This is a genomic window from Microcystis wesenbergii NRERC-220 (assembly GCF_032027425.1).
Taxonomy (GTDB): Bacteria; Cyanobacteriota; Cyanobacteriia; order Cyanobacteriales; family Microcystaceae; genus Microcystis; species Microcystis wesenbergii_A.
This window is the reverse complement of record NZ_JAVSJA010000001.1, coordinates 1,382,324-1,613,009: the sequence shown is the minus strand read 5'-3', so window position 1 is coordinate 1,613,009 and position 230,686 is coordinate 1,382,324. Positions and strand designations below refer to the sequence as shown.

General features: G+C 43.3%; 220 protein-coding genes, 3 tRNA genes and 16 pseudogenes (2 of these 239 cut by a window edge). 127 read left to right on the top strand and 112 right to left on the bottom strand.

Features of this window, described 5'->3' with window-relative positions; translation table 11 throughout:
• Positions 1-197: the 5' portion of a DUF2301 domain-containing membrane protein gene (locus tag RAM70_RS07850; protein WP_312673152.1), read on the bottom strand. 430 nt of this gene lie to the left of the window's left edge; the window shows 197 of its 627 coding nt (coding positions 1-197); it begins with the start codon at positions 195-197; its stop codon lies off the left edge, out of view.
• 244 nt (positions 198-441) lie between these two features.
• Between RAM70_RS07850 and thiO the strand changes: the two genes are divergently transcribed.
• Positions 442-2,397 (top strand): glycine oxidase ThiO, encoded by a 1,956-nt coding sequence (gene thiO / locus RAM70_RS07845; RefSeq protein ID WP_312673150.1) that lies wholly within the window; start codon positions 442-444, stop codon positions 2,395-2,397.
• Positions 2,398-2,477: 80 nt separating this feature from the next.
• Here thiO and RAM70_RS07840 read toward each other — a convergent pair whose 3' ends face one another.
• The 4 genes from RAM70_RS07840 to cofG all read right to left on the bottom strand — a co-directional run bounded on the left by RAM70_RS07840 (position 2,478) and on the right by cofG (position 7,982).
• Positions 2,478-4,013, bottom strand: coding sequence for a TolC family protein (locus tag RAM70_RS07840; protein WP_287999921.1), 1,536 nt, complete (start codon positions 4,011-4,013; stop codon positions 2,478-2,480).
• Positions 4,014-4,081: 68 nt separating this feature from the next.
• Positions 4,082-5,623 carry a gamma-glutamyltransferase gene (gene ggt / locus RAM70_RS07835; protein WP_312673148.1) on the bottom strand — a complete coding sequence of 514 codons (1,542 nt, stop codon included), beginning with the start codon at positions 5,621-5,623 and terminating at the stop codon, positions 4,082-4,084.
• A gap of 187 nt (positions 5,624-5,810) precedes the next feature.
• Positions 5,811-6,842 carry a UDP-3-O-(3-hydroxymyristoyl)glucosamine N-acyltransferase gene (gene lpxD / locus RAM70_RS07830; RefSeq protein ID WP_045362645.1) on the bottom strand — a complete coding sequence of 344 codons (1,032 nt, stop codon included), beginning with the start codon at positions 6,840-6,842 and terminating at the stop codon, positions 5,811-5,813.
• Positions 6,843-7,094: 252 nt separating this feature from the next.
• Positions 7,095-7,982: a 7,8-didemethyl-8-hydroxy-5-deazariboflavin synthase subunit CofG gene (cofG, locus tag RAM70_RS07825; protein WP_045362648.1), complete on the bottom strand. Its 888-nt coding sequence runs from the start codon at positions 7,980-7,982 to the stop codon at positions 7,095-7,097.
• Between the two features lie 112 nt (positions 7,983-8,094).
• Here cofG and RAM70_RS07820 point away from each other — a divergent pair, with 112 nt between their 5' ends.
• Positions 8,095-9,759 carry a transglutaminase domain-containing protein gene (locus RAM70_RS07820; RefSeq protein ID WP_045362651.1) on the top strand — a complete coding sequence of 555 codons (1,665 nt, stop codon included), beginning with the start codon at positions 8,095-8,097 and terminating at the stop codon, positions 9,757-9,759.
• Here the strand turns inward: RAM70_RS07820 and RAM70_RS07815 are convergent.
• Positions 9,756-10,022, bottom strand: coding sequence for a hypothetical protein (locus RAM70_RS07815; RefSeq protein WP_045362654.1), 267 nt, complete (start codon positions 10,020-10,022; stop codon positions 9,756-9,758). The two genes, RAM70_RS07820 and RAM70_RS07815, sit on opposite strands and share 4 nt — an antisense overlap.
• 168 nt (positions 10,023-10,190) lie before the next feature.
• A tRNA-His gene (locus RAM70_RS07810) sits at positions 10,191-10,263 on the bottom strand.
• 103 nt (positions 10,264-10,366) lie between these two features.
• Here RAM70_RS07810 and RAM70_RS07805 point away from each other — a divergent pair.
• Positions 10,367-10,753, top strand: coding sequence for a DUF4359 domain-containing protein (locus RAM70_RS07805; RefSeq protein ID WP_045362657.1), 387 nt, complete (start codon positions 10,367-10,369; stop codon positions 10,751-10,753).
• A 341-nt stretch (positions 10,754-11,094) separates the two neighbouring features.
• On the opposite strand, the gene RAM70_RS07800 is transcribed toward RAM70_RS07805, so the two are convergent.
• The gene (locus tag RAM70_RS07800) at positions 11,095-12,702 is read right to left on the bottom strand and encodes an MFS transporter (protein WP_045362659.1); all 1,608 of its coding nucleotides are present in this window, start codon (positions 12,700-12,702) and stop codon (positions 11,095-11,097) included.
• A 471-nt stretch (positions 12,703-13,173) separates the two neighbouring features.
• Between RAM70_RS07800 and RAM70_RS07795 the strand changes: the two genes are divergently transcribed.
• From RAM70_RS07795 to RAM70_RS07785, 3 genes and pseudogenes are all read left to right on the top strand, one after another.
• Entirely contained in the window at positions 13,174-14,277 is a 1,104-nt protein-coding gene (locus RAM70_RS07795; protein ID WP_080754364.1) for a glycosyltransferase family 4 protein, read from the top strand.
• A 55-nt stretch (positions 14,278-14,332) separates the two neighbouring features.
• A pseudogene (locus RAM70_RS07790) lies at positions 14,333-14,491 on the top strand (RNA-guided endonuclease TnpB family protein); the annotation flags it as partial.
• 135 nt (positions 14,492-14,626) lie between these two features.
• On the top strand, positions 14,627-15,058 hold the full coding sequence (locus tag RAM70_RS07785; protein ID WP_287999927.1) for an NUDIX domain-containing protein: 432 nt from the start codon (positions 14,627-14,629) through the stop codon (positions 15,056-15,058).
• A gap of 60 nt (positions 15,059-15,118) precedes the next feature.
• Here RAM70_RS07785 and RAM70_RS07780 read toward each other — a convergent pair whose 3' ends face one another.
• Positions 15,119-16,336, bottom strand: a complete 1,218-nt coding sequence (locus RAM70_RS07780; RefSeq protein WP_312673141.1) for an ABC transporter permease — start codon at positions 16,334-16,336, stop codon at positions 15,119-15,121.
• Between the two features lie 146 nt (positions 16,337-16,482).
• Positions 16,483-17,967 (bottom strand): efflux RND transporter periplasmic adaptor subunit, encoded by a 1,485-nt coding sequence (locus tag RAM70_RS07775; protein WP_045362669.1) that lies wholly within the window; start codon positions 17,965-17,967, stop codon positions 16,483-16,485.
• Here RAM70_RS07775 and RAM70_RS07770 point away from each other — a divergent pair.
• Together RAM70_RS07770 and RAM70_RS07765 are read left to right on the top strand one after the other, a co-directional pair.
• A complete protein-coding gene (locus RAM70_RS07770; protein ID WP_172456657.1) occupies positions 17,909-18,055 on the top strand; it encodes a hypothetical protein in 147 nt (48 codons plus the stop codon). The genes RAM70_RS07775 and RAM70_RS07770 overlap by 59 nt on opposite strands.
• A gap of 34 nt (positions 18,056-18,089) precedes the next feature.
• Positions 18,090-18,971: a tetratricopeptide repeat protein gene (locus RAM70_RS07765; RefSeq protein ID WP_045362672.1), complete on the top strand. Its 882-nt coding sequence runs from the start codon at positions 18,090-18,092 to the stop codon at positions 18,969-18,971.
• A gap of 176 nt (positions 18,972-19,147) precedes the next feature.
• Here RAM70_RS07765 and RAM70_RS07760 read toward each other — a convergent pair whose 3' ends face one another.
• The gene (locus RAM70_RS07760; protein ID WP_312673136.1) at positions 19,148-20,335 is read right to left on the bottom strand and encodes a glycosyltransferase; all 1,188 of its coding nucleotides are present in this window, start codon (positions 20,333-20,335) and stop codon (positions 19,148-19,150) included.
• 151 nt (positions 20,336-20,486) lie between these two features.
• Between RAM70_RS07760 and RAM70_RS07755 the strand changes: the two genes are divergently transcribed.
• The 4 genes from RAM70_RS07755 to RAM70_RS07740 all read left to right on the top strand — a co-directional run bounded on the left by RAM70_RS07755 (position 20,487) and on the right by RAM70_RS07740 (position 23,785).
• A complete protein-coding gene (locus RAM70_RS07755; RefSeq protein WP_045362677.1) occupies positions 20,487-21,710 on the top strand; it encodes an NAD(P)/FAD-dependent oxidoreductase in 1,224 nt (407 codons plus the stop codon).
• A 69-nt stretch (positions 21,711-21,779) separates the two neighbouring features.
• Positions 21,780-22,943 (top strand): S-layer homology domain-containing protein, encoded by a 1,164-nt coding sequence (locus tag RAM70_RS07750; protein ID WP_190380501.1) that lies wholly within the window; start codon positions 21,780-21,782, stop codon positions 22,941-22,943.
• A gap of 342 nt (positions 22,944-23,285) precedes the next feature.
• A complete protein-coding gene (locus RAM70_RS07745) occupies positions 23,286-23,513 on the top strand; it encodes a hypothetical protein (RefSeq protein WP_002735837.1) in 228 nt (75 codons plus the stop codon).
• Positions 23,510-23,785 carry a ParE family toxin-like protein gene (locus RAM70_RS07740; RefSeq protein WP_004161552.1) on the top strand — a complete coding sequence of 92 codons (276 nt, stop codon included), beginning with the start codon at positions 23,510-23,512 and terminating at the stop codon, positions 23,783-23,785. Before RAM70_RS07745 ends, RAM70_RS07740 begins: the two co-directional genes overlap by 4 nt.
• A gap of 495 nt (positions 23,786-24,280) precedes the next feature.
• Here the strand turns inward: RAM70_RS07740 and dusB are convergent, their stop codons facing one another.
• Entirely contained in the window at positions 24,281-25,288 is a 1,008-nt protein-coding gene (dusB, locus tag RAM70_RS07735) for a tRNA dihydrouridine synthase DusB (RefSeq protein ID WP_045362757.1), read from the bottom strand.
• Positions 25,289-25,487: 199 nt separating this feature from the next.
• Here dusB and RAM70_RS07730 point away from each other — a divergent pair, with 199 nt between their 5' ends.
• The 3 genes from RAM70_RS07730 (at position 25,488) to RAM70_RS07720 (ending at position 30,029) form a co-directional block, all read left to right on the top strand.
• Positions 25,488-27,062, top strand: a complete 1,575-nt coding sequence (locus RAM70_RS07730) for a glucose-6-phosphate isomerase (protein WP_312673130.1) — start codon at positions 25,488-25,490, stop codon at positions 27,060-27,062.
• Between the two features lie 237 nt (positions 27,063-27,299).
• Complete coding sequence (locus tag RAM70_RS07725) at positions 27,300-28,514, top strand: ABC transporter permease (protein ID WP_045362686.1); 1,215 nt, start codon at positions 27,300-27,302, stop codon at positions 28,512-28,514.
• Positions 28,515-29,369: 855 nt separating this feature from the next.
• On the top strand, positions 29,370-30,029 hold the full coding sequence (locus tag RAM70_RS07720; RefSeq protein ID WP_312673128.1) for a PEP-CTERM sorting domain-containing protein: 660 nt from the start codon (positions 29,370-29,372) through the stop codon (positions 30,027-30,029).
• Between the two features lie 163 nt (positions 30,030-30,192).
• Here the strand turns inward: RAM70_RS07720 and hisD are convergent, their stop codons facing one another.
• Positions 30,193-31,458: a histidinol dehydrogenase gene (gene hisD / locus RAM70_RS07715; protein ID WP_312673126.1), complete on the bottom strand. Its 1,266-nt coding sequence runs from the start codon at positions 31,456-31,458 to the stop codon at positions 30,193-30,195.
• 382 nt (positions 31,459-31,840) lie between these two features.
• Here hisD and accC point away from each other — a divergent pair, with 382 nt between their 5' ends.
• The 3 genes from accC to RAM70_RS07700 are packed head-to-tail and all read left to right on the top strand — an operon-like array spanning position 31,841 to position 34,406.
• Positions 31,841-33,187 carry an acetyl-CoA carboxylase biotin carboxylase subunit gene (accC, locus tag RAM70_RS07710; protein ID WP_002734953.1) on the top strand — a complete coding sequence of 449 codons (1,347 nt, stop codon included), beginning with the start codon at positions 31,841-31,843 and terminating at the stop codon, positions 33,185-33,187.
• 43 nt (positions 33,188-33,230) lie between these two features.
• A complete protein-coding gene (locus RAM70_RS07705; protein ID WP_045362694.1) occupies positions 33,231-33,800 on the top strand; it encodes a Uma2 family endonuclease in 570 nt (189 codons plus the stop codon).
• Positions 33,801-33,830: 30 nt separating this feature from the next.
• Positions 33,831-34,406 carry a Uma2 family endonuclease gene (locus tag RAM70_RS07700; protein WP_045362696.1) on the top strand — a complete coding sequence of 192 codons (576 nt, stop codon included), beginning with the start codon at positions 33,831-33,833 and terminating at the stop codon, positions 34,404-34,406.
• A 99-nt stretch (positions 34,407-34,505) separates the two neighbouring features.
• Here RAM70_RS07700 and RAM70_RS07695 read toward each other — a convergent pair whose 3' ends face one another.
• Positions 34,506-34,973 carry a DUF29 domain-containing protein gene (locus RAM70_RS07695; protein WP_045362699.1) on the bottom strand — a complete coding sequence of 156 codons (468 nt, stop codon included), beginning with the start codon at positions 34,971-34,973 and terminating at the stop codon, positions 34,506-34,508.
• Between the two features lie 122 nt (positions 34,974-35,095).
• Positions 35,096-35,695, bottom strand: coding sequence for a Uma2 family endonuclease (locus RAM70_RS07690; RefSeq protein ID WP_045362702.1), 600 nt, complete (start codon positions 35,693-35,695; stop codon positions 35,096-35,098).
• A 191-nt stretch (positions 35,696-35,886) separates the two neighbouring features.
• Here RAM70_RS07690 and RAM70_RS07685 point away from each other — a divergent pair, with 191 nt between their 5' ends.
• A complete protein-coding gene (locus RAM70_RS07685) occupies positions 35,887-37,482 on the top strand; it encodes an Hsp70 family protein (protein WP_190380643.1) in 1,596 nt (531 codons plus the stop codon).
• Positions 37,483-37,811: 329 nt separating this feature from the next.
• Here RAM70_RS07685 and RAM70_RS07680 read toward each other — a convergent pair whose 3' ends face one another.
• Together RAM70_RS07680 and RAM70_RS07675 are read right to left on the bottom strand one after the other, a co-directional pair.
• Entirely contained in the window at positions 37,812-37,943 is a 132-nt protein-coding gene (locus RAM70_RS07680; RefSeq protein WP_002757361.1) for a hypothetical protein, read from the bottom strand.
• Positions 37,944-38,139: 196 nt separating this feature from the next.
• Positions 38,140-39,393, bottom strand: coding sequence for a competence/damage-inducible protein A (locus tag RAM70_RS07675; protein WP_190380644.1), 1,254 nt, complete (start codon positions 39,391-39,393; stop codon positions 38,140-38,142).
• A 357-nt stretch (positions 39,394-39,750) separates the two neighbouring features.
• On the opposite strand from RAM70_RS07675, the gene RAM70_RS07670 reads away from it, so the two are divergent.
• Entirely contained in the window at positions 39,751-41,307 is a 1,557-nt protein-coding gene (locus RAM70_RS07670; protein ID WP_312673122.1) for an AAA-like domain-containing protein, read from the top strand.
• A 329-nt stretch (positions 41,308-41,636) separates the two neighbouring features.
• On the opposite strand, the gene RAM70_RS07665 is transcribed toward RAM70_RS07670, so the two are convergent.
• Positions 41,637-41,849 carry a DUF2839 domain-containing protein gene (locus RAM70_RS07665; RefSeq protein WP_045362712.1) on the bottom strand — a complete coding sequence of 71 codons (213 nt, stop codon included), beginning with the start codon at positions 41,847-41,849 and terminating at the stop codon, positions 41,637-41,639.
• Positions 41,850-42,127: 278 nt separating this feature from the next.
• On the opposite strand from RAM70_RS07665, the gene RAM70_RS07660 reads away from it, so the two are divergent.
• The 6 genes from RAM70_RS07660 (at position 42,128) to RAM70_RS07635 (ending at position 49,049) form a co-directional block, all read left to right on the top strand.
• Positions 42,128-43,363, top strand: a complete 1,236-nt coding sequence (locus RAM70_RS07660; RefSeq protein ID WP_288000450.1) for an LL-diaminopimelate aminotransferase — start codon at positions 42,128-42,130, stop codon at positions 43,361-43,363.
• 92 nt (positions 43,364-43,455) lie between these two features.
• A complete protein-coding gene (locus RAM70_RS07655) occupies positions 43,456-44,292 on the top strand; it encodes a metallophosphoesterase (RefSeq protein ID WP_045362718.1) in 837 nt (278 codons plus the stop codon).
• 258 nt (positions 44,293-44,550) lie between these two features.
• Positions 44,551-46,380 (top strand): tetratricopeptide repeat protein, encoded by a 1,830-nt coding sequence (locus RAM70_RS07650; RefSeq protein WP_288000452.1) that lies wholly within the window; start codon positions 44,551-44,553, stop codon positions 46,378-46,380.
• Entirely contained in the window at positions 46,380-47,477 is a 1,098-nt protein-coding gene (locus tag RAM70_RS07645) for a glycosyltransferase family 4 protein (protein ID WP_312673119.1), read from the top strand. The genes RAM70_RS07650 and RAM70_RS07645 overlap by 1 nt, the downstream gene beginning before the upstream one ends.
• Positions 47,478-47,593: 116 nt before the next feature.
• A tRNA-Ser gene (locus tag RAM70_RS07640) sits at positions 47,594-47,680 on the top strand.
• 574 nt (positions 47,681-48,254) lie between these two features.
• Positions 48,255-49,049, top strand: a complete 795-nt coding sequence (locus RAM70_RS07635; RefSeq protein WP_312673117.1) for a hypothetical protein — start codon at positions 48,255-48,257, stop codon at positions 49,047-49,049.
• An 88-nt stretch (positions 49,050-49,137) separates the two neighbouring features.
• Here the strand turns inward: RAM70_RS07635 and mfd are convergent, their stop codons facing one another.
• Positions 49,138-52,647, bottom strand: coding sequence for a transcription-repair coupling factor (gene mfd / locus RAM70_RS07630; protein ID WP_312673115.1), 3,510 nt, complete (start codon positions 52,645-52,647; stop codon positions 49,138-49,140).
• Positions 52,648-53,046: 399 nt separating this feature from the next.
• Between mfd and RAM70_RS07625 the strand changes: the two genes are divergently transcribed.
• The 10 genes and pseudogenes from RAM70_RS07625 (at position 53,047) to RAM70_RS07580 (ending at position 58,335) form a co-directional block, all read left to right on the top strand.
• A complete protein-coding gene (locus RAM70_RS07625; RefSeq protein WP_312673113.1) occupies positions 53,047-53,976 on the top strand; it encodes a metal ABC transporter solute-binding protein, Zn/Mn family in 930 nt (309 codons plus the stop codon).
• Between the two features lie 65 nt (positions 53,977-54,041).
• A complete protein-coding gene (locus RAM70_RS07620; protein WP_376750878.1) occupies positions 54,042-54,785 on the top strand; it encodes a metal ABC transporter ATP-binding protein in 744 nt (247 codons plus the stop codon).
• A 143-nt stretch (positions 54,786-54,928) separates the two neighbouring features.
• Positions 54,929-55,027, top strand: a pseudogene (locus tag RAM70_RS07615) (DUF29 family protein); the annotation flags it as partial.
• 180 nt (positions 55,028-55,207) lie between these two features.
• Positions 55,208-55,465 (top strand): DUF4160 domain-containing protein, encoded by a 258-nt coding sequence (locus RAM70_RS07610; protein ID WP_002792623.1) that lies wholly within the window; start codon positions 55,208-55,210, stop codon positions 55,463-55,465.
• A complete protein-coding gene (locus RAM70_RS07605; RefSeq protein WP_190359776.1) occupies positions 55,419-55,757 on the top strand; it encodes a DUF2442 domain-containing protein in 339 nt (112 codons plus the stop codon). The genes RAM70_RS07610 and RAM70_RS07605 overlap by 47 nt, the downstream gene beginning before the upstream one ends.
• 216 nt (positions 55,758-55,973) lie before the next feature.
• Positions 55,974-56,255, top strand: a complete 282-nt coding sequence (locus RAM70_RS07600) for a DUF1214 domain-containing protein (RefSeq protein ID WP_312673109.1) — start codon at positions 55,974-55,976, stop codon at positions 56,253-56,255.
• Positions 56,256-56,358: 103 nt separating this feature from the next.
• The gene (locus RAM70_RS07595; protein ID WP_045362733.1) at positions 56,359-57,096 is read left to right on the top strand and encodes a hypothetical protein; all 738 of its coding nucleotides are present in this window, start codon (positions 56,359-56,361) and stop codon (positions 57,094-57,096) included.
• A 303-nt stretch (positions 57,097-57,399) separates the two neighbouring features.
• Positions 57,400-57,654 (top strand): hypothetical protein, encoded by a 255-nt coding sequence (locus tag RAM70_RS07590; protein ID WP_045362736.1) that lies wholly within the window; start codon positions 57,400-57,402, stop codon positions 57,652-57,654.
• A 191-nt stretch (positions 57,655-57,845) separates the two neighbouring features.
• Positions 57,846-58,112 carry a hypothetical protein gene (locus tag RAM70_RS07585; protein ID WP_002798441.1) on the top strand — a complete coding sequence of 89 codons (267 nt, stop codon included), beginning with the start codon at positions 57,846-57,848 and terminating at the stop codon, positions 58,110-58,112.
• On the top strand, positions 58,063-58,335 hold the full coding sequence (locus RAM70_RS07580) for a DUF2283 domain-containing protein (protein ID WP_080754365.1): 273 nt from the start codon (positions 58,063-58,065) through the stop codon (positions 58,333-58,335). Before RAM70_RS07585 ends, RAM70_RS07580 begins: the two co-directional genes overlap by 50 nt.
• A gap of 471 nt (positions 58,336-58,806) precedes the next feature.
• Here the strand turns inward: RAM70_RS07580 and RAM70_RS07575 are convergent.
• From RAM70_RS07575 to queF, 3 genes and pseudogenes are all read right to left on the bottom strand, one after another.
• Positions 58,807-59,373: pseudogene (locus RAM70_RS07575) on the bottom strand (REP-associated tyrosine transposase).
• 299 nt (positions 59,374-59,672) lie between these two features.
• The gene (locus tag RAM70_RS07570; protein WP_312673099.1) at positions 59,673-60,986 is read right to left on the bottom strand and encodes a tetratricopeptide repeat protein; all 1,314 of its coding nucleotides are present in this window, start codon (positions 60,984-60,986) and stop codon (positions 59,673-59,675) included.
• Between the two features lie 446 nt (positions 60,987-61,432).
• Positions 61,433-61,828, bottom strand: coding sequence for a preQ(1) synthase (queF, locus tag RAM70_RS07565; protein WP_002740916.1), 396 nt, complete (start codon positions 61,826-61,828; stop codon positions 61,433-61,435).
• 227 nt (positions 61,829-62,055) lie between these two features.
• Between queF and RAM70_RS07560 the strand changes: the two genes are divergently transcribed.
• From RAM70_RS07560 to RAM70_RS07545, 4 genes are all read left to right on the top strand, one after another.
• Positions 62,056-63,237, top strand: coding sequence for a M20 family metallopeptidase (locus RAM70_RS07560; protein ID WP_045362742.1), 1,182 nt, complete (start codon positions 62,056-62,058; stop codon positions 63,235-63,237).
• A gap of 22 nt (positions 63,238-63,259) precedes the next feature.
• Positions 63,260-63,724 (top strand): MEKHLA domain-containing protein, encoded by a 465-nt coding sequence (locus RAM70_RS07555; RefSeq protein ID WP_312673093.1) that lies wholly within the window; start codon positions 63,260-63,262, stop codon positions 63,722-63,724.
• Positions 63,725-63,852: 128 nt separating this feature from the next.
• Positions 63,853-64,554 carry an orotidine-5'-phosphate decarboxylase gene (gene pyrF / locus RAM70_RS07550; RefSeq protein WP_045362846.1) on the top strand — a complete coding sequence of 234 codons (702 nt, stop codon included), beginning with the start codon at positions 63,853-63,855 and terminating at the stop codon, positions 64,552-64,554.
• Positions 64,518-65,054: a hypothetical protein gene (locus tag RAM70_RS07545; protein WP_045362771.1), complete on the top strand. Its 537-nt coding sequence runs from the start codon at positions 64,518-64,520 to the stop codon at positions 65,052-65,054. Before pyrF ends, RAM70_RS07545 begins: the two co-directional genes overlap by 37 nt.
• Here the strand turns inward: RAM70_RS07545 and prmC are convergent.
• From prmC to RAM70_RS07530, 3 genes are all read right to left on the bottom strand, one after another.
• Positions 65,051-65,935, bottom strand: coding sequence for a peptide chain release factor N(5)-glutamine methyltransferase (gene prmC / locus RAM70_RS07540; RefSeq protein WP_190381047.1), 885 nt, complete (start codon positions 65,933-65,935; stop codon positions 65,051-65,053). The two genes, RAM70_RS07545 and prmC, sit on opposite strands and share 4 nt — an antisense overlap.
• 5 nt (positions 65,936-65,940) lie before the next feature.
• Positions 65,941-66,741, bottom strand: coding sequence for a Tic22 family protein (locus tag RAM70_RS07535; protein WP_045362779.1), 801 nt, complete (start codon positions 66,739-66,741; stop codon positions 65,941-65,943).
• Positions 66,742-67,129: 388 nt separating this feature from the next.
• Entirely contained in the window at positions 67,130-67,564 is a 435-nt protein-coding gene (locus RAM70_RS07530; protein WP_045362781.1) for a hypothetical protein, read from the bottom strand.
• A 220-nt stretch (positions 67,565-67,784) separates the two neighbouring features.
• On the opposite strand from RAM70_RS07530, the gene mtnA reads away from it, so the two are divergent.
• Positions 67,785-68,846, top strand: a complete 1,062-nt coding sequence (gene mtnA, locus RAM70_RS07525; RefSeq protein ID WP_312673087.1) for an S-methyl-5-thioribose-1-phosphate isomerase — start codon at positions 67,785-67,787, stop codon at positions 68,844-68,846.
• A 782-nt stretch (positions 68,847-69,628) separates the two neighbouring features.
• Positions 69,629-70,342 (top strand): response regulator, encoded by a 714-nt coding sequence (locus RAM70_RS07520; protein ID WP_045362850.1) that lies wholly within the window; start codon positions 69,629-69,631, stop codon positions 70,340-70,342.
• A gap of 52 nt (positions 70,343-70,394) precedes the next feature.
• Here the strand turns inward: RAM70_RS07520 and RAM70_RS07515 are convergent, their stop codons facing one another.
• The 6 genes from RAM70_RS07515 to RAM70_RS07495 all read right to left on the bottom strand — a co-directional run bounded on the left by RAM70_RS07515 (position 70,395) and on the right by RAM70_RS07495 (position 73,751).
• Positions 70,395-71,396 (bottom strand): phosphoribulokinase, encoded by a 1,002-nt coding sequence (locus RAM70_RS07515; RefSeq protein ID WP_045362786.1) that lies wholly within the window; start codon positions 71,394-71,396, stop codon positions 70,395-70,397.
• Between the two features lie 258 nt (positions 71,397-71,654).
• Positions 71,655-71,792: a hypothetical protein gene (locus tag RAM70_RS22910; protein WP_353737862.1), complete on the bottom strand. Its 138-nt coding sequence runs from the start codon at positions 71,790-71,792 to the stop codon at positions 71,655-71,657.
• A 50-nt stretch (positions 71,793-71,842) separates the two neighbouring features.
• On the bottom strand, positions 71,843-72,049 hold the full coding sequence (locus tag RAM70_RS07510; RefSeq protein WP_080754366.1) for a type II toxin-antitoxin system mRNA interferase toxin, RelE/StbE family: 207 nt from the start codon (positions 72,047-72,049) through the stop codon (positions 71,843-71,845).
• The gene (locus RAM70_RS07505; RefSeq protein ID WP_045362788.1) at positions 72,043-72,324 is read right to left on the bottom strand and encodes a type II toxin-antitoxin system RelB/DinJ family antitoxin; all 282 of its coding nucleotides are present in this window, start codon (positions 72,322-72,324) and stop codon (positions 72,043-72,045) included. The genes RAM70_RS07510 and RAM70_RS07505 overlap by 7 nt, the downstream gene beginning before the upstream one ends.
• A 341-nt stretch (positions 72,325-72,665) precedes the next feature.
• A complete protein-coding gene (locus tag RAM70_RS07500) occupies positions 72,666-73,373 on the bottom strand; it encodes a proprotein convertase P-domain-containing protein (RefSeq protein WP_312673083.1) in 708 nt (235 codons plus the stop codon).
• A 189-nt stretch (positions 73,374-73,562) separates the two neighbouring features.
• On the bottom strand, positions 73,563-73,751 hold the full coding sequence (locus tag RAM70_RS07495; protein ID WP_312673081.1) for a PEP-CTERM sorting domain-containing protein: 189 nt from the start codon (positions 73,749-73,751) through the stop codon (positions 73,563-73,565).
• A 152-nt stretch (positions 73,752-73,903) separates the two neighbouring features.
• Between RAM70_RS07495 and RAM70_RS07490 the strand changes: the two are divergent.
• A pseudogene (locus tag RAM70_RS07490) lies at positions 73,904-75,138 on the top strand (RNA-guided endonuclease InsQ/TnpB family protein).
• On the opposite strand, the gene RAM70_RS07485 reads toward RAM70_RS07490, so the two are convergent.
• A complete protein-coding gene (locus RAM70_RS07485; protein WP_312673080.1) occupies positions 75,079-75,810 on the bottom strand; it encodes a PEP-CTERM sorting domain-containing protein in 732 nt (243 codons plus the stop codon). The pseudogene RAM70_RS07490 and the gene RAM70_RS07485 sit on opposite strands and share 60 nt — an antisense overlap.
• 195 nt (positions 75,811-76,005) lie before the next feature.
• Here RAM70_RS07485 and RAM70_RS07480 point away from each other — a divergent pair, with 195 nt between their 5' ends.
• From RAM70_RS07480 to RAM70_RS22905, 4 genes are read left to right on the top strand one after another with little or no spacing between them, the layout of a single operon-like run.
• Positions 76,006-76,221: a RelB antitoxin-like protein gene (locus tag RAM70_RS07480; protein ID WP_002801839.1), complete on the top strand. Its 216-nt coding sequence runs from the start codon at positions 76,006-76,008 to the stop codon at positions 76,219-76,221.
• A 7-nt stretch (positions 76,222-76,228) separates the two neighbouring features.
• On the top strand, positions 76,229-76,498 hold the full coding sequence (locus RAM70_RS07475; protein WP_039899589.1) for a type II toxin-antitoxin system RelE family toxin: 270 nt from the start codon (positions 76,229-76,231) through the stop codon (positions 76,496-76,498).
• A 32-nt stretch (positions 76,499-76,530) separates the two neighbouring features.
• Entirely contained in the window at positions 76,531-76,773 is a 243-nt protein-coding gene (gene vapB / locus RAM70_RS07470) for a type II toxin-antitoxin system VapB family antitoxin (protein ID WP_045362797.1), read from the top strand.
• Complete coding sequence (locus tag RAM70_RS22905; protein WP_204377826.1) at positions 76,773-76,979, top strand: PIN domain-containing protein; 207 nt, start codon at positions 76,773-76,775, stop codon at positions 76,977-76,979. The genes vapB and RAM70_RS22905 overlap by 1 nt, the downstream gene beginning before the upstream one ends.
• Here the strand turns inward: RAM70_RS22905 and pta are convergent.
• From pta to RAM70_RS07455, 3 genes are all read right to left on the bottom strand, one after another.
• Positions 76,961-79,057 (bottom strand): phosphate acetyltransferase, encoded by a 2,097-nt coding sequence (gene pta / locus RAM70_RS07465; protein WP_312673077.1) that lies wholly within the window; start codon positions 79,055-79,057, stop codon positions 76,961-76,963. The genes RAM70_RS22905 and pta overlap by 19 nt on opposite strands.
• 204 nt (positions 79,058-79,261) lie before the next feature.
• Positions 79,262-79,510, bottom strand: coding sequence for a hypothetical protein (locus RAM70_RS07460; protein WP_152607050.1), 249 nt, complete (start codon positions 79,508-79,510; stop codon positions 79,262-79,264).
• Positions 79,474-81,270, bottom strand: a complete 1,797-nt coding sequence (locus RAM70_RS07455; protein ID WP_312673073.1) for an N-acetylmuramoyl-L-alanine amidase family protein — start codon at positions 81,268-81,270, stop codon at positions 79,474-79,476. The genes RAM70_RS07460 and RAM70_RS07455 overlap by 37 nt, the downstream gene beginning before the upstream one ends.
• Positions 81,271-81,466: 196 nt before the next feature.
• Here RAM70_RS07455 and RAM70_RS07450 point away from each other — a divergent pair, with 196 nt between their 5' ends.
• A complete protein-coding gene (locus RAM70_RS07450) occupies positions 81,467-81,901 on the top strand; it encodes a peroxiredoxin (protein ID WP_045362806.1) in 435 nt (144 codons plus the stop codon).
• Positions 81,902-82,443: 542 nt separating this feature from the next.
• Entirely contained in the window at positions 82,444-84,669 is a 2,226-nt protein-coding gene (locus tag RAM70_RS07445) for a heavy metal translocating P-type ATPase (protein ID WP_312673070.1), read from the top strand.
• 38 nt (positions 84,670-84,707) lie between these two features.
• Here the strand turns inward: RAM70_RS07445 and RAM70_RS07440 are convergent, their stop codons facing one another.
• Positions 84,708-85,079 (bottom strand): four helix bundle protein, encoded by a 372-nt coding sequence (locus RAM70_RS07440; RefSeq protein ID WP_002784626.1) that lies wholly within the window; start codon positions 85,077-85,079, stop codon positions 84,708-84,710.
• A gap of 194 nt (positions 85,080-85,273) precedes the next feature.
• Here RAM70_RS07440 and hemE point away from each other — a divergent pair, with 194 nt between their 5' ends.
• Both hemE and RAM70_RS07430 read left to right on the top strand, forming a co-directional pair.
• A complete protein-coding gene (hemE, locus tag RAM70_RS07435) occupies positions 85,274-86,338 on the top strand; it encodes a uroporphyrinogen decarboxylase (protein ID WP_190380734.1) in 1,065 nt (354 codons plus the stop codon).
• 161 nt (positions 86,339-86,499) lie between these two features.
• Positions 86,500-87,447: an NAD-dependent epimerase/dehydratase family protein gene (locus tag RAM70_RS07430; protein ID WP_287999700.1), complete on the top strand. Its 948-nt coding sequence runs from the start codon at positions 86,500-86,502 to the stop codon at positions 87,445-87,447.
• Positions 87,448-87,797: 350 nt separating this feature from the next.
• Here the strand turns inward: RAM70_RS07430 and RAM70_RS07425 are convergent, their stop codons facing one another.
• Both RAM70_RS07425 and cysC read right to left on the bottom strand, forming a co-directional pair.
• Positions 87,798-89,525: an ABC transporter ATP-binding protein gene (locus RAM70_RS07425; RefSeq protein ID WP_045362815.1), complete on the bottom strand. Its 1,728-nt coding sequence runs from the start codon at positions 89,523-89,525 to the stop codon at positions 87,798-87,800.
• Between the two features lie 438 nt (positions 89,526-89,963).
• Positions 89,964-90,509 (bottom strand): adenylyl-sulfate kinase, encoded by a 546-nt coding sequence (cysC, locus tag RAM70_RS07420; protein WP_045362818.1) that lies wholly within the window; start codon positions 90,507-90,509, stop codon positions 89,964-89,966.
• 261 nt (positions 90,510-90,770) lie between these two features.
• Between cysC and RAM70_RS07415 the strand changes: the two genes are divergently transcribed.
• Both RAM70_RS07415 and RAM70_RS07410 read left to right on the top strand, forming a co-directional pair.
• Entirely contained in the window at positions 90,771-92,939 is a 2,169-nt protein-coding gene (locus RAM70_RS07415; RefSeq protein WP_312673066.1) for a lytic transglycosylase domain-containing protein, read from the top strand.
• Positions 92,940-93,124: 185 nt separating this feature from the next.
• Positions 93,125-93,955: an energy-coupling factor transporter transmembrane component T family protein gene (locus RAM70_RS07410; protein WP_193979642.1), complete on the top strand. Its 831-nt coding sequence runs from the start codon at positions 93,125-93,127 to the stop codon at positions 93,953-93,955.
• Between the two features lie 145 nt (positions 93,956-94,100).
• Here RAM70_RS07410 and coaE read toward each other — a convergent pair whose 3' ends face one another.
• Positions 94,101-94,682 carry a dephospho-CoA kinase gene (gene coaE, locus RAM70_RS07405; protein WP_312673064.1) on the bottom strand — a complete coding sequence of 194 codons (582 nt, stop codon included), beginning with the start codon at positions 94,680-94,682 and terminating at the stop codon, positions 94,101-94,103.
• A gap of 113 nt (positions 94,683-94,795) precedes the next feature.
• The gene (purC, locus tag RAM70_RS07400) at positions 94,796-95,521 is read right to left on the bottom strand and encodes a phosphoribosylaminoimidazolesuccinocarboxamide synthase (protein WP_312673062.1); all 726 of its coding nucleotides are present in this window, start codon (positions 95,519-95,521) and stop codon (positions 94,796-94,798) included.
• A gap of 338 nt (positions 95,522-95,859) precedes the next feature.
• Between purC and RAM70_RS07395 the strand changes: the two genes are divergently transcribed.
• The gene (locus RAM70_RS07395) at positions 95,860-96,156 is read left to right on the top strand and encodes a DUF7219 family protein (RefSeq protein WP_312673061.1); all 297 of its coding nucleotides are present in this window, start codon (positions 95,860-95,862) and stop codon (positions 96,154-96,156) included.
• Positions 96,157-96,427: 271 nt separating this feature from the next.
• Here the strand turns inward: RAM70_RS07395 and thrS are convergent, their stop codons facing one another.
• Positions 96,428-98,227 (bottom strand): threonine--tRNA ligase, encoded by a 1,800-nt coding sequence (gene thrS / locus RAM70_RS07390; RefSeq protein WP_312673060.1) that lies wholly within the window; start codon positions 98,225-98,227, stop codon positions 96,428-96,430.
• Positions 98,228-98,361: 134 nt separating this feature from the next.
• Here thrS and RAM70_RS07385 point away from each other — a divergent pair, with 134 nt between their 5' ends.
• Positions 98,362-99,273 (top strand): metal ABC transporter solute-binding protein, Zn/Mn family, encoded by a 912-nt coding sequence (locus RAM70_RS07385; RefSeq protein WP_312673058.1) that lies wholly within the window; start codon positions 98,362-98,364, stop codon positions 99,271-99,273.
• Between the two features lie 82 nt (positions 99,274-99,355).
• Here the strand turns inward: RAM70_RS07385 and RAM70_RS07380 are convergent, their stop codons facing one another.
• Together RAM70_RS07380 and RAM70_RS07375 are read right to left on the bottom strand one after the other, a co-directional pair.
• Complete coding sequence (locus RAM70_RS07380; protein ID WP_312673056.1) at positions 99,356-100,447, bottom strand: CobW family GTP-binding protein; 1,092 nt, start codon at positions 100,445-100,447, stop codon at positions 99,356-99,358.
• A gap of 102 nt (positions 100,448-100,549) precedes the next feature.
• Entirely contained in the window at positions 100,550-100,987 is a 438-nt protein-coding gene (locus RAM70_RS07375) for a DUF4079 domain-containing protein (RefSeq protein ID WP_193959095.1), read from the bottom strand.
• A 4-nt stretch (positions 100,988-100,991) separates the two neighbouring features.
• Between RAM70_RS07375 and RAM70_RS07370 the strand changes: the two genes are divergently transcribed.
• The gene (locus tag RAM70_RS07370; RefSeq protein WP_080754368.1) at positions 100,992-103,628 is read left to right on the top strand and encodes a M1 family metallopeptidase; all 2,637 of its coding nucleotides are present in this window, start codon (positions 100,992-100,994) and stop codon (positions 103,626-103,628) included.
• 360 nt (positions 103,629-103,988) lie between these two features.
• Here the strand turns inward: RAM70_RS07370 and RAM70_RS07365 are convergent, their stop codons facing one another.
• The 4 genes from RAM70_RS07365 to RAM70_RS07350 form a co-directional block, all read right to left on the bottom strand.
• Positions 103,989-104,483 (bottom strand): helix-turn-helix domain-containing protein, encoded by a 495-nt coding sequence (locus RAM70_RS07365; RefSeq protein WP_045362868.1) that lies wholly within the window; start codon positions 104,481-104,483, stop codon positions 103,989-103,991.
• 234 nt (positions 104,484-104,717) lie between these two features.
• Complete coding sequence (locus RAM70_RS07360; protein WP_045362874.1) at positions 104,718-105,068, bottom strand: HepT-like ribonuclease domain-containing protein; 351 nt, start codon at positions 105,066-105,068, stop codon at positions 104,718-104,720.
• Positions 105,058-105,348 carry a nucleotidyltransferase family protein gene (locus RAM70_RS07355; protein WP_002757283.1) on the bottom strand — a complete coding sequence of 97 codons (291 nt, stop codon included), beginning with the start codon at positions 105,346-105,348 and terminating at the stop codon, positions 105,058-105,060. The genes RAM70_RS07360 and RAM70_RS07355 overlap by 11 nt, the downstream gene beginning before the upstream one ends.
• A gap of 136 nt (positions 105,349-105,484) precedes the next feature.
• The gene (locus RAM70_RS07350; protein ID WP_312673042.1) at positions 105,485-105,985 is read right to left on the bottom strand and encodes a helix-turn-helix domain-containing protein; all 501 of its coding nucleotides are present in this window, start codon (positions 105,983-105,985) and stop codon (positions 105,485-105,487) included.
• 212 nt (positions 105,986-106,197) lie between these two features.
• On the opposite strand from RAM70_RS07350, the gene RAM70_RS07345 reads away from it, so the two are divergent.
• The 6 genes and pseudogenes from RAM70_RS07345 to RAM70_RS07320 all read left to right on the top strand — a co-directional run bounded on the left by RAM70_RS07345 (position 106,198) and on the right by RAM70_RS07320 (position 109,969).
• A complete protein-coding gene (locus RAM70_RS07345; protein WP_312673041.1) occupies positions 106,198-107,073 on the top strand; it encodes a PEP-CTERM sorting domain-containing protein in 876 nt (291 codons plus the stop codon).
• Positions 107,074-107,242: 169 nt separating this feature from the next.
• Complete coding sequence (locus RAM70_RS07340) at positions 107,243-107,506, top strand: DUF2442 domain-containing protein (protein WP_312673040.1); 264 nt, start codon at positions 107,243-107,245, stop codon at positions 107,504-107,506.
• Between the two features lie 475 nt (positions 107,507-107,981).
• Positions 107,982-109,040 (top strand): AAA family ATPase, encoded by a 1,059-nt coding sequence (locus RAM70_RS07335; protein ID WP_045362880.1) that lies wholly within the window; start codon positions 107,982-107,984, stop codon positions 109,038-109,040.
• Positions 109,037-109,294: a hypothetical protein gene (locus tag RAM70_RS07330; RefSeq protein WP_190381719.1), complete on the top strand. Its 258-nt coding sequence runs from the start codon at positions 109,037-109,039 to the stop codon at positions 109,292-109,294. Before RAM70_RS07335 ends, RAM70_RS07330 begins: the two co-directional genes overlap by 4 nt.
• Before the next feature lie 134 nt (positions 109,295-109,428).
• The gene (locus RAM70_RS07325) at positions 109,429-109,677 is read left to right on the top strand and encodes a hypothetical protein (RefSeq protein ID WP_045362883.1); all 249 of its coding nucleotides are present in this window, start codon (positions 109,429-109,431) and stop codon (positions 109,675-109,677) included.
• 58 nt (positions 109,678-109,735) lie between these two features.
• Positions 109,736-109,969, top strand: a pseudogene (locus RAM70_RS07320) (type II toxin-antitoxin system RelE/ParE family toxin).
• 39 nt (positions 109,970-110,008) lie between these two features.
• On the opposite strand, the gene RAM70_RS07315 reads toward RAM70_RS07320, so the two are convergent.
• The 3 genes from RAM70_RS07315 to psaA all read right to left on the bottom strand — a co-directional run bounded on the left by RAM70_RS07315 (position 110,009) and on the right by psaA (position 115,193).
• The gene (locus RAM70_RS07315; RefSeq protein WP_287999693.1) at positions 110,009-110,500 is read right to left on the bottom strand and encodes a DUF29 domain-containing protein; all 492 of its coding nucleotides are present in this window, start codon (positions 110,498-110,500) and stop codon (positions 110,009-110,011) included.
• Between the two features lie 54 nt (positions 110,501-110,554).
• Positions 110,555-112,768: a photosystem I core protein PsaB gene (gene psaB, locus RAM70_RS07310; protein ID WP_002770787.1), complete on the bottom strand. Its 2,214-nt coding sequence runs from the start codon at positions 112,766-112,768 to the stop codon at positions 110,555-110,557.
• Between the two features lie 178 nt (positions 112,769-112,946).
• The gene (psaA, locus tag RAM70_RS07305) at positions 112,947-115,193 is read right to left on the bottom strand and encodes a photosystem I core protein PsaA (protein WP_045362886.1); all 2,247 of its coding nucleotides are present in this window, start codon (positions 115,191-115,193) and stop codon (positions 112,947-112,949) included.
• Positions 115,194-115,660: 467 nt separating this feature from the next.
• Between psaA and RAM70_RS07300 the strand changes: the two genes are divergently transcribed.
• Both RAM70_RS07300 and RAM70_RS07295 read left to right on the top strand, forming a co-directional pair.
• A complete protein-coding gene (locus tag RAM70_RS07300; RefSeq protein ID WP_312673032.1) occupies positions 115,661-117,253 on the top strand; it encodes a hypothetical protein in 1,593 nt (530 codons plus the stop codon).
• Between the two features lie 601 nt (positions 117,254-117,854).
• A pseudogene (locus RAM70_RS07295) lies at positions 117,855-118,415 on the top strand (hypothetical protein).
• A 250-nt stretch (positions 118,416-118,665) separates the two neighbouring features.
• Here RAM70_RS07295 and RAM70_RS07290 read toward each other — a convergent pair.
• Complete coding sequence (locus RAM70_RS07290) at positions 118,666-119,313, bottom strand: YqiA/YcfP family alpha/beta fold hydrolase (protein WP_045362891.1); 648 nt, start codon at positions 119,311-119,313, stop codon at positions 118,666-118,668.
• Positions 119,314-119,361: 48 nt separating this feature from the next.
• Between RAM70_RS07290 and RAM70_RS22900 the strand changes: the two are divergent.
• Positions 119,362-119,604: pseudogene (locus RAM70_RS22900) on the top strand (hypothetical protein).
• Here the strand turns inward: RAM70_RS22900 and RAM70_RS07285 are convergent.
• The 4 genes from RAM70_RS07285 to RAM70_RS07270 form a co-directional block, all read right to left on the bottom strand.
• Positions 119,545-119,850: a DUF2973 domain-containing protein gene (locus RAM70_RS07285; protein WP_045362894.1), complete on the bottom strand. Its 306-nt coding sequence runs from the start codon at positions 119,848-119,850 to the stop codon at positions 119,545-119,547. The pseudogene RAM70_RS22900 and the gene RAM70_RS07285 overlap by 60 nt on opposite strands.
• A gap of 99 nt (positions 119,851-119,949) precedes the next feature.
• Complete coding sequence (locus RAM70_RS07280; protein WP_080754370.1) at positions 119,950-120,357, bottom strand: DUF2605 domain-containing protein; 408 nt, start codon at positions 120,355-120,357, stop codon at positions 119,950-119,952.
• A gap of 15 nt (positions 120,358-120,372) precedes the next feature.
• Positions 120,373-120,999 (bottom strand): TenA family protein, encoded by a 627-nt coding sequence (locus RAM70_RS07275; protein WP_287998753.1) that lies wholly within the window; start codon positions 120,997-120,999, stop codon positions 120,373-120,375.
• Positions 121,000-121,088: 89 nt separating this feature from the next.
• Complete coding sequence (locus RAM70_RS07270; RefSeq protein ID WP_045356388.1) at positions 121,089-122,156, bottom strand: IS4 family transposase; 1,068 nt, start codon at positions 122,154-122,156, stop codon at positions 121,089-121,091.
• Positions 122,157-122,425: 269 nt separating this feature from the next.
• Here RAM70_RS07270 and RAM70_RS07265 point away from each other — a divergent pair, with 269 nt between their 5' ends.
• Both RAM70_RS07265 and RAM70_RS07260 read left to right on the top strand, forming a co-directional pair.
• On the top strand, positions 122,426-122,632 hold the full coding sequence (locus RAM70_RS07265; RefSeq protein ID WP_012267271.1) for a hypothetical protein: 207 nt from the start codon (positions 122,426-122,428) through the stop codon (positions 122,630-122,632).
• Positions 122,633-122,673: 41 nt separating this feature from the next.
• Positions 122,674-123,573, top strand: a complete 900-nt coding sequence (locus RAM70_RS07260) for an amino acid ABC transporter substrate-binding protein (protein WP_045362902.1) — start codon at positions 122,674-122,676, stop codon at positions 123,571-123,573.
• Between the two features lie 373 nt (positions 123,574-123,946).
• On the opposite strand, the gene RAM70_RS07255 is transcribed toward RAM70_RS07260, so the two are convergent.
• The 3 genes from RAM70_RS07255 to RAM70_RS07245 all read right to left on the bottom strand — a co-directional run bounded on the left by RAM70_RS07255 (position 123,947) and on the right by RAM70_RS07245 (position 125,365).
• On the bottom strand, positions 123,947-124,345 hold the full coding sequence (locus tag RAM70_RS07255) for a type II toxin-antitoxin system VapC family toxin (RefSeq protein WP_312673028.1): 399 nt from the start codon (positions 124,343-124,345) through the stop codon (positions 123,947-123,949).
• A gap of 9 nt (positions 124,346-124,354) precedes the next feature.
• The gene (locus RAM70_RS07250) at positions 124,355-124,609 is read right to left on the bottom strand and encodes a hypothetical protein (protein ID WP_024968434.1); all 255 of its coding nucleotides are present in this window, start codon (positions 124,607-124,609) and stop codon (positions 124,355-124,357) included.
• A 96-nt stretch (positions 124,610-124,705) separates the two neighbouring features.
• On the bottom strand, positions 124,706-125,365 hold the full coding sequence (locus RAM70_RS07245; protein ID WP_312673026.1) for a PEP-CTERM sorting domain-containing protein: 660 nt from the start codon (positions 125,363-125,365) through the stop codon (positions 124,706-124,708).
• Positions 125,366-125,831: 466 nt separating this feature from the next.
• Here RAM70_RS07245 and sipA point away from each other — a divergent pair, with 466 nt between their 5' ends.
• A complete protein-coding gene (gene sipA / locus RAM70_RS07240) occupies positions 125,832-126,044 on the top strand; it encodes a regulatory protein SipA (protein WP_002777112.1) in 213 nt (70 codons plus the stop codon).
• A gap of 131 nt (positions 126,045-126,175) precedes the next feature.
• On the opposite strand, the gene RAM70_RS07235 is transcribed toward sipA, so the two are convergent.
• The 9 genes from RAM70_RS07235 to RAM70_RS07195 all read right to left on the bottom strand — a co-directional run bounded on the left by RAM70_RS07235 (position 126,176) and on the right by RAM70_RS07195 (position 133,240).
• Positions 126,176-127,774 (bottom strand): peptide ligase PGM1-related protein, encoded by a 1,599-nt coding sequence (locus tag RAM70_RS07235; RefSeq protein WP_312675836.1) that lies wholly within the window; start codon positions 127,772-127,774, stop codon positions 126,176-126,178.
• A gap of 166 nt (positions 127,775-127,940) precedes the next feature.
• Entirely contained in the window at positions 127,941-128,069 is a 129-nt protein-coding gene (gene psaJ / locus RAM70_RS07230; RefSeq protein ID WP_002738148.1) for a photosystem I reaction center subunit IX, read from the bottom strand.
• A 45-nt stretch (positions 128,070-128,114) separates the two neighbouring features.
• Positions 128,115-128,609, bottom strand: coding sequence for a Photosystem I reaction center subunit III (locus RAM70_RS07225; protein ID WP_287737841.1), 495 nt, complete (start codon positions 128,607-128,609; stop codon positions 128,115-128,117).
• A gap of 132 nt (positions 128,610-128,741) precedes the next feature.
• The gene (locus RAM70_RS07220; RefSeq protein WP_045362918.1) at positions 128,742-129,161 is read right to left on the bottom strand and encodes a secondary thiamine-phosphate synthase enzyme YjbQ; all 420 of its coding nucleotides are present in this window, start codon (positions 129,159-129,161) and stop codon (positions 128,742-128,744) included.
• 10 nt (positions 129,162-129,171) lie between these two features.
• On the bottom strand, positions 129,172-129,972 hold the full coding sequence (gene cobA / locus RAM70_RS07215; protein ID WP_288002258.1) for a uroporphyrinogen-III C-methyltransferase: 801 nt from the start codon (positions 129,970-129,972) through the stop codon (positions 129,172-129,174).
• Positions 129,973-130,242: 270 nt separating this feature from the next.
• On the bottom strand, positions 130,243-130,533 hold the full coding sequence (locus tag RAM70_RS07210) for an addiction module antidote protein (RefSeq protein ID WP_002757266.1): 291 nt from the start codon (positions 130,531-130,533) through the stop codon (positions 130,243-130,245).
• Between the two features lie 9 nt (positions 130,534-130,542).
• Entirely contained in the window at positions 130,543-130,833 is a 291-nt protein-coding gene (locus RAM70_RS07205; RefSeq protein ID WP_072927249.1) for a type II toxin-antitoxin system RelE/ParE family toxin, read from the bottom strand.
• A gap of 238 nt (positions 130,834-131,071) precedes the next feature.
• A complete protein-coding gene (locus RAM70_RS07200; protein WP_312673012.1) occupies positions 131,072-132,682 on the bottom strand; it encodes a DNA sulfur modification protein DndB in 1,611 nt (536 codons plus the stop codon).
• A gap of 3 nt (positions 132,683-132,685) precedes the next feature.
• On the bottom strand, positions 132,686-133,240 hold the full coding sequence (locus RAM70_RS07195) for a GIY-YIG nuclease family protein (RefSeq protein ID WP_312673010.1): 555 nt from the start codon (positions 133,238-133,240) through the stop codon (positions 132,686-132,688).
• 794 nt (positions 133,241-134,034) lie between these two features.
• Between RAM70_RS07195 and speB the strand changes: the two genes are divergently transcribed.
• The 5 genes from speB to RAM70_RS07170 all read left to right on the top strand — a co-directional run bounded on the left by speB (position 134,035) and on the right by RAM70_RS07170 (position 137,658).
• Positions 134,035-134,934, top strand: a complete 900-nt coding sequence (gene speB / locus RAM70_RS07190) for an agmatinase (RefSeq protein WP_312673008.1) — start codon at positions 134,035-134,037, stop codon at positions 134,932-134,934.
• Between the two features lie 46 nt (positions 134,935-134,980).
• Positions 134,981-135,054: transfer RNA gene (locus RAM70_RS07185), tRNA-Val, on the top strand.
• A 123-nt stretch (positions 135,055-135,177) separates the two neighbouring features.
• Complete coding sequence (locus RAM70_RS07180; RefSeq protein WP_045359825.1) at positions 135,178-135,666, top strand: hypothetical protein; 489 nt, start codon at positions 135,178-135,180, stop codon at positions 135,664-135,666.
• 98 nt (positions 135,667-135,764) lie between these two features.
• Positions 135,765-136,079 carry a hypothetical protein gene (locus RAM70_RS07175; protein ID WP_045359824.1) on the top strand — a complete coding sequence of 105 codons (315 nt, stop codon included), beginning with the start codon at positions 135,765-135,767 and terminating at the stop codon, positions 136,077-136,079.
• Positions 136,080-136,389: 310 nt separating this feature from the next.
• Complete coding sequence (locus tag RAM70_RS07170; protein ID WP_312673005.1) at positions 136,390-137,658, top strand: IS701 family transposase; 1,269 nt, start codon at positions 136,390-136,392, stop codon at positions 137,656-137,658.
• A gap of 185 nt (positions 137,659-137,843) precedes the next feature.
• On the opposite strand, the pseudogene RAM70_RS07165 reads toward RAM70_RS07170, so the two are convergent.
• A pseudogene (locus RAM70_RS07165) lies at positions 137,844-138,044 on the bottom strand (ISL3 family transposase); the annotation flags it as partial.
• 576 nt (positions 138,045-138,620) lie between these two features.
• Here RAM70_RS07165 and RAM70_RS07160 point away from each other — a divergent pair.
• The 3 genes and pseudogenes from RAM70_RS07160 to RAM70_RS07150 all read left to right on the top strand — a co-directional run bounded on the left by RAM70_RS07160 (position 138,621) and on the right by RAM70_RS07150 (position 139,887).
• Entirely contained in the window at positions 138,621-138,815 is a 195-nt protein-coding gene (locus tag RAM70_RS07160; protein ID WP_045359818.1) for a hypothetical protein, read from the top strand.
• Between the two features lie 454 nt (positions 138,816-139,269).
• Positions 139,270-139,539, top strand: a pseudogene (locus RAM70_RS07155) (class I SAM-dependent methyltransferase); the annotation flags it as partial.
• Positions 139,540-139,638: 99 nt separating this feature from the next.
• Entirely contained in the window at positions 139,639-139,887 is a 249-nt protein-coding gene (locus RAM70_RS07150) for a hypothetical protein (RefSeq protein ID WP_238567830.1), read from the top strand.
• Positions 139,888-139,989: 102 nt separating this feature from the next.
• On the opposite strand, the gene RAM70_RS07145 is transcribed toward RAM70_RS07150, so the two are convergent.
• On the bottom strand, positions 139,990-141,519 hold the full coding sequence (locus tag RAM70_RS07145) for a pyruvate kinase (protein ID WP_045359816.1): 1,530 nt from the start codon (positions 141,517-141,519) through the stop codon (positions 139,990-139,992).
• A 430-nt stretch (positions 141,520-141,949) separates the two neighbouring features.
• Positions 141,950-142,864 carry a LysR family transcriptional regulator gene (locus RAM70_RS07140; RefSeq protein ID WP_287998882.1) on the bottom strand — a complete coding sequence of 305 codons (915 nt, stop codon included), beginning with the start codon at positions 142,862-142,864 and terminating at the stop codon, positions 141,950-141,952.
• A 231-nt stretch (positions 142,865-143,095) separates the two neighbouring features.
• On the opposite strand from RAM70_RS07140, the gene RAM70_RS07135 reads away from it, so the two are divergent.
• The 14 genes from RAM70_RS07135 to RAM70_RS07070 all read left to right on the top strand — a co-directional run bounded on the left by RAM70_RS07135 (position 143,096) and on the right by RAM70_RS07070 (position 155,711).
• Positions 143,096-143,389, top strand: a complete 294-nt coding sequence (locus tag RAM70_RS07135; protein WP_045359812.1) for a sulfate permease — start codon at positions 143,096-143,098, stop codon at positions 143,387-143,389.
• Positions 143,390-143,634: 245 nt separating this feature from the next.
• Entirely contained in the window at positions 143,635-144,756 is a 1,122-nt protein-coding gene (locus tag RAM70_RS07130; protein ID WP_045359790.1) for a sodium-dependent bicarbonate transport family permease, read from the top strand.
• A gap of 75 nt (positions 144,757-144,831) precedes the next feature.
• Positions 144,832-145,170, top strand: coding sequence for a P-II family nitrogen regulator (locus RAM70_RS07125; RefSeq protein WP_287998892.1), 339 nt, complete (start codon positions 144,832-144,834; stop codon positions 145,168-145,170).
• 346 nt (positions 145,171-145,516) lie between these two features.
• Positions 145,517-146,932: a cation:proton antiporter gene (locus tag RAM70_RS07120; protein ID WP_312672995.1), complete on the top strand. Its 1,416-nt coding sequence runs from the start codon at positions 145,517-145,519 to the stop codon at positions 146,930-146,932.
• 120 nt (positions 146,933-147,052) lie between these two features.
• Positions 147,053-148,519, top strand: a complete 1,467-nt coding sequence (locus RAM70_RS07115) for a class I SAM-dependent DNA methyltransferase (RefSeq protein ID WP_312672994.1) — start codon at positions 147,053-147,055, stop codon at positions 148,517-148,519.
• Between the two features lie 396 nt (positions 148,520-148,915).
• Positions 148,916-149,248, top strand: coding sequence for a GIY-YIG nuclease family protein (locus RAM70_RS07110; RefSeq protein ID WP_045359784.1), 333 nt, complete (start codon positions 148,916-148,918; stop codon positions 149,246-149,248).
• Positions 149,238-149,687 carry a hypothetical protein gene (locus tag RAM70_RS07105; protein ID WP_312672993.1) on the top strand — a complete coding sequence of 150 codons (450 nt, stop codon included), beginning with the start codon at positions 149,238-149,240 and terminating at the stop codon, positions 149,685-149,687. The genes RAM70_RS07110 and RAM70_RS07105 overlap by 11 nt, the downstream gene beginning before the upstream one ends.
• A gap of 58 nt (positions 149,688-149,745) precedes the next feature.
• The gene (locus RAM70_RS07100; RefSeq protein ID WP_312672992.1) at positions 149,746-150,957 is read left to right on the top strand and encodes a restriction endonuclease subunit S; all 1,212 of its coding nucleotides are present in this window, start codon (positions 149,746-149,748) and stop codon (positions 150,955-150,957) included.
• Between the two features lie 37 nt (positions 150,958-150,994).
• A complete protein-coding gene (locus tag RAM70_RS07095; RefSeq protein WP_045359782.1) occupies positions 150,995-151,228 on the top strand; it encodes a hypothetical protein in 234 nt (77 codons plus the stop codon).
• Positions 151,218-151,568, top strand: coding sequence for a type II toxin-antitoxin system RelE family toxin (locus tag RAM70_RS07090; protein ID WP_149973162.1), 351 nt, complete (start codon positions 151,218-151,220; stop codon positions 151,566-151,568). Before RAM70_RS07095 ends, RAM70_RS07090 begins: the two co-directional genes overlap by 11 nt.
• A gap of 3 nt (positions 151,569-151,571) precedes the next feature.
• On the top strand, positions 151,572-152,273 hold the full coding sequence (locus RAM70_RS07085; protein WP_242017404.1) for a DEAD/DEAH box helicase family protein: 702 nt from the start codon (positions 151,572-151,574) through the stop codon (positions 152,271-152,273).
• A gap of 95 nt (positions 152,274-152,368) precedes the next feature.
• A complete protein-coding gene (locus RAM70_RS07080; RefSeq protein ID WP_312672986.1) occupies positions 152,369-153,577 on the top strand; it encodes an RNA-guided endonuclease InsQ/TnpB family protein in 1,209 nt (402 codons plus the stop codon).
• 43 nt (positions 153,578-153,620) lie between these two features.
• On the top strand, positions 153,621-155,219 hold the full coding sequence (hsdR, locus tag RAM70_RS07075) for an EcoAI/FtnUII family type I restriction enzme subunit R (protein ID WP_312675834.1): 1,599 nt from the start codon (positions 153,621-153,623) through the stop codon (positions 155,217-155,219).
• Positions 155,220-155,300: 81 nt separating this feature from the next.
• A complete protein-coding gene (locus tag RAM70_RS07070) occupies positions 155,301-155,711 on the top strand; it encodes a VOC family protein (RefSeq protein WP_046660786.1) in 411 nt (136 codons plus the stop codon).
• Here RAM70_RS07070 and RAM70_RS07065 read toward each other — a convergent pair.
• Entirely contained in the window at positions 155,678-156,862 is a 1,185-nt protein-coding gene (locus RAM70_RS07065) for a class I SAM-dependent rRNA methyltransferase (RefSeq protein ID WP_312672982.1), read from the bottom strand. The genes RAM70_RS07070 and RAM70_RS07065 overlap by 34 nt on opposite strands.
• A gap of 110 nt (positions 156,863-156,972) precedes the next feature.
• On the opposite strand from RAM70_RS07065, the gene RAM70_RS07060 reads away from it, so the two are divergent.
• The 6 genes from RAM70_RS07060 (at position 156,973) to dnaG (ending at position 162,977) form a co-directional block, all read left to right on the top strand.
• A complete protein-coding gene (locus RAM70_RS07060) occupies positions 156,973-157,113 on the top strand; it encodes a hypothetical protein (RefSeq protein WP_287998916.1) in 141 nt (46 codons plus the stop codon).
• Positions 157,097-157,891, top strand: coding sequence for an MlaE family lipid ABC transporter permease subunit (locus RAM70_RS07055; RefSeq protein WP_312672980.1), 795 nt, complete (start codon positions 157,097-157,099; stop codon positions 157,889-157,891). The genes RAM70_RS07060 and RAM70_RS07055 overlap by 17 nt, the downstream gene beginning before the upstream one ends.
• Before the next feature lie 187 nt (positions 157,892-158,078).
• The gene (locus tag RAM70_RS07050; RefSeq protein ID WP_190380722.1) at positions 158,079-158,645 is read left to right on the top strand and encodes a photosystem I assembly protein Ycf4; all 567 of its coding nucleotides are present in this window, start codon (positions 158,079-158,081) and stop codon (positions 158,643-158,645) included.
• Between the two features lie 28 nt (positions 158,646-158,673).
• On the top strand, positions 158,674-159,411 hold the full coding sequence (locus RAM70_RS07045; RefSeq protein ID WP_312672978.1) for a peptidylprolyl isomerase: 738 nt from the start codon (positions 158,674-158,676) through the stop codon (positions 159,409-159,411).
• A gap of 126 nt (positions 159,412-159,537) precedes the next feature.
• A complete protein-coding gene (locus RAM70_RS07040) occupies positions 159,538-160,662 on the top strand; it encodes a beta-ketoacyl-ACP synthase (RefSeq protein ID WP_045359768.1) in 1,125 nt (374 codons plus the stop codon).
• A 368-nt stretch (positions 160,663-161,030) separates the two neighbouring features.
• Complete coding sequence (gene dnaG / locus RAM70_RS07035; protein WP_045359765.1) at positions 161,031-162,977, top strand: DNA primase; 1,947 nt, start codon at positions 161,031-161,033, stop codon at positions 162,975-162,977.
• A gap of 12 nt (positions 162,978-162,989) precedes the next feature.
• Here dnaG and RAM70_RS07030 read toward each other — a convergent pair whose 3' ends face one another.
• The 3 genes from RAM70_RS07030 to RAM70_RS07020 form a co-directional block, all read right to left on the bottom strand.
• Positions 162,990-164,228 (bottom strand): glycosyltransferase family protein, encoded by a 1,239-nt coding sequence (locus tag RAM70_RS07030; protein ID WP_045359763.1) that lies wholly within the window; start codon positions 164,226-164,228, stop codon positions 162,990-162,992.
• A 160-nt stretch (positions 164,229-164,388) separates the two neighbouring features.
• The gene (locus tag RAM70_RS07025; protein WP_045359762.1) at positions 164,389-165,549 is read right to left on the bottom strand and encodes a nucleotidyltransferase family protein; all 1,161 of its coding nucleotides are present in this window, start codon (positions 165,547-165,549) and stop codon (positions 164,389-164,391) included.
• 853 nt (positions 165,550-166,402) lie between these two features.
• On the bottom strand, positions 166,403-166,702 hold the full coding sequence (locus RAM70_RS07020) for a small RNA NsiR4-regulated ssr1528 family protein (RefSeq protein WP_045359761.1): 300 nt from the start codon (positions 166,700-166,702) through the stop codon (positions 166,403-166,405).
• A gap of 20 nt (positions 166,703-166,722) precedes the next feature.
• Here RAM70_RS07020 and RAM70_RS07015 point away from each other — a divergent pair, with 20 nt between their 5' ends.
• The 6 genes from RAM70_RS07015 to shc all read left to right on the top strand — a co-directional run bounded on the left by RAM70_RS07015 (position 166,723) and on the right by shc (position 172,506).
• Positions 166,723-167,211 carry a BlaI/MecI/CopY family transcriptional regulator gene (locus tag RAM70_RS07015; RefSeq protein WP_002783352.1) on the top strand — a complete coding sequence of 163 codons (489 nt, stop codon included), beginning with the start codon at positions 166,723-166,725 and terminating at the stop codon, positions 167,209-167,211.
• Positions 167,211-168,059: a M56 family metallopeptidase gene (locus RAM70_RS07010; protein ID WP_287998929.1), complete on the top strand. Its 849-nt coding sequence runs from the start codon at positions 167,211-167,213 to the stop codon at positions 168,057-168,059. The genes RAM70_RS07015 and RAM70_RS07010 overlap by 1 nt, the downstream gene beginning before the upstream one ends.
• A gap of 2 nt (positions 168,060-168,061) precedes the next feature.
• Complete coding sequence (gene bcp, locus RAM70_RS07005) at positions 168,062-168,529, top strand: thioredoxin-dependent thiol peroxidase (RefSeq protein WP_272076858.1); 468 nt, start codon at positions 168,062-168,064, stop codon at positions 168,527-168,529.
• A gap of 156 nt (positions 168,530-168,685) precedes the next feature.
• Complete coding sequence (gene rpsB, locus RAM70_RS07000) at positions 168,686-169,483, top strand: 30S ribosomal protein S2 (protein WP_004162676.1); 798 nt, start codon at positions 168,686-168,688, stop codon at positions 169,481-169,483.
• Positions 169,484-169,599: 116 nt separating this feature from the next.
• On the top strand, positions 169,600-170,355 hold the full coding sequence (gene tsf / locus RAM70_RS06995; RefSeq protein WP_045359756.1) for a translation elongation factor Ts: 756 nt from the start codon (positions 169,600-169,602) through the stop codon (positions 170,353-170,355).
• A gap of 243 nt (positions 170,356-170,598) precedes the next feature.
• Complete coding sequence (shc, locus tag RAM70_RS06990; protein WP_312672967.1) at positions 170,599-172,506, top strand: squalene--hopene cyclase; 1,908 nt, start codon at positions 170,599-170,601, stop codon at positions 172,504-172,506.
• A gap of 486 nt (positions 172,507-172,992) precedes the next feature.
• Here shc and RAM70_RS06985 read toward each other — a convergent pair whose 3' ends face one another.
• A complete protein-coding gene (locus RAM70_RS06985) occupies positions 172,993-173,679 on the bottom strand; it encodes a sugar transferase (protein ID WP_072024852.1) in 687 nt (228 codons plus the stop codon).
• Positions 173,680-173,787: 108 nt separating this feature from the next.
• Positions 173,788-174,987 (bottom strand): acetate and sugar kinases/Hsc70/actin family protein, encoded by a 1,200-nt coding sequence (locus RAM70_RS06980; protein ID WP_312672966.1) that lies wholly within the window; start codon positions 174,985-174,987, stop codon positions 173,788-173,790.
• 293 nt (positions 174,988-175,280) lie between these two features.
• Here RAM70_RS06980 and RAM70_RS06975 point away from each other — a divergent pair, with 293 nt between their 5' ends.
• The 5 genes from RAM70_RS06975 (at position 175,281) to RAM70_RS06955 (ending at position 181,319) form a co-directional block, all read left to right on the top strand.
• Complete coding sequence (locus tag RAM70_RS06975; protein WP_312672965.1) at positions 175,281-175,988, top strand: Crp/Fnr family transcriptional regulator; 708 nt, start codon at positions 175,281-175,283, stop codon at positions 175,986-175,988.
• A 161-nt stretch (positions 175,989-176,149) separates the two neighbouring features.
• Positions 176,150-176,488, top strand: coding sequence for a divalent-cation tolerance protein CutA (gene cutA / locus RAM70_RS06970; RefSeq protein WP_190380929.1), 339 nt, complete (start codon positions 176,150-176,152; stop codon positions 176,486-176,488).
• A gap of 174 nt (positions 176,489-176,662) precedes the next feature.
• Positions 176,663-179,368, top strand: a complete 2,706-nt coding sequence (locus RAM70_RS06965) for a phycobilisome rod-core linker polypeptide (RefSeq protein WP_045359749.1) — start codon at positions 176,663-176,665, stop codon at positions 179,366-179,368.
• A gap of 206 nt (positions 179,369-179,574) precedes the next feature.
• Positions 179,575-180,813 (top strand): ATP-binding protein, encoded by a 1,239-nt coding sequence (locus RAM70_RS06960; protein ID WP_002758780.1) that lies wholly within the window; start codon positions 179,575-179,577, stop codon positions 180,811-180,813.
• Positions 180,810-181,319 (top strand): hypothetical protein, encoded by a 510-nt coding sequence (locus tag RAM70_RS06955; RefSeq protein WP_190380927.1) that lies wholly within the window; start codon positions 180,810-180,812, stop codon positions 181,317-181,319. Before RAM70_RS06960 ends, RAM70_RS06955 begins: the two co-directional genes overlap by 4 nt.
• Positions 181,320-181,553: 234 nt before the next feature.
• Here the strand turns inward: RAM70_RS06955 and RAM70_RS06950 are convergent, their stop codons facing one another.
• From RAM70_RS06950 to RAM70_RS06940, 3 genes and pseudogenes are all read right to left on the bottom strand, one after another.
• Complete coding sequence (locus tag RAM70_RS06950) at positions 181,554-182,048, bottom strand: gamma-glutamyltransferase (protein ID WP_045359742.1); 495 nt, start codon at positions 182,046-182,048, stop codon at positions 181,554-181,556.
• A 130-nt stretch (positions 182,049-182,178) separates the two neighbouring features.
• Positions 182,179-183,060 (bottom strand): annotated as a pseudogene (locus tag RAM70_RS06945) (HsdM family class I SAM-dependent methyltransferase); the annotation flags it as partial.
• A 206-nt stretch (positions 183,061-183,266) separates the two neighbouring features.
• Positions 183,267-184,616 (bottom strand): annotated as a pseudogene (locus RAM70_RS06940) (IS1380 family transposase).
• Positions 184,617-184,805: 189 nt separating this feature from the next.
• Between RAM70_RS06940 and RAM70_RS06935 the strand changes: the two are divergent.
• From RAM70_RS06935 to RAM70_RS06920, 4 genes and pseudogenes are all read left to right on the top strand, one after another.
• On the top strand, positions 184,806-185,021 hold the full coding sequence (locus tag RAM70_RS06935; RefSeq protein WP_045359740.1) for a hypothetical protein: 216 nt from the start codon (positions 184,806-184,808) through the stop codon (positions 185,019-185,021).
• 62 nt (positions 185,022-185,083) lie between these two features.
• A pseudogene (locus tag RAM70_RS06930) lies at positions 185,084-185,426 on the top strand (hypothetical protein); the annotation flags it as partial.
• 1 nt (position 185,427) lies between these two features.
• Positions 185,428-187,107, top strand: coding sequence for a glycosyltransferase family 39 protein (locus RAM70_RS06925; protein WP_312672962.1), 1,680 nt, complete (start codon positions 185,428-185,430; stop codon positions 187,105-187,107).
• A gap of 11 nt (positions 187,108-187,118) precedes the next feature.
• On the top strand, positions 187,119-187,328 hold the full coding sequence (locus tag RAM70_RS06920; RefSeq protein ID WP_190380999.1) for a glycogen debranching protein: 210 nt from the start codon (positions 187,119-187,121) through the stop codon (positions 187,326-187,328).
• 105 nt (positions 187,329-187,433) lie between these two features.
• Here RAM70_RS06920 and RAM70_RS06915 read toward each other — a convergent pair whose 3' ends face one another.
• The 5 genes from RAM70_RS06915 to rpmH all read right to left on the bottom strand — a co-directional run bounded on the left by RAM70_RS06915 (position 187,434) and on the right by rpmH (position 190,072).
• Entirely contained in the window at positions 187,434-187,928 is a 495-nt protein-coding gene (locus tag RAM70_RS06915) for a Jag family protein (protein ID WP_312672960.1), read from the bottom strand.
• Positions 187,928-189,076, bottom strand: coding sequence for a membrane protein insertase YidC (gene yidC, locus RAM70_RS06910; RefSeq protein ID WP_002742604.1), 1,149 nt, complete (start codon positions 189,074-189,076; stop codon positions 187,928-187,930). The genes RAM70_RS06915 and yidC overlap by 1 nt, the downstream gene beginning before the upstream one ends.
• An 84-nt stretch (positions 189,077-189,160) precedes the next feature.
• A complete protein-coding gene (locus RAM70_RS06905; protein ID WP_002784373.1) occupies positions 189,161-189,556 on the bottom strand; it encodes a PH domain-containing protein in 396 nt (131 codons plus the stop codon).
• Complete coding sequence (gene rnpA, locus RAM70_RS06900) at positions 189,546-189,908, bottom strand: ribonuclease P protein component (RefSeq protein WP_002797764.1); 363 nt, start codon at positions 189,906-189,908, stop codon at positions 189,546-189,548. Before rnpA ends, RAM70_RS06905 begins: the two co-directional genes overlap by 11 nt.
• A 26-nt stretch (positions 189,909-189,934) precedes the next feature.
• Entirely contained in the window at positions 189,935-190,072 is a 138-nt protein-coding gene (gene rpmH, locus RAM70_RS06895) for a 50S ribosomal protein L34 (RefSeq protein WP_002739276.1), read from the bottom strand.
• A 90-nt stretch (positions 190,073-190,162) separates the two neighbouring features.
• Between rpmH and RAM70_RS06890 the strand changes: the two genes are divergently transcribed.
• Together RAM70_RS06890 and RAM70_RS06885 are read left to right on the top strand one after the other, a co-directional pair.
• On the top strand, positions 190,163-192,127 hold the full coding sequence (locus RAM70_RS06890; protein ID WP_312672954.1) for an amylo-alpha-1,6-glucosidase: 1,965 nt from the start codon (positions 190,163-190,165) through the stop codon (positions 192,125-192,127).
• Between the two features lie 90 nt (positions 192,128-192,217).
• Entirely contained in the window at positions 192,218-192,877 is a 660-nt protein-coding gene (locus tag RAM70_RS06885) for an HAD-IA family hydrolase (protein WP_312675830.1), read from the top strand.
• A 180-nt stretch (positions 192,878-193,057) separates the two neighbouring features.
• Here the strand turns inward: RAM70_RS06885 and grpE are convergent, their stop codons facing one another.
• The gene (gene grpE, locus RAM70_RS06880) at positions 193,058-193,780 is read right to left on the bottom strand and encodes a nucleotide exchange factor GrpE (RefSeq protein WP_045359729.1); all 723 of its coding nucleotides are present in this window, start codon (positions 193,778-193,780) and stop codon (positions 193,058-193,060) included.
• 464 nt (positions 193,781-194,244) lie between these two features.
• Between grpE and RAM70_RS22895 the strand changes: the two are divergent.
• The 4 genes and pseudogenes from RAM70_RS22895 to RAM70_RS23075 all read left to right on the top strand — a co-directional run.
• Positions 194,245-194,487: pseudogene (locus RAM70_RS22895) on the top strand (transposase family protein); the annotation flags it as partial.
• A 204-nt stretch (positions 194,488-194,691) separates the two neighbouring features.
• The gene (locus tag RAM70_RS06875; protein ID WP_287999450.1) at positions 194,692-195,195 is read left to right on the top strand and encodes an ISAs1 family transposase; all 504 of its coding nucleotides are present in this window, start codon (positions 194,692-194,694) and stop codon (positions 195,193-195,195) included.
• A gap of 10 nt (positions 195,196-195,205) precedes the next feature.
• Positions 195,206-195,870 (top strand): annotated as a pseudogene (locus tag RAM70_RS06870) (IS1 family transposase).
• Between the two features lie 24 nt (positions 195,871-195,894).
• A pseudogene (locus RAM70_RS23075) lies at positions 195,895-196,068 on the top strand (ISAs1 family transposase); the annotation flags it as partial.
• 628 nt (positions 196,069-196,696) lie between these two features.
• Here the strand turns inward: RAM70_RS23075 and RAM70_RS06860 are convergent.
• Both RAM70_RS06860 and RAM70_RS06855 read right to left on the bottom strand, forming a co-directional pair.
• Positions 196,697-197,443, bottom strand: a complete 747-nt coding sequence (locus RAM70_RS06860; protein WP_199319158.1) for an IS630 family transposase — start codon at positions 197,441-197,443, stop codon at positions 196,697-196,699.
• A gap of 259 nt (positions 197,444-197,702) precedes the next feature.
• Positions 197,703-197,954: pseudogene (locus tag RAM70_RS06855) on the bottom strand (AAA family ATPase); the annotation flags it as partial.
• Between the two features lie 655 nt (positions 197,955-198,609).
• Between RAM70_RS06855 and infC the strand changes: the two are divergent.
• Positions 198,610-199,140: a translation initiation factor IF-3 gene (infC, locus tag RAM70_RS06850; RefSeq protein ID WP_045359727.1), complete on the top strand. Its 531-nt coding sequence runs from the start codon at positions 198,610-198,612 to the stop codon at positions 199,138-199,140.
• Positions 199,141-199,921: 781 nt separating this feature from the next.
• Positions 199,922-200,695 (top strand): class I SAM-dependent methyltransferase, encoded by a 774-nt coding sequence (locus RAM70_RS06845; RefSeq protein WP_193745623.1) that lies wholly within the window; start codon positions 199,922-199,924, stop codon positions 200,693-200,695.
• A 160-nt stretch (positions 200,696-200,855) separates the two neighbouring features.
• On the opposite strand, the gene tnpA is transcribed toward RAM70_RS06845, so the two are convergent.
• Positions 200,856-201,257: an IS200/IS605 family transposase gene (tnpA, locus tag RAM70_RS06840; protein WP_045359724.1), complete on the bottom strand. Its 402-nt coding sequence runs from the start codon at positions 201,255-201,257 to the stop codon at positions 200,856-200,858.
• A gap of 50 nt (positions 201,258-201,307) precedes the next feature.
• Between tnpA and RAM70_RS06835 the strand changes: the two genes are divergently transcribed.
• Complete coding sequence (locus tag RAM70_RS06835; protein ID WP_288002397.1) at positions 201,308-202,531, top strand: RNA-guided endonuclease InsQ/TnpB family protein; 1,224 nt, start codon at positions 201,308-201,310, stop codon at positions 202,529-202,531.
• Positions 202,532-202,944: 413 nt separating this feature from the next.
• Here RAM70_RS06835 and RAM70_RS06830 read toward each other — a convergent pair whose 3' ends face one another.
• The 4 genes from RAM70_RS06830 to RAM70_RS06815 all read right to left on the bottom strand — a co-directional run bounded on the left by RAM70_RS06830 (position 202,945) and on the right by RAM70_RS06815 (position 207,169).
• Complete coding sequence (locus RAM70_RS06830) at positions 202,945-203,268, bottom strand: (2Fe-2S) ferredoxin domain-containing protein (RefSeq protein WP_045359723.1); 324 nt, start codon at positions 203,266-203,268, stop codon at positions 202,945-202,947.
• 588 nt (positions 203,269-203,856) lie between these two features.
• A complete protein-coding gene (locus tag RAM70_RS06825) occupies positions 203,857-204,777 on the bottom strand; it encodes a hypothetical protein (protein ID WP_045359722.1) in 921 nt (306 codons plus the stop codon).
• Positions 204,778-204,853: 76 nt separating this feature from the next.
• Positions 204,854-205,657: a type 1 glutamine amidotransferase gene (locus RAM70_RS06820; protein WP_008203505.1), complete on the bottom strand. Its 804-nt coding sequence runs from the start codon at positions 205,655-205,657 to the stop codon at positions 204,854-204,856.
• A gap of 174 nt (positions 205,658-205,831) precedes the next feature.
• Positions 205,832-207,169: a Mur ligase family protein gene (locus RAM70_RS06815; RefSeq protein ID WP_190381648.1), complete on the bottom strand. Its 1,338-nt coding sequence runs from the start codon at positions 207,167-207,169 to the stop codon at positions 205,832-205,834.
• A gap of 163 nt (positions 207,170-207,332) precedes the next feature.
• Between RAM70_RS06815 and RAM70_RS06810 the strand changes: the two genes are divergently transcribed.
• Together RAM70_RS06810 and lptC are read left to right on the top strand one after the other, a co-directional pair.
• Positions 207,333-208,523: an HhoA/HhoB/HtrA family serine endopeptidase gene (locus RAM70_RS06810; protein ID WP_312672940.1), complete on the top strand. Its 1,191-nt coding sequence runs from the start codon at positions 207,333-207,335 to the stop codon at positions 208,521-208,523.
• Between the two features lie 74 nt (positions 208,524-208,597).
• Positions 208,598-209,746: an LPS export ABC transporter periplasmic protein LptC gene (gene lptC / locus RAM70_RS06805; protein ID WP_312672938.1), complete on the top strand. Its 1,149-nt coding sequence runs from the start codon at positions 208,598-208,600 to the stop codon at positions 209,744-209,746.
• A 219-nt stretch (positions 209,747-209,965) separates the two neighbouring features.
• Here lptC and nuoK read toward each other — a convergent pair whose 3' ends face one another.
• The 5 genes from nuoK to pyrE all read right to left on the bottom strand — a co-directional run bounded on the left by nuoK (position 209,966) and on the right by pyrE (position 213,977).
• Positions 209,966-210,271, bottom strand: coding sequence for an NADH-quinone oxidoreductase subunit NuoK (gene nuoK, locus RAM70_RS06800; RefSeq protein WP_197533180.1), 306 nt, complete (start codon positions 210,269-210,271; stop codon positions 209,966-209,968).
• A 25-nt stretch (positions 210,272-210,296) separates the two neighbouring features.
• Positions 210,297-210,893 carry an NADH-quinone oxidoreductase subunit J gene (locus RAM70_RS06795; RefSeq protein WP_002734810.1) on the bottom strand — a complete coding sequence of 199 codons (597 nt, stop codon included), beginning with the start codon at positions 210,891-210,893 and terminating at the stop codon, positions 210,297-210,299.
• 145 nt (positions 210,894-211,038) lie between these two features.
• Entirely contained in the window at positions 211,039-211,611 is a 573-nt protein-coding gene (gene ndhI / locus RAM70_RS06790; RefSeq protein ID WP_002733194.1) for an NAD(P)H-quinone oxidoreductase subunit I, read from the bottom strand.
• A 42-nt stretch (positions 211,612-211,653) separates the two neighbouring features.
• The gene (gene nuoH / locus RAM70_RS06785; protein WP_002734266.1) at positions 211,654-212,772 is read right to left on the bottom strand and encodes an NADH-quinone oxidoreductase subunit NuoH; all 1,119 of its coding nucleotides are present in this window, start codon (positions 212,770-212,772) and stop codon (positions 211,654-211,656) included.
• 515 nt (positions 212,773-213,287) lie between these two features.
• The gene (gene pyrE, locus RAM70_RS06780) at positions 213,288-213,977 is read right to left on the bottom strand and encodes an orotate phosphoribosyltransferase (protein ID WP_312672933.1); all 690 of its coding nucleotides are present in this window, start codon (positions 213,975-213,977) and stop codon (positions 213,288-213,290) included.
• Positions 213,978-214,030: 53 nt separating this feature from the next.
• Between pyrE and RAM70_RS06775 the strand changes: the two genes are divergently transcribed.
• Together RAM70_RS06775 and RAM70_RS06770 are read left to right on the top strand one after the other, a co-directional pair.
• A complete protein-coding gene (locus tag RAM70_RS06775) occupies positions 214,031-214,483 on the top strand; it encodes a hypothetical protein (protein ID WP_045359709.1) in 453 nt (150 codons plus the stop codon).
• A gap of 116 nt (positions 214,484-214,599) precedes the next feature.
• Positions 214,600-215,385, top strand: a complete 786-nt coding sequence (locus tag RAM70_RS06770; RefSeq protein WP_045359708.1) for an SWIM zinc finger family protein — start codon at positions 214,600-214,602, stop codon at positions 215,383-215,385.
• Positions 215,386-215,505: 120 nt separating this feature from the next.
• Here RAM70_RS06770 and topA read toward each other — a convergent pair whose 3' ends face one another.
• Positions 215,506-218,142 (bottom strand): type I DNA topoisomerase, encoded by a 2,637-nt coding sequence (gene topA, locus RAM70_RS06765; RefSeq protein WP_312672929.1) that lies wholly within the window; start codon positions 218,140-218,142, stop codon positions 215,506-215,508.
• A gap of 837 nt (positions 218,143-218,979) precedes the next feature.
• Between topA and RAM70_RS06755 the strand changes: the two genes are divergently transcribed.
• The gene (locus tag RAM70_RS06755) at positions 218,980-219,594 is read left to right on the top strand and encodes a DUF938 domain-containing protein (protein ID WP_190381695.1); all 615 of its coding nucleotides are present in this window, start codon (positions 218,980-218,982) and stop codon (positions 219,592-219,594) included.
• A gap of 180 nt (positions 219,595-219,774) precedes the next feature.
• On the opposite strand, the gene RAM70_RS06750 is transcribed toward RAM70_RS06755, so the two are convergent.
• From RAM70_RS06750 to dapB, 8 genes are all read right to left on the bottom strand, one after another.
• A complete protein-coding gene (locus tag RAM70_RS06750) occupies positions 219,775-219,915 on the bottom strand; it encodes a hypothetical protein (protein ID WP_172967364.1) in 141 nt (46 codons plus the stop codon).
• A 22-nt stretch (positions 219,916-219,937) separates the two neighbouring features.
• Positions 219,938-220,741, bottom strand: coding sequence for an Rpn family recombination-promoting nuclease/putative transposase (locus tag RAM70_RS06745; RefSeq protein WP_312672925.1), 804 nt, complete (start codon positions 220,739-220,741; stop codon positions 219,938-219,940).
• Positions 220,734-221,522, bottom strand: a complete 789-nt coding sequence (locus tag RAM70_RS06740) for an Rpn family recombination-promoting nuclease/putative transposase (protein ID WP_312672923.1) — start codon at positions 221,520-221,522, stop codon at positions 220,734-220,736. Before RAM70_RS06740 ends, RAM70_RS06745 begins: the two co-directional genes overlap by 8 nt.
• Complete coding sequence (locus RAM70_RS22890; protein WP_341853692.1) at positions 221,515-221,721, bottom strand: Rpn/YhgA-type helix-turn-helix domain-containing protein; 207 nt, start codon at positions 221,719-221,721, stop codon at positions 221,515-221,517. The genes RAM70_RS06740 and RAM70_RS22890 overlap by 8 nt, the downstream gene beginning before the upstream one ends.
• A 132-nt stretch (positions 221,722-221,853) precedes the next feature.
• Positions 221,854-222,627 carry an Rpn family recombination-promoting nuclease/putative transposase gene (locus tag RAM70_RS06730; protein WP_045359699.1) on the bottom strand — a complete coding sequence of 258 codons (774 nt, stop codon included), beginning with the start codon at positions 222,625-222,627 and terminating at the stop codon, positions 221,854-221,856.
• 60 nt (positions 222,628-222,687) lie between these two features.
• Positions 222,688-223,437: an Rpn family recombination-promoting nuclease/putative transposase gene (locus RAM70_RS06725; protein WP_045359698.1), complete on the bottom strand. Its 750-nt coding sequence runs from the start codon at positions 223,435-223,437 to the stop codon at positions 222,688-222,690.
• Between the two features lie 60 nt (positions 223,438-223,497).
• Positions 223,498-224,247, bottom strand: a complete 750-nt coding sequence (locus RAM70_RS06720; protein WP_045359698.1) for an Rpn family recombination-promoting nuclease/putative transposase — start codon at positions 224,245-224,247, stop codon at positions 223,498-223,500.
• A 211-nt stretch (positions 224,248-224,458) separates the two neighbouring features.
• Positions 224,459-225,289, bottom strand: a complete 831-nt coding sequence (gene dapB, locus RAM70_RS06715) for a 4-hydroxy-tetrahydrodipicolinate reductase (protein ID WP_045359697.1) — start codon at positions 225,287-225,289, stop codon at positions 224,459-224,461.
• 243 nt (positions 225,290-225,532) lie between these two features.
• Between dapB and RAM70_RS06710 the strand changes: the two genes are divergently transcribed.
• Together RAM70_RS06710 and RAM70_RS06705 are read left to right on the top strand one after the other, a co-directional pair.
• Positions 225,533-225,730, top strand: a complete 198-nt coding sequence (locus tag RAM70_RS06710; RefSeq protein WP_288001636.1) for a hypothetical protein — start codon at positions 225,533-225,535, stop codon at positions 225,728-225,730.
• Positions 225,731-225,755: 25 nt separating this feature from the next.
• Complete coding sequence (locus RAM70_RS06705; RefSeq protein ID WP_312672917.1) at positions 225,756-226,028, top strand: protein kinase domain-containing protein; 273 nt, start codon at positions 225,756-225,758, stop codon at positions 226,026-226,028.
• A gap of 63 nt (positions 226,029-226,091) precedes the next feature.
• Here RAM70_RS06705 and RAM70_RS06700 read toward each other — a convergent pair whose 3' ends face one another.
• The 6 genes from RAM70_RS06700 to rsfS form a co-directional block, all read right to left on the bottom strand.
• The gene (locus tag RAM70_RS06700; RefSeq protein WP_312672916.1) at positions 226,092-227,771 is read right to left on the bottom strand and encodes a glycosyltransferase family 39 protein; all 1,680 of its coding nucleotides are present in this window, start codon (positions 227,769-227,771) and stop codon (positions 226,092-226,094) included.
• Between the two features lie 329 nt (positions 227,772-228,100).
• The gene (locus RAM70_RS06695) at positions 228,101-228,334 is read right to left on the bottom strand and encodes a type II toxin-antitoxin system YafQ family toxin (protein ID WP_288001631.1); all 234 of its coding nucleotides are present in this window, start codon (positions 228,332-228,334) and stop codon (positions 228,101-228,103) included.
• A 68-nt stretch (positions 228,335-228,402) separates the two neighbouring features.
• Complete coding sequence (locus RAM70_RS06690) at positions 228,403-228,663, bottom strand: hypothetical protein (protein ID WP_045359692.1); 261 nt, start codon at positions 228,661-228,663, stop codon at positions 228,403-228,405.
• 257 nt (positions 228,664-228,920) lie between these two features.
• Positions 228,921-229,874 carry an asparaginase gene (locus RAM70_RS06685; RefSeq protein WP_045359691.1) on the bottom strand — a complete coding sequence of 318 codons (954 nt, stop codon included), beginning with the start codon at positions 229,872-229,874 and terminating at the stop codon, positions 228,921-228,923.
• A gap of 15 nt (positions 229,875-229,889) precedes the next feature.
• Complete coding sequence (locus RAM70_RS06680; protein WP_045359690.1) at positions 229,890-230,393, bottom strand: CGLD27 family protein; 504 nt, start codon at positions 230,391-230,393, stop codon at positions 229,890-229,892.
• 5 nt (positions 230,394-230,398) lie between these two features.
• Positions 230,399-230,686 carry the 3' portion of a ribosome silencing factor gene (gene rsfS / locus RAM70_RS06675; protein ID WP_002752120.1) on the bottom strand. It continues 117 nt past the right edge of the window, so only the last 288 of its 405 coding nucleotides appear in the window; its start codon lies beyond the right edge, outside the window; it ends in the stop codon at positions 230,399-230,401.

The window sequence follows — 230,686 nt, the reverse complement described above, 5'->3', positions numbered from 1 at the left end:
CAAAAACCAATGTATAAAAGGTTGGTCAGGGGCAATAATTGCGGTCGGCTGAGAACTATAATTGTAGCGACAGCGAAACTAAAAGCCGCTAAATTTAACCCCAGACGGTAGAGACGCACGCCTAGGCGATCGCTATCCGTAATCGTAAACTCTCCGAATTGACCTTGATAAACTCGATCGACAGCAGGGGAAGTCATTATGCTCTAAAGAAAAAGGGAAGCTTAGAAAAGATTGACTACAAATCATCTTAAGCTTAAATTATGCCAGTATCCTCACTTCTCCCCTCTCTCGGCTGACTAATTGCGAGTTTAGTAGTCAATCAAGCTAAAAATTATGATTAATTGGGATAAAAAAAATATATATGTTATTTTACTACGTCTTTCTTGTTTTAACTTCTGATTCCTTGTCATTTCAGTAATTCTCTTTGGTGCCAGAGACTTTATGAACTCAACTAGCGAAATTTTGATCGTGGGCGGTGGTATCATCGGATTAGCGATCGCCGTCGATTTGCAATTGCGCGGGGCAAAAGTTACCCTCCTAGTTCGAGATATAGCTCAGGCCGCTAGTCGTGCGGCCGCGGGAATGTTAGCCCCCCACGCAGAAGGGATTCCCCCGGGTCCCTTTCTCGATCTTTGTCTGCGATCACGATGGTTATATCCAGAATGGAGCCGCAAAATCGAGGATTTAACGGGGATAAACAGCGGTTACTATCCCTGTGGTATTCTTGCTCCCGTTTACGAGCTAGATCAGCCCGTTACTACCAAGGAAGTTAATAAAATTTGGTTAGACAGCAATGCAGTTCACCTCTACCAACCCGGACTAGGGAAAGATGTGGTCGGTGGTTGGTGGTATCCCGACGATGGACAAGTGGACAATCGGCAGCTAGTGACCGCGCTGCAACAAGCAGCCGAAAATTTAGGGGTAGAAATTCGCCAGGGGGTAGAAGTCCACGCCATACAACAAAAGCAGGGAAAAGTCAAGAGTATTTATACCTCAATTGGGGAATTAGAAGCAAAAATTTACATTTTAGCGGCGGGATCCTGGGCCAGTCAACTATTACCCCTCCCTATCCATCCCGTCAAAGGCCAAATGGCCGCAGTAAAAATGCCCCCTAACCAGACCTTAACTAGGGTTTTATTCGGTCCGCAAACCTATCTGGTTCCCCGTCGCCATGGTCGTTTAATTATCGGGGCCACTTCCGAAAAAGTGGCCTGGCAAACGGGTAATACACCCCAAGGACTGCAAACCCTTTTTGAACGCGCCACCCGTCTCTATCCCCCTTTAGCTGACTGGGAAATCGAGGAAATGTGGTGGGGATTCCGTCCGGGTACAGCGGATGAATTGCCCATTTTAGGCCGCAGTAGCTGTGATAACCTGATTTTAGCCACCGGTCACTATCGCAATGGCATTTTACTCGCTCCTGTCACTGCTTCCTTAATCGCTGACCTAGTGATTAATGACAAAGTTAATCCCATTTTGACCCATTTTCGATGTGATCGCTTTAATCAACCATCACCCGTTACTATTCCACCTATGTCCTTAACTATTATTGAGAATAAACCCCAAGCGCTTTTATCGCCCCAAAATGATTGCCTCACCATTGCTGGGAAAACCTTTCACTCCCGCTTGATGACTGGGACTGGCAAATATGCCAATCTGACAACTATGCAGGAAAGTATTAGTGCCAGTGAATGTCAGATCGTCACCGTTGCCGTTAGACGAGTACAAACGAACGCACCCTTCGACTTGGCTCAGGGCAAGCCCGGCCATGAGGGATTAGCAGAAGCGATCGATTGGTCGAAAATCTGGATGTTACCCAACACTGCCGGTTGTCAAACGGCCGAAGAAGCGATTCGCGTGGCTCGTTTAGGGCGAGAAATGGCCAAATTATTGGGACAGGAAGACAATAACTTTATTAAACTCGAAGTTATTCCCGATCCTAAATATTTATTACCCGATCCGATCGGAACTTTGCAAGCGGCCGAACAATTAGTTAAAGAAGGTTTTGCCGTACTGCCCTATATTAACGCCGATCCTCTCTTGGCCAAACGTTTAGAGGAAGCCGGCTGCGCCACGGTTATGCCGCTAGGATCGCCGATCGGATCGGGACAGGGGCTGAAAAATGAGGCAAATATCGCGATTATCATCGAATCGGCCAAAATTCCCGTGGTGGTAGATGCCGGGATCGGTACACCCTCAGAAGCAGCCCGGGCCCTGGAAATGGGGGCCGATGCCTTATTAATTAACAGTGCGATCGCTATGGCGGCCAATCCGGCTATGATGGCCCAAGCCATGGGAATGGCGGCAAAAGCGGGACGTTTAGCCTATTTAGCGGGAAGAATGCCGATTAAGTCCTCTGCTAGTCCTAGTTCCCCCCTGACGGGAACGATCGCCTAACCCGGTGATCTATCAAAACTCGTTAAAATAGGGGAGATTTGCCTATCTCCCCCCACACCACACCTCGATAAATCCCACAATTAACGCACTTCAAACAAACGATTATCCGGTAAATTACTAATCGCTCGCTGGAGACTATTCAAGGATCTATTGTAATCGACGATCGCCTGTAGATAACGGCTTCTGGCATCGGTTAAATCCCGTTGGGAGTTGATCACATCCGTTTGGGTTCCCACACCCGCCTGAAAGCGTAAACGGGCTAATCGCAGACTTTCCGTGGCCGATTCAATGCTTTTTTGCGAAGTTTTGATGTTTTCTTGGTTAGAAATCAAACTATAGTAGGATTCCTCCACTTGAAGGCGAATTTCATTGCGACGGAGGGAGAATTCCGTATCGGCGCGATCGATATTTCTTTCCGCTTGACGAGCGCGAGCAAAGGCACGACCACCATCAAAAAAAGTCCAACGAATCCGGCCACCGACGCTAAAACCATCGCCAAAACCAGCTTCATCACTGAGATCGTTGAGGACATTATATTGACCCAAAAGGTCCACTTGGGGAATCACCGCCGAAATAGCGATCGAGCGGTCTTCTGCGCTAATTTCCCGTTGTAAGAGTTGTTGTTCTAATTCTGCGCGATTTTTGTAGGCTAAAACGATACTATCATCAAGACTCAAGCCCCAAGTTCCCGCCTCGCGAATCTCATCGGCAGCGGTTAACTCAATGTGTTGGCCGACACTCAATATCTGTGCCAGTCGCCGTCGGGAAATACGCTGGTTAGAAATCGCCCGGGTTAAGTCTTGGTTAGCGTTAGCGAGGTCAACTTCCGCCTGTAGGACAGCAAATCGGGTTCCTAGTCCCGCTTGCTCCAATAATTGAGCATCGCGTAAACTTTGACTAGCATCTTCGATCGAGGCTTGGGCGATCGCTACCTGAGCGTCACCCCTTTGTAATTCATAATAGGCATCGGTGGCATCAAAACGAGTTTGTTCCGAGACTCGTTCCACCTCTAATTCCTGTTGCCGGATCACTTTTTCGGCCCTTTTGATCTGGGCTGCCCGTTCACCCCCTGTATAAACCCCATAGACGATGCGAACACTACCCTGAAGGGTGGTACTGTCTTCGGGTGTAACTGCTGGGATTCCCTGTTGACGGGCTAACTCATTCTGTCTTTGGGCAGCTGCCGATTGATCTTGAGTGAGACTGGTTTCCGCTTGGGCCGTGGGTAATAAAGCCGCCTGTTGTTCCTTTAATTGGGCGCGAGCGATTTCTAAATCGACCCGGGCTGTCTGTAAGGTCTGATTATTTTTTAAAGCTAATTCGATCGCTTGATTTAAGGTGATCGGTTGTACTACCCTAATATTCACCTCATCTGGTTTGGTGGGAAAAATTAGCGGATTGCCACTAGGATTAAGATAATTAGGGGCTTTGGGATCCGCTTCCGTGGTTGCCGGTGCCGCCGATGGACCGGGTAATTGAGAAACTGGATTGACAGTAGGTTGGGGTTTCTTCAATAAATCGGCAGCGGACTGAGTTTGTGCCTTAACCGAGGATTCAGCCAAGAAAATCAACCCAAGCACCGCACTCACGGTAATACCATAACGCAAGAGCAACATGAGTATCTCGAAAGTAAACAGTAAACGATAAGAAGTAAATAAGCTCACACCACTATGTTGGCCGATTACTAATTACTAATCACTAATCCTACTCCATCCCGACGCGGATCGCCCGTAGCGGTTAATTCCCCCCGATCATTCACTGCCACCCCATGCACACCCCCAAAAAACATATTTTGTTCTTGCCACCGGGATACTTGAGTATTTGCGGGTAAAACCAGATTTTCGAGCATATTCTCCCGATCTTCTAGAGGTTCAATTCCTAATTGTTGATTTTCCCAGTGTATGCGCGAGGCAGCAATCGCATCGGGTAAAGATTGCCGAAAATCGATTAAATTGCTAATAACTTGCAAAATAGCGGTGCGAATGCGATTGGAACCCCCAGAACCGAGAACAAATCGCGGCTTTCCTTCCTCTAAAATCATCGTCGGGGACATCATTGAGGATAAACGACGATCAACGGGCCAATTGTGAAAACCAAAGGGATTTAAGTCCGCTTCCCCGATCATATTATTGAGCATAATTCCCGTCCCTGGCACGGTATAAGCCGAGCCTTCGCCGTTGGAAAAGGTGGCACTGGCGGCATTGCCCTCTTGATCGATAACGCTAATATGGGTGGTACTGCCCCATTTATTGGGATATTTGCCTAAAAATTCTGGCGAGAGGAACTTATCTTCGATTCCCTCCTGATGGATAAAATTATCGTAGCCTTGGGCGCGCGCTTGATTGGTTAAGGCCATCACTTCCGTTAAAATTTGCAGATGTTTGGCTCCTAGATGCTCTAAAGCCGATAAATTGACTGTTTCCAGTAATTTTAGGGCAAAAGCTAGGAGAATTCCTCCAGAACTAGGAGGCGGATTAGTCAGGATTTCGTAACCACGATATTGGGTTTTTAGGGGTTTTCTCTCAATGACTTGATAGTGATTTAAGTCTTCGAGAGTAAGATAACCGCCCTCCTGCATATCCTTGGCGATTTGGTGGGCGATTTCTCCCTCATAAAAGTCTTTTACGCCTTTTTTGCTTAATTCCTCTAGGGTGTTGGCAAAATCCCTCATCACACAGCGATCGCCAGCTTCTAATAATTGTCCCTGGGGAGCATAGACTTTTAAACCCTCTCTATCTTTGAGCAGGATCGAAGCGAGTAAACCCAGGCAAAAGCCGTTATATTGGCTCAAAATGTAGCCTTGTCGAGCATATTCGATCGCTGGCTCCGCTACCACGGCAAAGGGCAATTTTCCCAGTTTTTTCTGCACTGTTTCCAATCCTCGTAACGCCCCGGTCGTAGCGATCGCACCTCGGCCAATGTGAAAATCTTGACTAGCACCCCCAAAATTGATCGCCACTGGGTAAAAGTCGATATTTGTCAAGGGTTTTTTAGATTTGGGAGTTTGACAGAAAAAATCAAAAAGGGTATTGACTTTTTCCTTGGTATGTGCTAGTAAAAAACCGCCGCCCCCCGCGGAAGCGAGGGTAAATTCGACCACGAAAGCCGCTAAGATCGAGCCAACAATCCCATCGAAGGCATTGCCGCCCATTTCTAAGATTAATTGTCCAGCTTCGGCAGTTTTTGGATGTCCTGCGGCGATAGCGCCCTTGGTTTTGCCAGTCACTTTGATCGGGGTGTGGGGTGTGGGGTGTGGGGTGTGGGGTGTGGGGTGTGGGGTGTGGGAAGTGGGGAGATGGGGGTGTGGGGTGTGGGGAAGTGGGGAAGTGGGGAAGTGGGGAGAAGGGAGAATAAATAGAAATAATCTCCTGAATCCTGCCTCCTGCCTCCTGCCTTCTGCCTCCTGAATAGGGCTATTTTTTTAATTGCTTAACCGCTTGATAGATTTCGGGTAAACGCTTGTAAGCGGCTGCTACCTTGAGGAATAGTTTATGAGGCATAGCAGGAGAGCCAGAAACCACTTCTCCTGCTCCGATATCGTTGTGAATGCCAGTTTGGGCGGTTGCGATCGCACCGTCACCGATTACTGCTTGATTGGCAATGCCCACCTGTCCCGCTAAAATAACGCGATTGCCCACTTTTACGCCTCCTGCCATGCCCACCTGTCCTGCTAGGGCGCAAGCTTGGCCAATTTGGCAATTATGGGCAATATGGACGAGATTATCGATCTTAGTCTGGCTACCGATGCGGGTTTCTCCCACTGCCGGGCGATCCACGGCGCTATTACAGCCAATTTCTACCCCATCTTCTAAGACCACGATACCCGATTGTTCCATCTTAAACCAGCCTTCGGGAACTGGCACAAAACCGAAGCCCTCGGCACCGATAACAGCGCCACTGTGGATAACGCAATCATTGCCGATTTGTACCCGTTCATGGATGGTACAGTTAGCGTGGAGAATTGTGCGATCGCCAATATGCACCCCGGGGTAAATAACGGCGTTAGGATGAATGCACACCCCATCACCGAGGGTGACATTGGCTTCTACCACGGCATGGGCCCCGATGGCGACTTTATGGCCGATTTTAGCCGATGGATGCACCACGGCGGTGGCGTGAATGTAGGGTTGGGGCTGAAAGGGTTGATAGAATAATTTGATGGCGTGGGCGAATAAAAGTCGAGGATTGGCACTAGCTAACCAAGCGATGCCGCGTTCGTCGGCCTGTTGTTGTAGATTGCTATCCAGGGGCAGAATTAGGGCAGTAGCGTCAGTTTTGGCGACAAAGGAAGCAAATTTTCCCCCTTCGATATAGCTAATGGTATCGACTAGGGCGGTTTCGATGGGAGTTATGGCTTTAATTTGGGGATTTCTGTCGGGATAGGCGGTCAAACTCTGGGATTGCACTAAAGGGCTTAATTTTTGGGCAATTTCACTAAATTTCATAAATATATATGGCGATCAAGATAGGGCTTATCATAGGATAGTCTAAGGCTATACCGATAATCTTGTCGTTATTATAGTCAAAAAAGTTGCTGGTTTTTTAGGAAATTATTCTTGAGTTTGATCGGGATATTATGCTGGGATAAATAGGGTTTTTGAGCAAGTTTTGTCTTGAGATTTATATTTAATATCAAGCTGTTTTTGCTACCGATGATGATTTGAAACTAGATTATAGCGATACTTTACCATTTCCTCTTACTTATAAACCGGTAGGCGCGCCTTTAATTCCCAGCCATAAATTGCTAAAAATTCCTTTAATTTATCGGGGTGTAAATGGAGGTAATCGGGATTAACTTCATCGATAATGCCAATACCGCCTAAATCCCGCGCTCCTGCCGCTAAACAATCCAAGAGAAAAAGAGGATCGGGTACTAGATTCGGGGGAATTTGAATGACAATATCTGGGGGCAAAATTTCCCTGGCTTGCCTAACCAGAGCGGGCAGTTTTTGCAGATCAAAAGGATTATTTTGCCACTGTTCTCTTTTGCCCGGATTATAGGGTTGTAGGATCACTTCTTGAATATGTCCCCAACGTTGATGAAGAGCGGCAATAGTTTCTAAGGTTACTAAGCGATCGCATTCCGTTTCACCAATTCCTAATAATAACCCCGTGGTAAAAGTAATTCCTAATTCTCCCGCCCATTGTAACTGTTCTAAGCGCAGGGATGGCACTTTACTGGGGGCATGACGATGGACAGTATTTAATAAAGTCACCGTCATTTGTTCTAACATTATGCCCATAGATAGATTGACATTTTTGAGTTTTTCCATCTCGGCAAAAGTTAAAATCCCCGCATTGGTATGGGGATAAAAACCCATATTTAAAGCCAATTCTGCTAAATTATAAATATGCCGAAACCATAACTCTCGATTGGCGGCTAAAGGATGAACTTCGCCGCTAAGAATTAAAATTTCCGTAATTTCCGAACCCTGCAAAGCAGTTAAAATCTCTTTTGCCTTGTCTAGACTTAACCAGCCATCAGTGCCTAAATCCCTGCGAAAATTACAATAACTGCAACGATTGAAACACTCGTAGGTAGGTACAAGGGTATGAGAGGGACTATAGGTGACAATTCTTGACATTTTTTTCAGAATTGGAGTTCATTACGAGCATTCAAGGGCGATAAAATTTGCTATCGTGGGAAGAATTGCTGTTTTATTCACTTAAAAACGCCTTCCCTTTTCGCTTCCTCCTATGATTTTCGATCCTGCCAGTCTTCCCTCCCATCGTCAAACGATTCGCCCGATTAGCGCCACAGCCCTGCACGGAATTGTATTTCAAGATAACAAATTAATCGCTATCGACGCAAAAAACGGCTATTTATACCAAATTGCCCTCGATACTGGTCATACAACCGTACTTAATTCCCATCGCTGGCAAGAATTCGTCGGGACGACGGGATTGGCAATCGATGATCAAAATAACCTCTGGTTTACTACTCGCGAAAATCTCTACTGCTGCACTCTCGAAGATTTTACCCCGAAATTTTTTACCCGTCTTCCCTACACCGCTAACGGAGTCGCCGTAACCAGTAACACAATTTATGTCACTTGTCAACGTTCTGGACAAATCTTTATATTTGATCGCCAATCGGGACAGGAAATTACTCGTTTGTACGCGCCGGGTATCGGCATCGAAAATATCACCATTCGCGGGGAAGAACTTTGGTTAACGGATACCCTAGAACAAACGGTTTACTGTCTTGATCGCGCCACGGGAGAACAGCTTTTTAGCATGATAACTCCTTTTGAATCACCGACGGGATTAGCATTTTATCGCGATGCAAACAGTGGCAAGGATATCTTATATGTGGCCTATGCTTTCCAAGAACCCTTTATCCGCGATAATCCCAATTCCGAACAGGTTTACGAACTTAGTTATCGTCCGCGTACTTTTGTCCATCCTCTATATTTTCACCACGATCCCGCTAAAAAATACACCCTTTCTAACGGTTATCTGATTGAATTATCCTACGTCGAGGAATTAGAACCTCTCTATAATATCGAATTAAAAGATGTGGAATGGCGCATCGCTTTACCCTTGGAAACACCGCGGCAAAAAATTCGCAGCGTCGAAGCGGTGGGATTGCCTTTTATTGAAGAAATTCAGGACGGGCAGCGGGTGGCAGTATTTAAGTTTGAGCAAATAACCAGCAAACAACGTCATATTTTTGGTTGGAAAGTAGTATTAGAAGTGTGGGGTATTAAATATCAAATTACTCCCAAAGATTGCGAAGATTTACCCACCTTACCCGCCGATTTTCCCGATCGCTATTTGATCGATAATGATGATCTGGCTATGAATACAGAAATTATCCTCAATGCTGCCGAAGAAGCGATCGGTCGGGAAACCAATCTACTCAGAAAAGTTTATAGTATTCGTAATTACGTCTATGATCAGCTTTCCTACGGCATCAAACCCAACATCGACACCCCCGATATTGCCCTGCGGCGCGGAGTGGGTTCCTGTGGCGAATATGTGGGTTTATTATTGGCTTTGTGTCGTCTCAATGGTATTGCCTGTCGCACGGTAGGACGCTATAAATGCCCACCCCATCCCCTTGAACGTAATTTACCCCTCGAACCGGATTACAATCACGTCTGGATGGAATTTTATCTTCCCTCTATCGGTTGGGTTCCCATGGAGTCCAATCCCGATGATATTTTTGAAGGTGGTCCCTATCCCAATCGTTTCTTTATGGGTTTAGCTTGGTATCACACGGAAATTGCCAAAGATATCCCCTTTGAACGAATGCTAAGTGAAGGACAACCGGTGTTAAAAACCCAAGTTCCCATCGGCGATTTAGCGATTAATCACGTTCAATTCATCATTCTTGAGGAATTAGCCCCAAAAGACTAGAATTCTGACCCATCATCTAGGATGCCCATTTCTCTATCTCTGGCTTCTTTGAGTTCTTTGACCATTTGCAAACTCGCACCCACACAGAAGCCCAGGGCTGCCCCGGCACCGGTCAAATAACGTCTATAGATGATTTGATAGTTATAGGGATTTTTATAGTTGACTTGGCTGGGATTGCGTTCAATGCGGCTAATGCCATAACCGATACCTGCCCCAACTAAAGCGGTGACTAGGCCTGAAAATAGAACTAGACGAAAGTTCATGATCTTATCTCCCGATCGACTCTGACTTTAGATTATCGCTGAAAGTTAGTTAATGGCAAGCGATCGCAATAATTTGTTAAGTAGTCGTGCCAAATTAATTTCCATTTTTGAGATCGGAGACAGGAGACCCCGGGTAACTACCTAGCGGATGGGAGTAGTTCATAAGAGGGCGAACGAGGGGACTCGAACCCCCGAGTGGTGGAACCACAATCCACTGCCTTAACCACTTGGCTACGCTCGCCGCACACCTTCCCTAGTATAGCACAAAACGAATGGTTGGCAACAGGTTTTTTATCCTCAATTCGGGCTATGGTTAGGGTAAGTGAGTGATGATTTGAGAGCTTATGAAATTGGCACGGTTAGGGGGAGTGGTGGTAGGAGTGGTTTTAGGGGGAATTGCGGGGATATTGCTGACAACTAACCCCAATCGTCAAGATTACGAACAATACGCTTCCCAGAGGTTAACTAGCTATCTTAGGGATAATGTCTGCGCTCGGGCGCAAGCTTCCCTCGATGTGCAACCTCTCTTGCGGGGTTACTGTAAAATGTTGGTGGATACGGGTCAACCTTTTTTACAAGAAGCGATCGCCAGTAAGACTACTAGAAAGAATTTTCTCATTTTCAGTGTTTATCAAACGGAATTATGGTTCCCTCCCCCTTTACCTAGTTACCACTTCAGCAGCGTCGGTTTTTTGAATAAATTATACATCTACGAAGCTTTAGAACTGTAATCAGGCCATGGGTGTGGGGATTTTTAAAACCTAGACCCAAACTAACTTTTGGATAAGATGCACAGTTGGCATTCATAAGTATCTAAGCACAATTAATTACACATCTAAGCCACTACTCCGTCAGACTTCTGATGTGAGGAAACAGTGAACTGAAAACTCAAATCCGATCCCTAATAGCTGTATCCCGTCTCCCGTCTCCTGACGACCGTCTCCTGACGACCGTCTCCGTTCGGACCTCGGCGTGAGCTTTTGTCGAACGCAAAAGCTCACGGCCGAAGCCTGTCTCCTGTCTCGACTAGGAAATTAATTTTGCACGACTACTTAGCTTGATTCAGCAAGGCCTACTTTTCTTCTTGTCTTCTTGCTGCTAATTGGTCTAAAATTTCGGCGTGAACTTGGCGAGTAATTGGATAAAAATAGGCAAGAATTAAGCTAATGATCAGGAAAAATGCTGGTAAAGGGGCAATTGCTAGGCGAATTGCTATTAAAGCACTATCTGGCTGCACGGGAATTGCTTCTCCTGGGATTCTCGGTTTAAAACCCGATGTTTCTAGGGCAATACCGACAAGAAATAACCCCAAAGCTAAACCAATTTTTTGCAGAAGTACCATGAAAGCATAAAAAATCCCTTCTCGACGTTTTCCTGTTTCTAATTCGTCTAATTCAATCACATCAGGAACCATTGACCAAGGAATTAAATAGGCCACAGATACGCCAAATCCCGCCAAAACTGCCAAAGCATACATCAAAGTTATTTCTCCTGGTTGGAGCAAAAATAAACCGATTTGGGCAATAATCCAGACTGTCATCCCTAAAAAATAGACTATCTTTTTGTCTAATTTCTGACTAACTGCTTGCCAGAAAAATAACATCACTAAAGCTGTTCCCTGCACTGCTAAAGCGACTAAACCCGATGCTGCTTCCGATAGTCTCATGTAGCTGACGACGTAGTAAACCAAAATCGAGGCGGTTAATTGTACTCCTAACCAGGCACAAAGATAGATGCCAATAACGTATAAAAAGGGACGATTACCAAAAACTATTTTTAATTGTTCTTTCAGGGGAATAGTTTCGGTATTATTATCCGCTTCTCTCTGTTTAATTGCTGCGCTATCCTTGAGATGATTTTCAGTTTTGCCATAGTAAAGGGTTAACCCCGAAACTATCCCTTCTATTCCTAATAAAATTGTGGAAATAGCGATAAAGTCCCAGGGATTTACCCCAATTTTTCCCAGTCCATAGACCAAGGCAAGCGCACCGATAACTATACAAGCAATTGCCAAAACTTTTTTCTGAGGGGGATTGAGAATCGCTTTTGCTCCTCGTTCTTGCAAAACCAAAGCGCACCAAATAACTGCTATAATCGACATTAAAGCACAAACTACACCTAACAATAAAAAAGCTTGATGGAGATCGTTGGCATAGGACGATGAGACGAGAATATAGAGAATTAATGAGAGAATGCTGCCCCCGATAGAAAAGGCAAAACGAAAACTATTTAAGCGGGTTCTCTCATTATAATCATGGGTTAATTCAGGGGTGAGTGCCTGGTAGGGAAGATTGACTACTGTATAGGTTAAATTAAAGATAATGCCGATCAAAATATAATATAAAAATAACCATAATTGGTTATTAGTCGGGATTAACCACAGTAAAAAATAGCTAATTCCGAAGGGAATTGACCCCAATAACATCCATGGTAAGCGACGACCCCAAATAGTACGAGTTCGATCGCTCCACATGCCAATAATCGGATCGTTAATAGCGTCGAAAATTCTCACCACCATCAGCACACTACCAGCTAATCCTGCCGATAATCCTGCCACATCAGTGAGGAAAAATAGCAGGTAAAATACAGAGATATTAGCAGTTATAGCCGGTCCTAAATCGCCAGCACCATAGGCGATTTTTGTGGTTAAATTCAGTCTTTCAGAAGTTAAATGAGCCATAAAAGCAATTACAGAGATTAAAATAAGCTTAACCGTTCTCGGGGCATTTGTAACCTTTGCCAGAGCAGTTGAGGAAGTTTAATTTTTTTTGTCTCCAGTAATTCCTGAAAATATCTAGCGTTAAAAGGGGAAGATTCCTCGATCACACTGGGGACAAAGAAATGGCTTTATCTGTGGCATCTGGGAAAATTCTGACTATTTCCCCGTCCTTCACTTTTTATCTATCTCCTTGGCCAGCATTATCAGCTAAACTGAGTAATATCAGTTATTTTAGGTATCAGCATCGGAATTATCCTGATTCTGGCAGTTATACTCAAGAACAGCGACCAGATTGTTCTTTTTCGGACTGTTAGCGGTTAGGATGTATTACTTGGGGGACGATCGAGATAGATCAAGAAAGTGCAATAGTACAGATAAGAGATCAGGGAAAATTTTTTCGCCCAACCTAAACCTTTTTGACGCTGACGTTCTATCATGTCTCATATCTTCCTATTTTTAGAGATTTTTGCCCAAGAAGGCGGTATTCAATCGTATATCAAGGATGTTCTGCAAGCTTATCTCACTTTGCCCGGTTCCGAGGCGGCCGAGGTTTTTTTGCTGCGGGATGCCACTGATTGTCCTAATCCTTTCAAAAATCAAGGTATTACCTTTTATTACCTGAAAAATAAATCAGCAACTCTCGGACGCATCCAATTAGCCCTTAAGTTTTTAGTTTCTCTCCTCCGGAAACGTCCCCAACGGGTTTTTTGTGGTCATATAAATTTAGCCCCCCTCACCCGTCTTTACTGTCAAGCTTTAGGCATACCCTACACCGTCCTCACCTACGGCAAAGAAGTCTGGGAACCTTTAGCAAATTCCCAAAAACAGGCCCTGCAAGCGGCCGAATCGATCTGGACAATTAGCCGTTACAGTCGCGATCTTATGTGTGAGGCTAACGCTATTGATCCCAAAAAAGTAGCAATTCTCCCCTGTGTGGTGGATGAGGAAAAGTTTAATTTAGGTGAAAAGTCCTTGACATTAATCAAGAAATATGATATAGAAAATGCCAAAGTTTTATTAACAGTGGCCCGGTTGTGGTCGGGGGATATCTATAAAGGGGTAGATGTGACCATTCGGGCCCTGCCGACAATTCTAGAGACTTATCCCGAAGTAAAATATCTAGTCATTGGACGGGGGGACGATCGCCCGAGATTAGAAGCTTTAACCAAGCAGTTAGGAGTGGATAAACAGGTAATTTTCGCCGGTTTTGTCCCCACGGAGGAATTAGCCGACCATTATCGTTTAGCCAATGCTTACGTTATGCCCTCCCGGGAAGGATTCGGGATTGTTTACCTAGAAGCGATGGCCTGTGGTATTCCCGTGATTTCTGGAGATGAGGACGGTTCAGCAGAGCCGCTGCAGGATGGTTTAGTGGGGTGGCGTGTTCCCTATCGAGATGCCGAAAAGGTGGCTAAAGCTTGTCTAGAAATTTTGCCCGGTCAGGATCAACGTTGTCACCCGCAATGGTTGCGTCAACAAACTGTAACTAAATTCGGCAAAAAGACTTTACGGGCAAAATTACTCGATTGGTTGTAAGCAAGCGTATCCTAATTTTACACAACCGGGCAAGATGTCTGTTAAGATAAACGGCGTGGCAACTTTAACTCTCACACTTAAACTTCCTTTTTATCGGTTAAACCAGTGCCAAGCACAAGAATTTGAGCGACTAACTGAGTTGAATAAGGGTATGACTAATCAACTTCTAGAAACCCCTAAAACAGATAAAAGAAAGTGGGATGCCCCCACTTTCTTCCTGAGTATAAATACTTAAGTTTAAATAGAAGGTATGAATGCCAACTGTACATCGTATCCAAAAGTCAGTTTGGGTTTAGGGTTTAAAAATCCCACAAAAGAAGATTCAGAGATCAAATCAGCAACGCCAAAGATGACAACCTATCGCAATCCTGCTCCCACTGTTGATATTATCATCGAACTGATCGACTCGCCCCACCGTCCGATCGTACTAATTGAGAGAAAAAATCCGCCCTTTGGTTGGGCAATTCCGGGGGGATTCGTGGACTACGGTGAATCGGTGGAAACGGCGGCCATTCGGGAAGCTTACGAGGAAATCAGTTTACAGGTGCAGTTAATCGAGCAATTTCACGTCTATTCCGATCCTAACCGCGATCCGCGTCAACACACCATTAGTATTGTTTTTATCGCCACGGCAAAAGGCAAACCGATCGCTGCCGATGATGCCAAAAAAGTCGGGGTTTTTCATCTCTGGGAATTCCCCCAACCTTTATGCTTTGATCACGATCGCATTCTCAATGATTATCGTCGTTATCGGGACTATAAAATCCGTCCCACACATTAAACCCCAACTTAGCTATAAAAGCAATCCTTGCCAAAAAAGTCCCCGAAAAAACTTAAAAAATTATACACTTCTGAGGGCGACAATCGGTTCCAATTTAGAGGCACGATAGGCGGGAAAAACGCCGAAAAAGAGACCGATACCCGTGGAAACGCTCAAAGACAGGGCGACGGCGCTGGTGGAAACAGTGGCAGCCAGGGGAGAGAAACTGGAGACGAGAACGATCGCTCCTGCACCGAAGAGAATACCAAACGCACCGCCGGCGATGGAAACGAGAGTTGATTCAATCAGGAATTGTAAGAGAATATCCTGTTCTCTGGCTCCGATCGCTTTTCTTAGTCCGATTTCCCCGGTTCTTTCCGAAACCGAAACCAGCATAATATTCATCACCCCGATACCACCGACAATCAGGGAAATACCGGCGATTAGAGCCAAAAGTAGGGTTAGTCCCTGGGTAATCGTGCCGAAGATTTCGATCATCTGTTTAGCAGTTTCGACGCGAAAATCATCCTCAGCGACGATTTTATGGCGTAAACGCAGGAGATTCTGGATTTGGAACTTAGCGGCGCGGATTTCCTCCCCCGATCGCGCGGTGAGACTAATCCAACTCAACTCGACACCGTAGGGTCCGGTTTTGCCCACCAGTTGCGAGTTCATGGTACTAAGGGGAATAATCAGCATTTCATCCTGATTATTGCCAAAAAAGGAGCCTTTCGCCTCTAAAATCCCGATCACCTCAAAACTGAGATTTTTGATCCGCAGCTGTTGACCGAGGGGATTTTGGGTGGGGAAAAGTTGCGCCGCCACTTCAGTGCCGATCACCGTTACCCGTTTGTTGCGGGCTAGATCGATATTATTGATAAAACGACCTTTTTCCAGGGTAAAATTGCGGACAGAAGCGTATTCTGGGGTGCTTCCCGTGACTAGAGCCGTCATGTTGCGATTACGATAGGAAATCAGGAAACGAGCGTTTATTTCCGGGGCGACTTCAGCGACGGTGGGAACCTGTTCGGCGATCGCCTGAGCATCGGCTAAAACCAAGGTTTTCGGTAAATTAACAGTGGTATTGCGTGCTTGTCGCGACCCCGGCACCACAAAAATGGTATTGGGTCCCAAGTTAGCAAACTGGTCATTGGCTAAGGTTTGCGCCCCTTGGCCAATACCGATCATGGCCACCACCGAAGCGTTACCGATGATAATTCCTAACATAGTCAGGCCGCTACGCACTTTATTGGCCCCTAGGGTGGAGACGGCCATTTTTAAACTTTCGATGATAAACATATCAGTTATCAGTGGGGTGTGGGGTGTGGGGTGTGGGGTGTGGGGAGAATAAATAAAATAATCTCCTGTCCCTGAATCCTGTCTCCTGAATCCTGACTCCTGCCAGAGCATAAAAAAGACAATTTGGATATATTTGTTAAGAAAAATTATTGAGATTTTTTATTAGTTTTCGAGGTATCTTCGGCCCCTTCGGGGAGATCGATAAAGACCTTTTCTCCAGCTTCCAAACCTGATAAAATTTGGGTTTTATCGTCCAAGACTAGGCCGATTGAAACGGGTTTAAAACTGGGTTTATTTTCGGCATCGGCAACTAAAACCCCTGACTTGCCTTCCCGGGTGACAATGGCAACAGTCGGCACGACGAGAGCATTATCTAACTGCTGGCCGACAAAAGTTACATCCACATTCATTTTCGATTTGAGTTTGTCCCGTCCCGTCACCAAACCGATTCTGACCTCAAAAGAAGTAACATTATCCTCGATAATTGCTTCAGGAGCCACGAGAATAACTCGACCTTCAAAGACTTCTTCAGGAAAAGCATCGGCGACAATTCGCACGGGTTGGCCGCGCTGCAATAAACCCACATCTACTTCCGGCACTTTAGCAATCACTTCCAATCCCGATGCCAGGGCGATAATCGAGGTGGAAGTGGCGGAAGCGGTGCTAGAGGCCGAAGTGGTGGGAGTGACAAAAGAACCCTCGGTGGCGTATTTTTGGGTGACGATGCCATCAAAGGGAGCAGTAATGACTGTATCGCGGTATTGAATCTTGATTTGCTCTAAATCGGCCCTGGCGGCCGCTACAGATGATTCTAGTCGAGCCAGCTCGGTTTCTTGGGTTTTTTGGCGTTGTTCGAGGGCAAATTTCGCTTCTGCGATCGCTGCTGCCGCTCCTATCATTTCCTGCTCAATTCCCGCCACTTCTGGGGAAGCGGTTTTATCTGCTTGTTCCAAACGGCGGATCGATTCGTCTAAATTGGCTTTAGCGTTGAGATATTCATTGAGGACGGCATCAAATTGGTCTTGAGCGATCGCCCCTTCCCGGACTAAATTTTCATTGCGTTTAACCCGATTTTCTGCTAGTCGAAAACGGGATTGGGCTGCTTGTACCTGAGCTTGCAGCTGGTCTAAATCTTTCGGAATTCTTTCTTTGGCCTGAGCTAAACGGGCTTCTAATTGCTTATAACTGGCCTGTGCTTGATAAAATCGGGCTTGTAATTGCCGGATATCTTCGGGAATACTGCGTTTAGCCTGTTCCAGACTGGCTAGAGCTTCCCGCAGATGCGCTTCTGACTGCATCCCCTGGGCATACACCTCTAAATTATCCATGACCGCGAGGGTTTGTCCCCTTTTAACGATCATGCCCTGATCCACCAATAATCGCACTAATCGGCCGGGGTTTTTCGGGCTAATGTTGACACTTTGGATTGGTTCCACCCTACCACTAGCTTTAATTTCCACAGCGAGGGTTTCTCGTTGAGCAGGAACGGTCATTTTCGCCAATTCTAGGGCAGGAGGAGGTGTTTGCAGTAAGCGATAAGAAACCACTCCCACCGCCAAAAAACCACTAGCCATGAGTCCGAATATCCAAAATAGGGGGCGATTTGATTTTCCCAACACGGTTATTGCCATCGATCAGCCAAAAGTTAATTGGTTATATACTAACGTCTCTAGAGCTGCCTTTGTTGTTTCTTTAGCCAACAACTCCCAAGCGAGATAGACTGATTAAAAAAGGCCTATCGCGGGGGTAAACTGTGCCAAAACTTCAATTAATCGTTTCTTTGCTCATTTTTTTCGTCGCTGGCAGCCCGCCGGCTTTTTCCCAGGCACTACTCCCCTACGCCATCGAACCGGAGTTAGAACAGATGGAACAAGCGGGAATTGAAATGGCCGAAGATGCCATCCAATTAGCTCGTTTTCGCCGTACCGATGCAGCCCTCGGACGGGCTAAGTTAGCGGTGCAGTTAGCCCCCCATCTCTATCAAACTTGGTTTATTCTCGGTAGTTTATATCTGCAAGACGACCAGGTGCAACCCGGTATCCAGGCATTAAATCAATCTTTGTCCCTTGCTCCCGCCGATGCCCAAGCTAATATTAAATTTTCCCTCGGTAGTGCCTATTTTCAGAATCAGGATTACAAGTCTGCTATTGCCCAGATTGAAGCGGGTTTGCAAATGAAACCCGATATCTCCCCCGCTCTTTTTGATCTCGGTAATTCCTATCTCAAGTTAGCACAATATCCTGCGGCGATAGCAGCTTACGAAAAAGCTGTTAGTCAAGATAAAAACTTTTGGCCCGCTATTAATAATATTGGTTTAGTTAAATACGAACAGGGCGATAAGGAAGCAGCCCTTAAAGATTGGCGCGCCGCTTTGAAAATCGATCCTAAACAGGCGGAACCTCAGTTAGCTATTGCGGTGGCTATTTATAGTCAAGGGAAAACTGAGGAGGGCATCAAATTAGCTCAGGCCGCTCTCACTAGCGATAGTCGTTATGTCAGTCTAGAATTTTTAGGGGAAAATCTCTGGGGTCAACGTCTTCTGCAAGACACGGAGAAAATGTTTAATCATCCTAAAATGAAAGATTTTATCGCTCGTTTACCAAAACCAACCCCAGAACCAGAGGAAGAAAATTAATCTGATAGCAGCAAGCATTAATACTAAATCCGTTGAGTATAGGCTACATATCAGGATAGGCAAGAGGCAAGAGGCAAGAGGCAAAAGGAGGAATAGATAATCAGTCTTTAATAACTGGATTTAGTATAAGATAACCCCTTAGTCAATTTGCTAGAAATTCTTAAGGCTTGCTCTAGCTAATTAGGATAAACTCGCCCTTTCCAACTTCCCCCTTGGCCGCGCCAATAACGCAGGGCAGAATCGACAGTCATTAAACTATAAAAGAGGGCAATTAGGGGTAAAGTTAAAGCCCGCAGGGGGGATAATTTATATAGTCTTAAAGTCGGGCTATAGGAGAGGGCCATTAGTAGTAAGGTGACGGTGCTAATTATAATAATTAATCTTTCTTTTAATATCAATCCCCCGATTAAGCCCAAGGGGGCGGCTAAATAGGTTAAAAACATCCCGAAAATTGTCCCGATTAACCAAAGTATTGAGTAATTTAGTTGTGTAAAGGCGGTGCGGGCTACCATATTCCAAATGCTGGCTAAATCGGGATAGGGACGGAGACTATAGCTGGTTTCTGTTAATCCTAACCAGATAGATCTCTCGGTATTTTTGGGGTGATTTTGCAGATATTTTTTAACCGCAATCGCCAAGGAACAATCATCAATTAAAGCTTGTTTAAGAATCTCAATACCGCCAATTTTTTCCAGAATATCTCGGCGAATTAAAATGCAACCCCCAGCGGCGGCAGCTATCGGGGAATTAGGGTTATTAACTAGGGGAAAAGGATAGAGTTTCTCGAAGAAAAAAACAAAGGCAGGAATGAGTAATTTTTCCCAAAAATTTTCACAGCGTAGCCACACCATCAGGGAAACTAAAGCTTGTTTTTCTTGTACTGCTTTAGTGACTAATTGGGTTAAATTATCCGGCGCGTGGGCAATATCGGCATCGGTGAAGAGAAAATAATCGGGAGCGAATTTCTCGGTAGCCTCTGTTATTCCCTGTTTCATTGCCCATAATTTACCCGTCCATCCTATCTCTAAAGCTTGTCCATAAATAATAGTTATCTGGCCAGATTTATGGTATTTATCGGCAATTTCTTGAGCAACTTTTCCCGTACCATCACTGCTTTGATCGTCAATTAAAATAATCGAAAATTCTCCTTGATAATCTTGGTTAAAGAGGGAGGTTAAACTGATAGGTAAAACGTCGGCTTCGTTTCTCGCTGGGATAATTGCCGAGACTTTTGGATAATTTGTTAAGGGAGAAGTAACGGGATTAATTGTTTGGTTAGATAGCCAAAATTGTCCCCTAGCTAAGATTAAATATAACCAAATTATCAGCGATAGGGAAGTAACTAATAATAAGAAAAATGTCATAAGCTAGTCGGATTTCGATGAGGGAATAGGGAACAGGTCAAAAAGAGTATCAAATTTATATGGACAACAGCTTCATAAGTTTGGGGTTTAACAAAAGGCAATTTAGGGTAAAATAGAGGCAAGTTAGCAAGATTAGGCGAGGGAGTAAATCATGGATTATGATGTCGTAATTATTGGGGGGGGACCGGCGGGAGGTCACTGTGGGAGATTATTAAGTGAAAAAGGTTATCGTGTGCTTTTAGTGGAACAACATTCTAGTTGGCAAGATAATAACTTTTCTAGTGCCGCTTCTCCCCTAGAAATTTTAGAACAATTCAATCTCCCCGAAACCGTAGTGGCTAGGTTTTGGAAAAATATCGAAATTGTCTCCACTAGCATACATCGTTCTTGGTCATCACCGCAACCTTTAGGGGTAGTTTTTGATTTTGCCAAATTGCGAGAGTTTTTAGCCGCAGAAGTGCTGCGTTGGGGGGGAGAAGTTCGTTTAGGTTGTCGTTATCTGAAATATCAACAGATGGAGAATAAGCTAACTGTTTTCTTGAAATCAAAAGGAGAAAAAATCGAGACAGTTACTACTCGTTTATTGGTTGATGCCACGGGATACGCTAGAGCAGTTATGTATAAACATAGACGAGAAAAACCTGATTTTTTAAAAGCAGTGGGTATTGAATATTTAATTGCTGTGCCAGAATTAGATTATCAAAAGTATCAAGATAATTTAGTATTTTTTCTCGGTCATAAATGGAGTCCTAAAGGTTATGGCTGGATTTTTCCTATGGATAATCAGCAATTAAAAATAGGAGCCGCTTGGTTAGAGGGAGAACATCCTTATATTTCTGAAGTTAAGCCTTTAAAAAGTTATATTACACAAATTATGCAAACCTACATGAATCTCTCTAAATATGATATAATTGACAGTCATGGTTCTATTTTAGAATATTCGCTCAATCTGCAAGATATTTATTATCAAGAACCGAATATTATAGCGATTGGTGACGCGGTTTCTACGGTTAACTTTTTAGGAGGGGAAGGTATTCGCCATGGCATGAAAGGAGCCGAAATTGCTGGTGAATACATGGAAGAATATTTACAGGGAAAATTGAGGAGTTTTGCCGCTTATCAACAGAGGATGCAAGAATATTTTCAACCAAAATGGAATTTATCCGATCGCCTCAGTCGCCAAGTTTATTTAGAATATAGTGATGCGCGTATCGATCAAGGAGTATCCTATCTCAAGTATCTTTCCACACAGGATATAATCGACATTTTATTTTACTACAAATTTGAAAAATACACAAAAGGGTTAGGCGGATTTCTGCTGGGGAAATTACGTCAATGGTGGCGCAAAATTTTCCCTAGTCAAAAACCTGGGTAAATAAGCTAGGATAAAGCTAAGGAAACAATATTAGTAAAGACCGTGAGTAAGTTTATTCGCTACAGTACAATGATCACCCTGCTGGGCATTTTAGCAGCCTGTAGTGGCAATCCTGTCCTAGAAAATCGTCTGGCTGCCGATCCTAATCTACAAACAAATCCCATACCAGAAAACTCTCCTAATAACAAGCAATTACCCGCAAATTTTCCCGCAGAAATTCCTCGATATAGTCAATCAGAATTATTATCCGTGCAGACAAATCCCGATAATACCGGTGGACAAACCCGTTGGCAATCCAACGATCCCAGCAATGCGATCGAGGCTTTTTATCAACAGGAATTAGTTAATAATAATTGGGAAATTATCACTCCCTTTTCTGGGGAAGGAGTCAATAGTACCCTGACGGCCCGTCGAGATAATTTAGAATTAACTATCACCATAACTGCCACTTCTCCCAATACCGAATATAGCCTCGATTATCGTCCAACAGGAACGCCGATTGCTTCCCCTAGTCCCTCCCCTAGTCCCTCCCCGTTACCCAATCTCAATCCCACCAGTTTTAACGATCTCGAATCCTTACCTAATCCCTTAAAGAGCCACATTCAAGACTTAGCTAGATTGGGAGTATTAACAGGTAATAACAATCAGTTTAACCCTAATGATACAATAACGCGCCGAGAATTTGCGCGCTGGTTGTTACGGGCTAATAATGCGATTTATGCTAATGTGGCGGGTAAACAAATCCGTTTAGCTACTCCCAATAGTTCCCCAGCTTTTAGTGATGTTAAAAATAACGATCCTGATTATATTTATATTCAAGGATTAGCGGAAGCGGGGTTAATTCCCTCTCCTTTAACGGGAGATAGTAGCGCCCTTTTATTCCGTCCCAATGCCCCTTTAACCCGGGAAGATTTAATCGCGTGGAAAGTGCCATTAGATATCAGAAAAGCTTTACCGAGTGCCAATCTTGATACGATTAAAAATACTTGGGGTTTTCAGGATACTAATAAAATTAACCCGCAGCTGGTGCGCGCTCTTTATGCCGATTTTCAAAATGCCGAACAAGCCAATATTCGGCGAGTTTTTGGTTTTACTACCCTATTTCAGCCAAAAAGACCAGTAACTCGCGCTGAAGCTGCCGCTACTTTATGGTATTTTGGTTTTCAAGGTGATGGTGTTTCCGCTGCCGATGCCGTACAAGGTCAAGATACGCAACAGAGTGGGGTTAATTAATAGGTAAATGTTGTTGTTTCCTAACAACTTAGGATGGGAGAGTAGCAAAAATTGTCCTTAAAAGGTGTCCAGCTATCATTATTTACCGAAGATTCAGCTCTCAAATCAGCAACGCCCAAGATTCTGCCAATGTTCAGCATTCAAGGGGATAGCCAATCATTGTTTCTTCCCCATTATCCCACTATTCCGCAACAAGTCTAATATACGGGAAGCGATCGAGCTTTATTTACAACCTGATGCTATCGACCTTCCACCCGGAGCAGTAATCCGTGAGGTTATGGTCCGATGACTCGACTCAGGAGGTGGTAAAATATTCCCATGCCTGTAAAACATTAACAAAACATGACTACTCTGTTGCAAAAAGCATTCACAGAAATCCAGAAACTGCCAGAGTCTCTTCAGGATGAACTTGCTCAACAATTGCTGGAAGATATTGAAAGTGAATTAAAGTGGCAGCAAAGCCTTTCTAACGAAGATCTGGAATTGGGAGCTTTAATAACAATGGCACAGGAAGCCCTGATAGAAGAACAAGAGGGGAGAACAGAAGATAAAGGCTTTGGGGAAGAATGAAGTCAGCCAGAACCAAGAGGTTTCGTCAACTTTTTCTCAGTTTGCCGCAAAGGGTACAAGAAACAGCCAAGAAAAATTACGAGATTTGGCAAGAAAATCCATTTCACCCCAGCCTAGAGTTCAAAGAGGTGAAACCAAGAGAAAAAATCTGGTCAGTCAGAGTCGGCATTGGATGGCGAGCATTAGGGATTAAGAAGTCAGACGAAGAAAAGATAGTTTGGTTCTGGGTTGGTTCACACTCCGAGTATGACAAGATTCTAGGTAAGAATTAGGAGCGATCTAACCAATCACTGCACCCGACCGAGAGTTAGACTAATAATATCATTCAAGGTTGATGATAGCGGGTCAGTGCGATCGTTATCTGTAAATATTCTCGTTTTCAAGGTTTAATTGGGCAATAGCTCTATCAATTAAATCACAGCCCTAGGCTGGTTTGACGCAAGGAAACCCAACCCCTTCGTTTAACTGAATATATCGGAATAGTCAGGAGCAGGCAAGCAAATTGCGCCATAAGGCTGAAACCCGTGAGCGGGCTTAGGTAGGGTTTGCTGAATAAATGTGAAATATAGACGAGGTAAGGTTTTAGGGGACTGTTTCGCGAAACAGGTGCAAGATTTTGAGAGTCCTGTAGGGGCGAAGCATTCGGGCATAACCTATCGCTGAAACCGTAGATTTCCTATCCGAATGCTTCGCCTCTACTTTTTCAGCAAACCCTACTTAGACTAATAATATCATTCAAGGTTGATGATAGCGGGTCAGTTCAACCGTTATCTGTAAATATTCTCGTTTTCAAGGTTTAATTGGGCAATAGCTCTATCAATTAAATCACAGCCCTCCGCCAGGGATTCAATCCGCGAAAACCGATCGCGCCAAACCGCCGCACCGGTAAAATTCTGACAATACCAAGCCAAATGTTTCCGGGCTTGCCAAATACCGCGTTGTCCCTTGTATAGCCATAGCCCCTGTAAATGCTCTTTAGCTAGGCTTAACAGGTCAATAGAGGTGGGTTTCGGCAACTTTTTGCCTGTTTTGAGGTAATAATCGATTTCCCCCACCAAATAGGGATAACCGAGGGTTCCCCGCGAACACATCACCCCATCGGCCCGGGTAAATTCCAAACAATTAATCGCCGCTTCCACAGAAACGATATCACCATTAGCAATGACAGGAATTGATAAAACCTCCTTCACCCGTTTAATCCATTGCCAATCGGCCGGCCCGTGATAACCCTGTTCCCTAGTGCGTGCGTGCAGGGTCAACATTTGCGCTCCCGCATCTTGCAAACGACGGGCAAAATCGATAATATTAATCTCCTGAGCGTTCCATCCCAAGCGAGTTTTCACCGTTACTGGCACCGATACCGCTCCCACCACTTCCCTAACAATTTGCTCGGCAATTTCTGGCTGTCGTAAAAGCGAAGAACCGCCGCCTTTTTTAGTAATTTTATTAACTGGACAACCCATATTAATATCGATGGTCATCGCTCCTTCTTTAACCGCTTTTTCCGCCGCCACAGCCATAAAATCGGGACGGCAATCAAATAATTGCATACTAATGGGTTGTTCTTTGTCCCCGATAACCATTAATTGCGGTAACTCTTGCAGCTGGGAGATTTCTGTCGCATTAACCATCTCGGTATAGAGCATGGAATCAGGAGCAAAGCGTCTCACCAAGCGCCGAAACACTAAATCGGTGACACCGGATAAAGGTGATTGCAAGACGCGGCTATGCACTTCTAAGTTACCGATTTTGAGGGGGGATGAGTAGATAGCCATAGGAAAGGTTAAAAAATCAACAGCCAACACCAGCAAACCGAACAATTAGGGGATAGTTCCGTCACTGTTAGCATTTTGCCAACCCCTAATATATGGTTAACCGTCATCTTCTAGTCTAAAACTACCTGTATGATGATTGGAGAGGATAGAATCCTATCTCCCCTAAACGAGTAATTAAACAAAAATTTCGCTTTTTTTTATGGATAATCTGCAACTCTGGCAACGTTACCAAGATTGGTTATACTATCACCCTAACCTAGAACTTTATCTCGATGTCAGTCGGATTCCCTTCGATGAGGCTTTTCTCAAAGGTCTAGAAGCAAAATTTGAGCGTGCTTTCCAAGATATGGCAGCTTTAGAACAGGGTGCGATCGCCAATCCCGACGAACAGCGTATGGTCGGCCACTACTGGCTGCGCGCTCCTGAACTCGCTCCTAACCAGGAATTGCGGGACGAAATCACCGAACCAATAGCACAGATCAAAGAATTTGTCAAAAAAATTCACTCCGGAGCGATTAAGCCGCCCAATCGGGCAAAATTTAGCCATATCCTCTGTGTCGGCATCGGGGGGTCTGCTTTGGGTCCCCAATTCGTCGGTTCGGCTCTATCCCCCCTTAATCCCCCCTTAGAGATTGCTTTTATTGATAATACCGACCCTAAAGGCATCGATCGCACCCTAGCCCATTTACCCCTAGCTACCACCCTGGTTATCGTCACCAGTAAATCCGGCGGCACTCCCGAAGCGAGAAACGGAATGTTAGAAGTCCGCAACGCTTACGAAAAACAAGATTTAGACTTTCCGCCACACGCGGTCGCCGTCACTATGCCGGGTAGCCAACTGGACAAATACGCCCAAGATTGGCTAACTCGTTTCCCCATGCAGGATTGGGTCGGTGGTCGTACATCAGAACTATCCGCCGTCGGTCTTCTCCCGGCCGCTTTGCAGGGTATCGACATCGATGAAATGTTAGCCGGGGCCAAAGAAATGGACATCGCCACCCGCGTCCATAACCTGAAAAAAAATCCTAGCGCCCTACTTGCTCTAGCTTGGTATCATGAGGGCAATGGCAAGGGAGAGAAAGATATGGTGATTCTGCCCTACAAAGACAGTCTCTATCTCTTTAGCCGCTATCTGCAACAATTGGTCATGGAGTCCCTCGGTAAAGAAAAAGACCTCGATGGTAATAAGGTGTACCAAGGGATCGCCGTCTATGGTAACAAAGGTTCCACGGACCAACACGCCTACGTCCAACAATTACGCGAAGGTATTCCCAATTTCTTCGCCACTTTTATTGAAGTGTTAAAAGACCGACAAGGAGATTCCATGGAAGTGGAAACTGGCTCCACTGCTGGCGATTTCCTCTCAGGATTACTGCAAGGTACTCGACAAGCTTTATACGAAAATAGTCGTCACTCTATCACTATCACTATCCCAGAGGTTACTCCCCGTCAGGTGGGGGCCTTGATCGCCCTCTACGAACGGGCCGTTAGTTTCTATGCTAGTTTAGTTAACATTAACGCCTACCATCAACCCGGGGTAGAAGCAGGGAAAAAAGCCGCCGCTTCTATTCTGGATTTACAAAGAAAAATCGTGCAAGTTGTTCGGGAAACGGGAACTGCTCTCGACCTAACCACACTAGCGGCCAAAATCGGCTCTAGTGACCAAGTTGAGGCTATCTATAAAATCGTCCGTCATCTCCACGCTAATCAGCGCAGTTTAACTATTACCGGCGATTTAAGCAAACCGGAAACGATCCAAATCTCTACCCGCTAATCAGTTATCAGTTATCAGTTATCAGTTATCAGTTATCAGTTATCAGTTATCAGTTATCAGTTATCAGTTATCAGATGTAAGTTAATTAGTTAATTAGTTATTTATTTATCTTCATCTTTATCCCTGATAACTGATTACTGTTTACTTTTCACTGTTTACTGTTTACTTTTCACTGATTACTGTTTACTTTTCACTGATTACTGTTTACTGATCACTGATCACTGAATGTAACTAACCATGGAAATGCTCGAAAACCTGAAAATGGCTTTTTCCGCTTTGATGGGCAATAAACTGCGTAGTGGTCTGACTATGCTGGGAATTGCTATCGGTAACGCCTCCGTCATTGCCCTAGTGGGAGTGGGTGAAGGAGCGCAAAAAGTCGCCCTCGAGCAGTTTGAAGCCCTCGGTCCGAATGTTTTATTTGTTTCCACCTCCTCGCGCAATGTCCGGCGGACAATTCCTAATCCCCGGCCCCTCACCTACGAAGATGCTCAAGCGATCGCATCTCAAGTTCCCGCCATTGCCGCCATTTCTCCCGAATTGAGCGGTAAAAGAATCTTATCCTTCGGTAATAGAACCAGTAATAGCCCCCTGATTGGGGTGGGAGCCGAGTACCTAAACGTGCGTAACCGTCAACTATCTAAAGGTAGATTTATTATGGAATCTGACCTGAAACGGGATAATCGCGTGATTGTCTTGGGATCGGAATTAGCCAAAAATCTCTTTGGTAATCGCAATCCCGTCGGCGAAAATCTTCGCATCGGCAATCTTGGTTTTCAAGTGATTGGAATTTTACAGGCGAAAGGCTCCTTATTTGAGGCTAATCAGGACGATCGAGCTTTAATTCCCCTAACTACCATGTCTAATCAGGTTTTAGGGCGCAATTCTATCTTTGGCATTCCCCTGACTCATATTTCTGTCTTGGCGAAAAACTCTGCCCAAATTAAAGCCGCCCAGTTTCAGATTAGCAACCTGCTGCAAATGCGTCATCAGGTCAGCGACGAGAATTATGTGCAGGTTTTCCTCCAAACCACAGTCTTAGAAATGGCCAAAGAGACTAACGATAGTTTAACTAGAATGTTAGCCTCGATCGCCAGTATTTCCCTTTTTGTTGGGGGAATCGGCGTAATGAATATTATGCTCGTGTCAGTCACGGAAAGAACCCAAGAAATCGGGTTAAGAAAGGCTTTAGGAGCCAAAGAAGGGGATATAAAAGGTCAATTTCTCATTGAATCGGTGATTTTAGCCACCACTGGCGGAATTATCGGGATTTTTGTCGGCATTCAAGGAATGTATCTAGCGGGAATTTTTGCCGCTTTAACCACCAGTGTCTCAATCCCTGCGATAATTCTCGCTTTAGGAGTTTCTAGTGCCATCGGTCTGATTTTCGGTGTTGTTCCCGCTCATCGTGCCGCTAAATTAGACCCAATCGTTGCTTTGAGAAGATTATAAGACTTCTGACCAAAGTAAGCTCTTGAGCTGCTATCAGGTCATACTCCCCTCTCCCACCCCCCCTGCCCCCCCGATGTCGGGGGGCAGGGGGCAAGGGGGGGGGAAATTTATCGACAAAGATGGCCAATAGATATTGAAGAAGTATTTGGCAAAAGCTTATTAGATAGGGCTTGCTGAAAAAGTTTGTTGGTGGGGTTAGGAGTCGGTCGTCAGTAGCCGGTCGTCGGTCGGGGAAGTCAGAATAACACAATGACCTCGCGCACTGGGAAGCAGAACCCTTTGCAATCGCCTCCGGAAAGTGCAAGGGTTTTGAGTCTCTCGGATCGATTTCTCAACCTTTGTTTCTTGCACTTTTTTGGCTAAAAAAGTCCCAAAACCGTTTTCTAGTAAAACTTCCAGTAATTTTCAGCAAGCCCTAGATAAATTGCGCTATTTACGGAGTTTTATGTGTCAACATATCAGCTAAGTAGTCGTGCAAAATTAATTTCCTAGTCGAGACAGGAGACAGGCTTCGGCCGTGAGCTTTTGCGTTCGACAAAAGCTCACGCCGAGGTCCGAACGGAGACAGGAGACGGTCGTCAGGAGACGGGGACTCCGGGACAGCTATCAGGGATCAGATTTGAATTTTTAGTTCACTGTTTACTGGTCACAGCAAAAAGCTTTTGGCTGACGGGTGACGGCTTGGATGTGTAATTAATTTTGCTTAGGTACTTATGTACACTGGTTGAGGAAAATTGTCTATTTTATCGGTTTTTATGAAATCTTTAGAATATTTTGCCTGATCTGAAGTTCTAATGGTATAGAGTACAGACATCTATGTGTTTTGTTCTAACAAAAAACAACAAACAACTCAAAATGACTACCAACATCTCTAGACAACTAACCACTGGCGCTCTCGCCATTGCGGGCAGCGTTGCGGCTTTCGGCTTTGCCGGTGCTGCTCAGGCTGCTCAATTAAATGCTAACATTGGCTATGTTCCAGTGGGTACAGTTTCTTATGCGGGCCCTAATCTATCCAATGCCACCTCACTTACCTTTCCTAATATAAACTTGGTCAATACCAACCAACCAACTTATCTGGGTAACCCCAACGACTTTTTCTCTGGCCCTCTAGCGGTTGCCATTGGTTCGTCTGTAGCTCTCTCTCCCCTGACCTTCGACTTCTCTGAAGCGGATGGTGTTCCCGGTGCCGGTGCTTTTACCGTAACCTTTACTACCGCCTCTGGCACGGCTACTTTCACCGCCACATCCTTTACAACCGATTCTGCTCCGGGTAATGTAGATACCTTGGATCTGCTGATCCAAGGTACAACCACTGGAAATGGTTTTGATCCCACTCCCTCTAGCCTTCTCGTTAACCTCAACCAAGTCGGCGGTCCGGGTGGTGTAGTTAACGCCTCTAGTACCTTTGCTTCTCCCCCCCAAACCCCCACAGCTGATGTCCCCGAACCCTCTGCTATACTCGGTATCTTAGCCGTTGTTGGTGCTGGTGCTTTCGCTCGTCGCAAGAGCTAGTCACTGCCATTAAATCGAAAACAGGCGTTAAGGTTAAGCTTAACGCTTTTTTTTGTGGCTAGAGAGGGGGAAGTGCGGAACCTTCTACCGGGTACTAGAACCGGTTGGTGTTCTGGACGGAGACACCGCCGCCAGCCATTGCAACGGTAAAGCCTACAACAGCTTAGTTTTTCTCGGTTCCGTCGCGACCTCGGGATTCTATAGCCCCGTCCGTTGCCGTAAATCCCTCCGCTTGCGCTAATATTTGCAGATTGTGGGCTATGGAGGCGAAAGAATCGGCAGGATATTCGATCAAAGTGGCGGAATCGAGAAAAGTTTCCACTCCCACAGGACAACCCAAATAATCAGCCACCGCTTTTGGAGTAGTGGAACCGAGGAGAATAGTTCCCGATTGTCTCACAGAAGATAGCTTTTCCCAAGGCTCATCGATCATTAAGGATAAATGGGTGGGAGCAAAAAGATTCGATAATTCGATCGCTTTTTCCAATGATTCCACCACCACGATTAAGCCATAATGAGCGATCGCTTTTTCCGTTAACAATCTCTGGGGATGTACCTGTAACTGTTTTTGTACTTCTTCCTGTACTATTAACGCCAAAGCCTTATCCGTCGTCAATAAAATCGCAGCCGCTAGAGAATACTGTTCCGCTTGCGCTAATAGATCTAGGGCCAACTGTCTGGGATTAGCTTGATTATCGGCAATAATAACCAAATCAGAAGTAATAGAGAGATAATCGATTTTTACATGGTCAGAAACCAGTTTTTTAGCCAAATTAGTATAAAAATCACCTATTCCGGCAATCATCTCCACGGGAGCGATCGTTTTTGTGCCGTAGGCTAAAGCGGCGATCGCCTGTGGTCCAGCCACCCGATAAATCTCACTAATACCCACCGATTGGGCTGCCACTAAAATCGCCGGATGGATGCGTAAATCCTCATCGGCGGGGGATACCATGACAATCCGTTTAACCCCCGCTATTTTGGCAGGAATCGCCTGTTGGAGCAATAAACTGAGATAGGCTCGTTTACCATCGGGAACGACAATTCCCACACTGTTAACTGGTTGATAACGTTTCCCCCGAACCGTACCATCCTCAGGAAACTGGACCCAAGCTTTGGGAAGACGCTGACGGTGAAAAGCATCCATTTTTTCACAGGCAACAGCGATCGCATTTAATAAGTCCTGCGACACCTGTTGATAAGCAGCATCGAGTTCCGAGCCACTCACCTTCAGTTGCTGTAGATTAAGGGACTGTTGATAGAATTTTTCTGTGTAATCCACCAACGAGCGATCGCCAGCAAGTCGCACCTGATCGACAATCTCTCGGACAAGCGATTCTTTTTCCCGAATTTCCGGATCGTCGAACCGTTCCCGAATTCGTCTCAGTTCCGTTCTGGCTGACCATGGCTCTGTGATAATTCGCAACATCGAGCTATTATCCTCTAGGGGCGAAACGAGATTAAAAGGTTTTCACTTCTCACACTCTAGCTTATCGCTTTCAATCTTGACCGGGGAGGGAGACCGAGTCAGTTATTTTAGCCGTCAGGAGATAGGAGTCGGTCGTCGGTCGTCAGAAGATTAGTTTTATTTATTCTCCCCACACCCCACACCCCACACCCCACACCCCACACCCCACACCCCACACCCCACACCCCACACCCCACACCCCACACCCCACACCCCACACCCCACACCCCACACCCCACACCCCACACCCCACTTCCCCACTTCCCGATTTCCCCAAGGTAACAAAACCAGATATTCTACTAAATAGTCGCCTATCACACCAGTTTGATCTCGTGGTCGTCCAATGCAGTTTGCCAAGATATTAATCGCCAATCGCGGGGAAATCGCCTTAAGAATCCTTCATAGTTGCGAAGAATTGGGCATTAGAACCGTTGCCGTCCACTCTACCATCGATCGCCATGCCCTTCATGTTCAATTGGCCGATGAGAGTGTTTGTATTGGTCCGCCTCCGAGCAGCAAAAGTTACTTAAATATCCCTAATATCATCTCGGCTGCCCTAACACGCAACGCCACGGCCATCCATCCCGGTTACGGTTTTTTGGCAGAAAACGCCCGCTTTGCCGAAATTTGTGCCGATCATCAGTTAACTTTTATCGGTCCGTCTCCCAGTGCTATTCTGGCTATGGGCGATAAATCCACCGCTAAAAAAACCATGCAAAAAGCGGGAGTTCCCACTATCCCCGGCAGTGGTGGTTTAATTACCTCGGAAGCGGAAGCAAAGCGTATCGCTGATGACATCGGTTATCCTGTCCTGATTAAAGCCACTGCGGGGGGTGGAGGGCGTGGAATGCGTCTTGTCAAGAGTGCAGATGAACTAGGTAATATGTTAAAAGCCGCCCAAGGGGAAGCAGAAGCGGCTTTTGGCAATTCGGGAGTATATCTAGAAAAATTTATCGAATGTCCCCGACATATCGAGTTTCAGATTTTGGCCGATAGTCACGGTAACGTAATCCATTTAGGAGAAAGAGACTGTTCGATTCAGCGACGACACCAAAAACTGCTAGAAGAGGCCCCCAGTCCCTTCTTAACGCCCCATTTACGCTCAAAAATGGGTAATGCCGCCGTTAAAGCCGCTAAATCGATTAATTACGTCGGGGTGGGAACCGTGGAATTTTTAGTCGATAAACACGGTAATTTTTACTTCATGGAAATGAACACCCGTATTCAGGTGGAACACCCCGTCACGGAGATGATCACGGGGATAGACCTGATCCGAGAACAAATTCTGGTGGCACAGGGCGAAAAACTGCAAATTAAGCAAGATCAGGTGATATTTAGAGGACATTCGATCGAGTGTCGCATTAATGCCGAGGATCCCGATCACAATTTTCGCCCTCACCCCGGCAAAATTAGCGGTTATCTGCCCCCCGGTGGTCCGGGTGTCCGCATGGATTCCCACGTTTACACCGATTACGAAATCCCCCCCTATTACGATTCCCTAATTGGTAAGTTAATTGTCTGGGGAGAAAATCGCGAAACTGCGATTAAACGCATGAAACGCGCCCTGCGGGAATGTGCGATCACGGGAGTACCGACAACTATTGATTTCCATCGTAAAATATTGGAAACTCCCGCCTTTTTAGCCGGAGATGTTTACACTAATTTCATCCAAGAACATCTCTTGCCCTAGGGCGTTACCATGAATTTTAGACGAGAGTAGGTTGGGGATAATAATGACAGTAGAAGTTAAATTTAACTCGTTTCAACTCAGCGATGAACAGTTCTTTCAACTTTGTCAGGATAACCGAGATTTGCGCTTGGAACGCAACCCAAAAGGAGATTTAATTATTATGCCACCGACTGGAGGAGAAACCAGTAATTCTAACGCTGGAATCACTGCCCAATTATGGTTATGGAATAACCTAAATAAATTAGGTGTAGTTTTTGATTCTTCTGGAGGATTTAAACTACCGAATGGGGCCGATCGCTCTCCCGATGCTGCTTGGATACCTTTAGATAAATGGCAAGCTTTAACCCCGCAACAAAAGGAAAGATTTTTACCTCTATCTCCCGATTTTGTCATTGAATTAATGTCTCCTAGGGACAACATAGAAACGGCTAGGAAAAAAATGCAGGAATATTTAGATAATGGGACTCGTTTAGGTTGGTTAATCAATAGAAAAACTAGAGAAGTGGAAATTTATCGTCAAGGACAGACAGTAGAAATTTTAACCAATCCGGAGAGTTTATCGGGGGAAAATATTTTATCTCAATTTGTCTTAGAACTTGATAGTATTTGGTAATTCTATAATCCTATAAAAGAGAATCTAAACATGATGACAGTAGTAGAAGTTAAATTTAACTCGTTTCAACTCAGCGATGAACAGTTCTTTCAACTTTGTCAGGATAACCGAGATTTGCGCTTGGAACGCAACCCAAAAGGAGATTTAATTATTATGCCACCGACGGGAGGAAAAACGGGCAATAGTAACGGTAGAATCACCCAACAATTATTTAATTGGTCAGATAACAATGGTACGGGTATCGCTTTTGATTCTTCCACAGGATTTAAACTACCTAACGGGGCCGATCGCTCTCCCGATGCTGCTTGGATACCTTTAGAAAAATGGCAAGCTTTAACCCCACAACAAAAGGAAAGATTTTTACCTCTATCTCCCGATTTTGTCATTGAATTAATGTCTCCTAGGGACAACATAGAAACGGCTAGGAAAAAAATGCAGGAATATTTAGATAATGGGACTCGTTTAGGTTGGTTAATCAATAGAAAAACTAGACAAGTAGAAATTTATCGTCAAGGACAGGCAGTAGAAATTTTAACTAATCCAGAGAGTTTATCGGGGGAGAATATTCTGCCAGAATTTAGTTTAAATCTTACTTTGATTTGGTAAGCCAATTTAATTTAGGGAGTGATTCAGAAGTAGTGATTGCCGCTTAAGGCTTTGCTTTGTTAGGCATTGTATTCATGGACAAAATACCAAACTTCAGTTTTAAGGAAGATAGTCATAATCAAGGATTTCTGCAAGGGTGAAGGGTGATTCAATCGGGAATAAATCAGCAGCAAGTTGATATTTTCTGAAAGTATCTTCTCTGGCTGCTTGATAACAATCTATCCAGATTTCAGGAATCAATCTTCTCAGACTTGGACTCTCTTTTAATAAGCGTTGAACTTGTCGGCGTTGTTCAACAACTGTGCTGCGCCACCCTTGAGCATTTGCTTCCTTTTCAGTTAGCCAGTAAGTCAATTTAAGCAGATGTTCGGCAATGATGGTTAAGCGACTTTCTAGTTCTCGTTTTTCACTCCTTCCCATCGTTTCAATTTCTTCGATCAAATTTTCCAAGTCTAATTTTTCAAAACGATGTTCTTTGAGCAAGTTAGCGGTTTCTTGTAACCATCGGTAGAAATCTTCTTGATAAAGACTTTTACCTGACGAGACTAAAGACTTTTCGATGCTCATTTGATGATGACCTAAAAATATGATAGAGCAATCGGCGATTCTTACCACTGTTGCCTCTTGCCTGTTGCCTATTGCCTGACTTCTGCCAGAAGTCTAATATCGCAGGATTACTCCTGAAAACATCAGAGCTTTAAATTTAAGCTAAAATTGGGTAAAACATCTTCACCCGATAAATCAGTGGGATTTTCTAAGATCTCTACTTCCTTTCCTTGACGATAAATTTCAACTTGCCGATTCTGCGGATCGATTAACCAGCCTAACCTTGCGCCATTTTCCTTATATTCGAGCAGTTTTTTCTGTAATTTGTCAAGACTATCGGATTCAGACCGCAATTCCACCACAAAATCGGGACAGAGAGGAATAAATCCCTTTTTCTGCTTAGGGGTTAAAGATTCCCAGCGTTCTCGACTCACCCAGGATAGATCGGGAGAACGAATCGCCCCATTTGGTAGCATAAATCCAGTGGAAGAGTCAAACCCGACTCCCAAAGCTTCATTTTCTTCGCACCAGCGAAACAATTGTCCTGTTATACGAAAATTTCGCTGTCCTGATTCACCACCTGTCGGGGGATTCACGATTAATTCTCCTTGGGCTGTACGTTCTAATTTTAAGTCACGGTTGACCACAGCAAGGGCTTCAAACTGTTCAAGGGTGATAGAGAGAGCGATCGCGCTAGGAATTTCTAAGGAGAGGGTTTCGGGTGAGCTAGTAACTGCTAACATAATCCTTTGATCAGGTGCAACTCATATATACTATTAAAGATTATTTGTCAAGTTTCTGCTCAGACTTCTTGAGCTTACGCTGACCAAATTCTCTATTTTTTGGGGAAGTTTGCACCTCGATCGGGCGGGTTCAGTAAATAACAGGTTACAATGGCGGATAATTAACTAAATTTACCTAAAAACCATCGATCGTGTTCTACGCTATTGATTTCGGAACCAGTAATACCGTCATTACTCGTTGGAATGGGGCGACAAATAGGGCCGAAACCGTGAAATTATCGGAGTTATCCCAACAAATAGCCGACAATCCGCCACTAATTCCCAGTTTACTCTATATTAAATCAGCCAATCCCCTGCAAGTAATTGCCGGTCAAGCGGTACGGGATCGGGGTTTAGATATCGATCGAGATCCGCGTTTTTTTCGTCGCTTTAAACGAGGTATCGGGGCAAAAATTCAAGGATTTTTACCGGAATTAGAGGAAACTGTCCTCAGTTTCGAGGGGGTTGGCCAATGGTTTCTCGATAGCATCATCGACCACTTAAAAAACACCACCCCGGAAACCCCCCAATCTCTAGTTTTAACCGTCCCCGTCGATAGTTTTGAAAGTTACCGCAATTGGTTAAGTAATGTTTGTCAGGGTTGGGAAATCGAACAAATTCGCCTAATTGATGAACCCACGGCCGCCGCTTTGGGTTATGGAACCACTGGGGATCAAGTGATTTTAGTGGTAGATTTTGGCGGTGGCACTCTCGATCTTTCTTTGGTACAATTAGATTTAGATAATCCTCAAAAAAATCAAGGTTTTATTCTCAAGTGGGGAGAAAAACTTTTAGGCAATAATTCTGCCCAAAAAACTAAACTAGCGAGAGTTTTAGCCAAGGCGGGGACAAATTTAGGGGGGTCAGATATCGACGATTGGATTGTCGATTATTTTGCCCAAAAGCAATCTTTAGCGAAAACTTCCTTGACTACTCGTCTAGCAGAAAGATTAAAAATTAAACTTTCTTCCCAATTAACCGCCGAGGAGGTATATTTTGATGAGGAAAATTTCGAGAGTTACGAGTTAAGCTTAGATCGAGAACAATTGACCGATATTCTCCAACAACAAAACTTTTTTAATCAATTAGATGATTTAATGACGGGAGTTTTGCAACAGGGAAGACGCAATGGGGTTGAAGTTAGCGATATCGATGCGGTGTTATTAGTCGGGGGAACCGTACAAATTCCGGCGGTAAAAGATTGGGTGCGACAGTATTTTGATAGTAGTAAAATTAAAGAGGATCGACCCTTTGAAGCGATCGCTTTGGGAGCGTTACAATTAGCCCAAGGTTATCAAGTCAAAGATTTTCTTTATCATAGCTACGGGATTCGTTACTGGAATCGTCGCAAAAATGCCCACGCTTGGCATCCGATTATTAACTCCGGACAACCCTATCCTATGGAAAAACCCGTGGAATTAGTCCTAGGTGCTTCCGTGGACAATCAACCTAGCATTGAATTAATTATCGGCGAATTAGGCCCAGAAAGGGGGGCAATGGAGGTCTATTTTGATGGTGATAAATTAATTACTCGTTCCCTCGGTAATGGAGAAACTAGCGTCCAACCCTTAAATGATCGCGAGGGGGCCCGATCGATCGCTAAACTCGATCCTTTAGGTTTGCCTGGCAAAGATCGCATTAAAGTGCAGTTCTGGATTGATGATCAGTGTTTCCTGCGGATTAATGTGGAAGATTTACTCAGTCAAGAATTGTTACTAAATAATCAAATCGTCACCAAATTAAGCTAGGGTTTGCGGCAAAAAGTTGCTCGTGGGGGCAGGGTGTGGCCCCCCCAACCCCCCCGACATCGGGGGGGTTGGGTGTGGGGTGTAGGGTTTTACCCCTTTTCATGTGGTCAATTACCTAATTTTCAGGGAAAAATTACCTGAATTTTCCCCCCGATCACTCCCATATCTGGTACTTTTTGATTGACAAAAAGTCTAAAAGTGTTACCCAACAAAGTTTTTAGATTTATTCAGCAAGCTCTAAGCTAGGATTGGCTTCAGTCAAAAATCAAGTGCAGACTCATAGTAAGTTTGCACTGATATTATCGCAATATTCTGTTTTACCGGTGGCCTTATCGACTGTGATCGCGCACGGGGATCGGGATTAGTTCGGGTTCGGGTTCGGGTTCCGGACCAAAAACACTCTCGATCAGTTTGCGCGCCCATTCTCTCAACTTGTCTATCACTTCATCTAAATAGTCCATTGACCAAATGGCTCCTTTGAGATACTAGCTATGAGTTTTCGTCGATTGATCCCCGCAACAGCTTGATTCTGGAGAATTTTAACTGATTTTCATCGTTTGGCTGTTAAATCTGACGAGCGGGGGAATCTATATCTTGTATTTATATTAAGCTTAACATAGGTTTTTAGTCTGAGTATATATTCTTGGCAATTCTTTTTTAAGATATTGTTAATAAATTCCGGCGTAGGCGATCGAGCGCGGTATAAGCACTAATCTGACGAATTGTCAAGCGATCTCGATTTTCTCCGAAACGATGCTCTGATACAGTCACTTTTCCTTCAGGATCGGCTAAACCGATATAAACTATGCCCACGGGTTTTGTCTCGCTGCCGCCTCCTGGTCCGGCAATACCCGTGATACTGATCCCCCAATCGGTAGCGAGGCGTTTTTGCACCCCTAGGGCCATCTGTTGGGCAACAATGGCACTGACAGCCCCGAAATTATTTAAATCCCGCTCATTTACGTCTAAGAGGGCAACTTTTACCCGATTATCGTAGGAAATAACCCCACCCCAAAAATAATCGGAACTGCCAGCGATTTGGGTGATAATTTCCCCTAATCCTCCTCCAGTACAGGATTCTGCCACACTCAAAGTTTGTTTTTGTCGCCGCAACAGTTCCCCCACCACTGCGGGTAAAGTATCATCATCAGCACCAAAATAATCTAATCCGGCAATTTCCTTAATTTCCGTCGCTACCGGTTCAATTACCTGCAAAGCAGCCTCTAAAGAAGGGGCTTTCGTCGCAATTCGCAAACGCACTTCGCCTAAACCAGCATAGGGGGCAACGGTGGGATTAGTCAGATCAAATAAATGGACAACTTTTTCCGCTAAAGCTGACTCACCGATACCGCGAAATTTCAGAGAACGACTATAAATCCTCTCTTTGCCCCATCCTTGACTTTCTAGGTAAGGAATCGCCGTTTCTACCCACATTCTCTTCATTTCTGAGGGTACTCCGGGGAAAGTGAGAATAGTCAGGTTAGTCTGTGGTTGCCAGATCATGCCGGGGGCGGTTCCCGTTGGATTTGGCAAAAAATCGGCTCCCACGGGTATTAAAGCCTGTTTACTGTTACTAGGGGGCATTTCTCGCCCTAAAATCGTAAATTTAGCCTCGATTTCTGCTAATATCTCCTGATCTTCTCTGAGGGGCGTTTGGAAAAAATCGGCGATTGTTTCTGTGGTTAAATCGTCGGGAGTCGGTCCCAGTCCCCCGGTAAAAATTAAAATTGAGGAACGTTCTCGGGCAATAGCGATCGCTTTTTTCAGTCTTTCCACATTATCCCCCACCACCGTTTGATAATAATGGGGAATACCTAATTTTGCCAATTCTAGGGCTAAATATTGGGCGTTAGTGTTAACTATATCCCCTAATAATAATTCCGTTCCTACACAAATAATTTCAGCGGCCATAATTTTTGACAATTAGCTTAAGATTTTCAATTTTGATCATCAACTGATCTCCTGTCACCATCGTTCGATCGGGTTTCGGTAACGATGGTACTGGAAGTTAACAATATCAGTGCGCTCCCACATTATACCAGTAAGCTATCAACAATCAAAGTCTTGTATATTAAATGCCACTTTCTTGCTGAACAGCCCATATCTGATTTAGCAAACATAAAATCAGCCTACCATTGCTCTACATAACAATAATTGATCATAATCAAGCATAACAAAGTATTGCCGAGCATCACCTCTTCCTTCCCGCCATTACAAACCCCACCAAAATCATCTAAAATTAAAATGTCCACTAAATAATAAAATTCTATGACTCGCTGGTTTAATATTGCCGGTCCCTGTAAAGACGATATCCACTATATGCTATCTCCCACAGTCAGATTACCAGATTTAGAGGAGCTAATTCAACAACGTAGTTATTTTGTCCTTCACGCACCACGACAAACAGGGAAAACCACCGCCATGTTAGCCCTAGCAAAACAACTTACCGATACCGGAAATTATGCCGCAGTCATGGTATCTGTAGAAGTAGGAAGTGCATTTAATCATGATCCTGCTGCCGCAGAATTGGCAATTTTAGGAACTTGGTATAATACAATTGAGGATAGTTTACCGACCGAATTACAACCTGCTGCTAAACAATGGCAACAGGAAGAACCAGGAAGCAGAATTAAGGCTTTTTTAAGAGGTTGGGCAAAAGCCATCAATCGTCCCATAGTATTATTTATAGATGAAATTGACTCTTTACAAGACCAAACATTAATATCAGTTTTGCGACAGTTAAGAGATGGTTTTCCTAATCGTCCTGAAAATTTTCCGACCTCAGTAGGATTAATTGGTTTACGAGATGTGAGAGATTATAAAGTAGCATCGGGTGGTAGTGATAGATTAAATACATCTAGTCCTTTTAATATAAAAGTTGCTTCTCTTACCATGCGAAATTTTAATCTTGCAGAAGTAGGAGAATTATATCAACAACATACAGCAGCAACTGGACAAATTTTTACACCAGAAGCTAGAGAAACAGCATTTTATTTAACTCAAGGACAACCTTGGTTAGTCAATGCTTTAGCTAAAGAAATTGTAGAAAAAATGGTAAAAGATAGAAGTATTACTATTACCAAAGAACATATTTTAACAGCCAAAGAAATATTAATTAATCGTCAGGATACTCATTTAGATAGTTTAGCGGAAAAACTCAGAGAAAAACGAGTTAAAAACATTATTGAACCGATTTTAGCAGGGCAAACCTTACCCGATACTCTAGCAGATGATCGCCAATATTTAATAGATTTAGGATTATTACGACGTGATCCGATGGGGGGATTAGTTATTTCTAACCCCATTTATCGTGAAGTTATTCCCCGGGTTTTAGTACAAGGAACTCAGGACAGTTTACCTTTAATTAGTCCTAGTTGGTTGACAGCAAAAGGTGAATTAAATATAGATGCTTTATTAACAGCATTTCTCAAGTTTTGGCGACAACATGGAGAACCATTATTAAGTAGTGCTGCTTACCATGAAATTGCTCCGCATATAGTATTAATGGCTTTTTTACATCGTGTGGTTAATGGTGGGGGAGTTTTAGAAAGGGAATATGCAATTGGTAGCGATAGAATGGATTTATGTTTACAGTATAAAGATGTAACTTTAGGGATTGAATTAAAAGTATGGCGGGATAAAAAACGCGATCCGCAAGCTGATGGAATTGAACAATTAGAATCTTATTTAGGGCGTTTGGGTTTAGATTTTGGTTGGTTATTTATCTTTGATAGGCGCAAAAATGCCTTACCAATGGAAGAAAGGTTATCAACTGAAGTTGTGGTGACAGAAAATCAATATAGAATTACTGTGATTCGGGCATGAGTGTTATATTTTTTTGTTTCACGCAGAGGCGCTACAGTCCCAGAGAGGAGAACGGAAAGAAGTAATTTTGCAGATCGCTTTTCTCTGTATCCTTGAAAATTGTAGAGTAAACAAAGACTAAGGACAACTTTTAGGGATTAGGGAAAAAGACGATTGGCTCTCTTATTCTTTGTGTGATAAGTTTAACTTATATAGGAGCGATCAATCTTTGTGTCCTTTGTATCTTTGTGGTTCGTTCCACTCGATCTCGCGTAGCGAGCGCGTTGCGACCGCCAGCGTGACTGTATCTTAGAATACATTTTAACCACCAAACCGAAGAGAGCCGTTGTTTATTGGACATCCCACCAACCGAAAGCTGGCCCGACAAAGCGAATAACTACCCAAACCCCGGCTAAAACTCCTATACCAATCCATGCCCCCCTAGTGGTTAACTTGTAAGCTTGGGCTGCTTGACTTTTGGTAATCGGTAGCCAAGGCAGGATATTTTCCTCCTGTCCATATTTATCACCCAGGGCCGATTGACGACGTTTTGATTCACCCATACTAATGTCAATTATTAAGAGGTTTTTATCTGATTGTATATCGAAAGACAACCGCCTACACCCAATCCTAAGCTGTTCGTAATTTAAATTGCTTGTTGAGACGAGGCAAGAGGCAAGAGGCAAAAGGCAACAGTAAAGGGATTGGGGGAGGTTCGGCTAATCTAAGAATAAGCGGTTTAAATGCCTCTTAGCTTAGTGCATCAAGGAGAGCGATCGAAACTGACGGCCGATGACTGACTATTATAGAATTAAAGGTTGCGACTGAAACGAGAATAATTATGGCAACCATTAACAGTAATTACTTAAAACTAAAAGCGGGTTATCTTTTTCCGGAAATTGCCCGACGAGTCCAAGCTTTTGCGGCAGCCAATGCCGATGCTAATATTATCCGTCTGGGGATTGGGGATGTCACCGAACCTTTGCCCCTAGCTTGTCGCGAGGCCATGATCAAAGCAGTGGAGGAAATGGGCGATCGCTCTAGCTTTAAGGGTTACGGTCCCGAACAGGGTTATGCTTGGTTAAGGGAGAAAATCGCCGTCCATGATTTTCAGGCTCGCGGTTGTGAGATAAGTGCCGATGAAATCTTTATTTCTGACGGTTCTAAGTGCGATACGGGCAATATTCTCGATATTTTTGGAGATAATAACTCGATCGCTGTGACCGACCCAGTATATCCCGTTTACGTCGATACTAACGTTATGGCCGGACACACGGGAGAGGCTAACGACCGCGGCGAATACGAGGGGTTGATTTATCTGCCAATTACCGCCGAAAATAACTTTACTGCCCAGATTCCGGCGGAAAAAGTCGATTTAATCTATCTCTGTTTTCCCAACAATCCCACCGGGGCCACGGCTACCAGAGAACACTTGACAGCTTGGGTCAATTATGCCAGGGCCAACGGATCGATTATCTTTTTTGATGCGGCCTACGAGGCCTTTATCACCGATGCCAGTTTACCCCATTCCATCTATGAAATCGAGGGGGCGCGGCAATGTGCGATCGAATTTCGCTCTTTTTCTAAAAATGCCGGTTTTACCGGGACCCGTTGCGCTTTAACCGTGGTTCCCCAAAGTCTCACGGCCAAAGCGGCCGACGGGACGGATGTGCAACTCTGGAAACTGTGGAATCGTCGGCAATCGACCAAATTTAACGGCGTTTCCTACATTGTCCAACGGGGGGCCGAGGCGGTTTATTCCCCGGAAGGACAAGCACAAGTACAAGAACTTGTCAAGTTTTATTTACAAAATGCAACAATTATCCGAGAAAAATTAACCGCCGCCGGTTTAGAAGTCCATGGCGGCGTAAATGCGCCCTACGTTTGGGTAAAAACGCCCCAAGGTCTATCGAGTTGGGATTTCTTCGATAAACTGCTACATACCTGTAATGTGGTGGGAACCCCCGGATCTGGCTTTGGGGCTGCCGGAGAGGGTTATTTCCGGCTGTCGGCTTTTAATAGTCGTGCCAACGTCGAGGCCGCCATGGAGAGAATTATCAGTAAATTTCAAGGCTAATGGTCAAAAGAGGGATGTTTGCGGAAGCATCCCCCAACAACCCCATCGGGAATTGATAGACTGTTGACATACTCACCGACAACGGCTCACCGATGCGACCCTTTTGGCTAGAATCCTTACAGGTAGAAAGATTAACGATCGCAATTGCCGGCCTACCGGCACATCTGCAAGGGATCAAGTTGGTGCAGTGGTCAGATCTGCACTGCGATGAACAGCATTTGCCTGTAGCTGTCCTGCAAGAAGCGATCGCCATTACTAATCAGGAAAAACCCGATCTCATCTTCCTGACGGGGGACTTTATTACCGATAGTCCCAGGCCAATTTTTGCCCTAGTCGAGAGCATAAAAGCTCTCAAAAGTCAAGGGGGTATTTATGCTTGTTTAGGAAATCATGACAGTTATCTTCCGCAGGCAAGGGAAACGGTCATATCGGCCCTAACTAGCGTGGGAATTCGGGTACTCTGGAATGAAATCGTCACACCCTACGGCGAAAATTTTCCCATCGTCGGATTGGCCGATTATTGGTCCGGGGAATTTTTGCCGCAAATCCTCGAGCAAATTTCCCCCGATATACCCAGACTCGTCCTTTCCCACAATCCCGATACAGCCATGGTTTTAAGGGATTTGCGCGTGGATTTGCAGTTATCTGGTCATACCCACGGAGGCCAAGTGACTATCCCCGGTATGGGTTCCCTACCGATAGTTTTAGAGGAATTTAGGCGATCGCTGCCTGAACCATATCGTCCATGGGTCCCCTTTCATCGGCAGTTCAGCAGAGTAGTCCGATACTGGCAATGGTCCGAGGGATTTCATCGAGTCGGGGAAAATCAATTATATGTGAATCGCGGCTTAGGAACCTATTTTCCCGGTCGTCTTTTTTGTCCCCCCGAAGTGACGGTAATTACTTTGATCAACGGCAGTCAGTCTTGAATCAGTTATCAGTTATCAGTTATCAGTTATCAGTTATCAGATTTAAGTTTTAAGTTTTAAGTGTGCAGCATTAAATCAGCTGTTGACTATCTAAATTACTCGTTAAGACTGCACCAGAGTTGGGAGCAGGGAGAGGGAGTTTGAGCATTTGTACTAAAATTTCCCCTACGCAGTTTAAATTCAGTACAGCTTAGAAGTTTACTACTGTCTTTTCACTGATTACTGTTTACTGTTTACTGATAACTGAAAAAAACCCCTATGACAGAAAATAGAGATAACTTCAACGAAACTTATAATGCACTAATTGAGCGCATTGTCAATCTAACTTTAGAAGGAAAAATTAGGGCTAAATCACAGGTTTATAACCTTTTAGCCGAGGGAGTAAAAAATGGCACAGGAGAAATTTTTGAGCGTTGTTTAACCGAAAAAATAATCTTTACTCGCTCACAGTTAGAAACAAAAATTAAAGCGACTAGGGTTTTACGGGCCTTGGAAACGATCGAAAGTGAATGGGAAAAATATCAAAAAACCAATCAGCAAAATTCTCTCACTGCAGCGGCGATCGATAATCTGGTAAAAATCGATCGAGAGGATCGTTTACTGACGTTAGTGAATTTAATCGATCCCAATCAAAATAATGCTTTAACCCGAGAACAATTACAACAGTTAGCCAAGCATTTACAGACAGTTTCTCAGCAGCGGGGAGAAGCAGATTTATGGCAAATTGCCACGGGGATTAATCTGGGGTTAAATACTTGGTCAAATTTATCGAATGATCTCACCAGTTGGCTCTACGAACAAAATCGCAATCTTGGTTTTACTAATGATAATGAGCGAGTGACACCCTGGCAAATTTGGGCAAGTAAAGTTAATCCCTCTTGGTTAAAACGAGTCTTAGAAAGTTTAGCTAATCAACAAGCTTTTGATTCTCTCACCCAGGATTTAACTTTAACCGATTGGGTAGAAACTGCTATTGTTTTTCAATATATCCAAAGGGGACTAATTAACTTTTTTGATCAGCGTATCTATAGCGAAAAACTGGGAGCAAAATTATCAATTTCTACCTTTCTCACCTTTGCTTTAATTTGGTCGCTGTTAACCAATAGTTTCGAGCAAGTTAGTAAAAATTCCCTCTATAGTCGCGGCTGTTTTCAGATGGCTTTACAAATTCTGAGAACCTTTGCTCAACGGGATTATTTTCCTTTATACGGAGGAATTTTTGCCTCCTTTTCTGGCAGTTATCTCAAGGATGCCTTAGATTATTTATCAATTCCTCTGCGTTATGTGGAAGGTACGGGAGAAAAGGCGAGAATTTTAACTTTAATTGCCTATTCTAATCGCATTCGCGGCGACTATCGACAGGCCATAGAATGTCATCAACAAGCTTTAGAAATTGCTCGTCAACAGCAGGACTCTGCTTGTGAAATAGCTAATTTAAACCATTTATCTCGTCTCAATGCTATCCAAAAAAACTATGCAGAAGCGATTAATTTAAGTCAGAGAGCTTTAATTTTAAGTCGTCAACAGGGTAATAGTTTAGGACAGGCTAACGCTTTAGCTAATTTGGGTTATAGTCAGGTACAGGAAGCGCAACAGTTAGAGAGATACGATCCCGAAATTTATCAAAGTTCGATCGAGTATTTACAGCAGGGATTAAAGTTAGCGGAAAGTCTCCAAGATTGGCAGAGTAAATCCCTTTGTTGTAGCAGTTTAGGTTTAGCATATCTTGTCCTTGAAAGAACTCAAGAGGCGATTAATATTCTCCTGCAAGGATTGGAATCGGCCAAATACTACGGAGATGTATATCTGCAAGGTTTATTACTAACTTATTTAGGGGAAGCTTACTATCAAGACAAGAATTTTGAACAGGCCATTTATATGGGTTCTCTAGGAATGTATTGGCTACACGAAATCGGTGCAGTAGAATGGCGACAAGCTGCTAGTCTATTAACGGTTATTCGCGGCAAAAATATCGCAGCTTTTGAACAGACTTTCAGTCAGGAACGTTCCTCCCTGATTAAATCCCTTGGAGTGGAAGGCTACCAATATATCTCAGAAATTCTCAGCAAATATCAACAGGGTAATTAGTGAATACACAGCCTAAGTTATTAATTAATCTCTCGGTACTTTTTCCCCAACCCACGGGAATCAGTACCTACATTCTTAACCTCTTACCCTACCTAAAAAATTTAGAACCAACCCTACTAACAGCTAATAGTTATCCCGACTTTAACTGTTATTCTATCCCCAAGGGTCTCGCCCCCGATCGAGGAGCGAAAGGTCATTTAAAACGCTTACTCTGGACTCAGTTGCGGTTATCGTCAATTTACCGACAATTAAACGCCAATTTACTCTTTTCTCCCCTTCCGGAAGCACCGATAAATTCTCCCTGTCGCTTTGTCGTCATGGTCCACGATTTAATTCCCCTGCGGTTTCCCAGTCTTACTTCCCCCTTAACCCACTATTTCCGTTATTATGTGCCGCAGGTATTACAACAGGCAAAACATATCATCTGTAACTCTCAGGCAACGGCCAAAGATATCACTGAATATTATCAAATTCCCGCCGATAAAATTACTTCTATTCCCCTAGCCTACGATCATCATCACTTTCGCCCTATTGAAGATAATAAGCCAGAGCATCCCTATTTTCTCTATCTCGGTCGTCCCAATCCCTATAAAAATTTACCGCGTTTAATCGCCGCTTTTGCCCAACTGCCCCCAGATTTAACAGATTATCATCTTTGGATTGCCGGCAGCTTCGATCGCCGTTATACCCCCAATTTACAACAACAAGCGCGGGAATTAGCAGTCAGCGATCGCATTAAATTTCTCGATTATATCCCCTACGATCACCTACCCAAAGTTATCAGTCAAGCCACTGCTTTAGTCTTCCCTAGTCTCTGGGAAGGCTTCGGATTGCCCGTTTTAGAGGCTATGGCCTGCGGTACACCGGTCATCACCTCAAATTTGTCATCTTTGCCCGAAGTCACGGGAAAAGCGGCAATTTTAATCGATCCCTATCGAGTCGAGGCCTTAGCCGATGCCCTGAAAATTATCGCTCAAGATCGACAATTACACTCAAAATTAAGTCATCTAGGCAAAAAACGGGCCGATGAGTTTAGTTGGCAAAAAACTGGTCTAGCTACAGCCGCAATCTTAAATCAATATCTAGGGTGTGCTTAACTGACAGCGTTTCCCTTCAAGATGAAGTTTAACCTGATCGGTCATCGTCGGAAAAAGAAAAATAATTTGACAGATCGGCAGCATTTGCTGTAGGATTGATGATCGTGACCTCAATTGGAGAGATGGCCGAGCGGTTGAAGGCGCAGCACTGGAAATGCTGTTTAGGGGTAACTTTAACGAGGGTTCGAATCCCTCTCTCTCCGTACCCAAAGCATCTTATAGGTAGGGTTTGCGGCAAAAAGTAAAAAGTAGGGTGCGTTAGACGGCAAAAATTGCTGCTTTGACTTGAAGGTGACAATCCGTCGTAACGCACCACCTATCATCAACTAAGTAGGGTTTGCGGCAAAAAGTAAAAAGTAGGGTGCGTTAGACGGCAAAAATTGCTGCTTTGACTTGAAGGTAACAATCCGTCGTAACGCACCACCTATCATCAACTAAGTAGCCGGTTACAATTAAAGAACAGGAACCAAAAGCCTGTCCCAATATCTAGAGCAATGTTAAGATTTTCTAAAGTCAAGATATAGGTCTTGACAAAATCGGGGGGAGGGGCAAGAATAAGTCATACAATGATTTGCCCCTGATTGAGAAAATAATAGTAACTATGTAGGCGTTGCTGATTTGAGATATGAATCTTCTCTTGTGGGATTTTTAAAACCTAGACCCAAACTAACTTTTGGATACGATGCACAGTTGGCATTCATACCTTGATTCAGCAAGGCCTAATTTTTCTCAGAGGGAAGTCAGTGTGTTAATTTAGTTTTGGGAGAGTTTCGGAATATGAAAACTTCGACGGCAATAAAAAGATTACCGGTAGCTGCTGTAGGAGCTACCTTTGTGGTTCTAGGAGTCACAATTGCCAATGTTCAAGCTAGTACTTTTACTTACATAGCAGGGGTTAATGATAACTTTTCTCTAAGTAACGGTACTGAATTATCGAGTCCAAGTGCGAGTCTTTCCTCTTTTGCGACAAGTTCAGGTGTATGTCCTTCTTTCTGCACGAATAATTTTGATGATTCTAGCATTGACAAACAGTTATTTCATACCTTCACAGGGTTGCCAAGTAATATTACATCAGCAACCTTAGAATTTCGAGCCAAACCTAATGGCGATAGTAACGGTGGCTCGTACAATGACGCTATTACGTTAGCTTTTGCGTGGCAAGCAGGGAGTAATCCTCCAGGGAATCCAGTAGATCCTCCACCTCCACCTCCACCAAATAATCCACTTTATTCTATGAATAATCCAGGGCCTAATCCACCTTATTTTATCTCGCGTTTTGGTGCCACAGGAATACTCCCTAATTCGTGGAACACAACGAACTATCCGTCTGGTCAGGTTTTTACCCTCAATCTCGCCGCTTTGCCACCGTCGCAAGGTACTGGAGTAAGCAATCTTCTTCCTGGTTTAAATAGTAATGGATTTCTCGATATCAGAATTAATGATGATACCAGTGTTGATTATCTGAAACTGACGCTGACCACCTCGGTACCGGAATCTTCATTCATCTTAGGATTAGGATTAATCGGAGCATTGGGAGTAGTTTGTTTGCTCAGAAGAAGTTCCTCAGTATAGCGTTTCTCAGATGAGTGGGGTACATTTCTGACTCTCAAAGCTACTTTTGGCTGATTGACGCGGCAAAGATCTGGAGTGAACCCCCCATCTAATTCCTCGTCGGTAAACCATCTTTACACTTAGCCAACCACTCCAATAAACTATCTAACTGCTGTGGTGGTTTTACCAATCCTAAACCCCTAACCGTCACCTGTTTGGGACTATAAACAAAGCGTGATTGTATATGTTGGGGTAGGTGTTCTTGTAATAATTTCCACGCTGGTTCCTCCATAGGAGTTTCTAGGATAATATGCTGTTTCCCATCGGGTTTAATGCGCGAAAAACCGAGGGATTTAGCCAGATGTTTTAACTCGATTACCTTAAATAATTGTGCCACTGGGGAAGGAATTGCCCCATATCTATCCACTAAATCCGCAGCAATTTGTCCTAAATTTTTCTGAGAATTGGCAGTAGCGATCGCCCGATAGACATCCATTTTCTGCTCCAGATCGGATATATAATCATTAGGAATAAATGCCGTCAATTTCAGATCGATTTGGGTATCCTCCACTTGAGGAATTTCTTGACCTTGAATTTCCCGCAAAGCTTCCTGTAACATTTCCATATATAGATCAAAACCGATCGCTTCCATTTGTCCCGATTGTTCCGCACCTAATAAGTTACCCGCACCGCGAATTTCCAGATCCCTAGTCGCTAATTGATACCCCGATCCTAACTGGGTAAATTCTTGAATTGCCTTTAATCTTTCCCGAGCGGTTTCTGTTAGTTCTGCCTTGGCTGGATAAAGTAACCAAGCGTGCGCTTGTACTCCCGATCGCCCCACCCGTCCTCGCAGTTGATAGAGTTGCGCTAAACCGAATTTTTGGGCATCTTCAATGATAATTGTGTTAACTCTGGGAATATCTAACCCCGACTCTACAATAGTCGTACAGACTAAGATATCCGCTTCCCCATTATTAAAAGCTAACATGGTGGTCTCTAATTCGGACTCATCCATACGACCGTGACCAATGGAAATTCTAGCACCAGGAATCATCCCTTGAATTGCTGCTGCTTTTTCTTCAATTCCCTCGATTCTGGGTACTACATAAAAAATCTGTCCCCCCCGATCCAATTCATTGCGAATTGCCGTTCTAATCGCATCAGAATTATAACTAGAAAGGTGGGTTTGGATGGGACGACGAGAGGGAGGAGGTGTGGTAATTAAACTCATTTCTCGCACCCCAGAAAGGGACATATAAAGAGTCCGGGGAATCGGTGTCGCACTCAAGGTTAACACATCAATATTACTTTTAAAAGCCTTAATTTTTTCCTTTTGGTTGACACCAAAACGCTGTTCTTCATCAATTACCAATAATCCTAAATCTTTAAACTCCACCGCTTTACTCAATAACAACTGCGTCCCCACCACTATATCCAATTCCCCCGTTTTCAAGCGCTGGACGATATCTTTTTTCTCGGAATTGGTGCGAAAACGATTTAATAAACCCACATTAATGGGATAGGGAGCAAAACGTTCTTTCAGAGTGTGATAATGTTGTTGGGTTAAAATTGTTGTTGGTGCTAATAAAGCCACCTGTTTATGACCCGTGGTGACAGCTTTAAAAATAGCACGAATGGCCACTTCCGTCTTACCAAAACCCACATCCCCACAGACTAATCGATCCATCGGGCGATCGCTTTCTAAATCCCGTTTCACATCCTGTATCGCTTTCAGTTGATCAGCAGTGGGTTGGTAGGGAAAAGAATCCTCTAACTCCCGCTGCCAGGGATTATCCATCGGATAGGCAAAACCCGATTTTTGGGCGCGTTGGGCGTAAATATTGATTAAATCAACCGCTAACTTCTTAACTGACTTCCTGACGCGAGCTTTCGTCGCTTCCCACGCTTTGCCAGAGATTTTATGTAATTCAGGCTCTTGATTACCTGTATGACGATAACGGGAGAGATTATCAACAGAATCGGCAGGAACCCGCAATAATCCATCGGCATACTTAATAACTAGATAATCTCGACCTTGCACTATTCCGCTAATTGTGCTTTCCTGCTTTTCTAGTTTGATAAACTGCCCGATGCCATGGTGTTTATGTACTACAAAATCGAGGGGACGGAGTTTATTCACATCCACCTGTACCGAGGCTGCTTGTCGACGTTTGCGGACGTAACCGGCAGTATTTAAAAGATGTTGCCCGAAGAACTCTCGATCAGTAACGACGACTATGCGATAGGTGGGGAGGATAAAACCTTCTAATTCAGCTAATCCTGAGTATTTTAGGGCTGTAGCGGTGTTTTGAATTATTAAGCGCTCGATCGCCCCAAAATCAAGGGGATTGGGGATAAATTGGGCCGGACAGTCGTGTTCCTGTAATAACGAGACTGTGCGGGAGGGTTGGGCAGATATTAACCATGTAGCGTACTTATTTACTTTAATACCGCTATAAATCTCTCTTTTTCCCCGTAAAATTTCCGCTAGTTTGGCGAATTGCCCCGGACTGGTGGGAATCGGACGACTGGAGAGATTAAGGCTATTTTCGCAGAGGTGATCGTCTATTTCTGAGAGGTAGAGATGGGGAAATTTGGCCGATATTTGCAGAGATTCGCCAAAAGAACGGTGAATTTTCGGTAATGGTGGTTCTATCTCTTGCCAGCGTTCCCCAATATATTCTATCCAGCGATCGCTTCTAGCTTGACAGCTTTCCAGTTCATCAAAGGCAATAAGGGTATTTTCGGGGAGATAATCCAATAAAGAGGCAGGTTGAGGGAAGGACAAGCCTAAAAATCGCTCAATTCCCTCTGGATAAATGCCATTAGCTAATTTTTCTCGCTCTTCAGCCCCTAGATAATCGGCCACTGTCGGGGGAAGAGAAGGGGCAATCATCGCCGCAAAGCTAGTGGGAGTAAGAAGCAGATTGGGGATAGAATCGAGGGATCTTTGGGTGGCAGGGTCAAATTCTCGCAATTTTTCCAATTCATCGCCGAAAAATTCTAACCTGACCGGTAATTCTGCCGAAACTGGGAAAATATCAACGATATCGCCGCGACGACTCCATTGCCCTTCGGTTTCTACCAGTGAAACCCGTTGATATCCTAATCTAGCTAGGGTTAGATCGAGGTTTTTGGCTTCTATAACCGTTCCTACCGCAAAATTATCGCTATATTGCTCGAAAACCTCTCTAGGGGGTAAATGGGGCTGCAGGGCCTTTTCGGTGGTAACGATCGCAATTCCGGCCTCTTGATGACTGATTAGAGCTTGCCCTGAGCTACGTCGAAGGGCCGATAATACCTGCATCTGTCCCCAAATCATCTCGTATTCCCGATTAAATGTCTCGTAGGGGCAAGCTTCCGAGGTGGGATAAAAGAAAACACCTTTCCACGTCATTGCTTCTAATTGTGCCGCCCAACGTGCCGCTTCTTCTAGATTGGCACAGATAATTAAAAGATTTTTTCCTTGACAACGGGCGAAAGCTGTGCTGATTAATCCTTTCGGTAAGCGGGCAAGGCCGGTTAGGGTTAAATTGCCATTTTTCTCCAGTTTTTGGATAAGTTCGGCAGTTAAGGGCGATTTTTCAATGTTGCGAATAACGGAGGCAAAAGTCATTTTTTCGTGATCGGCGCTCGGTTTTTAGTTAAGCTCTACTGAATTTAAACTGCCTCTTGGGAGTTTTAGTACAAATGCTCAGGCTTCCTATCCCTGCTCCCAACTTCGGTGCAGTCTTAGCAAGTATTAGTTATCAGTTTTCAGTTCACCCACTACTTTTTGGGGTTAATTTTTTTGGGCTTTATTTGGCTTGACCAGAGGGGGGTCGTAGGCGCACGGATTTTCCATTATCTATATAATATCATGTCAAGCGTTAGTTAGCAAGAGAAAATTTTTTAATTGGGAGCGAAAGATCGAAGGACGAAAAACCAGTACATCTATACCGAGATATTTTCAGAATGATAACGATTATCACCGACTGTGATAAGATCAGAATCATAATCAGACTCAGTTAATCCGATGGGTAAAAATTTCCAGTTAACAGCGATCGCTTTAACCCTGACTATAGCCAGCTTAACAGCTTGTAGTAGTCCTTCGGTCAAGGAAGAGGAAGCAAAGACACCCTTACAGGTGACAGTGAGTATCGTACCGCAGGAATATTTTGTCAAACGCATCGGCGGTGATAGAGTCAGTGTTAATGCCATGATTCAACCTGGGACAGATCCCCACACCTATGAACCAAAACCCGAACAATTAAAAACCACAGCCCGATCGCAAGCCTATTTTAAAATCGGTGTATCCTTAGAAGATGCCTGGAAAGATCGCTTAAACAGTGTTAACCAACAGATGTTAATCGTCGATACCAGTCAAGGAGTAGATAAAATCCCTTTGACAGCAGAACATAATCACGATCATGATCACGATCACGCTAAGGAAGAAAAACATCAAGCTGGAAAAAACACCCTAGATCCCCATATTTGGTTATCACCAAAACGAGTCAAAGCACAAGCAGAGACTATTTATCAAACCCTAGCACAACTCGATCCGGGTCAGGAAGCTATCTATCGGGCTAACTTTGAGAAATTCAGTCAGGAATTAGACGCATTAGATCAAGAAATTCGGCAAAACTTGGCAGGGATCAAAAACAAAAAATTTATGGTCTTTCATCCCGAATGGGGCTATTTTGCCCAAGATTACGGTTTAGAGATGATTGCGATCGAAATTGACGGTAATGAACCCAGTGCTGCCCAGTTAAGTCAACTAATCAAACAGGCAAAAGAAGAGAATATTAAAGTTATTTTTGCTCAACCAGAATTTAGCCAGAAAACTGCCGAAACCATTGCTAGGGAAATTGGCGGACAGGTAATCCCTATCAGTGCCTTTGCTCAAAATTGGAGTGAAAACCTACGACAAGTTTCCCAAAAAATGGCCACAGTTTTAAATCAGTAATTGCTTGTATATGTAGCTAGACACAATTAATTGCACATATCTAACTACCTCTTGCCTATTGCCTATTGCCTTTTGCCTATCCCAACCAAGAAGTTAATTTTGCCCTATTGTATATGTCAACGATCATTACCATTAGTAATCTCTGGGCCGGCTACGAACAGGAACCCATCCTCGAAGATATTAATTTAACCATTCAAGAACTGGATTTTCTCGGAATTATCGGCCCGAATGGAGGAGGAAAAACTACCCTCCTTAAGGTTTTACTGGGATTAATTAAACCTTGGCGGGGAGAAGTCAGTATTTTGGGGCAAAGTGTCGAAAAAGGTCGGGAATTAGTCGGTTATGTGCCGCAGTTTGTCGAATGCGATCGCTCATTTCCCATTACTGTGGGTGAGGTGGTAAAAATGGGGAGATTGAGCAGCAAAAAACTCTGGCAAGGCTATAGTAAAAAAGATGAGGTAAGGGTAGATAAAGCTTTAGATAGTGTGGGAATGTTAGCGTTGAAAAAAAGGTCGATTGCCGAACTTTCGGGAGGACAGCGCCAACGGGTTTATATCGCTCGCGCTTTAGCGGTAGAACCCCGTCTCTTGATTTTAGATGAACCCACTGCCAGTGTCGATCCCCAAATGCGCGCTAGTATTTTTTCCCTGTTGCAAGAATTGAATGAGTGGATGACCATTTTAATTATTTCCCATGATCTGGGAACCCTATCTACCTATGTTAAATCGATCGGTTGTCTCAATCGTCGTCTCTATTATCACGGTGAAAAATCTCTCACTGCCGCTATGTTAGAACAGGTGTATTGTTAAAAGGTTTCTCCCTTTCTACTGTCAAAACCCTTGACAAATCCCCGCACTTGACAGATACTTATATATATAATGGGAATCCGTGCCTGCCTGCAAACCCTCTTTTTTTAGGTTAGATAAGCGTCAAGAAAATAAAAACCTAATACCTGACCAGCGCTAAAGACTTATACGAACAAGACTATCTTGCTTGGTTAGAAGAAACGGCCAAACAACTGCGACAAAGACAGACAGATGTATTGGATTGGGGAACCAACAGAGACAAAAATTATTATTATTAGTTGTAAATTTCATTATGACTAGGCTCAATGTAATCGCTGTTATTTTGTTGATTAAACTTTAAAATTACCATTGCTGGAACGCCAAGGGCGATCGCTTACAATAGGGGGAAAACTTTTAGAAAGCAACCTTTATTACTATTCTTACTCATGCCCACTCTATCAAGCTTCTATGGAATAAAAATCACCATGAACTATAACGATCACAATCCGCCTCATATCCATGCCGAGTATCAAGATTATGAAGCGGTTATAATGATTCACACAGGTGAAGTTTGTGGTCAAATGCCCAAAAGAGGACTAAATTTAATATGGGAGTGGCTTGATCTACACCAATCTGAACTATTGGAGAACTGGGAAAATGCGCGTCAAAGAAAACCTCTTAACAGAATCGATCCCCTTCCCTAAAAAGGAGCTATTTCTTCATGTTATCTGTGTGGAATATCTGGATAAGTATCAATTAAAGCTAACCTTTAATAATGGAATAGAAGGGATTGTAGATTTAGAACAAGAATTGTATGGGGAAATCTTTGAACCCTTAAAAGATCAAAGCTTATTTCAAAAAGTATATGTCAATAGTCGGACAATAGAATGGCCAAACGGAGCAGACTTTGCCCCTGAATTTTTATTTGAAATTGCTCTCGACAAGCAACCGGTTAGTATGGTCGGTGAGCGTGTAGGGTACGCTAATGAAATGTAACGTACCAAATTGTTTTCTTAACAATAATTATCTGATTTGCGATTATTTTGGACTTTAGTGCGATCAGGTTTTCTTCTCATGGTGTGATCGCTTTTTGATCAGGAGGGGCGATCGCTAATTGCCGTCTTGACTTAAAAAATAGTTACTTAACGCGCTTTTTTGCTTTTAATCATGACGAATTTGTAATTATTCTGCGTTACGTTAACACATCCTAGCGTGCTACTATTCTGGTCAGTGATTCTTTATAGTAACCAGATGCGATCGATGATTCAGACGGATCAACTGTTTCCCAGTGTCGGTAGTCAGACAAAGGGACTTTTGGTTAATGCCGATGGTTCTGTGGATATTTATTTCAGGCCGAAACCGCCTGCTGGTAAGGAGAATAATTGGGTGCAGACAAATCCAGGCACGGGTTGGAATACGATTCTTCGACTTTATAGCCCGCTTGAGCCTTGGTTTGATAAGACTTGGCGACCAGGGGAAATTGAGTTAAAGTAATCCTATTGAGAATATGGCTTGATCGCCGATTTGTTGCTTGGGTTGAGGTGATACAATACAATATTGCCTTTTTTCTGGCTAATAAAATTGGCGATCATATTTCATGACTTTTTACGAATGTATGACAACTAATATAACTCAACAAAATAACCAAAATAATTTTAGTTTTGCCAAGTTTAAAGAGCAAATAACTGCTCGTAGAATTGACCTAAATAAAGCTATAGATAAAGTTAAACAAGACCATTATGTTAAAGAAGATAAGCAAAAAAAAGAACTATCCCCAATTATATTTGAAAAATCATTATTCCCAGAGTTAGTAGAGCAAGATAACTGGAGACATGAATTACTACAAGATCTAGCCCAGCAGTGGGAAAGCCTAGCTAATCTTTCTATTATTTGTGAAAAAGAAGCAAGGATAGCAAGCAAGAACAAAAGACAATATCGTTTTTGGAGAATCTTAGTAGGATTGACAATAACACTATTTTCTGCTTTATGGTTTGCTCGAAACCCTAGGAATGAAAACAGCAATAGCCCTCTAAGCAGAAGAAGCTTTCTCATTGGAGCCTTAACAGGATTAGTGGGGATATTTACTGCTGGCGGACCTTTAGTAGATGCTGTTAATGATTTAATAGAACCAGAAAGACATCGTAACCGAGCGATAGGCTTTAGAAGCTTAAAAATCGATACCGATAGTCAGATGCTCAACATCGAAATGATGATTTTTTATGACCTCTCCAAAAAAGAATTAAACTTCTCAGCCTTCTACCAAAAATTTAAAGCGATCAAGGAAGAGACCAATCGTATTTACAAAAAATCCTATGAATTGGGTATAAATATTTAGTACGATCACCGATCTTGTAGTGCGATCACTTTTGGGAGGTGAAGAAGAAAGTAGCGATCACTTTTTGTGATGAGGAGGGGTGATCTTTTTTTGGGGAATGAGGAGAGGTGATCACTTTTTGAGGAGGAGGAGGGGCGATCGTTTTTTTGATGATGGGGAGGGGCGATTTTGAGGAGGAGGGGCGATCTTGTAGGTTGAATTGAGGTGACGAAACCCAACATTACTTTTTTCCCAAATTACCACCCAATATCTGAGTTATAATCAATACCATCAATTCTACACCTTAATCAAATAATTTAACTTATGTCTGCTACAATTCGTGAAGAACTTCACCAACAGATTGACCGATTACCTGATGACATTATTGAAAAAATTGCCAACTTTACCCGATTAATTTCCCCTGAGCCAAACAACATTTCAGAATATACTAATTGGCAAGATGAAGACTGGCAAAAATTTTCATTAGAGCAATTTTTCAAAGAAGAAGATGAAATTGAATATTCCCTAGCAGATGCTCAAGAAATTTATGGCTCTTCGGGACTTGGTATGGTTCGATAGGGGGGCATAAATCGACTAAATCCTTATCTGGCAAGAGATTTAATTGATTAGTTCGCTCCAGACCGCAAACAATTGACAAAAATTGCGGCAATGTCTGTCTCTATAAAGGTTTCATTCCTTATAACCCCGTCCATTGCATAAGACAAACCGAAGAACCCTAATCCCTTACAAAAAAATACTCCGAAATCCTCGTGAACTTTATTTTAAGTCACCATGCCGAAGAAAAAATTATTCAACGCCAAATCTCTTTAAAAATATTGCAGGACATCCTCAATAATCCTGAGCAAATTTTAGAAGAAGATGGACTCAAAGTTTATCAAGGTACGTTTGTCGCCATTAACAATAAAACTTATCTTCTGAGAATTTACATTAATGACTTAGTTGAGCCTCAAAAAATTGTTACACTATATGTTACCAGTAAACTTAGAAAATATAGGCAGCTATCAAATGAAAGCTAAATATGATGCTGAAGTTGACGTTTTAACAATTACCTGGCATGACACACCCGTAGAAGAAAGTGAGGCAATCAGTCCGGGGGTTATTCTTGACTATGATCAAGCAGGTAATGTAATCGGGATTGAAATTCTTAATGCTTCTCGAAAAATCGAGAATTTTTCTCCGAATGTGCAGGTAGCTATAGCGTTTTTCAGTCTGCTGAGGTACAAAAGTTATGGGTTTTAGGCAAAAGGCAAGAGGCAAAAGTCAAAAGGGAAGAAAAATATGTGTACCTCACTAGCTTATAGCGGTGTGCAGTCGTATTAGGTACAGTGTCACAAGCTATAAACCATGCTAGGCAAAGCTTGGTCTGTATCTCACTCAAGCGCTTACCGCTATATTTCTTCTCGATAAAGGTGATCGCTGATCCTGTAGTGCGATCGCTGCTCTTGTAGGTTGGGTTGAGGTAACGAAACCCAACATTGCCTTTATTTCTTACCTTAATTTTTTGGGTTTCACTTCGTTCAAGCCAACCTACATTTTATTCCATACCGATATTAGTGACGAAACCCAACATTGCTTTTATTTCTTACCTTAATTTTTTGGGTTTCACTTCGTTCAAGCCAACCTACATTTTATTCGATACCAACTATTAGTGACGAAACCCAACATTGCCCTTATTTCTTACCTTAATTTTTTGGGTTTCACTTCTACATTTTATTCCATACCAATATCACTATCAAAGATCAGCCTTTCTGAAGCTCCCCACATCTGATCATAAATTCCTTCTTCAACATAACGATGAAAACTGGAATATTGCCAATCTTTCGGAGCGTTTACTAATCCATGATGCACGGGATTATAATGGATGTATTCGAGATGATTAACAAAATCTCGATCGCCGTAGGCGCGCCCTTGGCGACCATCTCGAACTTGATGCTCCCAAAAGCGACGTTGCCAAATAGCCTTTTCTCCTTTATGTTGTCGAGATGTTGAAATTTTACCCTGATATTGAGAATGACATTGACGGCTAAAATAACTTTTAATTAATCGCCAACGAGTTGAAAAATCTGCATCCGTTTCAGGCAATGTCCAAAGAGCATGAATGGGATCTGGTAAAATGACAATAGCATCAATCTTAAAATGATGTTGTCGCATAACATATTTAAAAGCATTTCGTAGTCAATCCACATTTTCAGGTTCACACAAAATTCTGTGACGATTGTATGTCACAACTGTAAAAAAATAAGTGGCTCTAGGTGTTTTTGCTCTACGGTATTGCATCAAGTTAGAATAACATTTATTGGATTGGTGTTTACGCAACTGGTTGTTGGGTTTCGCTTTCCCCTAAAATTGAGAGGTTTTCTTTAACCCATTGATTCGCTCAACCCAACCGACGGACTCTCTTGTAGGTTGGGTTGACGTAAGGAAACCCAACTATAGACCCAAGGAAACCCAACAAAAGGTCATGAGAAGCGATCGCCTATTCCGACGGATTGAGGTGTTGGGTTTTAGGTTTCGCTTTCCCTGAGAATTGAGAGGTTTTCTTTAACCCATTGATTCGCTCAACCCAAGAAAAAGGACTAGACCGCGCCCAATTCCCGTAGGAGTTCCATAACCTTTTCATAGGCCGCCGCGTTTCCTTGCCGGCGGTACAGTTCGGCGGCTTGTCGGAAATCTCCGATCGCTTTTTCCGTTTCTTGTCGATAGTAATAAAGAATCCCCCGACGGACGTAAGCCTCGGCGTTTCGGGGATTAATGTTGAGCGCCTGATTGTAATCGGACAGGGCGAGGTCTGATTTCCCCTGTACGGCGTAAAGAACCCCCCGATTGAGGTAAGCCATTGCGTATCCGGGATTAATATTGATCGCCTGATTGTAATCGGACAGGGCGAGGTCGGGTTTCCCTTGTTCGCCGTAAAGAATCCCCCGATTGTTGTAAGCCATTGCGTATCGGGGATTAATGTTGATCGCTTTGTTGTAATCAGACAGGGCGAGGTCGGGTTTCCCCTGTTCGTAGTAAAGAACCCCCCGATTGTTGTAAGCTTCGGCCAATCGGGGATTAATGTTGATCGCCTGATTGTAATCGGACAGGGCGAGGTCAGGTTTCCCCTGTTGTTGGTAAAGAAGCCCGCGATTGCTGTAAGCCAGGGCTAATCGGGGATTAATGTTGAGCGCCTGATTGAAATCGGACAGGGCGAGGTCGGGTTTCCCCTGTTCGTAGTAAAGAGTCCCGCGATTGTAGTAAGCATTGGCGTTTCGGGGATTAATGTTGAGCGCCTGATTGTAATCGGACAGGGCGCGGTCGGGTTTCCCCTGTTCGTAGTAAAGAAGCCCGCGACCGTTGTAAGCTTCGGCCAATCGGGGATTAATGTTGAGCGCCTGATTGAAATCGGACAGGGCGAGGTCGGGTTTCTCCTGTTGTCGGTAAAGAAGCCCGCGATTGCTGTAAGCCAGAGCTAATCGGGGATTAATGTTGAGCGCCTGATTGTAATCGGACAGGGCGAGGTCTGGTTTCCCCTGTCCGAGGTAAAGAAACCCGCGATTGTTGTAAGCTTCGGCCAATCGGGGATTAATGTTGATCGCTTTGTTGTAATCGGACAGGGCGAGGTCGGGTTTCTCCTGTTGTTCGTAAAGAAACCCGCGATTGAGGTAAGCCTCGGCGTATCGGGGATCAATGTTGATCGCTTTGGTAAATTCAGCGAGGGCGAGATCGTATTTTTTCTGTTGGATGTAGCCAACTCCCCGGTTATAGTGGCCGATCGCGTCTTGATTGTTCCCTTGAGCGATCCGGGTTTCGGCTGGTTGTCGGCTCTCTAGCGCCATGACGGGGCGAACAGTCGCGAGGGTGGAAAGGCTGATTAGGCTAAGGGTGGTAAGAAGGGCAAAGGATTTCATGGCTAGTTCCTCACTGGGGATGATTTGAAATTCTACTTAGGGTTTGCTGAAAAAGTTTTTCCCGGGGGCAGGGTGTGGGGTGTAGATCACGCCAAGGGTTGGCAGTTTTTGATTGCAAAAAAGCCTAAAAATATTATCCAACAAGGTTTTTAGATTTATTCAGCCAGCCCTACTTATACTAAATCTGGTTATTAAAAACTGATGATTTATTCTCCGTTTTGCCTCTTGCCTCTTGCCTCATCTCAATAAGCAATTTAAATGCGCGGGCAGTTTACCTAGCAGCAGTCAAAGGCAATCAACCAACTCTTAACGATAAGATTCAAGCTCTAAGTATAGAGGACAATTTTAAAATAAGTATTGAAAACAAGGACAGCAAAAAACTTGAACAACAAAAACTAGAACAGCAAGGGATGGGAGCAACCCCATCCCCAAACTAGACAATTATGCTATTCTTTTTTATACATCACCTCCACCACGGTATGAACGTTACCCCTCGGATGAAAATCCCCCTTAACTTTCATCTGCAAGGGTTCGCAAGCGGCCACCAAATCATCTAAAATTTGGTTAATTGCTTCTTCGTGGGAAATATAACGATCGCGATAACTATTAATATAAAGTTTAATCGCCTTTAATTCCATCACCTTTTGATCGGGAACGTAGCTAAGATAAATAGTGGCAAAATCGGGATAACCGGAAAAGGGACATTTACAGGTATATTCCGGCAGAGTGATCTGAATATCGTAATTTCTGCCAGGACGTGGATTGGGGAAAGTAATTAATGTTCCTTCGGCAATTTCTCTTTCCCCGTACTTAACTTCAATTTTTTCGGAAGACTGAACCATGTTTTTTCCTAACTAGACAATGTTTCCTATCATAGCTGGAATATTCTCTCGAGAGGTGTTACCGAATCAAGAGATGAATAGTAACTCCTGCATCCTATTGACAAATTAGCTTAGTCCTACATTGAAAGAATGCCGAGAAGACAATTCAGACTGAAAATCAGCCAAGCCCAATTTTCAGGTAAAAAATGCTCTATGATTAACCCTAAAGATACTGTAAAACTGGTTTCATGCTCTCCGAGATTAAAAACATAGCCGAGAGTCTCGCACCCCGATTAGTGGAGATTCGCCGCCACATTCACGCGAATCCAGAGTTAAGCGGGCAAGAATATCAAACTGCCGCCTATATTGCCGGAGTTTTGTCTTCCTGTGGTCTATCGGTGCAGGAAGCGGTGGGAAAAACGGGAGTTAAGGGAGAATTGGCGGGAAAAGGCAGTGATCGGAGAATTTTAGCTATCCGCGCCGATATGGATGCCCTACCGATCCAAGAAAGAACCGATTTAGACTTTGCTTCCCGCAAACCGGGGATTATGCACGCCTGCGGTCACGATGTTCATGCTACCGTCGGTTTAGGGGTGGCGATGGTGCTTTCCCGTCTCTCGGAACCTTTGGGGGGAAAAATACGCTTTCTCTTTCAACCAGCAGAGGAAATCGCCCAGGGGGCCAATTGGATGATCCGGGAGGGGGTGATGCGGGATGTCAGCGCCGTTTTCGGGCTGCACGTTTTCCCCTCGATTCCGGCCCGATCGATCGGGGTTCGTTACGGGGCCTTAACTGCGGCTGCCGACGATCTGGAGATTTTTATTCAAGGGGAATCCGGCCACGGGGCCCGGCCCCACGAGGCGATCGATGCTATCTGGATCGCCTCGCAAGTAATCACCACTTTGCAACAGGCAATTAGTCGGACTCAAAACCCTTTGCGTCCCATTGTCCTCACCATCGGCCAGATTAGCGGTGGTCGCGCCCCCAACGTCATCGCCGATCAGGTACGCATGGCAGGAACAGTGCGATCGCTGCACCCAGAAACCCACGCCCATCTCCCGGAATGGATCGAGAGTTTGGTCACGAATGTCTGTAGCACATATAACGCAAAATGTCAAGTAAAATATCGTCGGGGTGTGCCATCGGTACAAAATGACCAATTTTTAACCCGGTTAGTCGAAGAAGCTGGTTTAGAAGCTTGGGGACGGGATCGGGTTTTAATTCTCTCGGAACCCTCCATGGGGGCCGAGGATTTTTCCCTTTATTTGCAACAGGCCCCGGGGACAATGTTCCGTCTGGGAGTGGGTTCTACTAACCTCCTCAATCCCCCCCTTCACCATCCGGAATTTTTAGTCGATGAGTCGGCAATTCTGACGGGAGTGATTACTTTAGCCTACGCGGCCTATAAATATTGGCAAAGGGAAGATTAAACCGGTTTTTCAAGATAATTTTATGGAAATTTGGCAAGATTTAGCTATTATAGCTTGGACGGAATTGCTGCTGGATAATTATGAACGGTTAATCGGGCGATCGCTTTTACCCCGGATCGGTACTGGCAAAGAACAGAGTAAAATGCTCTTTTATGCCCCTTTTGTGCTAGTTTCCCACGGTACACAAACTAATCCGATCTTCAATTATGGTAATCGCTGCGCCCTCGATCTCTGGGGTTTAACTTGGCAAGAATTATTAGCAACTCCTTCGCGAGCAACGGTAGAGGGAGAGGAACCCGCCCAAGAACGCCAAAAAATGCTGGATTTAGTCAAAAAACAGGGCTATATCAACGATTATCACGGGGTAAGGATCACGAAAAACGGTCAACTATTTCGTATTGAAAAAGCGATCGTTTGGAATATCATCGATCGTGATGGCATTTATTGCGGACAGGCTGCCACTTTTGCCGATTGGATTTTTCTCTGATTTAAGCTGTACTGCCTTGAAACTCCGTCCCCACTTCCCCACTTCCCCACTTCCCTCTCCCCGCTTCCCTCTCCCCACACCCCACACCCCACACCCCACACCCCACACCCCCACTGTATCACCCAAATATGACCAACTCAGACCGAATTATTGTTCCTCTCGATGTGCCGGATTTAGAATCAGCGATCGCACTGCTCGATCTGTTGCCGGAAGTCAATTTTTGGAAAGTGGGACTAGAATTATTTGTCAGTAGCGGTGCAGAAATTCTAGGGATTCTGCAAGAAAGACAAAAAAAGAGCTTTCTCGACCTAAAATTTCATGATATTCCCAATACGGTCGCCGGGGCCTGTCGTTCCGCTAGTCGCTATCAAGTGGATTTACTCACCCTGCACGCTACGGCCGGACGGCAAGCACTGACGGCAGCTAAGGAGGCAATATCTGACCTGCTATCGCCGCCAAAACTTCTCGCTATCACCGTTTTAACCAGCCTTAACGCCCGCGAATTAGCCCTCGACCTCAAAATTCCCCTAGAACTATCGGAATATGCCTTAAATCTGGCATTATTGGGCAAGGAATCAGGAATTGATGGGGCGGTTTGTTCTCCCCAGGAAGTGGCGCAATTGCGTCGCGTCTGTGGAGAGGATTTTCTCTTAGTTTGCCCCGGAGTTCGTCCCTCTTGGTCAAGCAAAGGGGATCAAAGTCGGGTGATGACTCCGGCCCAAGCGATTAAAGCTGGGGCTGATTATCTAGTAATTGGACGACCGATCACCGGTGCCGAGGAGCCAAAGGTAGCATGGACAAAAATTTGTCAAGAATTAACCGACATTTAGCTGTATTACTGGTTATTTTCGGGATTAACTTGCCAGCAGTTAGTCGTCCTCTTTCTAGCTGTCCGGAGGATTTAAATCTTTTAGTCGATCGCCTCTTGTCAGATTTACCCGGTTATGCTAATCGAGTTATTACCCGTTCCCAAATCGACCAAAAATTATCTACACCGGTTTTTGTGATTATTGCCGGTCGTCCCGAATTTGCACCCCTACCTTTAACTGCTAGTCAATATTCCGGTCAAATTGCCGATGACACTCAACAGGTTTTTTTTACGACTTTAGAGCGTCAGTATAGCAAAAATCGCTCTGTCAGCCTCCAGAATTATCACTGGTTATTTTTAACTAAAACTGGGGAAGGATGGCGATTAGTGACGGTTTACAGTCAATTAGCTTCCCTTGAACCCGCTCAAGTCCCCTTACCTCCCCTAGAAACCAGTCAAGGCACCATCGGCCAAGCGGTGCGTCTCTGGCTGCGGGACTGCGAAGCGGGTACATTGCGCTAAATTCGCTCGGCCAAAACAAAGCGATCGAAACCTGCTAGGTCGTTAATAATCTGAATTTGTCGATAATTGCCCTGATTTTCCAGCATTTGCGCTACTTTTTCCCCTTGACCGGCTCTCATTTCCACTAGCCAAAGGCCTCCCGATCGCAGATAATCGGGAGCAGTGGCCACTAGATAGCGTAGCGCGGTCAATCCGTCTTCACCTCCATCGAGGGCCAAACGGGGTTCATGTTCCCGCACTTCAATTTGTAAGTCGAGGATTTCTGCACTGGGAATATAGGGAGGATTGGACAGCATACCGCTAATCTGTCCTTTCCACTTCTCTAGGGGGGTCCACCAAGAACCCTGTTTTAAGATAATTCTGTCGGCAAAACCCGTATTGATGATATTTTCTTTGGCGATCGCTAAAGCCGTTTGACTGTAATCAATGGCATATATCTCTGCTTTTGTCAAGATACTGGCTAAACCAATAGCGATCGCACCGCTACCGGTTCCCAGATCTACCCAGATTCCCCCTTCTTCTCCTCTGACGGTTTCTCCAACGATATCGATTAATAACTCGGTTTCGGGACGAGGAATTAAGACCCCCGGGGAGACTTTCAGGGTAAAATTACGCCAGACCACCGATTCGAGCAAATACTGCAAGGGAACCCTTGCTTGCAGGCGTTTTTGCCAGCGTTTAGTAATTTCCGACCAAGAATAACTCAAAGGGATTTTTTCTCGTTCCCGAAAGGATTGTAAGCGCAGGGAAAGAGTATCTAAATCTGTCACTGCTTGCAGAAAGATATCCACTTCTTTCGGAGATAGTTGCGCTTGCTCTAAATCGGTGATCGCCTGTTGGCGCCATTGACTTAATTCTTGACCGGAAATACTAGCAGACACAAGGCTTAACGATTGGGGGCGGGGCGATTATTGGTATTATTATTAGGGCGTGGCTGATTTGCCGGGGGTTGGTTGGGAGCATTTTGGTTGCTATTTGCTCGGATAAAATCAATCGTTTCTTGGCTAGGATAGAGGAGAATTTTAGTTAAAGCTTCATCGTTACTTTGTTGTAGGGTAGCGATGACACTTTCTAAGGGAATAACATCAATTTTCACCGTGGCTGCTTCTGCGGGATTAGCTTTTTTGTATTGTTCTACCATTTGCAAAGCGGCGGCCTTTTCAAAGAAGAAAGGAATCAAATCCTGATTATTGCGATTGATCACCAGAAAATTACTCTCTTTTCCTGCTTTCGGCACAAACAAAGGTACACCACCTTGATATTGTTGACCTCTTTCACTGAGCAGTTTTTTCGCTGATTCTACTTCCGACTCTTTGGGAACAAAATCGATAATTAAACGATTTTGATCGGTTTGACTGGTTTGCATTTTATAGACTTGTGCCAAAGAAACGGGCTGAACTTTAACTTTGCTGGCCACTTCGGGATTCTCTTTTTTCAGTCGTTCAAAAAAGTTTTGTGCGTCCTGCCGACTGATAAAAACTCCCGTGAATTTTTGTTCTTTTTCTCCCACGGCAATTAGGGGAACTCCTTGATCGTCGGCAATAGCAAAGACAGGTACAGACTGCAAGGTTCTGACGATTTGTTCTTCCGGTAAAGCGAGTGCTTTAGAATAGCTTCCCAGCAGCGAAGTCAACATTGTCGTTCCTACTAAACCAAGAGTTGCTGTCCAACGAATGAGAGATTTCATCAAAATAATTACCTCGTTATTACTATTAACCAATATTTGCCGTTAATCTGAACTATATCGTCTGCTTAACTCCTCCGATCAGGAGTTTTCTGATGAATAACCAGCCACGAAAGTTCCCTTTATTGGCTTGCTTTTGAACCATCATAGCTAAAAAGCTCCATATTTGGTGAGATGTGGTCGCAGCGGCGGCCAGGAAATAGGGGCAATTTACGCGCTGATCTGGGGAATAATAGGGATTAATTGGAGTTTTTAAGCTATATTTTCAAAAAAAATCGCTTTAGCTACGGTTTAAGCTTGCTTTTGCCTTAATAAGCACCAACTTAAGCTCAAAAGGCCTCCTCTTGTCTGAATCAGTTAGTCAACCGGCTACCTTTTGATCTTGGCACTACTAATGACTTTCCGAGAGATGGTGCGGATGGGCGATCGCTAACCGCAGCCATTGATAGGAAACTAGATTTAAAATCAGTCCGATAATCAGTAAAATTGCCATGAGAGCGATTTGATACCAGGCGATCGGTCTGACCAGAAGATCGGCGATCAGATGGGCTAAATTCAAGACAGAATAGAGAATTGTCAGCCAGAAATGGGTTTTTCTCAAGGAGCGACTTTCGCTAAAATTGACCCCGATAATCGCTAACATTGGCAGCAAAAAAAAGAGCAACATTCCCCAGAAAATCGGATCGAGATTGCTGGTTTGATGACTCTCGACGATCGATTGACCATGGAAGAGCGGCATTAAACCCAGTTGGGTGTGAAATAGGGTTCCCAAGAGGAATGTTGTCCAGAGAGCGGCAATTTTTTCGGGATATTTCGCTGTTTTCACGGTAATTATCCTCTTAATCGGTTAGTATAAAAGGTCGGGCTAGGTGAGAAAGTATTCTTAAATTTTTCCTAGTCACTTATCTATACATTCTAAAAAAAGTTTCTGTATTTAAAATTACTTTTTACAAAAAAACACAAAATAGTTTTTACTGCTGATCAGCCGTGGAGAAAGGCCGCTGCTATAGTGATAAATTTAGCTAATTCTCAATCTAAAAATGTTTATGACCACAACCACTTGCGAGAGTAACTCGATCTATCCCGTGCGTTGGCAAGATAACAAAGTTTGGCTGATCGATCAAACCCGTTTACCCATGGAGTATGGGGAAGTTGAGATCACCAGCAGTGAAGCCATGGCCCGGGCGATCGAAACGATGATTGTGCGCGGCGCTCCGGCGATCGGGGTGGCGGCTGCATACGGTATGGTTTTAGGAGCGCAGGAAATTAAAACCGACCAGAAAGAGCAATTTCTGGCTGATTTAACTAGAATAGCCGATCGATTAGCCCAAACCCGGCCGACGGCGGTGAATTTATTCTGGGCGATCGAGCGAATGTTAAAAGTGGCCCAGGAAAGTGGCCCAGAAGTGGCAGTAATTACCAAAAATCTCCTTGAAACTGCCCAAAATATCCAAAAAGAAGACGTGGAAACCTGTCGGGCGATCGGTCGCCATGGTTTATTGGCGCTGCCGGAGCAACCGGAAAAACTGACAATTTTAACCCACTGTAACACTGGTTCCCTGGCCACGGCCAGTTATGGTACTGCTTTAGGGGTAATTCGTTCTGCTTGGACGGCAGGAAGACTAATACAAGTGTATGCAGACGAAACCCGGCCACGGCTGCAAGGGGCAAAATTAACCGCCTGGGAATGTGCGCGGGAGGGAATCCCCGTCACTGTGATCACCGATAGCATGGCAGCCCACTGTATGCAGCAAAAACTGATCGATGCGGTGATTGTTGGGGCCGATCGCATTGCGGCCAATGGGGACACAGCCAACAAAATTGGCACCTATTCCCTCGCGGTGCTGGCAAAAGCTCATCATCTGCCTTTTTATGTGGCTGCCCCCCTATCGACGGTGGATTTTTCCCTTAAGGATGGTACGGGTATCCCGATCGAACAGCGCGATCGTGCCGAAATTTATCAGGTGGGGACAACTACCCTTTGCCCTAGAGATGTTAACTTTTATAACCCCGCTTTCGATGTTACTCCCGCCGCTTTAATCACCGCTATCATCACGGAAAAAGGAGCGGTAACACCGGCTGAATTAATTTTTTTACAGGACTCCTAGGGGTGAGCTTTTTCCCTACTGACACCATTTTTATTTGTTTATATCCATTGGCACAGTGGGGAAAAATTCCGCCTCAATCCCATTGGAGGTTACGGCCAAGGGCGAAAAATAGACAAAAACTACCTCTATCCATAAACTAAAGGACTAGAGTAATTTTGAGAAACTATCTAGTTATCAATAGAATAGTTTGAATTAATTATTGATTACTTAAATCAAGAAACCATAAATTATTTATTAATTTTAGATTATTTTTTTTTGTTAATATAGGCTAAAAAATTAATTAAACCAGAGCTTGGTTCTATTCTATGAAAATCCAAGCAGCTCGAAGATGTATTCTTGTTAAAGAATTTTGTATCTTCTCGATTTTGTGTGATATTTTTTGCCGATCAAATTCTGAAATCTTTACTGGGAAAGACTTTAAGGACTATTTTGTTAAATAAACTATCAGTATAGACCTCATTTTCACACAGGACTCAGAAGAGCCTAATTCTTGCCTAATCTAAATTTGCATGATATTATAATAGAAGAATTAAAGGAGAAAATTATGGGTAGATTTGGGTAGATGTGAGTAGATTTTAGTGGGAGTTTAAGTATATTTGTAATCGCCGCTTTGAATAAGTAGAAATAAAATCAACTGAAAAAAGGGGATTGCCGAATGAAGATAAGAAAGTGGAATTCAAGGAAGGAGGAAGGGAATGAAGTCAATGTTTAGGAACGGCTCTAATAATCCAAAAGCCAAAATTATTGAATCATCGCCTAGTTCAGCAAAACCGCGAAAAAATATGGATAAAGTGCGGGTTATCGTTATAGAGGATCACGATTTAACGCGCATGGGGTTAGTGGCGGCTCTCCAGCATCGAGAGGGTATTCAAGTGGTGGGAGAAGCCATCAGTGGATTACAGGGACTAAAACTGCTAGAGGAGGCCAAACCCCATGTAGCGATCATCGATATAGATTTACCCATGATCCATGGGATCGAGTTAGTGCGACGCTTCCAACAAAATCGGGGCGAGGACAGCTTGGCCACGAAAATCCTTATGCTAACCATGTACAAAACCCAAGAACTGATTTTAGCGGCTTTTACTGCTGGGGCTTATTCCTACTGTATGAAGGATACCAGCGTCGATCAATTAGTCGAGGCGATTTATTCCACCCACGAAGGCAATCCTTGGATCGATCCCGTGATCGCCGGTGTTATTCTGCAACAAGTGCGCCAAATTTTTGCCGTCGGTGCGGCTGCCGGGAGCAAAACAGTGGTAATTGACGGCGTTGAACCAGAACATCGCCAATTGCTGAAAAATGCGCCCCTAACGGAACGAGAGCTAGAAATTCTCGCTCTGATTGTCGGGGGTTACAGTAATGCTCAGATTGCCGGCCGACTCTATATCACCATCGGCACGGTGAAAACCCATGTCCGCAATATCTTAAATAAACTCTCTGTCGATGATCGCACTCAAGCGGCAGTGCTGGCCCTGCGATCGGGATTAGTACGTTAAAAAAACTGGCATCCTAACCATGGTAGGATGCCAGTTCGGTCAAAACTAGAAACTAGACTGGCGCTGCCACTTTTGATTCGGCCGCCATTAGTTTTTCGTAGGTTTCACGCATTTTGAGACCGACTAACACTTGGAATAAACCCGTACCATTGGTAGAACCGGGATAATCTTTGTGTTTGAGCAGTAATTCCGTCATTTCACCGTAGTATTTAGTGCCGGTTTTGCTCAAATGGCTTTCGATGTAGATCATTTCTTCCAGGTTATCGAATTGACCATCTAGTTCCAGAATCGACACTTCATTCCCCAAGAAGCCATCCGGACCATAGTAGAGTTTAATACCGGGATAAGCGCAGGTCAATTTACGACCACAGGGCCGCCAATCGATGGTGGAACCTTCATCAAACAGATAAGCGGGTTCAAAGTTTTCCACCCCTTCTTTCTGGATTAAACGAACCCGTAGTAACTTACTTTCGTGATCTTCAAGTAATTGGGTGGGCAGCACTTGAATCACCACATCAGCGTACTGTCTTTGGGGATCGATATAGGCACTGAAATCCGGTTTTCTAGAATTAATGGCCGCCATCACATCATCATAGGTGTGACCGCGCTCGGCCATATCCCGTTGAATTTTCCAGTTAACTTTGACTTCATCGCTAATATCGAGATAAACGCTGAAATCTAATAGGGCCCGGACTCGTTCATCATATAAGGGGTGCAGTCCCTCGATCACGATTACCTTATTCGGTTCGATGATTTCGGGAGGATCGATCATCCCCGTTTCATGATTATAAATAGGTTTATTAATGGCTTGACCTTCCTTGAGCGCTTTAATCTGCTCATACATCAGGTCAAAGTTATTCGCTTTCGGATTGAGTGCGGTGACACCCACCTCTTTTCTCTGTTTGCGATCGAGGCAATGGTAGTCATCTAAACAGATCACTGTCATAAACTCGGCCCCGAATAAATCCGTCAAACGACGTAAAAAAGTAGACTTCCCACAGCCGGAGTCCCCAGCTACACCGATTAGAACCACGCGCTCTGGCTTATTGGCCATAGTTTCCCTCTAAATACACAACTAATTGTTAACCCATAGTATGTAATTAAACCAGACTCTGGACCCTCGCCGTACCCCGCCGCCAGAAATTTCTGCTGCTGACAGGTTTGGCAAGAGCCTCACGCTAGAATGAGTAAGTATTTAATACTAGGGGGCCTGTTGGCGGCGATAATCTCTGACAAAAAACCAATTAATAATCCGCCGTAACCCATCAACTTTATCATTAAATTGGTGCGTTGCGCTATCGCGCTTCACAGCCTACCAGTGAACTACCGGTAAATCGTCACGCTGCCTGCCCAGATCAGGAAACTGGGATAACAGGGGAAATCTGTCCAGAATTTGAGCGATCTTTTGGTCGGCCATTAATTCATCTTGTCTGCCTAAATAGAGCCAAATATCCCGCCAGTCTTGCTCTGCTTGCCGTGAAACGAAAGCGATTCACTAAATTAACTCCTGTTGAAGTCGCTGTTTGCAAGCATCTTAATAGTGTCTAACAAATCTCCAACGAGATTATGATCTCGGTATCGCTCTGGTAGTATTTGTTCTTGCACCAGTAGTTCCACCACAGTTTTTAATTTTTCCAAGTCTTTACTCCGTTTTTTCATCCGCCTCAAATCGCGTCGAAAGTGGGTGCTTTCCTGTGGGGTTAACATTCCCCTGTATCCTTGTTCCAATCCTCGAACATCTGCCCAACGCTACTATAACGCTTAAGACGCTCAGGATGTTTTTCTACTTCTTCAATGGCGGCGAGCGTTTCTGTATTAGGAATTTGAACATCAAAGGGAAAACCTTGATGACAATCGACATCAGATAAGGCTGGATGCTGAATTTTTTGTAGGAGAAGCTGTTGTTCTTCGTCAGTTAAAGAAAGGATAATTTGAGCAAGGGAATCAATTAGTTTAGTATTGATTGCAGCAGCTTGACTCATGATTAAACAAATGATTAGGAGTTAATTAGGGCTTGCTGAATAAATCTAAAAACCTTGTTGGATAAGGCTTTTAGACTTTTTTTCCCTCAAAAAGTGCCGACCATTGGAGGGATCGGGGGTAAAATTCAGGTACTTTTTCCCTGAAAATTAGGTAACTGACTACCTCAAAATCGGTAAAACCCCACACCCCACACCCCACACCCCACACCCTGCCCCCACCAACAAACTTTTTCAGCAAATCCTAATTAATTGTTTTAATCTAGTCTAGCGCGAGTTAGCAATCCCTAGCGATCGCCTCTTAGTCCAGAAAACGGGTTTCTCAAAGAAACCCGTTTTCTATGCTAATCTTTCCCATTCAAATGGCGCTTAAGTGCCGCTCTCGCTCCCAGTAAGCCTAAAGCCAGCAAACCTAAGCTAGAACTTGGCTCAGGAATGGGGGTACCTTGCAAATTTAGCGTCCAAGAAGTGAAAGAGCCAGTAGTACCAGCGACAGTATCGGCAATGGTCAGCCGCCAGACGCCGCTGGACTCTTGTCCGCCTAGGGAAGCGAGCATGGGAACCTTGGTGGCACTGTTCAAACCAGTGGCGAAGTAGTTGCCAGAGGGGAGGTCAAAAAGATTACCCCCAGAAGCCGCTACCGTCCAGATGTTGCCGGTAAAGGCATCGTTAAAGCTGTAGTTGCCGTTGAAGTTGCTGTTATCGCCAGTCGCAGTAGCAGGGGGAACAACGCGCCCAATCCGGCGGAACAGGGGTACCTGCGTGTTGGTTGGGACGTAGGTGAGGTCGGCACGCAACTCGCCTAGAGAGTTGTGCTGCAGTCCCGTGAGGGTGACAGTGACATCGGTGATCAAAAAGTTGGAACTGGTGGGAACGGTAATAGTGCTACTAAAACCAGTGGCGTTGTTATCAGGGATATTACCGCCACTACCATTTCCGGTAAAGGTAAGGGTGGCGGCGCTGGCGGGGAGGGTGGCCAGCACAGCGATCGCGCCAACTGTGCCAGCGAAGACAACACCAGACAGGGATTTGAGGATAGTTGTAGTGTTCATTGACAATTTTGTATAAATTTTACCAAAAAGCCTATCACACCACCCCGATTTTGTCAATTATTGCTTCTTATCGATTTTATAGGGTTTTATCTATGTTTTTCGTCAATTCATCGCTCGCCTCTTATTCCAGAAAACGGGTTTCTTCAAGAAACCCGTTTTCTTCTCAAAGAAACCCGTTTTCTATGGCAATTAAGCTTTGTCACTGCCTTGCTTTGGCTTTAACTGGCGTTTAACCAAGGCACCCAGGCCTAATAAGCCTAACCCTAAAACGGTACTGGGTTCGGGAACTTGCTGTACTTGAACGTTCTGTCCTGTTACGGTTAAGGGAAAAGAAACCCCTTGAGCCGGATTACCCAAAGCGAGGGTAATCCGGCTCAAGGGGCAGCCGAGTTGTTAAACTGCTGTGCATTTCCATTTACCGAAATTTTGGGTTAAAGCCCCGTCCTTTTAGGACGGCTTTTTAAACTATATCTTGTTAACTTAACTTTTATTGTGCTATACTGATTTTGTCTAAGTCCCCCCTGCGTAAAATGTTTGTCTTAGAGTTTAAAGTTAAAGCTAAAACTCAACAGTATCAAGCCATAGACGATGCTATTCGTACTGCTCAATTCATCCGTCACAAATGTGTAAGGTTATGGATGGATACAAAAGGTACGGGTAAGAACGATTTATACCGATATTCTCAAGAATTAGCTCAGGACTTTAAATTTGCCGATGAACTTAATTCAACTGCTAGACAGGCAAGTGCTGAACGTGCTTGGAGTTCAATTAGTCGTTTTTACGACAACTGTAAACGTAAAGTATCAGGCAAAAAGGGGTATCCTCAATTTAAAAAATCTCGCTCTGTTGAATACAAACAATCAGGATGGAAGCTTCTTAGCCCTAAAACTGTTAAGTTCACTGACAAGAAAAACATTGGTGTTCTTAAGTTGGTAGGAACTTGGGATTTAGGGTACTTTCAAGAATCCGATATTAAACGGGTTAGGTTGATTCGGAGAGCGGACGGTTATTATTGTCAATTTGTCCTTTCTTGTGACGTTAAAGAAGATGTTAAACCATCAGGTAAGTGTATTGGCTTAGATGTAGGTTTGGCTTCTTTCTATACAGATCACAATGGCGACAAGGTTGATAATCCTCAATTCTTGAGAAAGTCTGAGAAACGATTAAAACGACTTCAAAGGCGATTATCTAAAAAGAAAAAGGGAAGTAAAAATCGTCAAAAAGCTAGACAAAGATTAGCTAAAGCTCACCTTAAAGTAAGTAGGCAACGTAAAGACTTTGCTGTGAAATTAGCAAGGCTTCGGCCGTGAGCTCAGCCGAACGGTGCGTAGTTCACTCTAGCGATGTGATAGCCTACGAGGATTTAAGAGTTAAGAACTTAGTCAAGAATCATTGTCTAGCTAAATCGATCAATGATGCGGCCTGGTATCAGTTTCGGGAATGGATAGAGTATTTTGGGGTTAAATTCGGCAAGATAACGATTGCTGTCTCACCGAATTATACAAGCCAAAACTGTTCAAACTGTGGTGAAATTGTTAAGAAATCTTTATCGACTAGAACCCATCAGTGTAAATGTGGGTGTGTTTTAGATAGGGATGAAAACGCCGCTATCAATATCCTTAAAAAAGGGTTAAGTACCGTAGGGCATACGGGAACTTTCGGGCTAGATCCGATAAACGCTTGGGGAGAGAATACCTCTACTTTTTCAGAAGCGATTCTGTCTAAGCAAGTAATCTCTTTGAACCAAGAATCCCCGTCTCTTTAGAGCGGGGAGTGTCAAGCGATTTCCCCCTGAAGTTGTCATTAGATAAGGAGTAAAAGCAGTTGTACCTCCTGTGGGTGACAGCCCCGTTAGTTGGTAGTCTGCCCAGTAAGTGCCTGGCGCGAGAGTAAGACCAGAACCACTGAAATTGGCGGCAATGTTCATCACCGGGCGTTGGGCATCGTCTAACACGCCATTGAAAGTGCGGTAAACGCCAGTCCAGTTAGTAGATAGTAGATTTGTGGACGAACCGAGGATATTACTTCCGGCAAGACCGGGGGCATTATCCCAAATATTAACTGAGATGCCAGTAAAAGGTGAAGTGGGGGGAAACCCATAAGTTGATGTCATGTAAGCCATCACCGATACCTTATCGATCGCCCACAGTCCTGCATCAGAAATGGTAAAGCTTTCTGCCAAGCGGAAATCACCGGTTGCATTCTGCCCCGCCACATCCACAGTAGCAGAGGCTTGACTGACATCTGAGCCGTTGAATCCTGCGCCTGGGTTGGTGACGATATTCGTCTGGCTAAATAGAGTAGTTGCCTGTGCGGGCAAGCTAACTACCGTTCCGAGGGTGACAGCAGTGGCCATGCCGATTGTTGTCCCGAGAAAATCTGAGACAGGCTTTAAGGGACGGGAGCGGCTTAAGAATGAGCTTTTTTGAGTAGCCATCGGTTTATTCGGGTAAATTATGTGAAAAACCCTATCACCCCCCCCGATTTTGTCAAATATCGCTTTTTTATCGATTATATAGAGTTTTATCTATGTTTTTCATCTCCAGAAAACGGGTTTCTTTGAGAAACCCGTTTTCTAATGTAATCGCGTAGTGCTATATCATAGACTTATCAAACTTGACAAGTCTTGTCTATGCTTTCAATAGAATACCTAACTGACCAAAACGGACAACCCAAAGCCGTTGTTATTCCGATTGAACTATGGAGACAAGTATTTCCCCAAGAAGATATGTCTTGTGAAGAGTTCACCGAAGCAATAGAAGACTACTGCCTTAACCAAGCGATGGATGAGGCACAGCAGAGTCCACTATTAGATATCGAAGAGGCACTGGCTTATTTGGAGGAATAGATTTCCCTTGAAGGTTCAATATCGAAAAAGATTTCTCAAAGATTTGAAGGCATTGAAAAACCAGCCTGTTTATGAACAAATTTTACAGCTTGCTTTTAGAGATTTACCCAATGCCAAATCATTGCAGGATATTGGTAATGTCAAGCCAATGAAGGGAGCTACCAATCGCTACCGAATACGGCTTGGTGAATATCGATTAGGAATAGCCGTTGTTGATGATAACATTGAGGTAATGCGGCTCCTACACCGACGTGAATTTTATCGCTACTTTCCCTAAATATTGATTAATTTAACTAAAAGTGAGCCATTATGAGTATAGATTCAGCCCTTAAGAATATAGTTGAGAATATGCCCGATGCTCTCAAAAATGAACTTTTACATTATGCCGAATATTTGCTCACTAAGTCTGACCAAACAGAAGAAAATAAACAAGCAGCAAAAGAATCTGTAACTGTTAAAAGAACTTTAGCTGGTTCAATAAAAGGAACTTTCGTTTTACCTTTAGCTAATGACTTTGATGCTCCCTTAGAAGACTTTGAGGACTATAGGTAATCAGGAGTGCTTTAATAGATACTCATGTCTTTATCTGGTTAGCTGAGGATTACCCGATTTTGCCTGTTTCGCTGCGAGATAGTCTTGAAAATACCGATAATGTTTTTGTAAGTATTGCTAGTTTTTGGGAAATATCGATCAAGGTAAAAATTGGTAAACTCTCTCTCTGTTCTGAAATGACGATAACTCAAAAAGATTGGGATTGAATTGCTGTGATTACCACCGTATTGATAATATCGGGAACGGTACAACCGCGACTGAGATCATTGACGGGTTTTTTTAATCCCTGTAGGATTGGACCAATCGCTAAAGCTTTCGTTTCCCGCTGCACGGCTTTATAAGTATTATTCCCTGTATTCAGGTCAGGAAAAATAAACACCGTCGCTTGGCCCGCCACCTCTGACCCCGGCATTTTTTGGGCGGCTACTTCCTTATCCACGGCCGCATCGTACTGAATCGGCCCTTCTAGCTTCAAATCGGGGCGTTTTTCCCTAGCGATTTTGGTCGCTTGTCGTACTTTTTCCACGTCTTCTCCCTGGCCCGATTGACCCGAAGAATAGGAAAGCAGGGCGATTCGCGGTTCAATTCCGAATTTTTGGGCGGTTTCGGCAGAAGATAGGGCGATTTCGGCTAATTCCTCGGCACTGGGGTCGGGATTCACCGCACAATCCCCATAGACCAAGACTCGATCCTCTAGACACATAAAAAAGACCGAGGAGACGATCGCACAATCGGGCTTAGTTTTGATAATCTGGAGTGCAGGCCGAATCGTGTGTTGAGTGGTATGCACTGCCCCCGATACCATACCATCAGCATCGCCTTGATACACCATTAAAGTGCCAAAATAGGAGACATCCTGTGCATAATCCCGGGCCATGTCGAGATTCATTCCCTTGGCTTTTCTCGCTTCGTAGAGGGTCTGCACATAGCTTTCAAAATGGGGACTAGCCACGGGGTCAATAATTTGCAGGCGATCGAGATCGAGAGTGATACCATGTTTTTTAATCACCATTGCGATCTCGTCCGGTTGTCCCAGGAGGGTTAAATCGACGATATCCTGTTCGATTAAAACTGTGGCCGCCTGGAGGATGCGCGGTTCGGTCCCTTCGGCCAAAACGATGTGACGTTTTTGCGCTTTGGCCTGTTGTACGAGATTATAGGTGAACATCTTCGGGGTAATCCCCTGGGTCCGCAAAGTGCGAATTTGCGCTTCTAGGCGATCGAGATTGATGTTACTGTGAAAAAGCTGCAGACTGAGGTTAATTTTATCGTAGTCCGTCGAGGTCAGGGTCGTCCGCACTTGGTGGATGCGTTCGGCCGTGGTGTAGGTATCGGTGGTGACGGAGAGAATCGGTAAGGGATCGGGCAAACCTTCAATTAAACGGGCGATCGAAGGATTGAGGTTATGACCTGCTGTTAAGACTATACCAGCTAATTGGGGATAATTGGCCGATTGGTGGGCCTGTAACATCCCGATAATCACATCGCCGCGATCCCAAGGGGTGATAATTAAGCTATCTTCTTTTAGCCGCTCTAGGGCATTTTGCATCTGCATGGCCACCACCAGAAAGTTACTAGCTAAACTGTCTAATCTCTGCTGTCCGTAGAGAACTTTTGCCTGTAATTGTTGGGCGATTTCTGCTACTCGCGGGCTGCTAAGTTTAGCATTATGGGGAATCACTCCTAGGGCATATTCTTGGGGGGGGAAAATTTTAGTCAGGGTTTTCCGTAATTCCTCTATTTTTTCCTCTTCAGCTTGATTGATAATAATCCCAATCACCGTACAACCTTTATCTTGGTAGGTGTCGCAGGAAATCAGGATCGGACTAAGGGCATCTTCGATACTGCGCTGGTAGGCATTACCTAATATTAAGATGGGATGGCCGAGATTTTTGGCGATTTCTGTATTTAGTTCAAATTCAAAGGCGGAATTTTCTTGCAGATAATCGGAACCTTCACAGAGGATAAAATCATATTTTTTTTCTAAGTTTTTAAACTTTTTGATAATTCTTTCAATGATTTCATCAAATTTTTGTTGTACCAATAAATCCTTAACTTCTTCGTAACATAACCCGAAGGCTTCTTCGTAGGTTTGTTCTAATTTAAAATAATTGAGGATTAAGTCAATGTCTTCGTCCCGATGACCTTCGGAACAGTCGAGAACAATTGGCTGGAAAAAAGCAACTTTATTAGTTTTGCGGAGAATTAAGTCAATAATTCCTAAAGCTACTAACGCTTTACCGCTTCCCGTTGCCGTCGTGCTGATATATAAAGAGTTAGTCATGGGTAGAGCAGAATAATAACGAGGGTGGAATTTAATTCACTCACCCCAACCTTGAGGTGAGCGATTGATCCCCCCTTAATCCCCCCTTAATAAGGGGAGCAGCGATCAAGTTGTCTATAAGGGCGTGAATTGTTGGCAAATTTTCAGTAAACTATCTTTATTTGTTGGCTAATCCAGCGATTTTTATCACACAGCGATCGCTGTTTAAATATCTACTAGAGAGTGATCGGCTATACCTTGTAATCTAGCAGTTATTTTCTCCGATTGCTGTTCACTGGTAACATTTTTTCCATGAACTTGATTTAATTTCCTCGGATTAAAATAAAGACTCCAGCAAATCCTATCACTGGCTTTCCAGCTAGGGCTTGATTTTTCAGAAAGATTTAAGCTTCTCTCCCGCCGATGGGCATTAAATCTTAACTGGAAGCGATTACCCCAGATTGTTGAAACCATTGGCTAATTCCGGCGGCTAAAACCTGCGCTAGTTGTTTTTGTGCCTGAGTATCGGTAATCCATTCAAATTCTTGAGGATTACTCATAAATCCTAACTCTAATAACAATGAAGGACTACTATAGGGACGAGTTAAAGCTAAATTATTCCAAAATACTCCATAGGAAGGACGGTTAAGATTTTTGGTTAAATAATCGTGGAGAAAAACCGATAGATCCGCTGCCTGGGGATGATACCAAAATATGCCAATTCCTTGAGTATTTAAGGCATCTCCATCATCGGGTAAAGCATTATAGTGAACCGATATTGCTAGGGTTGGTTGCAGATTATTAATCATCTCTACTCGTGCTGGTAGGGATAGGTCGATGTCCGTTTCTCTGGTTAAATAAACTGTTGCCCCCAATTTTTCTAACTCCCGTTTAATTAATTTAGACATAACCAAATTAATCTCTTTTTCTGTGTAACCCGTCGGACCGACAGCACCAGTTTCTTTCCCTCCATGTCCAGGATCTAATAAAATAACTTTGCCCTGTAAATTATTACTTTTTTCTGGGGGATGACGCAGGGTTAAGATTAAATTTGTCCCCTGGTAACGAAGACTATAACCCCACTGTTGTTTTTGGTTAAGATTAAAAGTGTATTCTATCGTGGTCGGGTTGATTTGTCGCCAATCTAAACGTCTGACTAAAGGATTATCCACTAGAAAAATTGTATCGGTTTGGGCAATGGTATTATAAAGGGTCAAAATAAATTTATCATCTTCTTGTCTCACGGCGATGGGTACAGGATGGGAGAGGGGAAAAATAATTTCTGTTGCTTGATTGATACTGCGAGAAGAGAGACCACGAATATTAGCATTATCTAGGACTTCATTAACTATTAAACGGGTTTCTCGCTCTAAAATCCAACCACCATAATCTAACCGCAACCAATCCCCTTCTTTCCCGGTGACTCTCGCTTTCGTGCCTTGGGGTAAAGGAGTTAAACGGGAATAATCACTACCCGGCCCCGTGCGCGCTACCCCTTGGGCTGCTATAATTTCAATCACTGGTAAATTTTGATCGCTAATAATGTTAATTTCTCCTTGACTTTGTTGGCTAATCGATCGATTATTTAATTGTGCTGTAAAAATAGGTTTTCCTAAGTTAGCCTCTTGCTTAAACTGCTGACAACCTCGATAGTAACCAGTTTTATCCTCGGAATTCGCTTGATTAAGATTAGTTAAAACTGCGGCATTACTAGGCAGTTTTGTGGTTTGAGGTTGGGGTAAAAGAGGTAGGATTTTATCTCCTAACTGCACAGAAACCTGAGCTTGGGGAGTGGCAATCGCACTAAAACAAATCCATTCCCCCACTAACCTCGTCTTATGGACAGAAGGACTGAGAGAGTTATCAGCAAAAGCTAATTCGTGGGGAATAATTGCTTGAGTATCTCGACGAATTATTTGGCGATTAATAGTTTGGTTTTGATAGCGAATAGTGAAATTATTTTCGCCAACTTCTAGGGGAAAACTAGGGGCAAAATATCCTTTAGCACTGCGTTGAATCGGTTGATTATTAAGCAAAACTTGACCCGATGGAGGAGCAGAACCAATAAAAAAGATTCTCGATGCCGTGGTTTGATGATTATCGGGGGGATAAACAATCATTAATGAGGCAGATTTAGCGCTGATGCTGTGATAAAAACCAATTAATAGCACTAAAACTAAACCGATTAAGATATTTTGCCCAAAAGTTCTCACTTTTAACCAGAATGGCCCCATATTATCCCCCTCTTAGCTGACAAATATTATCCTAGGACAAATTCTAGAGGTTTGTTGTTCGTCTTCTCAGTTGTACTGCATTTAAACTGATCGGGAAATTCAGTACAAATGCTCTGACTGCTTCTCCCCTCTCCCTGTTTTTGACCCTCATCCCTTATGATCAATATAGATTAACTTTTGTAAAGGAATCGGAGTTATGGCTTTAACCGTTGGAACAATCGCACCGAACTTTACCACCACCGACGATACTGGAAAAACCGTTTCCCTGTCGGATTTTCAAGGTAAAGTCGTAGTTTTATACTTCTATCCCAAAGATGATACCCCCGGCTGCACCAAGCAAGCGCAAAGCTTCCGGGATAACTACGAACAATACCAAGACAAGGAAATAGTAGTCTTCGGGGTGAGCAGGGATGACCAGGGTTCCCATGCACAATTTAAAGAAAAATATAGTTTACCCTTCCAATTGCTCGTAGATACCGATGGTGTTATCACCAAAGCTTATGATGTGGATGGGGGTGGCTATTCTAAGCGCGTCACCTATATCATCGATGCAGAAGGCAAAATTAGCCATGTAGATGAGAAAGTGAATACCGCTAGTCACGCATCGGATATTCTCTGCGTCGTCGGTTAATTTTCCCTAAAATCTTTTCTGGGTGTGTTAGGGCAGCCTAATACACCCGATATTTATCTTGAATGTCGGGTGAAGAGCCTCGATTTTGCCGAAGGGATGAAACCTGACCAACATAATTTAGATTGGCTATTAACCCACTTAAGAACATCAGGGGTGGGTAAGTAAGAAGAATGTGAACATAGTCTGATACTAAATCCGTTGAGAGGTCGAGCCCGTAGTCATAGAGTTTAAATTAAAAGCCAACCCATGGCAAAAGATAGCCATTCAAGAAGCTATCAGAATGGGCATTCATTAGGAACAAATGTCTGAGATTTTGGATAGACTCTGCCAAAGAAAACAAAGTAAACTATGCTACTTGATGCCGCAGAAAGAGCTTGGTTTTCTCTATCCCGTTTTTGGGAAATATTTCTAGACATTTCTTCATATCTATTCAGAAAAATTAACAGAGGATTCTTGACCCTGCAGCTAGGGGAATATTTTATCCTAAAGATAGAACTCTGGTGCAGGGGATTTTATTGCTGACTTTCCCTGCTATTAAAATTATGACCCATCAAACTCTCAAACTCGCCGGGATGAGTTGCGCTGGTTGTGCTGATTCGATCGAGCGGATAATTAAATCTATCCCCGGAGTGATTCGATGTCAAGTTAATTTTGGCATGGAACAGGTGGAGGTGGACTATGACCCTAAGCGTACCGATCTTAACACTATTCAAGCAAAAGTTAGGGATGCCGGTTTCCAAGCCACACCGATAACAGAAATTAATCTCGAATCCAGGCCAGAAAAAGAACTTCTCCCTAAACTATCGATCGCTATTGTTATTAGTATTATACTTTTTATCGGTTCTTTGCCGATGATGACGGGTTTATCTCTATCTTTTATTCCCCACTGGTTACACGCTCCCTTATTACAATTAATTCTCGCTACTCCTGTCCAATTTTGGTGTGGTCAAAGTTTTTATAAAAATGCTTGGAAAGCTTTAAAAAATCGCACTGCCACCATGGACACTTTAGTAGTTTTGGGAACCAGTGCCGCCTATTTTTATTCCCTATTTTTAACCTTCGAGAGTGATTTTATCGAAAAACAGGGGTTTAATTCCCATGTCTATTACGAAGCATCAGCTATCGTCATTACTCTGATTTTACTCGGTCGTTTCCTCGAAAAACGTGCCAGAAAAGAAACGGCCGCCGCTATTAAACAATTAATGGGATTACAGGCAAAAACCGCTAGGGTGATTAGGGAAGAACAGACACTAGATCTACCGATAGAAGAGGTGAAGGTAGGAGATATAATTTTAGTGCGTCCGGGAGAAAAAATTCCCGTGGATGGCATAATTATCCAGGGCAGTTCTAGCATTGATGAATCGATGGTGACGGGGGAAAGTTTACCCGTGCGAAAAACCGTCAATCAACAGGTAATCGGGGCGACAATTAATAAAACTGGTAGCCTACAAATGCAAGCGTTACGAGTGGGAAAAGATACGGTTTTAGCCCAGATTGTCCGATTAGTGCAAACCGCGCAAGCATCAAAAGCACCTATACAAAGATTAGTCGATCGAGTGACCGCTTATTTTGTGCCGGTGGTGATGATTATTGCCGTAATAACTTTCTTATTTTGGATTCTCCGCACGGGTAATCTCACCCTCGCTTTGATTACAATGGTGGAAGTCTTAATTATCGCTTGTCCCTGCGCGCTAGGATTAGCTACACCCACCTCGATTATGGTGGGAACAGGACAGGGAGCAAAACAGGGAATTTTAATTAAAAATGCCGAAAGTTTAGAATTAGCCCAGGGCATTACTACTATTGTTCTCGATAAAACGGGAACTCTCACCCAGGGTAAACCAACGGTGACGGACTTCTTGACTCGCGAAGGGGTGAGGGATGGACGGGAATTATCGCTGCTGCAGTTAGTCGTTTCGGTGGAGAATCATTCTGAACATCCGTTAGGAGAAGCAATAGTTAAATATGGACAGTTAAACCAGATTAAACCCCTAGAAGTAACCGAATTTGACTCAATAACTGGGGCAGGAGTGCAGGGAAAAGTCGGGTCAGATTTCGTGCAAATTGGTACACAACAATGGTTAGAACGTCAAGGGGTTGAAACAAAAGTTCTTAAAAAAGTCGCCCACGATTGGGAATGGCAGAAAAAAACCGTGGCTTGGATAGCGGTTAACGGGGGTTTAGAGGGGATGATCGCCATTTCCGACGTTTTAAAACCTTTTTCTTCCTCAGTGGTCGCCAAGCTCAAAAAAATGGGCTTAGAGGTGATGATGATGACGGGGGACAACCTCGAAACCGCAGAAGCGATCGCCAGAGAGTTGGGTATCTGGCGCTTTTTTGCCGCACTCCGTCCCCAAGAAAAAGCCGAAAAAATCGAATATTTGCAGAAAAAAGGGAAAATAGTCGCCATGGTTGGCGATGGCATCAATGATGCGATCGCATTGGCGCAAGCGGACTTAGGTATTGCCATTGGCACGGGGACTGATGTAGCGATCGCCGCCAGTGATATAACCTTAATTTCGGGAGATTTAGAGGGAATTGTGACCGCTATTGAGTTAAGTCGGGCAACAATGCGAAATATCAAAGAAAATCTCTTTTTTGCTTTTATTTATAACTTGATTGCCATTCCCATCGCTGCCGGAGTCCTCTATCCTTTTCTGCTCAATCCGATTATTGCCGGCGCTGCCATGGCTTTAAGTTCCCTTTCCGTGGTGACGAATGCCTTGCGATTGCGTCGAGTTCATCCCAGGGTGGGGAGCAGGGTGTAGGGTGTGGGGTGTAGGGTGTGGGGTGTAGGGTGTGGGGGTTATTTATTTTCAAGAGCGCGAATCAAAGTTAGCAGGAGTCGGCCTACTGATTCACATTGATTAAGAATAGGATTGACGCTCTGAGGGGAAGCTAGTTCAACTCTTTGAGAGATTAACCAATGAGTCTCCAACTCTTTGAGAGAACCTTGAGCTATGTACAAAAATTGGATGTATTCTCCCCGGGTTTTGCGTCCATACCCCTCGGCAATATTCGCTGCTATTGACACCGAAGCTCGGCGAATCTGTGTTGTCATCCCATAAAGCTCTTCTTTGGGAAAAGTTTTAGTGAGACGATAGCAACTTTCAGCTAAATTTACGGCCTCCTGCCAAACTCTTAAATCTCGGTAAGATTGAATTTTTGAATCCGCCATAGATTTTATCAACTTATCCCTATAGCCTACACTCTACACCCTGTCTCAACCCAAAAGATTGTACTACAATTTCCAGTACCCAGTTTCAATGCAAAGGGGGATAATTTTCGTTAACAATTCTTAAGGAAAAACCAGAAAAATTAGCTGTACGGGGGATGATACCGTAGAAAAGGCAATAGAATAATCATCGTGATATGACTGACTCCCCTGAAATACCTTATTTATTACGCGCTGCCAAAGGAGAAATCTTACCCCGTCCTCCCGTGTGGATGATGAGACAAGCAGGACGTTATATGCAGATTTATCGAGAATTGCGGGATAAATACCCCAGTTTTCGGGAAAGATCGGAAAATGCCGATTTAGCGATCGAAATCTCCCTGCAACCTTGGCGCGCTTTTCAACCGGATGGGGTGATCATGTTCTCCGATATCCTCACTCCCTTGGCGGGAATTGGTATTCCCTTTGATATTATCGAAAGTAAGGGGCCGATTATCGATTCTCCCATTCGTACTCAAGCGCAGGTGGATCAACTTAATCCCCTCGATCCCGATCAGTCTTTACCTTTTATCAAAACGATTTTAAAAACCCTGCGTCAAGAGGTGGGAAATAAATCCACTGTCCTCGGTTTTGTCGGAGCGCCTTGGACTTTAGCAGCATATACAGTGGAAGGGAAAGGTTCTAAAAGTTATTCTGTGATTAAAGGGATGGCTTTTTCGGAACCTTCGGTACTGCACCAATTTTTAGATAAATTAGCGGATATGATCGCCACCTATGTCCGTTATCAAATCGATTGTGGGGCGCAAGTAGTACAAATGTTTGATTCTTGGGCGGGTCAATTAACTCCCCAAGATTACGATGTTTTTGCCTTACCCTATCAACAAAAAGTAGTTCGTTTGGTGAAAGAAACCCATCCCGATACACCCTTAATTCTCTACATTAGTGGCAGCGCCGGCGTTTTGGAAAGAATGGCTCAATCGGGGGTTGATATTGTGAGCGTCGATTGGACCGTGGATATGGCGGAAGCGAGACAGCGTTTAGGTAAATCGATGATGGTTCAAGGTAATATCGATCCGGGGGTTTTATTCGGTTCCCAGTCTTTTATTCGCGAGCGGATTCTTGATACTATTCGTAAAGCGGGTAATCAAGGCCATATTCTTAATTTAGGTCATGGTGTTTTAGTGGGAACTCCTGAAGATAACGTGCGTTTCTTCTTTGAAACTGCTAAACAAGCGGATCAATTATTAGCAGTTCACGCCTAGGATGTCGTGATCAAGGTTTAGGGAATAGGGGTTAGGAAATGATCGATAGGGAATCTTGGCAGAAAACTAAAAAATCCCTAACCCCTAACTCAATATCCCCGACTCAATACCCCACACCTAAACCCTATCAACAAATCTAATTTCTCTGTCCTAGTGATCAAATGAAAAAAATATTTCTAACGGGTGTGAGTGGCTGTATTGGGCATTATATCGCCGAAATTTTACTGGAAAATCCCGACTATGAATTATATTTTTTAGTGCGTAATCCAGAGAAGTTAAAATTTACTTACCAAGGGCGATCAAATGTTCATATACTTTTAGGCGATATGCAAAATATTGGGGTATATGCGGAGCTTTTAAAAACAATGAATAGGGCGATTTTAATCGCTACCAGTTGGGGAGGAGAGGAGGAAAGTTATCAGATTAATGTGGTAAAAACCCTAGAATTAATTAGTTATTTAGATGCTCAGATATGCGAGAAAGTCCTCTATTTTTCTACTGCCAGTATTCTCAATCAAAATAATCAACCTTTGCCCGAAGCTGGGGAGATAGGAACTAATTATATTCGCACTAAATATATTTGTTATAGTAAATTTACTGACCTAGAAATTGCCGATAAAATTATCACTTTATACCCCACTTTTGTCTTAGGTGGTGACGAAAATAAACCCTATTCTCATATCTATGGCGGTTTACCAGATGTGTTGAAATATATCGGTTTAGTGCGTTGGTTTCAAGCTGATGGCAGTTTTCATTTTATCCATGCCAAAGATATAGCTCAAGTGGTGAATTATTTAATCGAAAATCCCGCACCAGAAAGCAAAATTGTTCTAGGCAATCAACGCACAACAGCTAACCAAGCAGTGGAGGAAATCTGCACTTATTTAAACAAAAAAATCTACTTTCGCATTCCTTTATCTTTAACCATCGCTAACTTTTTTATCAAAGTTTTTAACTTGCAGATGGAAGCATGGGACCGCTTTGCCATGAATTATCGCCACTTCACCCACATTAAAACCTATACTCCTGCTGATTTTGGTTTAAAAAACTATTGTTCCACCCTCGATGATGTTTTAGCTTTGCGAGGAATTCCCCGAAAAAAACCCTAAGTAGAGGGAACGGAAAAATATCTATAATTAATTCTGTCTGGATACTTACAGCGTTTCCCTAAAGATGAAGTCTAACCTAATTCCGCAACTGACTTTCCAAAACGAAAACTTCCTACCTCACCATTAAGATAACTGCTATATCGGTGACTCTTAAATTAGTACAAGTATATGAACAACCGCGTGTAAGCATCCCACCGAAAAACTAATGCGCTCCGGGGTTCGGGTAGGGTTGATTCATGAATCAACCCTACCTTGAATCAACCCTAGGGGTTTGGGGGGTAGAACCCCCCAAACCCCTAGGGTTGAGTGATAAAATCAGAAATAATGCCCAACTCTTAACGCCAAATAGACTAATCTTGAAATTGTCTAGCATGAAATTGAGCGTAACGACCATTAAGATTTAATAACTCCTCGTGATTACCCACCTCGATAATTTCACCCTTTTCTAAAACTAAAATACGGTTAGCTTTTCTGACAGTTGCTAATCGGTGAGCAATAACAAATACCGTGCGCTCCGTCATAATTCTTTCTAAAGCTTCCTGCACTAAAGCTTCCGATTCCGAATCGAGCGCTGAAGTCGCTTCATCTAAAATTAAAATTCTCGGATTAGATAAAACCGCTCGCGCGATGGCGATTCTTTGTCTTTGTCCACCCGATAAATTAACACCTCTTTCTCCCACATAGGTATAGTAACCCTGGGAAAGTTCACCAATAAATTGATGAGCGTTGGCAATTTTTGCCGCTTTTTCCACCTCTTGCAGATTAAAATCTCCCTGGCCAAAAGCGATATTTTGGGCTATAGTACCAGAAAAGAGAATATTTTCCTGCAAAACTACGCCAATTTGTCGCCGGAGACTTTTTAAAGTCACATCACGAATATCCACCCCATCGATTAAAATCTTGCCGGCAGTGGGGTCATAAAAACGCAATAAAAGATTAACTAAAGTGGTTTTTCCCGCTCCCGATGCTCCCACTAAAGCAATCATTTCGCCAGCGTGTGCAGTAAAATTAATATTTTTTAAAACCTGTCTGTCCTCATTGTAAGAAAAATTTACTTGACAATATTCAACTTCTTTGCTGTGGGGTTGCAGATTGATCGCATTCGGTTTTTCGGTAATTGTCGGCAGAATAGCTAACAATTCAAAAATCCGATCCATGGAGGCTTGACCCTGTTTAAATTGATTATAATTACTGGTAATATGGGCGATGGGATCGATTAACATTGCCACCGCTGCCACATAACTAACAAAGTCAATTCCAGTTAAATTCTTTTGGGAAATTTGCCAACCAGCGAGAAAGAATAAAAAGATGACACCGAGAGCTTGTAAGAATCCCACCACGACGTATTGTAAAGCTTTGGTGGATTCTGATAGGTATTGAGCGCGGCGATTTTCCTCCGCTTCTTTGGCAAAAAGCTCGGTTTGATAATCTTCAGCAGCGAAAGCTTGCACCACACGAATACCGCTAAAAACTTCGGTTAATAACGCAGAAAGATTAGATATTTTCGCTTGGGCGCGACGAGCATATTGTAATAATTTTTCACCAAAAAATCCCACCAAAACTCCCAACAAAGGAGCGATAATAATGACAGCGATCGTCAATTGCCAGTTAACAATAAACATATAGGCAAAGACGACAATTAACTGTAAGGCTGAGGGAATAAAATCATGGAAAAATTTATTAATTACTTCCCCAATGCGATCGATATCTTCCGTTAAACGATAGGATAAATCACCGGTTTTTGCCGTTTCAAAGTAATTTAAGCCGAGGGTTTGCAGATGTGCATAAACTTTTTTTCTTAATTCCAGGGCAATTTTTAAAGAAGCTTTTGCCATCAGGGAATCTTGCCCATACTGAGACATTCCCCGCAGTAAAAAAACCACTGCTCCCACCCCCGAAAGTGTCGCCAATGCTTGCACATTTCCCTCACCGATATATCTGGCCATTTGTCCGGCTAACCAAGCTAAAATCGGCCAAAATACCGTAAATCCGATCGTACAGATAAACGCCAAAATAATTGTTTGGGTTTGGGGACGGAGATAGGGAATGAGGTTCCAATAACTAGAGCGAGATTTCAAAATAATTTAGCGCCTTTAAATATGTAGGTAGGTGTTAAAAACTGTCGGCACCCCCCTTATTAAGGGGGGATTAAGGGGGGATCAAAGGCAAAATCTATCTTCTCTTCAATTATAAATACTTACTTATTAAGTATTCCTGCAAAATTAATTTGCTAGTCGAGACAGTTATCAGTTATCAGTTATCAGATTTGAGTTTTAAGTGAGCAGTATTAAATAGAAGTTTCCTACTGTCTTTTCACTGTTTACTGATCACTGATTACTGTTTAGGCACTCTTGCACTTTAGCCAGAGGGTTAGGGAGAGGTATAATTAACTTGGCTTAGGTACTGAAGAAAAGGAGATTAACTAACAAATTTGCTTAAGGGGTTAATCAGGATGTAGAGACGTTTTTAGTCCACGTCCCTACGATATTTTCCAACAATACAAAGTTATACATTAATCAAACCGCCACAGCTTGATTAATGTAGCCTAATTCCGTCAATTTGTCCCAGACTTTGGCGACACTTTCCTCTAAAGTCTCTAAATCGGTGCGGCATTCCACTTCCGGGTTAAAAGGTGGTTCATAGGGATCATCAATTCCCGTAAAAGACTTGATTTCGCCAGCACGCGCTCTTTTATATAATCCTTTCACATCGCGATCCTCACAGACGCTTAAGGGAGCATTCACGAAAACTTCGACAAAACTGCCAATTTTCCCCCGTACTTCCTCGCGAATCTCACGATAGGGAGAAATGGCCGAAACTAGGACAATTACACCGTGACGGGTGAGCAAATTAGACACAAAACCAATGCGACGGATATTTTCATCGCGATCCTCTTTACTAAATCCTAAACCTTTGGTGAGGTTCGTACGTACTATATCGCCATCGAGAACTTCAATGGAATAACCTTCAGCGATTAATTTTGCCTGTAATGCCTCGGTAATCGTGCTTTTTCCCGCACCGCTCAATCCTGTTAACCAAACCGTCACGCCGCGCTGTTTCATAGTAATCATTAATAATACTTAAATCCTGTTTAGCGTACCATATCTCAGGGATCAGTGATCAGGAGTCAGGAGATAGGAGTCAGGAGATAGGAGTCAGGAGATAGGAGACAGGAGATTATTTTATTTATTCTCCCCACTTCCCCACCTCCCCACACCCCACACCCCACACCCCACACCCCACTTCCCCAACCTGATTGAAACAAACAACCTGTCACCACGATCATTGATAATGTATGTTGAGTTACTGTCTTTAATAAGGTAATGTTTAAGAAATTCCCCCCTCACACCCCGCTCATTCTTGGACTAGGTTCTGGGGTTGCGCTTTTTACTCTCACCAGTCTCTTTCTCTTTCACCCGAAAATTCTCGCTTGGCTCGATCGCAATAGTGCTTCGCTTCCTAGCCAAGCTCCTAACCAACCCTCTGCCGTAGTTGATAGCACTTCTTTACCACAAACCGAGCGAGATGTCAAGTTAAAAGATGTTGCCGATGGCAATGCGCCCTCTTTAGAGCGTAGTCGCGCCCGCTATCTCTTGGCCATGGATTTATTGAGAAAATATGAAGGTGGTCCGGCTTTAAAACAATTAGACGGCTTAGAAAAACAATATCCTGTCCTCGCTCCCCAGATTCTCCTCAAACAGGGACGCGCCCACGAATTAACCAATGATAGTGAAAGAGCGCAAGAAATTTGGCAAAAATTAGTGGAAACCTATCCCCAATCGCCCGTAGTGGCGGAAGCTTACTATGCTTTGGGCAAATACGACCCCAGTTATCATGAAAAATTGCTCAAGGAATACCCCCGACACCCGCGCACTTTGGCTTTAATTCGCCAACGTCTTCAAGAAAATCCCGATCAATTTCCCTTATGGTTGCAGTTAGCCAAGGCTAATCCTTTTGATCCTACCCTCAATCAGGCCCGCGATCGTTTGGTGAAAGACTACGCCGAGCAGTTAACTCCGGCCGATTGGGCAATGATTGGGGCGGGTTATTGGCAGTCGGGATTGTACGAAAAAGCCTATAAAGCTTACGCTAAAGCCACTCCTAGCCCCGAACAAGCCTATCGTTACGCCCGCGGGCTACAAATTGCCAAAAAACTGCCAGAAGCTCGCAGCGCTTACCAAAAACTAATTAAAACCTATCCCCAAGCCTCAGAAACCGGTTTGGGATTACTGCGACTCGCCCAAATTTCTCCTAACCGCGATGCCATAGCATATCTCGATCGCATTGTCAAGCAATTTCCCGATCGCGCTCCGGAAGCTTTGGAAGCGAAAGCCAAATTACTCAACTCAACTAATGCCCAGGCCGCTAGTCAAACATGGCAGACTTTATTAAATAAATACCCAAAATCCGACGAAGCCGCCGATTATCGCTGGTTAATGGCCCAAAGAGCCGCTAAATCTGGTGATTACGCCAAGGCGTGGCAGTGGGCGCAGCCAATTGCGGTTAATAATCCCGATAGTCAAACTGCCCCGAAAGCGGCCTTTTGGGTGGGAAAATGGGCGCAAAAACTCGGCAAAAACCAAGAAGCAAAACAAGCTTTTACCTACACTATTTCCCGTCATCCCCATTCCTATTATGCTTGGCGCTCGGCGGTTTTATTAGGTTGGGACGTGGGGGATTTTACCACTGTCCGCTCCTATAATCCTACCACCGTCAAACCCGCCACCCGTAACGATCCCCCCGTCGGTTCGGAAGCTTTCAAGGAATTATATCGAATTGGTGAAGATACGGACGCTTGGAATCTCTTTCAAGCAGAAATTGTCGATCCTTGGCATTTAACCGTTGACGAACAATTTAACCTCGGTGTCTATAAACTCTCTCGCAATCAAAATTTAGAAGGAATTAACCTGATTTGGCGCTTGCGAGAAAGAGATACCCCGGAGGAAAGGGAAGCATGGAAAGCCCTGCGACAAAATGATAAATACTGGCACGCTTTATTCCCTTTCCCCTACTACGATAGCATCCTACAATGGTCAAAAGATAGACAATTAAATCCCCTGCTAGTGACAGCTTTAATCCGGCAAGAATCCCGCTTTGAAAAAGAAATTCGTTCTCCTGTGGGGGCAGTGGGATTAATGCAAATTATGCCCGATACGGGTAAATATATCGCAGGTAATACTGGCAATAAAAGTTATTCTTTAACTAATCCCGAAGATAACATTATGATGGGGACATGGTATCTCGATTATACCCACGGTAAATTCGCTGGAAATTCACTTTTTGCCGTGGCTAGTTATAACGCCGGACCTGGGGCAGTTTCCAAATGGAAACAGCGTTTTGATTTTAGCGATCACGATGAATTTGTTGAGAATATTCCCTTTAGAGAAACTAAGGGTTATATAGAATCGGTGTTTGGTAATTATTGGAATTATCTCCAGATTTATAACCCCGAAATTCAAGAGCAAATGAACAGAATTGCTAACCCTTCCTAGGGAATTGATGGGGATGGGTAATTAACTCATTCCCTTAGGTAAGTAGTTATAATTAAATTGAAGATAGTTCCCCCCTCAATCCCCCCTTAATAAGGGGTGTGCCGATCCCCCCTTAATCCCCCCTTAATAAGGGGGGCATCTGACAGTTTTTAACACCTAGCTACTTACTAACTTTTTTCCTGATTATGCAATCATTTAACTGGCAAACCGTCGATCGAGATTCCCCTTTTACTCGCCTAGATTTTCGGACAAAATTAACCATGATGATCGTGGTTACTCTCATCGCTTTTACTTGGGAAAGTCCCCTCGCTGGCGGTTTTCTAACTCTTATTGTCGCTTTAGCTTGTCTCTGGGCTGGGGTAAAATGGTCTTATCTCCTCACCATTTTAAAATTCATGGCTCCCTTTTATCTATTCTTATTAATTACCATGGGATTTTTTAATGTGGAACAGGTAAAAGCTTTAACGGGAAAACCTGAATTAACTCCCTTATTAACCGTCGGTTCTGCTCAAATGACTGTGGAGGGAACCCTCTACGGTTTAAATGTGATCTTTAAAACTCTCACCATGGTTTTAATTATTCCCCTCGCTATTTTTACCACCGATATAAATCAGATGATGGTGAGTTTAACTAAAGCCAGAATTCCTTACAAAATAGTCTTTATTTTTTCCTCTACCCTGCGTTTATTTCCTCTCCTAGTAGAAGAATCTCGCTCGATTATTTCTGCTCAAAGATTACGAGGATTAGCAATAGAAAAAATGGGTTGGTTACAAAAAGGAAAAATTTACGCTTCTATCGCTGTACCTTTAATTTTAAACGCTATGGCTAAATCGCAAAAATTAGAGGTAGTTCTACAGGCTAAAGCTTTCTCTGGTGATCCCGATCGCACATTTTTACAGGAATCAATCTTAACCAATAAAGACTATTTATTAATTATTGGCTTTCTATTTTTATTGGTTTTGGCAATTATTCTCTATGTAAAATTCGGGGTGGGAAAATTTGCCTGGTTGTTTTAAGATTAATCCCTATTGTATAAGCTAGGATATATTTTAACCGCCTCTCCTTAGATTAGCTATATCTCCGCCCCCCCAACCCCCCCGACGTCGGGGGGGCAAGGGGGGGTGTTGCCTCTTGCCTGATCTCCACAAGCAATTTAAATGTTTACAGGATAGCTCGATCGATCTGAGTATATAAAGCTTCTAAATCCCCGGAATTGTCCAAAACAATATCAGCTAAGGCAATTTTTTCGGCTAAAGGCATTTGATTATTAATCCGAGCGTTCGCTTGTTCTCTAGTTAAGTTATTTCTAGTCATTAAGCGTTGAATTTGTTGCTCGAAACTGCAAGAAACCACCCAAATCTCTGTGACTAAATGGGTTAATTTTGCCTCAAATAATAAAGGAATAGAAAAAACAACTATTGGGGCTTCTAACTGCTCTAAATACCGCTTGAAACATTCTCTAACGTAGGGATGAATCTGACTTTCTAACCAGATTTTTTCCTCGGGATTATTAAAAATAATCTCTCCTAACTGTTGGCGATTAAGGGAATTATCCTCAGTTTTAACTTTTCTGCCATAACGCGCCAAAATTCTCTCTAAAATTTCCGAACCTTTTTCCACTGCTTCCCGGGCATAAATATCCGCATCAAGGACGGGAATTTTGTAGATATTTTCCAAATAATGAGAAACCGTGGATTTACCACAAGCTATTCCCCCTGTTAACCCGATAATTCTTCTCGACATAAATTATTAAATTGCTAATCTCAATTAAGGTGCGTTACGCGCTCGCTAACACACCCTACGGTTATAAACTCTCTATCTAAGGTGCGTTACGCGCTCGCTAACACACCCTAAAGTTATAAACTCTCTATCTGTCGTAAAACTCTTGCTTGTACTTGTTGATAGGCAGTTTCCACATCTCCCAAATCGCGACGAAAACGATCCTTATCGAGAATACGCGCTTGAGCATCCTCTTGGGTTTTATCCCAGAGACGACAGGTATCGGGGCTAATTTCATCACCTAGATAAATTTTGCCCCTTTGATCAACTCCAAATTCTAACTTAAAATCGACGAGAATAATCTGGCACTTATCAAAAAGTTCTTGTAGATATTGATTGATTTGCAGGGCTAAATCTCGTAACTGATTGACTTGCTCCTCGCTGGCAATATCAATCACTTTTATGCGATCGGGCGTTAACAAAGGATCGCCTAAAGCATCATCCTTGAGGTAAAATTCTACAAGAGGAAAAGGTAAAACTTTCCCCTCCTTTAATCCCGTTTGCTTGCACAAACTCCCGGCGGCGATATTTCTGACTACTACTTCCAAGGGAATGATTTTAATCGCCTTGACGCGCATTTCCCTAGAACTAGGGCGATCGATATAATGGGTAGGTATTCCTAGGGATTCTAACCATTGAAAGAGGGCAGTGGAGACAGTACAGTTAATTTCCCCTTTGCCGACAATTTGCCCGCGTTTTTGGGCATTAAAAGCGGTGGCATCGTCTTTGTAATAAGTGAGGAGAATATCGGGATCATCGGTTTGATAGAGAATTTTGGCCTTACCTTCATAGAGTTTTTCCATAGTTATCATCCTCGACAATTGATAAACGAAAATCGATGGTTAATCGGATAGTGGCAGCAGCAAATTTTGGGGATCAACCTAGACAAAAAATATATATCATCAGGGAGATGATTGTTGAGAAAAAATAATGTATAATTGCTGCTTAAAGATAACTGCCAACATTTTGCGACCGAACCTTAACCTATAACCAAAAAGTGTCACGATCCTAGGGGTCAATTTTTGGCGAATCGGCCCAGTTTTTACTTGAATCCTCAATGATAGCCAACAATTGATATTATCTCCCATTATCATTACCGAAAAATCTAAAGAAATTCCGAAAAATTACCCGCCGTCGCCCTATGAACCAGAATCCTCCTAACGATGATAACCCAAATCTCCCCGATCGCCGCAAGGAGAATTTTCTCTATCCTCGCGCCCCCTACTATGGGGAATTTAAGCCGGAGAATTTGCTATTTAACGCCAATTTACAGGAATTTGCCCAAAAGGTCAGTTTTATTTGTAATCTGGAAACGGGGGGCAAAATCAGTTCTCTAGAAGCCTACCAAAAAATTAAAGCCCTCTGGAAAGACTTAAAACAGAGCAAAAAAGGCCTAGGCATTGGGGAAAATACCTTTCAAAAAGATGATGATACCTAAAGGGTAATAGACCTCTTGCAAAAATCAAAAATCTGACCTTAGGTGAGGAGTCTCCGAGCCAGTAGCCGGTCGTCAGGAGAATTAAGAATGAGCATTAATCAATTAAATGCTCTATTTAGGGATTTTATGCAATTTTATGTCTATTTTTCTCATTTTTGCCCTCTCAAAAATTAATTATGCAAGAACTCTAATCAGGAAAAATCTTCTCGCTTGAGCAAAAATGCTGGGACAGAAATATTTTCTGTCCCCATAGAATTAGATAAGCAAACGCTTAAAAATTACCGTAATTTTGGATGGCACTTTCTAATTTTGCCACCACTTCCTCAACGCTAATTACCCCTAAATCGCCCGTGGCACGGGTGCGAATACTTAAACTATTAGTTTCCATTTCCTTTGCCCCCACCACTGCCATCACGGGGATTTTTGCGGTTTCAGCATTGCGGATCATTTTGCCCAAACGTTCGCCACTGGTATCGGTTTCGGCGCGAATTCCTAACAACTGCATTTTCGCTGTCACCTCTTTCGCGTAATCCAATTGAGTATCACTAACTGGTAATAATCGTATCTGGACAGGGGCTAACCAAAGAGGAAAATCCCCCGCGTATTCTTCGATTAAAATACCAATTAAACGTTCCAAAGAACCAAAGGGGGCGCGATGAATCATCACTGGACGTTTACGATTACCATCTTCGGCAACGTATTCTAGTTCAAAACGTTCGGGTAAATTATAATCTACCTGTACCGTTCCTAACTGCCATTCTCTTTCGAGGGCATCTTGGAAAATAAAGTCTAATTTTGGACCGTAAAAAGCCGCTTCTCCGGGGGCTTCAAAATAATCCATCCCCAAAGTTTGCACCGCTTTTCTAATCGCTGATTCTGCCTTTTCCCAAGCTTCATCGGAACCGATATACTTATCCGATTCGGGGTCACGAAAACTCAATCGCGCCTTAAAATTCTTTAATTGTAAACTCTTAAACACCGTCAAAATTAAATCAACAACGCTTAAAAATTCCTTGTCTAATTGTTCGGGAGTGACAAACAAATGGGAATCATCGACGGTAAAACCGCGAACTCTAGTTAATCCTCCCAATTCTCCCGATTGTTCGTAACGATAAACTGTACCGAATTCTGCCAAACGCATCGGCAATTCCCGATAGGATCTCAAATCACTTTTATAGATTTGAATATGAAAAGGACAGTTCATCGGTTTGAGGACAAATCCTATTTCCTTACCAGCAGATTCCTCATCGTCCGCCATCATGGGAAACATATCTTCTTTGTACTTTTGCCAGTGACCGGAAATTTTAAACAAATCGACGCGAGCAATATGGGGAGTAACTACGGGTAAATAACCGCGTTTTAACTGTTCTTTTTTGAGAAAATCTTCTAACAAAGAACGAATTAAAGTTCCTTTGGGTGTCCACAAAGGCAACCCCGGCCCGACAGAATCAGAGAAAATAAATAAACCTAATTCTTTGCCTAATTTCCGATGGTCCCGTTTCAGTGCTTCTTCCTTACGGCGCTTGTATTCGGCTAATTGTTGGGGATTTTCCCAAGCTGTGCCATAAATGCGCTGCAATTGGGCTTTATTTTCATCCCCACGCCAATAAGCACCCGCTACCGTCTCTAATTCGATCGCTTTCGGGTCTAGTTCACTTGTATTATCTAGGTGCGGACCGGCGCACAAATCCCACCAAGCGTCACCAAGATGATAGAGGGTGATGGGTTCTTGAATTCCCGCCAGAATTTCCAGCTTATAGGCTTCATTAATCGCTTTAATGCGCTTTTCCGCCTCTTCCCGAGAAACTTGCTCGCGAATCACCGGCAGTTTTTTATTGATAATTTTGACCATCTCTTTTTTGATGTCCTTGAGATCCTTATCGGTAAAAGGTTCCGGCACATCAAAATCGTAGTAAAATCCGGTTTCAGTCCAAGGCCCGATAGTAACTTGGGCTTGCGGGAATAATTTCTGCACCGCCATGGCCATCACATGGGAGGTGGTGTGACGAATGCGCTTGAGGTGGTCGGATTCGCTGGTTTTCGGTAGTTTAATCGGGGCTTGGTTATCCATATCTTTTGAATTTACACCTTCTCTATTCTCTATTTTAATGGTAAAAGGAGTCTTTAGTCAGGAAAAAAATCAAGATAGATATCAATGCCATTTACCCTCATCTCTAACCTCTAAACCCTCATCTCTATTTCCCGATGAAAAAACTAATTTTATCCTGTTTATTTTTGGGATTGGTTGCTTGTAATGCCTCGGTTAATACCACCGATAACCAAAAACCAAAGGTAATCTCCACTAGCACAATTATCGCCGATTTAACCGCACGAGTGGGCGGTGAAGAAATTGACCATCAAGACATTTTAAAACCGGGGGATGATCCTCACGTTTATGAACCAGTTCCCGCCGATAGTGTCGCTTTAGAAAAAGCCGATTTAATTCTCTATAACGGTTATAATCTCGAACCGGGGTTAATTAAAATGATCAATTCTACGGGGATTAAGGCGAAAAAAGTGGCCGTGGGAGAAGCCATTACACCTTTACAACTGGCAAAAGAGGGGCAGAAAGTCCCCGATCCCCACGTTTGGGGTTCGGCGAAAAATGGGATAATCATGGTGGAAAAAATCCGAGATCAATTGATTGAATTAAGTCCCGAAGATAAAGAGATTTTTACTGAAAATGCCGCCCAATTAATCGCAGAATTAGAAAATCTTGATCGCTGGATTACTGCGGCTATTGAAACTATCCCCCCTTCCCAAAGGCAATTAGTCACCACTCATGACGCTTTTCAGTATTATGCTCATGCCTACGGTTTAAAAGTTGCGGGAACTTTAATTGGCATTAGTACCGAAGAACAACCTAGCGCCCAAACGGTGAAAAATTTAGCCGATGCTATTAAAAATCTCCAGGTTCCTGCTATCTTTGCCGAGACGACTATTAATCCCACTTTAATTACCACTGTAGCCGCAGAAGCGGGGGTAAAATTAGCACCACAACAATTATATTCTGATTCGATCGGTGCGGTGGGTACTAGAGGGGATAGTTATGTAAAAATGCTCAGGGAAAATACTCGATCGATCGTGGAATCTTTAGGGGGAAAAGTACCCGAATAAAAATAAATAATTGGGGGCAGTGGGGAATTTAGGTAATGGGGGTGGGTTACCCTAGGCTAACACCCCCGCAAGAGACGGTTATCTATTTCCCAAATCCTTTACCGCGATTGACGGCAGGTAAACAAAGACAATTGTTAATCTGTTCTTTTAGGGTTTCATGATCGAGATTTTGACCGATAAGAACTAGCTGATTTTTCGGATTACCTTTCCATTCGTCATCTTCGAGAGTGAAACGTTTACCACTGAGGTGGAAAATATGACGTTTAGGACTTTCATCAAACCAGAGAATACCCTTAGCGCGGAAAACGCTTTCCGGTAACTGATTATCGAGGAAATATTGGAACTTCCGAATCGAAAAAGGTTGGTCACTAGCAAAGGAAATAGAAGTAAATCCATCCACCTCTAAATGATTGGAATGGTCGTGATGATCATGATCGTGATCGTGATGGTGATCATGATCGCAATGGTCGTGATCGTGGTCGTGGTGATCATGGTCGTGGTGTTCTTCCTCTGTGTCGAAATATTTATCCGATTCAAATAGTCCGACGCTGAGAATTAAGGGTAAAGGGACCTGACTTTTGCTAGTACGAAGAATTCTCGCTCCTTCCTTCATGTCCCGGATTCTTATTTCTAAAGAATCCACATCAGCTTCATCCACTAGATCGGTTTTATTGAGAACAATAATATCACCGTAGGTGATTTGACTTAAGGCCGCTTGCGAGTTGAATAAATCGAGACTAAAATTGGCACAATCCACCATAGTGACAATGGAATCTAAACGGGTCATTTCGCGTAATTCCGTCCCTAAAAAGGTTAAAGCTACCGGTAAAGGATCGGCTAATCCCGTGGTTTCTACGACTAAATAATCGATTTTTTCGGGACGTTCGAGAACTTTATAAACTGCTTGAATTAAATCCTCGTTAATCGTGCAGCAAATACAGCCATTATTTAATTCTACCATGCTGTCATCACTGCTGATAATCAGTTCGTTATCGATACCGATTTCACCGAATTCATTGACAAGAACAGCAGTTTTTAATCCCTGTTGATTGCTGAGAATATGATTGAGGAGAGTAGTCTTACCACTACCAAGAAACCCAGTAATAATTGTTACCGGTAGCCCTTTTTTTGGCACTGACATCGTGTTAATAGCTTGTGATTCGACGGTTTGCATAATGATTTGGGGGTGAGTATTCTGTCACTAAAAAGCGATTTTTCGGGATGAGATAGCTAGTTTTTCTCGATCAAACAGTCTCCACTCGATCGCCGACTATTTTTATTGTAGATATTTTTGGACCACATCCCATCCTGTTAGGCTAACAAAAAGAAAACCCAGAAACAATAAAAGATTAGTGCCGATGTGGAGAGACCGCGCTAGAGGTGGACGGGTTGTAATGTTCAGGCCGCTAATTGCCGAAACAAAAACCAGAAAAACCACCGATAAACCCGCTATCAGGTGGGAAGAGTGGCCTAAACTGCCATAATGACCGATTGTTCCCACTAATCCGATTCCCAGCAGAATTAAGACCAAAGCAACCATGATCAGGCCGCTGAGGAGATGAAAGGGTCTTAACCATTTTGGTCGAGATTGGCCCGCGAGTCGTCGATAACCCATGTTTACCCCCGAAACCGCTAGTAAAAAATAGGCAAAGAGGGTAAATCCCATCGACCAAGCGGCAATTTTCCATAACCAGAGAAAGGAAGGGAGATTCATAGGGGTGGGATTATTATTAGCAAGGAAAGGGACGACCGATCGTGTTAATTTAAGTTTACCGGACAAAAATCAGCAAGTTAGGGCTAATATGTCTCATCTCACCATCGACACGGAAAATAATCAGCGTCAACCCTTTGAATTACCGGGGGCTAAACCCCATTATAACCCCGATCGACCCGGACAAGTTAATCATATTTTTCTCGATTTAATTATTGATATTCCTCAGCAAAGTTTTCAGGGCAGCTGTCAGATTACCCTCACCCCCATTCGTCAGGGAATTAGCAGTTTAACCCTGGATGCAGTGGATCTAAATATTAATTCTGTGTTCATTGAAGGTATCAGTCAACCCTTTGACTATGATCGTTCTCTGCTGACCATTCATCTGCTACAACCCACCAGCGATAAACCGATTATCCTGACGATTAACTATCAGGTTAAGCAACCACAACGGGGATTATATTTTATCGGCCCCGACGAATATTATCCCGATAAACCGATGCAAGTTTGGACCCAGGGAGAAGATGAAGATTCTCGCTTTTGGTTTCCCTGTTTTGATTACCCCGGCCAATTAACTACCTCCGAAATTCGGGTTAAAATTCCCCAACCCTATATCGCTATTTCTAACGGGGAATTAATCTCGGTGGCAACCGTTGGTGAGGACAGAATTTATCACTGGTCACAAAAGCAAATTCATCCTACCTATTTAATGACTCTTGCGGTGGGAGATTTTGCTGAATTATGCGACTCATGGAATGGTGTTCCTGTCACTTATTATGTGGAAAAAGGACGGGAAGAAGAGGGCCAAAGAAGTATGGGTAAAACTCCCCGCATGATCGAGTTTTTTAGCCAAAAGTTTGGTTATCCCTATCCCTATCCCAAATACGCGCAAGTTTGTGTAGATGATTTTATTTTTGGTGGGATGGAAAATACTTCCACCACAATTTTAACCGATCGCTGTTTAATTGATCAAAGAGCCAGCATTGATCATACTTGGACAGAAAGCTTAGTTGCCCATGAATTAGCTCATCAATGGTTCGGTGATTTAGTGGTGATTAAACACTGGTCTCACGCTTGGATTAAAGAGGGAATGGCTTCCTATTCTGAGGTTTTATGGACAGAATCGGAATACGGAAAAGCTGCTGGTAGTTATTATTTATTAGGGGAAGCAAGAAGTTATTTAGAAGAAGATGCTTCCCGCTATCGTCGTCCGATTGTTACTCATGTTTATCGAGAAGCGATCGAACTTTATGATCGTCATCTCTACGAAAAAGGTGCTTGTGTTTATCACATGATCCGCTCTATTTTAGGGGAAGATTTATTCGGAAAAGCGATTCATACTTTTGTGCGGGATAATGCCCATAAAACCGTAGAAACTGTGGATTTATTACGGGCGATCGAAAAAGCGACCGGCTACAATTTATTATTCCTCTTTGATCAGTACGTTTATCGCGGTGGTCATCCCGATTATAAGGTGGCCTACAGTTGGGATAATCAGAATAATTTAGCCCAATTAACCGTCACCCAAACTCAGGATGAAAAGGAACTATTCGACTTGAAAATTCCCGTCGCTTTTGCCTATCTCAACTCTGACGATCTTACCTACAATCTGCGGATTCACCAAAAAGAACAAAGTTTCTATTTTCCCCTAGCACAAAAGCCCGATTTTGTCAAGTTTGATCGGGGTAATAATTTCCTCAAAACCGTCACTCTTGAGTATCCCATCGCCGAATTAAAAGCGCAATTACAACAGGATCCCGACCCGATTTCCCGTATCTATGCAGCGACGGCCATTGCTAAAAAAGGCGGTTTAGAAGCGATCGAAGCTTTAGGGACATCCCTAGAAAATGAGCCTTTTTGGGGTGTGCGTGTGGAGGTGGCCAAACAGTTAGCAACTCTTGGTTTAGATCAGGCAGTTACTGCTTTAATTAAAGGTTTAAACGATGAAAAAGCACAAGTCCGTCGGGCAATTGTCGAGGGATTAAGTGAAATTAAAACCTTAGATAGTTATAACGCGCTTAAATCCCTATTAGAAACTGGAGATGCTAGTTATTATGTGGAAGCGGCCACGGCGCGAGGATTAGGCTCCATGGCCGTGGGACAATTACAAAATAAAGAAGGGGAAATTATTGACCTGCTCAATCACATTTTACAGTCAAGAAAGGGGTGGAATGAGGTAGTAAGAGCGGGCGCAATTGGGGGTTTAAGCCAGTTAAAAACCTCGCCGGCGGCTTTGGAGTCAATTTTGACCTACACGGCTTTAGGCACGCCTCAACCCCTGAGATTAGGAGCTATCCGCGCCCTGGGAGCGATTTCTTCGGGACAAACCACGGATAAATTAACCGTAATTTTGGAACGTTTAGAAACCATTGCCAAAGAAACTTTTTTCTTGACGCAAGTGGCAGTGTGTAACGCTTTAGGACAGATAGAAAATGCCAAAGCTATCGCTATTTTACAAGCTTTGAGCGATCGAACTCCCGATGGTCGCGTCCGTCGTGTAGCCGAGGAAGCAGTACAAAAAGTCCAGAAAAAATTAGGTTCCGAGAAAGCAATTCAGGAAATTCGCGAGGAATTAGCAAAAATGAAACAGGAAAATCAGGAACTTAAAAGTCGTTTGACCAAATTAGAGGCGAAAAATAGTTAGTTAACCTGAGTTATCAGTAATCAGTTATGGCGTTGCTGAATCAAGGTATGAATCAGCAACGCCGAAATTATTAATGAATTTAGAAATGCTTGGACAAAATACTTCTCAAGTTGAAGTAATACTAATTCTACAAAATCTGGCTACAAAAGTCTGAACTCCCTAAATCCTCCTTTTCAAGGGGGGCTTAAATTCGATAATTTGATGTGTAGTTTTTATGAGAGAGAATTGGTATAAGTAGAGATTAGGGAAGCTTAATCCACCGAAAAACCCTATCCACTAAATTGCGACAATTCGCCAGGATAACCATTAAGCGGTGCGTCAACAATAGCTTAACACCCTCTACCACTGTCAACCTGACTTCTAATTAGGTTGCTTGGGTTTTTCGAGTTGCTCTTTAACTAATTCTAAGGGAAGTTTTAATACTCTAGCAATTTGTTCGACGGTTAAGCCTTCTTTCATCAATTCTGTAGCGATTTCGAGTTTATATTCTTCTTCTGGATCAAATTTTTGTAACTGATTTTCTGGTAGTTGATTACAGATATTACCTTCGCTAATTTGGATTCCAAATACATTATTGTTAGCGACATTATAATAATATCTTCGCAGACTAGACCTAAGATTGGCTTTATTAACTTCTTCTCCTAGAATTTCCGATAAGGTTTTCCATAGCTTACCGGCTACATCCTTGACATATTTCTCGGAACGATGATGATTTTTAGCGATTTCTGTGTATTTTTGGTGATTAATCACCCCTTCTAAGATTTCAGACTGAACATCATCTAAATTTTCTCCTGTATAGGAAAAGATAAGATTATCAACAGTTGTAATTAAAGAGTGAATATCAAAATTGTTCATTTTTAAACACAGAATCAAGATTAATAAGCTTTTACCCGACATTATATGACATTATCAGGTGTACGGTCAATTTAATATTATTTTTAGATTTAAGTTATTTTTCTTAATACTGCTTTATATAGCTTTAAAACGCTCTCATTCACCCGAAAAAGAACCCAATAACGTCGGTTAAATTGCCTTTTTTATATAACTCATTCCCCCTTAATTGAATAAGTTGAGGGGGATTTTTATAGATTAATTTTCGGCTTCATTTTCTAAAATTTCCTGTAATTGTGAACGCAATGGAGTTAGATTATTTTCAATCGTCCGCCAAGCAATTGCCAATTCTACCCGAAAATATTCATGAAAAATGACATTTCGCATATCTCCCATTAAACGCCAAGGAATTTGAGAATAACGCAATTGTATCTGACTAGGAATATTTCTAGATGCCTCACCAATAATTCCTAAATTATAAAGAACTGCTTTAAGAGTCACTCGATTTGAGCTAAAATCTTCAAAGGTCATATTAGCCGTCCATTCCAAGATTTCATCAATGGATTCAATAATATCTTGAAGACGAAGTTGCCAATCTCTAAAAGGCATTAATCACATCCTTTAATACAGGTTGTCGTAAATGTTCTTTTAAAGAATCTTGAGTACCTAAATCAACAGAACATCCTAATATATCTTCTAAGTAAAGTCGTACCTCGATAAACTCAAATAACCCTACCGCTTTACTAAATTCTACCAATAAATCTACATCACTGTCAAAACGTGCTTCATCCCTTGCTACTGAACCAAATAGAGACAGAGATTTTACCCCTAGTTTTTCTAATTGTTCTCGGTGTTTTGCGAGAATTGTTAGTACCTCATCTCGTTTCATGGCTATTTCCTGAAATCTGATTCCTTCATTGTAACCTTAATGGTTGTCTCGTTGATATTGGCTCTCATGATGAAGTTTATTAAAATAGAAATTATTATTGAACTTAGAAATGCTCTGCCAGTGCCAAATACCACCATTAATTAGGTGACTTAGGTTTTTCAAGTTGCTCTTTAACTAATTCTAAGGGAAGTTTTAACACTCTAGCAATTTGTTCGACGGTTAAGCCTTCTTTCATCAATTCTGTAGCGATTTCGAGTTTAGATTCTTCAGCAAGATTAGGTTTTTGTAATTGATTTTCTGGTAGTTGATTACAGATATGACCTTTATTAATTTGTACGGGATTTATTACATTAAAGTTATGAGAGACATTATAATAATATCTTCGCAGACTAGACCTGAGATTAGCTTTATTAACTTCTTCTCCTAAAATTTCTGATAAGGTTTTCCATAATTTACCAGCTACATCCTTGACATATTTCTCGGAACGATGATGACTTTTAGCGATTTCTGTGTATTTTTGGTGATTAATCACCCCTTCTAAGATTTCAGACTGAACATCATCTAAATTTTCTCCTGTATAGGAGAAGATGAGATTATCAACAGTTGTAATTAAAGAGTGAATATCAAAATTGTTCATTTTTAAACACAGAATCAAGATTAATAAGCTTTTACCCGACATTATATGACATTATAAGGTGTACGGTCAATTTAATATTATTTTTAGATTTAAGTTATTTTTCTTAATACTGCCTTATATAGCTTTATATTACTTTAAAAGCCTTGAAAGTTAATTTTTGCGAGCATACAATTTCCGAAGGAAAAAGATATCAAATTCAGAGGCTAACTATTATGTTTATGAATATTCAGGATTTACAAAAAGTTAAAATCAGCAAAAATATTTTTGATAACAGTATTTTTGGATTGATAATAGCTACTAGCTTAATAGGATTGAATGCAGGTCAGGCAGAAGCCTTGCAATTGGCATTAAATGGTACATATACAGGAACAGTTAATGGGTCATCAATCAATGCTACTGCATCAGGTGAAATTAATACCGATGGTCCTGGCGGAAATCTAACTGCAACTTTTACTCAGATTCCTTCAACTTTTACTCCACTATCATTTGGCAGTTCTGTAGTCACAGTTGTTTGCTGGGCTTCGGCACGTACAAGTAATTGTTCACCTGATAATGGACAAAATCTATTTGATTTAAGTGGAGGAAACTACAGTTTAGAACGTACTTTTAATTGGACTTCTCTTCCAAATAGTACAATCAGTGTAACTGGACAAGTTTCTAATATCAATAATCAACTTTTGCAATATTCTGCTAACTTTATAGGAACATATAACGGTCCCTTAGATATCAGTCGGGTTGTCGATTATCAGGTTAAGTGGACACCTTTTGGTAATCAAGTTATTGAAGAAGGTTCAGCAATTATGGAAACAAGTAATGGTAATATTTTGCCTCTCAAAATAAATACTATTTATAGTGGATTATCAACACCGCTACTCAACTCCCAAGTTGGTCGTTTTTCTCCTGTAGCAACTTATGACGTAAATACAGGTGTGTTTCAAGCAACATGGGAAGCAGAACTGTGTGTTGTGCCTGAACCCACATCAATCATAAGTCTCCTTTCCCTGGGAATACTTGGTGCAGGTGCAACCATAAAACGGAAAGTAAAACGCTCTAATTCCCTCGAAAAAGAACCCAATAACATCGGTTAAATTGCCTTTTTTATATAACTCATTCTCCCTTAATTTTAGACCAGTTGAGGGGGATTTTTATGCTCTTACTTCTCCCTCTTGTATTTTTAACTGAATATTTGCTATAATAAACGAAGGGTAAGCATAAATCATCTTCAAGCGATAGAAACTATTATTGAGGAACGACAAAATGAACGTAAAAATGCTTGGGCAAAACACTTCTCAAGCTGAAGTAACTCATATTTCTTCCCATGGAATATGGATTCTGGCAAACAATGAAGAAATGTTCCTTTCCTATCAAGATTTTCCTTGGTTTCAAGATGTACCTATTAGACAAATTTTAAATATACAAGAGCCTTTTTCTAATCATTTTTATTGGCCAGATTTAGATGTAGATTTAAGCAAAGAAATTATTAAAAATCCTGAGAGATTTCCTTTAAAAGCTAAATCCTAGTTTTTATCCTTAATTAAGTGCTTGCCGTAGATGCCACCTTAAAACGCACTCATTCCCTCGAAAAAGAACCCACTAACGTTGGTTAAATTGCCTTTTTATATAACTCATTCCCCCTTAATTGAATAAGTTGAGGGGGATTATTTGTTAGGTTTAGGCTTTGCACTATAATGGTTGATATTTAAGATGAGGTCTTAAAATAGAACAGCAAACCCTAAAAGGGACTTGGGGATGGCTGTGTCCTAAACTTGCCTCCGCATTTTAAAAGTCCCCACTATAAATCTTAGGGAGACTGAGACAATTTAGCTAATTGAAAATAGCTGATGCACTTGCGCTAGGGTTTTCATATCTTGAAAACCCCGTTTTTTGTCTAAGTTCTAAGGGAGTTATACTAGCGCACTTTGCCCCCTAAAAGCTATCATCTTGAAAGGGGGCATTTTAGAAGTATAGTGAGCGACTCTTTTCTAGGCACGCAGAAATGCTGAATAACTTAACAGTTAAAAATTTGACGGTTTTTCCCGAAATACAGCTGCAATTTTCCCAAAATCTGAATGTCATTGTCGGGGAAAACGGAACAGGCAAAACTCATCTTCTCAAGATTCTCTATTCGGCACTCGCTACCAGTGGGGAAGAAGGGCGAAAATCTCCGAACGGAACGCCAACAAAAACGTTATTGCAAACTCGTTTAGCCGATAAACTGATTCATGTATTTCGCCCCGATTATTTAGGAAGGCTCACCCGCAGAAAACAAGGGCGAGAACGATGTGATATAAAATTACACTTTCAAGATAGTCGATTTAATTTTGCTTTCAGTTTCGCAACTAATAGTAAAACAGAAGTCTCCCTAGAGGAAGTTCCAGAGGCTTGGCTTGATGTATCTTCTGCCTATTTTCCTACTAGAGAGCTATTGACAATTTTTCCAAACTTTGTATCTCTATACGAAAGTCATTATCTTGAATTTGACGAAACTTGGCGAGATACTTGCTTACTTCTCGGCGCTCCTTTGCAACGTGGCAATAAGGAAAAACCCATTCAAAAGTTATTGGAACCGATCGAATCGGCGATGGGAGGTTCGCTAGAGTTAGATAAAAATGGGCGTTTTTATCTAAAAAATGAAAGTGGACGATTCGAGATGCCTCTCGTTGCCGAAGGAAATCGTAAATTAGCGATGTTAGCTCGTCTAATCGCCACTGGTGTGTTAATGGAAAAAGGTGTTTTATTTTGGGATGAACCAGAAGCGAATCTCAACCCTATTTTGATCAGAGAAGTCGCTAAGAGCATCGTCAATCTTAGTCATGCGGGTATTCAAGTCTTTCTGGCAACCCATAGTTTATTTTTACTACGAGAACTGGAAATTTTAATGAGCGATCGAGATAACTTTCCCCTGAATCAGCGTTTTTTCGGCCTACATTTCTCCGATGGTGCTGTAGTCGTTCAACAAGGAAATACAAGCGATGAAATCGGTGAAATCACAGCCCTTGATCAAGAGCTTGCTCAATCCGATCGCTTTTTAAGTATGGGAGAAGAAAGACGGTGAGGGTTGAAGTGGACGGCATAATCTTTGATTTTCCCGATTCGTGGCAAGTCAGTAAATACGATAATTGGTCTTTTTATCGTCACCAGTTCTCTACAATGCTAGATGGAATTAAAGGGGTTGATTTGATTGCGATTGCTCGACAAGATATCTGGTTAATTGAGGTGAAAGATTATCGCCAGTCACGTCGTACTAAAGCTCAAGATCTCGCCGAAGAAGTTACCGAAAAAGTTCTCTATACAATCGCGGCTAAGTAGGTAGGCGTTAAAAATTATCAGACACCCCCCTTATCAAGGGTAGGGTTGATTCATGAATCAACCCTACCTTATCAAGGAGGACAGGGGGGATCGAACCTAAAATCCATTTTTAATTTAATTATAACCAGCTACTTATGTTACCAGCGAAGATTAATGCCTCTGACAAATCCGAAGCAAATTTTGCCAGAAAAGTTCTTCAGGGAAAACAATTACAGGTTGTCCTTCATCTTGAACAACCGGAAACACATTCCCGACTTTTTCCCCGCGCCATTAACCCTGTAGATGTGCAGCAAAAACTGAGAAGATTAATTAAGCCGATCGCTCCTCATCCAAAGGTAGTAGAATCTACTCGGATGCAGAGTGTACCGTGGAGTGTAATTTAATTCTCATATTCTCAACTGGCAAATTAATATAACTCATTTCCCCTTAATTTTAGATCAAATGAAATTAGTTGCTGACAAGAGTTTTAAAAGAGCATTTAAAGAATTTATCAAGAAAAATCCTCAACTTAAATAAAAGTTATTGAGTATCTTAGATTGATTAGAAGCTGATCCCTTTCTTCCTTCTTTAAAGTCTCATAAGTTAACAGGAAGTTTAGAAGGATATTGGTCTTTTTCTGTTGCTTACGATTGTCGTATTATTTTTACGTTTCGTCAAGATACTGAATTGCTATAGATAAGGATAATTTTCTTTCTTGCCTTTAATTCTCCTATTCTAAACTGGTAAAAAGTCAAAATCTATGATTTCTGCAAAGGTATAAGGACAAACTTGCGGAAACGTATCCAAAGATAAACCAGTTTTTTTGATCACCGATCGCTTGGCTTTATCATAAATTATATCTAGCCTAGAAGCCCCATAATTGTAGAGGGTTTTTGACTGGAATAAAATTTCTAGTTCTAGACGGAAATTATCGATTTCATCGGCCCATCCCCGGCCACAATTACCTTTTTCAGTCAGCCAATACTGATACATTAATAAATGTTTAACGGTTTGAATTAGATAGCTTTCCACTTTGTTTCTTTGTTCTCTCCCCAAATCTTCTATCTCCGTTAAAAGATGTTCCCAATCTAAATTTTTAATCTCCCCGCGTCGAATTTGTTCGGTGGTTCGCTCAATCCACAAAACAAAGTCCTGATCATAAAGCTGTTTTAATTCTTCCAACTGCATAGATTTTTGAGATTGAGCCGCGCTTTTATGATCAATCATAAACAAAACCCCCCACCAATGGGCGGGGGGTTTTTTAGTCACCTAATTCAAGGTTTAGCCGAACTTGCCAGCAGTGGAAGCGATCAAGAAGGCGGCGTAGGTGAAGATATAGCCAACGGTGAAGTGAGCTAAACCAACCAAACGAGCCTGAACGATCGAGAGAGCCACGGGTTTGTCTTTCCAACGAACGAGGTTCGCCAGAGGAGTGCGTTCGTGGGCCCAAACGATAGTTTCGATCAACTCTTGCCAGTAACCACGCCAAGAGATCAGGAACATGAAACCGGTTGCCCAAACGAGGTGTCCAAAGAGGAACATCCAGGCCCAGACAGAAAGGTTATTAACACCGTAGGGGTTGTAACCGTTGATTAACTGAGCCGAGTTAGCCCAGAGGTAATCGCGGAACCAGCCCATCAGGTAGGTGGAGTTTTCGTTAAACTGAGCCACGTTACCCGACCAGACACCGAGGTGTTTCCAGTGCCAGTAGAAGGTTAACCAACCCAAGGTGTTCAACATCCAGAACATGGCTAGGTAGAAGGAATCCCAAGCAGAGATGTCGCAAGTACCGCCACGGCCAGGACCGTCGCAAGGGAAGGAATACCCGAAGTCTTTTTTATCGGGCATTAATTTGGAACCACGAGCGTCTAAAGCACCTTTAACCAGGATTAGAACGGTGGTGTGTAAACCAAGAGCGATCGCATGGTGAACGAGGAAGTCGCCAGGACCGATGGTTAAGAAGAGGGAGTTAGTGCCGCTATTGATTGCGTCTAGCCAACCGGGCAACCAAACATCACCGTAGTTAGGATAGGCGGTGTAAGCGATGCTATCGGGGTTAGACAACAGTACGTTCATGCCGTACAGGGTTTTACCCGAAGCAGCTTGCACGAATTGAGCGAACACAGGTTCGATCAGGATTTGTTTTTCGGGAGTACCGAAAGCGACGACGACATCGTTATGAACGTAGAGGCCGAGGGTGTGGAAACCTAAGAAAAGGGAAACCCAGCTTAGGTGAGAGATGATCGCTTCTTTATGCTCCAGCATCCGCGCCAGGACGTTATCTTTGTTCGCTTCGGGATCATAGTCACGCACGAAGAAGATAGCACCGTGGGCGAAAGCACCCACCGCTAGGAAACCAGCGATGTATTGGTGGTGGGTATAAAGAGCCGCTTGGGTAGTGTAGTCCTTAGCGATAAAGGCATAAGGGGGTAGCGCGTACATATGCTGCGCCACCAGAGAGGTGATCACGCCTAAAGAAGCCAGGGCCAAACCGAGTTGGAAGTGGAGAGAGTTGTTAACCGTGTCATAAAGATTTTTGTGACCGGCTCCTAACTTACCACTGGGGGGTCTGTGTGCATTAAGGATGTCCTTGATGCTGTGACCGATGCCCCAGTTGGTGCGGTACATATGACCAGCCACAATGAAGATCACAGCGATCGCCAAGTGGTGGTGAGCCATATCGGTTAACCAGAGGGACTCGGTTTGGGGATGGAAACCACCTAAGAAGGTGAGAATCGCAGTTCCCGCGCCTTGGGCGGTACCGAAAATGTGGTTAGCAGTATCGGGGTTTTCCGCATACACACCCCAGTCACCGGTGAAGAAGGGTAGTAAACCCGCCGGGTGGGGGGGAGTGGAGAGGAAGTTGTCCCAACCAACGTGCTGACCGCGGGATTCGGGGATAGCAACGTGAACGAGGTGTCCGGTCCAAGCCAGAGAGCTAACACCGAACAGAGCGGCGAGGTGGTGGTTCAGGCGAGATTCAGCGTTTTTGAACCAAGCGAGGCTAGGACGGAACTTAGGTTGTAAGTGTAACCAGCCAGCAAAGAGGAAAATCGCCGAGAGAATCAGCAGGAACACCGCACCTTGGTATAGGTCTTGGTTGGAGGTCATACCGATGGTGTAGAACCAGTGGTAAACCCCGGAATAGGCGATGTTAACCGGATTAGAAGCACCAGCTTGGGTGAAGGCATCTACAGCGCCTTTACCGAACTGGGGATCCCAAATCGCGTGGGCGATGGGACGGATGTTTAAGGGATCTTTGATCCACTGCTCGAAGTTACCTTGCCAAGCGACGTGGAATATAGTGCCGGAAGTCCACAGGAAAATGATTGCAATGTGGCCGAAGTGGGACGCGAAAATCTTTTGGTAGAGATTCTCTTCTGTCATGCCATCATGACTTTCAAAGTCGTGGGCTGTGGCGATCCCGTACCAAATCCGACGGGTAGTCGGATCTTGGGCTAGATCTTGGCTAAATTTAGGGAATTTAGTTGCCATAGCTGTTTAGGAAATTCTCCTCTCTAAATAACTGAGGCTCTTACACGAGTGCTGGTTATTTCCTTTTTTAAATTCACCCACTGTAATAGGAAACGCTTACAGTGGTATCGGTCAATCGACGCTGGTTCAGCCTAGTCTTGCCAATCCCCGAGGGACTGGCAAGCCCTTATAGGCAAGTTTAGCCAATCGAGAGACTTCTGGCCAAGAAGAATGCCCAAGTGGTGACAATACCGCCTAAGAGGTAGTGAGCCACACCAACGGCACGACCTTGAATGATGCTCAGGGCGCGAGGTTGGATAGCGGGGGCAACTCTTAACTTGTTGTGCGCCCAGACGATCGACTCGATTAATTCTTGCCAGTAGCCGCGACCACTGAACAGGAACATCAAGCTAAACGCGAAGACGAAGTGACCGGCTAAGAACATGATTCCGTAGGCAGACAGGGCAGAGCCATAGGAATTAATGACTTGCGCCGCTTGCGCCCAGAGGAAATCGCGTAACCAACCGTTGATGGTGATGGCACTTTGAGCGAAGTTACCGAGGGTAACGTGGGTGACAGTGCCATCGGGGGCGACGGTTCCCCAGACATCGGACTGCATTTTCCAGCTAAAGTGGAAGATTACGACCGAGAGGGAGTTGTACATCCAGAACAGGCCGAGGAAGACGTGATCCCAACCCGAAACTTGGCAGGTACCGCCGCGACCGGGACCATCGCAGGGGAAACGGAAACCGAGATTCGCTTTATCGGGAATCAGACGGGAACCGCGAGCGTAGAGAACCCCTTTGAGGAGAATCAACACGGTGACATGGATGGTGAAGGCGTGGATGTGATGCACGAGGAAATCGGCAGTACCGAGAGTGATCGGCATCATGGCCACTTTGCCACCCACTGCTACTACGTCGCCACCGAAAGCATAACTAGCGGTAGTTAGAGCGTTAGGAGCGGTGTTGCCGGGGGCTAGGGTGTGGAGACTTTGTACCCATTGGGCAAAGATGGGTTGTAGTTGAATTCCCGTATCCGAGAACATATCTTGGGGACGACCAAAAGCCCGCATGGTGTCGTTGTGAATGTATAAACCGAAGCTATGGAAGCCGAGGAAAATACATACCCAGTTCAGGTGGGAGATAATTGCGTCGCGATGACGGATCACCCGATCGAGCAGGTTATCGACGTTTTTGGCCGGATCGTAGTCGCGTACCATGAAGATCGCTCCGTGCGCTCCCGCACCGACGATTAAGAAGCCACCGATCCAAGTGTGGTGAGTAAACAAGGATAGTTGGGTGGCGTAGTCAGTCGCCTGATAGGGATAGGGCGGCATGGCGTACATATGGTGGGCCACGATGATGGTTAGCGAACCTAAGAGAGCCAGGTTAATCGCTAACTGGGCGTGCCAAGAGGTGGTCAGGATTTCGTACAGTCCTTTGTGACCTTGACCGGTGAAGGGACCTTTGTGGTTTTCGAGGATTTCCTTCATGCTGTGACCGATACCCCAGTTGGTACGGTACATATGACCGGCAATGATGAATAATACAGCGATCGCCAAGTGATGGTGAGCGGTATCGGAAAGCCAGAGACCACCGGTCACGGGGTTCAAGCCACCTTTGAAGGTGAGGAAATCCGAGTAAGCACCCCAGTTAAGGGTAAAGAAGGGGGTCAAACCCTGGGCGAAACTGGGATATAAATCCGCCATCTTGCTCGGTTCGAGGATGAACTCGTGGGGCAAGGGGATATCTTGGGGAGCGACTCCCGCATCGAGGAGTTTGTTCACCGGTAAAGAAACGTGAATCTGATGACCGGCCCAACCTAGGGAACCTAAGCCGAGTAAACCCGCCAAGTGGTGGTTCATCATCGATTCCACGTTTTGGAACCATTCCAGTTTCGGTGCGCTTTTGTGGTAATGGAACCAACCAGCAAACAGCATCAGGCCCGCCATAACTAAACCACCGATAGCGGTGCAGTATAGCTGATAGCTGTTGGTGAACCCGGAAGCCCGCCAGAGGTAGAACAGACCAGAGGTGATCTGAATACCGTGGAAACCGCCGCCCACATCGCCGTTGAGGATGCCTTGACCGACGATCGGCCAGACCACTTGGGCGCTGGGTTTGATGGCCAGCGGGTTGGTTAACCAAGCTTCATAGTTAGAAAATTTCGCGCCGTGGAAGTACATTCCACTCAGCCAAACGAAGACAACGGCGAGATGTCCGAAGTGGGCGCTGAAGATTTTCCGAGAAATATCTTCTAGATCGCTGGTTTGACTATCAAAATCGTGGACGTTGGCGTGTAGGTTCCAAATCCAGGTAGTGGTTTTGGGTCCTTTGGCTAAAGTGCGATCAAAATGCCCCGGTTGCCCCCACTTCTCAAAGGAAGTAGGTACTGGGTCTTTATCTACAATCACTTTAGCTACCGCTTTGGGGGGGAGTGCCATGAGGATTCTCCTCTCTCGACAATAGACTTAGCGTTTTATTTGAGGATAGATTTTTTAACCTAAAAAAGGCAAGTTGAAATCTGACCCACCTTTTGTTAATGTCGCTTGACTTTCCTCTTGGGTGAGATTCCAGTCGAAAGCATCAATAGTAGATGATAAGTCTTTGTTCTCTTGTCTGTTCGTTATGCTTAACAATAATTAAAATTCTCTCAATCCTTGATAGGAGAGACATTTTCTGCTATGGACGGTCTTAGTCAGGGTCAGACCGGTGATTTTTCTTTACAAAAGTTTATCAATTGTCGCTCCAGAAGCCAATTTCCCCCTTTTCTCCCCGATCAGACCATATAGAAAATTCAATAGATAGATTCTCAAAAAACAATCAAACAATTCTGTAAAATTGAGGCCATGACCTCATCTTCTCGCGCTTTTGCTGACACCGGAGCATTCAATGACTCTAGCAAAAATCAATGGTTTGTATAGATTTTGGCCTTGGCTCTAGGAGGAACGTGCTATCCCTACTACATAAATTAATCCCAGTCAAAACCCTTCATATATGTCTTGTGATCGGTTTACTGACCACCCTGTTAACCGCCTGTGGCGATCGCCTGACGGCTACCAATCTCCCCACTTCCGAAACCCCTCATCTTCCCATCCTCCAAGGACGCATTTCTGAGGTTGCCCCCCCGGCCCTAATTCAGGAACTGCGCCCCAGTTTAGATCGTTACGCTCCCCAAGTAACGATTCTCAGTCCTCTGGCCGAACAAGTTTTCGATGACCCTCAGGTGACAGTTAAACTACAAGTGTCAGAGCTGCCAATTTTCCAAGACGATACCCTGAAATTAGGACCCCACTTGAGCCTAATTGTCGATAATGAACCAGCAGCAGCTATTTACGACCTCAAGCAACCGATTATCCTAGAAAATCTTGCTCCCGGTACTCACACCCTCCGCGTCTTGGCCCTGCGGCCTTGGCAGGAAAGTTTTAAAAATGATGGTGCCTTCGCTGAAACAACCTTTCATATTCTGACAAAAACAGGCAAAAATGCCCCTGATCACAACTTACCCCTATTAACCTACAGTAGTCCGCAGGGAATCTACGGTGCAGAACCGATCCTGCTCGATTTTTATCTGAGTAATGCTCCTCTACGTCTGTCCAATACTGCCAACGGGGATAATAATCTTCAAGATTGGCGCATTCGTGTCACTGTCAACGGTGAGAGTTTTCTGCTTGATACTTGGGAACCAATCTATCTCAAGGGTTTTGCCAAAGGCAATAACTGGGTACAACTAGAATTCATCGATGGTAAGGGAAATAAAATCGAAAACGAGTTTAATACCAGCGTGCGCGTGATTAGCTTTGATCCCTCTTACCAAGACGGTCTTAGTCAATTAGTCCGTGGCGATTTATCCCCTACAATTGCCCGTAGCATTGTTGATCCCAACTATAAAACTATTCCTAGTCTAGAGGAAGAAACACCCGTTATTGAGCCAGAAACCCCTATAGTTGAGGAGGAAAAAAACCCTATAGTTGAGGAAACCCCTGTTATTGAGGAAGAAGAAACCCCAATAGTTGAGGAAACCCCTGTTATTGAGGAAGAAGAAACCCCAATAGTTGAGGAAACCCCTGTTATTGAGGAAGAAGAAACCCCAATAGTTGAGGAAACCCCTGTTATTGAGGAAGAAGAAACCCCAATAGTTGAGGAAACCCCTGTTATTCAGCCAGAAAGCCCTGTTATTCAGCCAGAAAGCCCAATAGTGGAAGAAAAACCAGTAGAGACAGAAACAATCGAAAAGGTCGAGGAAACCCCCGAAGCGATCGAATCTCCCCTAACCACCATACCAGAGACAAAAGAGATTAACGAACCGGCCCCTCGGGTTCAGCCTCCGGTAGAAATGGAACCTATTCCCGAACCCCAAAACAATAGCGAGCAAAAAATCACCATTTTTGATCGCATTCAACAAACTTTAAATCGCTTCCAGTTAGCCTCTCCCCCAGCAGAAAAAGATATCGAACTACCCACCCTCGATCCTGAATTATTCACCAATATCGATCGATCTTAAAGCCTAGCTTCATCCGGTTTTCAGGGAATAGGGTAATGGGGAATTTTTCAGTGAGCAGTGAACAGTAAACAGTAATCAGTGAAAAGAAAGTTCCCAAGTTTGGTTCTATTGGAGTTAAGGTGATCAGCTTATCTTATCGAAAAAAGGGCATATAGCGTTTTTCAGTCTGCTGAGGTACAAAAGTTATGGGTTTTAGGCAAAAGGCAAGAGGCAAAAGTCAAAAGGGAAGAAAAATATGTGTACCTCACTAGCTTATAGCGGTGTGCAGTCGTATTAGGTACAGTGTCACAAGCTATAAACCATGCTAGGCAAAGCTTGGTCTGTATCTCACTCAAGCGCTTACCGCTATAAGCCTTATGTCCCTAGCATTAATAACCATTATGTAACACGGTGAACATTTTTCACCTGATGTCCAGAAGACCCCGAAGTTTTCACCTAACACTGTCTACTTAAAACTGCAATCTGATAACTGATACTAAATCCCCAACCGCTCGATCGAGAAATTATTAAACAAATATTTCGCAATATAGACAAAATTAGGAACTAAGTTATAATCTAGAACGTCTCTAGGTAATTTACTAACTTTTTGCTTGAGGTAATTGTGTTTAACAAAATTTCCCTTGTCGCTGGTTTTGCCGGTTTAGTTGCCCTAACTACCCTTGGCGCTGTACCCGCACAAGCAGAACCGCAAAATAACGAAATCCTGATCAGTCAACTGCGCGGCCATAACACCTACAGAGGTGAGCCGCAACTCAACCCCGGTGACTATATACTAGGTCGCGTCCGGGGAACCGTGGGTGGTATTATGTCCATCCAATTGATCAGACTTGTAACAGTGGATGGCAAAGAAATTTTCAACGGCGACTTTGCTGACGGAACCACCGCTCGTATTGCTGGGGATGCCACGGGTGGCGACGATGTACTATTGCAAGTGGTAGATGGCAAATTAGTTTATGTGGGTAAAGCTCGTCCCTATTGGGTTTCCCGCTTAAAACTAAAATCGTAAATCGCCACCAGCAGCAATCGCTCGCAACTTTTAAGAGAACTTAACCAAAAAGAACCCGCTTGGGGACTTCCCGCTTTACCCCCGGAAACTAGAACCTTTACTGAAGTTGCTCCTCAAAACGCTCCCGATCCTAGTGTAAGCTGCCCGCGCATTTAAATTGCTTGTTGAGACGAGCCAAGAGGCACTCTTGCAAGAGGCAACAGTAAAGGGATTGGGGGAGATTCGGCTAATCTTAAGAATAAGCGCTTTAAATGCGTCTTAGCTTATCTCCTATCCGCGGACTTTGGTAGTGGCAAGATATCAGGAGAAAATCTCTTGTCTTAGAAGCTGAAAAATCTTCTCAAAATCCCATACAAATATACTAAAACTCTCCCTTTTTCCGATCGAAGGGGGGGTTCTTTTTTAGTCAAAAATTGAGAAATAATTGTATTTCAGCCCAGATTCTCGTCATCACATCGGTAAGGGCATGATCGCTATCTAATTCGATTAATTTCACCCAAGGGCGATTCATGCAATAATGGCGACTATTTTCTAGGGGAATCACCTCATCGGCACGACCATGAATAATTAGGGTGGGGAGCTGCCTGATTAACTTTTCTTGGGGATAATTGGCTAAGTCCTCGATCAACTTGTAATCAATTGGCAGATAACGACGATAACCGTAGTGATAAACCGATAAACTCCCAGATTTTTGCCAATTGGCTAGGGTTTCTGCTCCCAATTGTCCTAACCAAATCGGCCCGAAATTAAAAGCCGGAGCTAATAAAACGAGCCTTTGCACCTGAAAATAAGTTTCGGCCAGCCAAGCTGCCGTTAAACCGCCAAAACTGGAACCAATTAGGGTAACGGGAAGCTGAGATTGTTCAATCAATTGGCCGACTTGAACAATCTGACGAGTGAGAGTTAAGCTAGAAAAGTCATCACCGTTAAGATCGGGTATTTCCATTGCTAAACCCCTCTTTTGCCAACAATGCCTCAAAAATTGTGCTTTTGTTGATTGGGTGCCAGAAGCAAAACCGTGTAGATAAATATATCTGTTTTCAAGGACTGCCATTCTAGAACCAATTAGGGTCTGCTGAAAAAGTTTGCTGGTGGGGGCAGGGTGTGGGGTGTGGGGTGTGGGGTGTAGGGTTTTACCGATTTTGAGGAGGTCAATTACCTAATTTTCGGGGAAAAAGCACCTGAATTTTCCCCCTGATCACCCTCTTGCCTAGCACTTTTGGATTTCAAAAAGGTCTCAAAGTCTTACCCAACAAGATTTTTAGATTTATTCAGCCAACCCCAATTAGATTTCTTCATCTTGCTCTTTGGTAGCACTGGGAGAAGAATTATAAATGGCATCTAACTGCTGACGAGCATCTTCGACAGTGAGAGAACGAATCACTAACAGAGGTTCATTAATCAGTTGTCCGGCCTCGTCCAAAAGTTCCGGATGGGAAGTCATGGGATAACCGTAGGGATTATAGGAATTAGCCGATTTAGCAGGACGTTTCTGGGAATCCATGCTGACGGTAATCAGACTCCGAATTAAATTATTAATGGTCAAAAAAGCGATAACTGTGAAGGCGAGGATATAGAGCAGATGTAACATTGGCCGAGTCTCCCATGAATTATGTGTGAATATTCCTAATTGCCAAAACTTTATGCTAAAAATTCGCTCAACTCTCTAGCTTACCAAAAAAGTTTCAGGTTAAGCATCAGTTTGAGGAGATTGATGTTCTCCCCAACCCTGTAATCGACGACGACGACTGCTGACCCCCCAACACTCTGCCACCAGCTGATGCCAAGGCAACAACATCTTGGCCTCGATACCCACCTGACCACCTGTGGTTTTAAAGAGTAAATGAGCCGTGGCTACCTCCTGTTGGGCGTTTTTGACTCTTGCTAATAAATCGTTTTGTTCCTCGACGCTGAGAAAGGATAATCTCTCGGATTCGAGGAGGAGACGGGAACGGGAAAACCAATGGGTGAAATCCTCTAGTAGAGGTTCCAAGATAGTTTTCAGGAGTTCGTTTTCGGTGGGTTGCGAAGGAAACATTATTCTTATAATGACGATTTTGCTTACCTTAATCTTAGCGTTATTTATATTTCTTAACATTGTGACGGGAAAATTTTAAGATTTGCCCCGGCTGTAGGCGGCACTAAAGAAGTCCTGTTCACAACTAAGGGCATAACGATAGGATAAAGAGATATTTTTCGTCATCAGGGCGTATTTATCGGCTAATTCCTCTAACTGGCTTGCTAAAGCGGCGAATTCATCCCCACTATAACTATCAATCCAAGCTTGATAGGGATTCTCAGAAATTGGTTCTAAGGCTAATTGTTGACCTAGATAAGCATAAAGACTCATACAGGGACTCATCGCCACAGCAATCGCACCGATGTCACCCATCCAAGCGGTAGCGAGAAGAAAATCCGTATAGCGACGGGTGGCATTAGCGGGCTGAACCTTTCTCAGGTCAACTCCCCACTGTAAAGCATAATTTTCATGTAATTCTAATTCCTTTAATACCCCTGCCGCTAACCGATGAAAGCTAGTGAATCCCTGCCAATCGGGAGCTTTAGCGGCGGCGATACTGTAAGCACGGGCGAAAGATTCCAGAAAAAAAGCATCTTGACCGACATAAAAAGCGAAACAGTCCCGTTTAAGCTCTCCTGTGGCGATACCTCGCACAAAAGGGTGTTCTAGACAAGCTTGCACTAGATCTTGATGGCTGTGCCAAAGTTGCTGACTAAGCATGGGAAAATACTAATTAGGTGGACAAGGTTGGTTAACTAGAGTTCAGCATCTCACAGGGTGATACTAAATCCGTTGAGCATAGGCTACTTCTAAGTACAGGACAAAAAATGTAAGGACTGGAGAAAAAGAGAAAAGTTAGGTAATGAAGGATTGAGAATAAGATGACGAAGGTGGTCTAAACCTAGCCGAAAGAGGCTTTTTGCTCGGCGACCATGTTTCTTGATAGGAATTGGATTAAGATGATGTATCTCCAATCCTGTCTTGAGAGACCAGACCAAAGCTAAAGTCAGTAAGGCTAAAAGCTTACGCAGACGTTTTGGGTCAGTAAAGTGAGTAGATTCTAGACAAAACCCACGGGTCTTAAAGATGCCAAAAAGAGTTTCAATACCCCAACGTTGGGCATAATCCTGAATCAGACCCAGACAATCGGGCTGTCCAATGACGATGAGCAAAGAATTATCGGGTAAGCGAAGAGCCTCTACAGAAACGGGATAACCCCAAATTAGACAACTCCCCTGCAGACGTTGAGATTCACCAATGGCAAGATGGGCAAAAATAACCTTGGCGGCCAACCGCTTGCCATTGTACTCAATCTTGTCTGTCGCCCGAATTCTTAAACAGAAAGCCAGCATCGGTTCAAGCAAAAGATACCTCAGCCACGCCAGCCCAATAAACTCACGGTCTCCACACAAGCAACGAATCTCCGCAGAAGGAAAAATCTTCAGCATCTCCTCAATAAAACGCATCCGTTCATCGCTGTTTGAGTTGCCTTTTTTCTTCTTGAGCATCCACCAGAGAATGGGAATAGCTACCCCTTCATGGACAATGCCGACTGTGAGGATGTTGTAGTGATGACTACCAAATGACCAATTGGTGCGGTCAATACTCAATACCCAGGGTTGAGGGATATTGAGCCACTGGACTACAATGCGAGCTATTTCAGGGTAATCTATCTCGAAGTCCCCAAAAAAGCGTTGTAATCGTTTGTAATGGGACTCTACCAATACCCGACCTTCAAAACCTAGGGCTAATTCCTTGAGGTTGACGGTTTTTACTTTCAACAGAGCCAGTAAGAATAGAGCGAGGAAAGAGAGTCTTGCTCCGTGCCATCGCAAATGAGGTTTGAGAGCTTGTTTCAACGCATTATACTGGTTCATAGGGGTTTCGAGATTAGTGCTATTTCTCATAAAACCCCACTCCCGCCTACTTTTCAAGCTTTTTGTCCTGTACTTAGAGGCTACTTATAAGGACAGGCAAAAGGCAAGAGGCAAAAGGCAAAAGGCAAAAGGGGGAATAAATAATCAGTTTTTAATAACCGGATTTAGTATGACAGAGAGCCTGAGTTGTCACAGTTTCAATTCCTTAACCCAAACTGACGTTAAACCTGTTACAGTAAATATAACTGACTAAATTGGAATTAAAAACTATGCGACTTAAGCGATGGGAGTCCCCCCGCCGTCAGGGACGTAACGACAAAGGCAAGGGCGGTTCGGCCCGACAGCGACAACTGAAAAAACAATTTAAAATGTTGTCGAAAAAACTAAAAGGGGGAGAGAGTAACATCTCTCCTCTTTTTTTGTCCCCAGCAATCTCCTCTGAAAAATCTTCCTCTGGGAAACTCTCAGTCTCCTGAAACAGTCCCAGACTTGAGCCACTTTCAGATTAGGAAAAAAAATGAAGCGTACACTTGCCGTCATGACGATGACAGTAGCTTTAACCCTCACCAGTAACCATTCTAGCCTTGCGGGAGCAATCTTCGATCGCATTCAAAAAACTGGGGTAATTACTGCCGGCGCTCGTAAAGATGCTATTCCCTTTGGTTTTGTCAACTCCCAGGGCAAGTGGGTGGGTTACAGCCTTGATATGTTAGAGTTAATTCGCAAAGAAACCGAACGGAAGTTAGGAAAACCAATTAAGTTAAAAATTGTTGAGATTACTCCCCAAAATCGTTTTGAAAAGTTAAAAACAGGGGTTATAGATATCGAATGTGGCTCCACTACTTTTACTTGGAAAAGAGAAAATGAAGTGGATTTTTCCGTTAGTTATTTTGCCAGTGGTACTCAATTGCTCACCCGCAAAGGTAGTAATCTCGATGACATCGGTAGCTTGGCAGGCAGACGCATTGGAGTGATTGCCAATACTACTAATGAAGCGGTGATTAAAACCCAACAACCCGCCGCTATTTTGGTCAAAGTTAAAAATCGTGGCGAGGGTTTACAAAAACTAGAAGCGGGAGAAATTGATGGTTTTGCCAGTGATGGCATTACCCTAGAAGGCTTAAGGAAAAGCGCTAAAAATCCTAATAATTTAGCCATAGTTCCCTCCTATCCCTACGCCTACGAATCCTATGCCTGTACTTTACCCGAAAATGATTCTAAATGGCGCGATACAGTGAATTATACCCTATTAAAATTCATGGAAGGGATCGTTAGTGACCAACAACAAGCGGTGACAATTTATGAACGTTGGTTTGGTGAAGATGGTGTTGTTCCCTATTCCAGAGAAACTATTAATGATTATTTTCAAGGCATTGTCAACACCTACGAATGGATTCCTTTAACTGTATTTCCCTAAAATTAAGACCTTTTTAGGGACAGATTGAAAAAGGCAAGAGGAAAGACCACCCCACCCCCCCGCCCCCCCCGACATCGGGGGGGTCGGGGGGGCAAGAGGCAAGAGGCAAAAGTATCGATTAATTTGTCTCCCTAAGACTCTTGTTGACCCTAATAAATCCTGTTTAAAAGGTATAGGAAAGCGGGAAAATGGGGAGAAGGGAGCGGGTTTTTAAAGTTGGATTTGTTATTAATCAAGTTAATAAAGGGGAAAAATAAACCCCATCAACTGACTGAATAAAGGGGCGATTGCGAGTTTTTTATTAATGTTTTTTAGGAGACTTTTGTGGTTTCCTTTTCTGAGGGTTTGGAGGGTTTTAGTTGGCACTTTAGGGTTATCTCCATACTTTCACCCGCATTATATCAAAATGATAATCATAGCTCCAAACAGGTAGATCTAATTCGATTGAGATGATAGCAGTCAAAGCATCAACAATAGTAATAGTTTGATCAGGAAATTGTTTAGCTTTTGCTATGGCTGCGAAATACTGATCTTCTGTCGGATTGATCAGATTAGCAGATTCTAAGCAATTTTGTGTGAAATGAGTGGCTTGTTCAAATCCTAATCTATATAGAAGCAAGCTGTAAGTTTCTATATATACGGGGAAAGAGATAATAACTGTTAAATCTTCCGATTCTATGCGTCTTAGCTCTGTTTGCGCTCTGCTATGATATTGATCGCTGGTATCTATCGCTCCGTAAAGGGGGGTTGTGTCGGCAATAATCGCTTTCAAGATTTGAGCTTAAGGTAATTTATGGGACAGAGTAAATTCGGCTAAAACAGCGTCATGATTGATGGATGTGTCAGTATAGCCACTTCCTTTGGGTGCGGGAGATAAGTGAAAAGATTTTTTCGGTTTGGATAAATAGCCTTTCGCTATTAAAAATGATTCTATAGCCGTTTGTACTGTATCAGAAGAAGATACCTTATGCTCTTGATTGTAGGCGGCTAGAGCATTAATTATGGTGGTGGGTAGCTCAATCGTCACCTGTTGCATAACCAAAATCCTCTTGATTTAATCATGTCCCCATTATACAATAAACCCCCTCAACTGACTGAATGAAGGGGCATTAATTCTACTTTGGTAAGCAATTTAGCCTACTTTTATGGTTTCTTTTTCTGATGTTTTGGATGATTTTAGTTTGCGTTTGAGGGTTGAAGCTGCGCCTAATGCACCAAAGGAGCCAATAGCTAAAAGTCCAGCGGTTGAGGAGGGTTCAGGAACTAATTTTACATCCAGGTTTTGAACAGGAGTACACCCTGGTATACACCCCATATATTTACCCCCATCATAAAGTAGCCGATATTCTTTTCCATCTTCGATGTAGGCTAATCCCCCTGCACTAAAAGCACCTACACCTCCTACAGGAACAATATTTGCCGGATTAAACAGATTATCATTCGTTAATCCTGAAGTTAATAAAGTGGTAGAGCCAGTACCTTGGGGAACCAGACCAGTTATAGTATCTGCACCCTGTGTTCCAGTTATGGATAAAACTTTATATCCGGTAAAGCTTGGAACGACCAAAGATGTAGATAAAGTATTTTCGGTAATAAATGTCCCCTTAACAGGTGTGGGGGAAGGTGTATAGTCAGGGCTGGACGGAGGCAGTAGGTTTGTATCTATATCGAAAGAGAAACTCCATGTGAGAGTTCCAAGAGAAGGCACTGCCGAAGCAGGATTTACTCCAAAGCCAATCATTGTAGTCGTTGCAGCCGCTCCAAGAGCTAAGGCTAAAGTCCAATTTTTCATTTTCTTATTCCTGAGTAGTGTTTTTTGTATGTAAGCTTGTAGTCTTAGCTTTGAACCTATTAGCCTACTTTTGTCGTTTCTTTGCTAGGTTAGGCAACACCCCAACCCAACTCCAAAGGGATACAACGAGATTATACACATTCCCCCCCCCACAACTGTATCAAAATATACAGTTTAGGAAATCTTTACATTTCTCTCCCCAACTAGGGATTCAGATTTTGGGTTTTTTTTGGAAAGGGGGACGAAAACAGCTTATACTAAATCCAGTTATTAAAAACTGATTATTTATTCTCCGTTTTGCCTTTTGCATGAGTAGAAAACGGGTTTCTCCGAGAAACCCGTTTTCTGTGCGTTACTCAACGGATTTAGTATTACACAACACCTATTCTTTGGAAAATCTATCTTAAGAATGATTTAAAATATGCTAAGTTGAGATACGATGTCACGATCGCATCTAGCCAGTACCATGAGTGAAATTAGCATCGGGGGAAAAGTCCGTCTGATTGCCATTCCCCCTTACCTGAAAACCGCCGATCCTATGCCTATGTTACGGCCGCCAGAGCTACTCAATATCGACGATATCGGCACGGTGATCGATCGCCGGCCGGGGGGTTATTGGGGTGTAAAATTTGATCGAGGCTCATTTCTGCTCGATAGCAAATATTTAGAAGCCATTTAAACCAGTTAAGTGCATCCCAGTCAAGACAACTTTTAACCAAGGTAAAACTATCAGTCATTGGCTGCCAAGAACTGCCTGCTTGGATAATTAAATCTCTGAAACAAAAAATTATACCCAGTAAATCAGTCTAGTTATATCCAAGTGATCGGTAATCCAGAACAATAACCTAAATTTATGGAACTATGCTCTGTTTCCCAATCTAACACCTGTTCCACACGCTGATAAATTGCCGCGGCTTCCTCACTAGAATTGCCGATACAAGTTAAGCCTAATTTACCAAATTCTGACAGCGCACCCATGAGATGAAAAACTGTTCCCGTTTTACTGCTACTATCAAAATGCAAGTGATGTTTAGCAATAATATCCATTAAATCATCGGGAAGTAAACCTTTATATTGGGGTTTGTGGAGATTATCGGAGGCAATATAGTATTTTTCCTGGTGAGGTTGACTAAAAAATAATCCGGTTTCTTGATCGTATTCACCATTAGTTAAAAGCTTTAAAGTCATAAAAGGATGGGTAGTTCCTCCTTTTCGCAGATTAATTTCGATCGCCTGTAAATCCCAGACTAAAGTTTCTGGATTTTTCACAGCGACGAAATCAACTCCATAGCGTTCAATTGCTCCCTTTGCTGCCAGAATTTCCCCTATTTTTAGGCCTAATTCCTGTAATTGTAGGCGATAATTTTCATCGGCCGGAAAATGACAACCTAGATAAATTTGACCATCGGGACCGCCTAAAATTTGATCGTGAGTGGAAAGAATATTTACTTCTCCCGTGGGTGTAATATAACCTTGCACACTCGGCGATCGCTTTTCTTCGCTTTCAATAAAAGCTTCGACAATTGCGCCTAATTCAGCAATTTTGCTGGAAAAACTCGACCAAGTTTCATCGCTTGCTTGAAAACTCATCTTGTCTAATTGTTTAGCCAAGAGATTCATTCTCTCGCTTAAATCTAGACTGTTACTATCAACAATTCCCCCTAAAGGACGTAAATCTAAAACCGCATTTCCTTCTCCCGATAACCCCTCATTTAACTTCACTACCATGCGTTTTAATTGCGGTTGACGGGACCACAAACTAGCGGCCTCATACAACAAATCCTTAACCGTATTTACCTGTAAACTACCGTCAGGATGGGGAATATTGCCTTGACTAAAAATCTCGCGACTGCCACTTTTAGAACCCCAATACAATAAGTCTGGACTACAGGCAAATAAAGGAATATCTAATTGTAAAGACAATTCTCGCTCTAAATTAGTAGAATTAAAACAAACCATGTAGGCACGATCTCGACGCAACGCTTGCCGGATTCTTGCTACTAAGCGCGGTCTGTCCAGAATTTTTTGGGTTAAAGGTTGAAAAGAGTTATCGTGAGTTGTCAGTAATAACAGACGATTATTAGCATGGGAAAAAGGAATCCCAGGCAACAATTGCAGATAATAATCAATCACCATCCGCGAAAGTGGCTGCGCTGTTACATAGATTAAACGGGTTTTCGGGTGTCGCAACCGAATCAGAGAAAATAATAATCTTTCTTCGTAATGTAAAAAACCCGCCACTTTTTGACCGACTCTCTGATCGATACTAAAAGAAGGGATAACTAGGATATCATAATCGCATTCATCCGATTCGAGAACGTTTTCTCCCTGCCAAATCTCTTTTAATTTTTCTTGTAATTCTTGATACCGCAGCCGCTTTTCTAGCATCAAATCTTTATCTAACAGCATGGTTTGTCCCACCTCTGGGGTTGCAGATACCTGTATCTTATCGATTTTGAGAGCCTGTCGTCTCCAGTGTCTTTCTTTTCTTAATATTCCCCCAATCCCTAGGATCATTCCCATTAAAAAGGGATACAGTGGACTCTGTATCCCTTTTAATCACCTGAGATTGTCTTTAACCTAGCGGGTGGAATAAGAGATCGGGATAAAAGCGATTAAATTCGATTAAAATCCCGGCGGTGAAAGTCAGCAGCGCCATAATTAACACGGGTGCGGACGAGAGAAATTTAGTAAGTCCTTCCATCTGAGTTCTCCTAGGGAATAAAAAGTCAAGGGTTTGACACAAAAATTAACGAGGGGAAACGGTAATTTCCGAATCCTTAACGGTTAATTTACCGGAAGTGGCTTCTTGTAAAGCCGCCAACGGCCAGAGGAACCCCGTTAACATTTTGCTCAAAGCGAGGGGAACATCGATGATGATTTCCTTCATTTCGGCATCTTTGTCGTCGCGCACGGCGATTAAATAGGCCCGACCAACCCAACCGATCCAACCGGCAATGTACAGGAATAGGATGCTAGGGATAAAGAAATCGCCCATGTGATCCCAACGACCATCCACAATTAGGTGCGGATAGCCTTCGGGTCCACAGAGAGCTTGGGAGTAGGTTTGAGCGCGTTTGGCTCCCGATTCAGGGTCAGGAGTGGTGTTGCGGAAACTCTTCGCTTTTTGTAGGAAAGCGGGATTTTCGCTACAAGGGGTCAGATTGGACAAATCAGCCGACGCTGGAGCGGCAAAGGTGAACCAGAGAGATAGCACCAGGGCCAGAGCGAACAATTTTCGCATAAATTGTTTCCTTTTGTTACGAAATATGAAGTTCTTTGTTCAAAAAGCGAACAATTTGATCGTACACGGAAAAAATCTTACTCCGATGAGGGGTACGAGTAAAGTTTCTATTACAAAACTATACGCAAAGCTTCAGACCCCTGTGATATGAACCACCACTTGTCTTTGGTGACGACTCTGACGATGTTCCCAGAGATAGATACCTTGCCAGATCCCTAAAACTAATTTACCCCTAGCGATCGGGATTTGTTCCGATGTCCGGGTTAGGACTGAGCGAATGTGAGCGGGCATATCGTCTGGCCCTTCGGTAGAGTGATAGTAGAGACTGCTATCTTCCGGCACTAACTTGGCGAAGAAATTGGCCAAATCGGTGAGAACATCGGGATCGGCATTTTCTTGGATCAGCAAAGAAGCGGAGGTGTGACAGACAAAGACACTGCATAATCCCGTCGTTATGCCCGATTCAGCCACGATCGCTTCTATGGGGGCGGTAAGACGATGGAAATTCTTGGGACTGGTGGTAATCGTCAGGGATTTTTGATATTGACGCATGGAAACCGAATCAGAGAGAAATGGGTGTAGGGGGGATTGTCCTCGATAGCAAAGGTTGTCCCGCTTGCAAGAGATCGTGAAGGTCCACCACTGCCCCGATAACAGCGATCGCTGGGGCTTCAAAGCCGGTGGCTTCGATCTGGTCCATAATCGTGGTGAAAGTACCGATTAACTGCTGTTGTTGCGGTGTTGTTCCCCAGCGAATCAGAGCGATCGGTGTTTCTGGACTTCTGCCGGCCTTGGTTAACTCGCCGATAATATAGGGTAAATTATGCACACCCATGTAAACGACAATTGTTTCCGCACCATGGGCGATCGCTGACCAGTTAACTTGAGGACGATATTTACCCGCCATCTCGTGGCCGGTGACGAAGGTAACGGAAGAACTATAATCGCGATGGGTGAGGGGAATACCGGCGTAGGCAGGCACGGCAATTCCTGAAGTGATCCCTGGCACGATCTCGACGCTAATTCCGGCCGCGATCAGATCGAGCATTTCTTCACCCCCGCGACCGAAAACAAAGGGATCACCCCCCTTGAGACGAACAACCACAGCATTAGTCTGGGCCTTTTGGATCAGTAAAGCGGTGATTTCCTCCTGTACTAGAGAATGACGACCGCGACGCTTACCCCCATGGATTTGTTCGGCCCTGGGGTTAATCATGGCTAGAATCGAGGGGCTAACTAGGGCATCATAGAGGACAATATCGGCATTTTCTAAGAGAACTTTCGCTTTTAAGGTCAACAAACCGGGATCTCCGGGACCTGCACCGACGAGATAGACCTTACCGCAACTTTCTGATTGATTCATAGATACTGGGGAGAAAATTCTTGCTTCGATTGATCGCGCTTGATCCCTACTTTATTGTGACTGGGGCAAAATTTGGTATTTTTGACTACAGCTACTCGGCGATCATGCGCTTTCTTCATGAAGAATTATGATCTTAACATTACTTAACCTTTAATCTAGCGATCGCTCTGATCCTAAATCTTGTTTAACAGGTATGGGGGAGAGCGGGTTTTTAAAGTGGGATTGGGAGTTAATCATACTATTAAAAACCGATTCAGTATAACGGTGAAGTTAGGCAATTGGTACGACTTGGAGGCGTAACCCAAGTGATTGTAAGACCTTAAGAACTGTGGCAAACTCTGGATTGCCTTCGATTGACAAAGCTTTATAGAGACTTTCACGCCCCAACCCTGTTTCACGGGCAATATGTGTCATCCCTTTAGATCGAGCAATATCACCTAATGCTGCTACCACTAAGCTTGGATCGCCATCTTCAAGAGCTGCTTCAAGATATGCAGCTATATCTTCTTTTGTTTCGAGATGTTCTGCCGCATCCCAAGGATAGGTTTGGATAGTAGCCATGAAAATCTCCTATAAGTCTTGTGCTAAATTTAATGCTGTTTTGATGTCCCGTTCTTGAGTTTGCTTATCTCCTCCTGCCAAGAGGATGATCAAGGTCTCGCCTCGCTGAATGAAATACACCCGATAGCCTTGGCCATAATCGATCCGCAGTTCCGATACACCTTTTCCTACTGGTTTAACATCGCCTGGATTGCCCATAGACAGGCGACGAACACGAATGTCTATACGTGCTTTTGCTTGGCGATCCCGCAAATTGCTAAACCACTGAGAGTAGGTTTCGGTCTGGCGAATTTCAATCATGCCTTAAGTGTATCCTATGGGATACAGAAGGACAACCAATAAAAATAAGATGCGTTACATTTCATTAACGCACCCTACCAGATCGGCGATCGCAATAATCAATGTGCATGGTGCGTTCCCCAAAAATCGATCGCTGGAGCGGTAGAAGTTGCCTTAGGGAACGCACCCTAGGACTAGAAATATTCCTAGTCAGATACGATTGCGTTATTCTCAAATTCCTTGGAGTTTAATAGTTCAGTTATTCATTTTCTTGAAAAATATCCCCATCGTATTCAATTTTACCAAATTCGTTTTCTTCTTCTTCAAAAGAGTCTGGCTTCTCTCTAACTTCAGAAAATAAATCCTCCGATTCAGACGATTCTTGTAGTTGCTCATCAATCAAATCTACTCTAGGTAGGATGACATGAAACTCTTTTTTCCATTTAGAAATTAAATGTTCATTCCAGTTAACATCAGGACTAATTTCCTCTTTGGTCTTTTTTATTAGCTCTCTTACACCATCAGAGGTATCAGATAATATCATTTTGACAAGTTCTACACATTTATCGGCTCCAGAACCTTTAGTAAGAATGCTCAGATTTTCATTAGGCTGCACTATGATATTAGACCAGTGTGGTTGGTTTCTTTGAAAAAAACCTTCTTGATCCATTTTCTTAATACTATCTGAGATAGCGCTAAGAGTAGCGGTAATCCGATACTCTTTTCTTATTCTAAGTAAATATCTCGAAACTGCAAAAAAGAGTATTTTTTGTCCCAAAACTGTGTATAAAATACTGGATTGCCGTAAACTTTTTATCGCTGTTTTCTGGCTAGGTTTCAGCTGCGGTTGATCTGGTTGAATCGGCACATCTACATCTAAATAATTTAGCTGTAATATCCAATCCTTGAATGGTTGAAGTTCGTTAAAAAACCAATTAAGTACAGCTTTTGTGCCTATTTGTGACAAATGAGGATGAGAATCATAGTAATCTTTTAAAGCCATTTGTCGCTCAGTAGGTGAATTAAATGATTTTTTTAAAGTTTGCGGAGAGTCTTTTAAAATTTCCATAGTACATTCACTAATTAAATTTAGTGTAGTTAGATAAGGATCTGCTTGATTTAAACTGTTTGTAGAAGACCATTTAACATATTTGTCTTCAAGCACTTTTTCTTCCAAAATTTTTCTGGGAATTAATGCTGATATTTTACTGTCATCTAGCAATAATTGAGTTTGTTTATCAATAGATTTTGCAGTTTTGTTTATAACTGTAAAAATATTACGAGTCGCTTTGATAATATCATCTCTAATAGTTTCGCTTGCATTGCTATAGCCTACCCTTCCAAGTTCTCTAAATACTAAGTAAACAACTGGTATATCAAAGGTTTCAGAGCAATCAAAGCTATCTTTTAACTGTTGAGAATTTAATGGTTCTTTGCCTGTATGAGCATTCCAGTATCTTTTTAGAGAAAGTAATCTATGTTGTCCATCAATGACAATTCTAGCAACGTTTTTGTACAGTTTTAAATTAACCCATTTTTCTACAGTTTTACCTTGACTACTAACTGTAGAAAAATCCCAGAACTCTCTTTGCTCATTTGAGTTTGGCAAAAGGACGACTACAATTGAATTAAAAAACCTAATTCCCCCTTGAGCTAAGTAGGAAAATATTTCTGTTTCCGCTCTTTTTTCATCGAGTTTTCTCTGGACTCTTTCGGAGAAGCTCCAGCTGCCTTGTATCTCATCAGCAAATCGAATGTTTTCTACTGCATCACTTTGTTCTAAGGTTGTTATAAAGTATCTAACTTCACCAAACTTACCGGTGATTGCTTTATATTCGATAGTTTCTGGACACTGATTATCTAGTTCCATATTTTAACTCCTTTGAGTATTGAATCTGGGTTGACATAATTGAATTAATAAGCTTTCCAATTGTCTAGAAATACTTTTCGGACAAGGAAAGGAAATAAACAAAAATTCGTTATTCGATCTTGAGTTTCCATGTTTTGATAAAAACCCATCCTCTCTTTCCAAGTGTTGAAGAAATCTCATCCTTAAATTTTTTGCCGTGCCAATATATTCTGGATGCTGTAAAATGCTACATGAAATTAGGAACTCTTTCAGAATTCTTCGCTCCTTTGGTTGAGAAATTTCTTGAAGAAAATATTCCATATTCTGAGATAAACTAACTGGCTCTCCACAGATATCTATGGTAAATTTGCTTCTATCATTATTCTCAGAAAATTTTGTTTTAAATACTGTATTTTGCAGGCGAGTCTTGATATTACCACACAAATCATGCTCAGAAAAATCAAACGCATGATAGAAAGCGTAAACACCCGATGACTCGGGGAGATAATCTGCAGCAGATATAGTAGCTGTTACCACAGTAAATTTTTTGAAAAAATTGTCGTGAACTGTTTCTTCCATGATAATATGCTGAGACTCAGAATTAGCTCATTCCCGCTTTGGAGGATTTTATAGAGTGACTTGTAATCTCTCCGTGCAATTATATCATTCCCGAATGAAACCCTTCAATAACAGAATGTAAAGAAGATTCGGATCTTCTCGACTTTGTATGATAATTTTTGCTTATGAAATCGTGAAATAATTATCAGGCAAGACTTTTAGGACTATTTTGCGGCAGAGACTATCAGTATAGACCTCGTTTCCACACAGAAACCAGAAGAGTCAAGATTACTGTTTAATGTCAGATAGTTATCCATAATGAGTAATTCAAATATACTAAAAATGTCAAGTATTTGAAGCTATGCAGAGAGAATTGACAAGGATTAAAGGCAGTTCAAGAGTTTTTAAACTACTATCGCAGTCATAATATAAAGTAAATCTACTCATGGCTTCCAATTTAGCGATCGCTAATCTCTACTTATATTTTCAATTAAGATCTGAACTTTCCCTTTGACAAAAGGCCATAACCTGTGCTTTGGGAGGGATTAAGAGAATTTCTGATGCCCTCTTACCTGGTAGAAATCAAGGAAACCCCCCATAAATCTAACTCGGTTTCAGCAAATATGCTCGCTCCCTGTCCATTGAGAAATATTACCATAAACACGGGTACACCAAGAAAAGTTAAGGGATGTATCCATTGATGGATAAGGGTTGTCGGCTATTGTAGTAGATATGTCTGGGGTCAGTTGAGATAGACAAAAATAGTCAAAATATTTATAATAGAAGATCGGACTAAAATTTTCTGTGACTTGCCCATGTTATTGTCTTGCGCCACCGGTAGCGAACAATTTTTAGGGAGTGAAGCGATCGCCACTTACGCCACAGCTAAGGTCGTGATCCTGCCGATTCCCTACGAGGCCACCACCACCTATCGCAAGGGTTGTGAAACTGGACCGGCGGCGGTGATTACCGCTTCCCAACAATTGGAAGCCTATGACGAGGAACTTAAGAGGGAAACCTGTTTAGAAGTGGGCATCTATACCCATGATGCGATCGCCGATACCCGTCAGCAACCCCAATTGTCCGCCGAGGAGATGTTAGCCGTCACCACAGCTACAGTTTCTCGTTTAATTGCCGATGATAAATTTGTCGTCGCCGTCGGGGGTGAACACGCTATCACCACGGGAGTAGTACAAGCTTATCGACAGGCTTTATCGGAACCTTTTACGGTGGTTCAAATTGATGCCCATGGCGATATGCGTTTTGAGTACGAAGGCTCCCACCATAACCACGCCTGTGTGATGCGTCGGGTGTTAGAAATGGGTTTACCGACCTTACCCGTGGGAATTCGGGCTATTTGTCGAGAAGAAGCGGAATTAATCGCTAAACAGCAGATTCCTGTGATTTGGGATCGAGATATCGCCGGTGATCCGAATTGGATCGAAAAAGCGATCGCCAAAATCACCACCGAGAAGGTATTTTTAACCATAGACGTGGATGGCATCGATCCCGCTTTAATTCCGGGGGTGGGAACCCCGGAACCGGGGGGGTTAAGTTGGCATCAAACCCTAAACTTTCTCCGTCGTCTTTTCCAAACTCATCAGGTGATTGGCTGCGATGTGATGGAATTGGCCCCGATTAGTGATTCGGTGGTCTCGGAATTTACCACTGCCAAGTTAATTTATAAATTAATTGGCTATCAATTTACTGCCTAGGGGCTTGCCTAATTAGAGGCAGTCGTGTTATAATAACAATTCGTGCGGACGTATAGCTCAGTTGGTTAGAGTACATCGTTGACATCGATGGGGTCACTGGTTCGAATCCAGTTACGTCCATTCAGCACCGGCAAACTAGCCCGGTTTTTTCAATGCCAGCTGGATGAACTCTATGTGATGAAATGGGAGTAAAGGACGGACAACCGGCAAGTAAGCAACAGTTGATGACCGCAAGCGATCGCCATGAAAAGACTTCCCATTTTAGCGGCTCTAGGACTAGCCTTTGTTTTATGCGAAACAGCCCAAGCTTTTCCCGTAAAATTAGGAGTCTATAAGTTCATAGATAAGCCTGATGCTAAGTGTCCAGATCAAGTAATCATCACAGAGGAAAACGCACCTTACTTTGAGGGGGGATACACCATCAACGGACAAGCTAACTTAAGCTCTTTTGCAGAACCCTTTACCATTGCCGCGTCAGATTTTTTTAGTGTCACTTGGGTCGCCAATCTTAAAAAGCCATACCGCCAATGCGTTGCCACCGCTGGCATTGAGAAATACGGCGACTCAGAGACTCCATATTTATCCCATCTGCGTTTGCGCTTTATCGGTGGCAAGGTTTATCTAATTTTAGACTTAACGGGCATAAGAGACGCAAATGGTTTCACCGCTTCTATCCTGAAAAAAAGGGTCAATGCTGGAAATCCTACTTGGAGTTGGGGAGGTTCCGATTAACAAAATATCATCAAGCTCAAGAAACTCACCTTAGACCGGTTTCAAATTCTCGACCTATATTTTAGGTAACTAACTCACCACTAACTTTACGGTATAGAATGTCAGCATCCCGTCACTATCATCAATTTTCTCAGGGAATTTCAGTAGTTCAAGAATTTCATGATCAACAGGGCGATTGGTATCCCCCAATAATAGTTCCTTATTTTTGGCAAGATGGGGTGTTGTGGGTTTGCTGTTCTCGCCAAGAGTTAGGCTATGAGAAAGCTTGTCCTGTTAACACTGCCAAGAAATGGCTGGACCATACCGATTTCTTTATTCTTAATGGCGTGATGTTATTTGGTTATCCCAAGAATAACGGTTATATGCCGGTTTACCTTGAATCTTTGCAGGGCAAAGACGCAATTCTATTTTAACTATAAGATACTGTAGAAATAGTTTGGCTGTTTTTGAGCTTTTTTTCTATAAAACCGCCCCTGGCTTCAAATCGCCATTTTTCTCATAATCCCACAATTCGACAACTCTTTCGGGCTATAAAAATCCGATATTTCTTCCATAAATCTCGTTTTTTCTACCCTTCTTGCGGTCGTTCAACGATAATTTTTTTCCTTTTGTTTTTGCCGATAAGCTTCAAATTCGGGGTTACTATTGGGACTTAAACGCTCAACAAAGGTTTAATCGAGTATAATCGTTACAGAATAAGGACTTTACGTTGAAAAATCAGCGATGAAAGAGACAACCCCAGCCGCGATGCCCCCATGCTTTGACCGATGGTGTCGGCGGTTTGACAATTGCTTCAAAAACGAAGCGCAAAAAAACGGCTTCAGACAATATTTAGGAGGATTATTAGGGGAAAGTGAGAGGAAAAACCTCACTCAAATGGCCAATAATGCCGTCGGAGTAGTTTATAACCGATTACATCACTTTTTGACCGAATCGCCCTGGTCAGACCGTCAGGTAAATGAATGTCGCTTGCAAGTGATGAACCAATGCCGCCAGACGCAAATCCCCCGAGGATTTACGCTGATTGTCGATGACTCAGGACATCGAAAAAGTGGCAATCTGACCGCCGGAGTTGGGAGGCAGTACCTGGGAGAAATTGGCAAGACAGACAACGGAATAGTCGCCGTAACTACCCATCTCTACGACGGCAAAAAAAGTGTACCCCTAGACATTGAAATTTATCAACCGGCTAGTTCCTTAGCCGAGGGGAAAGAAGACCAAGAATTTAAGAAGAAACCAGAGATAGCGATAGATTTAATTGACCGGAGCTTAACCAGAGGCTATCGACCGAAAATTGTGTTAATTGATGCTGGCTATGGCCACAACACAAATTTTCTAAAAGCCCTAGAAGAAAGAAAGCTAAAATACTTAGGAGGAGTAGCCAAAAATCGAAAAGTAATTATTGAAAAAGAAGGGGGTGGAGAAGAAAAAATCCAGCTTGAGCAACTAGCAAAAAGCTTATCAGAAGGGGATTTTGAGAAAATAACTATTCAGCTAGAGCGAGAAAAACCGGTTTGGGTAGCGGTATTCAGAGCGAAAATATCTCAACTAGAAGGAGAAAGGAACTTGGCTATCGTCATGAATGCAAGTTCAATTGAAAAAGCTACAGAGGTGGACTATTTCATGACCAATGTAGTTGAGGCAGATACAGTAACAGCGTCGTGGATAGTGAGGACTTACACCGAAAGAAATTGGGTGGAAGTATTCTACCGAGAAGCCAAAGGATGGTTAGGGTTAAGAGAATATCAAGTCAGGGATAAACGAAGCTTACTTCGTCATTTTATCTTGGGGTTTTGTGCCTATACATTTATCCTGTGGCATAAGTTAACTGGGGGATTGCAAAGGCGGTGGGCGAATCGACCTTTAAACACTTTTGTGGAAGCCTTGGAAGCTTTTCGGACAGCGATGTCTTTTCGTTTCTTTGAATGGCTGACCGAGAATCTGGATGTGTTTGCCGCTTACAAAGCCAGTTTAGGTCTTGTTTGGGCTTAAAATTTGTTTAAGTCCCATTAAGCAGATTAGCTCTCGGATGAAAATTGTAGGAGCGCAGTGGAAAGCGGAAAATGTGCCACAATATTTAAAGCTCCGTTGTGCTTATCTCAATGGTGCTATAGCCCCAGGCGTAGCTTCGTTGGTCGCTTAAGCATTTATACTTATTGCACAAGTGGGATGCTCCCAGGTAAATCTCGGATTGTTAATTCATTATTTTGATGAAGTTTTCCCGTTTTGTTTCCACAATAAATGCCCTCGGTTTCTCTTGACATATTTTCTAAATGTAAAACAATTCCTATATCGGTAATAATTTGATAATTGGTAACGACAACTCCTTCTAGGTGAAGTAGCTCGGTCATTAACTTTAATTGTGGATTTGATGGCATAAGTATAACTTGTGTCTAAACTTGCTGGTCTTGGCTGTCTATATTTTAACCAATAAATTGCTGTATTGCAAGTATAGAGAGCTTTTAAAGATAAATTATTGTTTTTATTGGTCAGCAATAATTCTCTGTTTTTTCTTTGATTTTACACGACAATTTCGGAAGAACCATTTAAAATTTATTCTCAACTAACCAAGAAAGTGGAACGAACCACAAAGACACAAAGGACACAAAGATTGATCGCTCCCATGTAAGTTAAACTTATCACACAAAGAATAAGAGAGCCGAAAGCGCATCCCATTGAAGCAAGAAGCTCTCAACTGGGGAACAGCTTATACCAAATCCGTTTTTAATAGTGTGATTAACTCTCAAGTTATGAATTGTTTCTCCCTGCTCCGTTGCTCCCTTCTCCCCACACCCCACACCCTACACCCCACTCTCCTATCGCTTTCAAACAGGATTTAGTATTATCTGTGGATTCCACTTTTTTCCACTTCTGTCACCCTGAATTATGGGACTGACATCACCCCAACCCCTCTCGTATTCTAAGGTTATCGACAGGAAAGAGAGGTAACAACCATGTTAGCCAGCCACCAAAATCCAACTTTTGTCCGTAACTACTTAATCGCAGTTATCTCCGTGGTGATGATGGGTGTGGGAGTTGCCGATCTCGTCAATAATCCCTCCCGAATCGCTCAACAAAACCGTCTTGATGGTTATGGTCGCTATGTTAGCGCTGGTTTGGTTAGCGGTGCGGTCAATAATATGCGTTAATCTGCCTCTGACACTGGATGTCACCAAGTCCCTTTGAGGATAGATGTTAAAGCGAGATTTGACATTTCTAGCTTTTGTTGTACGATAATGTCGCTAGTCGTTATTCTCATAGCCTGGCAATTTCAATATGGCCTATCATCCATTCCATGAATTCCTAGCAATTTCCCTGCTGATGAGGTACAAAATCTCAGGTTTTGGGGAGGGGAACAAAAGGTTTAAGTGAGCGTACCTCATGATACTGGTAAACTCTATAGTCATGGATAAGTCCCCTGTCGATGTCAAGAGGAGACATCATTCTGCCAGTAATAATGTTGATTTACAAATATGTTTTGTCCGACTATAACCGTCGGAATACCCTTAAATTTACCATCATAAAAGGAAAAGAATGCTTGAACGTAGATTTGAAAGACTAAACGCATTAGCAGATATTAACTCCGCCTCTAAATATTTATAAATTGGAGTTAGCTCTGGGGGTACCTTTATTCGGGTTAAGGTTCCCAAAAAAATAGCTGTAGATCCCTGTTTTAGGGACGATGTTCATAAAAAATATGCCAATGAAAACTCAATTTTTTATGAGATAACGAGCGATTCTTTTTTCTCCACTCTTGCTCCCCAACACGGTGAATTCGATCTGATATACTTAGATGGATTGCATACTTTCGAGCAAACGTTTAGAGACTTTTGTAATTCTTTGCGATACTCTCATTCCCGCACCATCTGGCTTATTGATGATACCTATCCGATCAGTTGGGTTGCCTCTATATCTAATTACCGGCTCTTTTGCCGATTAAGAAAATGGATTAAGATTAAGGATTCAAGATGGATGGGGGATGTCTATAAGGTCATTTTCGCTATCCATGATTTTTTCCCTCAATTCAGTTATGCGACTTTTCCCGGTCACGGACAAACTGTACTCTGGTTGGAAACCCGAAAAGATTTTACCCCGACTTGGGATTCTTTGGAGAAAATTAGTCGTCTTAGCTATTGGGATTTCGAGAAGTTTAAAGACACTCATCTACTTATCCGCGATCCCGAGACTATTCTTGATCAAATCAAGAATAGCTTTGCTTAACCGCTGCTCCCAAATCGGCTTTTATATAGTACGATTAACTGCTCACTCCCTCACTTCCCATCAGCCCACAGTTCCTGACTAATAACTGATAACTGAAACTGCTTAAACCCAAGAATGGAGAGCGCGTAATTGGGGCGTTTTTTTAGCTTGGTGGGTCTGCATTCTTTGTAAAACATCATCGAGAATTGTCACCGCTTCCCGGATATATTCCCCCTTATTAAGCATGACACATTCGGCCCTTTCGGCCATAGCTGCATCGGTAATCTCGGCCCGGGAGGGAATACTTTTCTTGACCAGATTTTCTAGGACTTGGGTAGCCCAAATTACTGGAATATGGGCCGCTTCGCATAACCAGAGAATTTCCTCTTGAATTTCTGCTAATCTTTGATAACCAATTTCTACAGCTAAATCACCCCGGGCAATCATCACCCCAAAAGGTTGTTTACCGGCGGCATGGATGATTAATTCGGGTAGATTTTTCACGGCTAAAGGTGTTTCTATTTTGGCCACAATTGCTTTTTGTCGCCAAGCATCCCCCAAACGACTTTGTAACTCTAGCTGTAGTGTCTCGATATCGCTGGCTTTTTGTACAAAAGAGTAACCGATAATATCGGCATTTTCGGCAATAAAATCTAAATCTTGCCGGTCTTTTGCGGTCAAAGGATCGATATTTAAGACGGTATCGGGGAAATTTAGTCCCTTATCTGCTTTCAGTTTTTCCCCTTTCTCCCTGGCGTGGGTAATTTTTAGTAAGAGACCTTCTGGCATTATGGCAATAACTTCAGCCCCAATATGACCATCATCAATCCAAACTTTCGCCCCGACGGGAATTTGGGGAATAATTTCCGGTTGGGAACAATTAGCCTGAAAATACTGAGGATGGGCAGTGTGGGGGGGTTGGGTGGTTAAGAGGAGAAAATCCCCTTGATATAGTCTGGTTTGGGACTGGGGGGCTAAAATCTGTTCTAAACGGATTTTTGGGCCAGCTAAGTCCATATAAACTTTACAGGTATGTCCATTGACTAAATTTTCGGGATTTTTGACCGCCTCGCGCAGATTTTCGATCATTCCCCGCCACTCTTTGGGTCCATCATGGGCGCAATTAATGCGAATACAGTCCATCCCGCAACGCAGTAATTGAGCGATAAAATCGGGGTCGGTTGCCGCCTCCGTCGGCATTGTCACCATAATTCGCACCCGACGCCGGGGGGAAGGCAGACCGAAAACTTCCGCGCTATGGGAAGCTAAAAGTTGATCTCCTTGGAAAAATGCCTCTAAAGGGGGATGTTTGGGTAATAATGAGGCTTCTTGATGACAAACCGCCCCTAAAGTGGCAATTACCGCATCGAGAGTCGGTAAAACTTTCGATTCAATCCGGCCTAGGGAAGATAATCCCCAGGGCATTAAAGCTAATTGTAAATCCCGGATATCTTCTTGTCTCAGGGCGAGATAATAGGCTAAATTACGGGTGCTAGGTTGAAAATTCTCCTTTTCAATGAGGTTTTTCCACTGCTGCAATTTCTCCTCTCCTTCCACTGTCACAAAATGCCGTAACCTTTGCAGATGATGGAGGAGAGTTTGGGGATAGGATAATTGTTCTCGCTTGAGTTGTTCTGAGAGAGTTAAAGACATAAAATTGAGTAAAAAGTAAAAATCGTCAATTACTAAGGCAATATTTGCCTAGAAAATGCTCACTTTCGCCGCTTATACTGCTTTTGGCTGGTTATGGGGTCAGTTCTCAGGTATAATCTCTCTGTTTCTATACTAAGCAAATATCCTGTCTCTAGAAGTTAATTTTTGCTACGATTTACATCGAAGATCGTTCGTAAATTAATATAAATCAAGACGATCCTGTCGCAGTTACTTCCCCCTTAATATTAAACCTCTTGCATAATTAATTTTTGAGGGTTCAAAAATGAGAAAAATAGGCATAAAATTGCATAAAATCACTAAATAGAGCATTTAATTGATTATTATTCATTCTTAATTCTCCTGACTACTGACTCGGAGACTACTGACTCCTAACCCTCACAACAATTTTTGATTTTTGCAAGAGTTCTATTTAGGAACAGTCTCTTAAGAAGGTTTGGGGCTGAATATTGAGGAGATAATCCAGAAAAGTCTTGGCGATCACCGATGGTTTTTTATCCTTGGGATAAACCACATACCAATGGCGTTGGATAGGAAAATCTTCCACGTCAAGGATGGTAAATTCCCCATTAGGATGATCTAAATTTAAGACGTGCTCAGACAGAACCGAAATTCCTAAACCACCGGCGATCGCTTGTTTAATGGCTTCATTATTGCCGATTTCCAAACGCAGAGATACAGTGATGCCATGGTCGAGAAAAATTTGCTGTACTGCCCGTCTAATTCCCGATCCCATTTCCCGCATAATAAAAGGTTCCCCTTGCAGTCGTTTAATTGGAATTTTTTTCTGTCCCGCTAGGGGGTGATCTTTGCGGGCAATTACCACAAGGGGATTTTCCAGAAACGGTCGAATCTCGAGGTTTAGAGCTTCGGGGGGTTCGCTTAAAATATATAGGTCATCAACATTATTGATGATCCTTGCTTCTAGGTCTTGGTGATTGGTCAATTCCAGGGACACATCTACCCCTTGGTACTGTTGACAAAAAGGACCTAGGAGCTGAGGGATTAAATATTGGACTGTGGATACCGCCGCTAAACGCAGTTTACCCTGTTTAATGCCCTTGATATCGGCGATCGCCATCTCAAAGTTATCAAGATCCTTGAGGACTGCCTGACAGGTTACTAATAAACCGCGTCCTGCCTCGGTTAAATACAAACGTTTGCCTATCTGTTCAAATAGGGGCAGACCCACTGCTTTACTCAGTTGTTTCATCTGGGTGGAAACGGTGGGTTGGGTGATCGATAGTTCTTCAGCAGCCCTGGTGAAACTGCCATGACGAGCGGTCGCTTCAAAGACAATCAGTTGATGTAAAGTGGCTTGAATCAAGAGAGGCCTCTAGAGAGCTACACTTCTGTTACTGCCTTGAGGAGCTTTGCTAAACAGAAGCAGGAATGGAGGGGAACGAGTGAAAACCTCCCCACCCCGCTTATATCATAGGTTTAAATCAATACTTTTGTAAAGATATATCGATTTAAACTCAATTTACAAAAATTTGCTTGTCAAGATATCCGTTGTAATATAGATTTATAACAATCGATCTTTAAAAACCATAAAGTTTTGTCTATCAAGGCTGGTCTGTCAACCGCCGGCTTTGTTGTGGCAAAAAATCCTTTGCTCAGTTGGATTCTCATGGAAATAACCAATCGTAATCATTTTGACAATTTGCGGGGCGATATCTTCGGTGGTCTAACAGCTGCCATCGTTTATCACCCTCTAGCTCTTGTCTTCGGGGTAGCTTCCGGGACAAGGGCGATCATGGCTAGTTTAACCGCCAAAAATCCCGAATTAGGCTTGCCCCCAGACTTGACGCTATCCAAAGTTCTGCCCGCAACAGGTTTGCTTGAGGGGTAAAGAGCCTCATACCATTTTTCACAAGTAATGGCAGAGATGGTTAATTGCCCTCACCCCTAACCCCCCCAACCCCCCACCCCCCCTGCCCCCCCGACATCGGGGGGGGCGGGGGGGCAAGGGGGGGGTAAGATACCTGCCAAGAATAAAGAAAAATGGTATTACTCTTACTCTTTTTCAGCTTTTGAAAGTTTATTTAGTTCATTTGTATTGACACTCCTCATCAGGGGAGGCCTAAGGAGGTATTCGTGGATTTTTTCTCATTGTTTGTCATGGACTTTGTTAAGCAGTTGCAGTCCCCAACACTGGCTTTTTTGATTGGTGGGATGATCATTGCTGCTCTCGGAAGTGAATTGGTCATCCCAGAGTCGATTTGTACGATCATCGTCTTCATGCTGCTGACCAAAATCGGTCTGACCGGCGGGATTGCCATCCGCAATTCCAACCTGACGGAAATGGTATTACCAATGATCTTTGCCGTCATAGTAGGGATTATTGTGGTCTTCGTCGCCCGCTATACCTTAGCCAATCTGCCCAAGGTGAAAGTGGTAGATGCGATCGCGACTGGGGGGTTATTTGGAGCCGTGAGTGGCTCGACTATGGCAGCCGGTCTGACGGTACTCGAAGAACAAAAGATCCCCTACGAGGCCTGGGCTGGCGCACTCTATCCTTTTATGGATATCCCGGCGCTGGTAACGGCGATCGTGGTGGCTAACATTTATCTTAACAAGAAGAAGCAGAAAGAAGCGGCCTACGACCACGAGTCTTTTAGCAAGCAGCCGGTGGCGGCCGGGGATTATTCCGATCAGCAGGATTATCCCAGCAGTCGGCAGGAATATCTCAGCCTACAGCAGCCAGCGGATAATCGGGTCAAGATTTGGCCGATCATTGAAGAAAGCCTTCGCGGACCGGCCCTATCGGCCATGTTATTAGGTCTGGCTTTGGGCATATTCACCCAGCCGGAAACTGTCTATAAAAGCTTCTACGATCCCCTCTTTCGTGGCTTGCTTTCGATCTTGATGCTAGTCATGGGGATGGAGGCTTGGTCAAGGGTTGGTGAACTGCGTAAGGTGGCCCAGTGGTATGTCGTCTATAGCGTCCTAGCACCGTTTGTACATGGTCTAATCGCCTTCGGTCTCGGCATGATTGCCCACTACGCCACCGGGTTCAGCTGGGGCGGTGTCGTGGTTCTGGCCGTCATCGCATCCTCTAGTTCCGACATCTCCGGGCCGCCCACATTGCGGGCCGGTATCCCCTCGGCTAATCCCTCCGCCTATATAGGCGCGTCCACGGCCATCGGTACGCCCGTAGCGATCGGCTTATGTATCCCGTTCTTCCTTGGTCTCGCCCAGGCCCTCAGCGGCGGCTAGGATTGTGGTCGGTGGGCGCTCCCTTGACGGGGCTTACCAAGCAAATAAATGTACACATTTAAGGAGATAATCAACATGGCTAAACCAGCCAAAAAGCTCGTCATCGTCACAGAAAAGATTTTGCTGAAAAAAGTCGCCAAGATCATCGAAGAATGCGGGGCGACCGGTTACACGGTGATGGATACTGGCGGTAAAGGCAGTCGCAACGTGCGCTCGTCGGGACAACCCCACGTTTCCGAAACCGATACGAATGTTAAGTTCGAGATACTTACCCCCGATCGAATTATGGCCCAAAATATTGCCAAGCAGGTTGCCGATCAGTTTTTCCTCAATTTTGCGGGCATGATCTATCTCTGTGATGCGGAGGTTCTGTACGGACAGAGTTTCTGTGGACCAGAGGGCTGTGATATCTAGCCGGTTCATGACTCCGGCACTCTAGGGCCACCGCATCCCAAGCATGACTGTCCTTGAGCGGTGGCCCTTTTTCCTATCCCCCAGTTTGATGACTACCTAGGGCTTGCTGAATAAATCTAAAAACCTTGTTGGATAAGGCTTTTAGGCTTTTTTCCCTCAAAAAGTGCTGACCATTGGAGTGATTGGGGGTAAAATCCCTGGACTTTTTCCCTGAAAATTAGGTAACTGACTACCTCAAAATCGGTAAAACCCTACACCCTACACCCCACACCCCACACCCTGCCCCCACGAAAAACTTTTTCAGCAGACCCTACCTAAAACCTTTAACCCTCATCCCTTTAAACTGATGATTTTGTCCCCTATTCTGCCTCCTTTGATTGGGGAGATAGCGGCTCCCATAGCTCCGCTCCCCTTGCTTGCCACCGTTGTGGCCGAGGATTCACCGATTATTCTCTCTGGCGTATTGCTGACACTGGTGGTGATTTATCTGGCCAGCAAGCTCGGCGCAGAGGCCGCCCGACGATTGGATTTTCCGCCCGTACTGGGAGAACTGGTGGCCGGTGTGATTGTCGGCGTTTCGGCCTTGCATCTGCTCATCTTTCCCGAAGGGGGACTATCGGCCTCGGACTCGCTGATTATGACGGTACTGCAAGGATTGAATCAATTGGCCCCGGCTGCCGTGGACCGGATCTTTGAGTCCCAAAGTGAAGTGATTTCGGTTCTAGCTGAAATCGGTGTGATTATTCTGCTGTTTGAAATTGGCCTAGAATCCGACCTGCGACAACTCAAGGAAGTGGGAATTCAAGCCACGGTTGTGGCCTGTGTGGGGGTTGCGGCACCTTTTGCGGCAGGTACGGCCGGGTTAATGCTCGTCTTTCATGTGGCGGCTATCCCGGCGATTTTTGCGGGGGCTGCCTTAACGGCAACCAGTATCGGTATTACCTCGAAGGTGTTGTCCGAGTTAGGTCAACTCAAATCCAAAGAAGGGCAAATTATCGTCGGTGCGGCGGTGATCGATGATGTCCTTGGTATTATTGTTCTGGCTGTGGTCGCTAGTTTGGCCAAAACTGGTGAGATTGATGTGGTCAATGTTATTTACCTAATCGTCAGTGCCACGGCCTTTTTAATCGGATCAATTTTGTTGGGAGGTGTTTTTAACAAAAGTTTTGTGGCGATCGTGGAGCGGCTGAAAACAAGGGGAAATATTGTTATTCCGGCATTTGTCTTCGCTTTCTTTATGGCATTTTTAGGCAATGCTATTCATCTTGAAGCGATTTTAGGGGCCTTTGCCGCCGGTTTGGTGCTTGATGAAACTGATACCCGCAACGAGTTGGATGAATTAATCAAACCGATCGCCGATTTGCTTGTACCGATTTTCTTTGTGACGGTGGGAGCGCGTGCCGACCTCGGTGTTTTAAACCCAACGGTACCGGAGAATCGGGCCGGACTTTTGATCGCTGTCTTTTTGATGGTTGTGGCGATTATCGGTAAACTGGTGACGGGCTGGGCAGTTTTTGGCATATCTGGAATCAATCGTCTCGCCATCGGTGTGGGTATGATTCCCCGGGGTGAGGTGGGTTTAGTTTTTGCTGGGATTGGCTCGGCCAGCGGAATTTTGGATAAGCCTTTAGAGGTTTCGATTATTATTATGGTAATCCTGACCACTTTCCTCGCTCCTCCCTTCCTCAGAGTCGCTTTTGGTAAGACGGAAGCTGTTCCCGAAACCCTAGAAAGCAAGGAGCCAGCTAATCCTATTCCTTAATTTTGCGGGTAAAATCTGATTTTTTAGACGAGGCTGAAGCATTTTCAGCCTTTTTAAAAATCTATGCTCAGGATAAGGGAGCGATCGAGGTAAGATTTGAGAGTATCTAATCTTTTTCCTATGTTCGAGCAGACATTTAAGAATATCGACGATATTCTCCGAAAAGAGGCGGGATGCGCCACGGAGTTGGATTACGCAGAACAGATCTCCTGGATTCTCTTTTTGAAATATCTCGACGATCGGTCAGTCGATCGCCAGAATCGGGCATTATTGACGGGGGAAGACTACGATCCGTTACTAGACGAACCCTATCGCTGGTCGAATTGGGCCTACCCCAAGGACGGGAGGGGTGAACTGCTGAAAACTGCCAAGGTAGGGGACGATCTGATCGAGTTCGTCAATAGCGAGCTATTTCCCTACTTTCAGGGATTCAAGCAATACGCAGAACCGGGGACATTCGGGGCCAAAATCGGGGAAATTTTTGCGGGGGTGCGGAATAAGTTTCAGAGCGGGTACAACCTGCGGGAAGTTCTCGAAAGTATCGACCGGCTTCAGTTTCGCACGCAACAGCAGAAACACGAGCTTTCGGATCTCTACGAAACCCGGATCAAAAATATGGGCAATGCGGGGCGAAACGGGGGCGAATATTACACCCCGCGGCCCCTGATCCGGGCGATGATTCAAGTGATTAAACCGCAATTAGGGGAGACGATTTATGACGGGGCCTGCGGTTCGGCGGGGTTTCTCTGCGAGGCCTACGAGTATTTACGCCACAGTAAGGCCGATCTGAGTACGAAGGAGCTAGAAACGCTACAGACGAGGACTTTTTTCGGCAAGGAGAAAAAGGCTTTAGCCTATATTATCGGGGTGATGAATATGATCCTGCACGGGATCGAGGCTCCGAATATTATTCAGACCAACACCCTGGCCGAAGATATTCAAGCGATTCAAGAGAAGAATCGTTATGACATCGTTTTAGCTAATCCCCCCTTCGGAGGCAACGAACGGAAGGAGATCCGCGGCAATTTCACGATCAATACCGGAGAGACGGCCTTTCTTTTTCTCCAGCATTTTATCAAGAGTTTGAAAACCGGGGGACGGGGAGCGATCGTTATTAAGAATACCTTTCTGTCGAACGCAGACAACGCCTCTAGAGAGTTACGGAGGGAGTTAACCTCGTCTTGTAATCTCCATACGGTTTTGGATTGTCCCGCTAAGACCTTTTTAGGGGCGGGGGTAAAGACGGTGGTTTTATTTTTCACCAAAGGTTCGCCGACGCAGAAAATCTGGTTTTATCAACTCGAACCGGGGCGAAGTCTGGGAAAAACAAACGCGCTCAATGATGATGATTTGCAAGAGTTCATCGAGTTTCAATCGACTTTTAAGCTATCGGAGCGCTCTTGGTTTTTAGACTTAGAAGAAGTCGATCCGGGTTCCTTCGATCTGTCGGTGAAAAATCCCAACGCGCCGGAGGGCGATCCTTTACGCGAGCCGGAGGAAATTTTAGCGGAGATTGCGGAATTGGACAGGGAAAGTGGGTCGATTTTAGAGGCGATTTCCGATATATTGGGGTCTTCTCCTAGCTGATGGGAAGGGTGGTTTCGGCTTCGCTCAACCACCCAAATTGAGGGCTAAAAGAGGGCTGAGCGAACCCAAATAGAGGGCTGAGCGAAGCCAAATAGAGGGCTGAGCGAACCCAAATAGAGGGCTGAGCGAACCCAAATAGAGGGCTGAGCGAAGCCGAAGCCCGATATCTCCTCAACCACCCAAATAGATTGCGGAATTGGACAGGGAAAGTGGGTCGATTTTAGAGGCGATTTCCGATTTATTGGGGTCTTCTCCTAGCTGATGGGAAGGGTGGTTTCGGCTTCGCTCAACCACCCAAATTGAGGGCTGAGCGAACCCAAATAGAGGGCTGAGCGAAGCCGAAGCCCGATATCCCCTCAACCAACCAAATTGAGCCTTTCATCTCAGATAAAATCTATGGCCTATATGTACATTCTTGAATGTTGTGATGGTTCTTTTTATGTGGGCAGTACGAAGAATTTGCCCCGTCGTTTATGGCAACATCAAAATGGTTTCGGTGCAAATCATACTAGAAAGCGATTACCGGTCAAGTTGGTTTATGCTGAATACTATGATCATGTCGCAAATGCTTTTTATCGCGAGAAGCAGGTGCAAGGTTGGAGTCGGGCGAAAAAGATGGCTTTGATGCGTAGTGATTGGGATTCTCTTCATATTTTGGCTGAGTGTCAAAATGAGTCACATTATCGGAATTTCTCCGTAGATGGAGGATTAACAAGGGATGAGAACTGAGGGGGATGCTGGTTTCGACTTTCGCTCAACCAGCATTCGACTTTCGCTCAACCAGCATCCGACTTCACTCCACCAGCATCCGACTTCGCTCAACCAGCATCCGACTTCGCTCAACCAGCATCCGACTTCGCTCAACCAGCATCCGACTTCGCTCAACCAGCATCCGACTTCGCTCAACCAGCATCCGACTTCGCTCAACCAGCATCCGACTTCGCTCAACCAGCATCCGACTTCGCTCAACCAGCATCCGACTTCGCTCAACCAGCATCCGACTTCGCTCAACCAGCATCCGACTTCGCTCAACCAGCATCCGACTTCGCTCAACCAGCATCCGACTTCGCTCAACCAGCATCCGACTTCACTCAACCAGCATTCGGCTTTCGCTCAACCAGCATCCGACTTCACTCCACCAGCATCGAGTTTCGATTATGAAAATTGATAGAAAACAAAAAAATTAAAGTAAGTGCGTAGATTTTTACAAGTATTGGAGAGATTTTATGAGTGAATGGAAAACAATAAAGCTCGGTGAATTATACGATTTTAAAAACGGGGTTAATTTTAATAAAAATCAAAAGGGAGACAAAGGAATTTTGACAATAGATGTTTTAAATATGTATTCAGACAATCACTATGTCGATCTAGATAATTTATATAGAGTTGATAAAAATTTTTCAGATAGTTATTTTCTAAAGAAAGGAGATATCCTATTTGTTCGCTCTTCGGTGAAACGTGAAGGTGTTGGTTGGGTATCTTTATTTCTAGGGGCTTCAGAGCCAGTCGTTTTTTGTGGATTTATTATTAGGGCTAGACCAATCAAGTCAAAAATGGTCGATTCGGATTTTCTTATTTATTTATTACGCAGTAGAAAATACAGAGAAATTATTATCAATCGCTCTAAACAGTCAACTATCACGAATATTAGCCAAGACAATTTATTTGATATTACAATAGATTTGCCCCCGATCGAAGAACAAAAAAGAATAGTAGAGATACTAGACAAAGCTTTCGAGGGTATAGCCCAAGCTGAAGCTAATACCCGAAGAAACTTAATTAATGCCCGGGAGCTTTTTGATAGTTATTTAAATAAAATTTTTACAGAGAAGTCTGGTAACTGGAAAGTGGCAACCATTCAAGATCACATTAAATTTATTGATTACAGAGGACGCACACCTAGTAAAACATCAAAAGGAATGCGTCTGATTACAGCCAAAAATATAAAAAAAGGTTTTCTACAGAGCGAACCGCAAGAGTTTGTCGATCCAGAAATTTATGATAGTTGGATGATTAGGGGGATTCCCAAAAAAGGAGATATTCTTTTTACAACTGAAGCTCCTCTCGGTAATGTTGCTCAATTAGATACAGATAAAAAAGTCGTTTTCGCTCAGAGAGTTATTATCATGCAACCTGATGAAAATTATATAAATTGTACTTTTTTAAAGTATTTACTTCTAGCACAACCAATTCAGCAAAGAATCCATAAACAAGCTACTGGTGCGACAGCGCAAGGGATAAAAGCTAGTTTACTAAAAAAAATCGTGATTGAGTTTCCTGAAGATATTAATTGTCAAAAAGAGCTAATCTTAAAAATCGAAAAAATTGAGCAACAAGCAAAAAAACTCGAAACCATTTACCAGCGCAAACTAGAAGCGATCGCCGAACTTAAACAATCGATCCTAGAAAAAGCCTTCACCGGTCAACTCAGCCAGTAGAACCGTTAAAATGTAAATAGCGTCTTCCCGTAGCTCCATGATCATCCAAAAAATCATCGACGAACTCCACGAAATCCCCGAAGATCACCTGACTCAGATTTACGAGATCGTTAGATCCTTTCGCCTTGAATTAGAACGGGAACGATCGCACAACCCAGACGACACCCCAGACGAGGAAATCGTTGCCAACCTTAAACAAGGAATGCAAGAAGCCCTAGGGGGAAATACCATCCCCCTAGATCGAATGTGGGAAGGCATTGATGTCGATTAACGAAAACCCCATCGAAATTAGACTCACCCCCCGCTTTCAAAAAGATCTCAAAATCCTCGCCAAACGCTATCGATCCATCCGCCAAGACTTACAACCCCTACTTCGGACCCTTCAGACAGGACAAACCCCCGGCGATCGCATTCAAGGATTCAATTTCCCCGTTTTCAAAGTTCGCCTCAAAAACAGTGATATTAAAAAGGGGAAAAGCGGCGGTTATCGAGTTATCTACTACCTGCAAACCCAGACCACCATCGTCCTCATCACCCTCTACTCCAAAACCGACCAAACCGACATAACCGATCAAGCGATCGCGGAAGCCATCAGCCAACTTGATTTCTAGCCCATGAACGAAGCCGAAACCAGAGCCGAACTGATTGACCCCGCCCTCAAAGCCGCCGGATGGGGAGTCATTCCCGACAGTAAAATTCGTCGCGAGGTAATTGCCCCCGGTCGTCTGGTGGGTTACGGCCAGCGCAGTTCATCGAAAATCTGCGATTATGTCTTAGTCTATCGCGGTCACAAACTCGCCACCCTGGAAGCCAAAAAACGCGACGCGCACCCCACCGAGGGACTTGGGCAGGCTAAGGACTACGCCGAGCGCCTGCAAACCCCCTTCGCCCTCTGTACCAACGGCCTCCGCATTTATCAAGTGGATACCCGCGCCGGAAAAGAAGGCTATATCGATCGCTACCCCACCCCGGAAGAACTCTGGTCCGCCACCTACCCGGATCCCAACCACTGGCGCGACCGTTTCGCCACCGTCCCCCCCGATAATAAAAGCGGGATGCGCGAGGCCCGCTACTACCAACACAACGCCATCCAGGCGCTTCTAGAAGCGATCGCAGCTGGTCAAAAACGGATGCTCCTGACCATGGCCACCGGCACCGGCAAAACAACGATCGCCCTTCAAATCGCATGGAAACTCTTTCATAGTAGTTGGAACCTGAGCGGTGAACCGACCCACCGGCCCTGTATTCTCTTCCTCACGGATCGCAATATTCTGGCTAATCAAGCTTTAACCGAGTTTACCGAAATTTTGGGTTAAAGCCCCGTCCTTTTAGGACGGCTTTTTAAACTATATCTTGTTAACTTAACTTTTATTGTGCTATACTGATTTTGTCTAAGTCCCCCCTGCGTAAAATGTTTGTCTTAGAGTTTAAAGTTAAAGCTAAAACTCAACAGTATCAAGCCATAGACGATGCTATTCGTACTGCTCAATTCATCCGTCACAAATGTGTAAGGTTATGGATGGATACAAAAGGTACGGGTAAGAACGATTTATACCGATATTCTAAAGAATTAGCTCAGGACTTTAAATTTGCCGATGAACTTAATTCAACTGCTAGACAGGCAAGTGCTGAACGTGCTTGGAGTTCAATTAGTCGTTTTTACGACAACTGTAAACGTAAAGTATCAGGCAAAAAGGGGTATCCTCAATTTAAAAAATCTCGCTCTGTTGAATACAAACAATCAGGATGGAAGCTTCTTAGCCCTAAAACTGTTAAGTTCACTGACAAGAAAAACATTGGTGTTCTTAAGTTGGTAGGAACTTGGGATTTAGGGTACTTTCAAGAATCCGATATTAAACGGGTTAGGTTGATTCGGAGAGCGGACGGTTATTATTGTCAATTTGTCCTTTCTTGTGACGTTAAAGAAGATGTTAAACCATCAGGTAAGTGTATTGGCTTAGATGTAGGTTTGGCTTCTTTCTATACAGATCACAATGGCGACAAGGTTGATAATCCTCAATTCTTGAGAAAGTCTGAGAAACGATTAAAACGACTTCAAAGACAGTTATCTAAAAAGAAAAAGGGAAGTACAAATCGTCAAAAAGCTAGACAAAGATTAGCTAAGGCTCATCTTAAAATAAGTAGGCAACGTAAAGACTTTGCTGTAAAGTTAGCCAAGTGCGTAGTTCACTCTAACGATGTGATAGCCTACGAAGATTTAAGAATCAAGAACTTAGTCAAGAATCATTGTTTAGCTAAATCGATCAATGATGCGGCGTGGTATCAGTTTCGAGAATGGATAGAATATTTTGGAGTTAAATTCGGCAAGATAACGATTGCTGTCCCACCGAACTATACAAGCCAAAACTGTTCAAACTGTGGTGAAATTGTTAAGAAATCTTTATCGACTAGAACCCATCAGTGTAAATGTGGGTGTGTTTTAGATAGGGATGAAAACGCCGCTATCAATATCCTTAAAAAAGGGTTAAGTACCGTAGGGCATACGGGAACTTTCGGGCTAGATCCGATAAACGCTTGGGGAGAGAATACCTCTACTTTTTCAGAAGCGATTCTGTCTAAGCAAGTAATCTCTTTGAACCAAGAATCCCCGTCGCTTTAGCGCGGGGAGTGTCAACGCCTTTCCCGAAGATGCCCTCGTTCGGATCGAACCGAAGAACATCCAGAAAACAAAGAAAGTCCCTAAAAACGGCAGCGTCTTTTTTTCGATCTTTCAAACCTTTATGACCCAAAACGGCGAGGAACTAGCCCCTAACTTCCTCGAATACGCTCCCGACTTTTTCGACTTGGTGATCGTGGATGAATGTCATCGGGGCGGGGCCAACGACGAAAGCACTTGGCGAAAAATCCTCGAATACTTCGCCCCTGCTGTACAACTGGGATTAACCGCCACCCCGAAACGGGATCTCAACGGCGACACCTACAAATATTTCGGCGAACCCCTCTACACCTATTCCCTGAAAGAAGGCATTAACGAGGGCTACCTAACCCCCTTTAAGGTGGTTGAATTCACCACCAGCCTCGACGAGTACCAATATGATCCCGACGATGAACTGATCGAGGGCGATCTCGACGAAAACAAGGTTTATACTGAATCCGACTTTAACCGGATTATCGAGATCGAGGAACGGGAACGCCAACGGGTAAAAATTTTTATGGAGGCGATCGACCAAAACGAGAAAACCCTAGTTTTCTGCGCCAATCAAGACCACGCCCTAGCCATTCGCGATCTGATCAATCAAATGGCCATCAGCAGCGATCCTAACTACTGCGCTCGCGTTACCGCCAACGATGGCAGCTTGGGAGAAACCCACTTAAAAAAGTTTCAAGATAACGAGAAAAGGCTCCCCACCATCCTCACCACCTCTCGCAAACTCTCCACTGGGGTGGATGCTAGAAACCTGAGAAATATCGTTCTACTGCGTCCAGTCAAATCGATGATCGAGTTCAAACAGATTATCGGCCGGGGGACGCGCCTTTTTGATAATAAGGACTATTTCACTATCTACGATTTTGTTAAAGCCCACGAAAACTTTAACGATCCCGAATGGGACGGGGAACCGCAGGAACCCGTCGTCATCGATCCGAGGCCGCGCCCCAAACCACCTGACGCGATCGAATATCCTCTCGACGAGCCAGATCCTCTGCCGATACGTCAGAAAATTAAAATCAAACTGGCCGACGGCAAGGAACGAGAACTGGAACACATCCAGAAAACAACTTTCTGGAATGCTGACGGAAAACCGATCTCGGCCGAGGAGTTTATCCAGCAGCTTTTCGGGGATATTCCCGATCTTTTTCAAGATGAAGCGGAATTGCGCCATCTCTGGAGCCGACCCGACACCCGCAAATCCCTGCTAACTGGACTCGCGGAAAAAGGCTACGGCGAGGAACAGCTACAGGCGATCGCCCGGATCACCAACACGGAAAACAGTGATATTTACGATGTCCTGACCTATATCGCCTACGCAGCCAGACCCCTGACCAGAGAAGAGCGGGTAATCAAGCACAAAGATTTAATTTTCTCGAAATATACGGGAAAACAACGGGAGTTTCTGGACTTTATTCTTGATCAGTATATTCGCTCTGGCGTTGGCGAGCTTGACCGGGAGAAATTGCCAAAACTGATCGAGATTAAATATCACACCATTAACGAGGCGATCTCCCAATTGGGAGAAATTCAAGAAATTAGCGGGGTATTTATGAGTTTTCAGGCTTATCTTTACTGGTCAGACGCGGCCTAATCCCCCCTGCCACCCCATCACTAAACTTTCCCCAGCCATTGTTTACTGTTTACTGATCACTGAAAAAGCTTGCCAACCCCGATGAATAACCCCCCCGATAGTCCATTCAATTACACAGAGGCTTTTATTGCCCTAGGAACGAGTAATTTCGATCGCTCGGTGCAGTTTTATCGTCAACTGTTGCAGCAGGAACCAAGCCCCTACCTTGCCGCCGTTTATGCGGAATTTAGGCTGATTAACCTTAAATTAGGTCTTTTTTGCCCTAAAGAGTCCCACAGAGAGGAATTTGGCGATTCTCGGGGCAGTGGCATGAGCATTTGTTTCGAGGTGGAGAGTCTCGAAAAAGCGATCGAGCATTGGAGCGAAATCGGCTATGGTGCTAGGGGAGAAATTAGCCAAGCTTCCCACGGTTCGGAAATCTACATCTATGATCCCGATGGTAATCGTTTAATTTTCCATCAATCCACCGCTAAAACCAATCCTTTCAGGTAGGAACCTTCCGAGTGATAGATACTGGTGGGATGGTCCGCCGGTTGGCTTAAACGTGCTAAAATTCGCACTGGGCGAGCCGATTCAATGGCGGCAGCCATGACAGCCCCCTGAAAATGTTCTTCGTTAACCACTTGGGAACAGGAAAAGGTGAAAATAAGACCTTGGGGGCGAATTTTCTGGAAAGCTTGCTGATTTAATCTTTTATAAGCCATAACCGCCTGATGACGGGATTGGATACTTTTGGCAAAAGCGGGGGGATCGAGGACAATCAGATCGTAATCCTCCTGACAGTCGCGCAGAAAGTTAAAAACATCGGCGCTGTAGGATTGATGGGGAACTTGACTGAGATTATTCAGGGCGATATTTTTTTCGGTAAGATCGATCGCACCGTGGGAACTATCAACGGAATCGACTAGGGCAGCCCCCGCTTGCATAGCATAGACAGAAAAGCCGCCAGAATAAGAAAAAGTGTTTAAAACCCGTTTATTATGGCAATATTGGGCTAATAAAGCTCTGTTTTCTCTTTGATCGAGGAAAAATCCCGTTTTTTGTCCTTTTTCCCAATCAATAATAAAGCGATGGCCGGATTCTAACACCTCATCGCTGGTTTTTTGACCAAATAAGTATTTATTCTCGGATATATGGGCGCTTTTCGCCAAAACTGCGGCACTTTTATCGTAAACTGCCCGTAAATTGTCAGCGTAGATAGTTTTCAGACAATCGACAATCAGATCGAGACGTTGGTATAAAGCTAGGGAATAAGCTTGAATAACCGCCGTGCCATTGTACCAATCGACGATTAAACTAGGTAAACCGTCTCCTTCAGCGTTAATTAAACGATAACAGTTAGTTTTCGGGTTATCCACTAAACCGATTTGTTGCCGCAGCTGATAGGCATTCTGGAATTTTTCGAGAAATAATTGAGCAATATCGCTGACTTTTTGGAAAGAAAGAATTTTAACGGCAATATTGCTAGGATTATACAGTCCAGTGGCTAGATATTCGCCTCGATCGCTATAAACCTCAACGATAGCACCCTCTTTGACTTCCCCCTCCATCTCTTTAATCGCCCCAGAAAATATCCAAGGATGGAATCGTTTAACAGCATCAATTTTATGGTTTCTCAGGATAATTTTCGCTAAATCTGGCATGGATAAAGAATCAGGGTTGATAGCTGACGGCTACTAGATAATTCTATTATCCCCTGCCCGCAGCACAAAACCATGGTTTGTTATCCCTCGATCGAGTGGCATCAAAGCACATGAGTAGAAAACGGGTTTCTCCGAGAAACCCGTTTTCTGTTTCTGTGCGTTACTCAACGGATTTAGTATCAGAGGGAATTCTCGCCTATAATAAGTTAAATTTTCGCGATATTCCCTCGACAAATGCCAAGAAAAAGTGATGCTGCCGGTGGTTTAAGTTTATGGTTTCAGCGTTTGGGGGCTGCCAGTTTGTTAGCGGGACAAACTTTTTTACATATTCTTAATGGCAAAATCCACCGGCGTAATACTCTGGAACAAATGAGTATTGTGGGGCCAGAATCCTTGACAATTGCCCTAATTACTGCTGCTTTTGTGGGTATGGTTTTCACTATTCAGGTAGCCAGAGAATTTATTTTTTTTGGGGCGGGTAGTTTTGTTGGGGGAGTTCTTTCCTTGGCTTTAACAAGAGAATTAGCCCCGGTTTTAACTGCGGTGGTGGTGGCGGGGAGAGTTGGCTCGGCTTTTGCCGCCGAAATTGGTACAATGCGAGTAACAGAACAAATTGACGCTTTATATATTTTAAAAACCGATCCGATCGATTATTTGGTCATTCCCCGGGTGATTGCCTGTAGTTTAATGTTACCGCTGCTCACTATTATCTCTTTAGTCACAGGGCTACTGGGGGGTTTATTTATTTCCGATAGTCTTTACGGCATTTCCTATTCTCTATTCTTACAATCAGCCCAAAATTTTCTGGAAACATGGGATTTAATTAGTTCTATGTTAAAGTCGCTAATTTTTGGGGTTTTAATTGCCATTATCGGCTGCAGTTGGGGTTTAACCACCACCGGCGGTGCTAAAGGAGTTGGTCAATCTACTACCACGGCTGTGGTAACTTCTTTATTAGCGATTTTTGTGGCTAATTTTTTCCTCTCTTGGCTGATGTTTCAAGGTACAGGTAATGTGGAAATCGGTTAATTAGTCACGGCACAAGTGGGACTGATTGAGAATAGAGAAACTGATAAGCTAAGACGTATTTAAACCGCTTATTCTTAGATTAGCCGAATCTCCCCCCCCTGCCCTAGGGCCGTTGGGGAAGTGGGGAGCGGGGGAGTGGGGAGAAAAAAGCTGGTAAAATGACTCTAGGCAACCTTAAAAACAATTCATGAAAGCGCAAACAACAAGTAAAGATAGCCTAATCCTACGGCAAGAAGTAGTGGGTTCCCGTCGCCCTAGTAACTATTTTTGGGCTGTAATCGTCTCTATTGGCGGTCTAGGGTTTCTCCTCGCTGGTCTTTCCAGTTATTTGAAGGTCAATCTACTTCTCGTTAGCGATACCAGTGCCTTACAATTTATTCCCCAAGGAGTCGCCCTCCTCTTTTATGGTACTGCGGGGACTCTTTTAGCCATCTATCTCTGGTTATCTCTCCTCTGGAATGTCGGAGGTGGTTACAACGAGTTTAATAAGGAAACCGGCAAAGTTAAAATCTTTCGTTGGGGCTACCCTGGCAAAAATCGCCGCATCGATCTCGATTGGCCCCTGGAAGATGTGCAAGCTGTGCGGGCCGAAGTGCGAGAAGGACTCAACCCGAAACGGGAACTATTCCTGCGGATTAAACAGCGTCGCGATATCCCTTTAACTCGCGTCGGTGATCCTATGTCCCTCTCGGAATTGGAAAATCAAGGGGCAGAACTCGCTCGTTTTCTGGAAATTCCTCTAGAGGGATTGTAGTCCTTTTTTCGCTCTTTTTGGCTATAAAATGATGAAGATAAGAAAATCTTGCTGGCTGTCTGTGGTTTGTGTTTTTTTAATCACAACGACGACACTTTTCGGCTGTTCTTCCCCAGAAGCTAACTCCACCCCCGATAATTCTATTATCATCGAAAACCCTAAATCTGCCAGTTCGGGCAGTGTCAACATGGATAATTACAAACCCCGCTTAGATGGAACTGCCGTGGTCGAGATGATCATCAAAGGTAAACCGGTAACGATCGAAATTGATGGCAATGCGGCCCCAATTACTGCTGGTAACTTTGTGGATCTGGTGGAGAGAGGTTTTTATAATGGTTTAACTTTCCATCGCGTGGTTACAGAACCGCAGCCTTTTGTCGCCCAAGGGGGTGATCCCCAAGGTCGCGGAACTGGTGGTTTTGTCGATCCGAAAACCAAGCAATCCCGTTATGTTCCCCTGGAAATTCTCCTCAAAGACGAAAAAGAGCCGATTTATGGGCAAGCAATCGGTCAACAGTCCACGGCCCGCACTCCCATCGTCGCTTTACCCCATAAACGCGGTGCGATCGCAATGGCCCGTTCTCAACAGCCTAATTCCGCTTCTTCTCAGTTTTATTTTGCCCTGTCGGATATCAATTTCCTCGATGGTGATTATGCCGTTTTTGGTTATGTAACTGAGGGAATGGAAGTGATCGATACGATCAAACAAGGGGATAAAATTGACTCGGCCAAAGTTGTTTCTGGTGCGGAAAACCTGAAAAAATAGCGATCGGGTTGGGTGGGACCAGGCGACAATAATTTAATCTTCGCCGTCCCCCCCCCAATCATTTAATATTCCGATAACTGATAACTGATAACTGATAACTGATAACTGATACCTGATAACTGATAAATGAATGTTGTGGTGACGGGAATTGGGTTGATCAGTTCTCTGGGAAATTTAAGTCAGAGTTGGCAAAGATTACTAGAGGGCAAAACCGGTATAACTAGGCAACAACCCTTTTCTGATTTACCCGCTTTACCCCTGGGTTTAATCGGTCACAAACCGGCATTTTTAGAGGATTTAACCAAAATTGCCCTGATTGCTGCCCTCAAAGATGCGAAATTAACCCCTCCCTTAAAGGATTGTGGTGTCACTATCGGTTCTAGTCGTGGTTGTCAGGGTTTATGGGAACGGATGGCAGCGACGGGAATAGTAGAAAACTGGTTAGATAGTTTACCCGATCGCGCCTCGGTATTGACCGCTAGATTGATAGAAACCGGCGCCCCAGTGTTAGCACCCATGGCGGCCTGTGCCACGGCTATCTGGTCGATCGCCCAGGGTGTAGAATTAATCAAAATGGGAGAATGCGATCGAGTTTTAGTCGGGGCGATCGAAACTCCGATCACTCCCTTAACTTTGGTGGGATTTGAACAGATTGGAGCTTTGGCGAAAACGGGCTGTTATCCTTTTGATAGAGCTAGAGAGGGCTTAGTTTTGGGCGAAGGTGGCGCAATTTTAGTCCTTGAATCGGAAGAACTGGCTTTAAGCAGAAATGCCCCCATCTACGGGCAGATTTTGGGCTATGGTTTTAGCTGTGATGCCGATCATGTTAGCGCCCCGGCGGTGAATAATCGTAGTGCTACCAAAGCCATAGAACTATGTTTGCACAGAAGTCAATTAAGAAAAGATGAAATTAATTACATTCACGCCCACGGCACTAGCACGCGTTTAAACGATGAACGGGAGGCAAACCTGATCGCCAGCATTTTTGGCTCGCAAGTGGCTGTAAGCTCGACAAAAGGCGCAACAGGACACACTTTAGGGGCTTCAGGGGCATTAGGTGTGGCTTTTTGTTTAATGGCTCTCAAAAATCAGCTAATTCCCCCCTGTGTCGGTGTGCGCCAGTCGCCTTTTCAATTAAATTTAGCTAGATCGGCTGTTAATTTTTCCCCGCACAATTGTCTCTGTCTTAGTTTCGGGTTCGGAGGACAAAATGCAGCCATCGCAGTGGGGAAGTTGTTCAGTGATCAGTAACCAGTTCTTTCCTTGCCCGTCTCTGCATTTCTTTTTAACAAAACTTAACAATTATGGGCGAAATTTTGCTTGTTTTTGTCGGGAGATTTTGAGATAATATTTTTAAAGGATTTTATTCACAATGGGAGTATTTGAATCCAGCAAAATTTGCAAAGATTCCCATTATGAGAAAAGCATAGCACAAGCCGCCGCCAAAGTCAAGTCCTTTCTTATTACTTATGGGTGCGAATTTCCAGGAGTCAAAAAGGGCCTTAGTGGGGGTGCTAGGTGTTGGGGAGATTTTTCAGTGATCAGCTTTAGTACTGCTCACTTAATATATACTGCTCACTTAAAACTCACATCTGACTCCTGACTGCTGATAACTGATTATGGATACACCGCGACTACATCCGGACACGATCGAAGAAGTTAAACAAAGAATTGATATTGTGGATTTAATTTCCGAGAGAGTCGTCCTCAAAAAAAGGGGAAGGGAATACGTTGGTTTATGTCCTTTTCACGAGGAAAAATCCCCCAGTTTTACGGTTAGTCCTGCCAAACAAATGTATTACTGTTTTGGCTGTGGTGCGGGGGGAAACGGGATTAAATTTTTCATGGAAGTGGGGAAACAATCTTTTAGTGAGGTGGTTTTCGATCTCGCTAGAAGGTATCAAATCCCGATTAAAACTCTAGCAGTAGAACAGCGTCAGGAATTAGAACAGAAATTATCCCTCAAGGAACAATTATACGAAATAATGGCCGTAGCGGTGAGTTTTTATCAACACGCCCTTAGTCAACCCCAAGGGGAAAAAGCGTTAGATTATCTTAAGGTACAACGACAACTAACCCCAGAAACTATCGCAACTTTTCAACTGGGATATTCTCCGGAAGGTTGGGAAACGCTCTATCGTTATTTGGTGGAACAAAAGCGCTATCCTGTGGCTTTAGTGGAACAAGCAGGATTAATTAAAGCGCGTCAAAATGGTAGTGGTTATTACGATCAATTTCGAGATCGTTTAATGATTCCTATTTTTGATAGTCAAGGACGTGCGATCGCTTTTGGTAGTCGTACTTTAGGTAATGAGCAGCCAAAGTATCTAAATTCTCCCGATACTCCTCTATTTGAAAAGGGAAAAACTCTCTTTGCTCTCGATCGAGCTAAACAGGCAATTATTCAGCAAGATTTAGCGATAGTTGTGGAGGGTTATTTTGATGCGATCGCTCTCCATGCTGCCGGTATTACTAATGTGGTTGCCTGTTTAGGAACAGCTTTAAGTCAAGAGCAAATTAAACTACTTTTGCGCTACAGTGAAAGTAAACAAATAATCTTTAATTTTGATGCCGATCAAGCGGGAATTAAAGCAACACAAAGAGCGATCGAGGAAATTAACTCTCTAGTTTATTCGGGACAAGTTAACCTAAAAATCCTCAATCTTCCCGATGGTAAAGATGCCGATGAATTTCTTAAATCTCGTGCTGACGGGTACCACGGATTCGACAAGCTCACCGCCCATAGTTATCGAGAATTAATCGAAAAATCTCCTTTTTGGATTGATTGGCAAATCTCGCAAATGTTAGTTAATAAAGATTTAAAACAGGGACTACATTTTCAACAAGTGTCTAGTAGTATGATCAGTTTACTGCAAAAGTTAATCGACGGCAATCAACGGACTTTTTACCTAGATTATTGTGCTGAAATTTTGGCTCAAAAAGATGCCGCTCGTTTGCCATATATTTTAAAAAATCTCTCAAAGCAAGTTAATAAACCTCGGTTCGACGAAGCTCACCGTCCACGGTTCGACGCATTTCGACAAGCTCAATCGCCAGCAATTAAAAGGAAAAATATCCTAGATAAATCCGAAAAAAACGGCTCAGAAAAAGCCGAATGGTTACTATTACTAATCTATCTCCATTCTCCCGAATATCGGAGGCTCATTTGTGAACTTTTGGATGAAAAAGATTTAATTTTTAATCTCCCTGATTATCGTTGGTTATGGCAAGTAATTCTAGAGTTAGAAACCCAAATTACTAACCAAAGAGATTTGATGTCAGCTTTACAGAATCATTTATTGATGATCACCGCAGACAAAAATCGTGATTTTAATTCTTTATTTCACTTAAATGAACATACCAGTCAGCAAATTTTGCAGCCAGAAGAACAGATAAAAAATGCTATTATAGCTATGGAAAAAATTAGTTTAATGGAATATCGTCGCTACTGTCAAGAACAATTAATTAATGCTCTCGACAGCAATCAACGGGAATTTTATCAGCAGGAATTCTATCAAACTGTTAATAAATTAATCGAAATTGATCCTCACTACCAACAAGCTTAATTCTCTGATTGATTAGAAACTAGACAGTTGTTCGGCAATAATAAATACTAACTTATCCACTGCTCCTGCTTGCCCGCGCACTGCCCGCAATTTTTGCCGGATAGCCTCTAATTGTTGGGGATTTTCTAACCAGGATATAACTATATTTGCCACTTCTTCTGGTTGTAATTCCCCCAATAATTCCGGAACAATTTCTGCACCGGCCCAAATATTTGGCCAGGCATATAAACGCTTTTTCCGCAACATATAGAGATTAATTATCTTAGCAAATAAAGACCCCACCCCCGGCAGTTGGGCTAATAAACCGGGTAAACCGTCCCAAGTCCGCATCGCGTCTAGTTGCTGAGTCGGTAGTAAAATAATCATCGGGATTGCCAGCGCTCCTAATTCGGCAGTATTAGCACCCACCGTCGTTAAAGCTAAATGACAGCGAGAAAGCTGGTTATGGGCGGGAAAATCGGTAATTAGGTCAACTTTTACCCCCTTAGCTGTTTCTAGATAGGGTTTTTCACCGTTTTTTAATTGGGCAGCACTCCAACCGGTTTTAGTGATCATCGGATTATAGCTAGGATCGGCAAATTTCGCCAAATAAGCTAAATTTAGGGTAGGAGCGACAGGAATTAAAAATTTAGTCTGGGGATTCTGCGCGTGTATCTTTTCGGCAATGGCTAGGGTTAGGGGTACACCCTGGGCTAATTTCGAGGGTTTGGAACCCGGGAGGAGTGCAATTAAGGTAGCATCATCGGGGGTGATAGCAGTGGGCAAATCTACCATTAAATCGCCGATAACAGTAAATTTATGCTGATATTGTTGGGGAATATTATTTAATACACTTGTATTCATCACGGCAAAGCGATCGATCCCCCGATACCAACGCGCTTCCCATTCCCCATAGATAACGGTGCGATAACCCAAACGTTTACCGATGGTGAGGGCAAAAAATTGATCGCCCCCTAAAAATAAAACGATGCCCTTGGGGTGCCAATCCCAATTATCGGCGGTTTTTCCCCAGAAAAGAAAATTAAAGAAGTTTTCTGGCGACTGGACTCGATCGACCTCTGGATATTTCCTAACTACTTCCGTTTCCGCCCCCATAGAATGAGTACAAGGGGAAAGAATCACCGAAATCCGCAACAGCGATCGATCTTCTGTTAAGTTTTGTCGCAATCTCTTGACAACTGGACGCACCCATGTAGATATTTCTCCAGGACCATTAGAGAGAATGAGAAGATCAACAGGAGAATCAAACATGATAAGTAGTCGTGCAAAATTAATGTCTTGGTTAGGATAGGCAAAAGGCAAAAGGCAAAAGGCAAAAGGCAAAAGGCACTCATGCAAGGAGTGGTTAGATATGTGTAATTAATTTTGCTTAGGTACTTATCAAGTAAAAAGTTCCCTGTTGGGGTGTTGCCTACTTGCTATTGAATAAAGAACGAATTGCCTGATGTTTAGGGTGATCAAATTCTGGGGGAACCTTGCGGGTATCGGTAATCAACCAATCCAAGGCTGCCGCTTCCACATCGATCGCCGCGCCGGTTTTATCAACACAATAGCGCCCAAAGACCAACTTATCGACCAAACGCGCCCCTGGACCGAGGCGAGAATATTCAAAAATAACGCTATTATCCACCGTCGCGCCGCCACAAATCCAACAATTGGGGCCAATCATACTCGGACCGACAATTTTCGCCCCGTCTTCAATGCGCGTCATTGCCCCGATATACACAGGTCCGGTGATATCGACTTTATCCCAGTTTACCCCCACATTTAAGCCCGTGTAGATGCCCGGTTTGACTTCGATGCCGGGGATAGCAACATTTTTAATTTCCCTGGATAACACCCCGCGAATTGCCTGCCAGTAGTCGGGGACTTTACCGATATCCACCCATTCAAAATCCATGTTTAAAGCGTAGAAAGGCGCACCTTTAGCGACTAATTCGGGGAATAATTCGCCCCCGATGTCGTATTTACTATTAGGGGGAATAAAATCAATGATTTCTGGCTCAAAAATATAGATACCCGTGTTAATGCAGGTACTTAAAGCTTCATCGATGGCTGGTTTTTCTTGGAAACTGAGAATCCTTCCCTCCTCGTCGCTAACTACCACCCCATAACTGGATACTTCCTCTCTGGGGACGGTTTTGGTGACGATAGTGGCGATCGCTCCTTTTTCTCGATGCCATTTAACGGCTGCGGTTAAATCGAGATCGATCAGCGCATCACCACAGAGAACCACAAAAGTATCGTCAAAAAAGGGATTAAAATCTTGAATTCGTCGTAAACCGCCCGCCGATCCCAGGGCATCACCGATTAACTCGCCCTCTTCGATTCTACCCTCAAAAGAATAGCCGATATGCACCCCAAAACGCTGACCATCGCGGAAATAACTCTCAATTTCTTCGGCTAAATGACTGACATTGACCATGATCTGATCAAAGCCATGCTGTCGCAACAGTTCCAACAAAAACTCCATCACCGGCTTTTGTAAAATCGGGATCAGCGGTTTGGGAATCGTATGGGTAATCGGACGCACGCGAGTTCCTTTGCCAGCCGCCAAAATCATGGCTTTCATTGATGTTTATTTCCTTTTGCGATCGAGGTTTGTAATTAAATCATGCCTAGTGTATCATTATCGGCTCGGAATCAGTAGTTATCGATCCTCTTGGGGGTACCTCGAAAAATAGATTTACTTCAGCGTTGCACCGCCTGAAACCCTGATCAAACCTTGGTTTATTCTCAATTAGTGCGAAGATTTTCTCAATAAGTCCAATTGATCGAGCTACCCCTTAGTAATTGATAACGGAAAAAAAGTCAGAGATTTAACCCAGATTACACTGATGGACAAAATTAACAAATCAACTTTGCTGTAACTCATACTACTCAGTCCTCTAGGCTAAGATGATCAAAAAAACGCAAGTTTTTAAATTGATGGGCAAAAAAAGTTTAATTTTAGGCAATAACCAAGACGTTAAGTACCTAAGCAAAATTAATTACACATATCTAACCCCCCCTTGCCTCTTGCCTTTTGCCTTTTGCCTTTCTTCACTAGGAAATTTATTTTGCACGACTACTTATGTCTAGGCTACCTCGAAAAATCGAATTTTGAGGGACGGAGAGCCTTGTTAGTTGTTGAAAATTATTCCCTCTTCATCAATGTAGATCAAGGAGATTTCCTCGACCAACACTTTGTTAACAAAATCTTTTATTCGAGGTGTCCTTGAGCATTAGATTAACCTAGACTCCCTGCCTAATTTCCCCAACAATCCGGTTAACCGCAAGCAGTCTAGGCGAAAAATGGTGAGCAAAAATTTGACTACTTGAGATATAGCGTTTTTCAGTCTGCTGAGGTACAAAAGTTATGGGTTTTAGGCAAAAGGCAAGAGGCAAAAGTCAAAAGGGAAGAAAAATATGTGTACCTCACTAGCTTAGGAAACGCTATAGTAAAAAGCGATTTCTTTCTCCTTGAGAGGGGCAAAATCGGCGGCTAACAACAGCTGATTTAATTCTTCTTGGGGGATATGTTTGGCCCCGATGCGGACAATTCGCGATCTCATCGTGTTCGAAACCCCGCTTCTTTGTCGTCCTGCTTCCAAACCCATTACCCGGTGATAAAGTTCCAATTTTGCCGGTGGAATCGGGGAACCATCAAAATCAATACCATTAGCGATCGCCACATCGATGGCATCAGCACCCGTAGTCGTGGTTAAATTAGTTTCGGTGGACATAAAGACAATATAAAGGATCGTTGCTATTTTATCAGGCGATCGATATCCGCCGCTATGATCAGGAAAGTAATCTTCATTTCTGTGTAACTATGGCTCAATTGCCCACCTATCAACCAAAACAGTTATCCCTAGGCCCCCTAGAAGCGGAAATTCTCAATATTGTCTGGGAATTGGAAACCGTCAGCGTTAAGGATGTCCACGATCGCATTTTAGCCGATCCAGAACGGGATCTGGCCTATACTTCTGTGACTACGGTACTGCGTCGTTTAACTAATAAAGGCTGGTTAAGTTGTTATAAACAGGGTCGGATTTTCTACTGGAAACCGATGGTTTCTAAGGAACAAGCACAGGCAATTAAAGCCTACGAACAATTACATCGTTTTTTGGCTATTGGTAATGCGGATGTGGTGGCTTCTTTTGCCGATAGTCTCGATACTGCTAGTGTCGAACAATTAAAAGCGATCGCATCTCGTTTAGATACCCTGCGTCAACAACGGAGAGAACGCTAATGCACGGTTCAATGTTATTACTAGCATTAACTATCGCCATTGGTTTACGTTGTTTTTTGCCCAGCTATCAGCGTCGTTGGCAGACAACGCTATTTTTCTTTCTCTTTCCTCCTTTGCTGCTGTTAATGACAGTTATATCGGTGGTTTGTATGGGCTATGGCGGGCAAATGTTGGGCTATAACTCCAGTTTAATTAGTTACTTTAGTGCTATAATCTGGCTAGTTTTTGCTATATTCTGTCTGATAAAACTCTCCTATCAAACTTGGCAAACCCATCGGGATTTTAGCAGTTATCCCCTCAAAAAAATCACCACTCAGAAGGCGAGAGTTTTAGCAGTGGATTTTCCCTACAGTGCCAGAGTTGGCTTCTGGAAGTCGGAATTAATTGTAACCCAAGGATTATTAAATCTCTTAGATCAAGAACATTTACAAGCAGTTTTAGCCCACGAACAAGCTCACCAAGAATATCATGACACTTTCTGGTTTTTCTGGTTAGGTTGGCTGCGATCAATGTCTTCTTGGCTGCCCAATAGTGAGAATTTATGGTCAGAATTGGTCTTCTTGCGGGAATTGCGCGCCGATAAGTACGCTTCCGGACAAGTGGATTATTTACTATTAGCTGAATCGCTGCTTTTAGTAGCAGAAAAAGTTAATCAAGTAGCGGAAATAAATTTCTCTGATAGTTGCTGTGTTGCTCTGAGTGATAATTCTTTAAATAATCGCTTATTAGAGAGAATCGATGCTTTAGTCGAGTCAGAAAAACCAGAATTTCCTGGATTTAACTATCAAGTCTGGCTCTTGCTTTCCCTCTCCCTCGCGCCTTTCTTACTCTTGCCTTTACACTCCTAAAAATGACCCTAGAAGTTGGACAAAAAGCCCCGGAATTTGCCACCCCCAACCAAAGGGGCGAAATTAGCAAATTAGCAGATTTTGCCGGTCAATGGTTGGTATTATATTTTTATCCCAAAGATAACACTCCGGGCTGCAGCACAGAAGCGATCGATTTTACCGCTTTGTCGCCGCAATTTCAGCAATTAAACGCGGTAATTTTGGGAGTTAGTCCCGATTCAGCCAAGTCCCACTGTCGTTTTATTGAAAAACACAATTTAACTATTCAATTATTGAGCGATACCGAACATCAACTGGCGGAAATTTATCAAGTCTGGGGATTAAAAAAATTTATGGGTAAGGAATATATGGGGATTAAACGATCCACTTTCCTGATCGACCCCCAGGGAAATATTGCCTATATTTGGTCAAATGTCAAGGTAAAAGCCCACGCAGAAGCAGTTTTGAAAAAACTTGAGGAATTGCAGTAGCAAGCCCTCAGTACCCAATATTTACGGGTAGGCAATCGCGCCCTTTCGTGTTAGACTAGAAAAGTTGTCAAAAATCGCACATCTAGGCGATCGGGTGTTTCTAGGAATCTAGAAATCCAGCCCTAGATGGAGGATAAACCCGAAAAGGAGAAAAATATGCCCGTTGTCTCTCTCGCAGAATTGCTAGAGTCTGGGGTTCACTTTGGCCATCAAACGCGCCGTTGGAACCCGAAAATGTCTCAGTACATCTACACTGCCCGGAATGGGGTTCATATCATTGATTTGGTGCAAACTGCCCAATTAATCGAAGAAGCTTACGAATTTGTCCGAGGAGAAGCCGATCGCGGTAAACGCTTTTTATTCATCGGTACGAAACGGCAAGCGGCAGCAATCATTAAACAGGAAGCTTTACGCAGCGGTAGCCACTTCGTTAACCAACGCTGGTTAGGGGGAATGTTAACCAACTGGGAAACCATTCGCGGCCGGGTAGAAAGACTCAAAGAATTAGAAGAATTAGAAAATAGCGGCGCCCTCGATAAACGACCGAAAAAAGAAGCATCGGTACTGCGTCGGGAATTGGGCAAACTGGAAAAATACCTCGGTGGCATTAAAACCATGCGCCGGCTGCCGGATTTAGTCGTCGTAGTGGATCAGCGTCGGGAATACAACGCTATCCAAGAATGCCAAAAATTGGGCATTCCCATCATCTCCCTCTTGGATACTAACTGCGATCCTGACTTGGTAGATGTGCCGATTCCCGCCAACGATGACGCAATTCGCTCAGTCAAACTGATTTTAGGCAAAATTAGCGATGCGATCATCGAAGGTCGTCGCGGTGGTCAAGCAGCGGTGGAAGAATACGAGGAAGACTACGATAATGAAACCGAGTACGAGGAAGAAGGTGATTATTCCCAATACGCCGCCGAATTTGCCAGTGGAGACGACGATAACTAGGGAAAATTAGCTATTGATCGCAGCTAGGTTCGGGGGGAAACTTTCCGAGCCTATCGAGCGGTCAAACCTGCCCCTCTCGTGGCATGATCAATTATAAGCAGTAGGTTAAGAATATTATGGCGGAAATTACAGCACAACAGGTTAAAGAACTTAGGGAAAAGACCGGCGCCGGCATGATGGATTGTAAGAGGGCGCTGACGGAAAACGCGGGGGATATAACCAAAGCGATCGAATGGTTGCGTCAAAAAGGGATTACTTCCGCCGAGAAAAAAGCTAGTCGGGTAGCGGCAGAAGGGATGATCGGCAGTTACATCCACACCGGCAGCCGCATCGGTGTTTTAGTAGAAGTGAACTGTGAAACCGATTTTGTCGCCCGTCGCGAGGAGTTCAAAAAATTGGTTAATGACGTGGCGATGCAGATTGCCGCTTGTCCTAACGTCGAATATGTAAAAGTGGCCGATATTCCCGCCGAAATCGCCGCCAAAGAAAAAGAAATTGAGATGGGACGGGACGATTTAGCCAATAAACCCGATAATATCAAAGAAAAAATCGTGGCCGGCCGCATTGAAAAACGTTTGAAAGAACTTTCTCTGCTCGATCAACCCTTTATCCGCGACCAGAACATCAGTATTGAGGAGTTGATTAAACAAGCGATCGCCGCTTTGGGAGAAAATATTCAGGTGCGTCGTTTCCAACGCTTTGTACTAGGTGAGGGGATCGAGAAAGAAGAAACGGATTTCGCCGCCGAAGTAGCCGCCCAAATGGGACAAAAAGCCCCGGAACCTGTAGCAGCAGCCCCGCAAGTGGAGGAAAAAGCCCCGGAACCGGCAGCGAAGGATAATCCGCCCGCTAAAGGCAAAAAGAAAAAGTAAGTTAAATGAAGATCAATCTGGTGGGGTGCGAGTTTCGTACCCCTTTTGTCTTCAGGGGAGTGGGGGTACTTAATCAGTTATCAGTAATCAGTCAAAAGAAAAAAGAAATTGGCAACCAAAGCAAATTCCTTGACTGGATTCCTTGGGAACAAAAGCCTATCTTTTACCTACTTATTAAAAACTTTGTAAATAAGATTATCTTATTTGTACTCGTGGTCTCTAGAGGTTGTCGAACGGAAAAAAATGCAGATTCAGGACAAAATCACCGAAATAGCCGCTAAAACAGCGAAAGCGATCGAACTTTCTCAGAATTATTTACTTTCTACCCAATACTCTGAGGGTTACTGGTGGGCAGAATTAGAATCTAATGTCACCATCACCTCAGAAGCAATTTTACTGCACAAAATCTGGAAAACTGACAAAAAACGCCCCCTAGACAAAGCAGCCACCTATCTGCGTCAGCAACAGTGTCCTAACGGCGCTTGGGAGTTATTTTATGGCGATGGTGGCGATCTTAGCACCACTGTGGAAGCCTACATGGGGCTGCGACTATTGGGAATTCCCGTTAATGATCCTGCTTTAGAAAAAGCTAGAGAATTTATCTTAGCTAAAGGTGGCATCAGCAAAACCCGCATTTTCACCAAAATGCACCTCGCTTTGATTGGTTGTTACGATTGGCAGGGGGTTCCCTCTATCCCCGCTTGGATTATGCTACTGCCGGAAAATTTCCCTTTTACTATCTATGAAATGTCCAGTTGGGCGCGGGGAAGTACGGTTCCTTTATTAATTGTTTTTGACAAAAAACCCGTGTATAAAATGGGTTTTAATCTCGATGAACTCTATACAGAAGGGGTGAATAATGTCAAGTATGAGTTACCAAAAAATAACGATTGGGCAGATGTTTTTCTCTGGTTAGATGGGCTGTTTAAATGGGCAGAAAAAACTGATTTAGTTCCCTTCCGTCAAGAAAGTCTGAAAGCGGCGGAAAAATGGGTAATTGAACGACAGGAAGACCCAGGCGATTGGGGGGGAATTATCCCAGCGATGTTAAATTCTCTGTTAGCTTTAAAAGCCCTAGGTTATGATGTTTACGATCCGATTGTTGCCCGCGGTTTAAAAGCGGTGGATAATTTTGCCATTCAGACGGATAATACCTATTGTGTACAGCCCTGTGTGTCGCCGGTTTGGGATACGGCTTGGGTAATTCGAGCGCTAATTGAATCCGGGCTAAATCCCGCTCATCCAGCTATGATTAAAGCGGGACAATGGTTAATCGATCAACAAATTCTTGATTATGGCGATTGGGCGATTAAAAATAAAATTGGAACCCCCGGGGGTTGGGCTTTTGAATTTGATAATCGCTGGTATCCCGATTTAGACGATTCGGCAGTGGTGGTGATGGCTTTAGAGTTAATTAAAATGCCCGATGAAAATATTAAAAAAGGTGTGATGAAACGGGCAGTTAATTGGATGGCTACTATGCAGTGTAAAGCTGGTGGTTGGGGAGCTTTTGACATCGATAACGATCAAAACTGGCTTAATTCTTTGCCATATTCCGATCTAAAAGCAATGATCGATCCTAATACGGCTGATGTTACTGCCAGAGTTCTAGAAATGTTAGGCACTTGTGATGTTAACATGGAGGAAAATCGAGTTAAAAAAGCTTTGGATTATCTGGAGAAAGAACAGGAAGCTGATGGTAGTTGGTTTGGTCGCTGGGGTGTAAATTATATTTATGGAACCAGTGGGGCGTTATCTGCTTTTGCTTTTCTGGAACCGAATAAATATCGCCATCAATTGCAAAAAGGAGCCAATTGGTTAAGCAGTTGTCAAAATGTTGATGGTGGTTGGGGTGAAACCTGTTTTAGTTACAATAACCCTAAATTTAAAGGACAGGGAAATAGTACCGCTTCCCAAACTGCTTGGGCATTAATCGGTTTATTAGCCGTCGGGAAAGTCACAGGCAATTATCAGCGAGAAGTGATTGAAAAGGGCGTTAACTATCTTCTTGTTACCCAAAAAGAAAATGGTACATGGGATGAAGATTACTTCACCGGTACAGGTTTTCCCTGTCATTTTTACCTGAAATATCATTTCTATCAGCAGTATTTTCCTCTACTGGCTTTGGGGCGTTATCGGGCTTTGATTTAGTCTGTTAACCTATTAATTTTTGTTTAAAACTATTGCGTTAAGACAGGAAATAAGCCTAACTGTCTAACGCATTTTTTGTGACTAACTAGAGCTGGCTGAATAGGTCCCCAGAGCGAATCTATAAGCCACACAACTGGCAAAATGGTAGTTTCGTCCCTTAGTTTCTGAATTTTATCCGGCGAGGGAAGAGCGAAAGTGCAAGGGTTTTGAGTCCCTCAGATCGATTTCTCAACGTTTGTTTCTGGCACTTTTTTAGCAAGGTTTCCACTGATATTCAGCCAGCCCTATAGCGGTAAGCGCTTGAGTGAGATACAGACCAAGCTTTGCCTAGCATGGTTTATAGCTTGTGACACTGTACCTAATACGACTGCACACCGCTATAAGCTAGTGAGGTACACATATTTTTCTTCCCTTTTGACTTTTGCCTCTTGCCTTTTGCCTAAAACCCATAACTTTTGTACCTCAGCAGACTGAAAAACGCTATATTTAGCAGGCACCTTTTCCGCTTAAAACGACGGTGATGGTGCGCCAAATCAGATAAAGATCGTATTTAATTGACCATTTATGTTGATAATCTAAATCCATCTGCACTACTTCTTCAAAATTATTCACCTGTGAACGTCCTTTTACCTGCCATTCTCCAGTTAACCCCGGTTTAACTCGCAGACGCAGCCAATGATATTGATTGTATTTTCTCACTTCCTCGGTGGTGGGGGGACGGGTTCCGACTAAACTCATCTCCCCTTTTAAAACATTCCAAAATTGCGGAAATTCATCTAAGCTAGAGCGTCGGAGAAACTTGCCGAATTTAGTGATTCTGGGGTCGTTGTGATTTTTAAAAATATGTCCGTTAGCTTGATTTGTCACTAGATGTTGTTTTTTTTCCGCATCCACCTCCATGGAACGAAATTTCCAGATCATAAAAGGTTTTCCCTGTAATCCACAGCGTAGCTGACGATAGAAAATTGGGCCTGGACTATCAAGCTGCAGGACAATCGCAATCGCTGGTGTTAACATTGCCGTCACCAGTAACCCGATTATTGCCCCGATAATATCGATAAGACGCTTGCGCGGACAAAAAACGGAGGGATGAATAGATTCATCGAGAAAAAGGCCCCTTAGTGAGGAGCGAGAGGAGGAAGTGCTAGTTAAGAGCTTAAAGGAAAAATTCATAATTAGCTGTGCGATCAAGGCAGTCGGGCTTAGTATTGCCAACAATTACCCGACAAATTCTATTCACACCTAAATTGTGACTCTTAACCGAGACTGGGGTTGATTTTTTTAAGCATTATTTCCATTCTCACCTCTAAGAGCCGAAAATAAACAGAGACGACCCAAACCCAAGATTGCCGGTGAGAAGGTTTCTTGACTGGGGGCCTCTAGGTTGCAGCCGGCAAATTCCTGCTCTATTCCCGTTAAGAAACAGGGCCAAATGGTCAAGAAAAAATTCCCGCTAAAAATTATTCGATCGATATCCTCAAGACTTTTTTGCTGTTTTTCTAACAAATCATTAACTTTTTGTCTTAAATTATCTAGATATGGTAAAATCACCTTCTTATTTAAATCCCTGCGACTGACCGTCCAAGTATGACCAGCTAGAGAGGAGGTAAATTCGCTTTCTTCTTGAAGGATTAATTTAGTTAATCTAGCAGCTGCCAGCAAAGATTTTTTTAAGGGATTAGTATCGGTGAGATCGGAGGGGGAAAGAGGCAAAAAAGAACGCCAGAGAGGATAAATTAAGTGAGAGAGTATTGCCCGTTCATAGGTGTTTTCCCCGTAGTTAAAATGACTCAGAGCGATCGCTTGACGGGATAAAGAGCGAGTTTGCGGCGGGACTTCCAGCAGTGCTAAAGTGGTAGTCTCCCGTTTCCCTTCGATAACCAGTAGGGTTTGAGGTTGGGGTTGGTCGCTAGTGGGAATATAGGCCAGAGCAGTAGCGATCGCTGTTTCTAGACTAGATAGGCGATCGGGGGGTATTAGTTGCGCTGTGAGAAGGGCTTTTTTCAAGTCATCTGTGGGGGTTTCTCCGTCATCGCTGATAATAATAGCTTCTAATCGCTCTAGAGCTTCCCAGAGCCAAGAATCGGCCCTAAAATCCCGATTAGATAGCCAACTAATTAGATATTCGTCCACCTGGGAGCAGGGTAAGCGATCGCTTGTTCCCGTTGCCAGACTCCAAGAAAGAGGATAAAAATCGATCAGTCCTTGGCTTTCCCGAAAAAAAACGATTTTCACCCCTGGTGGTTGTACCTCCATTCCCAGGGACCAACGGGCAACTTCAGGGGTTCGATCGGGGAATAATAAGGGAGAAAGAAGCCCTCTAGCCGATTCTAAATGTTGACGAGTGGCGATAATTGTCTCGGAAGTAACTTCTTGCGGGTTAACTAGAGACGAGATCACCCCGGCAAGAATCCGCTCAATCTCGGTCAGTAGGGAGGAAAAATCCTGTTTATTGGTCACTGGATAATTAAAAATACCCACAACTGTCTATTGTAGAATCACCCGCCTAAAACGAACCAAATTTAAATAGAGCTTGCTGAATAATGGTAAAACCCTTTTAAAATAAGGCTTTTGACCTGTTAAAATCCGATGTTAGTGCTAGAAAATCGGATTGGAACCCTCAAAAACCTTGCATTATTCTCCTTGTAGTACATCGCTTGGTACAAAAAACAAGGGCAACAAAGCCTGAAACGACCGGCTACTGACTCCTGACTCCTGACTCCTGACTCCTACCCCCAGGAAAAACTTTTTCAGCAGACCCTAAATATTAAACCATGGAAGAAAAGCGCTATCCTGCGGAAAAATCAGCAGAGATTCAAAAATTATTGGATACAGCGACTTTATTTGTCGGTTTACCCCCTGAAGCCATCGATCGAGTTACTTCTCATGTTGTCACCCGCACTCATCCCGCTAATCGGGCGATTTTATTAGAACATGATTGGGGTGGTTCGGTTTACTTTATTCTCGATGGTTGGGTGAAAATTCGTACTTACAATCTGGAGGGCAAAGAAGTCACGTTAAATATCCTCGGTAAAGGGGAAATAGTCGGAGAAATGGCCGCTTTAGAAGAATCTCCCCGCTCCACCGATGCTATCACCCTAACCACGGCCACAATTAGCAGTATTCCCACCCAAGATTTTGTTAATCTGCTCCAATCGGAACCTTTAGCGGGAATTCGTCTTTCTCAGTTAATGGCCAAGCGTTTGCGTCAACTTAACCGGCGTTTACGTTTACGCGAGGCCGATAGTCTCTCCAGAGTCGCCGATACTTTACTCTTTTTAGCCGAAGGTCAAGGAGAAAAAAGCGGCCAGGGTGCGATAATTCCTAATTTACCTCACCTGGAATTGAGTAGTATTAGTGGCCTGGCCCGGGAAACCGTGACCCGCTCCTTGACCAAATTGGAAAAACAAGGACTGATTCAACGACAGCAGCAATCTCTCTGTATTCCCGATCTGGCCGCTTTAGAAAAAGCGATCACCTGAATTCAGTGATCAGTTATCAGTGATCAGTGATCAGCTATTAAAGACTGATTATCTATTCCTCCCATTGCCTATTGCCTGTTGCCTCTTGCCTCTTGCCTCTTGCCTCTTGCCTCTTGCCTCTTGCCTGTCCTGATATGTAGCCTATACTCAAAGGATTTAGTATGACTGAAAGATTAACCGGTTTTGGAGTGGTGCTGGTGACAACAACCAGCGAAACGGAAGCGGAAAACCTAGCGATCGCCTTACTTAACGATCGCCTGGCCGCTTGTGTCAGTATTTATCCAATTCGTTCCATTTATCGTTGGCAGGGACAGATTGAAAACGAGAGCGAATGGCAATTAGCGATTAAAACCGATTTAAAGCAGTTTGAGCAGTTATCGGCGAAGATCCAGGAACTTCATACCTATGCCGTCCCGGAAATCATCGCTTTACCCATTGTGGCGGGTTCTCAGACCTATTTAGACTGGTTAGCCTCCCATACAGGTGGGGTGTCAGAATAGACCAATCGGCAACTTTAGCGAAAAAAATCTATATAATTCTTAATAAACTATCTCAGGAAGCGCAAAAAGTTTTAATCTAGATGCTGATTAAATTTTTAAACATCTGGTTTTAAGACCGATCGCCTCCACGATTGGAGAACTCAGCACATCGTCAAGGGAGATAGTTAAAATCCAATGAGTCTTAAGGCAAGCGGTGGCAGCTCCTTAGCGCGTCCCCAACTCTATCAAACCGTCCCAGTATCTGCCATTACCCAAGCAGAACAACAAGACCGCTTTCTCGATAAACCCGAACTCAATGAACTGATCGCCTACTTCCAATCGGGGAGCAAGCGCTTAGATATTGCCCAAACGCTCACCCGGAACTCCGATCTGATCGTCTCGCGGGCAGCTAACCGGATTTTTACCGGTGGTTCACCCATGGCTTACCTAGAAAAACCCCCCGTGGAAGAAATGGCTATGGTGGGTGCGGGTAAAGTTATCAACGTCCAGGAAGGGATGAAATTAGGAACCGTTACCTACGCTGAAAGCGGGTCTGGTGGCGGTGGTGGCTTCCTCGGGGGCTTAAAAGGGATTTTCGCCTCTAGCGGCCCGATTCCCCCCGGATTCCGACCGATCAACGTCTCTCGTTACGGTCCGAGCAATATGCAGAAGTCCCTGCGGGATTTATCCTGGTTCCTGCGTTACATTACATACGCGATCGTGGCCGGCGATACCAGTATCCTGATCGTTAATACCCGCGGTTTAAGGGAAGTTCTCGAAAATGCCTGTTCCATTGATGCCACCATCGTGGCCCTGCAAGAAATGCGGTCCGCTTCGATCGAGTATTTCCAGAGAGACAAGGATGCGGCCACTTTAATCAGTGACTATTTCAATATCCTACTGGGTGAATTAAAAGCCCCCACCCCCTCTAATAAACTGCGTCAGCGTCCCAGTAGTGACCAACAGGGTTTAAGTCTTCCCCAAAGCTACTACAACGCCGCCGAAAAACGGCAAAAGTTTGTCATGAAAACCGGTTTATCGGAGTCGGAAAAATCTTCGATTATCAAGGCCGCCTACAGACAAATTTTTGAACGGGACATCACCCGCGCCTATAGTCAGTCCATTTCTGACCTAGAATCGAAGGTGAAAAACGGCGACATCTCGATGAAAGAATTTGTCCGTCGTCTCGGTAAATCGCCTCTCTATCGTAAACAGTTCTTTGAACCTTTTATCAATAGTCGCGCCCTAGAATTGGCTTTCCGTCATTTCCTCGGTCGCGGTCCTTCCTCCCGGGAAGAAGTACAGAAATACTTCTCGATCGTCTCTAGCGGCGGTTTAGGGGCGTTAATCGATGCTTTAGTGGATTCTCAGGAATATTCCGACTATTTCGGCGAAGAAACCGTTCCCTATCTCCGGGGTTTGGGTGCAGAAGCGCAGGAATGTCGTAACTGGGGGATGCAGATCGACCTGTTTAACTACAGCGCACCTTTCCGCAAAGTTCCCCAATTTATCACCACCTTTGCTAAATACGATCGCCCCTTACCGGATCAGCACGTTTACGGTTCCGGAAATGATCCCCTAGAAATCCAATTTGGGGCAATTTTCCCGAAAGAAACCCGCGAACCTAGTTCTAGTCCCGCTCCCTTCGGTAAAGATACCAAACGTATCCTCATCCACCGCGGACCTGCCACTAATAACCAAAATAGCAACCCCGGCGCCCGAGGTGAATTCCCCGGTACTTTGGGACCGAAAGTTTTCCGTCTCAATAACGAGTTACCCGGTTCTAGCAATGGGGTAAGCGTTAAATTTGGCGAAAGTTCCACCCAAAGAGTGATTTTAGCGGCTTATCGTCAGGTTTTCGGTCGAATGCCCTACGAAGGTCAGCGTTTATCCGTGGCCGAGATTAAGCTAGAAAATGGCGATATTACTCTGCGCGAGTTTATCAAAACCCTAGCTAAATCCGAGGCTTTCCGGAAAATCTACTGGACTCCTCTCTATGTGGTGAAAGCGATCGAATATATTCACCGTCGTCTGCTCGGTCGTCCCACCTACGGTCGTCAGGAAATGAATCAATACTTCGATATCTGCTCGAAAAAAGGCTTCTATGCTTTAATCGATGCTCTGATCGATAGTCCTGAATATACGGAAGCTTTTGGCGAAGATACGGTTCCCTACGAGCGCTATCTAACTCCCCAAGGGATGCAGTTACGGATGGTGCGTTTGGGTAATCTCCGCGAAGATATCGGCCAAAGAGTTGATAAAGAGGAAACCCCGCGCTTTATTGAATTGGGTACACCTTCGGTCTCGATTCGCACTGAACCCGATATTCAGTCTCGTGTCGGTCAAGGTGTCACGGTTCAACGGGAACAAACTAAGGTCTTTAAACTGTTAACTAATCTCGATAAAGTTGCCGTACAAAATACTGTTCGCGCCGCCTATCGTCAGATTTTTGAACGGGATCTCGAACCCTATATCATCAATGCCGAATTTACTGCTTTAGAGAGTAAATTAAGCAATGCTGAGATCACGGTGAAAGAGTTTATTGAGGGTTTAGGTTGTTCGGATCTTTACCTGAAAGAATTCTATGCTCCCTATCCGAATACGAAAGTAATTGAATTGGGAACCAAGCACTTCTTAGGTCGCGCTCCCTTGAATCAAAAAGAAATCCAGAAATATAACCAAATTCTGGCAACTCAGGGATTAAAGGCCTTTATTGGTGCCATGGTTAATAGCATGGAATACCTACAATTATTTGGTGAAGATACGGTTCCCTATCGTCGTTTCCCGACTCTACCGGCCGCGAATTTCCCCAATACGGAACGCTTATACAATAAGCTGACCAAACAGGATAGTGAACTGGTTGTTCCCAGTTTTAAACCAGTAGTTAAGGTCGGTGGCTAATTAGTCCTTGAAGTTAGTTAATTTAGCTCGTGTTCAACACGAGCTTTTTTTCAGGACAAATTACTGGCCAAAATTTATTAAGTAGGTAGGCGTTAAAAATTATCAGATGCCCCCCTTATCAAGGGGGGATTAAGGGGGGATCGAACCTAAAATCCATTTTTAATTTAATTATAACCAGCTACTTATCGTCAATCAAGGGGATAACAATGAGCCAAATTAAAGTTAAAAACTTCGGTCCAATTAAGGCGGGTTTACTAGAAAATGATGGTTTTATCGACGTTCGGAAAGTAACGATTTTTATCGGTAATCAAGGCACTGGAAAAAGTAGCATTGCTAAATTAATATCAACATTAAGCTGGTTGGAAAAAGCTCTATATCGTGGGGATTTAGAGGAAAAATATGTGACTAAATATAATCGTTTTGTTAAATCTTTTTGTCAATACCAAAATTTAACCAATTACTTTTTACCCGAAACCCAAATTGAATACAATGGAGATGTTTATCGAATTAGTTTTGAAAATGCTAAATTATCGATCGAGCGTACTGATAATTCAAAGTATCGAGTACCAAAAATTATGTATGTACCAGCAGAGCGAAACTTTTTGAGTGCAGTAAGATGGCCAGAAAAACTCAAAGGACTGCCAGAATCATTATATACTTTCTGGGAAGAATTGGATCGCTCACAACAGGAATTATCTGGCAGTTTGACTTTGCCAGTAGGTGAGGTTAAATTGGAATTTGATAAACTCAATAGACTGGCCAAGATTGTGGGTAGTGATTATCAACTAAATCTATCAGAAGCTTCCAGTGGTTTTCAGTCTTTTGTTCCTTTATTTCTCGTTTCTCGAAATATTGCTTTATCGATTAATCGAACTCAAGAAACTTCCCGCAATGAACTCAGTGGAGAGGAGCAAAAAAGATTAAAAATGGAAATCGAGAAAATTATCTCTAATGATAATCTTTCCGATAAACTAAAAAAGGTGGCACTAGAAGTATTATCTTCTAAATACCGCAATGAGTGTTTTGTAAATATTGTGGAAGAAATCGAGCAGAATCTATTTCCTCAATCTCAGAAAAAGATTTTATATAAATTATTTGAATTTGCCAATTTAACCCAGGGAAATAAACTAATTTTAACTACTCATAGTCCTTATATTATCAACGATCTAACCCTAGCTATCAAAGCAGATAAAGTTATTAAAAAAATCCTATCATCAGCGATTTCTAACGCCGATTATCTCCAAGAAAAGCTCAACCAAATTGTCCCGAAAGCCTCTTGTATAGCGGCAGAAGATGCTATTGTATATGAATTGACAGAGCAAGGAGAAATCCGAGAACTTGCTACATATAATGGTTTACCGTCTGATGAAAATTATCTCAATCTTTCCCTAGGAGAGACAAATCAGCTTTTTGATGATTTACTGGAAATCGAAGAACAGTTATGAAGATCAATTTCTTTGATAAAAAATGTCAGAGTCAAACCCATCGGCATAAATTTGGAATTTGTGATCAGCCACCTCCCCCAGAAACTCCCGCTTATTTAGATACAGAAAATCCCAGGGATTGGATTGCTATTGTGGAAAACTCTCAAGAAATTGAAGTGACATTTACCGCTATTGATAAATGTATTGAAATTAGAAAAGTCGATGGTAGTGGTATGGATAAACGCTGTGATGGAATGCTGACCTATGCCAATTGTTTGATTTTTGTAGAATTAAAAGAACGAAAGGGGAAAAATTCGGGGTGGGTAGGAGACGGAGAAGAGCAACTAAGAAACACAATTCGGGTATTTATTGAAAATCATGGTATAGAGGATTATTCATCTAGAAAAGCCTACATTGCCAATAACAAAAAGCCTACCTTTCAGACTTCACAAACGGAGAGGATGGAAAAATTTCGCCAAGAAACTGGGTTTAGATTAATCATTCAAAATATCATCAAAATTGACTGATTCAATTCTCTTTGATTCCCTTGCTCTGAAGATATTGATTTTCTAGAGTTTAGAGATATCCTAGTTTGATATTGAATCTCACCCTGAATCCGTTGCCAAGCTGTGATAGACTCCTCATACTAAATCCAGTTATTAAAAACTGATTATCTATTCCCTCTTTTGCATGAGTGCATGAGTAGAAAACGGGTTTCTCGGAGAAACCCGTTTTCTGTGCGTTACTCAACGGATTTAGTATTAGCATCCCAAAGCTAACCCATCGGACCGAGGTTCGCAAGCGGCTAGGAAAATTCCTTGTTTTTGCAGGATAATTTGACCCTTGCCAAAATGGGAGGAATCTGCGATCGCTACCTGATGGACTCTGGGGGTTAATCCGGGGAGTAATTCAGGGGCTGCACCCCTTTCTAAAAGTACGCTGTTTCTCCGTAAAAATCGCCATCTAGGGGCATCAAGGGCGGTTTGAGGATTGAAATGATGGTCAACCCTGTTTACCGCCATTTGTCGGGGGACTTGGGGGGGCATCGGCGCGCCCATCACTCCCATGGGGCCAAAAGTGCCATCATCCCAACGGAGAAAACTGGGGATAATCAGATGAAAAGGGCGTTTAGCGGGGGCAATGCGGTTAGGATGACCCAATTCGAGGGTAAAACCACTAGCACGGTTAGGCAGGGCGATTCCCGTCTGGGGAACTAAAATACCACTGGCAAAACCATCATAATTGGATTGTATCAAAGATACCAGAAAATCTCGATCGCCTGTGGCCAGATAGACGGTTCCCTTCTGGGGTTTTTGGTAGAATTAATGGTGCGAACAAGTGTATTAGTCTAGAATTTCTCACCTTCCCCGATGGAAGTTGGAAGCATTAAGTCTCGGTGACTTCTAAACTGTCCACAATTGTCCGAAAGCTTTCTAATCCAGCTTCGAGGTTTTCCATAATCTCCAAAGCCAGCACATCGGGGTCGGGAAGGTTGTCAAGGTCGGTTAAACTTTTATCTTTGAGCCAAAATATATCGAGGCTGGTTTTATCCCGGGCGATAATCTCATTATATGTGAATTTTCGCCAGCGTCCTTCGGGATTCTGTTCTGAATAGGTTTCGCTGCGTTGATGACGATTTTGGGCATGATAACAGGTGATGAAGTCCTGTAAATCGTCGGGTTTTAAGGGGTTTTTCTTGAGGGTAAAGTGAATATTGGTGCGGAAGTCATAAAACCAGATGGCTTTTGTCCAAGGGTCTTTAGCGGCGGGTTTATTATCGAAAAAGATGACGTTGGCTTTCACTCCCTGTTTATAAAATACGCCGGTGGGTAATCTGAGGATAGTATGCAGGTCGGTGGTTAATAATAGTTGTTTGCGGACGGTTTCCCCAGCGCCACCCTCAAAAAGGACGTTATCGGGGACAACGACGGCAGCTTGTCCTGTGCTTTTGAGCATGGAACGAATATGCTGGACGAAGTTGAGTTGTTTATTAGAAGTGGTTGCCCAAAAATCCTGACGATTATAGGTTAAGTCTTCTCGGTCCTGTTCCCCGTCTTCATCGGTAAAAGTCAGGCTGCTTTTTTTGCCGAAAGGGGGATTAGCAAGGACATAATCGACGCTAAGGGGAGAAGGAGCAATCAGGGCATCGGTGGAGGCGATAAAGCATTGCTCATCGTTAATATCGCCGATATTATGCAGAAACATATTCATCAATGCCATGCGTCTTGTATTGGCGACGATTTCATGACCGTGAAAGGTGCTTTTTTTGAGAAATTCTTTCTGTTCTCGGTCTAACCTGCATTATTCATGAACCAAAAAACAAGGAACCCGAAAAACTGGATGTAAATCCAGTTTTTTTGGGGTTTAAATAAGTAAGTAAAAATCCTTAATCAACCGCACAAAATTAACAATTAAAGCCTGAAAAAGCAACTAAAACTGTCATTTAGATACAATAATACTAGGAAGGCTTGGCTTTAAAAAAAAATTAATTGAACTCCACTAGAAAGTCGCTGTGAAATTAGACTAATTTCATAAGCAAATGGACAATGAGCTGCTAACTCAACTAATACTTTTCTGACCGAAACACTAACTTTTGCCGCAGTTTTAATAAGAGTTTCTTTTAAACGAGAAACTGTCGCCTTTGCCAATCTTGTCCCCTGTGCTGCTTGCCGAATCCCCAGCAGCAAAATATAAGCAGCTTGAGATAAAAACAGACGAAACTGATTGACAATAAATTTTTGACAACTGAGTCTGTCAGCTTTGATTCCTAGTTTTAATTCTTTAATTCTATGCTCCGAACTAGCTCCTCTTTGGACATAAAAATCATCCTAGAGTTCTTGGGCATCTGTGAGTAAATTGGTAACGATAAATCTGGGGTTAGCCCCTTTTTCTAGCCATTCTGCCTTCATTACTACTCGTCGTGGCTCTTTCCAAGTCCCCGCCGCATAATAAACATCATCAAATAATCGGGCTTTTTCTCCCGTGCGATGATATTGTAATCTTGCTTGATCCAGAAGATAACTAATTTTTTGTTTCAAGACTGCATTACTACTATAACCAAACGCATATTTAACTTCACTGCGTTCGCAAACTTTCAAGATTTCAGGCAAGGAGAAGCCCGCATCTCCTCGTAAAATAATTCTTACTCCTGGCATCGCTTTTCTTAACCGCCAAAATAGCCATCTTAGTATCCCCGCTACCCCTTTACCTGGGGGAGAATTTCCCGCTCGAAGTTGTAGAACTAACGGGTAACCGCTCGCAGCTTCATTAATTAATACGGGAAAGTAAATATAGTGTCCATAATAACCATGAAATAAGCTTAGTTGCTGATGCCCATGAGTCAAAGCATCCCAGCCATCTATATCTAGCAATATTTCTTCTGGTTGTTGTGAATAACTTTTGAGGAATTGGTCAACAAAAAAGCGACGCATTCCTTTGATTTCTCTGTTTGTTACCTGATTCTCCCATCGACTCATCGTTGGCTGACTAGCTAATAATTCTTCTCCTGGAAGCGGAACTTTATCGCAAGCAATCTTAAAAATAGGATCATCACGCAAATAGTTACTGTCGTTGCTATCTTCATAGCCCGATGCTATTTGATAGACTCGTTGACTAATTAACTGATGTAGAGAATGTTTTACTTTACCTGGCTCTCGATTATCCTCCAAACAATCTGCTAATCCTTCACAAATTTTCAGTTGTTCTTCTGCTTGTCTAACCAGAAGTACCCCCGCATCTGAACTCAAATCAAGGCTAGAGAACTTGGCTTCTAAAGGTTTTTTGGTAAAGAAGTTTAGCGAAATTTGAGAAGAAAACTCAGTCATGATCAACGAAAATTTTAACTCTTACTGTCCCTAACATTATAGAGTTTTTTGTCCCCTTTTTTCTGCTTTTTTAACCATTATTTTCTCTCCTGAAAGCCCAGGGACGGAGAGACAAAACAGACTGTTGTTGAGATCAAGTCGCTGTAACTTATATCTGGTAGTGGTTTCAGGGTTTTTTACCCTACTCTCATGAATAATGCAGGATATGTCACCCGGCGCAAAATTAGTGGCGGGACTCGTTCGGAAGCGGGACGGCGAGCCAGAGATACTTTTGTCGGCTTGAAAAAGACTTGTCGGAAGCTGGGTATCTCGTTTTGGCATTTTCTCATCTCCCGGTTGCGAGGAGATGGGCAAATCCCACCCTTACCTGAGGTAATTAGGGCTAAAGCTTTGGCTGTTACTTAGGCTGCTCCCACAGCCTAGTAGCTTGGCTATGGCTTTTCTACCAGCACTTTTTGAGAATTTACTACGCAATCCTCTTTGAAAATGCCGAGAATAGCTGTTTTTTGGGAAGGAATCGAAAACGCCAGGGGCGATGATGGTTTAGAATTAGAGGGAACCCTGGCGCTCAATTCCCCACTATTTGGAGAAGGATACTGGCTCAATTATGGTACACCCAAAGACCCGGAATTAAGGCAACAATTCCCCGAACCAGATTTGTATTCCGATTGGATGAAAATGGGAGAATATTTTGATCGTCTCAGTGGGGCATTAATTGCCCAGGAGGAGTATGATTATCCTAATTGCCGTCAAGATATTTCCCCATCGGAAGCAGTTAAAATAATCGAATCTTTTGGAGATAACAATTAAATTGAATTTATCTACAGTCATTTCTGATCTACAACAAAGAAGCAAGGATCGGTTAGCTTGGTCTGATTTTTGCTGGTTAGGATTAGTAATAATTTTGGGACTGGTTATTAGGTTAACACAATTAACTAGCAAACCTCCCTGGACGGATGAATTTGCCACTATGGTTTTTAGTATTGGCAATAATTACCAGATAGTGCCGTTAAATCAGATAATTTCCCTGGCTACTTTATTAGCACCTCTCCAGAGCAACCATCAGGCAACTATTGCCGATGTAATTAAATTAGTTATTCAGGAGGACAATCATCCACCTTTATATTTTATTCTCGCCTATCTCTGGAATAAATTATTCTTTGATCGGGGAGAATATGTATCTTTAGAAGGAATGCGATCGCTGGCAGTATTTTGGGGAGTTATTTCGATTCCTCTAATTTATTTTATCAGTAAATTGGTCTTTAAATCAGGCTCGATCGCTTTTCTTGCGGCGATTTTAATGGCGGTTTCTCCCTACGCGGTTTTTATCTCCCAAGAAGCGCGCCATTATACTTTAGCGGTTGTATTTGTCCTCATATCTTTAGGCTGTTTTCTGAGGGCAAGCGGCCAAATTATCCACCATCAAAGAATATCCCATACTTTGGTTTTTTTCTGGTTAATTGTCAACTGTCTAGGGTTATTAGTCCACTATTTTTTTAGTTTAACTATCCTAGCGGAAGCAATAACTTTATTATTGATTTTATCCAATCAAATCAAACAAAAAAACTTTTGGATAACTAATTGGTGGCGTTTAAGTTTAGTTTTTTTAGGTAACTTGAGCTTTATTGTTATTTGGTTGATCACGGTTGTACCCAAAGATTATGGCAATCAGATGACCGGTTGGATTCAGAGAGACAATGATAGTTTTTTAGCAGTAATTAGCCCCTTTTTTCAATTGCTGGGAACATTAATTACTATGCTTTCTCTGCTCCCCGTTGAATCAGAATCTTTAATAATTATCTTGATTTCTGGCGCAATAATGATCGGGTTTTTTCTCTGGATTATCCCACAATTAAAAACAGCGTGGCTAGACTCCTATAAACCAGAATTAGGCATTCTCTCGGCATTTTTTCTCAGTTCAATTGCTATTTTCTTTGTCATCACCTATCTGCTCTCGGTCGATATTACCCGGGGAGCTAGATATAGTTTTGTTTACTTTCCCTCGGTAATTTTAATTCTAGCAATTTTATTAGACAATTGTTGGCAAAGGCAGCAGCAAAAAATCGTAATTATTGTAATTATCATGGCTTTAATTAGTTCCCTAAGTGTTACTTTTAATTTAGGCTATCGCAAGTATTATCGCCCAGATAAATTAGTTACCACTATCGAAAATAATAGCCGTTATCCGTTAGTAATTGCCACTAGCTATAGGAGTTTAGTGCAGGTGGGAGAAATGATGGGAATTGCTTGGGAATTTAACCAAAAATTTCCCAACAAAAACCCTAAGTTTCTCTTAGTTAAACCAGAACAAAAGCCAAATTTTAATCTGCCATCTTCTCCCCCTTTTGAATTATGGTTAATTAATTTCCATTCTTCAATAGATTTATCGGACTGTCAACTCTCAGAGTTATCCTCCAATTATGTAACAGGTTATCAATATCAAAAGTTTCTCTGTGGGCGATCGATGGATTATAATAATAAAGTTAAGTAGGGCTATTAACTATGATTATTTGGGTAAATGAACAGATTGACCCCTGCGGTTTAGTACAAGCTTGTATTGCCTGTCAAGATGAACAAGCAGCAAAAGATTGTCATCAAAGTTGGTTAACCAATCTTACGGACGAACAAAAAGAAGCGGGGTGGGTAGCAGTTTTAAGAACCGTAGAATCTTGGGATGATGTACCTGTAAATGCCCTGAAGTTAAGTTATTAAATCTCCTGCAAAAATCAAAAATCTTCCGTTAGGTGAAGAAACTCCGAGACAGGAGATATCTGGCTAAAATAAAAAAGAGGGCAGGTTTTACCCCACCCTTTGGTCTTATTTTAAACGAATTACTAACCGGCGATCGGGTTCCACGCCGCGACTTTCCGTGGTTAAATCGTTTTCTTCCTGAAAAAAGGCATGAATTTGGCGACGTTCTGCCGAAGATAGGGCTTTTAATTCTATTTCCTGCCCTGTTTGCCGCACTTGCGTCGCCGCTTGATTCACCCAGTCGAAAATTTCTGCCTGTCTTTGTTGACGATAGCCATTGATTTCGACAATATAGAACTGATGTTCTGCCGACTCGACACCAATATTCAGAATCGTATTAGCTAGGGATTGAATCGCATCCAGTCCCTCACCCTTGTTAGCGAGGAGAAGTTCCACTTGTTGGGGACTCAATTGACTGCTATCAATAATTAACCAACAGGAGGAAGGTCCAGTTCCCAATTCCTGCACACCAATCTGGACATCTGTGGGCATGGCCATTAACTTTAGCAGTTTTTCCAGCCATTGTTTAGCTTTCTCGCTATTTTGCTCCCATATACTCATTACGATGTTTTTTCCTTTTTCTTGCTAGAACGTTTTTCAAAGGGGAGAGCATCGCGGGATTTTTCCGTTTTTTCCTGTTCCGCTACCAATTTTTGCAGGTTTTCCGGTAAAGGTTCCCGCATCAAAATCACCGTTTGAATAGTTTGGAAGATGTTCGCAGTTAAGATATACATCAATACCCCCGCCGGTAAGGGGAAAAACAGGAACATCATACTAAAAATTATCGGGGTGATTTTATTCACCGTTTGCTGTTGTTGGGCTGCCCCTCCCGAAGGCGCGCCGGCACCGGATAACTCTTGGTTAACATAGATACTAATACCAAAAGCGATCACCATCGCCAAGATATCCCAGTGAATTTCACCATTCGCACCGGTGGCCCCAATTCTTCCCAGGGCCTCAATAAAGAGAAAACCCGTATTAGCGGCAATCCCCGGCACGATAACTTTAATACTGGCATCTCCGGGGGCCAAAGCGACGATGGAACCGTCTTCATTAACTTGCACCAGTTCTTGCCCTTTAACTACCTCGTAGGTGGGTTTTAGGTTATTTTCGGGCGCTTCCGTGGCTAATTGGCCCAAAGACTTGCCCTGGTCGTTTTGCAGGTCGATTTTTACCTGTTCTCCCGGGGCGATTTTATTGCCTTGGGGTAAAAAAGCGGTGATGGGATAGTGGAGAGACTCGTCAATATAGACGTTTTGGGGTTTGGTGCCATAGGGTTGGCGCTGGACGAGGGCGATTTGTTCGCTTGGCAGCACTTGTAAATCGACGGTATAGTTAATATCCGAGAAAGGGGAACCCCGCAGCGTCGCAAATAAAGCCAAAAGAATCGGCATTTGTAATAACAGGGGTAAACAACCGGCTAGGGGATTGCCCAACTCCTGCATTAATTTGCCCATTTCCTCCTGTTGTTTTTGCGGGTCGTTTTTGTAGCGTTGTTGAATTTCTGCCTGTCTTTCCTTCATCAAGGGTTGAGTGATTCGCATTTTTCTCATATTGCGAATCTGGCCGGCACTGAGGGGAAAGACGGCAAATCTCACCACTAGCGTTAAAGCAATGATGGCGAAACCGTAACTATGCACAATCCGAAAGAAAAAATCTAGGATTGGCAACATGATATTTGTGGAAATAAATCCGACTCCAAAATCCATGGGTTTAATCTATGCCTTCTCGTTTAATGGGGGTTCACTTTGACAAATCTAATTTATCGAATCGCGGCGATCGATTATTTTGTTTTATTGACTTATGATCGATTCTAGGGGACGACCGGTTTTATCGGCGACTCTTTCGGCAATGTAGTCATGAATTTCCCGGAATTTCGGCATCGCACGCATTTCTAAACGACTTCTATCCTTGAGAGTTACCACAATATCCCCCCAAACACCAATTCCTCTCGGCATTTTTGCCACTTTTGCCACTTCTGAATAGATAATATCCGTGCGATCACGTCCCATCCAACCCCCGGTGATTGAAATCCGCCGATCGGTTATCTTATATCTTAACCAGATTGCGCGTACTACTGCCCCAACGGTCAAAGGTAAACAAATCACCGTAAATCCTAGCAGTATATTGATGATTAGGTCGCCGATGTGCGGACCCCCTTCATAAAAAGTTTCTTCTTTAATGCCCATGAATTATATTGGCCTTCACTAACAACTGCTTTAATTCTCGCAAAAAATGTTCATAATTGCACTCGATCGCCCCAGGACGGATAATGATTATCCCTCGCCATCCTGCTGCTATTTCTGGCAATAACTCCCGAATTACTGCTCTTATTTGTCTTTTTAGTCGATTACGAACCACCGCTTTTTTACTAACTTTCTTGCTAATCGAGATGCCAAAACGACTGGGGCCGGGGGCATCTGGGCAAGAATCCTCTAAACTAATTAAGGTTAAGTGGGAACCGTGATAACGCTTCCCTGTTCCATAGACAGCTTGAAAATCCTGTCGATGTTTTAAGCGATGAATTTGGGGTAGTCCCACGAAAATTAGTCGGTTCCCAGAATAACCTAAACACTTAAACGATAGCGCCCTCTTTTCCGACGAGCTTTAATTACTTTACGTCCGTTGACGCTACGCATTCTCGCTCTAAATCCAGAAGTGCGCTTCTGTTTGCGCGTGGTTCCTTCTAAAGTACGTTTACTCACTGCTGATTTTCCTCCTTAAGATATAGTTAGTCTATAGATATAAAGACACAATTTTCAATTATAACAAAATTACTAGGAATTGGGAAGCCCATGGTCAAGCTCCGTTTCGGTCGAGATATCTGTAATTGTCTCCCGGTGGCTGAAAAGCGGGAATGGTTAGTCACTAATGGTATTGGGGGTTTTGCTGCGGGAACTGTGGCCGGATTGCTAACTCGCTGTTATCATGGCCTCTTGATCGCTGCCTTGGCTCCACCGACGCAAAGAACGCTTCTTGTGACTAAAATCGATGAATCGGTACAATATAACCAGAAACTTTATCATCTGGCCAGCAATCGCTGGTTAGGTGCTACGATCGAACCGCAAGGCTATATTAACATCGAAAGTTTTCATCTGGAAGGCACAATTCCCGTCTGGACTTTTACCTGTGGGGATGCCTTACTAGAAAAGCGTATCTGGATGGAACAGGGAGAAAATACCACCTATACTCACTATACCTACCTTCGCGGCAATTCTCCCCTAACTCTCAATCTGACTGCTTTTGTCAATTATCGTGATTTTCACGGCAATACCCAGGGTTTTAACTGGCAAATGGCTATTAGTCCCCTAGAAAAAGGAGTCAGAGTGATTGCCTATAACCATGCTGTACCTTTTTATCTATTAATCAGTCAAGGAGAGGTTTTTCCCGCTCATATCTGGTATTATCGCTTTGATTTGGCCGTGGAACGTTATCGTGGTTTAATCGATCGGGAAAATCATCTCCATGGGGCTAGTTTTTCGGCTACTCTCAAAGTAGGAGAATCGGTGACAATTGCCGCTAGTACCCGTCCCGATCCTAATTTAGACGGTCAATCTTCTCTAGAGTCTCGCTATCGCTACGAAAATAGTCTGATTAATCCCCAGCAGCCCCCATGGATTCAACAACTTACCCTGGCAGCTGACCAGTTTATCGTTAGTCGTCCTCTCCGGGATCAACCAGAGGGCAAAACGATAATCGCAGGTTATCCTTGGTTTGGTGATTGGGGTCGCGATACGATGATCTCCCTAAGAGGATTAACTTTGACTACAGGCCGACCGGCGATCGCCCGTCAGATTTTACTAACTTTTTCCCGTTATCTAGACCGGGGTTTATTGCCCAATTTACTGCCCGATGGGGGAGAAATGCCCGAATATAACGCTGTCGATGCTATTCTTTGGTATTTTGAAGCCATTCGTTCCTATTTTAACCAAACCCAAGATTTTGAGTTTCTCAGAACTATTTATCCCGCTTTAACGGAAGTGATCGCTTGGTTTCGTCGCGGTACTCGCTACAATATTCACCTAGATGACGATGGTTTGATCTATGCCGGCGAAGCGGGAGTACAGTTAACTTGGATGGATGCCAAAGTTGATGATCGGGTGATTACTCCCCGCATCGGCAAACCCGTAGAAATTAATGCCCTTTGGTTCAATGCCCTAAAAATTATGGTTCAATTTGCCCATTATTTGGGCATGGATGCCACTGATTACGAAAAAATGAGAAAAATGACCTTAAAAGGGTTTTCTCGCTTCTGGGATGATTCTCTGGGGTATTGTTACGATGTTTTAGATACGGACAAGGGCAATGATGCCAGTTTACGACCGAATCAACTTTTTGCCGTGTCCTTGTCGGTGGAGGAGTTATTAAATTTCCCACAGAAAAAGGCCATTGTCGATATTTGTACTGTCAAACTGTTGACTTCTCGCGGTTTGCGATCGCTAACTACCGATCATCCCGATTACCGTGGCGTTTACAGTGGCGATCGCCTAAAAAGAGATAGTGCTTACCATCAGGGGACAGTCTGGGGATGGTTATTAGGGGCATTTATCGAAGCCCATCTGAAAGTCTATCGCGATCCTATCCTAGCGGAGAGTTTTTTAACACCGATGATCGACCATCTTCGGGATAGCTGTATCGGTAGTTTAAGTGAAATTTTCGATGGTAATGCCCCTTTTACCCCTAGGGGCGCTTTTGCCCAAGCATGGACGGTGGCAGAGGTATTAAGAGTTTGGCAAGCGATCCGAGAATTTCGGCCATAATCCTTTAAAATGAGCAATTGTTAGGTGTGTTAGGCCAGCTAAAGGGCCGACCCTAAAAACCTCAGTTCGATGGTTATAGACAAAACTCTCATGCAGAAACCGCAAGTTATTTTTCTCGATGCTGTGGGGACCATTTTTGGAGTAAAAGGCAGTGTCGGAGCAATTTATAGTCAAATAGCGGCGGATTTTGGGGTAGAAGTGGCGGCCGAGAGACTAGAACAATCTTTCTCCGCTATTTTCCCCACTTCTCCCCCCCTGGCTTTTCCTAAGGTTGAACCGGCACAAATTCCCGAGTTAGAGTATCGCTGGTGGCGATCGCTGACTGGGGCAGTTTTTAATAATTTAGGTTATCTGGAAAGATTTCCCGATTTTGAGGCTTTTTTTGGCGAACTTTATCATCATTTTGCCACGGCCGAGCCTTGGTTGCTGTACGAGGATGTCATTCCCGCTTTAAGACTCTGGCAGATTCAGGGGATCGAGTTGGGCATTATTTCTAATTTTGATAGTCGTATCTATCAAGTTTTGGCCGAATTAGGCTTAGAATATTTTTTTCGATCGATCACAATTTCTTCCCAGGCAGGAGTCGCTAAACCCGATCCGGAAATTTTTCAAATCGCCCTAGAAAAACATGATTGTCCCCCCGCACAAGCTTGGCATATTGGCGATAGTAAAAAAGAGGACTACCAAGGGGCAAAAGCCTTGGGTATAGAAGCATTTTTAATTAAAAGATCCATAGGGTTGGCTGAATAAATCTAAAAACCTTGTGGGATAAGATCTTTGGCTCTTCTGGGTAAAACCCCCCACCCCACACCCTGCCCCCACGAATAAATAGGTCAAGAGAGAAAAAGTCTTTCAGTGGGAATAGGGGATAGCAAGGGAACACATACCCCCCAAAACCCAAATAACTAACCACTTTTTAAGATCGAGATATTAGACCGATTCCTCTAATGAAATGGCAGCCGCTTCTGACTGTTCGGCGTTAGGATCCGCCTCTTTGGGGGCAGCCACTTTTACCAAAGCATGACGCAAAACCTGTTCTCCGAGAGTGTATCCTCGCACTAACTGCTCGATCACCGTGCCTTCGGGATGTTCATCGGTGTACTCCCGCATCATCGCTTCGTGGTAGGTGGGGTCAAAGGATTGACCTTCCGGACGCATGGGGGAAACACCTAAACGCTTGAGACTCTCTACTAAGGTTTTATAGACCCCTTGGTAACTCTTGTGAATACCCATCTCGCCATCGTTAGCTGGTTTAATTTGAGTACGGGCGCGCTCAAAATTATCCACCACCCCAAGAATTTCCATCAGGGTTTTGCCCTTGATTTTGGTTTCCAGTTCCTCTTTTTCTTTGCCTGTGCGTTTGCGAAAATTGTCGAACTCGGCCGCTAGACTGATATAGCGTTTCTTATAGGCATCAACCTGTTGGGTTTGCTCCTCTAACTGCTGCTTGAGAGTGTCGATTTCCTCTTGTAGAAAATCGATAGTCATGGCGCCCAGAAGAGGAAATTCCTCGCTGTCAGCGGTTTCGTCCGTCACCGTTTCGGCCTCATCGGTGACACTCGCTTCTGATTCGGTTGCCAGGAATTCGGGGGAATTACGAGAATATTCTTGGTTTTCGTCGAAAATTGCTGAGTTATTTGGTTCTGCACTCATCATGGTATGCACGTTTGGGTTTAAATCTGGCTATATATGGCCATTCACTGCTAATTTTGGCCTTTAAACCAGTTAACAATCAAGTTTCAACCTTTAATGTAACATTTAATGTAACATTTTGTGGAGAATATCCATAAGTACCTAAGCAAAATTAATTACACATCTAAGCTCTCAGCCGTCAGCCTTTTGCTGTGATCAGTAAACAGTGAACTGAAAACTCAAATCCGATCCCTGATAGCTGTCTCGGAGTCTCGCTGTCTCGGAGTCTCGCTGTCTCGGAGTCTCGCTGTCTCGACTAGGAAATTAATTTGGCACGACTACTTATATCCCCCCGAAGTCGGGTAGGGCTGATTCATTCTCGAAGACTAAAAAAAAAGTAAGGTGAAAAAACTCATGTAAAATGAGTAATGTTTACCTTATCTTTTTATACTATGCAGAGGCTAATCTAAAAATTAAAGAAAGTCAAATATTTTCGGAAAAGTTCTGGAAAAAGACACCAGCTATGGCTCGTACTTTTAATCATTATCCCGGCAATTATGCAGTCCTATACTAGCTATAGGGCTATCGGTGACTTGGCTAAATACAACCAATCATTATTAACAAAATACTTTAAACTACCTAGGAAAAAAGTTCCCTCTTATTCAACCATTAGAAGGGTTTTAATGGGATTAAATTGGTCAGATCTCTTATATAGTTTTAACGAATGAGACCGGGAATAGTATCAGAATAAAGAGGGATTAGATTGGATCGCTATTGATGGCAAAAGCCTGAGAAGTACCGTTATCAATCACGATGATGCAACCCAGAATTTTGTCATGTTTGCTTCTTTCTTTAGTCAGGAAACAGGTATAGTATTACACCTAGAGCAATGGGAGAATAAAGAAAGCTCATAAGTTCATCAAGTTCAATATATGGTAAGAAATACAGAGCTAACAGACATAATTTTTACTCTAGATGCTTTACACTATAATCGAGTTACTCACCAAGAGATTATTGATTCTAATAATGACGATTTGATAACTCTCAAAGTTAATCAATTAAATTTATATAAACCCGTGGAGGAAGTGAAAAAAAATTCTCAGCCGGTGAGCATTGATTGTGAAGACGACAAAAGTCATGGACGAGACCTAATCAGACTAACATCAGTCTTTAATGTAACTCATCCTTTTAATAGTGTTTGGGAACACATTAAAAGTTATATTAAGGTGGAAAGGTATGGTGAAAGAGGGGGAGAAGAGTATTATAATTGTGCCTATTACATTAGTAGTTTGGTAGAAAGTGATCAGACTTTTGCTCGAAAAATCCGAGGTCATTGGAACATAGAAAATCAGTTGCACTGGGTAAAAGACGTAATTTTGGCGTTGCATAATAGAGATATGAATGGAGGAAATCAAAATGCAATGACCTGGGTGTAAATCTACCCATATCCGTAAAAATGGCATCAATAAACAAGGTAAACAAAATCCTATTTGTGTAACCGGTGGCCGTCAATTTATTGATAACTATGAAAAACAGAAAGGCTATGACGAAAAAACGAAGCGAGAAGGCCTAACCGCCTATGTTAATGGGATGGGATTTAGAGGGATAGAAAGGCTAAAGGGAGTTGATTATATGACCGTAATTAATTGGGTAAAATCTGTGCTTGAATTTTGCCAGTCGCCTATGACCCAGAAACAATTCCTGAAGTAGGGGAACTGGATGAATTGGAAACCTTTGTTGGCTCAAAAAAAACAAAATCTGGGTGTGGACAGCCGTTGACCACTTTAAAAAAGGAATTTTAGGTTGGGTAATCCCCAGACCATAGTAGCGAAACGTTTCGCCCCTTATGGGAATTAGTTAAGTCTTGGGGATGCTATTTTTATGTGAGCGATGGATGGTCAGTTTATCCATGTTTTATAGCAGAGGGCGACCATATAGTTAGTAAGACTTATATGACCAGAGTAGAGGGTGAGAACACAGGTTTAAGACATTATCTAGTCCGATTGCATCGCCAAACACTCTGCTATTCTAAGTCTAGAGAAGTGTTAGGATACTCTATTCGTTTATTAATTCATTATCTGAAGTTTCAAGAAGTGCCTATTCCTTACTGATTCATAGCTTAATTCAGCAACGCCGTAATTTTTAAGGAAGATACTTTACCTTTAACTGACTTTCAAGCTGTTAGTAATTTGTCAATTCTCCAAACTATAGCTCTAAATCTTTTCAGAGGTTTAGGCTTTTTATCCATTACAAAGGGGCAAAGATGGCTTGATAACAAGTGGTTCAGGCTTTGCGATTTGTTAGAATGAATCAGCCTCTGCCATTACTTTTGAAAAATTGTATACCTGAACTTCCCCCATACATATCTACTACAAGAGCCGAAAACCCTTATCCATCAATGGATGCACCCGTTAACTTTTCTTAATGTACCCAGGTAATTTGTAACATTTCTTAATGGACAAAATTCTCCTCCTACAGCAGATGTTATGGCCTTTTGTCAACGGGGAAGTCCAGGTATATTTAGGGCTGGCTGAATAAATCTAAAAACCTTGTTGGGTAAGACTTTTAGACCTTTGGTCAATCAAAAAGTACCAGATCCCGGAGTGATCGGGGGGAAAATTCAGGGACTTTTTCCCTGAAAATTAGGTAATTGACCCCCTCAAAATCGCTAAAACCCTACACCCGTTCGGACCTCGGCGTGAGACTTCGGACGTTCGGTGAGACTTCGGCGTGAGCTTTTGTCGAACGCTCAGGCTTCGACGGTGAGATCAGCCGAACCGCCGAACCGCCGAACCGCCGAACCGCCGAACCGCCGAACCGCCGAACCGCCGCGTGAGCTTTTGTCGAACGCTCGGTCGAACGCTGATCTCACGGCCGAAGCCTGCCCCCACGAAAAACTTTTTCAGCAAACCCTATTTACAGCCTTTCTCAGATATATTAGGTACAATAGCAACAGTGTGTGAACCAATTACGAAGGTCTTGTTCCGAGACTTGCTTAAAAGCCTCTTCTAAAGCTTCATCTAGCTCTCGATAAGTTCTCGGTTTTAATTTTCTCAAGATTGACTTGATTTTTGACCAAAAATTTTCAATCGGGGCAAAATCGGGAGAGTAAGGAGGTAAATAAATTAGTTTAGCTCCTTTTTCTGCAACCGCTTTATTGACCTCTTCCCTGAAATTAATTTTACAGTTATCGATATTGATTACCGCACCTTCCCAGAGCTTAGGAACTAATATTCGGATAATAAACGCTTCAAATAAAATCCCAGTTATCGCTCCTAAAAAATTGGCTGTACCCAGAACTTCTTTTTTAGTAATTGCTGTAATAGTAGAAACATTTTGTCCTTTTTTAAGGGGTCGAGTCCCCTGCGCTCTAGTTCCTTTAAGTGAGCGATCGTGGGTTCTGGTCATAGATAGATTTGAACCAGCTTCGTCAAGCGAGATAAGATTTTCCTCGTCTACGTCCATAATTTTATCCTTTGTATTCTTGTCTAAGTTTTTGTACTCTTTCTGTCTCTTTTTCCGGGGGGTGTAGAGTTTTTTGTGGCGAGTCATTCTCAATCGTTCGGCTATTCTTGCCCCTGGGGCAACACTTAGCACTATACCGGTTCTTTCTAGGAACAGTTCTGATAGTTCGGTTAGAGTTGCGTCATTATTTTCTTCAATTAACTCACCTAGGGCGATCATCTGTTCTTGCGTGGAGTTTTAAATGACGGCCACATCGATAAGTTTTCAGTCGAATATCTCCCGTTTCTCGAGATTGCTTCAAAAGCTTTTGTACGAAACTTAAGGCTACGCAGAATCTTTTCGCTAATTGCCTTTGAGAAATGGGTTCGTTATAATAACAGTCTAGGATTTTCTGACGGAACTCTACTGGATAGGATTTCATATTTTGGACAATTTAGCTATCCACAACATTATACTTCATATTTTTGATAAAAGCTGTAAGATCGACTTCTCCACCCCAAGGATCTTTTACCTGGCGATTGACTAACATCTCAACTATAAATTCCCTTTCCGTGGCGTAGTCGTCCTCGTCATATTGGGTAAAAAGTTGGCTAGGATGTCCTCGTTACTCGCTCAAAGCCTTCTTCAGATCGACTTGTGCCAGCCGCACCAACAATTGCCAAGCATCACATAAATTACTCTTACCATCCGCATTAACCCCAGCAACTACAGTAAACGGCGTAAATTCCATTTCAAAATTATCAAAGGATTTAAAGCCATGAACTTTAATAGAGTTCTTGCATAATTAATTTTTGATAGTTCAAAAATGAGAAAAATAGGCATAAAATTGCCTAAAATCCCTAAATAGAGCATTTAATTGATTAATGCTCATTCTTAATTCTCCTGACTACTGACTACTGGCTCGGAGACTCCTCAGCTAAGGTCAGATTTTTGATTTTTGCCAGAGGTCTAATATAAGTAATCCTAGTTTTAGGCAATAAGTAATATTAAAACATCAGCACGGCATTCAACAAATTCTCAAAGGGGAATGGAAGTTTCATGGCGAATTCCACCATACTGGACAATCTTCTCAACTTTCGCCTGATACTTTCCTACTAATAGGATGCGTTCCCTGCTGCAACTCTGACTAAGCAACTAATCGACCAGGGGGAACGCACCTTACCGAATCAATTCCTGAGAGTAGGGAATCTTAGTCTAACAAAGCCCAAGCACAACAGCTTATCTAGCTGACGGCCGCCGGCTGACGGCCGGCGACTAAAAATTAACATTGCAAGAAAACTTAACAATTGGCCAAGAAACTCGATCGAGTAGGTAGAATAGCAAGTAAATCATTTTGTAAACTCCAACCGATTAATTAACCAGAATAGAGATAACCCAGAACGCCTGTGATAGATAAAAGACGCACTACTCGCGATCTCCCCCAAATTAACGAAAGAATCCGCTTTCCTGAAATCCGCGTTATCGATAGCGACGGCTCTCAACTAGGCATTATTACTCCTGCCGAAGCTTTACGCGTGGCCGAAGAAAAGGAACTTGATCTCGTCCTCGTCAGTGAAACGGCAAATCCTCCCGTTTGCCGGATTATGGACTATGGTAAATACAAGTTTGAACAGGAGAAAAAAGCCCGTGAGGCCAAGAAAAAACAGCATACAGCCGATATAAAAGAAGTTAAAATGCGCTATAAAATTGATGAGCATGACTACAACGTGCGAGTCAACCAAGCGCAACGTTTTTTAAAAGCGGGAGATAAGGTAAAAGCGACGATTACCTTCCGAGGCCGGGAAATTCAACACTCTAACCTAGCGGAAGAATTACTGGCGCGCATGGCCAAAGATTTAGAGGATGTAGCTGAGGTACAGCAAGCGCCAAAAAAAGAAGGTCGTAACATGATGATGATGTTATCGCCGAAAAAATAACTAACTAATCCAGAAAAAGGGGCTAAAACCCCTTTTTTGTTCTTCAGAAATCCCCAAAAGAAACCAATAATTTAAAACAAATGTATTATCTGCGAATTAAGTCTCTAGATTGAAATCACAGGCACTCAAACCAAATCCGTTTTTAATAGTATGATTAACTCCCAATCGAACTTTAAAAACCCAGTTATGGATTGTTTCTCCGCATCTCTGGCGCGCCCCTCTCCCTGCTCCCTGATCTCCTATGCCTTTTAAACAGGATTTAGTAAGTATCTAAGCACAATTAATTACACATCTAAGCCACTACTCCGTCAGACTTCTGATGTGAGGAAACAGTGAACTGAAAACTCAAATCCGATCCCTAATAGCTGTATCCCGTCTCCCGTCTCCCGTCTCCCGTCTCCCGTCTCCCGACGACCGTCTCCTATCTCCTGACTCCTATCTCCTGTCTCGACTAGGAAATTAATTTTGCACGACTACTTATCAAATGGGTTGACCTAGTAGCAAAAGAGTATTAAAATAGCTCCATTATTAGGTCAATGACTCTGGATTTAGACATAATAAGCCGCCCCCGCATCTAAATTGGTCTAGGTCGATAAGGAAACAGAGAACGCCAGAACACTGGAAGAGTAAGGTTTATCTGCCTTTTTAGCTAACTTATACAATACCCAGTTTAAATGCGTCTTAGCTTAATCCTAATCCAAATGGCTTCAAGATGGACTACTATGACCCATAGGTGTGTCAGAAAATCTGTATTAATAACTACAATTTGGGAGATTTGATGGTGAAATATAATCTAGACCAGGACAGAGCGCGGAGAGACCGAGAGTTATTCGATGCTATTGCCCTCAAATACGCAAAAAAGGATATTTATCCACCTTCAAGGAGAGCGCGGGCTTTAAGATTTGTCCAAACCCTTAACAAAATACACCTCAACAATCAGTCTGACATTTTGGAAGTGGGGTGCGGTGCTGGCTTTACTGCTGAGTATCTGCGTGGACGCTACGGAACCTATACGGGACTTGATTATTCTCAAGAATTAATCTTGAGTGCCCAACAACGAAATCGATTCTCCAATGCCAGCTTCCAAACAGCAGATTTTTTTGATTACCAAACAGATCATCTCTACGATGTCATTTTCATGATCGGTGTTCTCCATCATATGTCAGATTTGCCCGCCGCTCTGGAAAAATGTCTATACTTGTTAAAACCAGGTGGTTTTCTTGTCGTCAATGAACCCCAAGATGCCAATCCTCTCTTTCAATATCTTAGACAAGTTCGGACTAAGATGGACAAATCCTACTCCGCAGAACAGGAGCAGCTTGATGAAGCACAATTGTTAAAACTATTCCGCTCTTCTGGTTTTGTCAAAACTCTGTCTTATCCGCAAGGATTTTTCTCTACTCCCTTTGCAGAAGTCATGCTTTCTCCACAATGGTTGATGAATCCAATCAGTCAGGCCGCTTGTTTGGTCGATCAAGTATTGGAGAAGTATCTAAGTGGTATTATGAGCAAAATCGCTTGGAATATCGTCGTCTGCGGTCAAAAACCGTTCTAAGCTGTTAAAAATCTAGGTTTATATACTTTGCACTTTCACAACTTGAACTTTTTCCCCAAAGGTAATAGTCCAGAAGAAAGTTCGGCTCTTCTGGTTTCTGTGTGGAGGGAAGAAGAATAGGGATAATTTTATCGAAAATTTGGGTTAAAACCCCGTCGTTTTACGACGGCTTTTCCTGATTTTTGATGTAGCACTTAAGAACTTCCAGAGGCGCACCTCCTACAGAAGAGACGAAATAACTGGGCGACCAAAGAGCGTCTTTCCCGTATGGCTTAGGATATCCAGCTTGTCCATACCTACGACTAGAGACTCCTTTTAAAGAATTGACCATTACAGAAATAGATAGTTTCGGCGGGTATTCAATTAATGCGTGTATGTGATCAGACTCCCCGTTAAATTCCAATATCTGAAAATTCATTTTTTCCGCAACTTCCCTAAAAGAGTTTTCAACCAAAGTCAGGCTTTTACCAGTAAAAACCTTTCTTCTGTATTTTGTCACACAGACCAAGTGTATCTTTAGATCGGAAACAGAGTTTCTTTCTCTTCGCAACTGACTTGACATTATCAACAGACCTAGTTAGAATAGACTACAGACACACACATCTTAACCCAATGAAAGCGAGGTATCAATACCGTATTTACCCAACAGACCAACAAAAGAGGCTTTTGTCTCAGTTGTTTGGGTGTGTGCGTGTTGTCTGGAACGATACTTTAGCTTACTGCCAAGAACTCTATCGACAAGGGGAGAAAAAGCCAAAATATACTGAGTTATCTAAAAGACTAACTCAAGTCAAAAAAACAGAAGAAAGACGGTGGTTAACCGAGGTTTCTTCTATTCCTTTACAACAGTCTTTGAGAGACTTAGAGACTGCTTACTCTAACTTCTTTACATCTTGTAAGGGCGAGAGAAAAGGAAAGAAAGTCAAACCTCCCAAGTTTAAAAAACGTAAATCTAAACAATCAGCAAGATTTACCGATAATGGTTTTACCGTTAACCAACACTGCGTTACTTTAGCAAAAATCGGTGATTTAAGAATCGTTTGGAGTCGTCCATTACCTTCTAAACCTTCTAGTGTCACCGTGATTAAAGACGCATCAGATCGCTATTTTCTTAGTTTTGTCGTCGAGGTTCAGCCCGAAATACTTCCTGATAATGGGGAGTCAGTGGGAATTGATCTAGGGATTGCTACCTTTGCTACCCTCTCAACAGGGGAAAAGATAGACGCACCGAAACCGCTAAAGAAACGATTAAAACGACTAAGAAAAGCACAGAAAAACCTTTCTAGAAAACAGAAAGGAAGTAACCGACGGGAAAAAGCTAGGAAACGAGTAGCTAAAATCCATGCAAAGATTAAAGACACTCGCACTGATTTCTTGCAGAAACTATCCACTAGAGTTGTTCGTGAAAATCAAACGATAATTTTAGAGGATTTAAACACATCGGGAATGGTTAAAAATCGCAAGTTATCTCGTGCCATATCAGATTTAGGATGGCGTTCTTTCCGAGATATGCTATCGGCAAAATCTGATAAATATGGGCGTAATTTTCGGATAATTTCCCGATGGGAGCCAACGTCTCAAAGGTGTTCCTGTTGTGGGAATATCGGCGGTAAGAAAGCATTAAATATCCGTGAGTGGGAATGTCTTTTTTGTGGGACTTTTCATGATAGGGATGTAAACGCCGCAATTAATATCAAGGTCGCCGGTGGACAATCGGAGACTTTAAACGGGCGTGGAGGAAAGTGTAAGACTTCTGTTAAAGAAGCATCATCCCGTGAAGCGTCAACCGTTCGGCTGAGCTCACGGCCGAAGCCCAACCGAAGATCGTTCAATTAAGTTTGTTTGATCTGCCGGGAATCACCGTCCGGCCCCGGCGGTGAGGATGTCAAAGAAATATAGTCTTCAAAGCCTTGCCTAGCAAGACTCCTACGAATGATAATCAGTGCTTATCACACAAAGTAGAGAAGAGCCGAAAGTTAGACTTGAAAAAAAGACAAAGGAGAAAAAAATGCTCTCTCTCTACATCATTGTGTAAGCTTTTTGTTAATGTCACATATTGGGTGCAAGCATTGCGCCCCTAAATTACCCCATATTAGTTGTTATGTGGGGGCCAGGCCATAAGCCCTCCCTCCGATAACTTTTTCTGATAACCATAAGTAAGGGAGAGCCGATAGGGTTCTTCCGTAACCATTTATTGATTATTATTCATTCTTAATTCTCCTGACTACTGACTACTGACTCCTAACCTATCAGGACAATTTTTGACCCTTACCAGAGGTCTCTTGAGGGTGAATGCGTGGATGGAGTAAACGCTCAACTGGTTGACCGTTTTTTAAATGTTCTTCGACAATCTGATTGACATCCTCTGGTTTAACACGACAGTACCAAGTTTCTTCAGGAATAATTCTCACCGTGGGGCTAGTGCTACACTGTCCTTGACAACCACTGGTCATAACGATGACATCTTCTGGGAGAGCTGCCGTTTGCCAAGCTAAAAGAAGCTCGGACGCACCCTCTACCAAACAGGAAGAATGCTGACAGACCATGACAAATCGCTTTTGCGGATAAGACATATTGCCTAAAAAGTTGAAAAATTAGAGAGTTCCCTGGCGATATTCTTGGGAGCAGCTTTGAGGAAGCATACCTTTATTTTGCCCTCAATCCCCGATACTGGCAATATAAAAAAAGGGGGGCTGAAAAATTAACCATCAATCTTTAAAATAGAACTAGGATAACTCCCTGAGAGGGGGACAAGCCAGCTGGAAGTCCCTAATACCAAAGTGGAGATATTCAGCAGTCAATAACAAGATTTCTAGAGCCCATCGCCTTGTAGTGGTTGGGTTGAGCGCAACAATACTGGGTCGAAAATAGCTCAATTCGCTTGTTTAAGCGAAACCCAACAAACCCAAAGGTTAAGCTGCCCGCGCATTTAAATTGCTTGTTGAGACGAGGCAAGAGGCACTCTTGCAAGAGGCAACAGTAAAGGGATTGGGGGAGATTCGGCTAATCTTAAGAATAAGCGCTTTAAATGCGTCTTAGCTTACTCTTGGTTGGGTTTCCTTGCGTCAACCCAACCGACAATAATTGCTGACATCTCCCCAAATCCTAGAGCCAAAAAAGACAGGCATTGAGCCTGTCTAGAAAACAAAACAAATTACCTATCAGTTGGCCACAAATAGGGAGTTTTTTGCGTCAAATTTCCAAGCAATACCGTCGGGATCTCTGATGCGACTCCAATCGGCAAATTCTGTTTCGGATTTATTTTTCTTGTTTCTACCCAAAACGGCCGGGGTAACTCCTAAACGTTTAGCCAAATCCGCCAAACTCATTGATGAGATGGTTTCAGATACAGTGGTTAGAGATTCTTCCTTAACTTCTGATTCTGATTGGGATAAAGAACTGGCAGAACTGTTTAAACTAGGATTAATTATCTCCTCCGGTTCTTGAATTACCGTTTCTTGAACAGCGATTGCTGCGGTATTTTCTTCCTCTTTTTCCTCAAATAATTTACCTAAATTGGTCAGAGGTTGGGAGGAGGAAATAACAGGAACTTCTGGGACAGAATTTTCGCTTTTTTCGGCGACAATCAGGGGGGATTTAGCCTCCTGGGATTGCTCTAAATTGGTCAGGGGATATCTCGATGCCGTAATCGCAGGAATTTGTTTTTCCTCTATTTCTTCTAAAGAGGGGTCACTCTCATCAAAAATACTACCCAAGGTACTGGCGGTGATAAAGTAATAGGCCATACCCTGATCGCCTACAGCTTTTTTTTGCGCCCCAAATTCCTCAGCTTTTTTGTCTAAAAATTGTCTAGCTAATTTGGCCGTGAGATTGGCTTTTGCCGATAGGTCAATCGGGGTGAGACAACCTTGATTGTCCTGTAAAAGTTGATTGAAATAGGGGTTAATCACCGTCGATAATTTTGACCAGCGATAGTCTTGCCACACCTTGACTGCAAGAGTTAAGAAGAAGACCAGTAGGATCAATGGCCAAGCGGTAAAAACAAGGATGATTAGCACCGCTAGGGGGATGATGAGGACGAGAAACCCCGCCGTTTGACGATCGATAATTTTTCCAGTCATAATTTCATAAGCTGCCAGAATTAAAATTCTTAATGGCTAGTTTGACTATCTCCTGCCATAAGTGTATATGACCAGTTTAGGCTTTATTGGTCACGCCGGTTAGTTCTAGTCGTTCAAACATGGCAAATCTTGCTTTCAGAGCCAGAGAATCATCAAGTTTTGTTAAAAAAATCGGTTTTTGATACTTTTGTTCTAAAGCTTTTTGGATTAACCAATCAGCTAAAAAGGGATTTTTGGGTAGTAAGGGACCGTGGGCATAGGTAGCGATCGCATTGTGGTAAAATGCCCCTTCATAACCGTCCTCTCCGTTATTTCCGTAGCCAGTAATCACCTTTCCTAAAGGAGAAACGGTCTGTAAATAGGTACGACCCCCGTGATTTTCAAAGCCAATTACTAGCGGTTTTTCCCCAGTCATAGCTTTAATTTCCTCCGCTAAGGGAGAGGCAGTAATTTCAAAAACCACGTTACCGATACAGCGTTTTGCATTGGGGCCGGGATGTTTACTTACTAGGTCTAATAATCCTAATCCTTCGATTCTTTGACCGAAAGCTGGTTCGTAATAATGCCCTAATAATTGTGGGGAACCACAGGTAAAAACCCCCGGTATTCCTGCCGATAATTGTTCTTTCATCGCTGCCGCTTTTTTACCCTGTAAATCGCGCATAACGATCTCCTGTTGCCGATCCTGCGCTCCACCCCCAACAATTATATCTACTTGATAAAATGTCTCGGCTTCTGTTTGAGCATCTAGGGGAATAATTGTCACGGCAATATCACGCCATTGACATCTTCTTTGGATAGTAATAACATTACCTCGATCGCCGTAGGTACTCATTAAGGTCGGATATAACCAGCCGATTTTTAGTTCTAGTTCTTGCATAATTTTTAATCAGGAGACAGGAGACAGGAGACAGGAGACAGGAGACAGGAGACAGGGGGAATGGGGGGGTGGGGAATGGAGAAATTCAACTAATACCCCAAAACCCTAAAAACCTAAAACCCCAACACCCCAAAACTTAACCCCCCAACACTAATCTTTACTCTTTTCTAATTTCTACAAAATCTTTCGACCCGTGAGAATCTCTCGTACTTCTAACATAGCAGAATAGGTGGGTAAAATATGTAAAGTTTCATCATTTTTGGTGTTATTAAGGGCAATTTGGAGCGCTTTTTTTAGATCGGATTCAACAATTAAATTAACGGGATAAGCGAGACTATCCTGACTATATTGTAAGCGTAAAGCCATATCATAAAGTCGATCGCCCGTTACTACTAAAGTTGTTCCCAAACGGGTTAATTTTTCCGTATCCACATCCCAAATCCAAGAAACATCCGTACCATCGGGGATGCGATCATTGAGAACTAAGAGAGTAGTCGAAGACTTTTCTTTCTGTAAAATATCAGCCACTGCGCGAATTGTTTCATTCATCCCCACGGGATTTTTAGACAGTAAAATTCTAACTTTTTTACCCTCAATTTCTAATTCTTCCGCTCGACCAAAGGCCGCTTTAAAACCCTGAACTGTCTCAAAAATTTCTCGATCTTTAATCCCCAATTCCTGGGCTACTAAACCCGCCGCTAAAGTATTATATTTATTATAAACACCGATTAAAATCTGCGGCCAATCGTGACTATGAAAAGCAGGATTACTCTTTTTAAAGCCACAACTAGGACAACTAAAATCCCCTAAATGGGAGAGATAAACCCCGCGATAATCCAAAGAAGCACCACATTTAGGACAGTAAATAGAATCCACAGCGTGGGGAATTTCTTCCAGATATAATTCCGGCTCACTTAAGCCAAAATATAAAACTCTTTGGCGCAGTTGTTGACCCAAATGAGAAAGGGTCGGATCATCAGCATTGAGAATCACTAAAGTATCGGTGGGCAGGGGAGATATAGCCCCTTGCCAACGGCGACTAATCGTATCCACTTCCCCATAGCGATCGAGTTGATCGCGAAACAAATTTAGAGCTAAAATAGCGCGAGGACGACAATCTTTTAAAACCAAAGGGAGAATATTTTCATCCACTTCTAAAATGGCATAATCAGCCTTTAAAGTGCCGAATAAATTGGCATCGGCTAATAAAGCAGTGATTAAACCATTAATTAAATTTGCCCCGGTGGTATTATGGGTGACTTTTGCCCCTTGACGCTCTAGAATAGTTCTTAGCAGTAGGGAAGTGGTAGTTTTTCCATTCGTGCCAACCACCAAGATTACCCCCCGTCGGACTTGCCCACAAAGTAGCGGCAACAAACGGGGATGGAGACGACGGGCAATTTCCCCCGGCAAGACGCTGGCAGCCCCTAAACGGAGTCCTTTAACCACAGCAGTAACGGTTTTAGCCACCGCTACGGCTATCCCTAAACGGATGCGATCAAACAATTGCATGAAGTGAGATTCTCATAGCTGTTTCGTGATTTTACCCCTAAAAGAAGACCCGTAAACGGGGTAAGTTCCCATTGATTCTTTCCTACCGACAAAAAAGACAGCCTATAATATAGGTAAGTTTGGGGCCGATTCTACCGCACACGACATTTTAGGGCTAGAGCTTATGGGTTTATTGACAAGATTGGGGATTTCACTGGGATTACTCGCCCTAGGCGGTACTGTAGGAGTGCTAGGAAATCAGTATTTAAGCAGAAAAGCACCCCTAGAGGTAAATAAACCGCCGGCAATCCTCCCCGCTTCCCTCTCTCTCCCTGTTATTCCCCAAAACGACGGCAATGTTAATTTTATCGCCCAGGCCGTGCAGAAAGTCGGGCCGGCGGTGGTGCGGATTGACTCGGCCCGGGAAGTGGCCGACCAAATTCCCGAAGAATTTAAACAGCCCTTTTTTCGGCGCTTTTTTGGTAATGAAGTGCCGATTCCCAGGGAGCATTTGGAACGGGGAACCGGTTCTGGATTTATTGTTAGTACAGATGGACTACTTTTAACTAATGCCCATGTGGTGGAAGGGACAACCCAAGTAAAAGTGACTCTGAAAAACGGTCAAACTCATCAGGGTAAAGTCCTGGGGGTTGACAATATGACCGATGTGGCCCTGGTGAAAATCGAGGCGGAAAATTTACCGACGGTGACTTTTGGCAAGGCCGAAACTTTAACCCCCGGAGAGTGGGCGATCGCAATTGGCAATCCCCTAGGCTTAGATAATACTGTTACGGTGGGCATTATTAGCGCCCTAGGACGCACTAGCAGCGAAGTGGGGGTTCCCGATAAACGGGTTCGTTTTATCCAAACCGATGCCGCTATTAACCCCGGCAATTCCGGCGGCCCGTTGCTAAACGCCAAGGGGGAAGTTATCGGCATTAATACGGCAATTCGGGCCGATGCCCAGGGTTTAGGGTTTGCCATTCCCATCGAAACCGCCCAAAAAGTGGCGGGACAGCTATCTAGCAAGGGTAAAGCGGAACATCCCTACATCGGTATCCACATGGTGACGCTAACCCCAGAATTACGGCAGCAATTGAACGAAACTAAAGAATTAAACTTTAATATTGACCAAAATGAAGGGGTAATCGTCCTGCGAGTGGTGGAAAATTCCCCCGCCCAAAAAGCCGGGATGCAAGCGGGTGATATCATCGAAACTGTGGCAGGAAACCCCGTTAAAACCGCCGCCGATGTGCAGCAAGGTGTAGAAACCAGTGCGATCGGTGGTAATCTGGAAATCGAGATTAACCGCAGGGGTAAACAACAAACTCTCACCGTTCAACCAGGGGTTTTTCCCAGCAAAACTAGCGATTAACAATACCGCTCGGTCAAGGGGCGACCCCTTACCCTACACTGGGAGGAGAGAAAATAGCAGCGGAGCGATCGAAATTGAGGCAGCGGTTACAATTAAAACTATCAATTGGGCGCGAGGCTGCCCTCCTAATCGGTTTGCTGGGATTAACGGCCTGTCAACCTCCCGATCCGCCGAAAATTTCGCCGACAGAATCGCCTAAAATTGAAGAAACTGGCCGCTTAATTCTCAATAATGCCACCTTAGAACAGGCTAACCCCTCGGGACAACCCCTCTGGAAAATTCAAGTCAAAAAAGCTACCTACACCCAAGACCAAAAAATTGCCCGTCTGGAAAATATCAAGGGTAATATCTATCAAGATGGGAAAGTAGTTTTACAGGTTAGTGCTGACCGCGGTGAAGTTTATAAGGAAGGCCAGGAAATTCTCCTCAAAGATAATATTGTGGCTGTAGATCCCCGCAATAAGGCCATTATTAACGCGCCTGAATTGCGTTGGCTACCCAAGGAGGGTATTTTAATCTCCCCCAAAGGGATCAAAGGTAGTCATCTACAACTAGAAGCTAAGGCGCGCCAAGGACGGTACGACACGCGCCAAGAAAAACTAGAATTACAAGGTCAAGTGGTGGCTACCGCCAAGGAATCCCGTGTCGTCCTGCAAACCGAGCGCCTGTACTGGGAAATTCCGCAACAGGTCATTAGTACCGATCAAAAAGTCGCTTTTGATCGCTATATTAATAAAACTATTATCGATCGCCTGACTGCTATCGGCGGTCGTTGGGAAAGAAAAAATAATCAGGTTATCCTACAAGAAAACCTCGAATATCGCTCTTTAGAACCACCTTTACAGATTTCTGGTTCTCAGGCAATTTGGAACTATCAAAATCGTAGCCTAACTTCCGATCGCCCCACGGAAATTTTTCAATATCAAGATCAAATCACTATTACCGGTAATCGTGTGGTGGTGGAATTAGGCAATCGTATCGCTTATCTCAAGGATGGGGTTAAGGGAATTAATCAGAAAACTGGGGCGCAATTGTATAGTCAGATCTTAACTTGGAAAATGTCGGAAAAAATTGTCGAGGCCGAGGGGAATATTATCTATGAACAACAGGAACCAAAATTTAATCTCACTGGCGATAAAGCGATCGGCACGTTAGAAGATAATAACATTGTTGTTACCAGTAGCTCGCCCGATCGAGTTGTCACCGAGATTTATCCCCGTTAACAGGGAAAATTGGCAAAAAAAAACTCTCCCCAAAAAAGGGAGAGGGGGGGGTAAATATTTAGGGTTTGCTGAAAAAGTTTTTCGTGGGGACAGGGTGTGGGGTGTGGGGTGTGGGGTGTGGGGTTCACCCCAATGGTCGGCACTTTTTGAGGGAAAAAAAGTTTAAAAACCTTATCCAACAAGGTTTTTAGATTTATTCAGCAAACCCTATTTAAAAGCTTACCATTTGAGCAGATTAAACTGTTCCATATCGATCGTGTCGCGGTTACGATAGATAGTCAGGATAATCGCTAAACCCACGGCTGCCTCGGCTGCCGCTACGGTAATCACGAAAATAGTAAAAATTTGGCCTCTGATATTAGCGGGGTCAAGATAGTTGGAAAAACCCATTAAGTTAATGTTAACAGAATTGAGCATCAATTCGATCGACATTAAAACCCGGACAGCATTGCGACTGGTGACTAAACCGTAAATTCCGATACAAAATAAAGCCGCCGCTAATAACAAATAATACTCTAACTGAATCTGCATGATACCTCTTTCTTTTCTCCTATTTAGGGGCGGTTAATTCTCTAGGTCGTTCGGGTAATGTTAAAGCTGTGGCCGTAGGTTCTTCAGCTTTTAGGGTAGGGATAAGGTCGCGACGAGCTAAAATAATTGCTCCGACCATGGCCATTAATAATAGCACGGAAGCTAATTCAAAGGGTAGCAGGAAATCACTAAAGAAATGCTTACCGATTTCTACTAAAGTATTAGTCACTACTGCGGGAGAAGTGCTAGAAATTGACCAAGGCGTGATTAAAACCATGGTCGATAACAGTACAAATAAACCCACACAAACTAAAGCAGTAGATGCCTGACGAATCCAACGTTTAGGAATATCAGAAAAGTCCTCTTGCTTATTAACAAGCATAATGGCAAAGAGAATTAAAACGTTAATTGCGCCCACATAAATTAGAATTTGTGCCGCCGCTACAAAATCAGCATTTAGTAAGAGATATAAACCTGAAATGCTGATAAAAACACCGCCCAATAAAAAGGCGGAATAAACGATATTAGATAATAGTACCACGCCTAAAGCTGTCCCGATTACTAGGGCTGCTAAAATGCCAAAAGATACTATTTGAACGCCCTCGGCTAAATTCACAGTAGTTTCATCTCCTTTTATGCTTGAGAGTTATTAATTATTAGTTATCAGCTTCTGAAGGCAAGAGGCAACAGGCAAGAGGCAAAAGACAGAATCTGGCAATTCTCCTACCTAAAAACCGTGACGGCTGATAGCTAACTGCTAATTAATCGGTAATTTCTTCCGGACGTTTACCAGCGCGTTGACTACCGGCGGGTAAATCGTGGGGTTCGATGACACCTTTAGGCAGATAACCTAATTCCCTCAGAGGTGTTACCATCGGATCTTGGGTGACTTTGTAGGGTAAACGGCCTAGGGCGACGTTATCATAGTTTAATTCATGACGATCATAGGTCGCTAGTTCGTATTCTTCGGTCATCGACAAACAATTAGTCGGACAGTATTCCACACAATTGCCGCAGAAAATACAGACCCCAAAATCGATACTGTAGTGTTTGAGTTCTTTCTTTTTAATTTCCTTGTTAAAAGTCCAATCCACTACTGGTAAATTAATCGGACAAACTCGCACACAGACTTCACAAGCGATACATTTATCGAACTCAAAGTGAATTCTACCCCGATAACGTTCCGAGGGAATTAACTTTTCGTAGGGATACTGAACGGTAATCGGACGACGACGCATATGGTCGAAGGTAACGGATAAACCTTCGCCGATGTATTTCGCCGCTTGAATGCTACCTTTGGCGTAATCGCTGACTTGTTTGAGAATGTTAAACATGATGGTCAGAGGTATAGTAGGTTAACAGGGCAAAAACGGGAATTAACCGCCAAAAGCAAAGGGAAAAGCTAGTTTTAGGGCGGCGGTAAGTAGTAGGTTAACTAAAGATACCGGTAGGAGGAATTTCCAGCCTAAATCGAGTAATTGGTCAATGCGAACCCGGGGTACGGTCCAACGCAAGAGAATAGCGATGAAGATGAGAAAATAGGCTTTTAATACTGTCATCGTAATCCCTAGGGAAGCGGTGATAATTTGTAGCCAGGGATTGGTTTCACTAACTCCCAACCAGCCGGCCAAAGCATTGACGGGGATAGGAAATTCCCAACCGCCAAGATAGAGGACGGCGAAAACTAGGGCCGACAGCACGAGGTTAACGTAGGAACCCACATAAAAGAGAGCGAATTTCATCCCCGCGTATTCGGTTTGATAACCGGCGACTAATTCCTCCTCCGCTTCAGGTAAATCGAAAGGCAGACGTTCACACTCAGCTAAAGCGGCAATCCAGAAAATCAGAAACCCCACCGGTTGGCGCCAGATATTCCAGCCTAAAATGCCATAACCGGATTGTTGTTCGACAATATCAATGGTACTGAGACTATTAGACATCATCGCGATCGCTAATACCGATAAAGCCAAGGGAATTTCATAACTAATCGATTGCGCCGCCGCCCGCAGGCCTCCCAGCAAGGAATACTTATTATTTGAGGCATAACCCGCCATTAATAAGCCAATGGGGGCAATACTGGACAAGGAAATCCATAAAAAGATTCCCACGTTTAGGTCAGTAATCAGCAGATTTTGGCCGAAGGGGACGATGAGATAGGAGACAAACACCGGCATCACCACCAAAATTGGTCCGAAGAGGAATAACCAAGGGTCGGCCTTAGCGGGGACGACATCTTCTTTAAAAACTAATTTCAGACCGTCGGCGACCGGTTGTAAAACGCCTAAGGGTCCTGCGTATTCCGGCCCGATACGCTGTTGGACGGCGGCGGAAATTTTTCTTTCTAACCAGACGCAGACTAAAACCCCCACCGTGGCGGCTATAATCATCAGGAACATGGGTAAAGGCATCCAAATCGCTTTAGCCAGTCCTCCACTTAATCCCAGGTCTGTTAGGGATTTAATGAAACTTTCTTGTAAATCTATGCCTTGATTCATATTTGGCGATCGCTGTACTTTCGATAGTTCGGCATGGTTTGAAGATTTTTAAGCAAATCTTATAGCCTAGTATACAGTTAGTCGGTCTGAGGGTTATCAGTAAAGTGACAAAGGCTTCAACTCATTAGCAGCCAACAGAGTCAAGCAATCTTGATTCCCCCGCCGAGAATAGCTATTAGTCAATAGTTAGACTCTGAATCTATCAATGTTCCCAGCTGTTTCTTAGCGCCGACAACCTCAGCTAGTGACCAATTATTCACAGGAAAAAAATCTAGTTAAGTAGCTGGTTATAATTAAATTTAAAATGGATTTTAGGTTCGATCCCCCCTGCCCCCCTTGATAAGGGGGGTTTCTGATAATTTTTAACGCCTACCTACTTAACTTATCGTTTAGGCAATGAAAGCAGCCCGCTCGAATCTGTCTTCCTCTTTGTGTTCTTTGTGCCTTTGTGGTTGATCCCCAGAGCCAATCCGACTGTTAAAATCCAGTTATCGAGCGTTTTTCGCCACTCCCCGCTATTTAGTCTGATAAGCCGCCTGTAGATCCCGAATCGAAAACAAAGCTTGAAACTTTATTCCCTGAGATTGGTAAAATTCCGCCCCTCCTTGCTCTCTATCCACCAAAGCAATGATTAAATCTACTTGATAACCGGCATCGCGTAATCTTTCTACCGCTACCATGGCACTTTTGCCCGTTGTCACCACGTCTTCGAGGACAACCACCGCGGCACCAGGGTTTAAAGTCGGCCCCTCGATATAAGCCATAGTACCGTGACCTTTTGCCTCTTTGCGGACGATTAAAGCTGGAATCGGGCGATTTTCGTAGGCAGATACCACACTAACCGCGCTGACAATCGGATCCGCCCCTAGGGTTAATCCTGCCACCGCTTGGGTATCTGGGGGCAGTAGCGACAGCAATAAACGCCCCACGGCTAAAGCTCCTTCAGCAGTGAGGGTAACTTGTTTACCGTTGATATAGTAGCTGCTTTTTTGTCCTGAGGACAGGGTGAAATCCCCTTCCCGATAGGCAAGACGGACAAGAGCATCGAGGAGAAATTGACGCAGGGAAGCAGTATCGAGAGTCGCTACCGAGTAATTAGCCATATTTTCAGGATTGGGAGCCTGACTGACTCCAAAATTTCGGTTACAATTAAGCCAAAAGTCATTATATATTGACTCGATCGCTAGTATTGATTTCTTTCTCATCCCATTGACGCGATTTTTTAATTAACCCTATCCCTGTGAGGAGATTTTTACCCATGCGCGCTAAATTTTTACTTCCTTCCCTGTTTTGTTTAACTGGTTTAGTCTGGTGGAGTTCCTCTAGTGCGATCGCCCAAAATTCACCCGCCACCACTCCCGCACCGGTAAAAACCCAACAATTGCAAATTGTCCCCTCTCCCGATACGGCGGTAGGATTTAATAATATCCCCGGTTTGTTTAACCGCGCTGTTAATAACAATACGGGTCGTTTCTACGACTCCACCAACATTTTAGGACAGTTAAACTCTCTTTTTGGTTGGCGTACTTTTCCCCAAGGTTCCTATTTCGATAATCTGATTACTAGGGATGCTAAATTGACCGAAACTTTATACTATGATGTCATGCAGCAGCAACAGTCTGGCCCCTTAATTCGCACCCAAGATTTATCCAATCCCTTCGATACTTCCCTACAGGAAAATCCCAGTTATTTAAGCCCCGGCGGATTTTAATCAGTAATCAGTAATCAGTGAGCAGTAATCAGTAATCAGTAATCAGTAATCATAGGTAACTCAAAATATATCTTTTGGTTGGTAATGAAGCTGATCAGCTGTAGGGTAAATAAAAAATGACAGAACAAGCTTGGTGGGTACAAAAATGGCTAGAACTACTCGATTCCTATCGCTTTAAAAAACGTTTGGAACGGGCTAGACTGTACGCTAGAGAGGGCAATGTTTTAAGTATTGACTTTGAAGACTCGCAAGTTATTGCTAGAGTACAAGGCAGTGAACCAGAGCCTTATATAGTGGATTTATCCCTAGCGGCTTTTAGTGATGAAGAATGGGATTATATTATTAAGCTTCTCTCCAAAAAAGCCATTTATTCCGCTCAATTACTCACCGGACAAATGCCCGATAATATTGAGCGTGTTTTTATCGATAGTGGGGTGAATTTATTTCCCTTTTCCCTAGCCGATATTCGCTCCCGTTGTACCTGTCCCGATCAAGCCAACCCCTGCAAACATATAGGAGCAGTATACTATCAATTGGGCGATCGTTTTAGTGTCGATCCCTTGCTGCTTTTGCAACTGCGCGGCCGAACCAAAAGCCAAATTCTGGAAGCTTTACGAGAAAAACGCTCCTATTCCCCTGATAATCAACCTTTAGCAGTCAGTGAACCCCCCGCAGTAGTTGAAAAAACTGCCCCCGACAGCGCTATCGATCGCTTTTGGCAGTACGATGAAGACCTAGATCCCTCCCTAGTTGTCATCACGCCGGGAAATGAAAATCAAACCATTCTCGACATTTTAGGCAATTTTCCCCTGGCTGCCCCCGAATCGGATGCCATAGAACAATTTTTCAAACCAATTTACCGACAAATTCCCCAAGAAGCGATGGCGATTGCTTTACATTAGGGAATTTGGGGTATGGGAGCAGCTCGGTCAAAGTGGTGCAAAAGACAAAAAAGCCAGCCAGATTTGTCCCCGCATCAGGTGAGGAATTAACCATGGGGAAAATTGCCTCACCAGTAACCGCTAAACCGTCTTACTTTTGCCAGTTTTACTGCCCGGGGAAGTAGTTTTTTTGGTGGTGCTAGAAGTAGTTTTCTTGGTAGTGGTTTTCTTGGCAGTGGTTGTCTTGGCCGCTAAGGCCCCCAAAGCTTGTTCTAGAGTCAGGGTTTCGGCGGTTTCTCCCTCGGGAATCTTGGCGTTGGTCTTACCGTGCTTGATATAAACTCCGTAGGGACCTTCGTACAATCCCACCAATTCCCCATCGTCGGGATGTTTACCCAATTCTTTTAAGGGTGGTTTGGTGGAACTGCGGGTGCTGCGAGTTTTTTTCGGTTCGGCTAATAAGGCCAAGGCTCGATCGAGGGTTATGGTTAAGATATCATCCCCGGCTTTCAAGGAACGATATTCTTTTTCTTTGCCCTCTTCCTGAACTATATATGGGCCGAAACGACCTAAACTGGCTTTGATTTTGCCTCCGGTGAGGGGATGGGTTCCCAGCAGTCGCGGCAGTGCCAATAAACCCACCGCTTGTTCGAGGGTGACATCCTCTGGTTTGACTCCTTTGGGTAGGGAGGCGCGTTTCGGTTTGGGGTTGTCATCGCTGACATCTCCTAACTGGACGTAGGGGCCGTAACTACCCACCAGCAGATAAATTGGCTCTCCGCTGTCGGGATGAAGACCTAATTTATCGGGACCCTCGGTTTTTTGTCGCAGCAGGGTTTCTACCTGTTCGGGGTTGAGGTCGGCGGGGGTTAAATCGGCGGGGATGGAGGCGGTGAGGATTTCATCCCCCCGGGTGACTTCCAAATAGGGACCGTATTTGCCGATCTTGATAGTTGCCTGTAAATCCTCTAAATTTACGGATTTGGCGGTGCTAGAGTTAATTTGACTCTCACGCTCTTTTACTTGGCTTTCTAGCCCCTTTTCGCCGCGATAGAAGCGATCGAGATAGGGCAACCATTGGGCGGAACCGGTGGCGATATCGTCGAGGGTTTCCTCCATTTTCGAGGTAAATTTGGGATCTACCAGGTCGGGGAAATGATTTTCTAACAAACCGACGACGGCGAAGGCGGTGAAGGTGGGAATCAAGGTTTTATTCCGCATTTGGGCATAACCGCGATCGATAATTGTGCCGAGAATGGTGGCGTAGGTGCTGGGTCGCCCGATTCCTTCACTTTCGAGGGTTTTTACGAGGGAGGCTTCGCTATAACGGGCGGGGGGTTGGGTATCGTGGCTAATGGCTTCTAGTTGGCGACAATTGGGGGTATCACCGATGCTGAGGGGGGGTAGGATTATTTCTTGGTCGTCGATGGCGGCTTCGGGATCGTCGGAACCTTCCACATAGGCGCGGAAAAAGCCGGGGAAGTCGATTCTTTTGCCGGAGGAGCGAAATCCGGCATCTTCTACCTGAATATTGACGGCGATCTGGGTAATACGGGCATCGGCCATCTGTGAGGCGACGGTACGTTTCCAGATTAGGTCGTAGAGGGCGAATTCTAGTCCGCTCAGGCCGGTTTCCCGGGGCAGGCGAAAGCTGCTACCGGCGGGCCGGATGGCTTCGTGTGCTTCCTGTGCGCCTTTGCTTTTGGTGGTGTACTGCCGGGGTTGGGGACTGAGGTAATTTTTTCCGTACATTTGCTCTACACAATGGCGGGCGGCGGTGATGGCCTGATCGGAAAGATGGACGGAATCGGTCCGCATATAGGTGATGTAGCCCTGTTCGTAGAGATTTTGGGCGATTCGCATGGTGTCGCGGGCGGATATGCCCAGTTTCCGGTTAGCCTCTTGCTGTAGGGTGGAGGTGGTGAAGGGGGGGGAAGGTTTGCGAGTGGTGGGTTTTTCTTCGGTGTTGCTAACGCGCCAGATTTTGTCTTGGATGCGTTCTTTTAAGGCGGCGGCGGTGGCTTGATCCAAAAGTGTCACCTGGCGACCGGGGAGCAGTCTGCCGGTGTCGGCATCGAAATCGCTGCCATTTGCCACTTTTTGACCGTTTAAGGTGACTAATTTCGACTCGAATTGATTTTTGTCTTTTTCGAGGGTGGCTTTCAGGTCCCAATAATTGGCGGTTTTAAAGGCTCTTCGTTCTCGTTCGCGCTGCACGAGCAGACGTACCGCGACGGATTGCACGCGGCCGGCGGATAACCCTTTGGAGATTTTTTTCCAGAGTAGGGGGGAGAGGGTATAACCGTAGAGGCGATCGAGTATGCGGCGGGTTTCTTGGGCGTGAACTAAATTTTCGTCGATCGATCGACAATTTTTTAAGGCCGCTTGGATTGCCTCTTTGGTGATTTCGTGAAATACCATCCTTTTGGTGGGAACTTTCGGGTTGAGTACCTGTAGGAGATGCCAACTGATGCTTTCTCCTTCCCGATCTTCGTCGGTGGCGAGGATCAATTCACTCGCGCCTTTGAGAGCTTCTTTTAATTCTTTGACGACTTTACTTTTGGTTTTGGGGACGACGTAGAGGGGGTCGAAATCGTTCTCCACATCTACGCCCAAATTGGCCCAGGATTTGTCTTTGTGGGTGGGGGGAATTTCTTCGGCGGAGGCGGGCAGATCGCGGATGTGGCCCATGGAGGCTTGGACTCGATAGCCGCTAGGCAGATAATTGCTGATCGTCCGAGCTTTGGTGGGGGATTCGACAATAACCAGGGTTGACATAGGAATTGATCACGAGGGCATGGCCACAGCGACTGTTTTAGTTAGACTGACCATCTTTGTTTGATGATGGGCAAAAGTTACTATTTATCTTGACCAGCTTGATTCCGGTCAAAAGCCACTTACTACGATAATAGAGATTAAAGCTGGTCTTTTGTCACTAACTTCTTAACAAAACTTAATATTTTTCTGGAGCGCCGGAGTTGGGAGAAGGGAGAGGGGAGAAAAAAGCTGACTCGGAGAATACTGACTCCTAACCCAATGTTCGCCAAAGATAAGCAAAATTTATTGATTGATGCCAAAAACTTGAGAATATTTAAATTAACATTCCGCAATATTTATAAATTCTTAAAAATTAATTGAGAAAGATTTTTATTTAACAACGATGTTACAATGGTAACAGCGATTTTACTGAATTTCATAATGGGTTATTCTGTGCTTTTTTAAGCAGCAATGGTTGAAACCCTCACCAAACCTAGAAGGTTATCCTAATTAGGACGGGTAAATTAGTCAATTTCACCAACAACGATGATCTTTTTTTTGTGTAGTTTTATTGCAAAAAAAAAGTTTTTTTGACAAAAAGCACAAAGTATGATATGAAACCAACGTATTTCTGGCTGCCAGTAGTTATTGCAGAGTAGGATGGGGAGAAGGGAGAATAAATAAAAATAATCCTCCTGACTGGAAAGAGGGTGTAGGGTGTGGGGTGTGGGGTGTAGGGAAGGAAACCTCTTTCATCTGTGGTGGTGAAAATTTTTTCATCAGGACTGACGCCTGACGACCGACGCCTGACGACCGACTCCTAACCCCACCAACCAACTTTTTCAGCCAACCCTAGTTATGTCTGATTTACGTCAATATGCTCCGGCAACAGAACGCAATCGTCAGCCGATTTTAGAAGTTCTCAGCCAATTTTTACCGAAGACTGGGAATATCCTAGAAATATCCAGCGGCACGGGTGAACACGCTGTTTTTTTTGCCCCTCGTCTTGCTCCTTGTCGTTGGATTCCCTCCGATTGTAACCCTCTGGCTCTAGATAGTATTCGCAGTTGGTGCGATTATTGTCCTAGTTCTAATCTTGATCGCCCCCTATTTATCGATGTTCATCAGTCAGTTTGGGCGGTAGAGAGGGAAAATATCGTCATTAATGCCATTGTTAATATTAACATGATTCATATTGCTCCTTGGTCAGCTTGTTTAGCTTTAATGGCAGGAGCAAATCGAATTCTTAATCCAGGGGGAATCCTCTATCTTTATGGTCCCTATAAACGACAGGGAAAACATACTTCTCCTAGTAATGAAAGCTTTGATTTTTCTCTCCGTTCTCAAAACCCCAGTTGGGGAGTTAGGAATTTAGAAGATGTGGTGCAAGAAGCCAGCGATCGAGGTTTACAATTGTTAGAAGTAATTCCTATGCCAGCTAATAATCTCTCGGTTTTATTTCAATTGCTTTAACATGGCAATTATCAGTAATCAGTAATCAGTGGCTTTGAGTAAGCCATCAAGAGATATTTATCAGAAAAGTCGTCATCAAGTTAGAGTTTTAAGGACTGATTTGAGCAAATTATTTTTATTGGTAAATATTTTATACACTTTTTACCAGATAAGCAAGAGGGCTACGGCACTACTACCAAATCATTGCCCAATCTCTAAGTCTAAAGCTTGAGCAATTTGTTCTACACTTAATCCTAAGACCGATAAACGGGGAATAGAGTTTAATTTAGCGGATAATTCTCCTTCCTCTAAAATAGCTTGATAGATGACGGATTCTCTCATGATGTCACTCCGAAGGATTTTTTTAGTCGTCTCTCGATTGTAATTCCTCGATAGTTGCAGGGGACAAATCGGTAAATCGAGCGATTTCTGAGATAGAAAAACCAGCAGATAGCATTTTTAGAGCAATTTGTCGAGCTTTTTCCTCTTTGCCTTCTTGCAATCCTTCTTGTCGTCCTTTTTGTAGTCCCTTTTCCTCGCCTTCCTCTAAAATATCTTGATAGATAACGGATTCTCTCATAATGTCACTCCGAAGGATTTTTTTGATCGTCTCTCGATTTAATACTAACCCGGCGAGAATACTGGTAGCGGCAGCGAGATTGCTTTGCACCTGTTTTTGGGAGATAGTTTCTAAAGAACGGGACACCTGACTTAACACCTGTTCGGGGTCATCGGTATTGCTGAGGACGGCAAAGGGTAATAAACCGGGATGATGAAAAAATTGTGGTGTATTTTCTTCCCAAAGACGGATAACTTGGAAGGAATGAAAGGTTTCCCCCAGACGGAAAGTATTTTCTTGTACTAGGGGGGAATCACTGCGTCGCAGATAAATTACCACTTGACGCATTTGTTTTTGGGGATGACGACGATAGACGCGAATGCGATAATCGAGCATTCGGAAAGGAATTTTGGAGTTGGGGTCGGTTTGAAATTCGGTATGGAGAATTAGTTGCTCTGACTGCAAAAAAATCAGAGAATCGGCACGAATGGGGTCTAATTGTAATTCTGTCGGGTCGAGTACGGTTAAGGAGAGGGGAGAACCCAATAACCAAGTGGCTAGATCATCGGAGAAGTTTTCGGCGATAAATTTACAAATATTATCAAACATCGTGAGTGTTTCGTCTTTGTAATTGCTCGATCGCGTCGGGGGATAAATCGGTAAATCGGGCTATTTCTGGGACAGAAAAACCAGCAGATAGCATTTTTAGGGCGATTTGTCGAGCTTTTTCTTCTTTACCTTTTTGTAGTCCCTTTTCCTCGCCTTCCTCTAAAATATCTTGATAGATGACGGATTCTCTCATAATGTCACTCCGAAGGATTTTTTTAATCGTCTCTCGATTTAATACTAACCCAGCGAGAATACTGGTGGCGGCAGCGAGATTGCTTTGCACCTGTTTTTCAGAGATAGTTTCTAAAGAACGGGACACCTGACTTAACACCTGTTCGGGGTCATCGGTATTGCTGAGGACGGCAAAGGGTAATAAACCGGGATGATGGAAAAATTGTGGTGTATTTTCTTCCCAAAGACGGATGACTTGGAAGGAATGAAAGGTTTCCCCCAGACGGAAAGTATTTTCTTGTACTAGGGGAGAGTCGCTGCGTCGCAGATAAATTACCACTTGACGCATTTGTTTTTGGGGATGACGACGATAGACGCGAATGCGATAATCGAGCATTCGGAAAGGAATTTTGGAGTTGGGGTCGGTTTGAAATTCGGTATGGAGAATTAGTTGCTCTGACTGCAAAAAAATCAGAGAATCGGCACGAATGGGGTCTAATTGTAATTCCGTCGGGTCGAGGACGGTTAAGGAGAGGGGAGAACCCAATAACCAAGTGGCTAGATCATCGGAGAAGTTTTCGGCGATAAATTTACAAATATTATCAAACATCGTGAGTGTTTCGTCTTTGTAATTGCTCGATCGCGTCGGGGGATAAATCGGTAAATCGGGCTATTTCTGGGACAGAAAAACCAGCAGATAGCATTTTTAGGGCGATTTGTCGAGCTTTTTCTTCTTTACCCTCCTCTTTACCTTCCTCTAAAGCTTCTTGATAGACTTTAGTTTCCCTCAAATCACTTAAACTAAACATTTTTTCAATCTCCTTACCATTCATTTTCGGTAATTTGTAAATGAGAATCGTCTCTATTAATTCTCAAAGTTCTCCCTGTTGTCTGGTATTCCTGAATTGTTGCTTAAATTGTTGAATCTAAGGCTTTTTTCTTTAATTTAACCATTGGTGCAAATCTTCCCAATCCGAAAAATTCAATAAAGCAAGGGCTAAATTATCCAATTGATTAGGATTTAACTGTTTAATTTTTTGTTCTAACTTTAAAGGAATAGAACCTAGTTTTAAGTTTAGCTGACGCAAAATTAGGCTTTTTTTAGCGGATAATTCTCCTTCTTCTCTGCCTTCCTCCAAAGCTTCTTGATAGACCTTAGTTTCTCTTAAATCACTTAAACTAAACATTTTTTCTATCTCCTTACGGTTTAATTTGGGCAATTTATAAATGAGAATTGTCTCAATTAATTCGAGAATGTCTTGTCTTTTTAAAGACTCCTGGAATTGTTGTCTAACCTGTTGAATCAGTTCTTTTCCTTGGGCTAAGGTGTTTGGTTCCGATTCCACAATTAATTGTAACACTTTTACCCCCAGAGAATCCCCCTCATCTAACTGATTCAGATAATAACAGTTAACTCGGCCTGACTCAAAGAATTCTTGATAATGAGATTTGGGACTGTTTTCAATTTCCCGATGAGGATAAATGATCACCCCTTGCCAATTGTTATTACTCTCACTCTGATGAAAATAGAGAAATATTTCACTAAAAAAGCGCGAGTAAAACCGTTCATCTTTTTGGAATTGTACCTCAACAAAGTAAATCGGATCATTCAGGTTATCGGGAAGAAAAACCCCATCTAAACGAAAAGCGAGTTGTTTAACTTCTAGGGAGGAAAATTGATAATGATTGACGGTTTCTGGGGGAAGATTGAGCAAATCAAAGAAACTTTCAGGAAAAGTCTCAAAGAGACGATAGAAAATACTGTCCGTTTTCCCTCAATTTTGTACCTCAATGACTTGTTGTACTTGTTCAATATCTAAATCTAGGGCTTGGGCAATTTGTTCTATAGTTAATCCTAAGGCTGATAAACGGGGAATAGAGTTTAATTTAGCGGATAATTCTCCTTCCTCTCTGCCTTCCTCTCTACCTTCCTCTCTGCCTTCCTCTAAAGCTTCCTGATAGACTTTAGTTTCTCTTAAATCACTTAAACTAAACATTTTTTCTATCTCCTTACGGTTTAATTTGGGCAATTTATAAATGAGAATTGTCTCAATTAATTCGAGAATGTCTTGTCTTTTTAAAGACTCCTGGAATTGTTGTCTAACCTGTTGAATCAGTTCTTTTCCTTGGGCTAAGGTGTTTGGTTCCGATTCCACAATTAATTGTAACACTTTTACCCCCAGAGAATCCCCCTCATCTAACTGATTCAGATAATAACAGTTAACTCGGCCTGACTCAAAGAATTCTTGATAACGAGATTTGGGACTGTTTTCAATTTCCCGATGAGGATAAATGATCACCCCTTGCCAATTCTGGCTTAACTCGCTTTGATGAAAATAGAGAAATATTTCACTAAAAAAGCGTGAGTAAAACCGTTCATCTTTTTGAAATTGTACCTCAACAAAGTAAATCGGGTCATTCAGGTTATCGGGAAGAAAGACCCCATCTAAACGAAAAGCGAGTTGTTTAACTTCTAGGGAGGAAAATTGATAATGATTGACGGTTTCTGGGGGAAGATTGAGCAAATCAAAGAAACTTTCAGGAAAAGTCTCAAAGAGACGATAGAAAATACTGTCCGTTTTCCCTCAATTTTGTACCTCAATGACTTGTTGTACTTGTTCAATATCTAAATCTAGGGCTTGGGCAATTTGTTCTATAGTTAATCCTAAGGCTGATAAACGGGGAATAGAGTTTAATTTAGCGGATAATTCTCCTTCCTCTCTGCCTTCCTCTCTACCTTCCTCTCTGCCTTCCTCTAAAGCTTCCTGATAGACTTTAGTTTCTCTTAAATCACTTAAACTAAACATTTTTTCTATCTCCTTACGGTTTAATTTGGGCAATTTATAAATGAGAATTGTCTCAATTAATTCGAGAATGTCTTGTCTTTTTAAAGACTCCTGGAATTGTTGTCTAACCTGTTGAATCAGTTCTTTTCCTTGGGCTAAGGTGTTTGGTTCCGATTCCACAATTAATTGTAACACTTTTACCCCCAGAGAATCCCCCTCATCTAACTGATTCAGATAATAACAGTTAACTCGGCCTGACTCAAAGAATTCTTGATAACGAGATTTGGGACTGTTTTCAATTTCCCGATGAGGATAAATGATCACCCCTTGCCAATTCTGGCTTAACTCGCTTTGATGAAAATAGAGAAATATTTCACTAAAAAAGCGTGAGTAAAACCGTTCATCTTTTTGAAATTGTACCTCAACAAAGTAAATCGGGTCATTCAGGTTATCGGGAAGAAAGACCCCATCTAAACGAAAAGCGAGTTGTTTAACTTCTAGGGAGGAAAATTGATAATGATTGACGGTTTCTGGGGGAAGATTGAGCAAATCAAAGAAACTTTCAGGAAAAGTCTCAAAGAGACGATAGAAAATACTGTCCGTTTTCCCTCAATTTTGTCCCTCAATGACTTGTTGTACTTGTTCAATATCTAAATCTAGGGCTTGGGGATAGGAAAGCCAGCAGATAGCATTTTTAGGGCAATTTGTCGAGATTTCTCTTCTTTGCCCTTTTCCTCTCCTTTCTCTAAAATATCTCGATTTAGAGGATTTTTTCTAAACCGTAAACGAGGGATTGCAGCTGAGTAACTTTGCGGATAGAGAGGAGAACCCCCGGCATATAACAGGAGCGATCGCTGGTATCATGACGAAGGGTATAGATTTCCCCGGGGGAACCGAAAATGACTTCCTGGTGGGCAATTAAACCGGGTAGACGCACGCTATGAATACGGATGTTCTCAGCAGTTAAACCGCCTCTAGCGCCGGGGATGGTTTCTTTTTCGGAAACTTGGGCAGGATTAAAGGTTTTACCTAATTCGGCCAGTAATTCGGCGGTTTTAATCGCTGTGCCACTGGGTGCGTCTGCTTTTTGATTGTGATGCAGTTCGATAATTTCTACATGATCAAAGTAGCGAGATGCTTGCATAGCAGCCTGTTGTAGTAAAACCATGCCAATGGAAAAATTGGGGATAACTAAACAGCCGGTGCTGGCTTTTTCGGCAAATTCGGCTAAATCTTGCAGTTGTGCCGCCGATAATCCCGTAGTTCCCACCACGGGACGCACTCCATAGGCGATCGCACTGCGGGTATTGTCATAAACACCGTCGGGATGGGTAAAATCCACCATCACCCCCTGCACTTTTTCCTGAGTTGCCAGGACTAAAACACTCTGCAAATCGTCGAGAATCGGCACTTCTAGGGGTTCACAACCAGCCACTTCTCCCACATCCTGACCTCGAAAAGCTGGATTTCGATCCACTGCACCCACTAAGATCATATCGTCGGCACGAGCAACGGCTTTAATGACTTCCCGTCCCATTTTGCCGGCTGCACCGTTGACAACTACGGGAATCGGGCCTCTATTTTCGGTCATGGTTAATTATTCTCCTTATATATGGCGATTATAGATTGTTGGGGTGGAGGGGTATTTCAGGGACAAAGGAAAAAACCTCAACACCTAACCGCCTTTTGCCTAATCACTGAATTAATTATCCGTTTTCTCACGCACAACGATCGAGGGGTAGTTATGAGAAAATCGTGATTATTTAGGGAGAATATGGGTCCTTAACCCTCCATGCCATGCTTAAACTGTCGTTTTCAGGGAATTGAGCCATCAATGGATAAATGTCTCCGTTGTGGTGTTTACCTGCCAGCACTACTAAAAGACTTCTTAGCAAAGGGAACCTTACTGAGAGATGGAACTGATGCTATCGATTATCCCCTCGGTCGGGGCAGTTTTGGCATCACCTATCGGGCCTGTCATCGTCAATTAGCCACTGCTATAGCGATTAAGGAATTTTATCCCCAAGAATAGGCGCTGGGATAAAACCTTTGCTTCTTTGCTGCCGGGCAGCTCTCGTTTACCTCCGCAAAGAATCGAGAAATTAATCAGTCAATTGGTGGACGCATTAGAAACAGTTCACGAGCAAGGAATTTATCCTCTTGATATTAAACCAGAAAATATTGTAATCTCTGGCGAGGATAAAGTAGTTTTGATCGATCATTTGAGCAACTTTTGGTATGCTCGATTAATGGAAAGGCTTTCAGCAATTCCTTGCATGGTAGGTTCGGTAGAACTAAAAAATCCGAGGGTTTTGTATCGATACTTTTGATTCGCGTAGGTTATTAGGTATTTCATAGAAAAAATCAAAAGTGAGCTTTTAATATAAGTTCAATTATACTCCCTTATCTTTTGACGATTTGATATTAATTGTCAAGCAATCCTTGGCGATTTTTCGGGGAACTACGAGAAAAATATCTTTGGGCATAAATGGAACTTCTCTCGGTTTTTGAGCCTGATAAACAATACAGTAGTTACTTGGAATCGATCGAAAGTCTTCGATTTTCCGTAAGTGAGCTATATAAATAGCGTTTTCTCTGGCGATGAGATTATCGATTTTTTGTTGCTCGTCTAGTAGGATCATATCATTGAGTCTCCGATCGTATATATCGTAGAAAGGAGAAGACTGAACTTTTCTAAAATTATTCGATAGGTAAAGAATATACGAGTCACGGGTTAGGTTGATAATGTACGGAACACTTGATTTATAGGAATCGATCTCTTTTACCAAGGATTCATAATAACTTTTAACTCTAGTATTAAAAAGTTTTCCTTGAAATATATCTATGTTTTCGGGTTGCTGAAGTCTGCCACTGAATAGATATTTCGGCCAGTTGTAGTAAACACTAGAAAATTTTAACCCACCTAGGGTGCCGCTAAGATATACGCTCATAGCGCAGATAATACCTAAGATAATATACCGTTGCCATTTGAGTAATTTTGAGGTCATTTCAAAGCCAGAAAGGGTTAGCAATCCCAAACCGATCGAGGAGGAATTCTGTAAGCGAAAAACGCTGAGTTTATATAGAGCTTGCGCGTACCCGAATAGAGAAATACTGGCAAGTAAAAAAATAACTTTTTCCCGATTTGTAACCGGCAGATTCTTTCTAAAAACTTTCGCCAGTATTGCCTGTATCCAAAATATCGAGTTGCATAAATTTAATATATAGATTATTCCTCTAATATCGAATGTTAGTATTGGTGAAATAAACATTTTTTTTAAGAATCCAAAAATTAGGTTTTTTACTCCTCCCGAAGAATCTTCGTAAAGATTTAAAATAGTAAAGTTTTGAAGATACCAATCTTGCAAAGATGAAGTGTGATAAAGATAAACAAAAAATATTGCAAAGATCGCCATAACTCCTAAATGAAATAATACTATTTTTTTGATAAATGTTTTCCTTTCTTCCTTTGAAGACTCGACAAGTTCTAGCAAGAAATACAAGTAAATCGGTACTATTGTTGGACCAAAAGCGGTTTGTCTAGATAGCACATTTAGGGCGAAAAAAATACCCGCTACACAATATACGAGAATCCGTGAATTTTTTGAGCGACCATTAGACAAAAGTAGTAAACAGATTAACAAAAAAGTATAAGAAAAGTAATTAGACCACGGATAAACAATATACCCCTGCAATAAAAACATCAAAATTGTAGAAAAACTGGCGCGGTTCTTACTGATGATTTTCTGCCAGAGTAAATACGATATGTACAAGCTACAAGAGTAAAATAATCCAGTAATAATACCGACTGAGATCGCTTTATTGCCGAAGATAACTAAAGAGAAACCCTGAATTATCGTCGTTAGAATTCCGTATTGAATAAATATTTCTTTAAAAGGTATCGATCCGCGAACCAAGTCTATGGCATTCGCGTACATAAGCCCCCAATGGTGAGCGTCCGTATTAAGTTTTGATTCGATAACGCTAAAAATAAAGCTTACAATACACACCGCCACTACCAGTAGATCTGGAACTGCGATCTGGAATTTTTTGAATGAGGGAATATAATGCATCTAAATTCTCACCATCAGACAATCGTATTCGGGGTTGCTGATTTGAGATATGAATCTTCTTTTCTGGGATTTTTAAAACCTAGACCCAAACTAACTTTTGCACGGGAACCCGCACAATTGGCATTCATACCTTGATTCAGCAACCCCTCGTATTCTATCACTCGAAGGCTTTTGGCTCTCCTCGACTTTGTGTGATAATTCGGTTATTACTCTACCATAGGCCTATTGATCTGTCAAGATCGAATTGAGAGATAAATCTCCCGGTGCTTCCCCTGCCCCTTCTGCTCTCCCTGCTTGTCTCCACTGATCCTTTTAAAATTGACAGATTACTATCGGTTAAGCAAGATTGCCACGCTTCCCCTCCGCGAACCGCCTTCAATATGGGAACCAGAGCGCACTAAAAAAAGATGGGTGTCTGTGATTTTATAAATTAAAAGCCAGTCTGGTTCTAGGTGACAATCCCTATATCCATTCCAGTTTCCCATCAAAGCGTGATCTTTGTATTTAGGTTCTAGTTCTTGCTTTTGAAGTAATTTATCAATGACATTTTTCAGTTTGGTCATATCTTTTCACCGTTTTTGCAGTCGTTTAATATCTTTTTTAAAGCGATTTTCAAAAATGGGTAATAACATTAAATTCCTAGCTGCTGATACAGTTCAACTTGATCTTTGACAACAGTTAAGTTTTTTTGCTCTTCAATATTCTGAATGACTTGTTGAGTTTTTTCGTTAAAATCACTTATGGTATAAGTCCCTTCTGCAATTCGTCGTTCTTTTTCCGCTTCTTCTAAAAATTCAGCTAGGTGTTTTTTTAGATAGGTTGCCAGGCTATCTTGTTGTTCTTCAGAAAGCGGTGCAATTTGCTCGAAAGTTTCTTGAATTAATTTAGTCATCTGTATTGTACTCCGAAGTTCAGTTTTTGAGGAAAAAAAATCAAGATAAGTAGGTAGGCGTTAAAAATTATCAGACACCCCCGTTATCAAGGGTAGGGTTGATTCATGAATCAACCCTACCTTATCAAGGGGGGATCAAGGGGGGATTAAAGGCAAAATCCATTTTTAATTTAATTATAACCAGCTACTTATAAATACTGCCCTAACACACCAAAAAGAAAAGTTTTTGATGTGTTACGCTTTTGTTAACCGACTATTTATAACAAAGCCATTTCCCCCACCACTTCCAAGCGGGTATAACTGCCGATTTTGAGGAATTTTTCCGAGAGAGATTCGGCCACATTGGGAGTAATCCAGCCTAACTGTTTGAGAATTTGCAAAGCGGCGGCATATTTAGCCCGTTTGGAACCATCTAGGGCTTTAATTGCTAATCCTAAACCCTCACCGACGCGCCCAATACATTGAATCCCTTCGGCCCCGGCTTTACTGACGATTTCCCCTTGGCTAACCCGCATTAATTCCGTATCAAAAGCCCCTTCCCCTGCTACCATGCGGGGATGATAGGTCATCGCCCGGACGATTCTTTCTAAGTCTAAACGGTTGCCAGAGGCTAACTGGGCGTAGAGATGGGCCATTTGCCCCAACTGCATTGAATAGGTGGGCGCACCGCAGTCATCGTGGGCGCTGATTAATTCATCCCCCGGCATCCCCAATAGTTCGGCAATTTTGCTGAGAATTAGCTTCTGTATCTGACTAGAGCGCCGGAGATAGCTATTTAACGGCCAGCCGCGCTGTTGACACACTGCTAACATCCCGGCGTGTTTACCAGAACAATTGTACTGGAGGCGACTGGGTTTACCTTCGGGGAGGGGACATTGCAGAGCGTTGGGATCGATATCGGCACGCCAGAGAATATTAAAGACTTGACGGGCGTGTTCCACCGTGCCTTGGTGAGAACTACAGATAATGGCTAGATCCTTATCGTTGAGATCGTAGCGTTCGAGGGTGCCGGTACTGATGACAGCCAGTGCTTGAAAAGGTTTCAGGGCCGAACGAATAAAGGCGCTAGTTTCGGCGCTGCCGGCGGTGGATAATACCCGGCCGCGGTCATCGCAAATAGCGGCCTCGACATGATGGACCGATTCAATAATACCTTCCCGGAGGAGATGAATTTCTAAGCGGTGGGTTGGTGAACGTTTTACCCTATTCATTCAGATTGGTTGCGGTTAGTGAGTGAAAAATAGCCAGAAAAGACCACTGATAGCGACAATTGCCCCTAGAATCAGGGCGGTTTTTTGTAAACGCCGGAGAATGGGCTGGATTTGATAAGAGACGATTAAACGATCGCGGGTTAAAATGGCGGCGGTTTTTGTCCAGATTTGGCCATCGTACCAACCCGACTCCTCATAAAATACTTTCTCCGATTGCAAGCGGTCATAGACGTAGATCCAGCCTAAATACAAGCGCAATAACACCAATCCTACCAAAATTGTCGAGCCAAAAATCCCCGCACAGGAGAAGAGAAAAGGGGCTTTTTTGAGGGGAAAACTAGCGGCGGCAATCGGTCCGACAATTAACCATGTCCATAACCATAACCAGACAATTTTTTTTGTATAAGAGGCTACATCTAGCGTCGCCCAACGGAAAAACCAAGATTCTTTTAATTGTTCGTACTCGTTAACCGGTTGCTGTTCTTCCGGGACGGGACAGAAATCAAGGGAGGATTTCATGGATTCTACTCCTCCAAATGGTCGCTAGGTAGAGGAATCCGTTGAGCATGACCCCAAAATGCTTCTAAATTATAAAATTCTCGCTCTTTTGGTAAAAAGATATGGACAATGATATCGCCATAATCCATCAGGATCCAGCTACCTTCGCTTTTTCCTTCCACTTGTCGGGGGGATTGTTGCCATTCTAGTTCCATAGCGGCTTCGATCGCATCCTCGATCGCTCGCACTTGAGTGGTAGAATAGCCGGTAATAATCAGAAAATAATCGGTTAAATAACAGATATCGGCGACTTT

Coding starts and splice junctions, on each gene's coding strand:
- thiO (WP_312673150.1), top strand. CDS start 442: ATGAACTCAACTAGCGAAATTTTGATCGTGGGCGGTGGTATCATCGGA.
- RAM70_RS07840 (WP_287999921.1), bottom strand. CDS start 4,013: ATGTTGCTCTTGCGTTATGGTATTACCGTGAGTGCGGTGCTTGGGTTG.
- lpxD (WP_045362645.1), bottom strand. CDS start 6,842: ATGAAATTTAGTGAAATTGCCCAAAAATTAAGCCCTTTAGTGCAATCC.
- cofG (WP_045362648.1), bottom strand. CDS start 7,982: ATGTCAAGAATTGTCACCTATAGTCCCTCTCATACCCTTGTACCTACC.
- RAM70_RS07820 (WP_045362651.1), top strand. CDS start 8,095: ATGATTTTCGATCCTGCCAGTCTTCCCTCCCATCGTCAAACGATTCGC.
- RAM70_RS07815 (WP_045362654.1), bottom strand. CDS start 10,022: ATGAACTTTCGTCTAGTTCTATTTTCAGGCCTAGTCACCGCTTTAGTT.
- RAM70_RS07805 (WP_045362657.1), top strand. CDS start 10,367: ATGAAATTGGCACGGTTAGGGGGAGTGGTGGTAGGAGTGGTTTTAGGG.
- RAM70_RS07800 (WP_045362659.1), bottom strand. CDS start 12,702: ATGGCTCATTTAACTTCTGAAAGACTGAATTTAACCACAAAAATCGCC.
- RAM70_RS07785 (WP_287999927.1), top strand. CDS start 14,627: ATGACAACCTATCGCAATCCTGCTCCCACTGTTGATATTATCATCGAA.
- RAM70_RS07780 (WP_312673141.1), bottom strand. CDS start 16,336: ATGTTTATCATCGAAAGTTTAAAAATGGCCGTCTCCACCCTAGGGGCC.
- RAM70_RS07770 (WP_172456657.1), top strand. CDS start 17,909: ATGAGTCCGAATATCCAAAATAGGGGGCGATTTGATTTTCCCAACACG.
- RAM70_RS07775 (WP_045362669.1), bottom strand. CDS start 17,967: ATGGCAATAACCGTGTTGGGAAAATCAAATCGCCCCCTATTTTGGATA.
- RAM70_RS07760 (WP_312673136.1), bottom strand. CDS start 20,335: ATGACATTTTTCTTATTATTAGTTACTTCCCTATCGCTGATAATTTGG.
- RAM70_RS07755 (WP_045362677.1), top strand. CDS start 20,487: ATGGATTATGATGTCGTAATTATTGGGGGGGGACCGGCGGGAGGTCAC.
- RAM70_RS07750 (WP_190380501.1), top strand. CDS start 21,780: ATGATCACCCTGCTGGGCATTTTAGCAGCCTGTAGTGGCAATCCTGTC.
- RAM70_RS07745 (WP_002735837.1), top strand. CDS start 23,286: ATGACTACTCTGTTGCAAAAAGCATTCACAGAAATCCAGAAACTGCCA.
- RAM70_RS07740 (WP_004161552.1), top strand. CDS start 23,510: ATGAAGTCAGCCAGAACCAAGAGGTTTCGTCAACTTTTTCTCAGTTTG.
- dusB (WP_045362757.1), bottom strand. CDS start 25,288: ATGGCTATCTACTCATCCCCCCTCAAAATCGGTAACTTAGAAGTGCAT.
- RAM70_RS07730 (WP_312673130.1), top strand. CDS start 25,488: ATGGATAATCTGCAACTCTGGCAACGTTACCAAGATTGGTTATACTAT.
- RAM70_RS07725 (WP_045362686.1), top strand. CDS start 27,300: ATGGAAATGCTCGAAAACCTGAAAATGGCTTTTTCCGCTTTGATGGGC.
- RAM70_RS07720 (WP_312673128.1), top strand. CDS start 29,370: ATGACTACCAACATCTCTAGACAACTAACCACTGGCGCTCTCGCCATT.
- hisD (WP_312673126.1), bottom strand. CDS start 31,458: ATGTTGCGAATTATCACAGAGCCATGGTCAGCCAGAACGGAACTGAGA.
- accC (WP_002734953.1), top strand. CDS start 31,841: ATGCAGTTTGCCAAGATATTAATCGCCAATCGCGGGGAAATCGCCTTA.
- RAM70_RS07705 (WP_045362694.1), top strand. CDS start 33,231: ATGACAGTAGAAGTTAAATTTAACTCGTTTCAACTCAGCGATGAACAG.
- RAM70_RS07700 (WP_045362696.1), top strand. CDS start 33,831: ATGATGACAGTAGTAGAAGTTAAATTTAACTCGTTTCAACTCAGCGAT.
- RAM70_RS07695 (WP_045362699.1), bottom strand. CDS start 34,973: ATGAGCATCGAAAAGTCTTTAGTCTCGTCAGGTAAAAGTCTTTATCAA.
- RAM70_RS07690 (WP_045362702.1), bottom strand. CDS start 35,695: ATGTTAGCAGTTACTAGCTCACCCGAAACCCTCTCCTTAGAAATTCCT.
- RAM70_RS07680 (WP_002757361.1), bottom strand. CDS start 37,943: ATGGACTATTTAGATGAAGTGATAGACAAGTTGAGAGAATGGGCGCGC.
- RAM70_RS07675 (WP_190380644.1), bottom strand. CDS start 39,393: ATGGCCGCTGAAATTATTTGTGTAGGAACGGAATTATTATTAGGGGAT.
- RAM70_RS07670 (WP_312673122.1), top strand. CDS start 39,751: ATGACTCGCTGGTTTAATATTGCCGGTCCCTGTAAAGACGATATCCAC.
- RAM70_RS07665 (WP_045362712.1), bottom strand. CDS start 41,849: ATGGGTGAATCAAAACGTCGTCAATCGGCCCTGGGTGATAAATATGGA.
- RAM70_RS07660 (WP_288000450.1), top strand. CDS start 42,128: ATGGCAACCATTAACAGTAATTACTTAAAACTAAAAGCGGGTTATCTT.
- RAM70_RS07655 (WP_045362718.1), top strand. CDS start 43,456: ATGCGACCCTTTTGGCTAGAATCCTTACAGGTAGAAAGATTAACGATC.
- RAM70_RS07650 (WP_288000452.1), top strand. CDS start 44,551: ATGACAGAAAATAGAGATAACTTCAACGAAACTTATAATGCACTAATT.
- RAM70_RS07635 (WP_312673117.1), top strand. CDS start 48,255: ATGAAAACTTCGACGGCAATAAAAAGATTACCGGTAGCTGCTGTAGGA.
- mfd (WP_312673115.1), bottom strand. CDS start 52,647: ATGACTTTTGCCTCCGTTATTCGCAACATTGAAAAATCGCCCTTAACT.
- RAM70_RS07625 (WP_312673113.1), top strand. CDS start 53,047: ATGGGTAAAAATTTCCAGTTAACAGCGATCGCTTTAACCCTGACTATA.
- RAM70_RS07610 (WP_002792623.1), top strand. CDS start 55,208: ATGCCCACTCTATCAAGCTTCTATGGAATAAAAATCACCATGAACTAT.
- RAM70_RS07605 (WP_190359776.1), top strand. CDS start 55,419: ATGCGCGTCAAAGAAAACCTCTTAACAGAATCGATCCCCTTCCCTAAA.
- RAM70_RS07595 (WP_045362733.1), top strand. CDS start 56,359: ATGACTTTTTACGAATGTATGACAACTAATATAACTCAACAAAATAAC.
- RAM70_RS07590 (WP_045362736.1), top strand. CDS start 57,400: ATGTCTGCTACAATTCGTGAAGAACTTCACCAACAGATTGACCGATTA.
- RAM70_RS07580 (WP_080754365.1), top strand. CDS start 58,063: ATGTTACCAGTAAACTTAGAAAATATAGGCAGCTATCAAATGAAAGCT.
- RAM70_RS07570 (WP_312673099.1), bottom strand. CDS start 60,986: ATGAAATCCTTTGCCCTTCTTACCACCCTTAGCCTAATCAGCCTTTCC.
- queF (WP_002740916.1), bottom strand. CDS start 61,828: ATGGTTCAGTCTTCCGAAAAAATTGAAGTTAAGTACGGGGAAAGAGAA.
- RAM70_RS07560 (WP_045362742.1), top strand. CDS start 62,056: ATGCTCTCCGAGATTAAAAACATAGCCGAGAGTCTCGCACCCCGATTA.
- RAM70_RS07555 (WP_312673093.1), top strand. CDS start 63,260: ATGGAAATTTGGCAAGATTTAGCTATTATAGCTTGGACGGAATTGCTG.
- pyrF (WP_045362846.1), top strand. CDS start 63,853: ATGACCAACTCAGACCGAATTATTGTTCCTCTCGATGTGCCGGATTTA.
- RAM70_RS07545 (WP_045362771.1), top strand. CDS start 64,518: ATGGACAAAAATTTGTCAAGAATTAACCGACATTTAGCTGTATTACTG.
- RAM70_RS07535 (WP_045362779.1), bottom strand. CDS start 66,741: ATGAAATCTCTCATTCGTTGGACAGCAACTCTTGGTTTAGTAGGAACG.
- mtnA (WP_312673087.1), top strand. CDS start 67,785: ATGACCACAACCACTTGCGAGAGTAACTCGATCTATCCCGTGCGTTGG.
- RAM70_RS07520 (WP_045362850.1), top strand. CDS start 69,629: ATGGATAAAGTGCGGGTTATCGTTATAGAGGATCACGATTTAACGCGC.
- RAM70_RS07515 (WP_045362786.1), bottom strand. CDS start 71,396: ATGGCCAATAAGCCAGAGCGCGTGGTTCTAATCGGTGTAGCTGGGGAC.
- RAM70_RS07510 (WP_080754366.1), bottom strand. CDS start 72,049: ATGTTAACCCCACAGGAAAGCACCCACTTTCGACGCGATTTGAGGCGG.
- RAM70_RS07505 (WP_045362788.1), bottom strand. CDS start 72,324: ATGAGTCAAGCTGCTGCAATCAATACTAAACTAATTGATTCCCTTGCT.
- RAM70_RS07500 (WP_312673083.1), bottom strand. CDS start 73,373: ATGAACACTACAACTATCCTCAAATCCCTGTCTGGTGTTGTCTTCGCT.
- RAM70_RS07485 (WP_312673080.1), bottom strand. CDS start 75,810: ATGGCTACTCAAAAAAGCTCATTCTTAAGCCGCTCCCGTCCCTTAAAG.
- RAM70_RS07480 (WP_002801839.1), top strand. CDS start 76,006: ATGCTTTCAATAGAATACCTAACTGACCAAAACGGACAACCCAAAGCC.
- vapB (WP_045362797.1), top strand. CDS start 76,531: ATGAGTATAGATTCAGCCCTTAAGAATATAGTTGAGAATATGCCCGAT.
- pta (WP_312673077.1), bottom strand. CDS start 79,057: ATGACTAACTCTTTATATATCAGCACGACGGCAACGGGAAGCGGTAAA.
- RAM70_RS07460 (WP_152607050.1), bottom strand. CDS start 79,510: ATGGTTTCAACAATCTGGGGTAATCGCTTCCAGTTAAGATTTAATGCC.
- RAM70_RS07455 (WP_312673073.1), bottom strand. CDS start 81,270: ATGGGGCCATTCTGGTTAAAAGTGAGAACTTTTGGGCAAAATATCTTA.
- RAM70_RS07450 (WP_045362806.1), top strand. CDS start 81,467: ATGGCTTTAACCGTTGGAACAATCGCACCGAACTTTACCACCACCGAC.
- RAM70_RS07445 (WP_312673070.1), top strand. CDS start 82,444: ATGACCCATCAAACTCTCAAACTCGCCGGGATGAGTTGCGCTGGTTGT.
- RAM70_RS07440 (WP_002784626.1), bottom strand. CDS start 85,079: ATGGCGGATTCAAAAATTCAATCTTACCGAGATTTAAGAGTTTGGCAG.
- hemE (WP_190380734.1), top strand. CDS start 85,274: ATGACTGACTCCCCTGAAATACCTTATTTATTACGCGCTGCCAAAGGA.
- RAM70_RS07430 (WP_287999700.1), top strand. CDS start 86,500: ATGAAAAAAATATTTCTAACGGGTGTGAGTGGCTGTATTGGGCATTAT.
- cysC (WP_045362818.1), bottom strand. CDS start 90,509: ATGAAACAGCGCGGCGTGACGGTTTGGTTAACAGGATTGAGCGGTGCG.
- RAM70_RS07415 (WP_312673066.1), top strand. CDS start 90,771: ATGTTTAAGAAATTCCCCCCTCACACCCCGCTCATTCTTGGACTAGGT.
- RAM70_RS07410 (WP_193979642.1), top strand. CDS start 93,125: ATGCAATCATTTAACTGGCAAACCGTCGATCGAGATTCCCCTTTTACT.
- coaE (WP_312673064.1), bottom strand. CDS start 94,682: ATGTCGAGAAGAATTATCGGGTTAACAGGGGGAATAGCTTGTGGTAAA.
- purC (WP_312673062.1), bottom strand. CDS start 95,521: ATGGAAAAACTCTATGAAGGTAAGGCCAAAATTCTCTATCAAACCGAT.
- RAM70_RS07395 (WP_312673061.1), top strand. CDS start 95,860: ATGAACCAGAATCCTCCTAACGATGATAACCCAAATCTCCCCGATCGC.
- thrS (WP_312673060.1), bottom strand. CDS start 98,227: ATGGATAACCAAGCCCCGATTAAACTACCGAAAACCAGCGAATCCGAC.
- RAM70_RS07385 (WP_312673058.1), top strand. CDS start 98,362: ATGAAAAAACTAATTTTATCCTGTTTATTTTTGGGATTGGTTGCTTGT.
- RAM70_RS07380 (WP_312673056.1), bottom strand. CDS start 100,447: ATGCAAACCGTCGAATCACAAGCTATTAACACGATGTCAGTGCCAAAA.
- RAM70_RS07375 (WP_193959095.1), bottom strand. CDS start 100,987: ATGAATCTCCCTTCCTTTCTCTGGTTATGGAAAATTGCCGCTTGGTCG.
- RAM70_RS07365 (WP_045362868.1), bottom strand. CDS start 104,483: ATGAACAATTTTGATATTCACTCTTTAATTACAACTGTTGATAATCTT.
- RAM70_RS07360 (WP_045362874.1), bottom strand. CDS start 105,068: ATGCCTTTTAGAGATTGGCAACTTCGTCTTCAAGATATTATTGAATCC.
- RAM70_RS07355 (WP_002757283.1), bottom strand. CDS start 105,348: ATGAAACGAGATGAGGTACTAACAATTCTCGCAAAACACCGAGAACAA.
- RAM70_RS07350 (WP_312673042.1), bottom strand. CDS start 105,985: ATGAACAATTTTGATATTCACTCTTTAATTACAACTGTTGATAATCTC.
- RAM70_RS07345 (WP_312673041.1), top strand. CDS start 106,198: ATGTTTATGAATATTCAGGATTTACAAAAAGTTAAAATCAGCAAAAAT.
- RAM70_RS07340 (WP_312673040.1), top strand. CDS start 107,243: ATGAACGTAAAAATGCTTGGGCAAAACACTTCTCAAGCTGAAGTAACT.
- RAM70_RS07335 (WP_045362880.1), top strand. CDS start 107,982: ATGCTGAATAACTTAACAGTTAAAAATTTGACGGTTTTTCCCGAAATA.
- RAM70_RS07325 (WP_045362883.1), top strand. CDS start 109,429: ATGTTACCAGCGAAGATTAATGCCTCTGACAAATCCGAAGCAAATTTT.
- RAM70_RS07315 (WP_287999693.1), bottom strand. CDS start 110,500: ATGATTGATCATAAAAGCGCGGCTCAATCTCAAAAATCTATGCAGTTG.
- psaB (WP_002770787.1), bottom strand. CDS start 112,768: ATGGCAACTAAATTCCCTAAATTTAGCCAAGATCTAGCCCAAGATCCG.
- psaA (WP_045362886.1), bottom strand. CDS start 115,193: ATGGCACTCCCCCCCAAAGCGGTAGCTAAAGTGATTGTAGATAAAGAC.
- RAM70_RS07300 (WP_312673032.1), top strand. CDS start 115,661: ATGGTTTGTATAGATTTTGGCCTTGGCTCTAGGAGGAACGTGCTATCC.
- RAM70_RS07290 (WP_045362891.1), bottom strand. CDS start 119,313: ATGGCAGTCCTTGAAAACAGATATATTTATCTACACGGTTTTGCTTCT.
- RAM70_RS07285 (WP_045362894.1), bottom strand. CDS start 119,850: ATGTTACATCTGCTCTATATCCTCGCCTTCACAGTTATCGCTTTTTTG.
- RAM70_RS07280 (WP_080754370.1), bottom strand. CDS start 120,357: ATGTTAAGAAATATAAATAACGCTAAGATTAAGGTAAGCAAAATCGTC.
- RAM70_RS07275 (WP_287998753.1), bottom strand. CDS start 120,999: ATGCTTAGTCAGCAACTTTGGCACAGCCATCAAGATCTAGTGCAAGCT.
- RAM70_RS07270 (WP_045356388.1), bottom strand. CDS start 122,156: ATGAACCAGTATAATGCGTTGAAACAAGCTCTCAAACCTCATTTGCGA.
- RAM70_RS07265 (WP_012267271.1), top strand. CDS start 122,426: ATGCGACTTAAGCGATGGGAGTCCCCCCGCCGTCAGGGACGTAACGAC.
- RAM70_RS07260 (WP_045362902.1), top strand. CDS start 122,674: ATGAAGCGTACACTTGCCGTCATGACGATGACAGTAGCTTTAACCCTC.
- RAM70_RS07250 (WP_024968434.1), bottom strand. CDS start 124,609: ATGCAACAGGTGACGATTGAGCTACCCACCACCATAATTAATGCTCTA.
- RAM70_RS07245 (WP_312673026.1), bottom strand. CDS start 125,365: ATGAAAAATTGGACTTTAGCCTTAGCTCTTGGAGCGGCTGCAACGACT.
- sipA (WP_002777112.1), top strand. CDS start 125,832: ATGAGTGAAATTAGCATCGGGGGAAAAGTCCGTCTGATTGCCATTCCC.
- RAM70_RS07235 (WP_312675836.1), bottom strand. CDS start 127,774: ATGCTGTTAGATAAAGATTTGATGCTAGAAAAGCGGCTGCGGTATCAA.
- psaJ (WP_002738148.1), bottom strand. CDS start 128,069: ATGGAAGGACTTACTAAATTTCTCTCGTCCGCACCCGTGTTAATTATG.
- RAM70_RS07225 (WP_287737841.1), bottom strand. CDS start 128,609: ATGCGAAAATTGTTCGCTCTGGCCCTGGTGCTATCTCTCTGGTTCACC.
- RAM70_RS07220 (WP_045362918.1), bottom strand. CDS start 129,161: ATGCGTCAATATCAAAAATCCCTGACGATTACCACCAGTCCCAAGAAT.
- cobA (WP_288002258.1), bottom strand. CDS start 129,972: ATGAATCAATCAGAAAGTTGCGGTAAGGTCTATCTCGTCGGTGCAGGT.
- RAM70_RS07210 (WP_002757266.1), bottom strand. CDS start 130,533: ATGGCTACTATCCAAACCTATCCTTGGGATGCGGCAGAACATCTCGAA.
- RAM70_RS07205 (WP_072927249.1), bottom strand. CDS start 130,833: ATGATTGAAATTCGCCAGACCGAAACCTACTCTCAGTGGTTTAGCAAT.
- RAM70_RS07200 (WP_312673012.1), bottom strand. CDS start 132,682: ATGGAACTAGATAATCAGTGTCCAGAAACTATCGAATATAAAGCAATC.
- RAM70_RS07195 (WP_312673010.1), bottom strand. CDS start 133,240: ATGGAAGAAACAGTTCACGACAATTTTTTCAAAAAATTTACTGTGGTA.
- speB (WP_312673008.1), top strand. CDS start 134,035: ATGTTATTGTCTTGCGCCACCGGTAGCGAACAATTTTTAGGGAGTGAA.
- RAM70_RS07180 (WP_045359825.1), top strand. CDS start 135,178: ATGAAAAGACTTCCCATTTTAGCGGCTCTAGGACTAGCCTTTGTTTTA.
- RAM70_RS07175 (WP_045359824.1), top strand. CDS start 135,765: ATGTCAGCATCCCGTCACTATCATCAATTTTCTCAGGGAATTTCAGTA.
- RAM70_RS07170 (WP_312673005.1), top strand. CDS start 136,390: ATGAAAGAGACAACCCCAGCCGCGATGCCCCCATGCTTTGACCGATGG.
- RAM70_RS07160 (WP_045359818.1), top strand. CDS start 138,621: ATGTTAGCCAGCCACCAAAATCCAACTTTTGTCCGTAACTACTTAATC.
- RAM70_RS07150 (WP_238567830.1), top strand. CDS start 139,639: ATGGGGGATGTCTATAAGGTCATTTTCGCTATCCATGATTTTTTCCCT.
- RAM70_RS07145 (WP_045359816.1), bottom strand. CDS start 141,519: ATGTCTTTAACTCTCTCAGAACAACTCAAGCGAGAACAATTATCCTAT.
- RAM70_RS07125 (WP_287998892.1), top strand. CDS start 144,832: ATGGCTAAACCAGCCAAAAAGCTCGTCATCGTCACAGAAAAGATTTTG.
- RAM70_RS07120 (WP_312672995.1), top strand. CDS start 145,517: ATGATTTTGTCCCCTATTCTGCCTCCTTTGATTGGGGAGATAGCGGCT.
- RAM70_RS07115 (WP_312672994.1), top strand. CDS start 147,053: ATGTTCGAGCAGACATTTAAGAATATCGACGATATTCTCCGAAAAGAG.
- RAM70_RS07110 (WP_045359784.1), top strand. CDS start 148,916: ATGGCCTATATGTACATTCTTGAATGTTGTGATGGTTCTTTTTATGTG.
- RAM70_RS07105 (WP_312672993.1), top strand. CDS start 149,238: ATGAGAACTGAGGGGGATGCTGGTTTCGACTTTCGCTCAACCAGCATT.
- RAM70_RS07100 (WP_312672992.1), top strand. CDS start 149,746: ATGAGTGAATGGAAAACAATAAAGCTCGGTGAATTATACGATTTTAAA.
- RAM70_RS07095 (WP_045359782.1), top strand. CDS start 150,995: ATGATCATCCAAAAAATCATCGACGAACTCCACGAAATCCCCGAAGAT.
- RAM70_RS07090 (WP_149973162.1), top strand. CDS start 151,218: ATGTCGATTAACGAAAACCCCATCGAAATTAGACTCACCCCCCGCTTT.
- RAM70_RS07085 (WP_242017404.1), top strand. CDS start 151,572: ATGAACGAAGCCGAAACCAGAGCCGAACTGATTGACCCCGCCCTCAAA.
- RAM70_RS07080 (WP_312672986.1), top strand. CDS start 152,369: ATGTTTGTCTTAGAGTTTAAAGTTAAAGCTAAAACTCAACAGTATCAA.
- RAM70_RS07070 (WP_046660786.1), top strand. CDS start 155,301: ATGAATAACCCCCCCGATAGTCCATTCAATTACACAGAGGCTTTTATT.
- RAM70_RS07065 (WP_312672982.1), bottom strand. CDS start 156,862: ATGCCAGATTTAGCGAAAATTATCCTGAGAAACCATAAAATTGATGCT.
- RAM70_RS07060 (WP_287998916.1), top strand. CDS start 156,973: ATGAGTAGAAAACGGGTTTCTCCGAGAAACCCGTTTTCTGTTTCTGTG.
- RAM70_RS07055 (WP_312672980.1), top strand. CDS start 157,097: ATGCCAAGAAAAAGTGATGCTGCCGGTGGTTTAAGTTTATGGTTTCAG.
- RAM70_RS07050 (WP_190380722.1), top strand. CDS start 158,079: ATGAAAGCGCAAACAACAAGTAAAGATAGCCTAATCCTACGGCAAGAA.
- RAM70_RS07045 (WP_312672978.1), top strand. CDS start 158,674: ATGATGAAGATAAGAAAATCTTGCTGGCTGTCTGTGGTTTGTGTTTTT.
- RAM70_RS07040 (WP_045359768.1), top strand. CDS start 159,538: ATGAATGTTGTGGTGACGGGAATTGGGTTGATCAGTTCTCTGGGAAAT.
- dnaG (WP_045359765.1), top strand. CDS start 161,031: ATGGATACACCGCGACTACATCCGGACACGATCGAAGAAGTTAAACAA.
- RAM70_RS07030 (WP_045359763.1), bottom strand. CDS start 164,228: ATGTTTGATTCTCCTGTTGATCTTCTCATTCTCTCTAATGGTCCTGGA.
- RAM70_RS07025 (WP_045359762.1), bottom strand. CDS start 165,549: ATGAAAGCCATGATTTTGGCGGCTGGCAAAGGAACTCGCGTGCGTCCG.
- RAM70_RS07020 (WP_045359761.1), bottom strand. CDS start 166,702: ATGTCCACCGAAACTAATTTAACCACGACTACGGGTGCTGATGCCATC.
- RAM70_RS07010 (WP_287998929.1), top strand. CDS start 167,211: ATGCACGGTTCAATGTTATTACTAGCATTAACTATCGCCATTGGTTTA.
- bcp (WP_272076858.1), top strand. CDS start 168,062: ATGACCCTAGAAGTTGGACAAAAAGCCCCGGAATTTGCCACCCCCAAC.
- rpsB (WP_004162676.1), top strand. CDS start 168,686: ATGCCCGTTGTCTCTCTCGCAGAATTGCTAGAGTCTGGGGTTCACTTT.
- tsf (WP_045359756.1), top strand. CDS start 169,600: ATGGCGGAAATTACAGCACAACAGGTTAAAGAACTTAGGGAAAAGACC.
- shc (WP_312672967.1), top strand. CDS start 170,599: ATGCAGATTCAGGACAAAATCACCGAAATAGCCGCTAAAACAGCGAAA.
- RAM70_RS06985 (WP_072024852.1), bottom strand. CDS start 173,679: ATGAATTTTTCCTTTAAGCTCTTAACTAGCACTTCCTCCTCTCGCTCC.
- RAM70_RS06975 (WP_312672965.1), top strand. CDS start 175,281: ATGGAAGAAAAGCGCTATCCTGCGGAAAAATCAGCAGAGATTCAAAAA.
- cutA (WP_190380929.1), top strand. CDS start 176,150: ATGACTGAAAGATTAACCGGTTTTGGAGTGGTGCTGGTGACAACAACC.
- RAM70_RS06965 (WP_045359749.1), top strand. CDS start 176,663: ATGAGTCTTAAGGCAAGCGGTGGCAGCTCCTTAGCGCGTCCCCAACTC.
- RAM70_RS06960 (WP_002758780.1), top strand. CDS start 179,575: ATGAGCCAAATTAAAGTTAAAAACTTCGGTCCAATTAAGGCGGGTTTA.
- RAM70_RS06955 (WP_190380927.1), top strand. CDS start 180,810: ATGAAGATCAATTTCTTTGATAAAAAATGTCAGAGTCAAACCCATCGG.
- RAM70_RS06935 (WP_045359740.1), top strand. CDS start 184,806: ATGAATAATGCAGGATATGTCACCCGGCGCAAAATTAGTGGCGGGACT.
- RAM70_RS06920 (WP_190380999.1), top strand. CDS start 187,119: ATGATTATTTGGGTAAATGAACAGATTGACCCCTGCGGTTTAGTACAA.
- RAM70_RS06915 (WP_312672960.1), bottom strand. CDS start 187,928: ATGAGTATATGGGAGCAAAATAGCGAGAAAGCTAAACAATGGCTGGAA.
- yidC (WP_002742604.1), bottom strand. CDS start 189,076: ATGGATTTTGGAGTCGGATTTATTTCCACAAATATCATGTTGCCAATC.
- RAM70_RS06905 (WP_002784373.1), bottom strand. CDS start 189,556: ATGGGCATTAAAGAAGAAACTTTTTATGAAGGGGGTCCGCACATCGGC.
- RAM70_RS06890 (WP_312672954.1), top strand. CDS start 190,163: ATGGTCAAGCTCCGTTTCGGTCGAGATATCTGTAATTGTCTCCCGGTG.
- RAM70_RS06885 (WP_312675830.1), top strand. CDS start 192,218: ATGCAGAAACCGCAAGTTATTTTTCTCGATGCTGTGGGGACCATTTTT.
- grpE (WP_045359729.1), bottom strand. CDS start 193,780: ATGAGTGCAGAACCAAATAACTCAGCAATTTTCGACGAAAACCAAGAA.
- RAM70_RS06875 (WP_287999450.1), top strand. CDS start 194,692: ATGGTAAGAAATACAGAGCTAACAGACATAATTTTTACTCTAGATGCT.
- RAM70_RS06860 (WP_199319158.1), bottom strand. CDS start 197,443: ATGATCGCCCTAGGTGAGTTAATTGAAGAAAATAATGACGCAACTCTA.
- tnpA (WP_045359724.1), bottom strand. CDS start 201,257: ATGTCAAGTCAGTTGCGAAGAGAAAGAAACTCTGTTTCCGATCTAAAG.
- RAM70_RS06835 (WP_288002397.1), top strand. CDS start 201,308: ATGAAAGCGAGGTATCAATACCGTATTTACCCAACAGACCAACAAAAG.
- RAM70_RS06830 (WP_045359723.1), bottom strand. CDS start 203,268: ATGTCTTATCCGCAAAAGCGATTTGTCATGGTCTGTCAGCATTCTTCC.
- RAM70_RS06825 (WP_045359722.1), bottom strand. CDS start 204,777: ATGACTGGAAAAATTATCGATCGTCAAACGGCGGGGTTTCTCGTCCTC.
- RAM70_RS06820 (WP_008203505.1), bottom strand. CDS start 205,657: ATGCAAGAACTAGAACTAAAAATCGGCTGGTTATATCCGACCTTAATG.
- RAM70_RS06815 (WP_190381648.1), bottom strand. CDS start 207,169: ATGCAATTGTTTGATCGCATCCGTTTAGGGATAGCCGTAGCGGTGGCT.
- RAM70_RS06810 (WP_312672940.1), top strand. CDS start 207,333: ATGGGTTTATTGACAAGATTGGGGATTTCACTGGGATTACTCGCCCTA.
- ndhI (WP_002733194.1), bottom strand. CDS start 211,611: ATGTTTAACATTCTCAAACAAGTCAGCGATTACGCCAAAGGTAGCATT.
- nuoH (WP_002734266.1), bottom strand. CDS start 212,772: ATGAATCAAGGCATAGATTTACAAGAAAGTTTCATTAAATCCCTAACA.
- pyrE (WP_312672933.1), bottom strand. CDS start 213,977: ATGAGAAAGAAATCAATACTAGCGATCGAGTCAATATATAATGACTTT.
- RAM70_RS06775 (WP_045359709.1), top strand. CDS start 214,031: ATGCGCGCTAAATTTTTACTTCCTTCCCTGTTTTGTTTAACTGGTTTA.
- RAM70_RS06770 (WP_045359708.1), top strand. CDS start 214,600: ATGACAGAACAAGCTTGGTGGGTACAAAAATGGCTAGAACTACTCGAT.
- topA (WP_312672929.1), bottom strand. CDS start 218,142: ATGTCAACCCTGGTTATTGTCGAATCCCCCACCAAAGCTCGGACGATC.
- RAM70_RS06755 (WP_190381695.1), top strand. CDS start 218,980: ATGTCTGATTTACGTCAATATGCTCCGGCAACAGAACGCAATCGTCAG.
- RAM70_RS06750 (WP_172967364.1), bottom strand. CDS start 219,915: ATGAGAGAATCCGTCATCTATCAAGCTATTTTAGAGGAAGGAGAATTA.
- RAM70_RS06745 (WP_312672925.1), bottom strand. CDS start 220,741: ATGTTTGATAATATTTGTAAATTTATCGCCGAAAACTTCTCCGATGAT.
- RAM70_RS06740 (WP_312672923.1), bottom strand. CDS start 221,522: ATGTTTGATAATATTTGTAAATTTATCGCCGAAAACTTCTCCGATGAT.
- RAM70_RS22890 (WP_341853692.1), bottom strand. CDS start 221,721: ATGTTTAGTTTAAGTGATTTGAGGGAAACTAAAGTCTATCAAGAAGCT.
- dapB (WP_045359697.1), bottom strand. CDS start 225,289: ATGACCGAAAATAGAGGCCCGATTCCCGTAGTTGTCAACGGTGCAGCC.
- RAM70_RS06710 (WP_288001636.1), top strand. CDS start 225,533: ATGGATAAATGTCTCCGTTGTGGTGTTTACCTGCCAGCACTACTAAAA.
- RAM70_RS06700 (WP_312672916.1), bottom strand. CDS start 227,771: ATGCATTATATTCCCTCATTCAAAAAATTCCAGATCGCAGTTCCAGAT.
- RAM70_RS06695 (WP_288001631.1), bottom strand. CDS start 228,334: ATGACCAAACTGAAAAATGTCATTGATAAATTACTTCAAAAGCAAGAA.
- RAM70_RS06690 (WP_045359692.1), bottom strand. CDS start 228,663: ATGACTAAATTAATTCAAGAAACTTTCGAGCAAATTGCACCGCTTTCT.
- RAM70_RS06685 (WP_045359691.1), bottom strand. CDS start 229,874: ATGAATAGGGTAAAACGTTCACCAACCCACCGCTTAGAAATTCATCTC.
- RAM70_RS06680 (WP_045359690.1), bottom strand. CDS start 230,393: ATGAAATCCTCCCTTGATTTCTGTCCCGTCCCGGAAGAACAGCAACCG.